Annotated in this window: 163 protein-coding genes, 1 tRNA gene and 1 pseudogene (1 of these 165 cut by a window edge); 84 read left to right on the top strand and 81 right to left on the bottom strand. The window is 48.6% G+C overall.

Features of this window, described 5'->3' with window-relative positions; translation table 11 throughout:
• The 3 genes and pseudogenes from ACSHX2_RS06445 to ACSHX2_RS06435 form a co-directional block, all read right to left on the bottom strand.
• Window positions 1-573, bottom strand: a pseudogene (locus ACSHX2_RS06445) (hypothetical protein); the annotation flags it as partial.
• 393 nt (window positions 574-966) lie between these two features.
• Complete coding sequence (locus ACSHX2_RS06440; RefSeq protein ID WP_435691723.1) at window positions 967-1,641, bottom strand: L,D-transpeptidase; 675 nt, start codon at window positions 1,639-1,641, stop codon at window positions 967-969.
• Between the two features lie 71 nt (window positions 1,642-1,712).
• Window positions 1,713-2,156: a hypothetical protein gene (locus ACSHX2_RS06435; RefSeq protein WP_435691721.1), complete on the bottom strand. Its 444-nt coding sequence runs from the start codon at window positions 2,154-2,156 to the stop codon at window positions 1,713-1,715.
• A 275-nt stretch (window positions 2,157-2,431) separates the two neighbouring features.
• On the opposite strand from ACSHX2_RS06435, the gene ACSHX2_RS06430 reads away from it, so the two are divergent.
• Window positions 2,432-3,013 carry a hypothetical protein gene (locus ACSHX2_RS06430; protein WP_435691719.1) on the top strand — a complete coding sequence of 194 codons (582 nt, stop codon included), beginning with the start codon at window positions 2,432-2,434 and terminating at the stop codon, window positions 3,011-3,013.
• Window positions 3,014-3,018: 5 nt separating this feature from the next.
• Here ACSHX2_RS06430 and ACSHX2_RS06425 read toward each other — a convergent pair whose 3' ends face one another.
• Window positions 3,019-3,513, bottom strand: a complete 495-nt coding sequence (locus ACSHX2_RS06425; RefSeq protein WP_435691717.1) for a GNAT family N-acetyltransferase — start codon at window positions 3,511-3,513, stop codon at window positions 3,019-3,021.
• Between the two features lie 193 nt (window positions 3,514-3,706).
• Here ACSHX2_RS06425 and rpmH point away from each other — a divergent pair, with 193 nt between their 5' ends.
• The 5 genes from rpmH (at window position 3,707) to ACSHX2_RS06400 (ending at window position 7,730) form a co-directional block, all read left to right on the top strand.
• Window positions 3,707-3,889 carry a 50S ribosomal protein L34 gene (gene rpmH / locus ACSHX2_RS06420; RefSeq protein ID WP_377093189.1) on the top strand — a complete coding sequence of 61 codons (183 nt, stop codon included), beginning with the start codon at window positions 3,707-3,709 and terminating at the stop codon, window positions 3,887-3,889.
• 72 nt (window positions 3,890-3,961) lie between these two features.
• On the top strand, window positions 3,962-4,315 hold the full coding sequence (gene rnpA, locus ACSHX2_RS06415) for a ribonuclease P protein component (RefSeq protein WP_435691715.1): 354 nt from the start codon (window positions 3,962-3,964) through the stop codon (window positions 4,313-4,315).
• A gap of 2 nt (window positions 4,316-4,317) precedes the next feature.
• Window positions 4,318-4,563 carry a membrane protein insertion efficiency factor YidD gene (gene yidD / locus ACSHX2_RS06410; RefSeq protein ID WP_435691714.1) on the top strand — a complete coding sequence of 82 codons (246 nt, stop codon included), beginning with the start codon at window positions 4,318-4,320 and terminating at the stop codon, window positions 4,561-4,563.
• Window positions 4,564-4,587: 24 nt separating this feature from the next.
• Window positions 4,588-6,474 (top strand): membrane protein insertase YidC, encoded by a 1,887-nt coding sequence (yidC, locus tag ACSHX2_RS06405; RefSeq protein ID WP_435691712.1) that lies wholly within the window; start codon window positions 4,588-4,590, stop codon window positions 6,472-6,474.
• 185 nt (window positions 6,475-6,659) lie between these two features.
• Window positions 6,660-7,730 carry a hypothetical protein gene (locus ACSHX2_RS06400; RefSeq protein WP_435691710.1) on the top strand — a complete coding sequence of 357 codons (1,071 nt, stop codon included), beginning with the start codon at window positions 6,660-6,662 and terminating at the stop codon, window positions 7,728-7,730.
• 171 nt (window positions 7,731-7,901) lie between these two features.
• Here ACSHX2_RS06400 and ACSHX2_RS06395 read toward each other — a convergent pair whose 3' ends face one another.
• On the bottom strand, window positions 7,902-11,663 hold the full coding sequence (locus ACSHX2_RS06395) for a phosphoribosylformylglycinamidine synthase (RefSeq protein WP_435691708.1): 3,762 nt from the start codon (window positions 11,661-11,663) through the stop codon (window positions 7,902-7,904).
• Between the two features lie 200 nt (window positions 11,664-11,863).
• On the opposite strand from ACSHX2_RS06395, the gene ACSHX2_RS06390 reads away from it, so the two are divergent.
• The gene (locus tag ACSHX2_RS06390) at window positions 11,864-12,301 is read left to right on the top strand and encodes a hypothetical protein (RefSeq protein WP_435691706.1); all 438 of its coding nucleotides are present in this window, start codon (window positions 11,864-11,866) and stop codon (window positions 12,299-12,301) included.
• Between the two features lie 208 nt (window positions 12,302-12,509).
• On the opposite strand, the gene ACSHX2_RS06385 is transcribed toward ACSHX2_RS06390, so the two are convergent.
• From ACSHX2_RS06385 to ACSHX2_RS06375, 3 genes are all read right to left on the bottom strand, one after another.
• Window positions 12,510-13,154 (bottom strand): hypothetical protein, encoded by a 645-nt coding sequence (locus ACSHX2_RS06385; protein ID WP_435691704.1) that lies wholly within the window; start codon window positions 13,152-13,154, stop codon window positions 12,510-12,512.
• Window positions 13,155-13,242: 88 nt separating this feature from the next.
• Entirely contained in the window at window positions 13,243-13,953 is a 711-nt protein-coding gene (locus ACSHX2_RS06380) for a Bax inhibitor-1/YccA family protein (protein ID WP_435691702.1), read from the bottom strand.
• Between the two features lie 108 nt (window positions 13,954-14,061).
• Window positions 14,062-15,042 carry an N-acetylmuramoyl-L-alanine amidase family protein gene (locus tag ACSHX2_RS06375; protein ID WP_435691700.1) on the bottom strand — a complete coding sequence of 327 codons (981 nt, stop codon included), beginning with the start codon at window positions 15,040-15,042 and terminating at the stop codon, window positions 14,062-14,064.
• Window positions 15,043-15,239: 197 nt separating this feature from the next.
• Here ACSHX2_RS06375 and ACSHX2_RS06370 point away from each other — a divergent pair, with 197 nt between their 5' ends.
• From ACSHX2_RS06370 to ACSHX2_RS06360, 3 genes are read left to right on the top strand one after another with little or no spacing between them, the layout of a single operon-like run.
• Window positions 15,240-15,899 carry a sigma-70 family RNA polymerase sigma factor gene (locus ACSHX2_RS06370; protein WP_435691727.1) on the top strand — a complete coding sequence of 220 codons (660 nt, stop codon included), beginning with the start codon at window positions 15,240-15,242 and terminating at the stop codon, window positions 15,897-15,899.
• A complete protein-coding gene (locus ACSHX2_RS06365; RefSeq protein WP_435691698.1) occupies window positions 15,889-18,474 on the top strand; it encodes an SUMF1/EgtB/PvdO family nonheme iron enzyme in 2,586 nt (861 codons plus the stop codon). Before ACSHX2_RS06370 ends, ACSHX2_RS06365 begins: the two co-directional genes overlap by 11 nt.
• Before the next feature lie 4 nt (window positions 18,475-18,478).
• Entirely contained in the window at window positions 18,479-18,886 is a 408-nt protein-coding gene (locus ACSHX2_RS06360) for an OsmC family protein (RefSeq protein WP_435691696.1), read from the top strand.
• A 3-nt stretch (window positions 18,887-18,889) separates the two neighbouring features.
• Here ACSHX2_RS06360 and ACSHX2_RS06355 read toward each other — a convergent pair whose 3' ends face one another.
• From ACSHX2_RS06355 to ACSHX2_RS06345, 3 genes are all read right to left on the bottom strand, one after another.
• On the bottom strand, window positions 18,890-21,046 hold the full coding sequence (locus ACSHX2_RS06355; protein ID WP_435691694.1) for a protein-disulfide reductase DsbD family protein: 2,157 nt from the start codon (window positions 21,044-21,046) through the stop codon (window positions 18,890-18,892).
• 152 nt (window positions 21,047-21,198) lie between these two features.
• Window positions 21,199-21,435 carry a glycine zipper domain-containing protein gene (locus tag ACSHX2_RS06350; RefSeq protein WP_435691693.1) on the bottom strand — a complete coding sequence of 79 codons (237 nt, stop codon included), beginning with the start codon at window positions 21,433-21,435 and terminating at the stop codon, window positions 21,199-21,201.
• Between the two features lie 44 nt (window positions 21,436-21,479).
• Window positions 21,480-22,514, bottom strand: coding sequence for a quinone-dependent dihydroorotate dehydrogenase (locus ACSHX2_RS06345; RefSeq protein ID WP_435691691.1), 1,035 nt, complete (start codon window positions 22,512-22,514; stop codon window positions 21,480-21,482).
• 152 nt (window positions 22,515-22,666) lie between these two features.
• Between ACSHX2_RS06345 and ACSHX2_RS06340 the strand changes: the two genes are divergently transcribed.
• The 4 genes from ACSHX2_RS06340 to ACSHX2_RS06325 all read left to right on the top strand — a co-directional run bounded on the left by ACSHX2_RS06340 (window position 22,667) and on the right by ACSHX2_RS06325 (window position 28,519).
• The gene (locus ACSHX2_RS06340; RefSeq protein WP_435691689.1) at window positions 22,667-25,333 is read left to right on the top strand and encodes a valine--tRNA ligase; all 2,667 of its coding nucleotides are present in this window, start codon (window positions 22,667-22,669) and stop codon (window positions 25,331-25,333) included.
• A gap of 125 nt (window positions 25,334-25,458) precedes the next feature.
• The gene (locus ACSHX2_RS06335) at window positions 25,459-26,439 is read left to right on the top strand and encodes a hypothetical protein (protein WP_435691687.1); all 981 of its coding nucleotides are present in this window, start codon (window positions 25,459-25,461) and stop codon (window positions 26,437-26,439) included.
• A 44-nt stretch (window positions 26,440-26,483) separates the two neighbouring features.
• Window positions 26,484-27,158, top strand: coding sequence for a hypothetical protein (locus tag ACSHX2_RS06330; RefSeq protein ID WP_435691685.1), 675 nt, complete (start codon window positions 26,484-26,486; stop codon window positions 27,156-27,158).
• Window positions 27,155-28,519 carry a hypothetical protein gene (locus tag ACSHX2_RS06325; protein ID WP_435691683.1) on the top strand — a complete coding sequence of 455 codons (1,365 nt, stop codon included), beginning with the start codon at window positions 27,155-27,157 and terminating at the stop codon, window positions 28,517-28,519. Before ACSHX2_RS06330 ends, ACSHX2_RS06325 begins: the two co-directional genes overlap by 4 nt.
• A gap of 43 nt (window positions 28,520-28,562) precedes the next feature.
• On the opposite strand, the gene ppk2 is transcribed toward ACSHX2_RS06325, so the two are convergent.
• Window positions 28,563-29,363 carry a polyphosphate kinase 2 gene (gene ppk2 / locus ACSHX2_RS06320; RefSeq protein WP_435691681.1) on the bottom strand — a complete coding sequence of 267 codons (801 nt, stop codon included), beginning with the start codon at window positions 29,361-29,363 and terminating at the stop codon, window positions 28,563-28,565.
• A gap of 68 nt (window positions 29,364-29,431) precedes the next feature.
• A complete protein-coding gene (locus ACSHX2_RS06315; RefSeq protein WP_435691679.1) occupies window positions 29,432-30,568 on the bottom strand; it encodes a KamA family radical SAM protein in 1,137 nt (378 codons plus the stop codon).
• Window positions 30,569-30,721: 153 nt separating this feature from the next.
• On the opposite strand from ACSHX2_RS06315, the gene ACSHX2_RS06310 reads away from it, so the two are divergent.
• Window positions 30,722-31,375, top strand: coding sequence for a helix-turn-helix transcriptional regulator (locus ACSHX2_RS06310; protein WP_435691677.1), 654 nt, complete (start codon window positions 30,722-30,724; stop codon window positions 31,373-31,375).
• On the opposite strand, the gene ACSHX2_RS06305 is transcribed toward ACSHX2_RS06310, so the two are convergent.
• From ACSHX2_RS06305 to coaD, 5 genes are all read right to left on the bottom strand, one after another.
• Window positions 31,372-32,199, bottom strand: coding sequence for a phytoene/squalene synthase family protein (locus tag ACSHX2_RS06305; protein WP_435691675.1), 828 nt, complete (start codon window positions 32,197-32,199; stop codon window positions 31,372-31,374). The genes ACSHX2_RS06310 and ACSHX2_RS06305 overlap by 4 nt on opposite strands.
• 111 nt (window positions 32,200-32,310) lie before the next feature.
• Entirely contained in the window at window positions 32,311-33,534 is a 1,224-nt protein-coding gene (gene lepB, locus ACSHX2_RS06300; protein ID WP_435691673.1) for a signal peptidase I, read from the bottom strand.
• Window positions 33,535-33,601: 67 nt separating this feature from the next.
• Entirely contained in the window at window positions 33,602-35,020 is a 1,419-nt protein-coding gene (locus tag ACSHX2_RS06295) for an efflux transporter outer membrane subunit (protein ID WP_435691671.1), read from the bottom strand.
• Window positions 35,020-36,003 (bottom strand): AAA family ATPase, encoded by a 984-nt coding sequence (locus ACSHX2_RS06290; RefSeq protein ID WP_435691670.1) that lies wholly within the window; start codon window positions 36,001-36,003, stop codon window positions 35,020-35,022. The genes ACSHX2_RS06295 and ACSHX2_RS06290 overlap by 1 nt, the downstream gene beginning before the upstream one ends.
• A 78-nt stretch (window positions 36,004-36,081) precedes the next feature.
• Complete coding sequence (gene coaD / locus ACSHX2_RS06285) at window positions 36,082-36,579, bottom strand: pantetheine-phosphate adenylyltransferase (protein ID WP_435691668.1); 498 nt, start codon at window positions 36,577-36,579, stop codon at window positions 36,082-36,084.
• Between the two features lie 105 nt (window positions 36,580-36,684).
• Here coaD and ACSHX2_RS06280 point away from each other — a divergent pair, with 105 nt between their 5' ends.
• On the top strand, window positions 36,685-37,068 hold the full coding sequence (locus ACSHX2_RS06280) for an ApaG domain-containing protein (protein ID WP_435691666.1): 384 nt from the start codon (window positions 36,685-36,687) through the stop codon (window positions 37,066-37,068).
• Window position 37,069: 1 nt separating this feature from the next.
• Here ACSHX2_RS06280 and ACSHX2_RS06275 read toward each other — a convergent pair whose 3' ends face one another.
• The 6 genes from ACSHX2_RS06275 to mutM form a co-directional block, all read right to left on the bottom strand.
• Entirely contained in the window at window positions 37,070-38,344 is a 1,275-nt protein-coding gene (locus tag ACSHX2_RS06275; protein ID WP_435691664.1) for a M16 family metallopeptidase, read from the bottom strand.
• On the bottom strand, window positions 38,344-39,003 hold the full coding sequence (gene ispD / locus ACSHX2_RS06270; protein WP_435691662.1) for a 2-C-methyl-D-erythritol 4-phosphate cytidylyltransferase: 660 nt from the start codon (window positions 39,001-39,003) through the stop codon (window positions 38,344-38,346). The genes ACSHX2_RS06275 and ispD overlap by 1 nt, the downstream gene beginning before the upstream one ends.
• A gap of 27 nt (window positions 39,004-39,030) precedes the next feature.
• Window positions 39,031-39,477, bottom strand: a complete 447-nt coding sequence (locus ACSHX2_RS06265; RefSeq protein ID WP_435691660.1) for a GatB/YqeY domain-containing protein — start codon at window positions 39,475-39,477, stop codon at window positions 39,031-39,033.
• Between the two features lie 54 nt (window positions 39,478-39,531).
• Window positions 39,532-41,067 (bottom strand): hypothetical protein, encoded by a 1,536-nt coding sequence (locus ACSHX2_RS06260; protein ID WP_435691658.1) that lies wholly within the window; start codon window positions 41,065-41,067, stop codon window positions 39,532-39,534.
• A gap of 144 nt (window positions 41,068-41,211) precedes the next feature.
• Window positions 41,212-41,679: a 50S ribosomal protein L9 gene (gene rplI, locus ACSHX2_RS06255; protein ID WP_435691656.1), complete on the bottom strand. Its 468-nt coding sequence runs from the start codon at window positions 41,677-41,679 to the stop codon at window positions 41,212-41,214.
• Between the two features lie 185 nt (window positions 41,680-41,864).
• Window positions 41,865-42,680 carry a bifunctional DNA-formamidopyrimidine glycosylase/DNA-(apurinic or apyrimidinic site) lyase gene (gene mutM, locus ACSHX2_RS06250; protein ID WP_435691655.1) on the bottom strand — a complete coding sequence of 272 codons (816 nt, stop codon included), beginning with the start codon at window positions 42,678-42,680 and terminating at the stop codon, window positions 41,865-41,867.
• Between the two features lie 109 nt (window positions 42,681-42,789).
• On the opposite strand from mutM, the gene ACSHX2_RS06245 reads away from it, so the two are divergent.
• Window positions 42,790-44,991 (top strand): hypothetical protein, encoded by a 2,202-nt coding sequence (locus tag ACSHX2_RS06245; protein ID WP_435691653.1) that lies wholly within the window; start codon window positions 42,790-42,792, stop codon window positions 44,989-44,991.
• 223 nt (window positions 44,992-45,214) lie between these two features.
• Here ACSHX2_RS06245 and ffh read toward each other — a convergent pair whose 3' ends face one another.
• The 3 genes from ffh to ACSHX2_RS06230 all read right to left on the bottom strand — a co-directional run bounded on the left by ffh (window position 45,215) and on the right by ACSHX2_RS06230 (window position 48,413).
• On the bottom strand, window positions 45,215-46,660 hold the full coding sequence (gene ffh, locus ACSHX2_RS06240) for a signal recognition particle protein (RefSeq protein ID WP_435691651.1): 1,446 nt from the start codon (window positions 46,658-46,660) through the stop codon (window positions 45,215-45,217).
• Window positions 46,661-46,729: 69 nt separating this feature from the next.
• Window positions 46,730-47,962, bottom strand: coding sequence for a polysaccharide deacetylase family protein (locus ACSHX2_RS06235; protein ID WP_435691649.1), 1,233 nt, complete (start codon window positions 47,960-47,962; stop codon window positions 46,730-46,732).
• 61 nt (window positions 47,963-48,023) lie between these two features.
• Window positions 48,024-48,413, bottom strand: coding sequence for a hypothetical protein (locus ACSHX2_RS06230; RefSeq protein WP_435691647.1), 390 nt, complete (start codon window positions 48,411-48,413; stop codon window positions 48,024-48,026).
• 69 nt (window positions 48,414-48,482) lie between these two features.
• Here ACSHX2_RS06230 and ACSHX2_RS06225 point away from each other — a divergent pair, with 69 nt between their 5' ends.
• Window positions 48,483-49,745: an FtsW/RodA/SpoVE family cell cycle protein gene (locus ACSHX2_RS06225; protein WP_435691645.1), complete on the top strand. Its 1,263-nt coding sequence runs from the start codon at window positions 48,483-48,485 to the stop codon at window positions 49,743-49,745.
• Window positions 49,746-49,819: 74 nt separating this feature from the next.
• Window positions 49,820-50,515, top strand: a complete 696-nt coding sequence (locus ACSHX2_RS06220; protein WP_435691643.1) for a pseudouridine synthase — start codon at window positions 49,820-49,822, stop codon at window positions 50,513-50,515.
• A gap of 221 nt (window positions 50,516-50,736) precedes the next feature.
• Here ACSHX2_RS06220 and argF read toward each other — a convergent pair whose 3' ends face one another.
• Together argF and hemW are read right to left on the bottom strand one after the other, a co-directional pair.
• Complete coding sequence (gene argF / locus ACSHX2_RS06215; protein ID WP_435691641.1) at window positions 50,737-51,633, bottom strand: ornithine carbamoyltransferase; 897 nt, start codon at window positions 51,631-51,633, stop codon at window positions 50,737-50,739.
• A 191-nt stretch (window positions 51,634-51,824) separates the two neighbouring features.
• A complete protein-coding gene (gene hemW / locus ACSHX2_RS06210; protein WP_435691639.1) occupies window positions 51,825-52,922 on the bottom strand; it encodes a radical SAM family heme chaperone HemW in 1,098 nt (365 codons plus the stop codon).
• Between the two features lie 100 nt (window positions 52,923-53,022).
• On the opposite strand from hemW, the gene ACSHX2_RS06205 reads away from it, so the two are divergent.
• From ACSHX2_RS06205 to ACSHX2_RS06195, 3 genes are all read left to right on the top strand, one after another.
• A complete protein-coding gene (locus ACSHX2_RS06205; protein ID WP_435691637.1) occupies window positions 53,023-53,940 on the top strand; it encodes a phytoene/squalene synthase family protein in 918 nt (305 codons plus the stop codon).
• A gap of 130 nt (window positions 53,941-54,070) precedes the next feature.
• Window positions 54,071-55,504, top strand: a complete 1,434-nt coding sequence (gene gnd, locus ACSHX2_RS06200) for a decarboxylating NADP(+)-dependent phosphogluconate dehydrogenase (protein WP_435691635.1) — start codon at window positions 54,071-54,073, stop codon at window positions 55,502-55,504.
• Between the two features lie 97 nt (window positions 55,505-55,601).
• Entirely contained in the window at window positions 55,602-56,276 is a 675-nt protein-coding gene (locus tag ACSHX2_RS06195; RefSeq protein WP_435691633.1) for a SprT-like domain-containing protein, read from the top strand.
• Between the two features lie 337 nt (window positions 56,277-56,613).
• Here ACSHX2_RS06195 and rpoD read toward each other — a convergent pair whose 3' ends face one another.
• The 8 genes from rpoD to ACSHX2_RS06155 form a co-directional block, all read right to left on the bottom strand.
• The gene (gene rpoD, locus ACSHX2_RS06190; RefSeq protein WP_435691631.1) at window positions 56,614-58,482 is read right to left on the bottom strand and encodes an RNA polymerase sigma factor RpoD; all 1,869 of its coding nucleotides are present in this window, start codon (window positions 58,480-58,482) and stop codon (window positions 56,614-56,616) included.
• Window positions 58,483-58,736: 254 nt separating this feature from the next.
• Complete coding sequence (murA, locus tag ACSHX2_RS06185; protein WP_435691629.1) at window positions 58,737-60,011, bottom strand: UDP-N-acetylglucosamine 1-carboxyvinyltransferase; 1,275 nt, start codon at window positions 60,009-60,011, stop codon at window positions 58,737-58,739.
• 28 nt (window positions 60,012-60,039) lie between these two features.
• Window positions 60,040-60,891, bottom strand: coding sequence for a peptide chain release factor N(5)-glutamine methyltransferase (gene prmC / locus ACSHX2_RS06180; RefSeq protein ID WP_435691627.1), 852 nt, complete (start codon window positions 60,889-60,891; stop codon window positions 60,040-60,042).
• A 24-nt stretch (window positions 60,892-60,915) separates the two neighbouring features.
• The gene (prfA, locus tag ACSHX2_RS06175; protein WP_435691625.1) at window positions 60,916-61,992 is read right to left on the bottom strand and encodes a peptide chain release factor 1; all 1,077 of its coding nucleotides are present in this window, start codon (window positions 61,990-61,992) and stop codon (window positions 60,916-60,918) included.
• Window positions 61,993-62,134: 142 nt separating this feature from the next.
• Window positions 62,135-62,698: a hypothetical protein gene (locus ACSHX2_RS06170; RefSeq protein ID WP_435691623.1), complete on the bottom strand. Its 564-nt coding sequence runs from the start codon at window positions 62,696-62,698 to the stop codon at window positions 62,135-62,137.
• A 30-nt stretch (window positions 62,699-62,728) separates the two neighbouring features.
• A complete protein-coding gene (locus ACSHX2_RS06165) occupies window positions 62,729-64,279 on the bottom strand; it encodes a DUF1501 domain-containing protein (RefSeq protein WP_435691621.1) in 1,551 nt (516 codons plus the stop codon).
• Between the two features lie 8 nt (window positions 64,280-64,287).
• Window positions 64,288-69,834, bottom strand: coding sequence for a DUF1800 family protein (locus ACSHX2_RS06160; protein ID WP_435691619.1), 5,547 nt, complete (start codon window positions 69,832-69,834; stop codon window positions 64,288-64,290).
• Window positions 69,835-70,052: 218 nt separating this feature from the next.
• Complete coding sequence (locus ACSHX2_RS06155) at window positions 70,053-70,943, bottom strand: LysR family transcriptional regulator (protein ID WP_435691617.1); 891 nt, start codon at window positions 70,941-70,943, stop codon at window positions 70,053-70,055.
• Between the two features lie 91 nt (window positions 70,944-71,034).
• Here ACSHX2_RS06155 and ACSHX2_RS06150 point away from each other — a divergent pair, with 91 nt between their 5' ends.
• From ACSHX2_RS06150 to ACSHX2_RS06130, 5 genes are all read left to right on the top strand, one after another.
• The gene (locus ACSHX2_RS06150) at window positions 71,035-72,060 is read left to right on the top strand and encodes a DUF1852 domain-containing protein (protein ID WP_435691616.1); all 1,026 of its coding nucleotides are present in this window, start codon (window positions 71,035-71,037) and stop codon (window positions 72,058-72,060) included.
• Between the two features lie 26 nt (window positions 72,061-72,086).
• Complete coding sequence (locus ACSHX2_RS06145; RefSeq protein WP_435691614.1) at window positions 72,087-73,127, top strand: methionine synthase; 1,041 nt, start codon at window positions 72,087-72,089, stop codon at window positions 73,125-73,127.
• Window positions 73,128-73,222: 95 nt separating this feature from the next.
• A complete protein-coding gene (locus ACSHX2_RS06140; RefSeq protein ID WP_435691612.1) occupies window positions 73,223-74,053 on the top strand; it encodes a sulfite exporter TauE/SafE family protein in 831 nt (276 codons plus the stop codon).
• A gap of 9 nt (window positions 74,054-74,062) precedes the next feature.
• Window positions 74,063-74,212, top strand: coding sequence for a hypothetical protein (locus ACSHX2_RS06135; protein ID WP_435691610.1), 150 nt, complete (start codon window positions 74,063-74,065; stop codon window positions 74,210-74,212).
• 253 nt (window positions 74,213-74,465) lie between these two features.
• A complete protein-coding gene (locus tag ACSHX2_RS06130; RefSeq protein ID WP_435691608.1) occupies window positions 74,466-75,518 on the top strand; it encodes a DUF4917 family protein in 1,053 nt (350 codons plus the stop codon).
• A gap of 189 nt (window positions 75,519-75,707) precedes the next feature.
• On the opposite strand, the gene ACSHX2_RS06125 is transcribed toward ACSHX2_RS06130, so the two are convergent.
• The 3 genes from ACSHX2_RS06125 to ACSHX2_RS06115 form a co-directional block, all read right to left on the bottom strand.
• The gene (locus tag ACSHX2_RS06125; RefSeq protein WP_435691606.1) at window positions 75,708-77,042 is read right to left on the bottom strand and encodes an FRG domain-containing protein; all 1,335 of its coding nucleotides are present in this window, start codon (window positions 77,040-77,042) and stop codon (window positions 75,708-75,710) included.
• Between the two features lie 952 nt (window positions 77,043-77,994).
• Window positions 77,995-78,441 carry a VOC family protein gene (locus ACSHX2_RS06120; RefSeq protein ID WP_435691604.1) on the bottom strand — a complete coding sequence of 149 codons (447 nt, stop codon included), beginning with the start codon at window positions 78,439-78,441 and terminating at the stop codon, window positions 77,995-77,997.
• Between the two features lie 96 nt (window positions 78,442-78,537).
• Window positions 78,538-79,323 carry a helix-turn-helix transcriptional regulator gene (locus ACSHX2_RS06115; protein ID WP_435691602.1) on the bottom strand — a complete coding sequence of 262 codons (786 nt, stop codon included), beginning with the start codon at window positions 79,321-79,323 and terminating at the stop codon, window positions 78,538-78,540.
• Window positions 79,324-79,574: 251 nt separating this feature from the next.
• On the opposite strand from ACSHX2_RS06115, the gene ACSHX2_RS06110 reads away from it, so the two are divergent.
• Window positions 79,575-79,973, top strand: coding sequence for a hypothetical protein (locus ACSHX2_RS06110; RefSeq protein WP_435691600.1), 399 nt, complete (start codon window positions 79,575-79,577; stop codon window positions 79,971-79,973).
• Between the two features lie 485 nt (window positions 79,974-80,458).
• Here the strand turns inward: ACSHX2_RS06110 and ACSHX2_RS06105 are convergent, their stop codons facing one another.
• Both ACSHX2_RS06105 and ACSHX2_RS06100 read right to left on the bottom strand, forming a co-directional pair.
• Window positions 80,459-80,755 (bottom strand): VOC family protein, encoded by a 297-nt coding sequence (locus ACSHX2_RS06105; RefSeq protein WP_435691731.1) that lies wholly within the window; start codon window positions 80,753-80,755, stop codon window positions 80,459-80,461.
• Entirely contained in the window at window positions 80,656-80,901 is a 246-nt protein-coding gene (locus tag ACSHX2_RS06100) for a WYL domain-containing protein (protein WP_435691725.1), read from the bottom strand. The genes ACSHX2_RS06105 and ACSHX2_RS06100 overlap by 100 nt, the downstream gene beginning before the upstream one ends.
• On the opposite strand from ACSHX2_RS06100, the gene ACSHX2_RS06095 reads away from it, so the two are divergent.
• Window positions 80,816-81,010, top strand: a complete 195-nt coding sequence (locus ACSHX2_RS06095) for a hypothetical protein (protein WP_435691729.1) — start codon at window positions 80,816-80,818, stop codon at window positions 81,008-81,010. The genes ACSHX2_RS06100 and ACSHX2_RS06095 overlap by 86 nt on opposite strands.
• Before the next feature lie 208 nt (window positions 81,011-81,218).
• On the opposite strand, the gene ACSHX2_RS06090 is transcribed toward ACSHX2_RS06095, so the two are convergent.
• The 3 genes from ACSHX2_RS06090 to ACSHX2_RS06080 all read right to left on the bottom strand — a co-directional run bounded on the left by ACSHX2_RS06090 (window position 81,219) and on the right by ACSHX2_RS06080 (window position 83,658).
• Window positions 81,219-81,998: a PEP-CTERM sorting domain-containing protein gene (locus ACSHX2_RS06090; protein WP_435691598.1), complete on the bottom strand. Its 780-nt coding sequence runs from the start codon at window positions 81,996-81,998 to the stop codon at window positions 81,219-81,221.
• 220 nt (window positions 81,999-82,218) lie between these two features.
• Window positions 82,219-82,292 (bottom strand) — tRNA-Gln (locus ACSHX2_RS06085).
• 301 nt (window positions 82,293-82,593) lie between these two features.
• Window positions 82,594-83,658, bottom strand: coding sequence for a 3-deoxy-7-phosphoheptulonate synthase (locus ACSHX2_RS06080; protein WP_435691596.1), 1,065 nt, complete (start codon window positions 83,656-83,658; stop codon window positions 82,594-82,596).
• Between the two features lie 105 nt (window positions 83,659-83,763).
• On the opposite strand from ACSHX2_RS06080, the gene ACSHX2_RS06075 reads away from it, so the two are divergent.
• Entirely contained in the window at window positions 83,764-84,447 is a 684-nt protein-coding gene (locus ACSHX2_RS06075) for a lipoyl protein ligase domain-containing protein (RefSeq protein WP_435691595.1), read from the top strand.
• Here the strand turns inward: ACSHX2_RS06075 and ACSHX2_RS06070 are convergent.
• The 4 genes from ACSHX2_RS06070 to ACSHX2_RS06055 all read right to left on the bottom strand — a co-directional run bounded on the left by ACSHX2_RS06070 (window position 84,444) and on the right by ACSHX2_RS06055 (window position 90,354).
• Window positions 84,444-85,487 carry an FHA domain-containing protein gene (locus ACSHX2_RS06070; RefSeq protein ID WP_435691593.1) on the bottom strand — a complete coding sequence of 348 codons (1,044 nt, stop codon included), beginning with the start codon at window positions 85,485-85,487 and terminating at the stop codon, window positions 84,444-84,446. The genes ACSHX2_RS06075 and ACSHX2_RS06070 overlap by 4 nt on opposite strands.
• A gap of 266 nt (window positions 85,488-85,753) precedes the next feature.
• On the bottom strand, window positions 85,754-87,118 hold the full coding sequence (locus ACSHX2_RS06065; protein WP_435691591.1) for a DUF1552 domain-containing protein: 1,365 nt from the start codon (window positions 87,116-87,118) through the stop codon (window positions 85,754-85,756).
• 25 nt (window positions 87,119-87,143) lie between these two features.
• Complete coding sequence (locus tag ACSHX2_RS06060) at window positions 87,144-89,624, bottom strand: DUF1592 domain-containing protein (RefSeq protein ID WP_435691589.1); 2,481 nt, start codon at window positions 89,622-89,624, stop codon at window positions 87,144-87,146.
• A gap of 223 nt (window positions 89,625-89,847) precedes the next feature.
• A complete protein-coding gene (locus ACSHX2_RS06055) occupies window positions 89,848-90,354 on the bottom strand; it encodes a hypothetical protein (protein ID WP_435691587.1) in 507 nt (168 codons plus the stop codon).
• A gap of 90 nt (window positions 90,355-90,444) precedes the next feature.
• Between ACSHX2_RS06055 and ACSHX2_RS06050 the strand changes: the two genes are divergently transcribed.
• On the top strand, window positions 90,445-92,523 hold the full coding sequence (locus tag ACSHX2_RS06050; protein WP_435691585.1) for a transglutaminase-like domain-containing protein: 2,079 nt from the start codon (window positions 90,445-90,447) through the stop codon (window positions 92,521-92,523).
• Here the strand turns inward: ACSHX2_RS06050 and ACSHX2_RS06045 are convergent.
• Window positions 92,498-93,238: a class I SAM-dependent methyltransferase gene (locus tag ACSHX2_RS06045; protein ID WP_435691583.1), complete on the bottom strand. Its 741-nt coding sequence runs from the start codon at window positions 93,236-93,238 to the stop codon at window positions 92,498-92,500. The two genes, ACSHX2_RS06050 and ACSHX2_RS06045, sit on opposite strands and share 26 nt — an antisense overlap.
• Window positions 93,238-95,088 (bottom strand): cation:proton antiporter, encoded by a 1,851-nt coding sequence (locus ACSHX2_RS06040; RefSeq protein WP_435691582.1) that lies wholly within the window; start codon window positions 95,086-95,088, stop codon window positions 93,238-93,240. Before ACSHX2_RS06040 ends, ACSHX2_RS06045 begins: the two co-directional genes overlap by 1 nt.
• Window positions 95,089-95,364: 276 nt before the next feature.
• Here ACSHX2_RS06040 and ACSHX2_RS06035 point away from each other — a divergent pair, with 276 nt between their 5' ends.
• The 6 genes from ACSHX2_RS06035 to ACSHX2_RS06010 all read left to right on the top strand — a co-directional run bounded on the left by ACSHX2_RS06035 (window position 95,365) and on the right by ACSHX2_RS06010 (window position 102,986).
• The gene (locus tag ACSHX2_RS06035; protein ID WP_435691580.1) at window positions 95,365-97,023 is read left to right on the top strand and encodes a GspE/PulE family protein; all 1,659 of its coding nucleotides are present in this window, start codon (window positions 95,365-95,367) and stop codon (window positions 97,021-97,023) included.
• A 33-nt stretch (window positions 97,024-97,056) separates the two neighbouring features.
• Window positions 97,057-98,727, top strand: coding sequence for a GspE/PulE family protein (locus tag ACSHX2_RS06030; RefSeq protein WP_435691578.1), 1,671 nt, complete (start codon window positions 97,057-97,059; stop codon window positions 98,725-98,727).
• A gap of 89 nt (window positions 98,728-98,816) precedes the next feature.
• Complete coding sequence (locus tag ACSHX2_RS06025) at window positions 98,817-100,097, top strand: type II secretion system F family protein (RefSeq protein WP_435691576.1); 1,281 nt, start codon at window positions 98,817-98,819, stop codon at window positions 100,095-100,097.
• A 79-nt stretch (window positions 100,098-100,176) separates the two neighbouring features.
• A complete protein-coding gene (locus ACSHX2_RS06020; protein ID WP_435691574.1) occupies window positions 100,177-100,743 on the top strand; it encodes a type II secretion system protein in 567 nt (188 codons plus the stop codon).
• 272 nt (window positions 100,744-101,015) lie between these two features.
• Entirely contained in the window at window positions 101,016-101,747 is a 732-nt protein-coding gene (locus ACSHX2_RS06015; RefSeq protein WP_435691572.1) for a hypothetical protein, read from the top strand.
• 102 nt (window positions 101,748-101,849) lie between these two features.
• The gene (locus ACSHX2_RS06010) at window positions 101,850-102,986 is read left to right on the top strand and encodes a glycosyltransferase family 4 protein (protein WP_435691570.1); all 1,137 of its coding nucleotides are present in this window, start codon (window positions 101,850-101,852) and stop codon (window positions 102,984-102,986) included.
• On the opposite strand, the gene ACSHX2_RS06005 is transcribed toward ACSHX2_RS06010, so the two are convergent.
• Entirely contained in the window at window positions 102,983-103,612 is a 630-nt protein-coding gene (locus ACSHX2_RS06005) for a c-type cytochrome (protein WP_435691568.1), read from the bottom strand. The genes ACSHX2_RS06010 and ACSHX2_RS06005 overlap by 4 nt on opposite strands.
• 358 nt (window positions 103,613-103,970) lie before the next feature.
• On the opposite strand from ACSHX2_RS06005, the gene ACSHX2_RS06000 reads away from it, so the two are divergent.
• The 3 genes from ACSHX2_RS06000 (at window position 103,971) to ACSHX2_RS05990 (ending at window position 106,683) form a co-directional block, all read left to right on the top strand.
• Window positions 103,971-105,104 (top strand): hypothetical protein, encoded by a 1,134-nt coding sequence (locus tag ACSHX2_RS06000; protein WP_435691567.1) that lies wholly within the window; start codon window positions 103,971-103,973, stop codon window positions 105,102-105,104.
• A gap of 156 nt (window positions 105,105-105,260) precedes the next feature.
• On the top strand, window positions 105,261-105,731 hold the full coding sequence (locus ACSHX2_RS05995; RefSeq protein ID WP_435691565.1) for an FMN-binding protein: 471 nt from the start codon (window positions 105,261-105,263) through the stop codon (window positions 105,729-105,731).
• Window positions 105,732-105,879: 148 nt separating this feature from the next.
• Window positions 105,880-106,683, top strand: coding sequence for an FAD:protein FMN transferase (locus tag ACSHX2_RS05990; protein ID WP_435691564.1), 804 nt, complete (start codon window positions 105,880-105,882; stop codon window positions 106,681-106,683).
• A gap of 1 nt (window position 106,684) precedes the next feature.
• Here the strand turns inward: ACSHX2_RS05990 and ligA are convergent, their stop codons facing one another.
• On the bottom strand, window positions 106,685-108,901 hold the full coding sequence (ligA, locus tag ACSHX2_RS05985) for an NAD-dependent DNA ligase LigA (RefSeq protein ID WP_435691563.1): 2,217 nt from the start codon (window positions 108,899-108,901) through the stop codon (window positions 106,685-106,687).
• 135 nt (window positions 108,902-109,036) lie between these two features.
• Here ligA and ACSHX2_RS05980 point away from each other — a divergent pair, with 135 nt between their 5' ends.
• From ACSHX2_RS05980 to ACSHX2_RS05960, 5 genes are all read left to right on the top strand, one after another.
• Window positions 109,037-111,595, top strand: a complete 2,559-nt coding sequence (locus ACSHX2_RS05980; RefSeq protein ID WP_435691562.1) for an MFS transporter — start codon at window positions 109,037-109,039, stop codon at window positions 111,593-111,595.
• 60 nt (window positions 111,596-111,655) lie between these two features.
• Window positions 111,656-112,954: a mechanosensitive ion channel family protein gene (locus ACSHX2_RS05975; protein ID WP_435691560.1), complete on the top strand. Its 1,299-nt coding sequence runs from the start codon at window positions 111,656-111,658 to the stop codon at window positions 112,952-112,954.
• Between the two features lie 60 nt (window positions 112,955-113,014).
• Window positions 113,015-113,170: a hypothetical protein gene (locus tag ACSHX2_RS05970; protein WP_435691558.1), complete on the top strand. Its 156-nt coding sequence runs from the start codon at window positions 113,015-113,017 to the stop codon at window positions 113,168-113,170.
• Window positions 113,171-113,182: 12 nt separating this feature from the next.
• The gene (locus ACSHX2_RS05965; protein WP_435691556.1) at window positions 113,183-113,884 is read left to right on the top strand and encodes an SDR family oxidoreductase; all 702 of its coding nucleotides are present in this window, start codon (window positions 113,183-113,185) and stop codon (window positions 113,882-113,884) included.
• A gap of 81 nt (window positions 113,885-113,965) precedes the next feature.
• On the top strand, window positions 113,966-115,243 hold the full coding sequence (locus ACSHX2_RS05960) for an O-acetylhomoserine aminocarboxypropyltransferase/cysteine synthase family protein (RefSeq protein ID WP_435691554.1): 1,278 nt from the start codon (window positions 113,966-113,968) through the stop codon (window positions 115,241-115,243).
• A gap of 62 nt (window positions 115,244-115,305) precedes the next feature.
• On the opposite strand, the gene ACSHX2_RS05955 is transcribed toward ACSHX2_RS05960, so the two are convergent.
• Together ACSHX2_RS05955 and ACSHX2_RS05950 are read right to left on the bottom strand one after the other, a co-directional pair.
• The gene (locus tag ACSHX2_RS05955; RefSeq protein WP_435691552.1) at window positions 115,306-115,833 is read right to left on the bottom strand and encodes a YbjN domain-containing protein; all 528 of its coding nucleotides are present in this window, start codon (window positions 115,831-115,833) and stop codon (window positions 115,306-115,308) included.
• A gap of 12 nt (window positions 115,834-115,845) precedes the next feature.
• Window positions 115,846-116,370 carry a hypothetical protein gene (locus ACSHX2_RS05950; RefSeq protein ID WP_435691550.1) on the bottom strand — a complete coding sequence of 175 codons (525 nt, stop codon included), beginning with the start codon at window positions 116,368-116,370 and terminating at the stop codon, window positions 115,846-115,848.
• Window positions 116,371-116,473: 103 nt separating this feature from the next.
• Here ACSHX2_RS05950 and ACSHX2_RS05945 point away from each other — a divergent pair, with 103 nt between their 5' ends.
• On the top strand, window positions 116,474-118,261 hold the full coding sequence (locus ACSHX2_RS05945) for a chloride channel protein (protein ID WP_435691548.1): 1,788 nt from the start codon (window positions 116,474-116,476) through the stop codon (window positions 118,259-118,261).
• 361 nt (window positions 118,262-118,622) lie between these two features.
• Entirely contained in the window at window positions 118,623-121,760 is a 3,138-nt protein-coding gene (locus ACSHX2_RS05940; protein WP_435691546.1) for a PKD domain-containing protein, read from the top strand.
• Between the two features lie 176 nt (window positions 121,761-121,936).
• Here ACSHX2_RS05940 and ACSHX2_RS05935 read toward each other — a convergent pair whose 3' ends face one another.
• The 7 genes from ACSHX2_RS05935 to ACSHX2_RS05905 all read right to left on the bottom strand — a co-directional run bounded on the left by ACSHX2_RS05935 (window position 121,937) and on the right by ACSHX2_RS05905 (window position 130,454).
• The gene (locus tag ACSHX2_RS05935; protein WP_435691544.1) at window positions 121,937-123,049 is read right to left on the bottom strand and encodes a GNAT family N-acetyltransferase; all 1,113 of its coding nucleotides are present in this window, start codon (window positions 123,047-123,049) and stop codon (window positions 121,937-121,939) included.
• A gap of 34 nt (window positions 123,050-123,083) precedes the next feature.
• Entirely contained in the window at window positions 123,084-123,803 is a 720-nt protein-coding gene (locus tag ACSHX2_RS05930) for a ZIP family metal transporter (protein WP_435691542.1), read from the bottom strand.
• 241 nt (window positions 123,804-124,044) lie between these two features.
• Window positions 124,045-124,212, bottom strand: coding sequence for a hypothetical protein (locus ACSHX2_RS05925; protein ID WP_435691540.1), 168 nt, complete (start codon window positions 124,210-124,212; stop codon window positions 124,045-124,047).
• Window positions 124,213-124,309: 97 nt separating this feature from the next.
• Window positions 124,310-125,158: a polysaccharide lyase family 7 protein gene (locus ACSHX2_RS05920; protein ID WP_435691539.1), complete on the bottom strand. Its 849-nt coding sequence runs from the start codon at window positions 125,156-125,158 to the stop codon at window positions 124,310-124,312.
• Window positions 125,159-125,266: 108 nt separating this feature from the next.
• Entirely contained in the window at window positions 125,267-127,501 is a 2,235-nt protein-coding gene (locus ACSHX2_RS05915; protein WP_435691537.1) for an arylsulfatase, read from the bottom strand.
• 161 nt (window positions 127,502-127,662) lie between these two features.
• On the bottom strand, window positions 127,663-128,049 hold the full coding sequence (locus ACSHX2_RS05910; protein ID WP_435691535.1) for a MarR family winged helix-turn-helix transcriptional regulator: 387 nt from the start codon (window positions 128,047-128,049) through the stop codon (window positions 127,663-127,665).
• A 398-nt stretch (window positions 128,050-128,447) separates the two neighbouring features.
• Entirely contained in the window at window positions 128,448-130,454 is a 2,007-nt protein-coding gene (locus ACSHX2_RS05905; protein WP_435691533.1) for an alpha amylase C-terminal domain-containing protein, read from the bottom strand.
• Between the two features lie 153 nt (window positions 130,455-130,607).
• Here ACSHX2_RS05905 and ACSHX2_RS05900 point away from each other — a divergent pair, with 153 nt between their 5' ends.
• The 5 genes from ACSHX2_RS05900 (at window position 130,608) to infC (ending at window position 138,377) form a co-directional block, all read left to right on the top strand.
• The gene (locus ACSHX2_RS05900; protein ID WP_435691531.1) at window positions 130,608-132,008 is read left to right on the top strand and encodes an MBL fold metallo-hydrolase RNA specificity domain-containing protein; all 1,401 of its coding nucleotides are present in this window, start codon (window positions 130,608-130,610) and stop codon (window positions 132,006-132,008) included.
• 795 nt (window positions 132,009-132,803) lie between these two features.
• Window positions 132,804-134,645, top strand: a complete 1,842-nt coding sequence (gene htpG, locus ACSHX2_RS05895; RefSeq protein WP_435691529.1) for a molecular chaperone HtpG — start codon at window positions 132,804-132,806, stop codon at window positions 134,643-134,645.
• Between the two features lie 190 nt (window positions 134,646-134,835).
• Entirely contained in the window at window positions 134,836-135,438 is a 603-nt protein-coding gene (locus ACSHX2_RS05890; protein ID WP_435691527.1) for a nitroreductase family protein, read from the top strand.
• Between the two features lie 329 nt (window positions 135,439-135,767).
• Window positions 135,768-137,648, top strand: coding sequence for a threonine--tRNA ligase (gene thrS, locus ACSHX2_RS05885; protein WP_435691525.1), 1,881 nt, complete (start codon window positions 135,768-135,770; stop codon window positions 137,646-137,648).
• 93 nt (window positions 137,649-137,741) lie between these two features.
• On the top strand, window positions 137,742-138,377 hold the full coding sequence (gene infC / locus ACSHX2_RS05880) for a translation initiation factor IF-3 (protein ID WP_435691523.1): 636 nt from the start codon (window positions 137,742-137,744) through the stop codon (window positions 138,375-138,377).
• A 226-nt stretch (window positions 138,378-138,603) separates the two neighbouring features.
• On the opposite strand, the gene ACSHX2_RS05875 is transcribed toward infC, so the two are convergent.
• Window positions 138,604-138,984 (bottom strand): hypothetical protein, encoded by a 381-nt coding sequence (locus ACSHX2_RS05875; RefSeq protein ID WP_435691521.1) that lies wholly within the window; start codon window positions 138,982-138,984, stop codon window positions 138,604-138,606.
• An 82-nt stretch (window positions 138,985-139,066) separates the two neighbouring features.
• On the opposite strand from ACSHX2_RS05875, the gene rlmB reads away from it, so the two are divergent.
• Window positions 139,067-139,654, top strand: a complete 588-nt coding sequence (gene rlmB, locus ACSHX2_RS05870; protein WP_435691519.1) for a 23S rRNA (guanosine(2251)-2'-O)-methyltransferase RlmB — start codon at window positions 139,067-139,069, stop codon at window positions 139,652-139,654.
• 68 nt (window positions 139,655-139,722) lie between these two features.
• On the opposite strand, the gene ACSHX2_RS05865 is transcribed toward rlmB, so the two are convergent.
• Window positions 139,723-141,009 carry a glutamate-5-semialdehyde dehydrogenase gene (locus tag ACSHX2_RS05865; RefSeq protein ID WP_435691517.1) on the bottom strand — a complete coding sequence of 429 codons (1,287 nt, stop codon included), beginning with the start codon at window positions 141,007-141,009 and terminating at the stop codon, window positions 139,723-139,725.
• A gap of 73 nt (window positions 141,010-141,082) precedes the next feature.
• Here ACSHX2_RS05865 and ACSHX2_RS05860 point away from each other — a divergent pair, with 73 nt between their 5' ends.
• Both ACSHX2_RS05860 and ACSHX2_RS05855 read left to right on the top strand, forming a co-directional pair.
• Window positions 141,083-142,141, top strand: a complete 1,059-nt coding sequence (locus ACSHX2_RS05860) for a phosphatase domain-containing protein (protein ID WP_435691515.1) — start codon at window positions 141,083-141,085, stop codon at window positions 142,139-142,141.
• 40 nt (window positions 142,142-142,181) lie between these two features.
• On the top strand, window positions 142,182-143,588 hold the full coding sequence (locus ACSHX2_RS05855; protein ID WP_435691513.1) for a dihydrolipoyl dehydrogenase family protein: 1,407 nt from the start codon (window positions 142,182-142,184) through the stop codon (window positions 143,586-143,588).
• 299 nt (window positions 143,589-143,887) lie between these two features.
• On the opposite strand, the gene ACSHX2_RS05850 is transcribed toward ACSHX2_RS05855, so the two are convergent.
• The 3 genes from ACSHX2_RS05850 to ACSHX2_RS05840 all read right to left on the bottom strand — a co-directional run bounded on the left by ACSHX2_RS05850 (window position 143,888) and on the right by ACSHX2_RS05840 (window position 145,224).
• The gene (locus ACSHX2_RS05850) at window positions 143,888-144,088 is read right to left on the bottom strand and encodes a hypothetical protein (protein ID WP_435691511.1); all 201 of its coding nucleotides are present in this window, start codon (window positions 144,086-144,088) and stop codon (window positions 143,888-143,890) included.
• A gap of 5 nt (window positions 144,089-144,093) precedes the next feature.
• Window positions 144,094-144,417 (bottom strand): YegP family protein, encoded by a 324-nt coding sequence (locus tag ACSHX2_RS05845; RefSeq protein WP_435691509.1) that lies wholly within the window; start codon window positions 144,415-144,417, stop codon window positions 144,094-144,096.
• A 189-nt stretch (window positions 144,418-144,606) separates the two neighbouring features.
• Entirely contained in the window at window positions 144,607-145,224 is a 618-nt protein-coding gene (locus tag ACSHX2_RS05840) for an MBL fold metallo-hydrolase (RefSeq protein WP_435691508.1), read from the bottom strand.
• Window positions 145,225-145,423: 199 nt separating this feature from the next.
• Here ACSHX2_RS05840 and ACSHX2_RS05835 point away from each other — a divergent pair, with 199 nt between their 5' ends.
• From ACSHX2_RS05835 to ACSHX2_RS05795, 9 genes are all read left to right on the top strand, one after another.
• Window positions 145,424-145,819: a hypothetical protein gene (locus ACSHX2_RS05835; protein WP_435691506.1), complete on the top strand. Its 396-nt coding sequence runs from the start codon at window positions 145,424-145,426 to the stop codon at window positions 145,817-145,819.
• A 225-nt stretch (window positions 145,820-146,044) separates the two neighbouring features.
• Window positions 146,045-146,941 carry a hypothetical protein gene (locus tag ACSHX2_RS05830; protein WP_435691504.1) on the top strand — a complete coding sequence of 299 codons (897 nt, stop codon included), beginning with the start codon at window positions 146,045-146,047 and terminating at the stop codon, window positions 146,939-146,941.
• A 113-nt stretch (window positions 146,942-147,054) separates the two neighbouring features.
• Window positions 147,055-148,692: an amidohydrolase family protein gene (locus tag ACSHX2_RS05825; RefSeq protein ID WP_435691502.1), complete on the top strand. Its 1,638-nt coding sequence runs from the start codon at window positions 147,055-147,057 to the stop codon at window positions 148,690-148,692.
• Between the two features lies 1 nt (window position 148,693).
• A complete protein-coding gene (locus tag ACSHX2_RS05820; RefSeq protein WP_435691500.1) occupies window positions 148,694-149,668 on the top strand; it encodes a CobW family GTP-binding protein in 975 nt (324 codons plus the stop codon).
• A gap of 37 nt (window positions 149,669-149,705) precedes the next feature.
• Complete coding sequence (locus ACSHX2_RS05815; protein WP_435691498.1) at window positions 149,706-151,061, top strand: serine hydrolase domain-containing protein; 1,356 nt, start codon at window positions 149,706-149,708, stop codon at window positions 151,059-151,061.
• 17 nt (window positions 151,062-151,078) lie between these two features.
• Window positions 151,079-152,647, top strand: a complete 1,569-nt coding sequence (locus tag ACSHX2_RS05810) for an amidohydrolase family protein (RefSeq protein ID WP_435691496.1) — start codon at window positions 151,079-151,081, stop codon at window positions 152,645-152,647.
• Between the two features lie 29 nt (window positions 152,648-152,676).
• Window positions 152,677-154,311 (top strand): DUF3299 domain-containing protein, encoded by a 1,635-nt coding sequence (locus tag ACSHX2_RS05805; RefSeq protein WP_435691494.1) that lies wholly within the window; start codon window positions 152,677-152,679, stop codon window positions 154,309-154,311.
• A gap of 47 nt (window positions 154,312-154,358) precedes the next feature.
• Window positions 154,359-155,684 (top strand): carbohydrate porin, encoded by a 1,326-nt coding sequence (locus ACSHX2_RS05800; RefSeq protein ID WP_435691492.1) that lies wholly within the window; start codon window positions 154,359-154,361, stop codon window positions 155,682-155,684.
• A gap of 59 nt (window positions 155,685-155,743) precedes the next feature.
• Window positions 155,744-156,277, top strand: coding sequence for a hypothetical protein (locus ACSHX2_RS05795; RefSeq protein WP_435691490.1), 534 nt, complete (start codon window positions 155,744-155,746; stop codon window positions 156,275-156,277).
• A 310-nt stretch (window positions 156,278-156,587) separates the two neighbouring features.
• Here the strand turns inward: ACSHX2_RS05795 and ACSHX2_RS05790 are convergent, their stop codons facing one another.
• On the bottom strand, window positions 156,588-159,797 hold the full coding sequence (locus tag ACSHX2_RS05790) for a PVC-type heme-binding CxxCH protein (protein WP_435691488.1): 3,210 nt from the start codon (window positions 159,795-159,797) through the stop codon (window positions 156,588-156,590).
• 209 nt (window positions 159,798-160,006) lie between these two features.
• Between ACSHX2_RS05790 and ACSHX2_RS05785 the strand changes: the two genes are divergently transcribed.
• From ACSHX2_RS05785 to ACSHX2_RS05755, 7 genes are all read left to right on the top strand, one after another.
• A complete protein-coding gene (locus ACSHX2_RS05785; protein ID WP_435691486.1) occupies window positions 160,007-160,759 on the top strand; it encodes an RDD family protein in 753 nt (250 codons plus the stop codon).
• A gap of 4 nt (window positions 160,760-160,763) precedes the next feature.
• Entirely contained in the window at window positions 160,764-161,738 is a 975-nt protein-coding gene (locus tag ACSHX2_RS05780) for a stage II sporulation protein M (RefSeq protein ID WP_435691485.1), read from the top strand.
• Window positions 161,728-163,203 carry a hypothetical protein gene (locus tag ACSHX2_RS05775; protein ID WP_435691483.1) on the top strand — a complete coding sequence of 492 codons (1,476 nt, stop codon included), beginning with the start codon at window positions 161,728-161,730 and terminating at the stop codon, window positions 163,201-163,203. The genes ACSHX2_RS05780 and ACSHX2_RS05775 overlap by 11 nt, the downstream gene beginning before the upstream one ends.
• A 26-nt stretch (window positions 163,204-163,229) precedes the next feature.
• Window positions 163,230-164,507 carry a DUF4350 domain-containing protein gene (locus tag ACSHX2_RS05770; RefSeq protein ID WP_435691481.1) on the top strand — a complete coding sequence of 426 codons (1,278 nt, stop codon included), beginning with the start codon at window positions 163,230-163,232 and terminating at the stop codon, window positions 164,505-164,507.
• Complete coding sequence (locus tag ACSHX2_RS05765) at window positions 164,504-165,493, top strand: AAA family ATPase (protein WP_435691479.1); 990 nt, start codon at window positions 164,504-164,506, stop codon at window positions 165,491-165,493. Before ACSHX2_RS05770 ends, ACSHX2_RS05765 begins: the two co-directional genes overlap by 4 nt.
• 8 nt (window positions 165,494-165,501) lie before the next feature.
• Window positions 165,502-166,914 carry a DUF58 domain-containing protein gene (locus ACSHX2_RS05760; RefSeq protein WP_435691477.1) on the top strand — a complete coding sequence of 471 codons (1,413 nt, stop codon included), beginning with the start codon at window positions 165,502-165,504 and terminating at the stop codon, window positions 166,912-166,914.
• A gap of 65 nt (window positions 166,915-166,979) precedes the next feature.
• Window positions 166,980-167,687 (top strand): RluA family pseudouridine synthase, encoded by a 708-nt coding sequence (locus ACSHX2_RS05755; protein ID WP_435691476.1) that lies wholly within the window; start codon window positions 166,980-166,982, stop codon window positions 167,685-167,687.
• Window positions 167,688-167,884: 197 nt separating this feature from the next.
• On the opposite strand, the gene ACSHX2_RS05750 is transcribed toward ACSHX2_RS05755, so the two are convergent.
• The 7 genes from ACSHX2_RS05750 to creB all read right to left on the bottom strand — a co-directional run bounded on the left by ACSHX2_RS05750 (window position 167,885) and on the right by creB (window position 175,801).
• Window positions 167,885-168,751, bottom strand: a complete 867-nt coding sequence (locus tag ACSHX2_RS05750; RefSeq protein ID WP_435691474.1) for a DUF2971 domain-containing protein — start codon at window positions 168,749-168,751, stop codon at window positions 167,885-167,887.
• Window positions 168,752-168,894: 143 nt separating this feature from the next.
• A complete protein-coding gene (locus tag ACSHX2_RS05745) occupies window positions 168,895-169,761 on the bottom strand; it encodes a DUF5718 family protein (RefSeq protein ID WP_435691472.1) in 867 nt (288 codons plus the stop codon).
• A gap of 378 nt (window positions 169,762-170,139) precedes the next feature.
• Window positions 170,140-170,760: an ABC transporter ATP-binding protein gene (locus ACSHX2_RS05740; protein WP_435691470.1), complete on the bottom strand. Its 621-nt coding sequence runs from the start codon at window positions 170,758-170,760 to the stop codon at window positions 170,140-170,142.
• Window positions 170,761-170,862: 102 nt separating this feature from the next.
• Window positions 170,863-171,690, bottom strand: a complete 828-nt coding sequence (locus tag ACSHX2_RS05735) for an ABC transporter permease (protein WP_435691468.1) — start codon at window positions 171,688-171,690, stop codon at window positions 170,863-170,865.
• 1,204 nt (window positions 171,691-172,894) lie between these two features.
• Complete coding sequence (gene modA / locus ACSHX2_RS05730; protein ID WP_435691466.1) at window positions 172,895-173,662, bottom strand: molybdate ABC transporter substrate-binding protein; 768 nt, start codon at window positions 173,660-173,662, stop codon at window positions 172,895-172,897.
• The gene (creC, locus tag ACSHX2_RS05725; RefSeq protein WP_435691464.1) at window positions 173,659-175,116 is read right to left on the bottom strand and encodes a two-component system sensor histidine kinase CreC; all 1,458 of its coding nucleotides are present in this window, start codon (window positions 175,114-175,116) and stop codon (window positions 173,659-173,661) included. Before creC ends, modA begins: the two co-directional genes overlap by 4 nt.
• Window positions 175,106-175,801: a two-component system response regulator CreB gene (creB, locus tag ACSHX2_RS05720; RefSeq protein WP_435691463.1), complete on the bottom strand. Its 696-nt coding sequence runs from the start codon at window positions 175,799-175,801 to the stop codon at window positions 175,106-175,108. Before creB ends, creC begins: the two co-directional genes overlap by 11 nt.
• Window positions 175,802-175,900: 99 nt before the next feature.
• Between creB and hrpA the strand changes: the two genes are divergently transcribed.
• The gene (gene hrpA / locus ACSHX2_RS05715) at window positions 175,901-179,599 is read left to right on the top strand and encodes an ATP-dependent RNA helicase HrpA (protein ID WP_435691461.1); all 3,699 of its coding nucleotides are present in this window, start codon (window positions 175,901-175,903) and stop codon (window positions 179,597-179,599) included.
• Between the two features lie 183 nt (window positions 179,600-179,782).
• Here hrpA and ACSHX2_RS05710 read toward each other — a convergent pair whose 3' ends face one another.
• Window positions 179,783-180,721 (bottom strand): LysM peptidoglycan-binding domain-containing protein, encoded by a 939-nt coding sequence (locus tag ACSHX2_RS05710; protein WP_435691459.1) that lies wholly within the window; start codon window positions 180,719-180,721, stop codon window positions 179,783-179,785.
• Window positions 180,722-180,974: 253 nt separating this feature from the next.
• Window positions 180,975-182,204, bottom strand: a complete 1,230-nt coding sequence (locus tag ACSHX2_RS05705; RefSeq protein WP_435691457.1) for an NAD(P)/FAD-dependent oxidoreductase — start codon at window positions 182,202-182,204, stop codon at window positions 180,975-180,977.
• 92 nt (window positions 182,205-182,296) lie between these two features.
• On the opposite strand from ACSHX2_RS05705, the gene ACSHX2_RS05700 reads away from it, so the two are divergent.
• Window positions 182,297-183,280, top strand: a complete 984-nt coding sequence (locus tag ACSHX2_RS05700) for a malate dehydrogenase (RefSeq protein ID WP_435691456.1) — start codon at window positions 182,297-182,299, stop codon at window positions 183,278-183,280.
• A 178-nt stretch (window positions 183,281-183,458) separates the two neighbouring features.
• On the opposite strand, the gene ACSHX2_RS05695 is transcribed toward ACSHX2_RS05700, so the two are convergent.
• Both ACSHX2_RS05695 and ACSHX2_RS05690 read right to left on the bottom strand, forming a co-directional pair.
• Window positions 183,459-185,717 (bottom strand): tetratricopeptide repeat protein, encoded by a 2,259-nt coding sequence (locus tag ACSHX2_RS05695; RefSeq protein ID WP_435691454.1) that lies wholly within the window; start codon window positions 185,715-185,717, stop codon window positions 183,459-183,461.
• Window positions 185,718-185,780: 63 nt separating this feature from the next.
• Window positions 185,781-186,707, bottom strand: a complete 927-nt coding sequence (locus ACSHX2_RS05690; protein ID WP_435691452.1) for an RluA family pseudouridine synthase — start codon at window positions 186,705-186,707, stop codon at window positions 185,781-185,783.
• A gap of 102 nt (window positions 186,708-186,809) precedes the next feature.
• Here ACSHX2_RS05690 and ACSHX2_RS05685 point away from each other — a divergent pair, with 102 nt between their 5' ends.
• Complete coding sequence (locus ACSHX2_RS05685; protein ID WP_435691450.1) at window positions 186,810-189,191, top strand: serine/threonine-protein kinase; 2,382 nt, start codon at window positions 186,810-186,812, stop codon at window positions 189,189-189,191.
• Here ACSHX2_RS05685 and ACSHX2_RS05680 read toward each other — a convergent pair.
• Window positions 189,188-189,775 carry an ACP phosphodiesterase gene (locus ACSHX2_RS05680; RefSeq protein ID WP_435691448.1) on the bottom strand — a complete coding sequence of 196 codons (588 nt, stop codon included), beginning with the start codon at window positions 189,773-189,775 and terminating at the stop codon, window positions 189,188-189,190. The genes ACSHX2_RS05685 and ACSHX2_RS05680 overlap by 4 nt on opposite strands.
• Before the next feature lie 152 nt (window positions 189,776-189,927).
• Here ACSHX2_RS05680 and ACSHX2_RS05675 point away from each other — a divergent pair, with 152 nt between their 5' ends.
• On the top strand, window positions 189,928-190,779 hold the full coding sequence (locus tag ACSHX2_RS05675) for an MYG1 family protein (protein ID WP_435691446.1): 852 nt from the start codon (window positions 189,928-189,930) through the stop codon (window positions 190,777-190,779).
• A gap of 219 nt (window positions 190,780-190,998) precedes the next feature.
• On the opposite strand, the gene ACSHX2_RS05670 is transcribed toward ACSHX2_RS05675, so the two are convergent.
• Window positions 190,999-191,799 carry a hypothetical protein gene (locus tag ACSHX2_RS05670; RefSeq protein WP_435691444.1) on the bottom strand — a complete coding sequence of 267 codons (801 nt, stop codon included), beginning with the start codon at window positions 191,797-191,799 and terminating at the stop codon, window positions 190,999-191,001.
• Window positions 191,800-191,885: 86 nt separating this feature from the next.
• Between ACSHX2_RS05670 and mnmA the strand changes: the two genes are divergently transcribed.
• The 9 genes from mnmA to ACSHX2_RS05625 form a co-directional block, all read left to right on the top strand.
• Window positions 191,886-192,965, top strand: coding sequence for a tRNA 2-thiouridine(34) synthase MnmA (gene mnmA, locus ACSHX2_RS05665; protein ID WP_435691442.1), 1,080 nt, complete (start codon window positions 191,886-191,888; stop codon window positions 192,963-192,965).
• A 102-nt stretch (window positions 192,966-193,067) separates the two neighbouring features.
• A complete protein-coding gene (locus ACSHX2_RS05660) occupies window positions 193,068-194,426 on the top strand; it encodes an NADase-type glycan-binding domain-containing protein (RefSeq protein ID WP_435691440.1) in 1,359 nt (452 codons plus the stop codon).
• Complete coding sequence (locus ACSHX2_RS05655) at window positions 194,398-196,938, top strand: CapA family protein (RefSeq protein WP_435691438.1); 2,541 nt, start codon at window positions 194,398-194,400, stop codon at window positions 196,936-196,938. The genes ACSHX2_RS05660 and ACSHX2_RS05655 overlap by 29 nt, the downstream gene beginning before the upstream one ends.
• The gene (locus tag ACSHX2_RS05650) at window positions 196,920-197,642 is read left to right on the top strand and encodes an alpha/beta fold hydrolase (RefSeq protein ID WP_435691436.1); all 723 of its coding nucleotides are present in this window, start codon (window positions 196,920-196,922) and stop codon (window positions 197,640-197,642) included. The genes ACSHX2_RS05655 and ACSHX2_RS05650 overlap by 19 nt, the downstream gene beginning before the upstream one ends.
• A gap of 30 nt (window positions 197,643-197,672) precedes the next feature.
• A complete protein-coding gene (gene menA, locus ACSHX2_RS05645; protein WP_435691434.1) occupies window positions 197,673-198,554 on the top strand; it encodes a 1,4-dihydroxy-2-naphthoate octaprenyltransferase in 882 nt (293 codons plus the stop codon).
• A gap of 12 nt (window positions 198,555-198,566) precedes the next feature.
• Entirely contained in the window at window positions 198,567-199,514 is a 948-nt protein-coding gene (locus ACSHX2_RS05640) for an enolase C-terminal domain-like protein (RefSeq protein WP_435691432.1), read from the top strand.
• Between the two features lie 59 nt (window positions 199,515-199,573).
• Entirely contained in the window at window positions 199,574-200,605 is a 1,032-nt protein-coding gene (locus tag ACSHX2_RS05635; protein ID WP_435691430.1) for an AMP-binding protein, read from the top strand.
• Between the two features lie 54 nt (window positions 200,606-200,659).
• On the top strand, window positions 200,660-201,766 hold the full coding sequence (gene rsgA, locus ACSHX2_RS05630; RefSeq protein ID WP_435691428.1) for a ribosome small subunit-dependent GTPase A: 1,107 nt from the start codon (window positions 200,660-200,662) through the stop codon (window positions 201,764-201,766).
• 479 nt (window positions 201,767-202,245) lie between these two features.
• Window positions 202,246-202,992, top strand: partial view of a PE family protein gene (locus ACSHX2_RS05625; protein ID WP_435691426.1) — the 5' portion only. 7,209 nt of this gene lie beyond the right edge of the window; the window shows 747 of its 7,956 coding nt (coding positions 1-747); the start codon lies at window positions 202,246-202,248; the stop codon falls past the right edge of the window.

The following is a 202,992-nucleotide window of genomic DNA, read 5'->3' as shown; positions in this document are numbered from 1 at the left end:
GTTGTCGCGATTGTTGTTGTTGTCGCGATTGTTGTTGTTGTCGCGATTGTTGTTGTTGTCGCGATTGTTGTTGTTGTCGCGATTGTTGTTGTTGTTGTTGTCGCGGTGTTGGACACGGCCACCACCCTCGACTCTGCCATTGCGCTGTCTGCGCTTATTATTGTGCTGCCTTCTATCTTGGTTCTCACCATCTCTAGAATTGTCACCTCTAGCGGGGCGTTCTGATTTTGCTGCCATTACAGGAGCAGGAGCAGGAGCAGGAGCAGGAGCAGGAGCAGGAGCAGGAGCAGGAGCAGGAGCAGGAGCAGGAGCAGGTTGCGCAACGGGCGTAGCTGCTACAGCCGAAGTTGAGTTACTCGGTGTAACTTCTTTTGCGGCTTTTTTAGCTGTTTTCTTTGCAGCCTTTTTAGCCGGCGCTTTTTTAGCCGTTTTTTTGGTCGCAGCCTTTTTAGCCTTTTTAGCCGTTTTCTTGGCGGCTTTTTTAGCTGTTTTTTTAGTCGCTTTCTTAGCTGCCTTTTTAACGGTAGCTTTGATATCTGCGCTTTCTTCTTTTTGAGAAGCTTCTTCGCTCATATTGGAATCAGTAGGTAAAGTAGTGTGTGCTATCGCATTGGATAGGCATTGTTAGTAAACAATGTTGGTTGGAGTCCGTTCTGTGAAATAGACTCCATGTATTTAAAACAATAGAAAATACTGTGTGTTAGTGTGTGTGTGTCACATAGTCATGCCTTTGCACAAAAATTTGGATATTCAATGTGGGGTTCCCCATACAAACATGGAGTGAGTTACAAATAACTCGATAAGTGAAAATCCCGAAGAACAACTTCGATGTCGTGACGACAGGGGGATCTTGTACCTATACGTGGAACTTGGCAAATACTTTTTTTAGGGGGGCGTGTTGTCCGTATGGCTATACATAAAAAATGCTCGCAGTCTTCACTGCGAGCATTTTTGAGAAAGAAAAGCTTACTGGTATTTGGGGGGGTTATGACGTTTGTAGACAGCGTTGGTAACCATGTAGCTGGCTGGGAAGTCAGGGAGTGGTGTGGCGTCTGGAGGGCGAGGCACGTTACGTCCAATTGTTTTATCTTCAGGCTGGCTGTATGCGATATTGAGCGGTGTGCCTTCTTTGATGAGGGCGAAGAATTTTGGTGCGACGTTATGGTGCATGCGGATACATCCGTGAGTGCATGGGCTATCTTTCATCCAACCTGTGTGGAATCCGTAACCGGACTTAAATTCTGACCAGTAAGGCATAGGGGTGCCGACGAATTTTGCTCCTACTGGTTTGTTGCGGAGGTAGCCTTGGCCGTAGCGCCCACCACCTAAGTCATAGAAACCATGGGTTACTGCGCGACGATTTTCTTGTTTGCTGTAGATGCTGAAATTTCCTTTTGGTGTTGGAGTTGAGTTTGTTCCAACGGAGACAGGCATCACGAGGAGGGTTTTATTGCCTTCCATCACGTAGCACATCTGTGCGCTTGTGGAGACCTTTACGCGTACGTTGCTTGGGTTGCTAGGTTTACTGGCTGGTAAGTCATATGCATCATAGGCGCCGAGGCTGCCGGTGCCATTTGTTGCGCATGAGGAAAATGCGAAAGCGCTGGCAACTGCTAACAGAGAAGTGAGTAACAATTTCATGTGAATGCACTTTAAGAGTTTCATGCCTGAGAGTGCAAGTAGCAAACGTGTGGAAATTTCATTACATGGGTCTAACGAGCGTCTTCCCAGCCGTAGACTTTTTTGTTGCGGAATTCTACAATAGCTTCGAGCTCTTGAGTGTAATCGGGGAAGGCGCTGAATCCGGCGCCGTAGCCGTAATAGCCGCGTGGCCCATAGCTGCCATATCCTGGGTAGTAGCCACCAACATAGTCTGGTGTGAGGCGAGTGTAGTACCAGCGTTCGTAATTACTGCCACCTATTTCACCATTGGCTGAGCGTGTAGGGCTGCCGAATGCCAGATAGACGGCTTCCTTGCTCATGCCTTGAGAGATTTGTTTAGAGTCTACCCGTTGCTTGTCTTGTTCACTAAGGCGTGTGTACATTTCAGGATTTTTATCGATACGGTGTTGAGTGGCGTTGGTGGCGCAACTTGCTAGGAAAAGAGAGGAGATTCCTAATAGCAGAAATGTGACGAAGCGTTGTTTTTGATGCATGAGTAGATTGTAGCAAGTAGTGAGATCTGTGGCAAACAGAGTCTAGTTGAGGTGCGTGCTAGTTTAAGAAAGCGTGCTGAACTGGATGGGGCTGAGGTATTCTGTAAATAACGTCTAGCGAGGTTCTAAGGCGTGTGGAGTTGATTTGTGCTCATCGTAATTTTCTGATGCGGAAGTCTCACTGACACGGTTGGCAAGGGTGGTAAGCGCATTCGTGTTATTATATTAAGATTGAGTACTTGATTTAGAAAGTCATCTTAGATACATGCTGATGCATGCGCTGTTGGTTATTAGTTTCTTATGCTGTTGTGTTGCCTGTATTGTATTGCTCATGTGCGAGTGAGCGAAAAGTGACTGTTTCAAAAGCTGAGTCTAATGAACTGGATAAGTATATGTCAGATGTGAACTACCAAGTGAAAGAGGACGGCTCTGTGCAGGTGAATAGTGACAAGCGCAGTAGCTTAGAAAGCAAAGCTAATTATAGTGATATTCGACAGCAGAGTGGCTCGAGTTTCGATACAAATGCCTACAGTAAGAAAGGCTGGAGTCAAAATAAGGCATACAGCGCCGGCGCTTACCAAGGGACGAGTGACGGTAATAAGTTTCGTAAGGCCCCTCATTTCGCTGATCAGCAAGCGAATGGTCAGGGACAAGCAGCAAATGCTTCAGGTCAAGGCTATGAAAGCGGGCAGTTTTATGGGGGATCACAAACCGTGAATCGCGGCACGGATCAATCTAGGACCGCTAACACTGCAACACAGGTGGAGCAGGATTCTTTTGTGGCCCCGCCAATTAAGGGCAAGGGAGAGGCTCAGCAGCTTAGCGTCGATGAGACTAACTGGATGTTGGGCCGTTAAAGGGCTTAACGTAGGTTCAAGCGCATAGGTACCATACCCGAATGTTTGAAGCCTTTGTTTTGGAAGAATTTTTGGGAGGCTTCACTGAATTTATCAGCGAGAAGGGTGATGCGGAGGAAGTTTTTTGCTTTGGCAAATTTTATAACGTGTTCAAAAAGAATGGCTCCGTATCCATGGTCGCGATGGGTCGGGTGGATGATGAAGTCTTCCAGGAGTAGGACCATCCCACCTTCTGCTGAGGAAATGGTAAAGAGTAGGTTTACGACACCTATGATCTGATGGTCATTTCGTAGAACAAAAATACGTCCGCGATTGGGTTGTTCGAGGATGAGTTGGAGTCCTCGTTCCTGAGTGGCACGGTCGGGAGTGAAGTCGCTTTGTTCATCGAGTAGCTCCATTACGAGTTCTGTGATTTGATCAAGATCCTCAATGGTTGCAGTTTCTACCTTTGGAATATCGTCTGCAAGTAGGTGTTGTTTTGTTTCAGTTGACTCACTCATCTTATTGATGCGCGAGGTTAGCAGTATGTGGACGTGATCGCTATGAAAAACCAAGAACTCAGAAAAAAAATGTGAATGAATATGAATGACGTATTGACAAGCGTCCCGAAATACTTAGTTTGCCCGCCCATCCAACCGCCTCAACTGAGGAGGTCGAGGGATCATTTTCTAACTTCCAAGTAGGAATACCATCATGAGTAAAAGAACTTATCAACCATCTAAGCGCGTACGTAAGCGTCAGCACGGTTTCCGCGCACGCATGGCTACGAAAGCAGGCCGCGACTGTATCCGTCGTCGTCGTCAAAAAGGCCGTAAGCGTCTCCTTCCTAAAGGTGCTGAGCTTCACTTCAAGCGTCACACCAAACAACACACCTAGTCTGTTATAACATCGAGAGTAGATAATTTATCATCTGCTCTTGATCGCTATAATTTCAGGTGAAAGCGCCCCATGCGCCTCCCAAGAAAGTTCTCAATGAATCACCGAGCAGAGTTTGCTCGTGTGAGGGAACTGGGGGAGTCGCGTCCGGGGCGCTATCTTGTTGTTAGCACCCTGCCTGCAGCGGAGCTAGAGCACTTCAAGCTTGGATTGATCACCACTAAAAAAGTGGGGAAAGCACATCAACGCAATTATTTGCGACGTGTTTTCCGATCAATTATTCAGAAGCATGGTGAATCATTGAGGGAGGATTGTTACATTGTAACGATAGCTCGATGGCGTGCTACTGAGGCTAGCTATGAAGAACTTGAGAGAGAGTGGCTCAAACTTACGCGTAAGTTAGGGTTATTTACATCAGTAGAGTAGAGATGCGACCAATTGTCACATTGATCCAACTCGCAATCAGAGGGTATCAGAAATTTCTGAATCCTATTTTAAGGGCTGTGAGCGGCCCATATGGAGGGTGTCGTTTTTCACCTTCTTGCTCGCATTATTTTTATGAGGCGGTAGATACCCATGGAGCACTGCGAGGCAGCTGGCTGGGCATTCACCGCCTTTGTCGTTGTCACCCGTGGGGCGGGTGCGGGCATGACCCAGTCCCACCTAAAAAATAAATTTCTTAGATATACATAAACACTATGATGGATCGTAAAGCATGGATCATTCTTGTCCTTTGTGGCTTAGGCCTCGTGGCTAATTTTTATTACACGAGTCAGAATGAAGACCAATTAAAAGTGGCTCAACAAGAGCTTGTGAAGCAGGAGCTGGTAGAGCAATTAGATCAGGACTCGGCGCCTGAGTTGATTACTGACAAGCCGACGCTGCCAGCTAAGGCAAAGGAAGAGACACACACGCTCACTGGTAAGGACGGTGAGGTAGTAGATGTAGTTTACACCTTTACGAGTATTGGTGGTGGGGTGAAGACTGCCGAGTTTCCTCAACAGAAGGCTATCTATGGAGACGGTCATATCAAAATCAATCAGCTTTCACACTATCCAGTAGGAGCTCTCGCAGATGACTACAATGAGATCGATGGTAGTAGTTACGCGATTACAGAGAAGTCAAATAGCTCGGTGACCTTTGAGGGTGAGATCGGCAATGGTATTAAGGTGAAGAAGCTATGGACTCTTGTTCCTGGTGAAGAAGCCAAAGGTTACCGCCTGATGCTCGACCTTAGTTTTAAGAACGCAACAGGTGAGCCTATTAACCTCTCTGATTACGGTGTCTACACCGGTACTGTCGCGCCGTTGCACGGTAAGGAGATGCAAGATAAAGCTGGCTGGTTTTACTACGAAGACGGGAGCTTTGAGTTTAATCAACATAAGCCGTTTGCTGGTGGTTGGTTTAGCTCAGCGAAGCCAGTAGAGATTATCAAACCATCATCACTCGAGTACGCTGGTGTGAATAACCAGTTCTTCACGACTTTCTTTATGCCAAAAGGTTTTCAAGTCGATAGCGTATGGGCGACAGGTAAGGAACGAGACATCCAAGAAGATGAAAAAATGCTTAAGCGTTGGGTCTTTACAATGGGGCTTAATTTTCCGGATCAACTTCTACAGGTTAATAGTGAGCAGAGCTACGCGCTCGAAGTCTACATGGGGCCTAAGAGTCGTGAGATTATAACTCAGGTCGGTACGCATACAGATGCTATCATGAACTACGGATGGTTCTCACCTTTCGCGACTTTCATGAGTTGGGCGTTGGATATCATTCACGGTTGGTTTGGTAATGCGAGCTGGGCGTGGGGAGTTTCTATCATTCTCCTTACAATGTTTATCCGAATCTTGATTTGGCCGCTGCATAATAAGTCTACGCGTACAATGAAGCGCATGGGTAAACTGCAGCCTATCATGAAAGAAATGCGTGAGAAGTATGCGGATAATCCGCAGAAACTCAATCAGGAGACAATGAAACTCTATAAGACCTATGGAGTGAACCCTATGGGTGGTTGTTTGCCGATGTTGGTCCAGATTCCTATTTTCTTTGGTGTATTTAAGATGCTTGGTTCTGCAGTTGAAATGCGTGGAGCGAGCTTCCTCTGGGTCAATGATCTTTCTCGTCCTGACACAGTTTGGGAAGTCTTCGGACTGCCTATTAACGTTTTGCCTATCATTATGGCCATCACGATGGTGTTTCAGATGCGTCTGACACCACAGTCTGGTGACAAGCTTCAGCGTCGTATATTCATGCTGATGCCGCTGATGTTCTTCTTCTTCTGTTATAACTACGCGGCTGCTCTGGCGCTTTACTGGTCTACACAGAACGTTGTATCCATCATTCAGACGCTCTTAATGAAGAATATTCCTGAGCCTGAACTTCAGGAGAAGGCTGCGAAGGCTGCTGACGGAAAACCTCACAAAAAAGGTATGTTTGAGAAGCTCGCTGAGAAGATGGAGCAAGTTCAGCAACAGCAGGAAGTTGCAGCAGGCAGGGAACCTGGTGGTCCTAAGAAACCTGAGAATCCAATGGATCAAATGAAGAGGGCTAAAAAGCCAAGCAAGCGTGGCCCGAAGACTGGAGGTTAGTCTAAGCTGATTCTTTAAATTTTAGAAACCCTGTGGTGTTATTACTACAGGGTTTTTTATGGACTATGATGAGCCTACCCCCAATTTTTAGTGGGGTATTGTGAGCGGAAAAGAGGAATTGCTTATGGACATGACCTGGAATAATCGTAATGATTTTAGAAACCTAATAGTCCCATCTTAGTCTTATGAGTATACACGCACAAATTTCAGAAGAAGCTAAAGTAGCACTAGTTGCGCAGAAGAGAGTTTCGAGTATTTCGTCCATTGTCATCGCTATTCTTTCATGCTTCTTGCTGGGGCTGATTCTATTTGTGATAGCAATGACGGTTGAAGTGAAGAATCCACCACAAATCGTTTCCTATAATCCGTCTGTTGAAGAAACTCAGACGATTGAAAAGCCTGAAGTCACCAATGAAGTAGTGAAGCCACCGTCAGCACCAAGTATGTCTATGGCTCGCGTGATTGCTTCTACTTCTTCTTCAAGTATCTCGGTTCCTAACCCAGTTTCTGATGTGTCCGTACCAAGTCTCGACTTTAGTGCTGGAGACGACTTCGGTGAGGGTTTTGATGGAAGTGGCTGGGGTGACGGGGCTGGAGCTGCTGCTGCATCTTTCTTTGGTCAGAAAGTAGAAGCTCAGCGTATTGCCTATGTGATTGACTATTCCATGTCGATGAAAGGTAGACGTGATGAGCTCATGCGTATAGAGCTCACCAAAGCCATTAAGGAGCTTCCATCTAGCATGGATTATCAAATGATCTATTTTGCTGGGCCGGCTTGGATTGCTGGTGAGGAACTCAAGGTGAATAGCCGTCAAGCGGGGGAGATTACTACAGCTAAAGGACGAAAGTATACCTACGGGGCAAGGGGATCTGGCGATTGGACATCACGTTCAGCAATCGGTAGAGCTGAATGGATTCGCGCAGACGCTAACAATATTAAGCAGTCACTTTCAGCAGTTAAAAATACTCCTCTTATTTTCGGTACAGCATGGAATATACCGCTCACTATGGCTCTTGAGATGAAGCCAGCTCCGGAGGTGATTTATTTCATGACTGATGGTGTGGGTAGTGATGCAGATAAAGTTGCTCAGACCCTCGGAGAAAGAGCTGCTAAAGAAGGTATCAAGATTAATACCATCGCAATGATGGAGCCATCTGCACAAGACGCTCTGTCAACTTTAGCTAAGTTAACTGGTGGAGGATTTACTATTGTCGACAAAGATGGTAAGAGAAAACAAGTGATTAAAGCTAAGTAGTCACTGATTGCTTACATTAAATTTTTGGCTCATGGGTTATTCCATGAGCCTTTTTTATTACTTGGTCAAAAGCTATCAGTGTTACAATGTCGAGAGACACTGATTTTTTAACGAAAGAAGCCCATGACGTAATGACATGGGCTTCTTGTGATTTGATGTGATGTCGCAGTTTTAAGCGAAGTACTGGATACCTGCCTTGAAGAGTGGCTGGTGCTTGTTACCAGGAAGGTTTTTGGCAACATCTTCACCGCGGCGCTCAGTGTGGCCCATTTTTCCGAGTACACGACCACAAGGTGAGGTGATGCCTTCTATGGCATAGAGGGAGCCGTTCGGGTTATAGCGGATGTCCATGGATGGATTTCCTGCTAAGTCGGTGTACTGCGTGGCTATCTGGCCGTTTGCAGCGAGCTGCTTGATCTCTTCTTCAGTGGCGTAGAACTTGCCTTCACCGTGTGAAAAAGGAACGTTATGCAGGTCGCCAACTTCGGTGTTAGCAAGCCATGGTGACATGTTGGACGCGATGCGTGTTGTTGCGTAACATGCGATGTGGCGGCCGATGTCGTTGAAGGTGAGAGTCGGTGCGCCAGGCTGCGGGTCACGGATTTCACCATATGGCACAAGACCGGTTTTGATCAGTGCTTGGAAGCCATTGCAAATACCGAGCACAAGGCCATCACGGTTCTTAATGAGATCCATTACCGCGTCTCGAACGATTGGGTTACGTAGAACTGTGGCAATAAATTTACCTGAACCAGCCGGCTCATCACCTGCTGAGAAGCCACCAGGAAGCATAAGAATCTGAGATTCGTTGATCTGCTTAGCGAGTGCTGCGAGAGATTCTTCAACATGTGTAGCTGAGAGGTTTCTGAAGACTTCGATGTGTGCATCGCCGCCTGCTTCATTGAACATTTTCGCTGAATCGTATTCAGAGTTTGAGCCAGGGAAGCATGGCACGACCACACGTGGTCTGGAATTGCCAGTTTTTAGCTGCCAGTCTTCAGATGATTTGACCTGCTTTGAAGGAGCATCATATGTGAATGTTGCTAATTCGTTGTGAGCGACTTCTGTGTTGGTTGGATAGGTTGACTCGAGAGTTCCTGTCCATGCTGAGAGGAGTTCTTCAAGGTCGAGTACTTCATTATTCACAGTCAGTGTTGTGGTTTCAACAGTTTGACCAATTTTTTGTGCATTGAGAGCAGCTGGGAGTTCGGAGCCAGCTTTTGCTTCCACCAAGAAGTTGAAGTAACCTTCGCCGAAGAGTGTGTCTTCCGCGAGTTCGACGATGGCGCCAATCTTGTTACCAAAGCTCATTTTAGAGAGGCCAACGGCGACACCGCCTTCTGCAAGGCTGTGCATAGCGTTGACTTTTCCTTCAGTATTAATCGTGTAGAGAAGATCAGCAATTTCCTTAAGCTTTTCAAAGTCAGGAAGAAGGTTTTCATCACGCGGTGTAGTTACGAGGTAGATGTCACTGCCAGTTTCTTTGAATTCTGGGGAAACTGCTAGAGTTGTCTTACCTGGAGCTACAGCGAAAGAGACGAGAGTCGGTGGGACATCGATTTCATTGAACGAGCCAGACATGGAGTCCTTACCGCCGATTGCACCGAGGCGAAGAGCGTTCTGTGCAGTGAATGCACCGAGAAGAGCTGCAAATGGCTTGCCCCAGCGTGCTGGATTTGTACCAAGTTTTTCAAAGTACTCTTGAAGAGTGAGGCGCACATCATTGAGGCGGCCACCAGCGGAAACGATGCGGCATACTGATTCAGTCACTGCGTAGAGAGCACCATGGTAAGGTGACCAAGTAGCGATGTTCGGATTGAACCCCCATGACATGAACGAGCATGTCGTAGTGTTACCTGAGATGAGTGGTATTTTTGCAACCATTGCATCTGGTGGGGTGAGCTGCTGTGCTCCACCGAATGGCTGGAGTACAGTGCCTGCGCCGACTGAGCTATCGAATTGTTCTCCGAGACCTTTTTGGCCGCAGGAGTTGAGATCGGATAGAGCTGTCGTGAATTTAGCTTTGAGACCAGAAGCTGCTGCTACTGAGGCTAGAGATTTACCGAGTGGTGTTTCTTCTGTAGGAGCTTTGACTTCTACGTTTGCATCGAGAGTAACACCATTGGTGTCGAGGAATGCCCGAGAGAAATCGACAATCTTCTTGCCGCGCCATGTGATAACGAGACGGCCGGAATCGGTGACGTCAGCAACTTTTACACATTCGAGGTTTTCTTTATCACATTCAGCTAGGAAGTAGTCGATGGTGGATGGGTCTACACAGATTGCCATGCGTTCTTGAGACTCGGAAATAGCGAGTTCAGTACCATCGAGTCCGTCGTATTTTTTGAGAACTTTATCGAGGTTGATCTCGAGTGACGGAGCGATCTCGCCGATTGCAACAGAAACGCCGCCAGCACCAAAGTCATTACAGATTTTGATCTTTTTCGCGAGTTCCGGATTACGGAAGAGGCGTTGGACTTTGCGCTCGGTAGGCGCATTTCCTTTCTGAACTTCTGCGGAATTATCGAGTGCTGTGTCGGTGTGCTCTTTAGAAGAACCAGTTGCTCCACCTACACCGTCACGGCCAGTGCGGCCACCGATAAGGAGAATTACATCGCCATTGGATGGGCTACCGCGGAAAACGTTTTCCTTAGGAGCTGCTGCAACTACGGCACCGATCTCCATGCGCTTAGCGACATAGTTAGGGTGGTAGACTTCAGAAACTTGACCAGTCGCGAGACCGATTTGGTTACCGTAAGAGGAATAGCCGTCAGCAGCACCTTTACAAATTTTACGCTGTGGGAGTTTACCTGGCATGGTGTCAGTAAATGGTGTGCGTGGGTCAGCAGCACCAGTGACGCGCATGGCTTGGTAAACGTAAGAACGGCCAGAGAGTGGGTCGCGAATACAACCGCCGAGACATGTCGCAGCTCCACCGAAAGGTTCGATTTCGGTAGGATGGTTGTGTGTCTCATTCTTGAACATGAGGAGCCACTCTTGCTCTTCTCCGTCGACGTCGACAGGGATGACGATGGATGCGGCATTGATTTCCTCTGAAACCTCTACGTTGTCGAGCTCGCCAGTTTTACGAAGCTCTTTCATGCCCATGAGGGCGATATCCATGAGGCATTCTGGGCGGGAATAAATTTTTTCACCGTACACGTTTTCACGTGTTTCCTGGTAGCGGATATATGCTTGTTTGATATACTCGGTGCCATCATCGAAAGATACTTCATTGAGGCGTGTCGCAAAGGTGGAATGACGGCAATGGTCTGACCAATAGGTGTCGAGCATTTTGATCTCAGTGATGCTCGGGTTACGCTTTTCATCATCGCGGAAGTAACGCTGGGTAAAGATAAAGTCCTGAGCACTCATAGCTAGGCCAAGCTCATTGCGCTTGATCGTCAGCTGTTCGTCAGTGGAATCACCGAACCACTCGAGAATTTCAACGTCGGCTGGAGTGGTGACTTCTTGAGCGAGTGATTCTGGCTGCTCCATGGAAGCTTCGCGAGAGTCAACGGCATTGATCACGTAGTCTTTTACTGCTGTGAGTTGCACGTCAGTGATCGTCCCCTTGAGGATGATGATGTGAGCGGAAACAACGATAGGTGCATCTTGTTCAGTAAGAATCTGCACACATTGTGCAGCTGAATCGGCGCGTTGATCGAACTGGCCAGGGAGATATTCTACCGCGAAAGCGACTTCATCGCTCGCTACAGAGAGCTCGGAGCTAGAGGTCTCGACTTGTGGCTCGGAAAGAATGAGCTGGCTAGCCTTTGCGAAATCTTGATCGCTGAGGCCGTCGATGTCATAGCGCTGAATGACGCGCACACCTTCGAGATTAGTAAGGCTCAGGTTCTCTCTGAGGTCGTGGAGCAACTCTTTAGCGGGCGAGTTGAACTCAGTTTGTTTTTCGACAAAAACGCGATGCATTGTGATGTGTGATTGTTGGTTCGAGAAAGTGGAAATTCGGTCACTTGGGGGTAGGCGATGGAACGACTTAGGGCAAGTGGGATTTGTGACTATTTGGAGGGTGGATTTAGCTTTTACGTTTCATATGTTCAGCCGATAGCTGAGAGAGGGGTGGATGTATATTGTTGTGAGATATGTTAGAGTAGTGTAGAAGTTCAGCTATGCGTTGTTTTTTGCTGATTTTCACAGTGCTGTTGCATGTGGTGTCCGTGGCTCAAGAAAAGGAGCCGTCGATCTATGCTCAGAATAAAGATGCCCTAGAGCGGGCTGTGAAAATGTATCTAGCGTATGAGGCTCGGTATGATGTGGAGCCGAACGTGACAGCGGACCTTAAATTACCTGACAAAGCGAGGTTTCGTTATAAAAAGGACGCGGCATATGATGATTGGATCTACCCTGTGGCTCTTGGCTTAGAAATAAAGGTTGAAGATGAGCGGCGCAGGGTGGTGATCATGGCTCCGAGGGCATGCTTCGGCTGGTACTTGATCGGGACTGATGATCTTAAAGTAAAAGCTTATCGAGCTTCACAGATACAGAAAATATTTGATGCTCTCGAGGCTCGTAGGGAAAAGCTGGCAAAAAGCCCACTAGATGAGTGAGTCTTATACCAAACTGAGTTCCAAAAGAGACAAATGTGATTTTAATGAAGCTTGGGGAATAGCGCGTTGCGGAAGAAGTGAAGTCTGGGCGCTATCCTGTTGAATCTGCGTTATTCCTCAGTTACGGTGCTCGCACCGCTCCTTCGTCACGCCTTGATTGACCAGGAAATCACTCCAGCATTAGTCTCTTTTGAATCGCATAGTGGTCTTAGGCATTGGCTTTCGCGAAAAGAATAGAGCCTGATGCCACGATGATGTTGAACATACCGAATGCCACACACATAAAGAAGTTCGCGAGGTGAATAGGATGGATAATGCCTTCGACTCTAAGAGCGACAAAAGTGTAGGCTAAGCCTAATGCGAGCATGAGTATACCTAAGAAGCGTGCAGATTTTGTGCAATAAATACGGATTGCTAAAAGAGCGACGCCATAACTTGTGATCCATATTGCTGCGGTTAGAGGAAGGTTCCTAACATCATGGAAGCTCACAGCCATGCCGATGATGAATCCAGAAATGAGAGCGGGTGCGAGACTTTGGAAAATGTGGCGCAGCTGTGCGGAGTCAAGTTTGTGCTGGTGCTCTTTTGATTGTTTTGCAGCAAGAAAAAAGCATAGTAGGATAGGTGCTATGGAGGCTGTCAGCCATGAGAATATCCAAAACCCTGTGGAGATAGGGTAGCTAGAAAGGCTGATGTCAATCCCAGCAGTGAGTGTGAGACTCATTCCTAGTGTGAGAGAAACGAGTCCAATAAGCAGCATCGTTGGTATGAGTATGGCGCGATGTTGAGGCGCGCGAAGCATGAGCTGCTGAATAATCTCAACGTGCTCTGGAAGTGTTCTTTCTGGTCGCATGGTGTTTCTATTATATAAGAAAAAAGCGTTTCGGAAGGAAGCCCGAAACGCTGATTTAGATTGAAGTCTGTAGTTGTCGTTATCTCTACTAGTCGCGTCCAGTAAGTGACAAAAGGATCTGAAGTATGTACCAGAATAGGAGTGCAACAGAGGCGAATAGGCCCAGTGATGCAGCAACGTATTGGTTCGTGCCGTAGTGGTGGATGATGTTGCTCGTGTCACGGAGGATGGCCACACTCGCGAAGATCGCCATAGCAGCGCTGAAGATGATACCTAAGTTGAATCCGAAAATCATAGACGCAAAAATAAGTCCAAGAGCGATGAAACCACCAATCATCAAGAAACTATTGAGGAAGGAGAAATCCTTTTTAGTAATGAAAGCGACTGCGGTAATACCTAGGAATAGGGCAACTGTGATAATTCCAGCTTGTCCGATGATTGCGTGGCTACCTGTAATGCCAACGGCCATGTAGAGTAGTGGGATGAATATAATCGCTTCAGCGACGACGTAGAGTCCGAGCCCTGCATATTGCATAGCAAGTGACGTGCTACTAGTTGCCCACTTATTGGCAATCCAGGAGACCCCCATGAATGCGATCAGTACGAGCCACCAGTTGCCCATCATTGGAGCCATCAAGTTGAGCATGGTTTGAGACTGGAGGAAAAAGTATTCGAGTAGTGCGAATACTGCTATTGCTCCGCCTAGGTGAGCGTAAGTTTTCCGAATGAAAGCTGAGCGTGCATCGACTGGCTGAGCAGCGACAGTATAGGGGGAAGCGTAGGAATTAGATTCTAACATGTCTTTGGTTCAAGATTTGACCAAAAGTTAGCAAGGTTTCGCTAGACTGCAAGTCCTCTAGAGTGCTTTTCATGTGGAAGTCTATACTTCTTCCTTGAATGGGGTGCGCTAGCGCGATCCAAGTGCGCGATGGTAGCGAATGATACCCTCAGCAATTCCCATCGCAACACTGTGCTGATAGCTTCCAGAGTGGATGATACGAGCCTCGGTGGGGTGGCTCATGAAGCCGCCTTCGACAAGGACAGCGGGGTGTCGAACACTCGTGAGAACACTATAGCGTGCTCGCTTGATGCCGCGGTCTGGAATGCTGGCAGAGCGCGTGCGCTCGAGAGTTCTACCGTGGATAGCTGTGGCCAGCGCGATGTTAGCAGAGTCCTGATGGTTGCCTTGTTGAGTGTTGTAGTCAGAGCTTTTGACTCCACGTCCATAATGAGCAACGCCAACTGGAGAGAGGGTAAAGGTCTCGATACCACGAGCTTGTTGGCGTCCCCCTGCATTGAAGTGGATGGAAATAAAGATAGCGTCTTGGTAACGGTTGGCAAAGTTTACTCGTTGCTGAAGTGAGAGGTAGTGATCAGTGTCGCGAGTCATGACTACATTGTAGCCTTGGCGTTGAAGTATGTCGCGCACTAGGCGGGAAACTTTCAGATTATAATATGCTTCGGTTCCGTATTGGTTGACCGCGCCAGCGTCTTTGCCTCCATGACCGGGATCGAGAATAACTGTGCGGAAGCTTCCTCCATTGCGGATATATGTAGGTCGTAGAACTGGGTCGATGAGCTTGGATAGATCGATACGAGAAATAAGTAGGCGCCCAGAATGCTCAACAACCGGATAGCTCAAAATGAACTTTACGCTGTTCATTAAACATTCCTGGCTATTTGCCGAGATTTTCATTTTTACTGAAGCATTCTCAAGAACGGCAGATTTTCCATAGCGGACCAGTTTGCTGAAATTATAGAAACTTTTGATGCTTGCGGCAGTTACGTACTGCTGTCCACGGACGTTGACGACTTCCCAAGCCATGGCTGGCTGGGTAATCAAACCAAGAAGTATGATGATGAAAAATGTGCGGAAATACTTGAACATAAATGATCAATCGTTGCGAAATAAACGGGTGGGGTGAAGTCAAGCTAGGGTGAAAAATCTCTGATTGAAAGCTCAAAGTAAGGGTAAACATGGAGTGCTAGAATTTATTTAGGCTTTATTGACAGCTGCGGCTCAATGCCTACGTTTTAAAGAACGATAGCAGACAATCTAAAATTGATATGTTATCAAACAAGCCGATGGAAGATAAGGACGAGGACAAGGAGCGTGACGACGTATTGAAACAGAGCTATGCCAAAACACGCAAGAGCTTGATCGCGCGTCTCGATAACTGGGAGGATCAGCGTACATGGGATGAGTTTTATCAGACCTATTGGAGGCTCATCTATTCCGTTGCCATTAAGAGCGGTTTGCGTTCTGAAGAGGCATTCGATTGTGTCCAAGAAACTATCCTGTCCATTGCGAAGCAATCTAAGAAAAAGCTCTACGACCCAGAGCAAGGTTCATTCAAATCATGGCTGATGAATATGACTCGCTGGCGAATCAATGATCAGTACCGTAAACGCAAGAAGGACACAGCAATGTCCAGCGGGATGGCTGATGATGATCGCAAAACTGCGATTATTGATAGAGTGGAAGACCCCAATGGAGACGTGTTAAATCGTTTGTGGGAAGTGGAGTGGAAGAAAAATATAGCAGATGCAGCGTTAGCCCGAGTTAAAGGTCAAGTGTCACCCAAGCAGTACCAGATATTCGATTACTATGTGATCAAACAGTGGGATGCTAAAAAAGTGCAAGACTATCTCGGGGTGAGTATGGCACAAGTATACTTGGCGAAGCACCGTGTGGGATCTGTGTTGAAAAAAGAGCTGGCGAAGCTCGATGACGATGAAGAGTAATGCCATATTAGAAGTTCACATTCCGGATCATGAGGTTCTGCGCAAGATAGGCGGAGGAGCTTATGGTGAGGTGTGGCTTGCTCGGGGAGTGACTGGCGCTTGGCGCGCAGTTAAAGTCGTGTGGAGAAAAGACTTTGATGACGAACGCGGATTTGAGCGTGAGTTCGAGGGGATTCTTAAGTACGAGCCAATTTCTAGGGACCATCCAGGTCTGGTAAATATCCTTCACGTTGGACGCAGTAAAGAAGGCCAGTCTCAGTTCTATTACTATGTGATGGAGCTCGGTGATGATTTCCACACTGGTCCGGAAATTAACCCGGTAGAATATGAAGCACGCACATTACGTTCTGATCTTGTGACTGCAGCAGGGAAGACGTTGGATGTGGAGTTCTGCCTCGATGTTGGCTTGAGACTATCTGAAGCTTTGGCGTATTTACATGATAGGGACTTGGCGCACAGAGACGTGAAGCCTTCTAACGTTATTTTTGTGGGAGGAAAAGCGAAGCTGGCGGACATCGGCTTGGTGGCTGTGAGAGACCAGCGAACTTTTGTGGGCACTGAAGGTTTTGTTCCTCCAGAGGGTCCAGGCTCAGCGCAGGCTGACTTGTATAGTCTGGGCAAGGTTCTGTATGAAATGGTGACGGGGAAGGATCGTCTTCAATTCCCTGAACTTCCAGATGAGTTGCCACAGGGCGCGGAGCGAAAGCTGTGGCTGGAGATGAATCAGGTGATTTGTGATATTTGTGAGCCGAAGCAAGCTAAGCGCACGATCACCACAGCCACTGAATTAGCGGAAGCCTTCCATCGGCTCCAGCAAGGAAAGCGAGTTAGGAAGAAGCGTGGTAAGCTTATTCTTAAATGTCTATCAGCTTGCTTGCTAGTGGTGCTAGTTGCTGCTGGGGCAAAATATGTGCTTACAGAACAAGCTAGAAAAGTGGTGGATCAGCCAGCGGAGGTGATCCAAGCAGTAGAGGTGGTTGATAATTCAAATAGGCCTGAGAATGAGATTTGCTCTATCAAGGTAGCAACCTACCCACCTTATGCGAAAGTTTACGAAAATGGTGTTTTATTAGAGGAAGAAACCCCCACAGACTTCCGTGATTTCGAGCCAGGCGAAGTGGTTACCTATCGCTTTGAACTTGATGGTTATAAGACCCTTGAAAAGAACTATACCGTGCCGGATTCAGAGATCTGGGTTATTGACGAGTCCTTACATATTTACCAACCACCAGTGAGGAATCTGATATGGGTCGATCCATTAGGTGAGACTTATTCACCAAGGGGTGGTTACCATGTTTCAGGTTTTGTACGGCGTCCGGCATTTGAGAAATTTCTGAAAATGACAAAAAAGAAATTTGCTCATAAATTTACACCGTTTAGTGAGAGTGGTGAGAGTGTAGAGATTGTATTAACGAATAGTTCGGTTGCGGATAATTATGCTAAATGGTTAGAGCGATTGGCGCGTAGGCACGGACTGTTAGGGGAGCACCAGATGATGACTTATATGCTGGATCCCGATCTCCTTGCTGCTGATTTTACTGAAGAAGATAAATTGGCGAACCGTTTACCTATGCGGATCATTGTGAAGGATATTCCATATTCCACTGTGGCGTTAAAAAGTGAACCAGCAGGGGCTCGTGTCTATGTGAATAAGCGCTGGGTCGGCTCGACTCCATTGGAGTTGAAACGGATAAGGCCAGGTGAGATTCGCATAGAAATGCGGGCGGAAGGTTATAAAAAATACCAAAAAACAGTTAAAGTCGGAGAGGGTGGTAAGCGCAATTTATTTGTAGAGCTTAAACCAAACGATGGCCTTATTTTTGGTATGCAGTGGGTGAATAGTATAGGTATGCCACTGGTGCCTATTCGCGAGGGTTTTATGGCGGCGGTATGGGAGACTCGCGTAGAGGATTATGAGTTATTTGTAGAAGATACAGGTCATCCTCTACCTCTAAATCCAGGCTTTATGCAAGGGGAGGATCACCCTGTGGTTGGAGTGAATCTTGAAGATGCCGAGGCCTTCTGTGTATGGCTTACTAAACGAGAGCTCGCGGAAGAGCGTATCAGTGAGGGACATCGCTACAAACTACCGTCAGATCTAGAATGGAGTGAACTCGTAGGATTTTTTGAGGATGCAAACGCCTCACCCTCGGCTCGGGATTTGGAGGCTCAGAATAATCCTGAATTGACGGATATCTATTTCTGGAATGGATCATTTCCGCCAAGTGACGTGGTGGCTAATTTAGCAGATGAAGCTGCAGCACGCGCTGTGGGAGTTTCAAAGAGTCGTACCATTGATGACTACGATGATGGATTTGAGAAAACAGCTCCTGTGGGGAGTTTTACTTCTAACCAATATGGGTTATTTGATCTATGCGGAAATGTCTATGAGTGGGTGGATACACCGTATAAAGAAGGTCAAGATTTAGCTGTTGTTAGAGGGGGGAGCTGGGCGAGCTTTTCAAAAAGCCATCTACGGGTTTGGTCTCGCTTTCTTATTTCTAAATCGCTTCGGGCTAACCAGTTCGGCTTCCGCGTTGTGTTAGTCGACGAATCTCAACAAACGGAAGAATAAATTTATGGTTGAAATCACTACCACTTATGAAGGGCAGTTACGCTGCAAGTCTACTCACGGGCCATCTGGTCAAACACTCGAGACTGACGCGCCGGTGGATAACAACGGCAAGGGAGAGTCCTTCTCTCCTACTGATCTCGTGGCTACTGCACTAGGTAACTGCATGATCACAATTATGGGAATCGTTGCTGAAAATCGCAGCATCTCACTAGAGGGACTGAACGTGACGGTCCAGAAGTTTATGTCTGAAGACTTGCCGCGGCGCATCGTGAAATTACCTGTTAAAATTGAAGTCCCCATTGCTGGAGACTCACCACTTAAAGAGGTATTCATCAATGCCGCAATGACATGTCCGGTACATCAAAGCCTCCACCCACGCATTGAAATACCAATCGAATGGGTGTGGCTTTAAACCTTACTGATCGAGGCGAGAGCTGATGAAATCCGTGAGGTAATCAGCTGTGAGCACCTCACGGGTGACGTGAGGGTTCGCATCGTTCGGAACATAGAGCACGTTGACCGGAATAGCTGAGCGATTGAGCGCGTGAATAGCCTGAGTGGCTTGAGGGTTCTTCTTGGTCATATCAGCCTTGAGGGTGACGATACCGTTTTCATGGAAAAACTTGCGAGTGGCTGCGGTGTATGCTGCGGCTTTGTTCGTCTGACAGGTGAGACACCATTTAGCCGTGAAGTCTACGAATACAGGAGTGCCTGCTGCACGAAGTTCGGCTTCTTTTTCAGGGCTCCATGTTTGCCAGTCGAGTTCAGGGACTGAAGCTTCCGCTGCTGCCACATCAGGATCGACAGCTTTTGGTGGCATTGCCATGGATATTCCCGCAATGAGGGCGAGGAGGGCAACGATCTTAGCAATTAGTTGAGTTTGTTTCTTTTTAGCTGGTGTATTCCAGCGGCCATAAATCCATGCAGAAAGTGCGATGAGTGTGGCGCCTAACATGATGGCGAGCCCCTTTTGGCCGACCTCTCCTACCTGTCCATTGTATACCCAAATGAGGTAACCCACTGTCGCAAAGAGAAGGAAAGACATGCCTTGTTTGAAGGATTCCATCCAAGCTCCTGGGCGAGGGAGTTTATTCACTAAACTTGGGAAAAAGGAGAGGGTGATATAGGGAAGAGCAAGGCCGACGCCCATCATTAATAGGGAGAGGAAAAATAGTGGTCCGTCGAAATTCCAAGCGGCACCAATTGCTGGTCCTAAAAATGGAGCAGAACATGGGGTAGCTATCACTACAGCAAGGACGCCAGAGAAGAAGGATCCAGAGACACCCTCTTTGTGGGTGAGGTTACCACCGACGCTAGTTGCCTTTGCTCCAATCTCAAACAAACCAGCCATACTGAGTGCGAGTAAGAGCATGACCACCATTAGGATAAATACCACCCAAGGTTCTTGGAGTTGCGCGCCTAGTGTTGTGGTGGCTTTCAGTGGATAGAGCGCTGCAGCGAGTGCTAAGAAGCTCAAGAGTACACCAGCTGTAAAAGCGAGACCGTGGAGTTTTATTTTCGCGGAATCTTCACCGGCTTGCTGTACGAAGCCCATGATTTTGAGTCCAATAACAGGGAACACACAAGGCATGAGGTTGAGGATGAGGCCTCCTAAAAGAAGCGATCCAAGTACTAGAGAGACGCTCATGTCGGCTTCAGGTTCATTGAGCGGTATAGGTGTATTCGTTTCTGTAGCACCACTTGTGCTAGCTGCCGAAATATTGCCGCCGAAGGGGATATCGATCCAAAAAGCATGTTGGTCAGTTCCTTCGAACTTGTTCGGTGAGTAGAGGATGCCACGGAGGTTTTCTAATTTGGGAGCTGCCTCGCCTCCTAATTTATTCCCCATGTTTCGTTGTCCTTTAAACTGCATCGTTTGGTCGTCTAGCTCACTAGTTCTTGGGCTTTGAACATCAATTTGCTTATCGTATTCGAAAAACTCAGTGGCTTCGGGTAGAGGGCCTGTAATACTAAGGACGATTCCTTGAGGGGTTTCTTCAGCAGTAAACTGTAGATTCTCTGGGAGAATTTTACTCGGGAAATGCTTGAGCTTGTATTGCTCCACTTTTGAGTACTCTGGGTTTTTTGCGGAAGTGTCGGCGATTGTGAGTGAAAAGCTAAGCTCTTTACCGTTGGGCGGGAGGCAGCTTGAGTCATCACAAACCTGCCATGAACTATCGGCAATGAGCTCGACGGAGCCTGTGCCCGCAGCTTTAGGTACGGTGACAGTGGTGAGGAGGTAATTAGTTCCTTCGTAGCCATAGACTTGTGCGCCGGCGAAGGAAAATTCGTGTGGAGTAGGGAACTGGAGATCGCTCACTGTCCAGCCTTCTGGTAGGGTCCACTCGATTTCCGGTACGATGGAGTGACCTATGCCGTCATTGATAAAGTAGGAATGCCAGCCTTTGTCGTGCGTGAGCTCTAGAGCGATGGTAAATGTCTGACCCGCTGTGACGGTGGTGTACTCGGGTACAATGGCAGCTTGTGTTTTTGGTTTTCCGAACTGGGCAAGCAGGTTCGATTGAAGTCCGAGCACAAGCGTGAGGAGCGTGATGAGTAATGGCCTAGTCATAAGAATCGTTATTTTCTCAAGCGAGATGCACGCTTGCTGGTCGTAGGAGGGGATAAGTAGGGGGTGTTATTCCCCAAGAATCTATTTTAGAGGAAAATGAAAAAGGCATCCCATATGAGATGCCTATTGATAAGGTATGAAGTGGGGCTGGATTAACGGTATTGTTTATCCTTTTCGTTGCCTACTGCATAGCCACCTGCGCCACCTACTGCTGCACCAATTGCGGCACCTTCTAGTCCACTCCCAGACTGATGACCGATAATACCACCAGCGATAGCTCCGAGAGCTGCACCTGTTCCAGCATTAGCCTGAGCATGGTTTTGTGGTTGGCAGCTTGTGAATGCTGCAGCGGAAGTAATAGCGGCGAATACTGTGATTGATTTTCTCATGATTTTTATAAATTATATTTAGCTTCTGTTATACTAACAATGAATTAACGCGCTGCAAGTTTATTGAGAATAGAGTGAATGAGTGGAGGGCCATGGTAGATGAAACCCGTGTAGAGTTGAATCAGCTTGGCTCCGGCATCCAGTTTCTCTACGGCATCGTCAGCAGTCATGATCCCGCCAACGCCGATGATAGGAATTTGTTCTCCGAGGTGCGAGTAAAACGCTTTGATCACTTCAGTGGATTTTTCGGTGACAGGTTTACCAGAGAGACCTCCAGCCTGTTGGGCGTATGGCTTACCTAGGACTTGTTCACGGCTGATTGTTGTATTGGTGGCGATGAGGCCGTCGAGGCCACCTTCGAGAAATACTTTAGAAAGTTCGGAGATCTGTTCCTCACCCATGTCAGGGGCTACTTTGAGGGCTATGGGCATGTGAATACCTGTTCTCTCAGTGAGGATAACTTGTTCTAACTTTAGAGCTTCGAGGAGGCGAGCTGTGTCGTCCGCTGCTTGAAGGTCACGCAATCCAGGTGTGTTTGGTGAAGAAATGTTGACGGTGACATAATCTGCCACGCCCCAGCAACCGCGCAGAGCAGCCAGGTAGTCGTCGACTGCGTTTGCGTTAGGGGTGATTTTATTTTTGCCAATATTGAAACCGACAATGCCGCGGAAAGTTTTGGCAGCGCGTACGTTGGCAACTCCTTGGTCGATACCTACATTATTGAAGCCCATGCGGTTGATGATAGCCTCTTCTTCAATAATACGGAAAAGGCGCGGGAGCGGATTTCCTGGCTGAGGTTTCGGTGTAATGGTTCCAATCTCTACAGAACCAAACCCTAGTCTACCGAGAGCATCGATTGTCGTGCCTTCCTTATCCAGGCCCGCAGCGAGTCCTACTGGGTTCGGGAAAGTGAGGCCCATGCACTCGACTGGTTGAGGTTTTGGTAATTTACCAGCGACATACTTAAGGATCCCTGCCGATTCAGTTCTACGGAGGAGCTCAAGTGAGAGGTGGTGCGCGTCTTCCGCATCAAGTTTGAAGAGAAGGTTGCGCGCTAAGTTGTACTGGCCGCTAGTCATGTACGCCTCTTATCTAGCGTCTCGCTCTTGGTCAATAGCCATTGCCCATGATAGTTGGACACATTTAGTGGAATAGGTATTTATTGGCGAAAGTAGCCTAGAAAGTGATGGCTTGGCTTTACAAAGGCGAGCGGTCTATTTATGAGGCTACTATGTCCGAGCTGCCTAAAGCATACGAACCACAAGAGGTTGAAAAGAATTGGTACCAACAATGGTTGGATAACAAGTGTTTCCACGCGGATCCTTCTTCAAATAAGGACGCTTACTCCATTGTCATACCACCACCAAACGTGACCGGTATTCTTCACCTTGGACACGTATTAAATAATTCGATCCAAGACATTCTGGCACGCCGTGCACGTCAGCAGGGGAAAGAAGTGTTGTGGCTTCCGGGGACTGACCACGCGGGTATTGCGACTCAGACCAAAGTAGAAAAGCAAGTGCGCGAAGAGGAAGGTACTACTCGTCGTGAGCTCGGGCGTGAGGAATTTCTGAAGCGTGTTTGGGACTGGAAAGATAAGCACGGTGGCATCATCATCAAACAGCTAAAGCGTCTTGGTTGCTCTTGCGATTGGGACCGTGAGCGTTTCACGATGGATGAGGACTACTCACAGCAAGTTTCTCAAGTTTTTGTAGACCTGTTCAATGAAGGTTTAATTTATAGAGGTAAGCGTATGGTAAACTGGTGTCCAGTTTCACTTACTGCGCTTTCCGATGAAGAGGTGATCATGAAGCCGAAAAAGTCCAAGCTCTACTTCATGAAGTACGAGCTTGTTGACGAGCCAGGCAAGTTCCTTGAAATTTCGACCACGCGCCCAGAGACATTGATGGGTGACATTGCAGTGGCTGTGAACCCTAACGATGAACGCTTTAAGCATCTCGTGGGTAAAAAAGTGCGCCGCCCATTCCCTGAGGCAGAGATTCCTGTGATCGAAGATGATCACGTGGATGTGGAGTTTGGTACTGGTTGTTTAAAAATCACTCCAGCACACGACAAGGCTGATTTCGAAATAGGTGAACGACATAACCTGGAGATCATTGACGTTCTCCACCCTGATGGACGAGTAAATTGTCCAGAGGTTCCTGAGCTTGATGGACTCGATCGTTTTGAAGCGCGTCGCAAGGCTGCAGCGATGCTCGAAGAGCGTGGCTTACTTATCAAAGTAGAGGAGTATGAAAATAATGTTGGATTCTCTGAGCGTGCGGACGTGGTAGTAGAACCACGCATTTCCATGCAATGGTTCCTTAAGTACCCTGCAGTTCAAGAAGCGACTGATGCAGTAGCGAATGGCGAGGTTACTTTTCGCCCTGAGCGCTGGCAGAAGACCTATGCGCACTGGATGGGGAATCTTCAAGATTGGTGTATCAGCCGCCAGCTCTGGTGGGGTCATCAAATTCCAGTTTGGTACAAAAAGGAAAAGGCATTTGAGCTTCGAGAAAAAGAGAGTCTTGATAATGCAGATCTCCAATCTGGTGATATTTATGTAGGTACTGAGCCTCCATCTGAAGGTGAATGGGTGCGTGACGAAGACGTCATGGATACTTGGTTCAGTTCATGGCTTTGGCCATTTGCGACTATGTCAGGAGATGTGAAGCAAAAGTTTTACCCGACTACAGATCTAGTGACGGGGCCTGATATTATTTTCTTCTGGGTCGCTCGCATGATCATGGCAGGTTATCGTTTTGAAGGCAGACTGCCATTCAAGAACGTGTTTTTCACTGCAATCATTCGTGACCTCAAGGGACGCAAGATGAGCAAGTCACTCGGTAATTCACCTGATCCGATCGATCTGATGGATAAGTATGGTGCCGATGGTTTACGCTTTGGTCTCATGCGCATTGCTCCGATTGGTGCTGATGTGAAGTTTGATGAATCACAGGTCGAAGAAGGGCGTAACTTTGCGAACAAAATTTATAACGCATGCCGTTTCCGCCAAATGCAGGAAAGTGATGGTTCGCAGTTAGTAATCTCTAATGATCTTCCGAGTTATTCCATCGATATTCTAGCGAAGCTCGACAAACTGGGTGCTGATTTAGAAGTGGCGTATGGCAAGTACCGTTTCAACGATCTTACGCAGCAGCTCTATGAGTTCTTCTGGACTGAGTACTGTGATAAATTCCTCGAAGCTGCGAAGTTTGATTTCCGTTCAGGTGATGAAGCTGCCAAGCAGACTACATTGGGAGTGATAGATTTGGTGATGAGCCGTTACCTCGCACATTTACACCCGTTCATGCCACACATCACAGAAGAGCTAAGCTCTAAGATGGGCTATGTATCTACTGGAGAATTCCTAATGAATAAGGCGATCGATACTACTCCTGTTTTGGCTGCACTTTCCGCTGAGGAAATCGCCAAGGGGCAGGAAATCGCCAATGCTCTCTATGAAACTGCGGGCAAGCTGCGGAATCTAAAATCTGAGTACAACCTCGCTGCAAGTAAGGACGTGATGTTCGTTTTCAAGCCAGTTGCTAGCTGGGTCGGAGGTGAGTGCGATACACTGGCTACTCTCGTAGGAGCTAAGAAAATTGAGTTACAAAATAACTACGATGCTCCGCAGGGGACGCCTGCAGCAGTAACTGGATTTGGTGAAGTTTACATGCCCCTCGATGGCTTAATCGATATGGATGCCGAGAAGGCTCGCCTCGATAAAGAAATTGAGAAGGTTGCGAAGGAAGTTGAAAAAGCGGGCAAGAAGCTGAGTAATCCTAACTTCGTTGACCGAGCGAAACCTGAAGTTGTCGCTGTAGAGCGTGCGCGACTCGCTGAGTGGGAGAGTAAGCTCGACCAATTGAGAGAGATGCGTGGCGCATTAGCCTAATAAGACTTAATAGGAATTAACTTTTCCATCTAGGGCCACTTTCATGCTTGTCGTGGAAGTGGCCTCTTCGTATCCATAGCCGTTGTCGTTTTAAACTATTGTCACATATAATGCACCAAACCTTCATGGATATAAAAGGAATTAGCGCGTCTGAAATAGAGCTGCTCGAAGCAGCAGGCTATCTTGGCGTGGATACATTTCGTATTACAAGTCCAGAAGACATGCTTCTAGAGTTGGAGCGAGCCAACGGGGTACTGTCAATTGTTGAGCAGGTTCCTAGCCTTGAAACTATTGTGGCCTGGCGCCACCAAATAGTGGGTGAGCCGCAGCAGGATACAGAATTAGAGGAACCCCTCCCATCAACTAGTTCTGAAGAGGATGCGCTTTTGCGTGAAGAAGAGGATGCAGAACTTCCATTTGCCCAGCCGCTCTCTCGGAAGTTTATAGCCAGGCATCAGATTGATGTAGAATCATTACCTCAGCTAGTAGAGTCCGTGGTTTCTGGCTCTAAGGCACCTAGAATAGCACTTCCTAGTCCACATGGAAAACTCGTAAAGACTGTTTCGAACGAGCAAAAAAATGAGATAGAGGTTCAGAAGCTTCGCTCTATAGAAGATGCCCGCGGCGAAAAGATTTCTGTCAGTGCTCTTCCTAGGAAAAATGGAGAAGTGGATCGTACGAAAGTAGTTAATCCCGAAACGAATGAAGGAGTAGACCCTAATTCACGAAACTATGTGCGTGGGGTGTTACATAACGATCCAGTTGGAACCACTTTCGGTGCGTATACTCTTGTTCTCTCACAGTTACTTTTAGTGTCGGCAATAGCACCGATTACATATATTTTAATGAATCCAGATGAGTACATGTGGGGGCTACTCTCACCTGCCTTAGTTATTGTCGCTCTATTGGTGTATTTTAGCTCAGCGAGGAGAACGGCTTGTCCGGTTTGTCGTCAGCGACAGTTTGTGCCAAAGTCATGTCTAAAGCATAACAAAGCCCACCATATTCGCGGCTTTGGGTACATGCTCCCGACTGCAATTCATTTGATCTGCTTTCATTGGTTTCGCTGCATTTTCTGTGGAACGTCGATTCGTGTGAAAGAGTAAATCGTTCCCTTGCCAAGTTGAGTGGATTTCTCTAGTTTGCGCTCATGTATCGACGCGGGTTTTCATTACTTAAAACAATCCTTGGCTTGTTAGTCGTGCTTTCGCTCGCAAGTATGGCGGGTCATATCATTTTTTCATGGATGCCGCGCAATTTACAAAGTGTTGCGACTAGCCCGAGTGATGAAATAGTGGAGCCTGTGGATCTCAAAAAACGCCTTAAAAAGGCTGTGGAAGAAAACTATCCAGTCGAGATTAGTGAGTCTGAACTTAATCGTTATATTGCCGATAAGTTGACCCTAACGCAATCTCCCATAGTCGACGATTTTGTGAAAATTAATGGAGTCTATGTTGACCTTTTACCAGGTGTTATGGACATAACTATCGAGCGTACATTTGATTACCCAGGCAATGTCCAAGATGATGGATCCCAAAAATTAGGATTCCTCCCGCTTCCGCAAACAGTTTCCATGCAGCTCAAGGTGAGCTCTGAGGACACCCCGGACGGATCAGTTAAAACTATGGTTGAATTCCCTGGTGGGAGTTTTGGACGAGCACCTGCACCTGGAATGTTAATCGCACTTGCGAAACCGAGTTTTGATACGATCGCAGACTTCTTTACTGAAGAGTTGGATCTAGGCTATCGCCAAATGACGTATGTGACGATCGAGGATGGCGTGATCAAGCTTGACCCAAGACCCATAGAGCTTCAGCAGCCATGAAGAGCGGATTTTATTTTACACTCCTGATCACTGTGCTCGGATGTTGTTCTCAAAATACATTGAGAGCCCAGTCCACAGCCCAGATTGTGGGAGAAGAACTAGGCCCAGTTGCTCAGAGCAACACATCTGAGATTCAGACACGAAAGATCGTAGTAAAAGGAGATAATACGCAATTGCGTATGGCAATATCTTCGATTGCGAATGAAATAGGGGAGGAGTTGAGATCTCTCCTTGGAGAAGCTGATGAGTTTCAAGACGGCCGTACGATATACATCGAAATGGAGAGTTCTCCTGGGAGCCTAATGGTGCGACCAAGGGTAAAGCCTTTCGAGCACTCGGATCTATTTATAGAGTTATTAGTGAATACTCGACAACAAGTGGATCGCGATGTTTTAGCCCACGGTGTGATAGAGGTTTTACTTTATAGGCGTGGTTTAGCAGAGGTGAATACATTAGAGGATGATCAAATGATTGCCGTGCCAACATGGTTAAGTGTTGGCTTGTTAGAAGCCTCTAACTGGAAAAAAGATTCCACAAAACGCCGGGTCTATGAGCACTTGCTGAAGAGACCTGATTTATTTACTTTAGACCAGACTCTCACTTCATCAGGTATGGATGTGAGGAGTTTTGATTCCACCAATAATACATTTTTCAGAGCATCATCTTGTGCGCTAGTTCTCTCGATGCTCAATCAAGATAATGGGGAGGCTGGGATGCGTGCTTTTATTGATGATGTCGTTTTATTTGAAGGTGATATGTCCGAACTGATAAGGCGTCATTTCCCGTTAGTAAATATGGGATCGAATGGGATTCACAAAATGTGGAGCTTGCAGATCGCTGAGATGGCAGCTCCGAAGATGACGGAAAGTCTCACGATGCAAGAAAGTGACGTAAAGCTAACTGAGTCACTTCGTTTCGCCATTTCAGATGAGGAAGGCAACTCGAAACTCGTCCCAATTTCAGATTATGCACTTCTAACAGAGCTGAGTACTAAACAAAAAATAATTGCGGTAGATACTATGCGGCAAGGAGTGATTCAGTTAAGTAATCGGTGTCACCCGATCTATCGGCCGCTTCTGCTAGAGTATGTGGCCATTTCTGGAGATGTCGTTGCTGGCAAGACTGATGAGGTAGAGGAGAGGCTGAATACACTCTCAAGCCAAAGGCAAAATATTCTTATCGCTGACGAGCGCTGTCGAGATTACCTAGATTGGTATCAGATCACACGAGCCCGCACCGTAACTGGCGATTTTTCAGGGTTCATGAGGTTAAAGGAGCGACTAGCCATGGAGCGTGAAGATGCGAAAGATGAGAGTCTTGATACTTATTTGGACAAGGTTCAAAGCTTGATGGAGGACTAAGTAGTGAATTACATATAGGAGCTATAGCCCATTCTCACTGGGCTTAGAAATGTTTGGGAATCCAGTTTCTATTTTGTATCGAGTCGTTGATATCATAAGCGTCATCCTGATTAGGCTCTGGGAGTACAATTTTCTCCTGTTTGATTTTCTGATAAGGAATCATCCCTAAGAGGTGTGAAATACAGTTAAGGCGAGCCTTCTGCTTATTGTTAGAATCTACAAGATGCCATGGAGCCCAATGGGTGTCAGTGGCTGAAAACATGGCGTCTCGCGCGCGAGAATAAGCATACCAAGAGCGTCGAGACTCTAGATCCATAGGGCTGAGTTTCCAACGGCGGCTTGGATCGTTGATACGTTTGAGGAAACGTTTCTCTTGCTCCTCGTTACTAACATCTAGCCAATACTTTATGAGAATGATGCCTTGGTCGACAAGGTTGCGCTCGAAATCTGGGACAGTACGTAAGAAGTCCGTGTGCTCTTTTTCGGTACAGAAGCCCATGACCTTTTCTACACCGGCTCGATTATACCAGCTGCGGTCAAAGAGGACTACTTCACCAGCAGCTGGAAGCTGAGCAATGTATCGCTGGAGGTAGATTTGAGTTTTCTCTCTATCATTAGGTGCAGGGAGTGCGACTGTTCGGAAAACTCGCGGACTCACGCGCTCTGCAATACGCTTAATAACTCCACCTTTACCCGCTGCATCGCGTCCTTCAAAGATAATGACCACACGTAAACCCTGAGTGACGACCCATTGCTGTAAGTGGACGAGTTCTGTTTGGAGATGCTCGAGGTTTTCGAGGTACTTCTTATCGATCGATTTCTTTTTCTTCTTTGATTTAGCCATAACTATAGATGCTGAGATCGTCAGACTACATTAGTATGCAAGTGAGGAAAACGATGAAATCTGGCTGTTTATTCAAGGAAGGCTGGTGAGCTGTTCGGCTCTGGATAGAGAAATTCTTTACCTTCGTAGTTGCGGAGTACGATTTGGTTATCAGTTTTCTGAACAACGTAGTTAGGGTTCACTGGTATTTTCCCTCCTCCTCCTGGGCCGTCGATGACGTACTGTGGAATCGCATATCCAGAAGTGTGACCTCTCAGCCCTTCAATGATTTCTAACCCTTTATTTACTGAAGTGCGGAGATGTGATGAGCCTTCGATGAGATCGCACTGATACAGGTAGTAGGGCTTTACGCGACACATTAAGAGTTTGTGAACAAGTGATCTCTGAGTGAGTACATCGTCATTTACACCTTTGAGGAGCACGGATTGGTTTCCAAGTGGAATGCCAGCTTCAGCGAGACGAATGAGACCTTGCTGAACTTCTGTTGTGAGCTCCTTTGGGTGATTCGTATGAATGGAAATGAAAAGCGGGTGATGCTTTTTGAGCATTTCACATAACTCTGGAGTTATGCGCTGTGGGAGGAAAACTGGAATACGCGAGCCAATACGGATGAATTGGATATGAGGGATTTGGCGTAGTCGGGTGAGTATCTTATCGAGCTTCGCGTCGCTGAATAGCAGCGGGTCACCACCAGAGAGAAGTACATCCCTAACAGATGGAGTGTTTTCTAGATATTCGAATGCAGCTTCGTACTGAGTTTCTAATTGCTGTTCACCTACACCTGAAACGACTCGGGAGCGCGTGCAGTAGCGGCAGTATGAAGCGCAGCGGTCAGTCACTAGGAACAGAACGCGATCTGGGTAACGATGGACGAGCCCAGGTACTGGCATATGTGAGTCTTCTCCACATGGGTCGGATAGTTCTACTGGGTCTTCCCATGTCTCTTCAATACGAGGGATTACTTGACGGCGAATAGGACAGGTAGGATCATCCTTATCCACTAAGTTCATGAAGTGAGGGGTAATCGACATTGCTAACTTATTCCCCGATAGGAGTATGCCAGCGCGTTCTTCTCGAGATAGATTGATTTTACTCTCTAATTCCTCAAGTGAGTTGATGCGCTTTCTAAGCTGCCATTTGTGATCATGCCATTTATCCATCACTTCTTCAGGCCAATAGCCAGGTGTGTGGGATTGGAATTTCATCGAGTGATCATATTCGTCTGAGCTGCTCATCTGTCAGCAAACTGTAAGGATAAATGGAAAGATGTCAAAAGGGGGATGGGTATTTTATTGAGAGGAATTAAGCATCTTTTTTGATTGGTATTTCGTCAGCAAAGAATCCACTTTGGCTCAGCTATGTTTTCTGATGCGTTTCGAGATCTCACCAAACCTCATGTTCTAAATATCCTGGAGGCTCTAAAGAAGTCTCAAGGAATGACGGTTACCGAGCTCTCGAAAGCTGTCGAGCTAAGCTATATGGGGGCAAAACAGCATTGTGAAAAGCTGGAAGCTCTGGGCTTTCTAAAGACTTGGCGAGTTCCAAGGAAGGCTGCTGGGCGTCCAGAAAAACTCTACATTCTTACTGAAAAGTGCTCGAGCTTGTTTCCGCAGGCTGGTGTGGACCTCTCCCTCAATGTGATGGAAGGAGTGAAACGCTTTTTTGGTGACTCTGCACCAGAGAAAATTTTATTTCACCACTACGAGCAGCAAAAGGGGAAATGGGCTGCCCATGTGAGCCGTGGAAAGTCCATGGTGGAAAAGGCAACTCGATTAGTGGAGCTACGTGAGAAGTCCGGAGTGTTTTGCCAATGTCATTATACCCGCGATGGTGGATTTAGGATCGAAGAATATCATCATCCTATGCAGGATATTTTCGACCAATATCCATCGGCAATCCGACAAGAAGTACGAATGATTGAACAGTTGTTAGGGACGCGTGTAGAACGTATTGTACAAGCGCTTGAAAAAGGTGGTGAGCTAGTGATCTACCGAATAGGTGTGTTAGGTTAAAAGCCTAACTGAGTACCTGCGAGGTAGTAGAGCTTTTTCCACTTTGGCAGGGAATAACGCTGGTCGAAGACTTTGAAGTCATCTGCTCGCATTTTCTGTAGGATACCGTGGTAGATTCTGCGCATTCCTTCAGCAGCACGGAGTGCTTTTTTATCGCACTCTGGGACATTCGCGATGGCCTCTTGGTAGTAATCTTCAGCCCGCTCAGCGATATAGTGCATCATGTTTATGAAGCGGCCGTCATAGACTCGGCCAATGAGGTCGCGTTCGGTGTATTGGAAGCGCATCATGTCGTTTTCGGGGAGGTAGATGCGGACGTGATCGTCGAGATCCTCGCCGACATCCCGCAGAATGTTAGTGAGCTGAAGAGCGTGCCCTAAGGATACAGCGTATTTCTCAGATTGTTCGCTGACGCATCCAAATATTTTGATGGATATAAGACCGACGATGCTGGCAACTCGGTAAGTGTATTCCTTGAGTTCGTCCCAGTTGCCGAATCGGCGGTGTGGATTAAGATCAGATTCACAGCCTTCGATTAGATCGAGAAAGAGTTGGTTGTCGATACCGTAGCGGTCGCGGAGTTTGAGCGTTTCCTTTTGGAGAGAATCTTCACCTTTGGCTCCATCTTGGAAGCAACGGATCCACGAATCTAGACCCGCACGCTTCTGCTCCATTGGGATGTCAGGTTCATCGGCTAGGTCATCAATAACTCTACAAAAAGCATAGAAAGTAACCATGTCATTGCGTCTGTCTTTAGGTAGACAGAGGAAGGCGAATGCTAGGTTAGATTTAGAGCTCTGAGTGATCGCTGCAGCTTCTGACATGTTTAAAATACCCTCAAATCAGTGGGTGATTTGAGGGTGTATGAAGTTGAAAGTTGAAAGAGATAAGAGTGCTTAACAAAAGAATGTTAGAATGCGTTAGTAATCCTTAGATTATTCAATGAGACCCCAGTGACCAGACCCAAATGGCCAGAGGCTGAATGCAGCGGGACCAACTAGGTTGAATTCTTTAACTGTGCCCCACATGCGTGAGTCAGAGGAGTTTGGTGAATTGTCGCCCATAGCCCAGTACTCCGATTTACCTGAAGATGGCTTATCCTTCATGAGAAGTGTCCGGCCTTGTGGCAAGCGGTATCCACTAATATAGCCAGAGTAGTCTCCTTGTTTAGTTTCTACACTGAGCACACCTGGAGCTTTCATTTTCTCGCCATTGAGGTGAATGAGAGCGTCTTTATGGATTGCTTGATTCTGGTTGTCGATATCAGGAGTGCCACCTACTAGTTTCACTTGGTCGCCAGGTGTGGCGATAAGACGTTTAATGTAGTGGGAACCGTAACCAGGTTGGTTACGGATTTGTTTAATCTCTCTGGTGTCAAAAACGAAAGTCTCGCCGGCTTTTGGTGCTCGGAAATGGTACGAAAATTTATCTACTAACACTAAGTCACCTGAGTTCATGTAGCCTTCAGCGATCACAAAGCCTTTAGGGAATTTGATCGGAAATTTTTCTACAATGAATTGAAAATTGTGTGGGGTGAGCTTGAGTCCAGTTTGTTTTGAGATTTCAGCGAGGTTGACGCTTTCCGCAAATGATGAAGCTGATCCAGGAACGCTTTCTACACGACCACTCTCGAATGTGATATAGCAGCGGCTGAAGAAGTGCATCCATTGGCCGGGCTCAATTTTCACAATACGGTCGCCCTCTTCTTCTGCTACTACGTTGTAGTAGCTACGTCCATAAAGTACTTCTTGAAGCATTCTAACTGGAAAGGATGGCCAGTCTGCTTTAGGTTCAACGTGACCGATGAGGCCATTGAGAGATGGCCGCATGGAACCTGTCGGAATTCGGAATGGCTGAAGGTAGTATGCTCTGAGTCCCAGTGCGATGACGATGGCTACAAAGAGAACTTCTACGTTTTCAGCGATAGCGTCAGGGGATTTATAGCGAGGTAGGGCCTGTTCACAGCATGCTTGTAGCTGCTTTCCAGCTTCATGGGCTTCTTCCCTTTTTCCTGATTTCCAAGCCTTTTGGAGGTCGACTCTACGAGATTCGATCTCATCGATCCGGTCTTGCTCTAAAAGGTCGCGTTTATAGTGAATAAACTTTTTAGAGCCTTTATAGAGGTGCTTTGCCTCTTTTTTCCATTTGGGCGTGAACATAATGCGATGGGTGGAGATTGGCAGTAAGAACTGGGATGAAAAGGATTTTTTTCAGCCGAAATGGAATCTAACTGTTTGGCTCGGGAGTATAAAAATCTCCGCCCAACGCGAGGTGCAAATCAATGCGGTTTTGGAGGCGGCGGTTCTTCAATGCGATGAGCTGCGCGCGTGAATTATTAGCGCGTCGCTGAGCTTCGAGAATTTCTAGGATTCCCGATGAATCGAGGCCTTCTGCGTAGTCGAGCTCAGCTGATCTCACTGCGAGTTGGGCTTGGCGAACTTCTACTAGAAGAAACTTTTCTTGTTCAGCGAGTGACTTGCCTTCGGCTAAAGCATTTTCGACTTCACGAAATGCGATGAGAGCCTGGTTGCTGAAGTCGTATATAGAGGCTTTATTCCTTTCGAGAGCCCCACGAGCATTCGCTTTGAGTTCACCACCACGGTAGATGCTCTGGGTGAGAGATGCCGCGGCATTCGCTGCAAGAAAGTTGGGGTCAAAAATATTACCAAACTGCACGTTGTTGCTGCTGAGTGAACCTGATAGGTTTATATTAGGGAGTAAGCTTTTTTGTGCAGCGTCCGCTTGTTTGGCAGATTGGTAAACACGGAGCTGTGCCGCTGCTAGATCTGGGCGTCTGATTAAGAGTTCAGAGGGGATACTTGCCGGAGGGCTTTTTTTGAAGTTTGGGAGCTTAGCTGACGCTATGAGTGATGCTGATGGATACCGACCGAGTAGCTGCTCGAGTTGTCGCGATGCTTCATCGCGTGCTTGGATCCTGCTCTTTAATGTACGCTGGGCTGAGGCTACATTGTTGCGGCTAAATTGGACACTAATGGCGCGTGTGCTGGGAATTCCCGCTTTATAATTTCGCTCAACGATTGCATTATTTTTGTTGAAGCTCTCGAGGATGTTTTCGGCGAGGTCGACTTGGTTTTGAGCTGAAATCAAGTTGAACCAACCGCGTGCTGTATTTGCAGCTAGAGAAAGTCTCGCCGCTCTGTATTGCTGGATGTCAGCATAGTATCCAGAAAGGGATGAGTCGCGAAGGTCACGTAGACGGCCCCATATATCTGGCTCCCATGACGCGTTTAGGCGTAAGTTATAGCTCTCAGAGGAAGTGCTAGCTGAGTCACCATTTTCGAAACGTGAACGTGAGGTTCCAGTGCTGGCTCCTACAGTTGGGAGTAGATTCGCTTGAGAGCCAATGGTGCCTTCTTTTGCAGCGCTGAGTCGGGCAGCTGCGGCATTGATGTTTGGGTTGTTATTCAGTGCTTCATTTACCAGTTTGTTTATTTCTGGTGAATCGAAGTCACTGAGCCAACCGCTTGAGATTTCTTTATTTTGTCCCTTGGATGCTTCTTTCCAACTACTAGGTGCCTGCACTTGCGCCGTGTCTTGGCTGTGCGTTTTCACGAGTTGAGAACACGCAGCAAGACTGATACAGGCTGTGAGAGGTAGTAGTAGTTTCAGAGAGCGGGTGGTCATTAAGGGACGATGGTTTTCTGAAGGATACGCTCGACAATCACATCTGTACTGATGTCTTCCGCTTCTGCTTCGTAGCTGGGTAGAATACGGTGGCGAAGGACATCAGGAGCGAGGTCTTTGACATCTTGCGGAGTGACGAATGCGCGACCTTGGGTGAATGCGCGAGCTTTAGTTGCTAGAGCTAAATTGATGGTAGCACGTGGTGATGCTCCCGAGCGAATCAGTGGAGTGAGTGCTGGGTCAATATTGCTAGGATTACGCGTGTTATGAACGAGTTCTACAATGTATTCACGGACCGCTGGGTCGATGTAGATTTGGTTGACGAGCTTACGGCATTTAGACACAATTTCCCTGTCGATGACTGGTTTTGTTTCGGAGATTTTTCCTGAAGTAGCCATGCGATCAAGAATGGTTAGCTCTTCTTGTTTAGAAGGGTAATCGACTGTGACTTTGAAGAGGAATCGGTCGAGTTGCGCTTCAGGAAGTGTGTAGGTTCCTTCTTGGTCGATTGGGTTCTGTGTGGCGAGAACCAGGAATGGGTCTGGAAGCGGGTAGGTGGTATCACCTATGGTGACTTGGCGTTCTTGCATGGCTTCGAGAAGAGCTGATTGTACTTTCGCTGGAGCTCGGTTGATTTCATCCGCAAGAATGAGGTTGGAGAAAATAGGCCCAAGCTTAGCTGAGAACTCACCATTCTCTGGGCTATAAATCATAGTGCCGAGAAGATCGGCAGGAAGAAGGTCAGGGGTGAACTGCAGTCGGGCAAAGTCTGCTTCCATACACCCAGCAAGGGACTTAATGGCTAGAGTTTTTGCGAGTCCTGGCACACCTTCAAGAAGGATGTGGCCGTTAGTAAGTAGTCCAATGATGAGTCTATCTACAAGCGATGATTGTCCCACGAGTACGCGGCCCATTTCTTGCTTGAGACTTTCGACCCATTTGTACTGGGATTCAACTTCTGCTGAGAGTGCTTCGTGATCCATTAAGTTGTTGTTTACGTTGGTGTTTTTAGAAAATTTCAGAATTGCTCTAATTAAAGCGATTGAGAGTGCGCGATTTGTCTATGGCTGTTGATCAGCTTGTTTAATCAGTAGCTTCATGACTGGATCTGGAACGTAGCGCTGGATAATAGATTCCCAACCATCAGGTCCGGTAAGCCCCTTGATCATGCTCGATGATAATTCGGCTATGTCACGTGGCGGCATGAGGAAAGTGGTGGTGATGTCTGGAGCCATGTCACCATTGATGTGGCGCATTACTCGTTCGTATTCGTAGTCAGCAGGGGAACGGATTCCTCGCAGTATGTATTGTGCGTCGACTTCCTTCGCATAGTCGACTAGGTAGCGATTATCAAAATAGCTCACAGTAAGGCGCTCACAGCTGGGAAGAGACTGCTTAAGCATCTCCATGCGATCAGCTACTGAAAAGGTATAGCTTTTCGCTGGGTTTGAGCCAATGGCGACATAGAGATGGTCAAAGAGTTCGAGTCCTTGCTGGATCATCCAGAGGTGGCCATTGGTTGGTGGATCAAAGGAGCCGGCGTATACTGCGGTGCGCATTTCTTCTATTTAGCGGATCATCTGCATTTGTCATGGGTTTTTCTTAAGATCCTAATGAATGAATCAATATTGCTAGATGAAGCTATCTCTGACTAACATGTCGCTGTGCAACCTCAATTTTTACAGATCCCTGGAATCCGAGTGAGTGTGAACAATGTAATGTATGTGCCAAATCTGAATACTACTGCTGAGAAGCCATACGCCTTTGTGTACTTTATTACTGTGGAAAATGAATCGACTGAGCAAATTCAAATCCTAGGTCGTAAGTGGGTGGTACGCGAAGCTGACGGGGAATGCACCGTGGTGGAAGGTGAGGGAGTCGTAGGGGAGAAGCCTGAGATTACACCAGGAGATAACTTTACGTATAATAGTTGTCACGTCATCGCTCACCGAGCAGAGGCTGAAGGAGCTCTGTTTGGTCGCACCTCTAGCGGCTCACTTTTTTGTGCTCGTATACCCCAATTTCTCATGGAGCTTCCCGAAGGGTAGATCATTCAAGTTTGAAGCCGTTGATCAGAGCTTCAATGCCTTTCTGCGTGTGTGGTCCAATGCTAGAAATGGCTAGGTTTTCTAACTGGAAAGTTGTTTTCGCGAGAGCATGAGTTTGCTCAAGTGTGACAGATTCAAGTATTTCACGCGCCTTGTCTGGATCGACAATGGTTCCAAAAGAGGTGAGGGAATCTCCTAACCAACTCATGTGTGCATGTGCTGTCTCTAGTCCGATACGGGCTTGGCCTGATGCGAACCGCTTCGCTTGGGCTAACTCTTCAGCTTGGAATCCATTTTTTATCACATCATTGAGAACGTCTGCGATAGAGTTGAAGCTTTCTTCGAGTCGATCACTGTCTAGACCCGCATGGATTTCAAAGGTTCCAGTGTCTTCGTAGAGGCTGAAATCGCTAGTGATGCTGTAGCAAAGACCACGTTTTTCGCGAAGCTCTTGGAAAAGACGTGAGCTCATGGTTTCTCCTAACAGAAGGCTGAGCATGCGAAGTACGTGGCGTTGTTCTGAATGACGGCCAGAGGTATGAAACGCTATAGCGAGATGCGTTTGTTCATTATCCCTGCGGTCGTGAATAAAAGGAATACTACCGGTAAATGGTGCTTTCAGATAAGGCTGGTAGGGCAGAGATGGTAGTGATTCTTTTGGCAGTAACTGATCAGCTAACTCTAGTACTTCTTGATGGGTAATCTTTCCTGCGACGGCTAAGGTGAGACCTTGAATAGAATAGCATTGTTGAGTGAATGCTCTGAGTGACTCGGCATTGATACCTAATATAGATGCCTCGGAGCCAGTAATCGGGCGGCCGAGTGGGTGGTCTGGCCAGAGTATGAGTGAGAGCAGATCATGCAAGTGGTCGCTAGGATTCTCCTGATACATCACAATTTCTTCGGCAATGACTTCGCGCTCGCGCTCGACTTCCTCATATGGAAAGGTCGAATTCCAGAGCATGTCGCTCATTACTTCTAGGAAATGTGGGAAAAACTCTGCCGGTCCACGTGTTTCGAGGCAAGTTTGATCCTCCGTGGTGAAGGCGTTTACAGCTCCTCCTGATCCTTCAATTTCAATCGCTAGGTCCAGAGCGTTGCGCGTCTTGGTGCCTTTAAAGATCATGTGCTCAGCAAAGTGAGCTGAGCCATTAATCGCAGCTTCTTCAAAGCGACTGCCGATGGGGATAAAGAAGCCTGCTGAGACACTCTCAACGTGCTGCATCTCACAGGTGGCAATATGAAAACCGCGGAGATTCGTGTGCTGGTAGGACATTAGTGTTTAAGAAGAATTTCGGCGAGAGCCAGATCCTCAGGGAAGGTGATTTTTAGATTGGGAGTTGGATTCGGCACAAGGTAGGTTTTGATGCCGATGAGTTGCAGGGCAGATACCTCATCGGTAACTATGGTTTTCTCCGCTTCCACTTTAAGATAGGACTCTAGCAAAAGTGATTTGTCGAATATCTGAGGAGTCTCCATGAGCCAGAGGTTTTCTCTGTCTACATCTTCTGAGATACATTGTGACGAATCTGCTCGTTTCACAGTTTCAGTGATACGGCGCGCTGAAGTGGCAGCTTTGTGCTCTTGAGCTGCTGCTAATGTAGCAGTGATTTGTTCCTGAGCAATGAGTGGGCGAGCCCCGTCATGCACGGCAACAAATTTAGCATTTGAGTGAAGCGCTGATAGCCCGTTAGAGACGGAGTTGTGTCTATCTGTTCCGCCGTCGACTCTCTTGATTGTCGTGCCGTTGTCTAACAGATCGAGTTGGTTGAAGCGTTCTTCAGGGCACACCAAAATGAGTTCCGATACATCAGATGATTGGATAAACGCATTTGCTGTATGCTCGAGGACGGGATCGCCAGCGAGAGGGGCCATGAGCTTGTCAAAGCCCATACGTCGACTGGAGCCTGCGGCAACGATGATAGCGGAAAGCATTTTAGAAAAGAGGTGGGTAGAGGGAGCTTAGGAAAGCGCCTTCATTACAGCCTGAGAGAGAGTCTTGCCATCTGCACGACCTTCAGTTTTCTGCTGAAGAATGCCCATGACTTGGCCCATTTGAGCGCGGGATGTAGCTCCAGTTTCGGAAATTGCTTCAGCGACGGCTGCTGCTATGTCATCTTCGCTCATTGCAGCTGGAAGATATTTTTCGAGTACGGCGATCTCTGCGCTTTCGTTTTCTGCGAGCTCCGGACGATTCGCATTATTAAACTGCTCCATAGAGTCTTGGCGCTGCTTAATTTGCTTACGGATGATACTCATGACGGCTGTGTCATCGAGAACTGTATCAGCACTTCCTTGTTCGATTGCTGCATTTTTAATGGCAGCCTTAAGTGCGCGGATGGTGGAGAGAGCAACTTTGTCCTTGGACTTCATCGCGTCTTTCATGTCAGCAGTAAGTTGATCGTTCATACTCATGATCGCAATGTGCAGCGCGATGTAGTGAAGAGCAAGGCTAGATGGCTACTAGGGGCTGAAATAGCGAAGGCGGTAGAAGATATTCTCACCTAGCTCGGTGTTTGAGTCGTTGTAATCCAGAGTGCCGCTTTCAGTAGAAAGGAGTGTGCTGACGGGTGTCCAAGTGCTGAGGTCACTGCCTCGTTCGAGGAAGTAGGTGTGAGTTGGAGCTAGATTACTGAAGCTTAGTTGGTTTTCAGTAGATGTGGAGGTAATCGTTGTGGGAGAACTATTGGATTCGATATAAGTGTGCCACGCGAGAGCGAAGGAGGTGTTAGAGGTAGTATAATTACTCTTGTTCACCACTAAAGTGTAGGCTCCTGGCTCAAGGTTTGTCTGCCAGATGTGTTCGACATTGTCGACTGAGCTATCAGAGCTGAATAAAGTGGTGCCGACACTATTTTTGAGTGTGAGGGAATAGTTAACCAGATCGCTATAGTTTCCTCCTGTTGCTGAGCGATTCCAGCTTAGATTCGCGCAGAGGTTTGCTGAAGTTGAGTATTCTGGGATGGTGATCGTAAATTCACGAGCTTGATTTCTAATCGTGTCATAGTGCCAGCCTCTGAGTCCAACATTTCCTGTGGAGGATTCCGTTTCATTGAGAATGCGGAAACTGTTCAAGATGTCAATCTGGCCAGCGCCATAAACTTCATCGATAGGGCGGGTGCTGGTATTGTCCCAATCTGAGAAAGCTGATTTATCGGCTCCTGCTAGCATGCAGCTTTTGATGACGACAGGGAGTTTGGTGTCCTCGCTAGTATGGTTTTCAGCAAGAGCACGGAGTAGAAGGGCTACCGAGGCGGTGGCGCCAGTGGCTTGGCTAGTTGTATTCTTAGGGGCGACAAGTTCAGGTTTTTGGCGGCCAGCTCCTTCGTAGCCTGTGGGAATCTCTCCGTAGTTGTGAAGGCCGTCTGTACGACCTACCGAGATACTATTATAGCTATGGCAGTAGATGTCATGCTGTGAATCAGAGGCTCCATTACCGACACCAACAATGTGAAGGGCGCCATTATGGTCAAGAACGTTAGAGTTGATTGCCGTGGCGTCAAGACGTGCAGATACAGCGGTCGTGTTGGCAATTCTCGTGTCCCCACTGTAGTCGCCGACCCAAGCATGGGAGAAGACGGATTCTGCCCAGGATATCGCTAGTTGGGTGTAGGTTCTCGAGATGAAGTCATTTGCTTCATACACATTAACTGCACCCACTTCACTGATGAGGCCCGCGTCAGAGGTGCCTGAGGTGTTGCCAAAGTAATGTCGGGCTACTCCTGTGGCGTGAGAGGAGGTAGAACTAGTAACTTCAACTTGTGAAATGTCGTTGATCGTTTCATCACTTAACTGTGCATTAGTGGTGGAGGGGACATAGCCGCCACCACTGATCGCTTCCACTATACCTATCGTAAGCTCGGTGCTGGTAGGTATGGTGACATCGTTCACTGATGCCCATTCCTGAAATTCAGACCAGTAGATGTCATCCCGCCAGTCAGCTAGAGCAACGTCTGTAAGTATCAGGGGGAGGATTGTGAAAAAGAATGAGCGCGACATAAATTTGTAAATAGTAAAACGTAACCTAGGGTGAATAGTTACACTTTAAAAGCTCTTTCGTTAAGAATGGGATATTTCACAAAACGAAAAGGCTCACCTATGAAAGGTGAGCCTTTTTGAAATTTTGCTATGTGAAAGAGCGTATTACGCTTCTTCAGTAGATGGAGCAACAACTTCTACTGTAGCAGTAGCAGTTGTGTCACCTGCAAGATTTACTTGAACTTTAGTTGTTCCAGCAGTCTTGATTGGGCTGTCGAGCTTGATCGCTTTGCGGTCAATTGTGATGCCGGCTTCTTCAAGTTTCTTCTGGATGTCGAGAGTAGTAACAGAGCCGAATGCTTTGCCGCCTTGACCGACTTCGAGAGTGAACGAAAGCTTTGCTTTTTTGATTTTAGTCGCGAACGCTTGCGCTTCTACGAGCTCAGCAGCTTCACGCTCAGCGCGTGCTTTCTTAAGATCTTCAGTCTGCTTGAGGTTTTGCTCAGTAGCTTCAAATGCTTTGCCTTGTGGAATGAGGAAGTTACGTGCGTAACCAGCCTTTACTTTTACAACGTCGGCTTCAGCGCCGAGATTGTCGATCTTTGTACGTAGAATAACTTCTGTTGTAGCCATGGGAAAATGTTTAGTTGAGATTTGGGGTGCGAGTGATTAGGCGGTTTACTATGAAGAGTCAAGCGGGTTTTTGGATCAAAAGCATCTTTGTCTGATTACTTGTGAATCAGCTGACAGTAAATACGAGTAGGGTGGGGGATTGGTTTGGTCTGTGCTTTAGATGGTTATTAAATATTTCTTAAGTTTTAACGCTGGCATTTTGGGCAAAAGAAGGTGGAACGCTGACCGAGCACGATACGTTTGATTTTACTTTCACATTGTCGGCAATGTTCATTTTCACGGTCATAAACCTCGAGTTGTTGTTTAAAGTAGCCTGGTTGGCCATCGCTATGGAGGAAGTCCTTGAGGGTGGTTCCTCCTTGTTCGATCGAACGCGCTAGAATGGAGCGAATAGACTCGAAAAGTTTAGTGAGGCGCACTTTGCTGATTTTACTCGAAGCGCGTTTTGGGTGAATACCTGCCATAAAGAGCGATTCACATGCATAGATGTTACCAACACCCACGACGATGGCATTGTCCATGATATGGAGTTTAATAGCGCGGTCACGCTTGACGCAGCTCTGGATGAAATGAGGTTGGGTAAAAGCATCACTGAGTGGTTCTGGACCAAGCTTGGCAAATAACGGATGATTCTCGACCTTATCCTGAACCCAGAGTGCACAGCCAAAGCGGCGGGGGTCATGGAGTCGCATTTCTAATCCATTGCTTAGGTGGAAAATGAGGTGATCGTGCTTCCGGAGCTCTTCTTCAGGTGCGCATATGCGTAAACTACCAGACATTCCAAGATGAAGCAGTAGATGCTCACCTGATTCTAACTCAATCAGGATGTATTTTGCCCGGCGTTTGACCGCTACGACTTTGGTGTCACGCATCGCGTAAATTTCATCGGAGACAGGCCATCGGAGTTGTCCATTGCGTACATCGACTTGTCTAATAGTTTGACCGTCAATGTAAGGGCGGATTCCTCGGCATGTGGTTTCCACTTCTGGTAGCTCGGGCATGGTAAGAGGATTCCAACTTCAAGACGGGCTGACAAGCCTTTGGATTGATAAATGCCATGGATTGCGATTGCTATGTTCTAGCAGAATTTCTTAACTTAATCGCAAATCTATGAAATCACCATATTACTTCGTACTTCCATTGGTCGCTGGTGCGGCATTCCTACCTTCTTGTAAAAAGTCTAATGACCATGTGGATGGTGACCGTGTTGAGAATGCGGTAGAAGTGTTAGAGGAGAAAATTCAGGAAGAGGAGAAAGTGGACCATCTCAAGAAACTCGCTGAGAAAGCAGGTTTTGCGAAGAATTTACCCAAAGACACCGCAGCCTTTTGGACGCTTTATGATGGTGCGGGACTTCTCCAAAAGCTTCGCAACTCAGATGTAGGGAAATTCATTAACACCTTAGCTGAGCAAGAAGGTGAAAGTTTAGATGATCTCTTCGAGGATCCAGATTTTGCTAAGTTTATGGAGATTTCTGGTGAGGAACTTTTCTTAGCCGTCGGGGCTGGGACGCCAGCACAAGCTGGTAACCTACTAGAGGCGTCCAAACTTTCAAATTACTACCAAATGCGTTCGATGGTGGAACTTTTAGGCCGTTCGCTGGGTGACGGTAATGAAGGTGATTACAATATCGACTCTGATTATCTGGATGAGTGGCTTAAAGATCCTAAGATGTTAGAACTCTTTCATAAGTCTAAGATGCCACCTGTTTATGTAGGATTCAAAATGAGCAATCAGGATAATCGTCAAGCCTATCTGGAGCAGATTCAATCTGGAGCAGTGTCATTGATCGACATGCAGTCAGAGGGAGAAGCGGTTATCGAGGGGGTAGAGGGTGAAGGATATAGCGGGCTTGCTGTGCGCGGTGAAAAATTAGCTAAAATGCTTGAGGGTGAGGAAGGTGACGAAATGCGCGAGGCCCTAGGGGAAAAGGCTTATGCTGACTTTTTAAAATCTACTACTGAGAAAGACATTGTTGCTTTAGTTGCGGAAAAGGGAGATTACCTAGTATTTTTCTTTGGTTCCTCTGAGCAAGAATTTAAGTTTGCTGAAACTCTAGAAGAGTCCGTTCTCGCAAATGAGGAAATGGCTTCTGTGCAGCAATATAGCGATAAAGAACTCATTAGCCTCTTGTTCATGGAGAAGAGTTTGGGTGAGGTGTTTATTGAGAATCAATCTGGGCTGCAAGATATGGCTCGTGGTGTGTTTGATGGTTTAAAGGAAACTGATGAGTTTGGGGATACTCGAGTACTGGAAGGCTTGTTAGTTGATCTGATCGATCGTGAAAAAGCGAACTATGCGCCGTATAAAGCAGGACTTTCTACGATGGTGACTTTCTATGAGGACGGGATCAAGGCAGAGAGTTTTTATACAGGCAATAACCCACAAATAGATCTTAAAGCTAAGCGTCAGCTAGCAGGAGTGAGTGAAGGTGAAGGCGTCTTATTTTCAGCGAATTGGGTGAACAATCCAGCACAGACTGAATTAGCCTTAGAGTACCTAGATTCTCTCGGAAGTACTGCTTACCAAATGGCTAAGCAGGTGAGTGGACTCGATTTTGAAGACTCCGATTTCACTGAGTTTTCAGCAGGCTTTAGCATGGTGGATGGCATGTTTAAGAATGACCTCATGCAGCTTTGGAGTGCGCTTCGTGATGATCTAAATGCAGGCTTAGGAGCGGAGTCCGCTGTAGTGATAGATATCAATGGTGAGTTGCCAACAGTGCCAATGATCCCTGAAGAGGTGGTGAAAAACGGGAAGCTTCCGCGTTTCAGTTATCTTAGTACGGTCAAAGACCGCAGCAAGTTAGATGAGAGTTGGGAGAAAGTGAACAACACGGCTGAGCGACTACTTAAGCAGGCTGGAGCCATGACTGGGACGGCGATCCCAATGCAGCGCCCATTTAAGAGCGAGTCGAATGGTCTGACCTCATGGTCATTCCAGATCCCTTTTGCTCACCAGAACTGCACACCAAGTGTCTCGGTGAGCGATGATCTTTTCATCATGGGAACTTCTTCTGACTTCGCAAATCAGTTAGCTACAAGATTTTCTAAAGAGGCGACTGGTGAAGCGATGGCTGAGTTTCAGTTTAACTTCGATCCACTCCGAGTACTTAGCACGAACTGGCTTGAGCTAGTAGCTAACCACGGTGCTGACTTTATGGGCGAAACTGATTTTGCTGATTTCCAAGAAGCATTGCCTATACTTAAGGGGCTGATCGATGCATCTGAGTCAGTTGAATCGATTTCAGTGCAGACTAAGGAAGTGGATGGAGGTGTCCGCAGCTCATTCCACTTCAAGGTCCGTCAGTAAATAGCGTGCTAGTATTATTTGATACGCATCAATCCTGGTAGGCCACCTTATATAAAAGTTGCTACATGGGGTGATGCGGTCGATGAACTTTCAGTTAGCTTAGTTAGAATCGCTAAAGTAAAAGGATACTAGTTCAGCTACAGACAATAGTTCTATAAACTAAAAAAGAGCCGCATATTTGCGGCTCTTTTCGTAGTAAATTGTTAGTGAGGTTTAGAGGCTCTTAAAAGGGGAACTTCCCGCCTTTTCCTCCACCAAGCTTTTTGCCGAGGTCACCGAGTTGGGAAAGGTCAAGATCGCCGCCACCTGCGCCGCCCATTCCTCCGAGCATGTCATTCATGCCTTCCATGCCACCCATTTGTTTCATCATCTGCTTCATTTTACCCTTGGAGCGCATCATTTTGCGCATTTCACCGAACTGCTTGAGCAGGCGATTCACTTCGAGCACTGATGTGCCTGAGCCCATGGCGATACGTTTACGGCGTGTGCCTTTGATGATCTCAGGGCGTGTGCGCTCTTTAGGAGTCATGGAGAGAACGATGGCTTCCATGTGCTTCATTTTATCTGTGTTGAGCGCATCGGTAGGGAGCTGCTTCTTTAGCTTCTTCATGCCTGGAAGCATGTTGAGGAGACCGTCGAGCGGTCCGAGAGAGCGGATCATCTTCATCTGGCTGAGGAAGTCATTGAAGTCGAACTTACCAGACTGCATGCGCTCGGCAGCTTTCATGGCTTCCTTTTCGTCTATTTTATCAGCGACGTGCTCAACCATGGATACCACATCACCCATGTCGAGGATACGGCCAGCCATACGTTCTGGGTGGAACTCAGTGAAGTCTTCGATCTTTTCACCTTCACCAGCGTACTTAATAGGTTTGCCTGTAATGGTGCGCATAGACAGCGCTGCTCCACCGCGTGCGTCACCGTCGAGCTTAGTGAGAACGATACCTGTGATGCCGACAGCTTCGTCGAAGTGATTAGCAACAGAGACAGCTTGCTGACCAGTCGCAGCGTCAGCGACGAGGAGAGTTTCTTTTGGCGCGAGGAAAGTGTGGAGCTCCTTGAGCTCGGCAATGAGCTTCTCATCGATTTCTTGACGACCAGCTGTGTCAAAAATCATGAGGGTGCCGTTTTGTCCATCAGCCCATTTGAGAGCATCTTTGGCGACTTTGATGAGATCCGTTTCAGTCGCATCAGGAGTGTAGACTGGGACATCAATTTGCTTAGCGAGTGTGGCTAGCTGATCGATGGCAGCTGGACGATAAAGGTCACAGGCGACCAGGAGTGGGCGTCTGCCTTCTTTTTTGAGACGCGCAGCGAGTTTGGCTGAAGTCGTGGTTTTACCAGCTCCGTTTAGGCCCACCATCATGATGCGAGCCGGCGGCGTAAGGTCGAGCGGTTCGTTGTCTCCACCGAGAAGGGCTGTTAGCTCGTCGTGGAAAATTTTAACAATGAGCTCACTTGGCTTGACGGATTTCATCACCTTTTCACCGAGCGCCTGCTCTTTCACATTGGCGATGAATTTTTTGGCAACAGTGAAATCGACGTCAGCTTCGAGGAGTGCGAGACGCACTTCGCGTAGTGCATCGCTGATGTTCTTTTCAGAAATTTTCCCCTGACCACGGAGGTTTTTGAATGCGTTGTCGAGTGAATCTGAGAGTGAATTGAACATGATAATCGTGTCTCTGAAGTGTGACCTCTGAGACGAGTTAGGTGTTATGTATTAAGTGTTATGAAATTTTTAGTTTGAGCGTTCTAACTGCTCGAAGCTTGTTTTTGCTCCTGGCAGTGAAGGCGCAGTAGTCGGAAGGTAGGCTGCTTGACGATTAATAACGAATGTCCAGTGCATGGGCTTTTCGTACTTTTCGGCTTTCAGTAATTTCCAACTCACAGTGATGTCGCAGGTAGGTTTGCGCAGACGTCGGTTGACTTTCCAAGAGAATTTTTTGCTTTCAGGGCTATAAGTATGGGGGACTTTTCCAAAGCCGGAGACTCGCATCACCACGGATTCAGGGTCGAGCTGTTCTACCGCACTGAGGTCGACGCTGATTTCAGGTAGCCGTTCGTCGACTGTGGCACCTGCGACTGGGCTGACTGGATGTGGCGTGGATTGGATTTTTACACCGAGGCTTTCAGCGGTTGTCGCAGTGGCTGGAAAGCTTGTCGCATTTTCAAAAATGGAGTCGTGAGTTCCGAGAATGACGTATCGAGCTAAGGTGAGGTCCGAGGATTTTTTTGAGACCTTCCCAGGGATCACTGTAAAAAGGAATTCATAGCCGGTTTCATTGGCTATGTTGAACATTTCAGGAGTATGGAAGCCGCCTGGGTAAACGTAGGTGGTGATGTCCACACCAAATTTGTTCTCGAGGAACTGTTTCGATTGACCAAATTCTTTCGTGAGGAATTTTTGGTAAGCGTCATTTCCTTCAGCCATGTGCTTTTTTACAGTAGAAGGATAGGGGTGACTCACCGAATGAGAGCCGATGCTGGCTCCATTTCGCATCATTTCTTTAATTAATGGCTCCGTGAGTGCGAGATTTTTTGAGCCGACAAAGTCTTGGTAAAGGTAGAGGGTGAATGGATAACCAAACTCTTTGAGAATAGGGTAAGCTTCATCGTACACGCTCTTCCAACCATCATCGATAGTGATTAATATGCTACGCTCTGGAAGTCTGTGAGTGCCATTTTTCCAAGCGATAAATTCATCGAGGCTGATGACTTTTAGGTTCAGCTCTTTGAGGGCTTGCATTTGTGCACGAAATTTATCGAGCGGGAGGCACATTTCGGTGGCTGGCTTGCTGCTGGAGAAGTCGTGATACCCAAGCACTGAGACAAGAGAATGGTCTTCTGCTGTAGTGATTTTTACAGCTTGTTGCGTTACGTCAGCAACCGCTTTTTTGCTCTCGTTTAATTGTGCCTGGGTAAGGCTGGAGCAAAGTAAGTAAAAAAGCAGAGTACTGAGAGATCGAATCATGGCCGTTAGAGGTGTTTAATGTAACTCCGCAATAGGGTTTGTAAACGGGGAAGTGAAGTGATTACACAGCCCAAAATGTAATCATAATAATGAGCAGAGATCCAACTAGTCCTAGGCCAAAGCTCCAACGGCGTATCATTCTGGAGTCATTGATTTGCCAGATGGCAGCGATATAGAGTTCGGATAGAGGCCCTAGAAAAAAGCAAAGGTTGGCCATAATAGCAAAAGGAATGACTGATGAGAGCATTTCACTCATGGAGCTACCCCATTTATTAGCAGCATACAAAGTCACTCCAAGTCCCGGGAGGAGGAGGACGAGGTTATAGATGACTCTAAGTTTTTCCCACTTGAGTACAATGTCCCGTAAGCGTGCAGTGCTTTCAACGCCATCAGAACTGACAAAGGCTTTGATCGCTTTAGTTGTGGGGGATATGTAAGGGTTTGACTCCATTTAGGCAGTATAGGAAACGGAGCTTGCTATGCAAGAAGTGGCGACTATCTTTCAAATAATTTTTGGAGAATGACGCCGCTTTTGAGGAAATTTTTGGGACTAAATTGGGTTCTCTTGCTGACAATGCTGGGGCTCATTATTTTTAGTACGTATGTGATCGAAAGTGCGGCGAGACACCTGCCTCAAGGGGGGGAGTATTATTCAGATCGAACTCAGGTTTGGGCTATAATTGGAACTGTCGTGTATTTCGTGACTGCGATGTTGGATTATCGATGGATTAAGTATCTAGCTCTGCCTATGTATTTAGTAGGTCTCGGCTTGATGGTTGCTTCGATGGTGCTGGGGAATGAGGTTCACCAGTTAAGCTTTGGTGGAGTGAGCTTTCAGCCGGCGCAGTTTATGGTTGTCGCGGGATTTATAGCGATGGCTGCGGTGTTACAATGGATGCCTAGGTTACATCCGCTGTTAGGCCTTCCCATTGTTAAAGTGGGAGTGATCGGTGTGATGTCGCTGGTGCCATTTGCGATGGTAGCGAAAATGGGGGACATGGGTTCGGCTTTGGTTTGGTTGCCTGTAGTTGGGGTGATTATGCTGACTGGCGGTGTGCCTTTTCGCTATTTGATTTTTATGGTACTCACTGGCGTGGCGCTGATTCCGCCTTTATTTTTCATCGTTCTCCCCACTCAATCCGAGCGAGGTACTGCTCGTATCGAATTATTTCTTGATATGAAAAATGGTCGAGAGGTCGATATCACTGGCGACGCCTATGCTCCTCACTACATCGGCATGGCGGTCGGTAAGGCTGGTTGGAAAGGTGTAGGCCATATGGCGGACGTAAATAAAGGGTCCTTACATGATAAGAAATACATCCCTTGGAAAACGGCGCACAACGATTTCATCTTCGCAGTGATCGGTGAAGAACATGGATTTAGGGGGAGCCTGTTATTAGTATCTGCGTACGTGATCCTGCTCGTGCAGATGTTGTTTATTTCTTATTACAGCAGGGATCTTTCGGGGCAGGTTATTGTGTGTTCGGTGGTTGCTCTTTTCTTCGCCCATATTTTTGAAAATATAGGGATGCATATTCACTTGATGCCGATCACTGGTATTCCGCTCCCCTTGGTTTCTTATTCTGGCACATTTTTAGTGATGTGTATGTTTATGCTAGGGCTAGTCCAAAGTGTCTGGGTGCATAGAAACCATATACTTCCTGAAGATCAAACTAAGCCAGTGAAGCTCTCTCATCGTGGGCGATCACAAAATATAGGGAAACGCCGAGGAGAAGGCCGGACTAATCCGAATGAGGCGACTCAGCGTGGTGAAGCGATTTGAGGTATGTGAATTTAAAATGCTTAGTGTTGCATGTTGAGTGTTGAATTGTTGATTGGGCTGCGTAGCGTCTCGCCATGCGCCTCGATAAATTCATAGCCACTCATTCAGAAGCCTCTCGCACCTTGGCTAAAGCCGCTATTAAAAGTGGGCGTGCTCGGGTGAATGGTGTTGTTGTGAAAGATCAGGGGCTGAAGGTGAAACCAGAGGATGAGATCTTCGTCAACGGTCAGCTCATTTCGGCATCTGGTGAAACTTACATCGCTCTTTATAAACCTGAGGGCGTGCTTTCTTCCACAGGTGAGGAAGAAGAGGATGATACAGTGATCGATCTAGTAGATGGATTCACACACAAGGAACTCCATATTGCCGGCCGTTTGGATAAAGATACCACTGGGCTGGTACTTTTAACAAGTGATGGCAAATGGAGTCACCGTGTGACTTCGCCAAAGTTTGCCTGTGAAAAGGTATATCGCGTGAAATTAGCTGACCCTATAGATGAAGAGATCGTAGAAATTTTTGCTGAGGGCTTGATGTTACGCGGCGAGATTAAGGAGACTCTTCCCGCGAAACTTGAACTGTTAGGAGAGCGCGAAGGACGTCTTACTATCACTGAAGGAAAGTACCATCAAGTGAGGCGCATGTTTGGCGCAGTGGGAAATAAAGTAGTGGAGCTGGAGCGCGAGATGATCGGCTGTGTCACTCTTAGAGATCTCGAGCCAGGTGAGTTCTATGAGCTTGACCCTGAAGAAGTAGCGAGTTTCTTGAAATAGAGGGTTTCTCACACACCAGTTAGGTAGCCCTTCCCGGGCTTGTTACTATTGGGATATTGTTTCCCAGCGCTACGCACCGGGCTGTAATAGGTCAACCCTATGGGGCTTAGGTAGAGGGAACTCGATCTATCTGGGACCGCGCTTGGCCTTTTTTATGAAAAATGCCCTGCTAGGTTGTACTAACAGGGCATTATAAAGAGTGCCTTGTATTATGCTGAGGGCTACATCGCAATAGCGGCTAGGACTGCCTTTTGAGCATGTAGTCTGTTTTCAGCTTGTTGGAAAATGGTGTCAGAGTGGAGCTCTAAAATTTCTTCAGTGATTTCCTTACCGCGGTAGGCTGGAAGGCAATGAAGAACAATGTGGTCGTCAGCGGCTCCGCTAAGGAGTTCAGCATTCACTTGATAGGCTCCGAAAAGAGCTTCTTTTTCAGCTTGCCCTTCTTGACCCATGGAGAGCCAAACGTCGGTGTTAATGATGTCAGCACCTTTGATTGCTTCCGCAGGGTCAGTGGTGAGAGTCACATTTGGAGCGTTTACTTTGTCCATGAACTCTTGTGGAGGCATGCAGGACTCAGGAGCTGCTACGACGAGTTCGAAGCCAAGATACTTGGCTGCCCAGATCCACGAGCGTGACATATTGTTGTCACCGTCGCCAATGAAGACACATTTCTTACCTTCCCATGTGCCGAGCTTTTCTTTGACCGTGAGAAGGTCAGCGAGGATTTGGCATGGGTGCTCCTCATCAGTGAGAGCATTGATGGTGGGGATGTTCCCAAATTTAGAAAAATCAACGACATCTTGTTGGTCGAATGTGCGAATGATGCAACCGTGGATCATGCGGCCGAGTACACGTGCCGTGTCTTTAATTGGCTCGCCGCGACCGAGCTGAATATCATTGGAGGAAAGGAACATGATAGAGCCTCCAAGCTCACGCACGCCGACTTCAAATGAGACACGGGTACGGGTGGAGGACTTAGTGAAGATCATCGCCCAAGTCTGGCCAGCAAGTGGTTTGATGGTATGGTTACCTCGCTCAGTCTTGAGTTGGATTGCTGAGTCAATGAGTGCGTTAAGCTGGGTAGCGTCTAGCTCTTCAATGGAAAGTAAATGTTTCATATCGGGAAATCGGAGAAAGTGGGTAACAAAGCATAGCGTTTGTTAGCTGTCGACCTATAAATAGCTCTTACTGTGACAATAGGTTCACTTAATATCACGGGTTCGAAGTGATCGCTCGTGAGGTTCTATGTATCCGTTAGTTATGATTGGAGGCAGCTAGCTGCACAACAAAGAGTATGCGGATGAGGGAGCTAGACGATGTGTTCCACGATGGAGTCGACTAGGAGCATGCCTCTTTCAGTGAGGATCATCCGGTTGTTGTCGATGAGTGCCATGTCTTCGTCGATCACTGATTGTGCACGTTTCCGTTCATCGCTTGTTAGAATACTTAAATCTAAGCCGTCGAGGGTTCGGAGTTCGAGAGCAATGCGCTCGAGATGGAGATCGTCAGCATCGAGCTCTTCAATCTCTGTTTGCGCGTGACCGACATGATTGATTTGTTTGATGTAGTTGGCGGTGTCTGGAAGGTTTTTCCAGCGAGTTGTTCCCATGGTTGAGACTGCTGAGGGGCCAAGACCTAGGTAGTTTGCTCCGCTCCAATAGGATGCATTGTGGGTGGAGCGAGTTCCGCGCTTGGCGTAGTTGGAAGTCTCGTAATGTTCGAAACCTGCAGCGGTGAGAATCTGGTGGCCGGCAGTGAAGAATTTCGCGTTGGCTTCGGGGTCATCTAAGTATTCGCCTGCTGTTAGCTTATCGATGAAGGCTGTGTCTTCTTCGTAAGTGAGATTATATGCAGAAATGTGATCAGGTTTGAGGCTTACCGCGGTACGTAGTGTGTCTTTCCAACTTTCAAGTGATTGACCTGGAATAGAGAACATAAGGTCGATGTTGACTTCTGGAATCCCAGCTTCGCGAAGTAACGGGACCGCAGCCATCGCTTCTTCACGATTGTGCTCACGACCTAATGTCTTAAGAACGGTGTCATCGAATGACTGAATGCCTAATGAGATTCGTGTGATACCGAGTTCTTTGAAGAGTTGCGCTTTTTTAAGGTCGAAGGTGGCGGGGTTTGACTCGAAGGTAAGTTCTTTTATTTCTGAGAAATCGAAAATCTCGTGCAGGCCATCGAATAGAAGGCGCAAGTGGGTCGGCGAGAGCATGGAGGGGGTACCGCCTCCACAATAAAGAGTGGTGAGTTTGTTCTCGGCAGTCTTGTCCACGTGATGCCGAGCCTCTAACAATATAGCATCGATAAATGCGCGCATGTCGGTGTTGCCTGGAGTGTGCTTGTAAAAGGAGCAGTAGGGGCAGATGCGGTGGCAGAATGGTATGTGAATGTAGAGTTGCAAGGAATGTCGTGTGGTGAGTGGGTCGAGCTAGGTAAACGCGTACTGAAGTTGTGCCTATTTTTCTATTTCATCTCAGTTGTTACCAGCGTAGATAGAAGGCGTGCAGGATAAGACTGACTTAGGGAAAAAGGTGTTAAAAGGCGTGTCGCGTTCTTTCTATCTTAGTATTCGTCTTTTACCAAGGTTGATGCGTGAGCCTATCAGTCTTGGTTACTTATTAGCCCGTGCTTCTGACACGATTGCAGACACGGAGCAAGTCCCAGCTTCGCTACGTGAAGCTTGTTTAGTTAAATTTACTCTAGCGCTTAAAGATAAGAAGGAGAGAGCTGAGCTGCTTAAGATGATTTCTGATTCCTTCATCAGTTACCAAACGAATGAAAAAGAGCAGCGGTTGTTAAAAAGGCTGGGTGATGTTTTTTTGTGGTATGACATGACCAGCACCTGGGCGTGGGATGCAATAGCTGTCGTGCTTGAGCACATTTGCAAAGGTCAGTTACATGATATTCAGCATTTTGGAGTGGAGAAGAAGCATAAGATGGATTCGGCTCAGGCGCTGACTCTGTATTGCTACCAAGTAGCTGGCTGCGTGGGGGAGTTTTGGACTGAGGTGGGTTATGAATCTTATCACAGGTTTTCAACGATAGAAAAAGATGCGTTAAATGAGCTAGGGCGGCGTTATGGAATGGGGCTTCAGCTAGTGAATATTTTGCGAGACATCCCTGAGGATTATGCGAATGAACGATGCTACCTGCCAGTGTTAGATCATACTGATAAAGAGGAGATTATGCGGAATTCCAGAGAGTGGCGTGAAAAGGCACGGGAATATGTAACTTCTGGCTTCGAATATTCAGCTTCTCTCAAGCAAAAGCGTGCACGCATTGCGACCGTACTGCCAGCGATGCTCGCTGAGAAGACTCTCGATTTGCTCGATCATGCTGACTGGGAGTTACTTGAAAAGGGCGTGAAAATCGACCGTAAAACTGTCCGTTCCTGCTTGTGGAAGGCACTTCGATTTTAGCGGTTCATTCTAGTTACAGAATAGGGTGCTGATCTGTGAATAACTATGTCGCAAATATTACACAAGTTCGTATTGCACTCGGTGGGTATCTGCGAATAATGCCGACCTAAATTTCACCACCTAAAGATTTATGAGTAAAAGTGACTTCGGCCTTATTGGCCTAGCAGTAATGGGACAGAACCTCGTTCTCAATGTTGAGAGCCGTGGCTTCCAAGTTTCCGTCTACAACCGTACAACTTCCGTAACTGACGCGTTTATCGCAGCTAACCCTGGTAAAAACCTCGTTGGTGCACAGACCCTCGAAGACTTCGTTCAGAGTCTCGCCGTTCCACGTAAAATCCAGATCATGGTGAAGGCCGGCGGTCCTGTTGACGCAGTGATCGAGTCCCTCATCCCACTTCTGGATCAAGACGATATCATCATTGACGGTGGTAACACTCTGTACACAGATACAGAGCGTCGTGAGAAGTATCTCTCTGAGAAGGGTTTCCGTTTCATCGGTGCTGGTGTTTCCGGCGGCGAAGAAGGAGCTCTCAAAGGCCCATCCATCATGCCTGGTGGCCCAGCGAGCACATGGGCTGTAATGCAGCCGATCTTCGAGTCCATCTCCGCAAAGGTTGATGGTGTTCCTTGTGTGACACACATCGGTGAAGGTGGCGCAGGTCACTTTGTGAAGATGGTGCACAACGGTATCGAGTACGGCGACATGCAGCTTATCTGTGAAGCGTACAATATCTTCAAGGCAGCTGGCTTCTCTAACGAAGAGCAAGCAGCAATCTTTGCTGACTGGAATGAAGGAGACCTAGAGTCTTACCTCATCGAAATCACAGCAAACATCTTCAAGCAAAAGGATGCTGAGACAGGTAAGGACATTGTTGACCTCATCGTTGACAAGGCTGGTCAAAAGGGAACTGGCCGCTGGACAGTAATGGGCTCAGTCGAGCAGGCTGTACCATTCTCCACGATCGCTGGTTCTGTTGAAGCACGTATCCTTTCCTCAATGCGCGATCAGCGCAAGGTGGCGTCTGGCATCCTTCAGGGGCCTGATAACTGGAACTTCGACCTCGGGTCACTTAGTAAGGAAGAACTCGTGAAGAAGGTGCGCAATGCGCTCTACGCTTCTAAGATCGTTTCTTATGCTCAGGGCCTCGACCTCATCGCTAAGGTTGGTCGTGAGAAGAACTGGGGCCTCGACCTCGGGGCTATCGCTCGTATCTGGCGCGGTGGTTGTATCATCCGTGCTCGCTTCCTCAACCGTATCACTGAAGCGTACGAGACTGATGCTAGCCTCACGAACTTGATGCTTGCTCCATTCTTCACTGAGATCCTTAACTCTGGTCAGCAAGACTGGCGTGAAGTGGTAGCTCTTGCTGCTACTAACGGAATTCCCGTGCCATCATTCGGTGGTTCACTCAGCTACTACGATGCCTACCGTGCAGAGCGCGTTCCTGCGAACCTACTTCAGGCGCAACGCGACTTCTTCGGTGCTCACACATACGAGCGCATTGACAAGCCAGAAGGTGAGTTCTTCCACACGGAAGACTGGCCTGAGCTTATTGATTAATTCTGCTTAGCAAATAAATTTATAATGGCGGAGTCTTTAGTTAGACTCCGCCATTTTTGTTTTGCACAATACAATATATTCTGTGCAAGATTCGGCTATGGAACAGGTGACTAGTGCCGAGTATACAGTGTTTGAGAGGGCGTATGCGTATTTTAATACGGAGCTTTTTGAGGGTGAGTTACCTGGGGTGTTGATTACGCTGCAACGCAAGTCGCACAATGTGGGGATGTACCGGCAGGGTAGCTTCAAAGACCGGAAGAACCAATCTGAGGTTGATGAGATTGCGATCAATCCGGATGCTTATATGAGCTTACAGGATGTCGAAATCTGGCAGGCATTGGTGCATGAAATGTGTCACCAATGGCAGTTTCATTTTGGGAAGCCATCACGGAAGAGTTACCACAATAAGGAATGGGCTAACAAGATGGAAGCTGTTGGCCTTATTCCATCGTCCACAGGATATGCTGGAGGGAGTAAGGTAGGGCAGACGATGTATGACTATGTCGATAATGAAGGGAAATTCATCGAATGTGTTAGGGAGCTGCGCAAGCTTGGGATTGTTGTGCAACTGGAGTCTAGCAATGTGGAGAGTCGAGTGAGCCGCAGTGCTGAGGCACTGGAACAAGAAACTCTGTTGCGACAAGCTGGAGTGAAAAAGAATCGGTCTAACCGAATGAAATATTCGTGCCCATCATGTTCGATGAACGTCTGGGGTAAGCCTGAGCTCCATATTATTTGTGGAGCTTGCCAGCAACGGCTCGAGCTAGTGTAAACCTGTATTCGCTGGGTATATAAGCTTGGCTTACAGCCAAATGTTAGAATGCGCGGCTGACCTATGGTTTGCACATTTGCTTCACCATAGGCTGTTATGAATTTCGGCTTCACTGAAATGTGAGATGGATAGTTTTGATAGGTCTATCCATTACGCCGATATTGCTTCGGGCGTGACGCTGAAATGTGATTTGGGCGGATTTCGCTGGTCAGGCAGGCTGGTGTAAGGCTTCGCTGAAATACATCTAGGCTCGGCTTGAAGTAAAATATAAAAGCGCTTCGAATTCTCGAAGCGCTTTGTTTTTTGAAAGTATATGTGAAGTCGTGAGACTTACATCTTACATGTTAGGAAGCTCGATGAAGCCTTCTAGCTTGCGGATACGGGTAGGGTGGCGCATCTTACGAAGCGCTTTGGCTTCGATCTGACGAATACGCTCACGAGTCACCTGGAACTGGCGGCCTACTTCTTCAAGTGTGCGGCTGTATCCATCCTTGAGGCCGAAGCGCTGCTCGAGAACTTCACGCTCACGTTCGGTGAGTGTGTCTAGAACATCGATGATCTTCTCCTTAAGCATTGCGAATCCAGCTTCTTCCATTGGGTTTTCTGCCGCCTTATCTTCGATGAAGTCACCGAAGGATGTGTCGTCAGAATCTCCAACTGGAGCTTGAAGTGAGATTGGCTGCTGAGCCATCTTGAGGACGGCGCGAACACGCTCAACAGGAAGGTGAATTTCTTCAGCGATTTCGTCTGGAGTTGGTTCACGACCGTATTCCTGTACAAGCTGCTTCTGCACGCGCATGAGCTTGTTGATCGTTTCGATCATGTGTACTGGGATACGGATAGTACGAGCCTGATCTGCAATCGAGCGGGTGATCGCTTGGCGAATCCACCAAGTAGCATAAGTAGAGAATTTGTAACCACGGCGGTACTCGAATTTCTCAACAGCTTTCATGAGACCCATGTTGCCTTCTTGAATAAGGTCGAGGAAGGAGAGTCCACGGTTGGTGTACTTCTTAGCGATGGAGATTACGAGACGAAGGTTTGCTTCGACCATTTCTGTTTTCGCTTTGTACGCCATCTTCATCCAGTAACGAAGTTGCTTATTGTTCTCTGTAAACCCTTCAGTATTGAACCAAGCGTGTTGCTGGGCTTCACGGATCTTTGTCTCGAACTCTTTTTCGTCAGGGTGACTTTGTAGCTTACGAGTGTATTTCCAGAATGTCTTCTGGTACTCTTCTACTTCCTCACAGAAGTCTTCCACGACTTTCTGCTTATAATAGAAGCGCTGATAAATCTTAGTGATGATGGCGAGCTGCTTTTCCAGTTCTGCTTGGAGCTTAGCCACACCACGTGGATTCTTCGCATTGAGTTTACGGAAAATACCGTCAGTTTCTTCGTGGCACTGGCGGAGTTGATCACAAAGTTTCGGAAGAGTCTTCATGTAGCGCTCACGTGACTCGATCTTTTTATCGAGAATCACACGGTCGAAACGCTCCTTACCGCGCATCAGCTTATCAGCGAGTTCAAGGTATGACTCAGTTACGAAGCCGAACTTGTGAAGGTACTGTTGTACCGTAAGTTCAGCGTCTTCGATGCGCTTGGAAATTTCAACTTCTTGCTCACGGGTGAGAAGAGGAACTTGACCCATCTGCTTGAGATACATGCGGACTGGATCATCAAGAATGTCGAGTTTCTGCTCAGTCTTCGGTTCATCCTCTGAATCACCTTCACGCTTTTTGTCGCGGTAGCGGTCTACTTCAGAAGCATCGATGATATCGAACTCCATGGAGCGAAGGCGCTCAAGAATCGCCTCTACGTCAGCAGGCTCAACGAGATCGTTCGGTAAGATCTCATTGATGTCATCGTAGGTGAGGTACTCTTGTTCCTTAGCCAGTTTAATAAGTTCACGTACTTTTTCCTGAATTTCAGGAGTATCGATACGGTTCTTAGGAGCCTTTTTAGCACGCTTAGCTTTGACCTCAGCTTCAGCATCGAGAAGTGCTTGTAGCTTGGATTTAGGCTCTTTTGTGGCTTTTTTTGCAGCAGTTTTCTTAGGGGCTGCCTTCTTAGCCGCAGATTTTTTAACAGCGGTCTTCTTTGCAGAAGTTTTCTTAGCAGCAGTTTTAGCTGCTGCAGTTTTAGTCGCCGCAACTTTTTTAGCTGCAGTTTTTGTTGCGGTTGTCTTCGCTACTTTCTTAGATGCCATAGTTAGCTATTGGTGAGCTGGATGGAGTGACATGTGCACAAGTCACCCGTGGAAATTGTCAACACGCATATGCGTGAGATGAGGTACGAAACTTCAGTCACTCATAGGCATTCGTCAAGGTATTTCGTGCGCCCGTGGATGATGGGCGCGTTAACCTTTCAGAAGCTAAACCCTCATCTGCTAAGGTGAGGGGATTTTATTTATTCATAGAGTTCTCATAATCAGTTCTCTATGATGATTGAGGTAGTTAACCTCTACTCCCTGACTCGCTCGAGACGAGCTCCTAGAGTAAGAAGTTTTTCATCAATGTGCTCATAGCCACGATCGATGTGGTAGAGGCGGTTGATTTCAGTGGAGCCTTCTGCAGTGAGTGCAGAAAGCACTAGTGCAGCAGAGGCGCGGAGGTCAGAAGCCATGACTGGTGCAGCGGAGAGTTTCTCCACGCCTTCGATGACTGCGGTACCATTGTCGACTTTGATGTTGGCTCCCATACGCGACATTTCAGCACAGTGCATGAAGCGCTGTGGGAAAATGGTGTCTTCGATTACTGAAATCCCTTTGGTGACAGCAAAGAGTGAGGAGAACTGTGCCTGCATGTCTGTCGGGAAGCCGGGGTGAGGAGCTGTAATGATTTTTGCTCCTTGCGGGTGCTTTCCTGGTGCGACAGTGACTGAGGTTCCAGCGTCGTTGAATTGGACTTGGTGACCCGCCTCTATCAGTTTCTCAGTGACAGGGACGAGGTGTTCTTTGCATATGCGGTGGAGGGTAATTCCCTCTTCTCCTGCAGCCATGGCTCCGGCAACCATGAAGGTTCCGGCTTCGATGCGGTCTGGGATGATGGTGTGCTCGGTTCCATGAAGTTTTTCTACGCCTTCAATCGTAATGCGGCTGGTGCCTGCGCCTGAGATCTTAGCGCCCATGCCGATAAGGAAGTTTGCGAGATCAACTACTTCTGGCTCAGCAGCGGCAGATTCAATAACGGTGGTTCCTTTTGCTAGTACTGCAGCCATCATGAGGTTGTCAGTACCGAGAACTGTGGGGCCGTTTTTGCCGCGGAGATCTACTTCTGCACCGGTGAGGCCATTGGGAGTGGTCATGTCCATGTTACCGCCTTCCATGTCGATCTCGGTGCCAATGGCTTTGAGGCCTTTGAGGTGAAGATCGACTGGGCGATCACCAATCACGCAACCACCAGGGAGTGAAACGCGAGCCTTACCAAGTCGCGCTAAGAGTGGCCCCATAACGCAGATGGAGGCACGCATTTTACGCACAAGTTCGTAGGGGGCATCGTGGGTGATATTCGCGGAGTTGACACGCACTGTTCCGCTTGAGCGTTCAACCTCGGCTCCAAGAGCAGAGAGAATCTGAATCATGTAGTTCGTGTCAGATACGTCTGGCACGCGTCGGATTATGACATCTTCTTCGGTGAGAAGGGCTGCAGCTAGAATAGGAAGGGAGGCATTCTTGGCGCCTGAGATGTTAACTGAACCACTAAGTTTGTGGCCGCCGTGTACGATGAGTTTATCCATTTCTGTGTAAAGGTTTAGAGAAAGTTTGTTAGTGTGCTGTCCAGCGTGCAGTAGGGAAACGGTAAATGCCGGATAGGTCTGGTAGGGTTTTAATGTCGGTGAAGCCAGCCTTGGCTAGAAGTTGTTCGACTTCTAGATGCTGATGGATACCGATTTCGAGGGCGATTTGCGCATCGTTCTCGAGGTGGGAGGGGCATTGTTGGATGAATTCGCGGATGATGTCCAGCCCGTCTTCACCGGAGAAAAGAGCGAGGTCAGGGTCATATTCGAGTTCAGCTGCAAGGCTAGGGCGTTCGCGCTCAGGTACGTAGGGGAGATTGGCGACGATGAGATCGAAGCGTTGGTCTGCGAGTTCGCTGAAAAGATTGGTGCGCGTACTTGTCGTGTTTTCGACTCCAAGTGCTGTGGTGTTTTTCGCGGCAAGTTCTAGAGCTTCTTCAGAGGTGTCTGCGAGTGTGACCTGAGTTTGAGCTCCATATTCTAGTGCTAGAGTGAGAGCGATCACTCCAGATCCGGTGCCCATATCTAAGATTTTCTGAGGTGCATCTGGACGCAATTGCTTAAGAACGATCTCGCAAAGCTCTTCAGTTTCAGGTCTTGGGATGAGCGCGCGTGAATCGGTGTAGAACTCGCGTAGGTAGAACTCGACGGTTCCGAGGATATGCTGCAGAGGTTCACGGTTGCCGCGACGTTTAAGCATTTCGCGAAGCGGCTCTAGAGCCTCCTCGGTCATCGGTTCGTCGAAGCGGGTATAAAGCTGGATTTTTGAGCACTCTAATTGATGGCAGACGAGTAGCTGCATGTTTCGGCGTGCGTCTTCCACGCCTTTTTTCTCTAGCCACTGGGTGCCAGAGTCGAGTGTCTCAAGAATTGTTTTCAAATGCGGTGTGACGCTAGTGTTTGATTACTCAAGGCCGGCATCTGCGAGACGGTGCTCCATCTCAGCTTTCATGAGGTTGTCGGTAAACTCGTTGATCGATCCTGACAAAATTCCTTCAATATTATGAGAAGTGTGTCCAATGCGGTGATCGGTCACGCGAGATTGCGGGAAATTGTAAGTGCGGATTTTTTCTGATCTATCACCCGAGCCGATGAGTGACTTACGCTGAGCTGAGTATTTTTCAGCCTCTTCGCGCACTTTGGCTTCGAAAAGTTTGGCTCTCAGGATTTGGAGACCTAGCTCACGGTTCTGAGTCTGGCTTCGTCCGTCCTGACATTTGACTTGGAGTCCAGTAGGAAGGTGAGTGATTTGTACACAGGAGTCAGTTGTGTTGACGTGCTGTCCGCCTGAGCCGCCTGAGCGTGTGGCTTGGATATGAAGGTCTTCTTTCTTGATTACTAAGTCTACTTCATCAGCTTCTGGCAGTACTGCTACTGTGCAGGTGGAGGTGTGGATACGGCCTTGTGTCTCGGTTGCAGGCACGCGCTGTACACGGTGCACGCCAGATTCGTATTTGAGGTAGCGGAATACTTCCTCGCCAGAGACTTTAAGAATGACTTCTTTGAAGCCGCCCACTTCTGAAGGAGAGGACTCGAGGTGTTCTACTTTCCAACCACGGCTATCTGAGTGGCGTTCATACATGCGCATGAGTTCACCAGCGAAGAGGGATGCTTCATCGCCGCCAGCACCTGCGCGGATCTCGATAAGGGCATCGCGGTCTTCTGTTTCGTCACGTGGGAGGAGTGCGTATTGTACTTTTTCAGAAAGGTCTTCGATGGTTTCCTTGAGCTCTGGGATTTCCATTTCGGCGAGTTCGACAATCTCTGGATCGTCTTCTTTCGCGAGCTCTTGGTTCTCTGCTAGGTTTGTACGCGCGCTTGCGAGAGTATCCCACATTTCTAGGAGTTCTTTTAGACGACGATGCTCTCGCATGATCTCAGAGGCTTTCTTCTGATCGGAGAAAAGGTCTGGGTCAGTGATGAGTGTTTCTACTTCGGCGAAGCGTTCGCGTCGTTTCTCGATAAGAGAGGCGTAATCCATGGCGGGGAGAGTCTATTCAGAATACAGGAGGTGCAAGTTTTTTTCTAGATGGTTTGAGGAAAACAGACGTCATGACAATAAAAGAGTGAATCCAGTATGAGCTAAGCATTAAAAGTAGGATGCACGCGATATATCACCGCTACTATTTCAGCTGCTGCTTATCGGTATAGATGTCATCCTCTGTCCAGAGTGTTTGGTCTGGTCCTGCTGAGCGGATTTCCATATTTTGGCCTGAGAGGGCATGAAAGAAATAGGGGGTTCCCCATTGGTCTACCAACTCGTTGCCACGGAGGGCTGAGCTGTCACTGGCGATGAAAACGATCTTTTTCGGGTTCATTCCTAATAACTGTTCGGTGATTTCGAAGTTTTCTACACCCACGGGATTTTCTTGATAGGCGAAGCGGTAATGTTTCAGCAGCTGTTTAATCACAGATAGAGAATGCCTAGGTGATGGACTATCGGTAAAGGTGCGGCTGGTGGTGAGTGCTGGGGTATACTGGACTTTTCCATTAGGAAGGCGGCTGAGGCGTGGGTCGGGCTTAGGTGAAGGAGTGGCTTCTGAACTCTGGGTTATGCGGCTATCCGTCATGGTTGATGTAGCCTGGGGAGCATCGCTGCTCTTGTTCACATTTTTTACTCTGTCGACCGTAATCAGGCTGGTGAGAAGCAGGATGAGGACTGTGAGTATTACCCAAGTTTTTTTCATTTAGCGTAATTTCTATCGTTCGACAGTGTCTTATAAGAACCCGAGGTTCACATCGCCAGAGAAGGGGTCTTGGAAGCGGTACAAGTTTGGGAAAATAGTGGCCATTTCTGAACTGCCAATAGGTACACCAAACCAGTTGGCTAACACCGATGAAAATTGGTCGACGGAGGTTGTTGGTATCCAGCGCCCGCGAGAGCCATTAGGTACATCATTGAAGCCACCGATAGAGAGTTCAGGGAAATTGCCATAGAGTTCTCCTCCGTTGACTGCGCCACCAAACACGAACGCGTGGGAGCCCCATGCGTGATCTGTCCCTGCCGATGCTGAGTCTGCCCCATTCGGTGTCCAAGTCCGGTTAAAATCGGATGCTTGGAAGGTGGTCACTTTGTCATAACTGAAGTCGGCATCTTTCAAATCGAGCTCTTTCATTGAGGCATTGAATGCTCCAATGGCTTGATCAAGTTGAGTGAGTAGTTCGGGCAGGTCGTTATTGATATCTTGGTGGTTGTCGAATCCACCGAGGTCGACGAAGAAGATTTGGCGGTTATTGCCTAAGCACTCCCGTCCAGTGATTAGCCGGGCGATGGCTTTAAATTCCTCAGCGATACCGCTATCAGCTTCATAATTTGCGAAAATGGTGTCGTAATCGATGCCAAGTTCCTGTTCGACTTGGATGGCTTCTAAGATGATTGCCTCGTTCTCACGTGCGCTGCGAACGACTTCGCTATAACCTTCTTCTAGGATGTGAGCGTGGCTGTATTGCATGATGCGCTCGAGAGCTTTGAGCCTTTCACCGGTGGAGCTCGACCTGTAGCTGCCATCAGTATTGAGAGCATTGCTGTAATTTGTGCCGAAGCTAGTGAGGCTGATTGCGCCGGTAGAAGTGACCGAGTACTGGGAGGTCCCTGCGCTGCCATTCAAGAACTGGTTGTTTCCAGCCGCAGTGATGAGCATGGAGGTTTGGCTCTGGAGGTTCCATGTGTCGTTGTAGAGGTCGGCCACTCTAGCGCCCCAGCCTGAAGTGTAGGGCTTATCGGCAATGGAAGACATCCACTGAGTGACTTGGTCAGAGTGGGAGAAAAGTTGCTTGGGCAGGCTGCTAGTACTGTAGGAATTTTGGTTGGTCGGTTCTGCCAGGGTTCCCACATTACAGACAAAACTAGCTTCACTGCTGTTGAACATGGTGGCTAGATTGGTGAGTGAGGGATGGAGTCCAAAGCTTTCCCCGCTAGGAACGGTGATTGGCTTTGTTGTATCTTGTCCGCTTGGGTTATAGATTGGGTGCACGATACCGTTGGGGATGGCCACGGCTGCGCGATCTGCTGCGTAGGTGGCGGCTTGAGGGTTTGATCCAACCGGTATGAGAACGTTGTTCATGTCACAGCCGCCACGTAGAAAGACGCAAATTAGAGCCTTGTAGTCATTTCCCACGAGGGTGGCACCGCCGAGACTGCTAGCTGAGGCTGAGTTGATGAGTGAGAGCTGGGCAATAGTATTAACGAGTGGGCCAATGCTCATGGCTCCACAAGTGCCAGCCTTGAGGAAGTCGCGACGTGAGAGATTTCCGAGATTTTTAGGCATAGTCGTTGTTATTTTTTAATTTGGTACTCGGGAGTGAAAGTGAGAAGATAGAGCGCATCGGAGAGCTTATTGAGTCTCTCTGATTCATCATTGGAGGAATCGTAGGGATCTCCGTATCCGTTAGTGATCGCATCGATGATCAGCTCGCGTGGGTTTTTGAGCCAATCATCAAGCCCATGGATGTTAGGGTCGTCATCATCAGAGGAGTCGTATGGGTAGCGTATTTTGAAGAGACCATTGGTCAGGCGTAAGTCGAGTGCATCAAGAAGCGCTTCATCAGCAAGTGACTCACTGCTGCGCCCGCGGGAGACTTTGCGGATCTGGCTGCGCGTGCCGTAAGCTGCACTCATGAGTGTCATGACATTGGCAGAGTTAGAAGCTAATGTTTCACGCACCATGAGACCCGCTTTCGTCCAAGCGTTCGTTTCGACTAGGCTGTCAATGCGAGCGATAATCTCACCATCACCATCGAGCCATTGGTAGGCAAAGTGGAATTCGTCATTGCTGCTCCAAATATCATTGCCGGAGGCTTGGATAGTCATTGCATCAATGGCTGTTATGCTGGTCGAACCTGTGGCTGATACGGAGCCGATGTCTCTGGATTCCCAGTCGCTCACGCCACCGCTGAGGCTGATATTGCTGAACTGAGCTGTGGTGAGTATTCCGTCGTCATGACTAGTGACTGCGAGCCCAATGTAGGCTTCAGAAGCCATGGGGAGTACTTGGGTCGAGATGGTTTCCCATGTTACGCCATCGCTCGAGTCGCTGGAGATGAAGGTGTCGCCAATACGTTGGAGTCGGAGCCAATAGGGAGCGGGGACGTTAGAGGTTCCTGTGGTCGATTCGGTGGTGCCGTCGGCAATGGTGGTGCGAGTATCAGCGGGTTCAGTTGCAGGATAGAACGCATCAGCTAATGCTTGTCTGGAGAGCTTTTGGGCATCATTGCTGACAGCTTCAGCAACGCCACCAAAAGCGGCGATTTGGTTCGCATCTGTGCCTCCTAATTCGTCGCCAAATGGTCCGTTCGTGGAGCGGATGATGTCCTCAAAGTAGTTGATGTTGCGAATGATGTCAGGCTCGTTTGCGAGTTGCATTTCTGGGGCGACCAGCTCGGTATTATTGATGACACCACTCGGTGAATAGTCGGGTAGGTAGTAGTTAAATACGGTGACTTGGCTGAAGGGGTCCATCTGTAGGCCCCGTGAGCCTGAAGTGATTGCGCTTTGAGGCATGAACCGGACATTGCGTGTATGGTTATCGAGCTGATTCGCTGCGTAGCCGAAGGTATCTAGATAGAGCTCCGGGTTACTGAAGTCGCCAGGCGCCTCATCGTATGGCGCTGCATTGGCTGGGTTAGTTAGAGGAGTGTGGGTATGTGCTTCTAGCGAGCGGAGTAGTTGGATGTAGCCCTCGAGTGGTGATTTTTTTAGACCGAAGGTGGTTTGGTTGATATCGAGTTGGCGCGCTTCGGGGTCGAGTAAAATAGCGCGGATAGTGAGGCCTAGATCGCCTTCGCTTTCTTTAAAGACTGATGCAACACGGTGCAGGTAGTCAGTTGAGGGATTTGAAGTAGTGAAACGCTGTATAAGACGGCGGGAGATGAACGCAGGTGTGCTGACGTGACTATTGGTCATGTCAAAATCAGGCTGGCCGTCATCGGGTTTTCCGGCGAGCCAGTCGATGGCTGCTTCGATGTCGGCAATGCCGCGTTGAGTGAGGTCTGCGATGGAGGTGTTGTCGATGGTCGTTCCAGCAAAGGATTTAGTTCCAGGGCTGTGATACTCGCCAAACATCTTCATCGGGTAGAGGTACGCGAGTCCTAACACTCCATAGGATCCTTGGGAGGCATCGAAATCTGCATTGTCTTCTGTGAATGGGACTCCGCCCCATGAGTCGTTGTATCCATTATGGCGGCTAAAACTTTGGCCAGTGAGGATTTTAGCAAACTCGCGGATGTCATCATTCGTGTAGCTTGCTTGTGGGAGGCCTTCTGAGCTGAGCTTAAGGCTACCATCTGGCCAAGTTTCAAAGAGCCCAATTGAGAAAAGCTGCATGTTTTCACGGGCGAGGTTTTCATCTGGGTAGGCGTCGTAGAATCCGTCACCATCGAAATCGATTGCTTTTTGGTTTTGCAGGCTTGAGAGCCATTTGCCCATCAATGGGCTCCAATTCACGTAGCCGAGGACATCACGGTAATGTTCAAAGGCGTATGTGTTGAGCATGTCTTGGTAGTTCGCACTCCCGTAGGGGGTGTCTCGTATCGAGGATAGCGAGTCACTGACGACGACGATTTGCTGCAGAGCATAGCCCATCTTTTGGCGTAGTTGATCGTGGGCATTGATCATGAGTTGCCAATGCGCCTGTCTGCGCTGAACGTAGTTTGGTTCAGCACGAAGGTCGTTCGTGTTCGCCAGATTAAAATCATCACGGTCGACTGGATAGACGTCATCGAGGTGCCAATATTCAGGGTTTGCGTTATCTCGGTTGATGCTCGGCCAGCTGGTTGGTTTAGCTGGAGTGGTCGACTCGCCATCAGTTGGGTTGAGCGTACTGTCGAAGAGGTTCGCCAAGGTCATGAATTGGTAATGTGAGGCGAGTGTGTATTCGAGCAGGTAGGTCTGGTCGGTGTCGGAAGTTTGTACATCGATCCAGTCGGCGAAGGCATCATTGCGGTGGTAGTCTGGGTCGCTCAAGCGTTCTTGCTCGATCACCTGAATGAGCGCATCAACTTCGGCGTCGGTTGCTCCGAATGTTGCTTGGTTGAGAAAGCGGCGCACTTCTACTTCAAGTAATTGGTCGGCCAGCTGCGGGTACACGGCTGAACCAGGCTGCGCTGCAGGTGTCGGATCAGCAGGTTCTTCGGCACTGCCACCCGATAGACCTAGGAATGACCAAATTTCGCCAGCTGGGTTATCGACGGTGTGGATGTTCAGGTAGAGAGGAGTTTCGCTATTTTGAGAGAAAAGCGAGTCGATGATGGTTTGTTTGGAAGCCGCTCCGCCAGCGGTGGGGACAGCTCCTGAAGACTCTCTAATGTCCCAAGGGTAGCTGGTGAGTGGGCCATTCAGTGGGTCACTCTCGGCATCACCTGGGGTTTCAGTAATTTCGTAGATGATCGGGCCCGGGTTCGGGCCGCTGGTTGACTTATGTAGGTGAGAGTCTTGTTGGGCAGATGTGAGCCCTGAGAATTCGTTCCAGATACGTAGTTCGGTGCGAGGGCCGTTGAGAGTAGCCGTGAGATATCCCGAGCCACTGGTGGTGATGACTGCTGCACCATCTTGGCTGAAAGTGCCAGTGAATATGGTGAGGTTGTCCGGGTTGTCTGGGAGGTCAAAGAGCTGAATAGAAGCTCCGTTGAGTGCTTCTGAGGTGGTGTAGCTGTCATCTGTGGCGGGCGCGACAGCAAGGTTGAGAGTCTCTGGGTATTCGTTGATAGCGTCATTGACGGCGACGACTGTCAGGACCTTTTGCATTTCACCGAAGGCGAAGCTCACGGAGTCAGTGATTGTGTTACCATCTTGGTCAATGAGTTGGTAATCCTCTAGTTCGACGACTTCGTCTCCCGCGCTGCCAATCAGGCTACAGCAGGTGCCGTCACACACGGTTTCGACACTACCAGTAGTTTCCAGCGGTGTGATGCAAAGTTGCACTGTTAGAGGAGTGAGCGAACCTGTGCGTGTGAGAATGACTTCACCATTGTCAGCTATCGTATTCGGGTGGTTGCTTTCAAAGGCAGCAACGTCACTAGCTTGGAGTGAGACTTCAGGTTGATCTTGGGAATTGTTAATCAGAGTGGTGAGTGTGTCACCATCGGGTGTGCCATTGGTCGTTTCAGCATCGAAGAAGAGCATGTTGTAGTTGGCTCCCAGAAGGATCTCTTCCCAATCGGGGATACCATCGCCGTCTTGATCTGATTCTTCGATAGCGAGTTTAAAGAAATGCGAGGATTCGGCATCTCCGAAGTCGAAATTGTTCGGAGTGAGGTAGCCTTTGCCAGTGATGAGGCCTCCAGTGAAGAGCCAGTCATCGAAGGCGATGTTTGGGGTGTTTGGGTAGGGGATTCGCAGAGTACTGAGAGCTTCCACCACGCCAGGGCCATCGCGGAAGGCTAGCCCAGTGGCTGAGCCAATAAGTTTTCCTTCTGGGGCGCTGACATAAATGTCAAAAGTGTCTGCCTGAGTTGTCTGGCTGCCAGTCGGAGTGTTGTAGCTGAATCCATCGCTTGAGAGTGTCGTTACGATTTCGATTCGGTAACTCTTATCGAATTCGATCTCGATCTCTGTGTCGTTGCCACCGGAGCCGCCCGCCCGCACGACAGCAATTGTCCCTGAGGAATTATCTTCAATGTCGATACGTGGGCCTTCTTGGCTATTGTTTGAGCCATTTTGGAAAAAGAGGTAGGTGTCTTGTTCACCCGCGCTCATGTTAAATAGCCAGGTGGCGTAGAGGTGGTCGTGGCCGCCTGGGCTGAAGTGGAGCCGTTCCTCGGAACTGGTTCCTAGATCGGCAGTGACGCGCTCGGCATTTCCACTCAGGCCTGAGATGTTGGTTTCGATACCTGCACTGTTTGCCCAGAGCTGTCCGGTCTGGCCGGCAGTATCGTAATCATGTTCTAAGAAAATGGAGTCGTCTCTGGTTTCACTGAGGAATGGCAGCTTCGCCAATGCGCTACGTTCGATCGCTTGAATACCCTCAATGCCGGGGCCACTCCATGCAAGTTGGACATGTTGGCCGGCAACGGCAGCCACATAGCGCAGGTCGAGAAAGTAAGGGGAGTCAGCGGTAAGGCTGAGTGCCGATGATTGCTGGCTGGGGTAGAGCCCCCATTGGTTGGGCTCAATGTCTGACTGGCTCTCCAGGATTTCGGCAATTTTGACAGGGACAGCGTCTTCAGCTGGCATATTGAAATACAGTTCAGCTGGACCGCCTGACGACAGGTAGATCGTGTAGTCGCCAGTTTGAGGTGGGGTGATAAAGGTAGTGAGGCGCCCACCGTAGCCACTTGCCTGAAATTGTGGGGCTGCTAGTGAAGTAGTGCTGATGCTTCCGTCTGGTGGACTAGGGAACTGAGCTTGAGAATAGAGGTCGTCGATAGCCGGGCCGGGTAGGTCGGCCCAAAAGTCGATACGGATGGGGCTAATGCTATAGGATATGCCGTCGGGGTTGATGAGTAGTGAGCGCTCATTGCCATCACCTAGCCAGCTATTGATTGAGTTGAATCCACTGAGGTTAGTGGAATGGGAAAGGGTGTAGACCTTTCCCTCAATGGTTTTGAATGCGAGTTCTACTTCATCGCTGTCTCGAGCAACAACGAGAGGCTTGATCTGAGGGTGGTCGCTATTGTCGAATGGGTCGGTACCCGCGATGCACTCGTCGATGTTTTTGAAACCATCGCCATCATCATCGTCGAGTAGCTCTAGAGTACTGGCATTGTAAAATTGTTCCCAAACATCACTGAGGCCATTGTCGTTGGTATCGACGGCTAGCGCATTGCAGAAGAGGAGTATAAAAGTGCTGGGCAGCAGCGCCGGGAGAAAAGCTGTGGAGGAATGCACCGCACATCTTTTGATGTGAGCGTTCATTCGGGATAACATAGCGTCAGCTAAGATGAGGCCAAGAATATTCTACCAGTGTGGCGAAATTCGTGCTGATTCATTCACTAGTCACTGGTGCTGTCTGGGCCCCTGAAGTACCATTTGAAGGTGCTTAGCTGGCCATCGAAAACTGTTTCAGCTGAAAATACAGAGCTCTATTTAGCGGTGAGAGTGCTGAATTAGGTGGAGGCTTGTGCTTTATTTAGGAAGGCTTGGATGTAGTCCACATTGGCGTCCTCTTGTCTGACGCCGAGGTGGATTTGTTTGTGCACGCCTTTCTTGCCGAGTTTCACCGGGAAGATCGCGTAGCGCTCGGCGTATTCGTTGACGAGCCAACGCGGGAGGGAAGTCACGCCGCGTCCGCAGGCAACCATTTGAATCATGATCTCGGTGGTTTCGATGATTTTCTGGTATTTGACGGTTCTGCCGACAGGGGTGAGGAAGTTGGAAAAAATGTCTAAGCGGTCTGAGCAGACAGGGTAGGTGAAGAGAGTTTCTTCGCTCAGTTCTTCCGGTTCCACAAATTTATGGTTTTTCAGTGGGTGGTTTTCACTGACCACGAGGACTTGTTCGTAATCGAATACCGGGATGAAGGTGAGTTCAGGTTTCCTCACCGGGTCCGGCGTGACGATGATATCAATCTCATGGGTGAGCAGAGCTTCGATCCCGGCGAACTGGAATTTCTGAATGACATCGAGGTCGACCGATGGCCAATCCTGTAGGTAGGTGTTGGTCATTTTCTGCAGCCATTGGTAGCAGGGGTGGCATTCCATCCCGATTTTTAAGACTCCGCGCTCGCCTTTACTGAACTGGATGAGCTGGTTTTCGGTGCGCACAAATTGTGGGATGAGGCGGCGCGCTGTATTGAGCAAGTGCTGGCCAGCCTGAGTCGGTACGAGCTGTCGGCCTTTTCTCTGCCAGAGTTTTACGCCCAATTGGTCCTCGAGTTTCGACATGCTGTGGCTGAGCGCAGACTGCGTGAGGTGCAGCGATTCTGCGGCCGCAGTCATGCTTCCTTCTTGCTGCACAGCGAGAATGATTTCGAGATGGATTCGTTCTAAATAGTTCATCGGCTCTTTGGTTTAATCCATGAGCATTGCTCATCGATTGATGATTAATGACCATTTTTGTTCATAGATCAACTCTGATACGGTCCCAATCATGCAAACGAAACAGATCGCAGCGCCAGTAAGTGAATCCCAATCACCAGTGAGTGCGGGCTTCACCTATTCTATCAAGAGCATTCGCTTTGATGAAAATTACCAACCGTCCGACAGCACCCGAGTCACGACCAACTTCGCCAACTTGGCGCGCGGTGAGAGCCGTCAGGAGAATTTACGGAATACTCTGCGGATGGTGGATCGCCGTTTCAACGCACTGGCGCATTGGGATAACCCGAAAGGTGACCGCTACGCAGTCGAGCTCGAGATCATCTCTGTGGATGTTGATGTCGAAGGCAAGGGCGAGACTTTTCCCTCGATTGAGATACTGAAGACCAAGATCCACGATCGTAAAAAGAACCAGCTGATCGAAGGCATTGTCGGGAACAACTTTTCTTCCTACGTGCGCGACTATGATTTCAGTGTGTTGCTGCGGGAGTACAATGAGAGCCAAGTGAAATTCAGTATCCCTGATGGCTTTGGCGATCTACACGGTAAACTCTTCCAAGATTTTCTCGAGTCGGAGACCTACCGTGAGGCTTTTAGCAAGCCACCAGTCATCTGCTTGAGCGTCTCTGATAACAAAATCTATCAGCGTACCGAAAACCAACACCCAGTGCTTGGGGTGGAATATCAGGCCAATGAATCTTCATTGACCGAGCAGTACTTTAGAAAAATGGGCTTCGAGGTGCGCTACTTCATGCCGCCTAACAGTGTGGCGCCCTTGGCCTTTTACCACTTTGGGGATTTGCTCAGTGACTATACTAACCTCGAGTTGATCGGGACGATTAGTACGATGGAGACCTTTCAGAAGATCTATCGACCTGAGATCTACAATGCCAATTCTGTGGCTGGAAACCTGTACCAACCGAACTTGAAGCACAGCGACCATTCTCTGACACAAATCGTTTACGACCGTGAAGAACGCAGTCAGTTAGCGATCAAGCAGGGAGTCTTTGCGGCAGAGAATTTCATCAAACCCTACCAGTCGATCCTGCAGCAATGGGCTGAGAAGCAGGCAGTGTAAGCAACCGACACCACCAAGATACTACTATGAACCAATTATTACCTACATCCAGTGCGGGGAGTTTACCGAAGCCATCATGGCTGGCTGAACCTGAAAAGCTTTGGTCGCCGTGGAAGCTGAGCGAGCAAGAGCTTATCGATGGCAAGAACGATGCGCTGCGCATCTCTCTGCAGGAACAAAGAAATGCAGGCGTTGACATTGTCGGCGACGGTGAACAGACGCGCCAGCACTTCGTGACTACCTTTATCGAGCACCTTGATGGTGTGGACTTTGAAAAGCGTGAGACGGTAAAAATTAGAGATCGCTATGAGGCGAGCGTGCCGACCGTGGTGGGGCCTGTTAGTCGTCCGCGTTCGGTGTTTGTGGAGGATGCAAAATTCCTCCGCGCGCAGACTGACCAGCAGATCAAGTGGGCCCTGCCGGGACCGATGACCATGGTCGACACGCTGCATGATGCGCACTACCAGAGCCGTGAGAAACTGGCGTGGGAGTTTGCAAAAATCCTCAACCAAGAAGCGAAAGAGTTAGAGGCAGCAGGCGTAGATATTATCCAATTTGATGAGCCCGCGTTTAATGTCTTTTTCGAAGAAGTGAATGCCTGGGGGATTGCTTGCTTAGAGCGTGCGATCGAAGGGCTGCAATGTGAAACAGCGGTGCATATTTGTTATGGATACGGCATCAAGGCGAATACCGACTGGAAGAAGACGCTCGGCTCAGAGTGGCGCCAATACGAGGAGGTGTTTCCAAAATTGCAGCAATCTAACATCGATATCATTTCTTTAGAATGCCAGAACTCGCACGTGCCGATTGAGCTGATCGAGCTGATCCGTGGCAAGAAAGTCATGGTGGGAGCCATCGATGTGGCGAGCGATACGGTCGAGACTCCGGAAGAAGTCGCGGCCACTCTGCGAGAGGCGTTGAAGTATGTGGATGCCGATAAACTCTATCCATGCACCAACTGTGGGATGGCTCCGCTGTCGCGTGAGCTTGCCCGAGGGAAGCTCAATGCCCTCAGTGCAGGTGCTGAGATTGTGCGGAAAGAACTTGTCGCCGAACAAGTGTTATAAATCCTGATCTCCAACCATGAGAAATTGCCTAAGTGGGGAGAGCGACTGCCGTAGCTGGGGGGCTATGGCAGTCGCACATCAACTAGAAAACACCAATGGAGAGTATTGAATTTATCACAAGCCACCTTTTTACCATTCTGGGACTGGCTGCCACGGGTGTTTTTGCCGGTGTGCTGGCTGGCCTGCTGGGGGTTGGCGGCGGCATTGTCATTGTACCCGTGTTGTTCTTCCTTTTTCAAAGCTTTGGGGTGTCTGCCGAGTCGTCGATGTTGGTGGCGACTGCGACCTCGCTGGCGACGATCGTGCCGACCTCGATCAGCTCGATTCGCTCGCACCGCCGCAAGGGGAATGTCGACTTCGGCTTGTTGAAGCGCTGGGCGGGATGGGTGTTTGCTGGCGTGTTAGTCGGCAGCTGGTTAGTGACTCGGGTGGATGGCAGATGGCTGACGGTTTTGTTCGGCGTGATCGCAACCTTGTCGGCGCTGAATATGTTGTTTCGCACGGGTAAGTCTGCCTTGTTTGACCAATTGCCGGGGAGGCTCGGCCAGGCGGTGATGGGAAGCTCGGTGGGTTTCTTTAGCTCGATGGTCGGAATTGGTGGGGGAACGATTTCGGTGCCCTTGCTCACTCTCTATGCGTATCCAGCACATCGGGCCGTTGGCACCGCGGCCGCGATCGGCTTGATTATCTCCTTGCCGGCAGCGCTGACGATGTTGGTGTTCGGTTCTACTCCCGCAGACGCGCCCGCTGGTACTTATGGTCTAGTCAATGTCCTCGGCTTCCTCTGCATCATGCCGCTCACCGTGCTCTGCGCGCCACTAGGAGTAGCCATAGGACACAAGTTAGATGCAGTGAAGCTGAAGCGCGTCTTCGCCGTGGTGTTGCTGATCACAGGTTTGCGGATGCTGATGCAGGTTTTTCTCTAACTAGTAGCTGTGGAAGGTCTTGCAGGTTCGAAGTTGAAGGAACTCTATGATCAGATGTTCCGCCTTCACATATTGCAGTGCCTTGGTGAGCTGAAAGAGCAGCGTAAGAAAATTAAGGAAGCCGATCTCATTCCAAGGAAAGAAGGTGGAGGACGATAGTAAATTGAAATATTGGCAGGGGGCAAGCCTCAGATAAACCCACAAGAGGGGACTCAGAAGTGTGTAGATTGTTGCCGACTCCATGTTTCTCCAAGATAAAGGAGTATGCAATTATTATATTGAGGCATAGGTTTACGGAGGCTCGGAAAGGATTTTAGCAGACTTTAGGTGAATAACATAATACCGACATGCTTCTGAATTGACATCTGATAGGTGGCGAGTCAGTTCTTTTGATCAGAATCGTGTTGTTTTTATGGATATTTTAACTTTTGAAGAAGCTTTAAATAAATCAAGCTCATACACTAAGCGTCACTTGCTTCTAGGAAATGGTTTTAGCATAGCTTGTAGACATGACATTTTCACATATACAAAATTATATGAACAGGCCGAACAGGCTGGATTTTCAGACTCGGTTAGGAGTGCTTTTGCAGCTTTGGATACGACTGATTTTGAAAAAGTGATTAAAGCTCTTAATGATTCAGCAAAGTTGGTTAAAGCTTATGAGGAGTGTGAGAATTCAGATGCTGTAAGTACTCTCATGGAGGGTGACGCAGCCGAGATTAAGGAGGTTTTGGTTAAAACTATAGCAGCTAGTCACCCTTCGAAACCTACTGATATTTCTGAACTAGAGTACCAAAGTTGTCAGGAATTTCTGGATAATTTTACTAATATCTACACTCTTAATTATGATCTGCTCTTATATTGGACTAAAATGAATTATGGAGACCCCAATCAAATTACTTCTGATGATGGGTTTCGGACCTCACAAACTGATATAGCCACTGGGATTACATCAGAATATGTCGTGTGGGAGTCTGGTAGTTCGCGCTCTCAGAATTTATTCTTTCTTCATGGAGCCTTACATATTTTTGATGCGGGGGTAGAAGTCCAAAAATACACTTGGAATAGAACGGATATTTGCTTGATAGATCAAACTAGGCAGGCTTTGCAGGAGAATCGGTTTCCTATATTTGTTGCTGAGGGCACATCTGATGAAAAACTTGAGAAGATAAGGCATAATGACTTTTTGGCCAAGGCATACCGGAGTTTCGAGAGTATAGGATTATGTTTATTTATCTATGGGCATTCATTAGCAGATAATGACGAGCATTTTTTACGATTAATTGAACGTGGTAAAGTGAAGCACGTTTTTGTCGGTTTGTATGGTGATGAGAATGAACCTTGGAACAAAACAATAATTGAACGAGCAAGGAAACTAGTTGAGAACCGCACTAAAAATAAATTGGATCTAAGTTTTTATGATTCAGAGTCGGCTCAAGTCTGGGATCGCTATAATGACCTATAGTATTAAGTTCCCACATGAGGAATGAGAACTACTAGTCGAAGGTTGTTGAACGAGCTATAACAAATATATGAAAGATTCACTAATCAGAGTTCTAGATGAACACATCTCTACCGCGACTGCGAGTAGAGATTTAAAATCAGGAATAGAGCACTTCTCATAACTGAGGCCAAGTTCTTACATACTTGTAGTTTATTTTTTTGAGAACATGTGACCAAAACATGATTCAAAATCCACTTTCTGGTCGGGGTCGTGACCGTGTTTTGATAAATAAATTCGGATGTTGCTATTAATAGCCGTAATCCACTCTTTTTTATCAGGTTCCAGTGACTGGTAAATACCGGGGGTGAGCATGTAGAAACTGTACATTTGAGAAACGAAATTCATGATCTCTGGGTTATCTTTGATAATCAACTCTAGAACATTAAGGTTAACACCTATTTCATTCTTACCGTTTTTAGGTCCTACATGGTAGCACAACCAATAAAGCATATCTTCAATTTCCTCAATGAAGGCAAAAAAGTACTTAAATGGGTCTTTAATGTGATCCTTAAAAAGCGGAGTAAGTGTGTCGTCGTTAGCTTTCGCGTATTGAAAAGAAAAATCTAGCATTTGCTCATAACCAACGTTTTCCCCTAAATTATCGGCAACAAATTCAGCAGCGCCTTTTTTCGCTAATTTTTTTAGGATATTCATGCTGTCGAGTTCTGGGAGTAAATCTATTTTGTTACCTCTAATTACTGAAAACTCTTGATTTATATCAGAGTAGGGGAAATCAACTGTTAGGTCAGGAGTGAAAGATTCAGCTACGTCATCTTCTTCTTGTGATTCGATGAAAACTCCTTTCTGGAGATAGGGCCTATTGAAAAATGGCGGAACTAATTTCAGGTGAAACTTATTTGGGTTATCCGCTGCTCCATCTAAGCGTACGACAAAAACTCTTGAATTTTTGGAGCCCTTGGAAGTCTTCCGTTGAGTAGCGAAAAATACGGCAGTACTAGGGTCAGCCGTAAAATCAAGTAGAGGTGTAGCGCTTCCATAGTGTTGACATACCGCAGAGTATGCTTCCCTAGGTAAGGTTATTGAAAAATTTAGATTATTATTTCGCCCTCCTAGCATTGTTAAATCCATATGCAAATTTGCTAGAAGCTCATTGAGAATAATATATTCTAAGGTCCCCATGAATCTCTCAAATGTTTTTTTTGGGTGTCGGTCTATTGTCGGAGTTAACCTCCATGACGAGTCGGAGTGACCTCGAAATAAGAAGTGAGTAGTCTTTGAACTGATAGAAGTGTTTTGTAATAGGCTAAGAAAGAAAGATGCATGCCATGGAGATGGCAGGTGCACATGATTTTCTTTCCAGATCTCATTATTTAGATCTAACTGCTGAGTGAGTTGTTTTGTGAGTTGCTCAAATCTCTCCGGATAGCTTGAAGAAAAAACTGGGCCATACTCCCAATTTTTCAAAGAGCACCACTCTTCATAAATTTCCCTATAGTCTCTGATGCTAAGCTTGTTAGTTGTCATTAGATTGAATTAGTTCTTTGAGTACTTAATCGTTAGGAGTCATTACTGGAAAGTGCAAAATAGTAGCGTTAGTCAAACTATTAACTCGCTGCGGTTTTAGGTCTTGTTAGCTCACTAGTTGATTGACCTCTTTAGGCGCGATGTACTTACCTAATTATGTATCGGCAATAGCTGGTGTGGGGTGTGAGAACCTCAACTAGGCGGACAAGTAACATGACTTTCTTGAGTATGAGCAAAAAAAATTAGCTGGGATGGCTCCTACGCGTGTTAAGTTAGAGCAGCAAGTCCGTTCGGTTACTGATCATGTCCGAGATTTTTGTGCTGAGCTTACAGCTATGAGTCGATCTAAAGCTTATTTTATAATAGTGAGGTGGGGTTGCAGGAAGCAGGGGAGTCGTTCTGATGGCGGGAGACTGAGGAGTGCTTTTTATTGAAGAGAGGCTTGGTTCCCACTTTTTCGATTCCAAGAAGAGCGATAGTATCTTGTGATTATACAGGGTGAGTTTTTGCCTAGAGTAGTCTAAATAAATTACCTTTGGGGTGATAGTATCACATGATACTATCATTCTGTGAATTCACCGTTTGTCATTACGTCAAAAATACTTTCACAGGTAAGTTAGATTAAGTGTCACATTGGGCGTGTTGAAGGCGTAAACGCTCTTCTATATGTAGATGCAAGAAAGTTGATCTTGGCCTCCAGCCAAGTATGGCTCTTCTATCAGAACCTAGGCATGCGGCTTTGCCTAGGCTGGTATGAGTCTCACCCTTGATGAGCATCGATGAGCATATCGAAGTTTTTAAGAAAATTGGTGTGCTTAATGAAAAAGGGGAAGAGAACTCTGACTATGTCGGTCTGAGGGAATTGATCGCCAAATAAGCCATTCATTCTCTCTCACGGGATGTCCATAGAGAGTCGCCTCGGCTGATTCGTCTTGTGCCACGTATGTGTGTTTCACCTATGTACGAATAGAAGGCTAGTTCCCCGTAAAGAAACTAGCCTCGTTAGTTTCCTACATCGTTTGAGGTAGGTGATGACGACGAAGCTGGCGCCTTCTGGGTCTTTGAGGTAGGCGATGCGGCCGACCTCTGGGCAGTCGAAGGCTTCCATGAGGACTTCACCACCGGCTTCGGTGCAGGCGCGGACGGCGGCATCGACATCGTCGACAGTGACGTAGACGCTCCACTGGATGGGGGATTTCTCGCAGGTCATGGCTCCTGCTACTTTTTCCCCTTCTTTGTTAGTGAAGCAGGTGTAGGTGCCTGAGCCATCGGGCATGGGGTTTTGCTCGGATGTCCAGCCGAAGACTTTGCTGTAGAAGTCGGCAGCGGCTTGTGGGTTGTTGGTATTGAGCTCAGCCCATGAGAGGGCTCCGTGTTGGTTTCTGATGTCTTTGTTCATAATAGATTCCGCTTTTCGAGGCGGGCGAATCAGACTTCAACACAGAGCTGTGACACCCCTATGTCAGTAGGGGTGAAAAAATGTTAGGAAAATGCGTTAGGGCGCGTGGTGGGTAGCCAGTTCCTGCGCCCGCTGGACGAGGATGGCCTGCAGCGATGGCGAGTCGATCACCCGGACAGAGGTGCCAAAGGAGAGCAACCAGTTGGCTAACCATTCGAGTTCGCCAGTGGTGAGTTCGACGGTGACGGTGTCAGCCTGTTCACTGAGCTTGCGGATGCCGAAGCTCCACTCGCGCTCCGCACGGTCGAGCGCCCAGCGGGAGAATGCGACTTGGACGGATTGTTTCGGTTCATTGGCGATCCACGACTGGATGCAGTCGCTGATGCTTTGGTGGTCGCGGTACTCGTAGCCTTGCTCAGTGAGGGTGTAGCCAGTGACGCGGTCGAGGCGGAAGTCTCTGAAGTCATTGCGCATTTTACACCAGGAGAGGAGGTGCCAGCGGTTTTGGTAGTGGACGAGCTCGAGCTTTTCGAGGGACTCGAGCTGTTGCTGCGGGAGGACGGCTTGGATTTTTAGCACGGCACTTTGCATGGAGGCGACGACGGAGGGGTCGGTGATGCCCTGAACCAGCACGCTGGCTGTGGCGATAGCCATGGCTTCTTGCTGAGAAAACATGACCGGGGGCAGGTGGTAGCCCTGCATCAGGCTGTAGCCACGCCCGGCTTCGGCAATGACTGGCACACCCGCTTCGCCGAGCGCGGTGACATCGCGGTAGATGGTGCGGACGCTGACTTCAAAATACTGGGCAATGGCTTCCGCCGTGATCTGCCTTTTGCTCTGCAGGAGGAGAATGATGGCCACTAGGCGGTCGACTCGGTTCATGGTAACAAGGGGCGCATGGTGGTGGGAGAGCCTGTACTCCATCGCTGGAGGCTTTGAAAATCTACTGGAGTGTTCATGAGGCTGGGCGCAGCATGTTAGATAGAATGGCGCCGATGAAAAGTCTGATTGATGGGGGATTTCTGCGCGCCAATGAGATCGATTTGCTGGTTCTAATAGGTTGGATAGTACTATATAATCTGTAGTCCAAATTGTACTGGATAGCTTTCGGTTAGTTGGTAGAAGGTTGTTAGATGAATATTCCGCTCATAACTGATAACGTGTACAAGTTTTATGCGATTTTTGGATTAACTCTTGTGTCTGTATCGGTGCTAGGTGCGGTGCAATATCACAATTCTACCAATGAGCTGGTGCATAACTTAGCAAAAAGCCATGACCGTCTCGTTAAGAATATAGGAGACGATGCTTCTAATTTAGCTGAATATGGCGTTGTTCTCGCAAGAATTAATGTAATCAAAAGTGATAGGAAACTGGCTAACTATTTTCTTGGAGGAGTCATTGGAATAGGCGGGCTGCTATCTAGCTACGGTTTCAAAAAATGGCAAAGCGAAGTACAGGTGGTGGATGATGAGTTAAAAAGACTTCAAGTGAAACAGCTAAAACAGTTAGTTGGCGAGGGTGATGGAGAATGAAGCTTGGGGTGATAGTATCACATGATGCTATCATTCTGTGAATCCACTGTTTGTCATTACGTCAAAAATACTTTCACAGGTAAGTTAGATTGAGCGTCACATTGGGCGTGTAGAAACCGTAGACGCTCTTCTGGATGTAGATGGCAGAAAGTTGAGCTTGGCCTCCAGCCAAGTATGTCTCTTCTATCAGAACCTAGGCATGCGGCTTCGTCTTTGCCTAGGCTGGTATGAGTCTCACCCTTGGTGAGCATTGAGGAGCGTATCGAGGTTTTTAAGGAAATTGGTGTGCTCAATGAGAAAGGTGAAGAAAACCCTGATTATGTCGGCCTAAGGGAATTGATTGCCAAGTAAGCCCCTCATGTTCTCTCATGGGATGTACATAGAGAGTCGCCTCGGCTGATTCTTTTTGTGTTACGTATGTGTTGTGTTTTACCTATGTACGAATAGAGGCTAGATCCCCGAGAGAAACTAGCCTCAGTAGTTTGCTACATCGGTTTGAGGTAGGTGATGACGACGAAGCTGGCGCCTTCTGGGTCTTTGAGGTAGGCGATGCTGCCTACTTCTGGGCAGTCGAAGGCTAGCATGAGTACTTCACCACCGGCTTCGGTGCAGGCGCGGACGGCTGCATCTACATCGTCGACAGTGACGTAGACGCTCCACTCGATGGGGGATTTCTCGCAGGTCATGGCTCCTGCGCCCGCTGGATGAGGATGGCCTGCAGCGGTGGCGAGTCGATCACCCGGACAGAGGTGCCAAAGGAGAGCAGCCAGTTGGCTAACCATTCGAGTTCGGCTGTGGTGAGTTCGGCTGTGACGGTGTCGGTCTGTTCACTGAGCTTACGGATGCCGAAGCTCCACTTGCGCTCCGCACGGTCGAGCGCCCAGCGGGAAAATGCGACTTGGACGCATTGTTTCGGCTCATTGGCGATCCACGACTGGATTGATGGTAACAATAGGCTGGTCACTATCCTGTTGAATCTGCGTTATTCCTCAGTCACGGTGCTAGCACCGCTCCTTCGTCACGCCTTGATTGACTAGGAAATTACTCCTGCATTAGTCTCTGTTGAATCGCAGAGTGGTATTATCTCGTGATAGATTTTCAGCTCATTGAAGAGGGCCTCGAGTTTATGATCAAGTAGTCGAAAGGTGACTCTTTTGACAGAGGTGTTCAAGTAGGGGGAATAAAAAATGGTAGAGTGTTACCACTCTACCATTTGATGAATAAAACTTTATGTACTGAGAGCAATTAAGCGTTGCGACGGCGTCTAGCTGCAAGAGCTAGTGAGCCGAGGCCAAGTAATGCTGTTGATGATGGCTCAGGTACAGCAGTGTAGTTTGCCTCAGGTACACCGATACCGAAAACGAAGGTGTCTACGTCGTCAAGTGTGCCTTCGTAAGTAACTGATTGCTGCCCTTCAAAGACGATCGTCCAGTCGTGGTTTACGCTGCTAGATGCGGCAGTGGTTTCTGGAGTAGTAGAAAATAGACCAGTGACTGAGTCGTAGACAGGTGCAGCAACTCCAGCAGTGGCGTCAAATACTTCGCCGCCAGTGTTGATGTAGCCGCCAGTGTTATCGATGAATCCTTGGCCGTGTGGGCCAACAGCGAAGGCAGTCCCAAAATCGTTTGGTGATGCTGTGCCAAAATCTGTCACAGTGTAGCTGAAAGCTATTGTAGTAGCTTGTTCTTCGCCAGTTCCGCCAGCTGTGCCATCGACGATGAATTGTAATCCTTGCCCATCAGTAATGCTGCTGAAGTTGACAATGCTCGGTGTTTGGACGAAAACGAGGTCACTAGTTGCTGTGAAATCCGTAACACTCAATGTCCAGAAACCTTCTGCTAGAGTGTCGCTATCTGACCATCCGCCAGTATAATCAGTCGAGAGTTGCGGGCCTGAGGCATCGTATCCATCAACGATATCGCCAATAACGATTGCTGGTGAAGTAGGGGCATCAAATGTTAATTGAATCGCTTGTGCTGAGGTGGCAACTCCAGCAAAGGTCAATAGTGTGAGTATCTTTTTCATGGTTAGAGGGGTGTGAATGTCTATTCGTTGTGCTTGTGCTCTAGCGAGCTGCAGCGCTTTATTATGACTTTGTTGATTTGGCAACTATTTAATGTTTAAGCAGCTAGTATGCCAGATCTGTAGTCTATATCAAATTGGGAACTGCGGAGGAGGGATTCAACGAATGTGGCTCTAAACACAAACAAGCCGCTGAAATGAATCAGCGGCTTGTTTTGTAAAATGGTAGGCCTACCAGGGCTCGAACCTGGAATGACGGAATCAAAATCCGGAGTGTTACCATTACACCATAGGCCTATCTGTTTGGTTGCTGTCTTGCGACTGCGGGCGAATGATTACGCTCACTGGGGTGGAGATGCAACAAAAAACTGCAGAGGAATGTGAATTTTTTTTGTGTAGGGAAGAGAGAGCTACTTGGGCTGTGGATTGTGGAAGTAGCTCTGTGTTTATAAGGTGTTCACGCTGTGGGTTTTCTTAATTAGCTAGAGGGTGAGTAGGTGATTCTCTCCATTTTCAGGTGAAATTCATTCAAAAAAACAGCCGAGCGGGGAAATTGTCCCGCTCGGCTGAAAAAAAGTAGAATTTGCTTACTCTGTACTTAGAGGGCGCGTCTTGCTTGTACCGCTTTTGAGAGCTGGTCAATGACGTCTTCTGTGGACTGCCAGCCGATGCATTGGTCGGTGACGGACTGGCCGTAGACGAGCTTGCTTAGGTCGTCGCCAAGTTTTTGTGCACCTTCGATGAGGTTCGACTCAATCATGAGTGATGCGACAGCCTTTGATCCGCTGCTGATTTGCTCACAGAGGTCAGCAACTACTGCTGGTTGGTTGCGGTAGTCTTTTTTCGAGTTACCGTGTGAGGCATCGACCATGAGCTGTTCAGGAAGACCGCGCTCGGTGAGGCGCTTAGCGCAGGCATCGACGTGCTCTTTCTCGAAGTTAGGGCCATCTGATGAGCCACGGAGAATGATGTGACCGGCATTGTTACCGGTGGTGGTGACGATGGCTGATACGCCCTGTTTAGTAACAGAGAGGAAATGGTGTGAGCCTTGGGCTGCTTGAATGGCGTCGAGAGCAATCTGGATGGTGCCGCGTGTGCCATTTTTAAATCCGATAGGCATAGAGAGGCCTGAGGCGAGCTCACGGTGGACTTGAGATTCAGTGGTGCGTGCACCAATAGCGCCCCAGGAAATGAGGTCTGCTACATACTGAGGTGAAATAGCGTCGAGGAACTCGGTAGCTGCAGGCATGCCCATGGTGTTGAGCTCGAGCAGGAGCTCACGTGCGATGCGGAGGCCGCGGTTGATGTCAAACGAGCCATCGAGGTGCGGGTCATTAATAAGACCTTTCCAGCCAACGGTGGTACGTGGCTTTTCAAAATAGACACGCATGATGATGCAGAGGTCGTCTTTGTATTGCTCAGCAAGTTCTTTCAGGCGCTCTGCGTATTCGATGGCAGCACTAGTGTCGTGGATAGAACAAGGGCCAACGACTAATAGGATGCGGTCGTCATTGCCGAGGAGGATGTCTTCAGCTTCCTGACGTGCTTTTGTTACAGTCTGTGCAGCAGCGTCAGTGATAGGGAGGTAGTAGGATAGCACCGCCGGTGAAATAAGTGGTGAAATGGCTTTGATGCGTAAGTCGTCAGTTTCTGAATGGTTCACGGCTTGAAACTCTGGTCTGATCCGCTGAGGATTCAAGTATTAGTTTGTGGCAGAGTAGGAAATGTGGATTGACCTAGAATGGAGTGGCGCGTAGAGATTTGTGTAATGTCACTTTTTTCTGAGCTCGATGTGATCCACGACCAATGTGCTAGGAGCGGAGCGGAAAATATGGCTGTGGATCAGGTCTTGTTTGAGCGATTGGGGTGCAGGCCATTGATTCGATTTTATGAGTGGAATGAGCCTACTGTGAGTTTTGGGTATTTTGACAAATTAAGTGATGTTGAGAATATATTTTTCGGTGGTGATGACTTAAAGTATGTGAGGCGCTGGACTGGCGGTGGGATAGTGGACCACCGTTTGGATCAAACCTACACACTGTTCATTCCTAAGGGGCATGAAGTGGAACAGCTGCGCGGAGGTGCGAGTTATTCTGCTGTTCATCGGGTACTCGCTGAATCGCTTAGGTTAACAGGAGTAGGGTGTATGCTCCTCGATAAGGATTCGGAGCAGATTTCTAGAGCTTGTTTTGAGCGGCCCGTAGCCTTTGATGTTTTAGGTCAGTCTGGTGAAAAAATAGCTGGGGCGGGCCAGAAGCGTACGCGGAATGGGCTATTGCACCAAGGGAGTGTCCTTGGGGTGGAGGATGTGGAAGTTTGGCAGGAGTGCTTTCTAGATGTTTTGGCTTGCTGTAGACAAGAAAAAGACATCGCCGCAGATCTGCTAGACGATGTCTATAAATTAGTCGCTGAGCGCTATGGCTCAGATGACTGGCTACTTAAACGGCCTTAGTTTGAGCCGAAGGGATCGATGGTTCCCTTGAACGGGTCAAAAGGTTCATCCGCTGATTCCAGCTTTGGGGTAGCAGGTAGTTCTGGAGTAGCTGGCAGTTCTGGAACTTCTGGTTGAGTTGGAACTTCTGGTTGAGTTGGAAGTGCTGGCTGAGTCGGAAGTGCTGGCTGAGTCGGAAGTGCTGGTTGAGTTGGAAGTACTGGCTGAGTTGGAACTACTGGCTGAGTTGGAACTGCTGGCTGAGTTGGAACTGCTGGCTGAGTTGGAACTACTGGCTGAGTTGGAACTGCTGGTTGAGTTGGAACTGCTGGCTGAGTTGGAACTGCTGGCTGAGTTGGAACTGCTGGCTGAGTTGGAACTGCTGGCTGAGTTGGAACTGCTGGTTGAGTTGGAACTACTGGCTGAGTTGGAACTACTGGCTGAGTTGATTCCGACTGAGCTTCTGTCGATTGCTCATAAGTTTCAGCAGGCTTTGGTGTTGCTTCCTCAGGTTTTGAGCTGGTGAAAGAATTGATTCCATAACCTGCAGCGAGTGCGATGATGGCAACAGCAGCTATGAGAACGATGTTAGAGCTTTTCTTCTCGTCACTCTCTTCTTCGTGATATTCGACTTCCTCATAAAATTTTTCATCTCTTGAGGGGGCTGCTATAGGTTCGTTTGGCAGAGTCGGTGCTGGGACAGCTGGAAGTTGCACTGATTGGTGGCTTTCAAATTCCTCACTTTCTAGTTCAGTAAGTTCTTCTTCCGAGAGTGAGTATTGCATTTCTACGTCCCCGCCAATTTTGAGGATTTCACCATCAAAGAGGTCGATGATTTTATAACGTGTATCATCGAGTTTGATTCCGTTGGTGGAGCCTAGATCTTCGAGGATGAAGCCGCCTTCGACTCGCTTCATCACACAGTGATTAGTGGAAGCTGAGCCAGCCTCAATAATGATATTGTTCTCAGCGCCACGTCCGAAGGTGGTTTCTGAGCGATCTAACTTAATTCGATAAGGTAGGGGAGATTTCCCCGGTTCCGTAATAATGATTCTAGGCATAGCGGTTATTAGCAGGTGTTAGATTAGCGTTCGGTCACTGGTAGTACAGGTAATAATAGGGCCTTGGGGCCTTCGATTACGAGGATGTGAGTAGTGCTAAGTTATAATACGATGAATGGTGGCGGTAGTTACAGTTTTTTTGATTTCTTTTCTTTTTAAGAAGAGCTCGGAAATTTAAAGCCGGCAGGAGGTTCTCTGGAGTGCAAAAAAAGAGCCGCGACAATTAAGTCGTGGCTCTAAAATTAGAGATAAAGTGAAGAGTAGGCTTAGATCCCTTGGAGGGTTCCGCCTTTATTTTTGAACTGGTCCTCGATATTTAGGGTGTCTAGTACAGAGCGGTGGAGAGTGCTAAGAGGAGCGCCTGCGCCTTCAATGTGCCTATTTGTTTTGATTCTCCCACCGGCATTACCGCCTAGAATGATACCTAGGTCACCTCGAGAGTGGTTCTGACCATTACCGATGCTAGACCCCATCATCACAACAGAGTTTTCTAGGACGCTGTTACTGCCTTCCTTCATAGAGTGTAGACGCTCAAGAAAATAGGTGTATTGAGATACATAGAAGGTGTTAATTAGCGCCTGTTGTTGCATCTTATCTGGATTATTACCATGATGTGAAATGGAGTGGTGCTCACCTTCTACTCCATCGAGGAAGGACATGTTCCTACGGCAGACACCATGACCTAACATGAGTGTGGAAGCGCGAGTAGAGTTACTCCAGAAGGCTAGAGCCATGATATCCATCATCATCTCAGTGTATTCAGGAAATGGAATTTTAGGAATGACTGAAAGCTCATCTCTCCCTGAACTACGCTTGATTTTTTTTCCAGTATTTTGGATATCAGCAAAGATCTCTTCTGTGATTTTTAATCCTTTAGGCTGGGTTTTGCGGAGGATTCTATTTTCGACGTCCCTGACGGTAGTTAGGTACTCGTCGAGTTTCTGCTGATCATCTCTTCCTAGTCGCTTTTGTAACTGCTTAGCATCATCAAGCACTGAATCGATAACACTTTTGGTAGGAGTAAATCCTTTCTTGCGGGATGTGGAAGGTTTTGAGGTGAGTCTAGCGTCTTCAAAAAGACGCATGAATGCTCTCATTGGATTAACCTCTTGAGGCACTGGTGTCGTAGCGTTTCGCCAAGAAATACAATTACCATAAACCCATGGTAGACCACTCGGTGAGATGCCGCGTCTAGGAGTATGCATAGCAAGCTCGAGAGTAGGTAGTGCAGTACTGTCTTTCTCTGCATAACCAATAACTTGATCAATGCTTGCGTTGCCTGTATTTACTTCAGCTGCGCTGGTGGCCTTACCTGGTCTATTTCCAGTAAGGAATCCAGAAGTACTGCCTGCATGTCCGCCCATTTCATTTCTAAGTCCAGTGATGACGTTCACATGTTCAGCGAAGCTGCCAAGTGGCTGAAGGATGGGAGGGAGGTTATCTAAGCTGGATCCAGTTGGGGTAAACTGAGCGTTATTGAGGCCGTTTGGCATCATGATAGCCGCGTATCGAATAGGTTGACCTTCTGGGCCAACGGCAAGCGACTTTATCGGCGTCGTCGCTCCCATAGCTTCTAAAAAGGGAAGTGCCATCGTAGCTCCGGCACCGCGAAGCACATGGCGTCTGGACATTCTCATGGGTTTGATATAGTTCATATTAGTTTAGTGCGGTTGTTTTGGGTTTATAGTCGTCACTACGGCGATATCTGAATGGATAGCTTTTTACTATTTCGATGAAGGCTGTGTGGATGTTCGCATCGTCTGCGATCACTTTGTCGGTAATCTGTTTTACTATTGGGCGATCATAGGGAGTGAGATCTCTACCCAGAGCATATGATAGCATCTTTTCAATCATGTTCCTCGCAAATCTCTCTTTTTCTCTGAGTAGAACCTGTTTAAGGTCAGTAGCTGATGTGAATTTTGTGCCGTCAGGTAGCTGCCCACCAATATCGATTGGAGCTCCATTGTGCTGTGTTCTGAAGCGGCCAATGGCGTCAAATGACTCTAAACCAAAGCCGATAGGGTCAATCTCAGCATGGCAGCTTCTACAGTTCGGGTCATCTCGGTGTTGATCTAGAGCTTCTCTAAAAGTGGTTCCTTCAACTACTCGATCGTCTTCCGGAAGCTGAGGGATGTTCATAGGTGGTTCTGGTAGATTTTCACCTAAGATATCTTTGAGCACAAAGGCGCCTCGTATTGATGGACTAGTTCTAAGAGGGAGTGAGGTTGCTGTTAGGACGCTGCCCATGCCTAGAACCCCGCCACGACTTTTATCGGTCAATGTGACGCGTCGGAGCTCGGGGCCTTCCACGCCTGGGATTCTATAGAACTTAGCCAATGTTTCGTTGAGGTAGGCGTAGTCACTGTCAAGAAATTCATAGGCGCTACCATTGTCCTTAATCAGCTGATTGAAGAACATCATAGATTCCTGATAAAGTAGGATTCTGAGTTTGAAGGTGAATTCTGGGAATTTATTGATGTCTGGGTTGGCATCCGATCTCAGTCTTTCCCAGCCGAACCATTGGCCACCCATGTGCATTCCGAGAGCTTTAGCTTTCTCGTCAAGTAGCATACGCTTTACTTGTGCTTCTAGTACTGCCTCGTCCTTAAGTTGCCCTTTTGAGGCTAGCTTAAAGAGTTCACGATCTGGCATAGAGGACCATATGAAGTAGGAGAGCTTGCTTGCGAGTTCGAAGTCGTCAATAGCGTAGGGAGCTTCTTCAACTTCCGTGAGGCTGGAGCGGTATAGGAAGTTAGGCGAGATGAGCATTGAGAAGAGAGGCATCTTCATTGCTATATCGAAGCGTTTAGATTTTGGGTATTCCTCCTTAAATAGATTCATGAGTCTGGCTAGTTCCTCATCATTAGCTGGTTTACGGTAGATGAAAGTGGACCAATAGCGCAGGACCTTTTCAGCTGCTTGCAGTATAGGTAATTGAGGGCTAGGTGATGCGATAAGATAACGTGAGCGAGTTTCAGGCTTCGCATAGATTGCATCCACAATAATGCTGGCGGACTTAAAGTAGTTTTCTACTAGAAGTGGAGGAAGGAAAAGTGCGTCTGCGTTGTTATCAAAACCACCCTCACCACCACCATCTTCAGGGAAGTTATCTGCTGGGCGAATATTTAAATCAAATAAGTCACGAATAGTGTAGTTGTATTCGTTTTTGTTGAGACGGTGGATAGTTGTTTTTCCTGGGTCTGCGCCCATTTTTCCAGCATCCCACTTAGTAGCGAGTGTGCTAGACCATTTATGTAATCTGTCGACTTCATCTTTGGTGAGCTGATCTTCGTGATCTGGGGGAGGCATTTGCTCCATCGCGATGACTTTAGAAACGGTTTCCCAAAGGTCAGGGTAGCGAGATGCTTTATCTTCTGTGAGGTAGAGTTCGAAGTTGATATCTCCTTCTTGACTGGATTCATCATGGCACTCCATGCACTTACGTTCGAGGATAGGGATGATGCCACCTTCGTAGGTAGTTTTCTTTAATTCGAACTCGGCAGCTTCTTTTAGAAGGAGGTAGTTGCTTTCTAAAATTGGTAGGAATTCCTCTGCGTCAGTTGGTCGAGAAATTCCAATTTCAATGCCTTCTGGGAGAGTGACAAGCTCTGGTAGAGTGTTCCATTTGACTTGGTATTCTTTCACTTGATCATAGAAATCTGGCGTAGTGGTTCTAAGCACGAGCTCGGGAAATGTCTCAGAGATTTCAGCCTGCATTTTATCTATGATCATCAATGCTTGAGATGGATTCGTGGCTGCTTGGAATGAATCGGTGCTAGGGGAGAGCAGATCGACTACCTTAATTTCTTGAGTGAGTGATTCTAGCCACGCTGGAGCTTCACCAGCAATGAAGACGAGTGGTCTTGTGCGATTGATGACATCGATGACTTTTTCAGTGGGGACCCACTCTGACGGGTTTTCCCCATCCGGAATGAGTTCAAAAACAGGGATCTTCCTGTCGTCTACGAGTTCGTCAACTAGTGCATCCATTGCGAAGTTCGTAACGACAATGGAGCCAGGGTCTAATTCAGGTGGAGCTTCTACCTCAGCTTGCTTTGAGTTATCAGAGCAAGACGATAAAAGGATGATGCCTATAATGGGCAATGAGTGGATTGCAGTTTTCCAGTGGATATTCATATGTAAGACAGCCGTAGAATATATCGAGGGGAATCAGGAGATTACATATAATGTACATACCTACAATGTCAAAAGGTAGTGGTATTAAATTGCGCAAAAATCGATAAATCGCGCACTTCAAAAGCTGTTCTAATAGCCAAATTTACGGAACGAAATCGTTAAATTGTTCGTCACGTATGGTTTATGGCCTACTCCATCATTTTAGGGAGCCCTTGCTAATGGGCTATTCGGGCATTTCAGGAGAATGCCCGTGGTCTACTTTTGTGAAAACTTTCACCAAGAAGCAGAAGTAAGAGAGTAGTCCGTAAGAGAGGCCTAACACGACACCTACATCGAGCACGCCGCGCATAGGCATAGAGACTAGGCGCATGAGTAGGATAAGGCATATGATTCCCGCTGTAAGGCTAAACGCTATAATGCGAGTCTTCTTGGTGGCATCGAAATATCCCATGCAGAAGAAAGGTGCTAGAAGTGTGCGCTTGAGCGTAGGGTGGAGAAAAAGTTGCTGTGTGCGCGCAGCTGTGCGTGGGGAGAATTTTTTCTGAAAGCCGCGATAGCCTTCCGCAATAAGCATAAAGATCGAAAATGCGATCATGATCACCCAATGCATGGTGGTTAGTTCGTAATCACCAGTGAATGCTAGAGCCGCTTTTTCGTAGAGACGTAGGATCGCAGTCCCGATGAACGCCGTAACGCCAATAATTCCCCAGATGGTTGCGATCCACTTCATGGGTATGCTAAGTAGAGGCTGAAGAGGTTTTGGTCAAGGGAGGGAATGTTGATTGTTGAGAATTTTTGGAGGCTGTGTCATTTTTCGTGAGTGCTTAAGTCTGACCCTAAGATTATTCGACCGCCATGGTTACTTGCTGGTGGAGCTTTGTTGTTTTGGGGGCTGAGTACAGGCAATCTGATAGTAGCGATATTCTTAGCTATTTTGTTAGAGGGATGTCGTTTCGTGAAGCTGCGATGGGACTTTGATGAGAATGCGCACGTAAAAGCGTTCCAGTTTTCAATTTTACTGATGGCGCTGTGGGTGGCTCTGAGTTGGATAGAGGATGAAGGTCGGGCGGGGTCGCTTAATGTCATCCGTTGGTTGCCATTGATTGCCTTCCCAGTTGAGTTTGTTCAACGCTACGGAAAATTAGACCGGATGAATCTTAATGCCTTTTTCTATTTTAGTAGAAGGAGGATGAACATTGATAGGAAAGAGGGCAAGGAAGTGCACCCGATTCAAGTGAACTCTGGATATCCCTATATATTGGGAGTGTTGACTGCTGCAGCCAGTGTGAAAGAAGGCGCGGACTATTATTGGCCGATTCTGTGTCTATTTATTGTGCTAGTTCTATTTTCAGTTCTTCGACAGAGGGGGCTCAGGTGGGTGAGTTCTTTATGGCTGATCCCTGGGATAATGCTGCTTTCGTGGGGCCTACAATGGAGCATGAGTACGGTGTATGTCTGGGCTAAATCTCGGCTTGAGTGGGGAATGCTACGTAGTACTAGTTCGGGTTTTTTGAATGACTGGCATTCGCATCTATCGGAACTTGGCAGTGTCCGGTTGAATCCTAAGATCGAGTGGCGTCTCTGGTCGGAGAAAGCTCCTGATTACCTGAGAGTAGCGAGTTTTAATAGTTATAATGACGGTCGATGGACGTACAATTTTAAGGCTGACGGTTTCGAATCTCTGGATGATGCTTATCTAGCGAATCCCCCTATAGAACTAGATGGGGAAGCAGGAGGTGTTACTTATTTTCGTCCTGAAGATAGCTCGCTTGTGCTGAAAGATAGAACGAGTGATAAAGTGTTCATTCGAGGGACGATCACACATAACCAAGTGAGTACAGTGGTGCCTACAGTGGGTGATTTTTATGCTGTTTCCAACATGTTAGGCGATGATGTGTATGCGGAAGCAAGCCCTATGGGTGCCTTGCGGTTTGTGAATAGAGAGATGCTTATTGATTACACTCTGTGGTCAAATGAGGAGCACCAGTCATTGGAGGGAAGGCCTAAGAATGATCTCGATTTAGAGGAATCTAAGAGTGACGCGGATGTTATAGCGCGTCTAGCAGACGAGTTAGAATTAAAGCGAGGTGAAAGCTCAGAGGAGGTAATAGGGAGGGTTGTATCCCATTTTTCCAAGAACTTCGAGTATGGGACTGAATTTGATAATGGGGGCTACGATGGTGAACAGTCTCAGTTAGAATGGTTTTTAACAGACCTGAAAAAAGGTCATTGTGAATACTTCGCTACGGCAACGACTTTATTGCTGCGTGAAGCTGGTATCCCAGCTCGATATTGTGTGGGATATGCTGGAGTAGAGCGTGGGAGCGACTGTTGGAATGTGAGAGGTACTAACGCTCATGCATGGACGAGAGCTTATGTGAACGGGAGGTGGATGAATGTGGATGCAACTCCTCCAGACTGGAGAGGTGTGACAGAGGAGGGGGTTCAGCTAGATCCAGTAGAATGGCTACGCGAGCAAATTAGCTTAATGCGTGAAGACTTCTTCATGTGGAGAAGGGATGAAGCGAATACACAGAAATTACTGTTTCGTGGGAGCATCCTTGCGAGCTTGCTCATTTTGTGGATTGTTTTTCGCCTCTGGAGGAATCGATCCCGTTCGCTTGAGACATATGTGTATGCCAATAGCTGGAGTGGAGAGACTGTTCGGTCTCCATTGTTAGGTCTGGAGAAAAGGGCTAAAATCTTTATTGGTGGGCGGAAACGAGGCGAGCCATTTGGCGCTTGGTTGAGTCAGCTGGCTGATCTGGATTTTGTGGACGCAGAGCTTGTGGAACGTGCTATTCGATGCCACCAGTCCTTGAGGTTTGATAATGACGGCGATGAGTCAGAGCTCAAAGCTATAGTTAAAGAGCTTAAGAAGCAGTTGCGTAAACGGTAAGAACACTAGCGTCAGGATCATGATTGCCGATTTGAAAATCAGAATCAAAATCTTGGAATTTCCAGCCACAGCTTTCTAAGGTGCTGATGAGCTCTGGCATGAAATACCATTGGAGAGTTTGTGTGGAAAGGTGCTTTTGTTCCGCTACTTCGTAGCGATGCTCTCTATAAAGTTCTTGGTAGAGGCGGTCAATCTGGTGTCTTGTGAAGCAACGAGCTTGTTGGCCCGAGCTTAGCTTGGTTTCCTTGTCCAAATGCCACGTGTCTATCTCTAACTCGTCAAGGATCTCGGCCCATGGAATGAAGAGGGTGATGTATAGGCCTCCATTGGTTAGCGCAATTTCTCTGAGTCTTTTGAGTACTTGCTGAGCGCTAGTTCTGGATAAAAGCTGAAGAGTGAAAGCTGGGATGCTGATAGATGAAAATCTCTTGTCGGTTTGAAATTCTTCAATAGGGCAATGGTGAACGGTGGGTTCTAGATTTTTAGCGGATGCATCTTTGAGAAGCAATCCAAGCATGTCAGAAGAAAGCTCTACTCCCTCGATCTGGTAACCTTTTTCTAGGAGTGGAAGCAAAAGCCTACCTGAGCCACAGCCGACCTCTAAGCTTGGTCCAGGGTGCTGGGTTAAGAAATTTTCTAAAAGAGGTGATTCATCAGCATCTATTTCGCTACGCCAAAATGTATCGTGAAGAGTAGCTTCGAGAGATTTGTACATTAGTTTTCTGGAGTTGGGTGAATGAAGGCGTAGAGTGTGCACTCGTCACCGGGTTCTTTCATTTCATCAAATGCTGGGAGTAAGCCTTTGTCCGGTGAGTCGGTAAAGAGAAGAATCGCACCTGGATATGTCATTAAGAAGTCCTGATAAGTGAATTGCTCAGACAGGGTAGTTGCTTTGACTTCCATGCCGTCAGCGCTGAGGCGTGAGAGTTTCTTATGGTTCGGTCTTCCTTCAAAAATAATGCGACCACGGATATGTGAAGCAACAGCAGTTGTGTGATGATTGTTGTCATCTAGAGGGGCAACTTGCCAGATGTCAGCACTTTCAAATATGTGCATAAATTCGTTAGCTGCGAGGCTGTTTACTTCGTCGTTATGAGTGCCTGCTACAAGTTGTCCAAGTCCTGCGAAATCTAACTCTTCAATACTATACTCTGAGAGGATGTTCATACGCTTAGCTGGAATTCCCTCCATAGAGGCTGCTGCTACATTGGAGTAATTAGTGTCTAATAGTAGCACCTCATGGCCGTCATCGAGTAGAGCCTTAGCAACTTTTCTGATCCATCCGTCAGCGCCAGCAAATAGAATTCCGCGTGGGTTGCGTGTGGCTATACCGAGCTTGTTGGCTAAGGGTGAGGCTAGCAGACCATAGAATGTGACCGTGCCGACAATGACGATGAATACTGTCGGAACCATCAGTTTAGCTTGATCAACAATTTCAGCAGGGAATCCTGGTAGATCGTGAGCTGCATGTTCTAACTCAAGAGCAAAAATGGCTGTCACCGCTGCGGCAACAATTCCACGAGGGGCGAGTGCTGCTAGGAATGTTTTTTCATTCGTATTAAGTTGCTTCGAGCCGAAGTTAGCGATGAATATGGATGCCGGTCTAACAATGACTATCAGAAACACAAGGATGCTGAGTCCGGGTATTAGCGCTTCTTGTAAGCTGCTAATATGTACTCGCCCTGAGAGTACGATGAATAAAATTGAGATAATTAAGGTCCTCAGAGTCTCCTTAAATTCTAGGACGTGTTTTACTGAGAATGATTTTTGGTTAGCTAGAGCAATACCAAGAACGGTCACCGTTAATAGTCCCGCTTCTTTCTGAATAGCATTGGATAGGGTGAAGGCTATTGCTACAACCGAGAGTAAAAAGACTGAGTGGAGAAAGTCTGGAATCAAGTGCTTGCTCAGAATGAATTCGATGAGCTTAGCGAGTAAAAATGCGAGGACGACACCGACGAGGAGTGTGATGCCAAGTGAATAAAGGATGGTCACCTGAGCTGTTTCGACATCTCCAGCAAGTGCCGCCTGGAAGGCGAGGACAGCCATGATCGCTCCGATAGGGTCCACAACGATTCCTTCCCATTTGACTATGGAACTCATCTTGCGGCTCGGTTTTATATGGCGTAGAAGAGGTGCTATGACCGTGGGACCGGTGACTACTAAGATAGAGCCTAAGATAGCGGCCACTCGCCAGTTCCAACCTAGAATGTAGATACCAAAAGCTGTGGTGAGTGCAAATGAGATGGCCACCCCAAATGTACAGAGCCGCAAGACTGGGGCTGCACTTATTTTAAGTTCAGAAAATTTGAGGGTCATGCCTCCTTCGAACAGGATGATGGCTACACAAATTCCAACAAGTGATAGAATGATCGATTCACCTGAGTCACCAGGCAGAAAGGTGTCGATATTCACACCGAACACCTGCCCAGAAATAAATCCAAAGAAGAGTAAGAGTAAGATAGATGGAAGTTTGAATCGCCAAGCGAGCCATTGGGCAAGAATGCCTAGGCCGAGTACGATAGTGGCAAAGGTTCCGAAATTAATATCAAAAATGTCAGGCATGTAATTTAGTGTGAGCTGCTAGGCTGGTGGAGGTTGAACTAGGATTGTTCTGGTGGCTACTGAAAACACTATCAGATTGGACCTTCTTCGTGCCTTGTGCATGGACTATGTGAATACAAATTGGGCGAGAGTCAAATTTCGCATAAGAAATCTGGTTTGATATCTTGACGTGGTAGATGCTGTTGGACAGTGTGCTAACCGGTCAATTTGCATCGTTAAGACGTAGTTTGATCTAAGACCCAAAACCTTTCCCTTTACCCGATAGAATAGAAATCCGTGTATTCAAACGAAGACTACTTGATAGAACTGATCACTGAGGCAGGCCTAATAGGTCATGATCATATTGCGCAGGCGCGTACTCAGCTAACAGGAGCTGAGAGTGTCATTGAAAAATTAATAACTGACAAAATCATTTCTGAGGAGCAGGTCGCACAAGTATGTGCACAGGCTTCAAGTATGGAATATGTCGATCTGTACAATGCTAGTGTAGATGCTGAGTTATTTGCAGCTGTTCCTGAAGATGTGGCGCGCCGCTTTAATGTGGTGCCCGTATCTTATGATGGTTACATGCTCACTGTGGCTCTGGCAGATCCGCTTAACTTTGAAGTGTTAGATACACTGCCGCATGTGTTAGGGCGTGAAGTGAACCCTGTTTGCGGTGCTGCAAGTGCTATCACTCAAATGATCGAGCGCGCTTATGGTGGCCAGGTCGCGAGTGCTGAAGATGAGTTCGCTATCACGGGAGAAGATTCTGATTCTACTGACGCTCCGATTATCCGGATGGTTCAAGAAATTCTGAGCGATGCACTACGTATGCGAGCGAGTGATATCCATATTGAGCCGCTTGAGGCGGCATTACGTATTCGGAATCGAGTCGACGGTAAACTGATTGAGGTGGCCACCCACCCGAAGAAATTATTACCAGCCATCATCGCCCGTTTAAAAGTGATGAGTGGTACTATGAGTATTGCTGAGAAGCGTTTGCCTCAGGATGGACGTATTCAGATCACGGCAGGGGGCAAGGATATCGATTTACGTGTTTCCAGTGTGCCTAGTAACCATGGTGAGAGTATTGTCATGCGTATTCTTGATAAGACCTCATTGGTTTTAGGTCTGGGTGAGCTTGGTTTCTTATCAGATGATCAAGATAGTTTCCGCCGTTACATTAAGCTTCCAGATGGGATTATTCTTGTGACTGGCCCTACTGGTTCAGGTAAAACGACGACACTCTACGCCTGTCTCAACTACATCAATAAGCCCGACCGTAAGATCATCACAGTGGAAGATCCTGTGGAATATGAAATGCCAGGTATTAACCAAGTGATGGTGAAAGCTGACATTGGTATGACTTTTGCCGCAGCGCTTCGTGCGATGCTGCGTCAGGCTCCTAACGTAATTATGATCGGTGAAATTCGTGATGCTGAAACTGCTAATATTGCGATTAATGCGTCACTTACTGGTCACTTAGTCTTGTCTACCTTGCATACGAATGATGCTCCTAGTGCTGTTGCACGTTTGGCTGATATTGGAGTGAAGCGTTTCCTAGTAGCATCTGCTGTTAGGGCAGTTATTGCTCAGCGCTTGGTTCGTAAATTATGTCCAGTGTGTAAAGCTCCGGCGACCTTAGATGAGAGAGAAATGAGAATGCTTAATCTAGACTCATCTCAGGCAGCGAGCAGTACTATATATGGGCCTGAGGGGTGTGATCAGTGTCGAAATAATGGCTACAAAGGGCGTATCGGAATATTTGAAATCCTAGAAGTAGACGATGAAGTGAGTCATATGATTAATGAAAATCTAACGTCTCCTCAGCTGCGTAAGCGTGCTAGGGAGTTAGGGATGCGCACCTTGAGAGAGGATGGAATCCGTAAAGTACAAGCAGGTCTTACATCTGCTTCAGAGGTGATCGGCGTAACTATGTCCGATGTTGGTTAATACGAGCGCAAAAATTTAATAATTTATAGAGAAATGGATAACCAACAAGTTTTAGAAATCTTCATAGGTCGAGGTATGGTTGATAAATACCTCGCTCAAGATATTGAGGCGACAATGGAGGCCAGTGGTAAAACCATGGCTGAGACCTTGTCAGACTTCGATGTCATCTCATCAAAAGATGAAGTTTGGCCAGTGATCGCGTCAGAGCTCAGTGCTGAGCTGATCGATCTTCATAACTTCACGCCGACGGCGGAACTATTAGCAACAATTCCAGTAGGAACAGCACGTCTTCATGGTGCATTGCCTGTAGCAATTGGGCCTGATGGGCTTCATGTAGTACTAAGTGATCCGCTCAATCCTCAAACAGCTGAAGATCTTCGGTTTGCACTAGGAAAAGAAGTGATTGTCGCTGTAGCTCCAGACTATTTGGTCGAGGAAAAAATTGACGAATGTTATGGCGGAGAGGGGAATACAGCAGCGAGCCTGTTAGATCAGCTTGACACTACCTTGAACCCTGACGGATCAGAGGATGTGGCTTCTGAAGCAAGTTCTGCTCCTATTATTCGCTACGTGGACCTTGTTCTTTTCCAAGCGATTAAAGAAAAGGCGTCAGATATTCACTTTGAGCCATTTAATAATGACTTTAAAATTCGCTATCGTGTTGATGGTGGACTTTTTGAGATGGCACCACCACCAGCTCACTTAGCGAAAGCTGTAATTTCTCGAGTGAAGGTCATGTCTAACATGAACATTGCTGAAACTCGGATCCCTCAGGATGGTCGTATTGTGAAGCAGGTTGGCGAACGCCAAGTAGATATGCGTGTGTCTACTCTTCCTACTCAGTATGGTGAGAGTGTGGTACTTCGTGTGCTTGATAGATCTAGTGTCAACCTCGACTTGGAATCAGTCGGCTTGCCAGAGCATATTTATAGTTATGTCAATGAAACCATCGTCAAACCCAATGGAATCTTTGTTGTAACTGGACCTACTGGTGCGGGTAAAACTACAACACTTTATGCAGCTCTTCGTAAGATTAATACTATCGATGCGAAATTACTTACTGCTGAAGATCCTGTAGAATATGACATTGATGGTATCATTCAGGTTCCTGTCAATGAGTCTATCGGACTCGACTTTGCACGTATCTTACGAGCATTCTTACGTCAGGATCCAGACCGCATTCTAGTAGGTGAGATTCGAGACAAGGAGACCGCCCAGATTGCGATTCAGGCATCTCTAACTGGTCACTTAGTTCTGAGTACTTTACATACTAATGATGCTCCAGGTGCGGTTACGCGTCTCGTTGATATGGGTGTAGAGCCTTTCCTCGTTGCCGCTTCTCTTGAAGGGGTTCTGGCTCAGCGATTGGTGCGTACTATTTGTCCAAATTGCCGTTCTCCTTATGAGCCAAATGAGGCAATACTTACTCAGCTCGGTGTATCACCTTACGAACTAGGTGATAAGGAGTTCTACACAGGTCGCGGATGTGATGTCTGTGGTGGCGGTGGTTATAAGGGACGTCAAGGTCTCTTCGAACTACTCGATGTTACAGATCCTATTGGCGAGTTAATCACGGAGCGCGCTCCTACTGTAGTTATCAAGCAAAAAGCTATTGAGCTCGGTATGAGAACTCTTCGAGAGGATGGACTTTCTAACATATACAGTGGCAAAACAACCATCGAAGAAGTACTTAAGTATACTTAATAATTCAGATAGACGTGTTCTTTTGGCTTTTCATGGCCTAATGAACCCGACATATTACCCAACAATATTTCAAAAAAAACATACTACACATGGCAAAATTTCAATACACCGCTCTTGATGCCAAAGGCGAGTCACAGACAGGAGTGATTGACGCCGCAGGGCAAGCCGAAGCAGCCCAACAGCTCAGGGATCAAGGGCTTTATCCCACTCAGGTAGAAGAGGCTGGAAAAGCAGCCAAAGTTAAATCAGCGCCTAAAGTCAAAGGCAAGTCAGCCTCCAAAGGTAAGAAGAAGGCCGCACCGGGTAAAGCCGGCAGTAAAGTGAAGCCTAAGGTCTTGATGATCTTCACTCGACAGCTCGCCACACTTATTGACTCAGGCTTGCCATTGTTGAGAAGTTTGACTGTTCTAGCTAAGCAGGAGCCGAATCCAGCGCTAAAAGCAACTTTAAGCTCCTTGGCTGATAGTGTGCAAAGTGGTGCAACATTCTCAGAGAGTCTGGCGCAACATCCAAAGATCTTTAATAAGCTCTATGTGAACATGGTGAAAGCTGGTGAACTTGGTGGTGTGCTCGAAGTAGTTTTGACTCGTCTCGCTGAGTATCAGGAGAAAGCTAATAAGCTTAAGGGTAAGATCGTAGCAGCAATGGTGTATCCACTCATTGTTATGTTCATTGCAGTCTCTATCTTGATCTTCTTAATGTTAGTAATTGTTCCTAAATTTAAAGAAATGTTTGATGCAGGGACGGAATTACCACTGATTTCCCGTATTGTTTTCGGTTTCTCAGATAATATGATGGCTGTACGAGCAGGTTTGCCGACCATTGTATGGGTTATCATCCTAGTGGGTGGTATCGTCTTTGGTGTTCAATCATGGGGGAAGACAAAAGAAGGCCGTAAAGTTCTTGATAACATTAAGCTGAAATTACCACTCTTTGGTGACATTCAGAGCAAGAGTGCCATTGCCCGCTTTAGTCGTACTCTGGGTACTTTGGTGACATCTGGTGTGCCGATTCTTCAGGCTCTAGGGATTACACGTGAGACTGCAGGAAACGTGATCGTTGCTGCGGCTATCGATAAGGTACATGATGCAGTTAAAGAGGGTGAATCAATAGTTACTCCACTCCAAGCATCTCCTGTTTTCCCACCGATGGTTATCTCTATGGTGGATGTGGGCGAGGAAACTGGTCAGCTTCCAGACATGCTTTTGAAGATTGCAGACGTGTATGATGATGAAGTGGACGGCTCTGTGACAGCGCTTACTTCGATCATTGAGCCTGTGATGATTGTATTTCTTGCTGGTGTTGTAGGTGCGATCGTATTTGCGATGTTCTTACCGCTGATCAAGATGATTCAGACAATGGGTAGTTAAGTAAGGCTGGCGATCTAATGTAATATGCCTCGAGACAGATAGTCTGCGGGGCATATATATGTTACTATAGATTTAGATTATGAAAATTTTAAGAAAAAGACAGCAGAGGCTAGGGTTCTCATTAGTTGAGATTCTAACAGTAATGGTTATCCTGTCTATTTTAGGCGCCATTGGGTTTGGTACTTACATGTTGGTGAATCGTAATGCCAGAGTGACTCAAGCTGAGTTGATGATCGAAAACATCTCTTCGAGCTTGGAGAGCCGAGTAAATGAACGCTTCACTGATGATCAGGAACAGTTGCTCGCTAATTTGCTCGATGGTGATTCGCGTTATCCTGCCGGTGATGGATCTGAGGGGTCTAGTAAGAACCTCTATGGACTCCTTTCGGGTGATTATGACATGAACGGTAGTTACGCTGATGATGAAGGTAAGCCTGCCTTTCCTGAGATGGATCCTAATTACCAAGGGAAAGGACGTTACGTTAATGATGATCTAGAAATAGTAGATCCATGGATGACTCCTATTCGCTATGAGTTCGATGCCGATGGTCTTGGTCTTAACAATAATGTCGAAGGCGGTTTCGATATTTGGTCAGCTGGACCGGACCAGACTTTTGATACAGAAGACGATATCAATAATTGGTAGTCATCAACGAAAAGATTAGTATAGCAAAAGCACTCATTTAGATGAGTGCTTTTTTGTATCTACAGGCTTATAATCTTTACAGATGGTAAGATATAGCGTTTCTCACTATCAGAAATTTTTGTTTAGAGCTCGCTAGGTGCGAGCGCAAAAATCTCGCAAATTCTATTGAGGATCTTAGACTATTGAGCTGCATTTTGCGCCTAGCTAAGAGCCTCACCTAGACCCAACCATTTATTTCTGAGTCTGGTCTCACTAGACTCGGAACATGTAACATGAGTACTAAAAAAACTGCCACAAAAAAAGTGGCGCGTAAGCGTAGCATTAAGACAGAGTTAGAAGTATCCAACGAAGAGGTTCCTTCTACTACAGAAGTAGCTCCTAAGAAAAAGACCGCACGTAAAGCAGTCAAGCGTACTGAAGAGCCTGTAACGGCTCCAGCACCTACGGAGAATACAGAACGCAAAGAGCCAGTTCAAGGTGTTCGCGATGTTCGCACTCAGAAATCTGAAGAACAGCAGCCGAGTGCTGAGACCGCTTCAAGCCAAGCTCCACAACAGGATGATTTCAGAAAAGAAGTTCAATCGGAAAATTCAGACCAAGAGAATAATGGTCAGAACAAAGGCCGTAATCGCCGTGGTCGCCGCAACAGAGATAAGGGAGAGCAGCAGCAGCCTCAGCAGCAACCTCAACAAGCGCAAATCGATGACAAGGAGCTAAGCAAAAAAGCTTGGAAGGTTTTCATCGGTGAAGTGAATGAAGAGGGTCTTGCGCTTATTGGAGATAAAGAAGGTCGTGAACTTGCTAAACGCAGTTTCAGACTGGCTGAAATCTTCCTAGAAGAACAAGGCCGCCGTACAGCTCCTAAGCAGCAGCCGCAACAGCGTCGTCAGCGTCAGGAGAGACCAGCTGAGGAAAAGAGAGAGCGCGTGAAGCCTGCTCCAACACCTGTAGTTGCAGAAGCACCAGTAGCGCAACAGGCACAAGAGCCAAAGGGCGAGGAGTAACACTTAAGAGACCTAACTATTTTTTCAGGCGCAGCTCGAATGAGTTGCGCTTTTTTTGTGGGTTGCCTAGGTCTAGATACTTGGCATCATGCCCTTTAGTTAATGAGGCGCAGTATTTGGCATATATCGTGGGAAGACACTCAGAACGCTACTGGGGGGCTTGGTATTGCGTGTGGCGAACTTGTCGATGCACTACCTGAGGAGCATTACCTTATTTCAGCGGCAAGCTTGTTAGGAATGGACGTGGAAAGTTCCTATTCTAGTTACAGTTCTGAGACTCGACTTGAGCTAGTAGACTGGGAGCGTGTCCTTTCTAAGCTGGTCTCAGGACAGGTTCCTCAAGGCACAAGTATCGAGAAGGCTGTCTTGCGGTTTAATTTGGCGATATTGGGGCAAAAGCGTGATTCGCTCGCAGCTGTACACGTGCACGATTGGCATGGTCTCCTAGTAGGCGTGGCTCTGAAGCGAATTATTAAAATTCCACTCATTGTTCATTTTCATTCGATCCAACAGGAGCGTGTAGGAACTCACGTGATGGATCAAATTTCCTCTCTAGAAAAGTGGGGCGTGTTGCAAGCTGATCATGTCTTTTGCGTTAGCGAGCGATCTTCTAGAAATGTAATGAGAGAGTTTGAGACTCTACCTAATAGATTGAGCGTGGTTCATAATAGTAGCGTATTTGAAGTAAGCTCCTCATCAAGTTTTCATGGAGGCTCGCTAATGTTTGTAGGGAGAATCTGTGAGCAAAAATCTCCTTTTTTCATGTTAGAAGTCTTACGTGAACTTCGAAAATATTCATCTCGTTACTCACTGGTAATGATCGGGGAGGGGAGTCAGCTGGAAATGCTACATTCTGTTACTGAGCTCTATGGGCTAGAAGAATCGATCCAATGGGTGGAGCGGCAGAGCCATCAAGATATCGTGTCTTTTTATAAACGTGCTGATATCCTGTGCCTACCTTCGAGCGAAGAGCCATTTGGCCTAGTCGCAATTGAGGCTGCCCGGACGGGGTGCGCTGTGATTCTTTCTAAGAACTGTGGCGCGAGTGAATTGCTAGCATCTGCTCCTACATGCAATGCTCAAGATCCGCACGAGTGGGGAGATGTAATCAGATCTCTTAGCTGTGACTCTGGTGCTCACCGTAGTTTAGTTGTTAAACTACAAAAAGAAGCAGCGTCTTACACATGGCAAGACGCTGCTGAAAAGGTATTAGCGATTTACGCTAAGTTGTTGGATTAAGCTTTGCGGCCGATTCCTGTAACAACTGGGAAGATGCAAAGGAGTGCCCATGCTGCGAATCCACCCAAAACGAGTTTGTTAGGACCGGACTTCACTTCAGATTTTGTTACCTTGCCTTCAGCGGTAACTTCACCAGCTGCGAGCACTTTAGCTGGAGCTGCTGGCTCTGCTTGTGCGCCTTCTTTACCTGCTTCTTCCTTAGGAGCAGCGTTAGGGTCGATAAGTTCTTCAGCTTTGAGTGGTGGCTTACCAGCTTCAGAGCGGAGAGCCTTCACTTCATCAGCTGTGACTGGGCCAGATGTGTTACCGAAGTTACTACGAATATAAGTGAGTACCGCTGCGATCTCGTCATCTGACATCGTCGCGTTAGGTGGCATCATGCTGTTATATTCTACACCTTTCACTGTGATTGGTCCCATAAGACCACGAAGCTGGATGCGAATAAGGTTTTCTACAGGTCCGTTTACCCACTCAGACTCAGCGATAGGAGGGAATGCTCCAGGAATACCAGCACCTGTGGCTTGGTGACATGCGGAACAAGTTGCGTAGATTGCCTTACCGTCGGCTGCGTCAGCTTGGCCGAGGCCGATGACTGCGGATGCGAGAATTAGTGTGAGTTTCTTCATAAATTGAGAATTGGTACACACAAGAAATACGATTCAATCCATATGGGTGCAAGGAAAATGCTACGATTCTATGGCATTGGTTTTAGTCAGTTTGATTTGTTTAGGATGTATATTCTTATGGGGGATAACTATTTTCAGCAAATAGATGAAAGAGTTTTAGTTATGTATGTTGTTCATAATTAGTTGTTAGTGTGTTTTCTTTGCGCTTCTTTGTCTTTTTTGTTTTAAAAAATAGTTGCTATTGAGAATCGTTCTCGATAGCTGTTCTGCGAACACAATTCGGTGATCTAAATTAGCGCATAAGCGCTATCTTGGAATAGCGGTTTGGATAACGAGAAGAGAACTACTTTTATAGAAAATGACTAAGACATTCAGAACTTCAGCTGCACTTTGCGCGGTATTGATTGGCTCCGTAACTGCAGGGGATGCTGATGCATTGGACGCATCTTTGATTACCAATGAGAAGAGTTTTTGGGATCGCTTCTCTTTCGGTACTTATGGTGAGATTCACTCTACGTTCTACAAGGATGGTGGCACTGCTATTGATCCTCACCGTATCGTTCTTTTTGCAGATTTTGAATTTACAGATAAGTTAAAGCTCGTCACTGAGACAGAACTTGAGCACGCATACGAAAAGAAGGCTAACCAGTCGAATTTCAGTACCGACGGTCTTGAGCTTAAGTTAGAGCAGGCGTATTTCGAATACTCATTCGACAATGGTCTTGTCGGTAAAGCGGGTCTTATTCTTGCCCCAGTAGGCATCATTAATGAAGTACATGAGCCAACAACATTTTATGGTGTGGAACGCCCGAATGTTGAGAAAAATATCATTCCTACAACTTGGACAGTTTTAGGCGCTGGTGTCACTAAGCATTACGGCACTGATTGGCAGTTTGACGGCCTTTTCCATGGAGGAAATGACACCAAGGGTGGCTCTATCCGTAGTGGTCGTTCTAAGTACGGCATTGATATCTTTGGCGTAAACTCTGAAGGTAACCAATTTGCTCAGAATAACGATAGCTGGGCGCTTACTGGACGTACGAAATACTCAGGTTTTGAAGATTTCAATCTCGGCGCGGCCTTCCAATACCAGTCCGACATGGACAGTACTGCAGGTGGCGCTCAATATGGTGTTCTCGGTGAAGCTCACGGTATCTATCGTAAGGGTGGATTCCAGTTTATTGCTCTAGGTTCAGCTTGGAACATTGATGTGAGCAGTGAAGGTGATCATCAGTGGGGTTACTACCTTGAGCCATCCTACGCATGGGATACAGTTATTGGAAAAGTCGGTGTATTCGGACGTTTTTCTCAGTACAAGTATGCAAATTTAGCGGATGGCAGCACTGCCACGAATGCTACTGATTACAACTTAGGTGGTAATTACTGGATTAATGAGCATCTTGTTATCAAGGCTGATTATCTTAACCAGGCCGTTAAAGGTCAAGCGGGTGGTACCGAGTCCTATAACTTCGGTTTCGGCTGGTATTACTAATTTTTCTTACCCCAACAAAGAATCTCCCGCTGGTTTACCAATCATGAGTAAACTAGCGGAATTTGAACTAAAAAATTGGAGATAAAGAGTACATTGTTATTCGATAGTGTCGCAGGGCGTTTTTGCCGTGTGGCACTTCTTGTGTTAGGCCTTTGTATGCTGGGCTCTGTTTCTGAGGCCGCAGATAAGGTATATGAGAAGCCTTCGGTGTTTATGCAGCGTCACTTTGGAAACCTACCCCAAACTCAGACTCTGACCCTCAGCGCTACACAGAAAAGTAGCTTAAAATCGATTTTTGGTCATAGTTTCCGAGAGAAGACGGTTCGGTACTGGCAGGGTGGAGGTAAAACTATCTTCATCCTTAATGAAGTAGGAAAGAGCGAACCCATCACTATTGGTGTTGCGGTAAAGGGGAGCGAAATCATTGAAATGAAGGTGCTGGTTTACCGTGAGAGTCATGGCTGGGAAGTGAGTAAAGCTGGTTTTACCAAACAGTTTGTGGGAGCCACCTTTGATGGTAAGCGACTTTCAAATCCTATCGACGGTATTGTCGGGGCGACCCTTTCAGTCAATGCCATGAAAAAAGTAGGAGCTGCAGCCTTGTATCTCTCTACTCAAGTCAAGTAAGTGTTCCATGAGTGAAGCTATCAAATTTCACTCCAGACGGACCTTTCTCCAAACTATTTTAGCGGCTAGCCTCTGCAGCTGTAGTAAGAGAAAGCCGGCTAAAACGCCTGTTGATCATTTTTGGTCGGGAATAGGTTTTGGCATAGCCATGAGTGCTGAGCTCTATCAGGTTGATGCATCTGTAATCAATGATCTGGATGTCGAAGCTCGTATCCTTGAGTTAGAAGCAGCCTTTTCACTCTATAGTGACTCTTCTGAGCTTAGTGTGCTCAATCGAGAGAGAGTTCTCCACAAGCCGAGCGCTCTTTTTTTAGAGGTGTTAGAGCTTGCTAGAACTCTATCAATACGTACAGCTGGATATTACCAGCCAGCGATCCATGCAGCGTGGTCAGCAATGGAGCGTGGTCAGCTTAATGACGAGTACCTCCAAGCTGCGAGTCTAGAAAATGTGTATGTGGGGGAGCATTGCGTGCAGCTCACTGATCCACTTACAGAGTTGAGCTTCAATGCAATTATTCAGGGATATCTGGCGGATAAAGTTTCTCAGCACCTTAGTGAACTAGGGGTGAAGCATGCCTTACTTCATATGGGGGAAAGCTATGGCATCGGTAGCCATCTAGAAGGCCGACCATGGTCACTCGGAGTAATGGGGGCGGCAGTCAATGATGAGGCTGACCTAGTGGGCACTATGCAATTTGCAGATGCTGGACTTGCCGTTTCGACCCATGATGCGACACGTAAATTACTTAACCCTATGATGGGTGAAAGCATGGAAAAAGATCGAGTCGCCGCTGTTGTCAGTAAAGAGGGTGCAGCTGTTGCAGATGCTTTTGCCACAGCATTTACCGTGGCTCCTGAAACGAAGTGGGAGGAACTCTATCAAAATCTAACTGCGACCCATAATGGTGCGGTGAAAGTCTGGGTGGAGAATCGCTTAGTTTTTGAGCGATGACTTAGCTGGGAAGCATCGCGTTATAGGAGACTTCATCGAGCACTGTGACACCAAGTAGTTGGGCTTTCTCTGCCTTTGAACCTGCTTTCTCACCAGCGAGAAGGTAACTTGTATTTTTAGAAATCGAACCAGAGACTTTACCGCCGAGTGCTTCGATTTGTTTTTTAAAGCTTGGACGTGGCTGGCTGAGGGTGCCGGTGATGACAAATGTCATTCCTGCGAAGGGGGGTGAAGAAACGTCTATTTCAGCCGGTTTGGGTGCGTAGTTATCTGAAGCTGGTTGGATGCCTAGTAGGTCTAACTTTCTAAGTACGTTTACTCCTGTTTCAGATTGAAAAAATGAACGGATGCTCGCTGCTGCTACTGGTCCTAAGTTATCGTCAATTTTGTATTCTGAGAGAAGCGGGTGGTTTTCCTTTTTACGCTTTGAGATACTCAACTCGGTGTAATTGGGCAAGTCTGCTAGAGCGTCTATAAGGGGACTGCTAGTGAGGTCTGGTAGGTACTTATGAAGACGGGCGAGCTCTTGAGCCGCTGACTCACCGATATTACGAACCCCCATGGCATAGATCCAGAGGTGGAGTGGCTTCGCCTTCGCATTATTGAGTGATTCGATGAGCTTTGTAGCACGCTTCTCACCAAAGAGGCGTGGCTCGAACTTTGTCCCGAGGTTGAGTTCGCTGAGAGTGATGAGGTCGAGATCGAAGAGGTCGAGTGGGGTTTGGACAATGCCGTCTCTTACCACGGCTTCCGCCACGGAGCTGCCGAGTCCGTCGATGTCTAGAGCCTTACGTGATGCGAACTGAGTGATGCGGGTGATGGCCTGCGCTGGGCAAGTAAAGTTCGTGCAGCGCCATGCGACCATGCCTTCTTCTTGGGAGATAGGACTTGAGCAGGAGGGGCATTTTCCATCCACCGCGTCATAGAGGTTATAGCGTTTTGACTCTGCTGGGCGCTTCTCTTTATAGAGTACTTTGACTACTGCTGGGATGATTTCACCGGCCTTTTCAATCACCACAGTATCGCCAATATGAATGTCTTTTTTCTCGATCTCATCTTGGTTATGGAGAGTCGCGCGTGAGACTGTGGTGCCGGATACTAGAACTGGGGTGAGTTCTGCAACAGGGGTGAGTACTCCTGTGCGTCCGACCTGGATAGTGACTGCATTGAGCGTGGTTTCTGCTTGTTCTGGTAGAAATTTATAAGCAGCGGCCCAGCGTGGTGCTCGTGACGTGAAACCTAGTGCTTCTCTAACGGCACGCGAGATGACTTTGATGACAGCACCGTCGGTAGCGTAATCGAAGTCATGGCGCTCATTATTCAGATGAGCTACCGCTTGGAGTAGGCCGTCGAGGGTATCTACGGTTTGTACTGGTGTGTTGCGCGGGATTCCCAGATTTTCGAGCAGCTGGTGGAAGTCATGTTCGCTAGGGAGCTCTGGACCATCGTAGGCGCCTAATCCGTGGGCGAGGAATGCGAGTGGCCGCTTGGCGACTTCGCGTGAGTCGAGCTGTTTGAGGGTACCCGCAGTGGCATTGCGAGGATTCGCAAAGGTGGGGAGCCCTGCGTCATCACGCTCTTGATTCATTTTTGCAAATCCGCTGTTCGGCATGAAGATTTCTCCACGCACTTCTAGCAATACTGGGGCATCCTTTCCTAGCTTGAGAGGTACTGATGGAATAGTACGTACATTTTCGGTGATGAGATCGCCGCGCTTACCGTCGCCACGTGTGGCTGCGTAGTCGAGGTTGCCTTTGCGGTAAACCAGACTCACCGCGACTCCATCTAGCTTTGGTTCCACGGTGACTGGGATCTGTGACTGTCCGAGGTTCTTCTGTAGGCGCTCGTAAAAGGTAATGAGTTCTTGCTCTCGTTTTACATTCGGATGCTTTTCTAGATAATCGTCTGAGAGCTCGAATACGTCATCGATGGATAGCATGGGGACTAGGTGTTCGACATTTTCGAAAGAATCTAGCGGGGCTCCGCCTACGCGCTGGGTGGGTGAGTTCGGGTCAGCCAGATCTGGGTGTTTACTTTCTAGCTCTTCGAGCTGGCGGTACAGTGTGTCGTACTCCGTGTCAGAAACCTCTGGCTGAGCGTCCTGATAGTAGAGCTTGTTATGGCGATCTAACTCCTGCGCAAGCTGTTGCATACCGGCAGCGGGATTTGAGTCCTTTTGTGGTTCTTGTGAAGGTTCGAAATCAAACAGATCATCCATGCCGCATTAGTGGCTTTTTCAGCGGAGACTGGCAAGTCTAGATGAGAACAGTGAACTATCATTGGCAAAAACAATGGAGTGTCAGCTTTTATCGATTTCCAAGTGTTAGGGATTATGAGATAGCTTCATCGAACTATGCAAAACCCACGCGAACGAGAAGAGCAGCATATTGCGAGTAAAAAGGATGAACGCTCCTTTTGGAAAATGGTGGCTCTAGCTGCTCAGAATGCTTTTAACGATAAAGCGGCTCAGTTTTTTCTCATCCCTCTCGCGGCGTGGCTAGTGATCAAAAGTGGAGAAGGGGGCGGCGGCGATATGAAGTATGTTCTCGGAGCATTGATCGTGGCGCCATTTATCTTCCTTTCACCAGTGGCGGGATGGATCTCGGATCGGTTCAGTAAGACATCGGTGATGCGTGCGGGTATGGTTCTCCAGTTAGGAGTGCTAGCTCTGATTACTCTAGGAGTGTATCTGCAGGATCTGAAGATAGGGATTCTCGGTTTCTTCCTGTTAGCGATTCAATCGACTATCCTGAGTCCGGCAAAAAAAGGATTGGTGAAGGAAATGGTGGGCAGTGAGAAGCTCGGATTCGCCAGTGGTGTGTTAGAGATGGCGTCTGTTTTAGCTATTTGTGCGGGACAGATTGTCAGTGGGTTTTGGTTTGATAGTCGCTTAGCGCAGACTGGAGACGGGTGGAGCGCTGCTCTGACTCCTTTGATGATATTAAGTGTGCTGGCGATTCCTGCAGTCATTGTGTCTTTCACGATGAAGTTATACCCTTCTCCATCGAAGAGGGAATTTCGTCTTAACATTCTATGGGAGCATTTTGGGCAACTTGGAGATCTCTTTAAAGATCGCAGGCTAAAATGGAGTGCCATGGGCGTGGCTTTTTTCTGGTTCTTTGGTGGCTTTATCAATCTCGTGGCAGTGCAGCTAGCCGAGACTATTACAGATGGGAATCAAGGTTTTGGTTCTGAGATGGCGTGGTTCTTGGCTGCGGCTTCCGGTGGTATTGTACTAGGTGGGCTATTGGGTTCCATAGGCTGCCGTAGGAACATTGAGCTGGGGCTTGTGCCTATTGGTAGTTTGATCACTGTCGCTGGGTGTGTGGCGATGGCTTTCACCCCGTTGGAATCTATTTGGATGAAGGTCTGGATGGTCTTTGCAGGAGTGGGTGGAGCTCTGTTCTTGGTGCCATTAAATGCCTATGTGCAGGATTTAGTAGACCCCGCTAAGAGAGGACGAGTGCTGGCTGGGATAAATCTTTTAGATTGTCTTGCTGGTGCGGGAGCTGTGGCGTTTCAACTTGCTTTGAGTAAGTTTGGAGTGCCGATGAGTGGTCAATTTATGGCGATGGCAGCTCTCACACTGATCGTTACAGGTTTTTCTACAAAGTTACTTCCTCAGCATTTTGTGCGTTTTACTCTACTGAGTGTGTTCCGCATTTTTTACCGTCAAAAAGTGCTGCATGCTGAGCGTATGCCAGATGAGGGTGGGGTACTGATCGTCCCGAACCATGTTACTTATATCGATGCATTTATTCTCACAGCTGCGAGTCCTAGGCCGATTCGTTTTCTAATGCATGATAATTTCTTTAAACGCGACGGGGTCATTTCGAAGTTTGTGAAGATTTTCGACACGGTTCCGATCTCTCCGACAAAGGCGAAGGAGGCTATTCATATTGCCGCGGAAGCTGTTTCAGAAGGCGCAGTGGTTTGTATTTTTCCTGAAGGACAACTGACTCGGAGTGGGGCTATGCTTGAGATGAAGCGGGGTTTTGAAATGATTGCGCGCAAGTCAAAATGTGTCGTGATGCCTGTCTACATGGACGGTCTATGGGGGTCGATTTTCTCCTTCGAACGTGGAAAGCTGTTTAAGAAGGTCCCCTATAGTGTTCCCTACGGAGTGACGGTAGCATGGGGTGAACCAATGGAGTCAGGTGACGCCAGCTCAGGACTAGTTCGGCAAGCACTGCATCAACTTTCCGCTGAGGCTATAGCCATGCGTGAAATCCTTCACTACCCAGGTAGATTGTTAGACCTAGAGATTGAACCTCTTAATGGAGTGTCGGATCTTTGGACGAAAATGCTGGCTGAAGTGCGTAGTTTTCCAGAAAAGAAGCAAAGAGCTATACTTACTAATGCCTTACAAGTTTCCGAGAGCCCTGCATTTAGTAAAAATGGAATCATCGTAGTGGATGGGACCACAGATCTAGCACCATTATTCTCGATTGGACTCATGCTAGTGCATCGGGTGAGAGTTATTCTAACGGATAAGGAGGTGACTGCTGAAATGTTACGAGAGTGGGATAGGCAGTATGAGATAGAAGCCTATGTAGGGGGGGAGAATCTCTATGCTGTTTTGAAAGAGACGGATGTGCAGGCTGGCGTGTACTACCATACGCGAGGGCTGTTAGATCACGAGGAGGTGCTACCTTGTTTTCCCATCGGAGTAGTAGAGGGCTGTGTTGTTTCTATTTCAACAGAGCATCCCTATGCTATTTCTGAGACGAATCAATTTCAAGCGGGATGGATAGACGGAAGTATCGGACGCTTGTTGCCTGGTTTTTCTTACACAAATAAGAGTGAGAGCAGCTTAGAATTACACAGCCCAGCATTTGGAAATGAGGGAGGGCAGGCAGTCGAGCTTAAAGGGCGAATGGATGCTTCAGGATTCCTTTACCTATCTGAATAGCGGTAAATCTTTGTGGTAACATTCTTGAATGTTGGGATTTCCAGTTGTATTGGCATGCCTATGCAAACTCAGGATTGGCACCACCGTATCTATCAGCTCATTTATTCTGATTCACAAGATTATGGACTCACTGAGCAATTAATCGTGAATCTAGTCCTGTTTGCTATGGTCTTGTTCATAGCTGGTGCTGCCTATATGCTGACTCGTTTGATTATTTATCGAGTAGTGGCGAAGATAGTAAAGGCTACACCGAATGACTGGGACGATGAGCTGCTTAATAGTAAGATTTTCATATGGATCTCCTTGTTAGTGCCAGTTGCTATTATCTGGCAGACTGCGCTTGTGGTATTTGACCCAGATGCCTTTGGGGCTGAAACGGTAGATACCGTGATTGTGGGGCTTGGTCAGATTCTACTGATCGCTTCACAAGTCTCAGCGATCATCTTGACTCTCTTCTCTGCCATGTCGGCACTGAATATCGTAGAGAGGATCTATAACCGCTATGAAGTTTCGAGGAAGCTCCCGCTGAAAAGCTTTGTCCAGGTGATAAAGGTGATCCTATTTATCGTGGGACTGATCTTTATCATTTCGAGTGTGATGGGTAAGTCACCTCTCTATATTTTCTCAGGATTGGGCGCTGCGACAGCGATTTTGATGTTGGTGTTTAAGGACTCGATCCTTGGTTTAGTAGCAGGTGTTCAGCTTTCAGCGAACCAGATGGTTGCTGTGGGTGACTGGATTGAGATGCCTAAGTTTGGTGCAGATGGCGAGATCGCTGAGGTGGCACTGACAACAGTGAAAGTAGTCAACTGGGATAAGACGATCACGACTGTGCCTACCTACGCTCTTATTTCTGACTCCTTTAAAAACTGGAGAGGAATGAGTGAAAGTGGAGTACGCCGTATTAAACGTGCTCTGTATTTTGATATGCAGTCGGTACGTGTGATGAATTCAGCTGAGATTGAGCGCATGCGGAAGATTTCACTATTGAAAGAGTACATTGATAGAAAAGAAGCGGAAGTGGCTGAGTGGAACACCGAGAGAGGGGTAAACCACTCTGATTTGGTAAATGCGCGCGCGCTGACTAATGTAGGTACTTTTCGAGCGTATGTGGCCGAGTACCTTAAGAATCATCCTAAGATTGCTCAGGATCAGACTATTCTTGTGCGTCATTTGTCGCCAGTAGATAATGGTCTGCCGATTGAGATTTACGCTTTTAGTACAGATAATTCGTGGGTGAATTATGAAGCTATTCAGAGTGATATCTTCGATCACTTGATGGCGATTACACCAGAATTTGGTTTGAGGTTATTCCAGCGTCCTAGTGGCTTAGACATGCAGAAAGCATTCGCTGAATAGTGGGCATCTATAGTGGGAGTTAGGTTTGACAGCCATAGTCAAGTGGCTAGGCTGCGCACTATGAATATTTTCCGCAGAATTCTTCTCCTTGTGACTGTCAGCACTTTGTTGAGTTCTTGTGGTGCTCCTATAGTGCAAAACACTCTGGCGCTTCCAGGGAGTCTTATTCGCGGAGCTGCCCAAACTGTAGGTTTGGGTGGAGTTGCTGGTCTTTAAATTTCCTCAGATATGTGCCGTGTCATTATAACGGGTGCTTCGTCTGGAATTGGGAAAGCGACCGCTGAAACTTTAGTCAAAAATGGTGACGAAGTAATAGGACTTTGTCGCTCTGTGGAGAAGCTCCCAGATGGCGTTAGGGGAATTAGATGTAATCTAGCAGATGCTGACTCAGTGAAGTCTGCTTTTGATTTGATACACTTAGAGATCGGTGAAGTAGATACTCTGATTAATAATGCGGGCATTGCTTATTTATCGCGAATCACTGACGGCAATCTTGCTGACTGGGATAGCATGTGGAATGTGAACGTGCGCGGTTTGGCATTGTGCTGCCAGCTTGGCCTTGGCGTACTTAATAAAGATAGAGGCCAGATTATTAATGTTTCGAGTATGAGTGGTCATCGCGTGCCACCGACGGGTGGGTTCTATTCACCTACGAAGTTTGCTGTGCGTGCGATCACTGAGTCACTGCGAGCTGAACTGCGTATGGATGGTAAAACTATCAGGGTCGCCTCTGTGTCACCTGGTTTTGTCGACACGCCCTTGTTAGAGGATTACTTTAAAGGACGAGAAGAGGTTTTAGCGGCGACTAAACAGCAAATAAAAATGCTCACCGCGCAGGATATTGCGGAGAGCATTGTGCATGTGCTTAACACTCCATTACATGTTGAGGTCGGGGATGTGCAACTGCGTTCAGTTGATCAGAAAGCGTGATTTATTGAAAATAAGTGGAGCCCAAGGATCGGTTAGACGCCTCGGTTGACTTTGTAGCTTTTTATTTTAATTTGATAGCTCATGAAAACTGAAACATTGTGCCTTCACGGCGGATACACACCTGAAAAAGATACCAATTCCTGCACAGTGCCTCTTCATAGAAGCACTGCTTTTACTTTCAATAGCACTGAACACGCCGCCAACCTTTTTGCTCTCAAAGAACTGGGGAATATCTACACGCGGCTGACTAATCCGACCAATGGTGTGTTAGAGAAGCGTATCGCACTTCTTGAAGGCGCGCACGAACTGGGTGGGCTCGCATTTTCATCAGGTACTGCGGCAATTTTTAATTCCATAATTAACCTCGCAGCCGCAGGTGATAATATAGTGTCCGCAAGAAATCTCTACGGAGGTACATACACTCAGTTTGATAGTATTTTACCAGCTCTAGGCATTGAGGTTCGTTTTGTGGATTCAAACGATCCAGAGAATTTTGCAACAGCTGTTGATGAAAACACGAGGGCGTTTTTCTGTGAAACTATTTCTAACCCAGCCCTAGAAATTACAGATCTGAAGGCGGTGGCCGACGTGGCCCATGCTAATGGCTTGCCTCTCATTGTAGATGCAACGTGTTCTACGCCGTATCTTACGAGAGCGATTGATCATGGGGCTGATATCGTAGTGCACTCTCTCACAAAGTGGATTGGCGGGCATGGTGCTGGTCTAGGTGGAGTGGTAGTAGATTCAGGTAAGTTTGATTGGACAGCTGGCAAACATCCTTTATTCGACGAGCCAGATTCATCTTATCATGGTTTACGCTGGGGCCATGACTTACCTGAAATGCTTGCGCCATTGGCATACATTCTACGGTTGCGTACTGGCCCGCTTAGAAATCTAGGAGCTTGTGCTAGCCCTGATAACTCATGGCAAGCTCTGCAAGGGCTAGAAACTTTGCCATTAAGAATGGAGCGACATTGTGAAAACTCCCTCAAAGTAGCTAAGTATCTCAAGGAGCATCCTAAGGTCGAGTGGGTGCGTTTCCCAAGTTTGGAAGATGATCCTGAATTTACTAAAAACCAAATCTATCTCAAAGGGAAGGGCGGCAGTGTTGTCGTCTTTGGTATCAAAGGTGGCGCTGAAGCTGGTTCAGCCTTTATAAATCGATTGAAGCTGTTTTCTCATGTTGCGAATTTAGGTGATGCGAAGTCACTCGCTATCCATCCTGCAACAACGACTCATTCACAGTTAAATGAAAAACAACAATTAGCTGGGGGGATTAAACCTGAGCTCATTCGCCTTTCCGTGGGTATCGAGCATATCGATGACATTATCGCTGATTTGGAACAGGCGATTAGATAGTTCTTTGCTCAACTGATTTTAAAAGCATTCAATGAGGTATTCATTGAATGCTTTTTTATAAACTAGATCCGAGAGATCTCGTCATCATCTTCGTCGCCTGGAACTGGTGGAAGCAGGTCTTGGCGCATTAGTAAGCGCTCAAGACTGAGATCTTCTAACAAGTCTTCGGCAGTTTGTTGGACAATGGTACAGAAGGGGATGATTCGGTCTACTTCAGCGATGGAGCAGTGCACCATAGTGGAGACGATGTCTTTATCAAACTTCTCGCGTTCAAAAATGTTAGTGATACGGAAGACGACGCGCTGACGGTCGAGGTCGTATTCGAGCCCGCCGAGGTTCATTTGCTTATTTGCACGGTGCAGTAGCTCGAGCAGAAATGGCTGGCGGAGTTCATCTATCTCTAGAGCTGTTTCACCAACAATAGTGAGTGAGTTGAGCTGAGTGAATACCTGCGCGAAGAGTTGAACGCGCGTGTGGTGAGCTTCGAAAGCAGTGGTGAGAACCTCGCGGCCTTCGATGATTTCATGCGCCCAACCTTGTTCGTTGAAGGCATCGGCTACAGAAGTGAGTTGGATGGATGGTGGTCGCATATAGATAGAGTGTTACTTGCTGCTGGTTCTGGCGTTGATCGCTTTTTGAAGCAAGGAGATTTGTTGTTTAGCGATGGGTTTAAGGCTGACAATGACACCACTGGTTTTCTCTGGGTCACGATGGAGGGCGAGCTGCTTTGTGTCACATTGGGCGGAATCTATTTCCTGCCAGAATAGAACTTGAAGGTTTTTTTCAGCCTTCCAGAAAGGGAAGATTTCTATGCCCATTGGGGTGAGTAGCAAGTAGGCATGGCGAATGCAGTGGAGGCCAATACGCAGAGCAATGAGACTGGGTATGAGTGGCAGTAGGCAGAACCAGATGTACTTTTGAAAATCAGCATCGTGAGGTCCCCATTTGGAGAACATGGCTACGGCGCTGGCTATCGCAATTGCTGCGCAGCCTACTGAGAGGAGAAAGAACAATGTAGCCTGACGTGAGCGGGTGAAGCGAAGCTCCTTGTGGCTTTCTTCGAGAGCCTTGGGTGAGGTGCCAATCAGGCTCTCAGCGATTGTGCGTTTTTTAGTTTTTTGCTCCATTAATGATTAAGATTGTTGGCGTAGATGAATGGCTTACACAAATCAATTCGTCGGATCGGGCTTGGCTAATTGTGATTCTGTGTTATCTCCCGATGCGTTGCTCATGCCAAATAAACGAGATATCTCTGAATGGATGAAAAGCCGCCTCGATGACGGCCAGAGATTTCTGATCCTCTGCATACTGATTGGCTTAAGCTGTGGTGTGGCTGCTGTGCTGTTTCATTGGTCGATCCATGGCATTTTCCATCACCTATGGGACTGGGCGACTAGCTATGGAGGTTGGCAGTTTTACGCGATCATGTTGGGAGCTCCGACTTTTGGTGGACTCATTGTGGGGATTTCAGTGAAATTTTTTGCTCCAGATGCGGCCGGAAGTGGTATTCCTCAAACTAAAGTCGCGTATTACAATCACGACGGCTTCATTTCTAGCGCCACTGGTTTTTGGCGATTCACCTTGGGGTCGATCTATTGTGGTCTCGGAAACAGTTTGGGACGTGAAGGACCCACTGTGCATTTGTGTTCGGCTATTTCTTCTCGATTGGGACGCCTTTTCTTTCGAAGTGAACTCCGTATTCAGTCGGCTCTTCCAGTAGGAATGGCCGCGGGGATAGCGGCTGCATTTAACGCGCCGCTTTCAGCGATTACTTTTGTTTTTGAGGAGTTACTCGATAACTTTTCCATGAAGGCGCTGGGGGGGATTGTGGTCGCCGTAGTGATTGCCGCTGCGGTTTCCCGAACACTGCTAGGCGAGGATCCTATTCTTGCGAGCGATTTCATTAGCAAGGAATTCATCACTGCTCCGTGGATGGTTGTGGGGATTCCTATGGGGATTATAGCTGGATTCCTTGGTCACTTTTTTGTGAGCTCCGTGCTTGGATTACGACTTAGGTTTAAAACAAAGTGCGCGAATTACAGCTGGTTGACGCCAGCTATTGGCGGACTCTGTTGTGGTATCCTTGGTTTACTTACGCTGCAGGTTACGGGGCAGTTTGGTGAACCCCAAAATACGGTTTTCAGTATTGGTTACGAGAGCTTGGAGTTGGCATTCCAAGATAAGTTAGTTTGGCAAATCCTTGCTGTCTTATTGATTTGTAAATTCATTGCTGTGGTCGTGAACTACGCGACTGGTGGTTCTGGAGGGCTTTTCTCACCAACACTTTTCCTAGGTGGCATGTTAGGCGGTTTAATCGGGATGATGCTTTGTGGCTTAGAAGGCTGGTTCCATTTCGCACACTGGCCAGGAGCTCATCAGGTCGTGGGTGGTTGCGTCCTCTTGGGGATGGGAGCCATGTTCTCGGCTGTTGTACGCTGCCCGTTTACCTCACTCATTATCATTTTTGAAATGACGGGGAACTATTCGCTCATTCTTCCACTGATGGCTGGCAATATGCTGGCTTGGTCGATCGCTAAAAAGTTCCGCCCTGTAGCGCTCTATGACGCTCTACTTTTACAAGACGGTGTGAGCATGAAAAAATTCACCTCCTACCAAGGGCATCAAGATTACCGTGACTTGCCAGTCTCCGCGATTATGACGCATGACCTGGTCACCCTTCAAACTGGCGTAAACGTGGAAGAAAGTATCGAAAGCCTGGGGTCTAAAGGCCTCATGTATCACGCGTATCCTATTCTCGATGCAGCAGGAGACATTGTAGGAATTATTACCCGCCACGAAATGCAGGAGGCTGATCCTTCTGATTTACTTGATAAATTAATTATGGATCAAAAGTTGTTAGCGGTGCAGCCAGATACATCGATCCGTGATTCAGCCCATAAGATGATCGCGAACAACTACCAGCAGGTACCAGTAGTCTCGGCGACGAATTCTCAGAAGCTGTTAGGTTTAATTACCTTGAACGACATCGCACGTCAGCAGAACGCGAGTTCACACTAAACGTGAAGCATGAGTGCGGCGAATACCGTTACTCACAGCCCATGTTATTGAGTTCATTCTTCACTGGAATCTCAATCGGTCGAAACTTAATAAAGATAGATCATTGAAAACCCTCTATATGGAGTGTGGTCTTTTCGTTATATTTTAAGGATTTTAATATATATTCTCTATGAATAACTCTTCCTTATACGCCTAAGTTAGCGCTTGATACTAGGTATTAGTTTCCATAGAGTTAGCTTCTGTCGATTTATTGGGCTTTGCTCGTATATTATTTAAATTTCCTATTCATATGAAAAGCGCTCTAAGTCCTTTTACGTATCCAGTGTCCGCTAATAGGGACCGGTCTAATTTACTGGTTGTTATGTTGCTCTTATGCTGTCTTTTCGCAGCTCAGAGTGCGCATGCGGTGACTTATCCTACAGTTAATTCGACGAACTTCCTTTCTGGCAGTCACGATAATGGCAATGCGACGTCTCTAAACTATCGTTACTTTGCTCCGAAGAATTATGATGCGAACGATACGGGGACATTGTATCCTTTAGTTCTGTGGTTACATGGATCTGGCGGGGGGAATACTCCTGATAATGAGTATCATTTGAGGAATAATGCCAATGGGGGGATGATATTTCTCTCTAGTGCGAATCCTGATAACCAGACTGATTACCCTTGTTTCTGGGTTGCTCCGCAATCGACTATCGGTGGTTGGAATACATCGTATCTCCCAGGGCAAATCCAAGGGATGTTGGATGACCTTATCGCGAACTATAATATTGATCCCGACCGCATTTATATCACGGGGCTATCCATGGGCGGCGGTGGAACGATGTCTCAGATTAATAGCTATCCGGAGCGTTATGCGGCGGCGAATCCTATCTGCGGTTGGGCAACGAGTGCGCAAGCTGATGCTTATGCTCATATTCCACTATGGGCTTTTCACTGTGCTAACGATAGTACGGTAATTGTCAATGGCTCGGACCAAATTGCTTCTCAAATGCGTGCCAAAGGCGGCAAACCAATTTATACTCGTTATAACACGGGAGGGCACAACGGTGCTTGGGAGCGTGCTTACAGTGTATCGACTCCATTAGTTCCATGGATGATGGCTCAACGCCGCGGTCAGGAACCGACTTCCATAGTCGGACCTTATGTTAAAGTGACTGCTCCGACGACTTCTGGGAATGTGTCGACTGGGGAATCTATTATTTCTTTTAGTGGAGTGGCTGATACGGATACGACGCATGTTTGGTATCGAAATAATCAGTTTTATAGTGATACGCCGTCTGCGATCGGGACGACTAGCTGGAGTGTGACGGATGCGCAGCTCCGGCGCTCGAATGAGGGGAAGATTAATGAAATCTACGTTCAAGGGGAAACGATTGCCTATGCCGCACCTGGAAATGGTCTAACGACGACGAATGATTTCATCGTAGTGACCTCTGTGAATGGGGGGGATACAGAACAGCCAGTCGTAACGATCACTTCGCCGACTAGTAGTTCGCTGTATGCGACTTTAGATGCTACTGTTGATATTGCCGGGACAGCGACGGATAATGTCTCTGTGACGAGTCTTTCATGGGGAAATAGCTTAGGTGGAAGTGGCTCGATCACGCTTACAGATTCATCATGGCAGTATGGTGATATCCCCCTACATGTAGGCACTAATGTGATTACGATTACCGCTTTGGATGCCTTTGGTAATGTCGGAACAGACGTCATTACGATTGTTCCTACTGCAAATTTAGCGCCTCAGGTTAACGCGGGGCCAGATGATGAAGTCGCTCTGATTTCTGGCAGTGCCGAAGCCTTACTTGAAGGTTTTGCCAATGATGATGGATTACCCGAGGGAGACGAACTTTCTGTGCAGTGGAGCAAAATGAGTGGCCCTGGATCAGTTGCTTTTTCTAATGCATCTGAGGTGCAAGCAATCGCCACTTTTACAGTCACTGGTGATTATGTTTTGCGACTGACTGCCGATGATAGCGAAGAGACTGGATTCGATGAAATTTCTATCACCGTTCATCCAGAAGGGACTCTGATCGATACGAAGTATCCAACTGTGAGTTTGGGGAATTTCCCTGCCGGAAGTTATGACGATGGTAACACGACGACTTTGGATTACCGTTATTTCATTCCTGAAAACTACGATGAAAATGATGTCAGTACACTGTATCCTCTAGTTTTATTTCTTCATGGGCCAGATGAAAAAGGTTCGGACAATAGCCAGCAGATTGAAAATGATGCCAATGGGGCAATGATTTTCATATCAACTGCTTATCCGGATAATCAGGAGACATATCCTTGCTTCTGGGTCGCGCCTCAGTGTCAGTTGTCTGATTGGAAAACGAGTTACTTGCCTGCTCAAATTCAAGGCATGCTCGATGATTTAGTGACTAATAATAATATCGATCCTGAGCGTATTTATATCACAGGTCTTTCCATGGGAGGGGCTGGTGTCGTCGATCAAATTAACAATTACTCCGACCGTTACGCTGCAGCCAATCCGGTAGCTGGATCGGTTCCTTCGGCGAGCGCGAGTAATTATGCTCATGTTCCTCTCTGGGCGTTTCATTGTGCGGACGATGGAACCTCCGGTGTGAATGGTTCGGATCAAATCGTTTCTCAAATGCGTTCAGCTGGCGGTACTCCTGTCTATACGCGTTATGATACTGGGGACCATGCCGCGTCTTGGGCTCGTGCGTATAGCTATGAGACGCCTTTGGTGCCTTGGATGATGTCGCAGCGTCTGGGCCAGAAGCCGACTTCTTTAGTCGGCCCTCATATTAGGGTGACTTCTCCCAACATGAATGGAAGCACGGCGACCTCGGAGAGTAGTCTCCTTTTGAGTGGAGTGGCCGATGCGAATACTTCGGCAGTTCGATATCGTAACAGTCAGTATTATAATGATACGCCGCCCAATGTGATCGGAACCACTAGTTGGAGTGTCACGGCGACCCCATTACGAGGTGATCGGCTTAATGAAATTTATATTGAAGCAGATACGGTCGCTTATGCCGCTTTGGGCAACGGAAAAACGACGACCAATGACCATTTTACTGTCAGCACGGATGCCTATGATATATGGGCGGTAGATAATGGACTAGAACTTGGAAAGAGTAGTGAGCTGGAGCTTGATCCGGATGGAGACTTTCTTAATAACTTAATCGAGTACGCATTTGGTTTGGATCCTTCAGTATCTGATGGCAGGGAGCTACTTTTCAACGGAGCGTCGTTCATGAGTCGGGGATTGCCGATCGTAGATTGGGGTAATCCTGCTAGTCTCCAATTTACCTTTCCACGAAGAGTGGACTATGCGTCTGTTGATCTAAGCTATACTGTCCAATACAGCAGTGATCTTGAAAATTGGTATGATAGCTTACTGCTGCCAACGATTTTATACACAGATGGAGATATTCAAATTGTTGAAATCACGGATCCACTTTTCGCTCCCGGTGTAACGGGGTGCCGTTTTTTGAGAGTTTCTGTAGTTAAAGAGGAGTAGGGAGTTTGGTCACAGGTGAGCTTCAACATTATACCAAGAAAATATGATTTAATGCTTAAGCTCGATACGTCGAGAATGCATGCGCGTTAATCTTCTAAGTTAACGCGAAATAGTGAGGAATTATTCAAAAAACTTATCTATTCCCACTCAATAACGCCAGCGGGAAATGGTGTCTTTTAGCTGGACTGGTTCTGTATCAACCAAGGCAGAGCCTCGGTGATTTCGGCTCTCCATGGCTTAATGGAATGTCCTCCAGCATATTGATTATATCGGACAGTAGCTCCAGTCCGCTGAAGAGACGCGACAGCCTTTTCCACTCCCTCAATCTGGGATATTTGTTGAATTAAGCCAGTTGGTGGATGAGTGACGTTCTTATGAATTTCCTCGTCCCCAACACTCAGCCAAAAGCGAGTGTTTCGGAGCTCATGTTTATCTAATAACGATTCCAATAGATCAGATTTCCACCAATAGGAACCCGATTGCGAAAGGCAATAAGTGAAGCAATCGGGATGTTTAATGCTCAAGAAGGTTGCCATCAGCCCACTTAGACTTAGCCCACAAACAATGCTTCCTTCAGTTCTCAGTCCAGTGATGTTTTTGCGTAGCCATGGTAAAACGGAGTCGCATACAAATTTTTCGTATTTCTCGTTGCAGCTATAGTCCTCATGTCTAGCAGCGGCACTGACGTGACCAATAAACACATAACTCATCTCTGGAATGTGCTTTTTCGCATGCATAGTGTTCAACATAGGGACAATATTCATATCTCTCCAGTAATGCTCGCCATCTAGAAAAAGACAAAGTCTGTGCGCTTGGTCCGTATTGGCACGTTGAATCCGTAGGATTCTAGAATAGCCAGTAGCTTCACATGAAATGACATGCTCTTCTAAATTAAGTGGTGTTTTCTCGCTGCTTTTCTTTGAGTAATGGGTCGAGCTTTGTGTCCATTTTCTTGACTTAAATTCGCTATTTAAGTTTTCGGATTGCTCTGGAGAACCGGGATTCGGAATGGCTGATATTTCATCCCACCCATGAGAAAATAGCCAAGCCTCAGCTTGATTGAGAAGCGCTTCACCTATCCCTTGACCCCGATATTCAGGTAGAAGCACAATAGAATTGAGACTTCCAGTATTTCGATCAGCGAATGCATAGGCTACAGGCGCTCCGCTATCATACGCGACCCACCCCGTCTGAGCGCAGCCTAAGCTGCGGTACGGAACACTCGGTAGTTTTTCTACACGGTGTAGGCTTGAGAGTATTTCGTCGGTAATTTGTAGATAGGTAATCATCTAGTTTATAGCAGGCTCAAAGCGTGGCATATACTTATGCTGGTGCGATTATCATGTTTCCTACTAGGCCAATCATGAAACCCGCAACAGCTCCTAGTGCAGGAAATCCAGTCTCCTCTGTTTTTGATCCAGGAGCCACATCTTGAAAAACTAAATAAAGAATTCCAGCACTTGCGAATAGCATTAAGCCCGCAACAAATTGGTGGGCGTCCGCGAGGAAGAAATACCCTGTGAGGGCACAAACGGGGCCAACAATAGCCAAGCTCGCAAATGCAAAAAGTATCTTATTTGAGCTTAATTTACCTGATTTCTCTAGTTCTTCGTATGCATTAAAACCCTCGGGGAGGTTTTGCAAAATCATGAGCAAAGCTAAAATTAAACCGGTACTCTCACCAATTGCAAATGCAGTTCCTAGAGCAATAGCTTCTGGGATGAAATCGGAAAGCATGGCGACCAGCTGACCTGCTGGGCTTTTCAGGCGACTTAGCACCATATCGAAGAGGTAGAAAAAGAGTCCTCCAGCTCCGAAACATAAAGTCGCAGTTAAGGGCGATAACTTACTCGCTCCATCAGGCACTAAAACGAGAGCTACCGCAGACACCAGCGCTCCACCACCGAATGCGATAATATACAAACGAAATTTTTTCTCTAGGAACTTGGGGTGCAATAGATCAAGCCTAGCAAGTAACCCGCCAATAGGTATCGCAGCGCCAGCAAGAAGTGAGAGTATGATAATGAAGATGTATTCAGGCATGTGAATTAGGTGTAATGTTAGGAGATTGAACAACTACTAATCTTGAGGCGAAACTCTAGTTTTGTATTTGAACTTGCTAAGTAGAGCGGGGGGGCAGTTAGAACCTGAGAACAGCGTTTTGGTTAGCTAGAGTTTGTACTATTTCATAGCGCCTTCAAATGCTAGACGTACAATTTGTTTACGACAGTATTGGTGAGTCCAAGATACTCAATGGAAATTGTTGGTTTACTGCGCGTGCAACTTAGTCTTTCTCTTGTGGTAGGGGAATGAGGAAGAGCTTTGCGAATTTACGTTTACCGATATGGCGTTCTACTACGCTGGAGGCGTTCCATAGAAGAAGCGCACCGCTGATACAGGTGATGTTTGCCCAAACATGAGGGCCATCGGTTCCTCCAAAGGCTGCTTCCACCGCTGCTCCGAAGCTACCGTGTTCGTGGCGGCCTTGGCCTATCTTTTGCCTTCGAGTGGCATGGGAGAGCTTTTAAATAGAGGGTAGATGGCTTTACTTAGCTAGGATCAAGGTGTTTGGTTTTTGTTGCTTTATCGGCCCTTCCAAGAATGCGTTCGTAGCTCACATTTGTCATCGTGATTTTGGCTTCCGTGATGCCAATGTCTTGGTAACAGGCTGCGAACGAATCCGAGTTGCCTTTTTTACCACAGTTTTTGCAACCGTCTGGGTATTGGGATTGCAGGTAATTGCCAAATTTCAGGTACGCAGCACTGTCGTCTTTGACTACGGTTGTTAGACTTTTATCAAAGGCTGAGACTGAAACTTTTCCGTAGTCGTTAATGACCTCGAAAGAGAAATGCTCACCTGAGCGGATGGTGCCGAGTGCCTTTTTCTCTTCATTACCAGCTTCATTGCGAATGCGAACATACACTCCAAAAACACCATCACTAGGATGCGAGTCTCCTATGCCTGACTCACTCGTGTCGGCTACATACAGTTTCATGATCGTACCGAGGTCTTTTGCATGGAATTGAGCTACGATCACCTTGCCACCATTGGATAGGTCGACTTTGATATCGGCGCTAAAATGCTCGTAGCTGTTCGTCATCGCAGTACGTTCATTCTTCGAGATTTTATATTCGTGACGCCATCCATTGCCATTTGGCGTAGTGACTTTTGCCTCCAGCGCGACAAATTCTAAGGTGTAGGGATCAACTAGTGGGTGTGGTTTGTCTCCTTCTAGGTTCCAAGTGTCGCTGTTAGTGATGCTCTCAGGAATTACCTTTTTTGTTAGAGTGCGCGGTGTTTGTGCCTGCATGGAAATACAGGAGCCTATGAAGACAAGCCAAACGAGGCTAGAAGCATTAGATGCGACAGCGGCTATTAGTTTGGCTTGGTCTTTCATAGTCTATCGGAAATGGGGTAGAGCTATATGGCCCTAGCATCCAATGCGGGTCAGGGTTCTTTAAAATGATACATAGCCTTGAGCCAGAAGTAGTCACCTTGGGGGCGGCTACTTCGTTGCTAGATTCTTGAAGTGAAGCTTCCCGAGCGTGCCCTCGAATGCGAAGGGTGCCTTATCGAAGTAGTCATCCGCGACAGGTGAATTGAGATCCATGCCAACATCGAAGGTTTCGGAGGCTGTGAAGACCATAGGGATAGTTCTTTGAACTGTGCCCGTGGTCGCCTCTTTGCCATTGATCCAGAACTTGAGTTCGGCTGGCGCGGCGCGTTCCATCGGAGTTCTCATTTCGTAGGCGATTTTGACCTCACCGGCTGGCAGGGAGCCGACCTTGATCTTGTCGCGTTTGAGCAGAAGTGCGCTGTATTCGTAGTAGAGTTCTCCATCGAGGGCGTAGAGGCTCACGCCTCCAGCATAGCCACCCATAGCGAAGAGCACACCGTTGACCTTCTCAGGCACCGTGGCTTCTATCTCGACGCGCAGGTTGCCGTTGCGCACGTTTGGCGCTTCGGTCTCCGGGATTCGAGTCATTCCCTCGAACAAGGTCCACTCGGTATTGGTGGTACGCTTTGCTTCATGCGGATTGAGTCCAGTGTACATGGCTCCACCGATCGGGAAGGCTTTGTTTTCTTCGGCAACCTCCATGAAGAGGGCTTTCAGTTCTTCCAGCTTCTCGGGATGTTTGGTGGCGAGATCGTTCATCAGCGAGTAGTCGCTGCGTGTATCGAACAGCTCCCATTCATCCTCCAAGGGGTTCCATTTGGAAACATCAGGCATTGCAGCCACCCAGGGGATTCGGGGACCAAAGGTGCTGGCCATCCAGCCTTCGTGGTAGATGCCACGGCTGCCCATGATATCGAAGTACTGCGTCTTTTTGACCTCCGGTGCCTCGGCCGAGTCAAAGGTGCTGACGAAGCTCACCCCATCGATGGGGTCTTGTTTGTGGCCATCGACCACCTTGGGAGCGGTGATGTCGAGAAGATCATAGACCGTTGGAACCACGTCGTTGACATGGAGGAATTGTGAACGCGGAGTCTTGTCCGGCTTAATGCGCTTGGGCCACGAAATGACCATGGGAGTACGGGTGCCACCAAAGTCGCCCGCGATCAGCTTGGTGTAGCGGAAGGGACTGTCCCCAGCCCAGGACCAGGCCGCATGGACATGGTTTTCCACCTTGGGGCCGCCGATGACGTCGAGTCCGCCCAGCTCGTTCATCACGGCGATGTGTTCCTCCACGGTAGAAGGGATCCCGTTCTGAGCATTGAGCTCGGCAACACTACCTTCGATTCCCTCGGCGGATGCGCCATTGTCAGAGAGAATGTAGATGATTATGGTATTGTCGCGGATGCCGCGATCGTCCAGTTCATCGATGAGCTTGCCGACCTGTACATCAGTATGTTCGAGGAAGCCGGCAAAGACTTCCATCAGACGTGTCTGGAAGGCTTTTTGGTCTTCAGGGACGTCTTTCCAGGCTGGCAATTCTTTCGGGCGGGGAGCCAGTTTGGTATCGGCCGGGATCCAGCCCATGGCCTTCTGCTGTTCGAAGGTCTTCTGGTGGTAGACATCCCAACCTTCGTCGAACTTACCCTTGTATTTGTCCGCCCACTTCTTGGCGACATGGTGAGGGCCGTGTACTGCGCCCGGGGTCCACCACATTAGGAAAGGGCGGTCCGGGTTGATGGCCTCGTGGCGCCGCATCCAGGTGATGGCCTTGTCAGCCATGTCTTCGGTGAGGTGGTAGTCCTCGTGGTTCTCAGGGTGTGGGGTCGAGATGGGAGTGGTGTTCTCCCACAGGGTGGGCTCCCACTGCGATGTCTCTCCGGCAAGAAAGCCGTAGAAGTAGTCGAAGCCGCGTCCCGTTGGGGTGCGGTCGTAGGGGCCGTTGGCGAGCTGGTCGATCGGTGTGTTGTGATCCTTGCCGAAGAAGGAACTCGCATAGCCGTAGTGACCGAGAACCTCGGCGATGGTCGCGGAGGACTTAGGAATGACACCGGTGTAGCCATCCCAGTCGTTAGCGAATTCGGCGATCTGGCCCGCACCGACCCGTTGGTGGTTGCGGCCGGTCATCAGTGACGCCCGCGTTGGCGAACACATTGCGACGGTGTGGAAGCGGTTGTAAGTGATTCCTTCTTTTGCCAGACGGCTCAGGGTTGGAGTTTCAATGAGACCGCCGAAGGTGCTTGGCTGACCGAAGCCGGCATCGTCAAGCATGATGATGAGGATGTTCGGCGCGTCTGCGGGCAGATGGCTCGGGGCCTCGCGCCACTTGTGGACGGATTCCTGCATGGTTGGTCCGACTTTGCCACCCATCGGTGGAGTGGGAAAGGGCAGGACGTCCTGTGCCCATGCGGGCAGGGCAGTCAAGAGGCAGAGCCCGGTGACGACGGCTACGCGTGGGATAGTTCGGTTCGTTTTCATTTATTCGAGTGGGTGATAGTTGTAGATTGTTAGAGGTCTGCAGGGGCTGTGTCGCAGTTGGTCAGCATTTTTTGGATCATCTCATGAAAATCTTGTTTCTCGGCCGAAGTTATACCGGTGAGAAACTTCGCATTGGTTGCTTTCGAGCACGCGATGAGCTCGGGGAGAAGGAGGCAACCCTTGCTTGTTAAAGTGAGCTCTACCGAGCGCCTGTCCGTGCTGCTTGTTTCTCGATTCATCAGACCTAGTTTGTTGAGGCAATGCATGTGTCGGGTGATCGCAGCTCGATCAATACCAATGAATGAGGCGAGTGTGGCAGGAGTAGTTTTGTTGTTGTTAGAGATGGCGCTCAGAATCGCAAATCCAGCCCGCGATATGCCATGGGATCCTAGGCGATTTTCAAAGTCTGATTCCATTGACCTAGCTAGGCGCGTTACCCAATACCCAGTGCTAGAACGAAGAGAACTCAGTTTTTTAGCCATCTCAGAGGCTTCGCAGTTATCTGACGGCAACTCATTTTTCACAGATTAATTTTCAACTTTAATAGTTGATCATGTCAACTATATCTCCATTCCAGCTTAAGGACTCTACTCGATTGGACGAATAATCTTCACCTTTTTTTACGTAGTTAGCCCCCACGGTAGGTGATGTTAGACGCCGGTGATAGAGGTATCTTCGCGCGAATCCTCACTTTTCACACGTGCGAATTTTTCTATTACGTTTGTTGATTAGAACGTAAATGTGACCGAACAGCTTGGACGTATTCGGAATTAATGAGCCAAGGGGAAGGGAGCTTTGCTTTTTGTGCTCAGTGTTACTCCAGACGCTTTAGAATCATGCTGGTTCTACAAGGGAGGTAGAGTGAGAGCACTGGGCCGTGGTCAGTATCGATGGTGTGGACATTGGTGCCGCTATCGATCCGTTTGTGACCGCCGAATGGTTCATCGTCAGAGTTGAGGATGATTTCATATTCGCCGGCTTGCGGCACGGAGATGTGGTAGTCGGTGAATGACTGGGTCGGATGCAGGTTAATGACGCCGATGAGGTTGGCACGCTCGAAGGCGATGAGGTGGTCGCCATCGTTGCAACAGAGAGGTTGGGCCTGTGGCGCGGCGAGAACATTATTTTCGCGGAGGCTGTGGACGAGACCTTGGTCAAAGTTGTTGAGGAATTTGTATTTGAGGTCAGGGTTGTCGACTAGTGACCATTGGCGTCGACAGTAATGGTAAGACCAGTCGTTTCCTTCGCGCGGGAAATCTAACCACTCGGGGTGGCCAAATTCATTGCCCATGAAAGTGAGGTAGCCTTCACCACCGATGAAGGCGGTGAGTAGGCGGATGATTTTGTGGAGTGCAATACCTCGGTCGATGACTGGGTGCTGGTCATCCGTAGACATATGCCAGTACATCTCCTGGTCCATGAGTCGGAAGGCGAGAGTTTTGTCGCCAACGAGTGCTTGGTCATGGGACTCAGCGTAGGCTATGTTGGCTTCCATGTGGCGTCTGTTCGTGAGGGTCTCCCAGACTTCGCTCATGATCCAGTCTTCATCGCTCTTGTGCTTGAGGAGCTTGATCCAGTAATCGGGAAGTCCCATGGCTAGTCTGTGGCTGAAGCCAACGCCACCTTCTTCTGTAGGTCGGCAGAGGCCAGGCATGCCGGACATGTCTTCGGCTACATTCAGAACTCCGGGTTTGATGGAGTTTGCTAGGGTGTTTGCGAGTTGTAAGTAGAGCACACTATCGTGATCGACTCCATTGCTGAAGTATTTATCATAGTGGTCGAAATCTGTACAGCCATGGTGTTCGTAAAGCATGGAGGTAACGCCATCGAAGCGGAAACCGTCGAAGCGGAATTCTTCTAACCAATAGCGTACGTTAGATAGGAGGAAGCGGACGACTTCTTCTTTTCCATAATCGAAACATTTGGAATCCCATTGTGGCTGATTTCCTTTTTCTCCGCCGTGGAAGTATTGGTGGTCAGTGCCATCGAATTCGTTGAGTCCCTCGGCGAGGTTTTTCACAGCGTGTGAGTGGACGATGTCCATGATGACAGCAACGCCGTGACTGTGAGCAGTGTCTACGAGGTGCTTGAGGTCTTCTGGGGTGCCGAAGCGCGAGCAAGCAGCAAAAAAGTTAGAGACGTGGTAACCGAAGGAGCCGTAGTAGGGGTGCTCTTGGACCGCCATCAGTTGGATGGTGTTATAGCCCAGTTCGACGATGCGCGGGATGACCTCGTCGGCAAATTCGCGGTAGGTGTGGAGACGTGGTTCTTCGCCTGCCATACCGGTATGGGCTTCGTAAATGAGTGGGGCGCCGATTGAGCTCGGATCAAACTCATGATTCCAAATGTAGGCTTGTTCTGGTTGCCAAATTTGGCCTGCGTAGTCGTGGGTGTCTGGGTCTTGGATAGCGCGGGTTATAGTGGCGGGGATGCGGTCGCGCACGGAATTGTCGGCACCGACGATGCGTAGCTTTACTTTATCTCCATGCTTGAGCGCAGATCTGTTGAGCTCGCCGCTCCAGATGCCATTGTGATCTTGCGTGAGCGGGTAGGTGGTTCCGTCCCATTGATTAAAGTCACCAACAACAGAGATGGATTGTGCATTGGGAGCCCACTCGCGAATGCGCCAAACCTGATTATCCGTATCATAGTGAATACCCAGATCGAGATGGGTGTTGGCGTAATCGTAAAGTGACCCGTGAGCAGATTCGATTTCCGTAAGCTTATGGTCAAAGCGTGAAATGCGGTGTTGGATAGCAGCGGTTTGATCCTTTAGCCAAATGTCGTTCTGCACGAGAGCGGGGATTTCTGAATGACTCATCAAATGTGAACCTAACATTCTGTATGCCAAGAGCGATGCTTTTCTTGCTCCCAGAGATTGATGCTGATGACTTCTGTTCCATGCACGTGAATCCCTTTGTTCTGGTCAAGAGCTAGACTTGGTCAGTAGGATGGATGTTAGCTAATTTTTTTTATGAAACTCACATTTTGCGGTGCGGCAGGCACAACGACAGGCTCTCAACATCTCCTTGAAGTTAATGGTACACGAATCTTGTTAGATTGTGGGCTATATCAAGGTAGACGAAATGACGCATTCGAAATCAACAAGCACTTCCCGCATTTCGATCCGAAGAGCATCGATACAGTTGTGCTTTCACATGCGCATATAGACCACAGTGGGAATTTGCCGAATCTCACTCGCAGTGGTTTCGAAGGAAATATCTATGCCACCTTCGCGACACGCGACCTTTGTCAGATCATGTTAGCGGATAGCGCACGCATCCAGATGTACGATGTGGAGTGGTTGAACAAAAAGAAGAAGAAAGCGGGCGAGGACCTAGTCGAGCCATTGTATGATGAGATCGATGCTGAGCGCTGTTTGCGTCAGTTTGTGAATGTTGGTTATGATCGTCCTATGATCATAGCTCCGGGTGTGTCTCTGCGTTTCATGGATGCAGGTCATATTCTAGGAAGCGCGCAGGTGGTGCTCGATGTGAAGGATGAATCTGATGGGAGGACTAAACGTTTTCTATTCTCGGGTGATGTAGGTAGGGGGAATAATGATATTTTGCGAGATCCAGAGCCTGTGGAGAATGTTGATTTTGTGTTGATGGAAAGTACCTATGGTGGGCGAGAGCACGAGCTCGGGACGCAAGCCGATGAGAAAATTGCAGCGATTCTAAGACGCGCACTTGAGCGCAAAGGGAAGGTGATTATTCCCGCCTTTGCAGTGGAGCGCACTCAGCAAGTTCTCTATGTTTTACATCAATTGTTTGTAGCGGGGGACATACCAGAGGTACCCGTTTATGTGGATAGTCCACTCGCGGTGAATGCGACTGAAATTTTTCGACTGCACCCAGAATGTTTCAACCACGAGATCTATAATTTCCTGTTTGAGAAGCGCGATCCCTTCGGCTTCGAGGGACTGACCTTGGTACGCTCGGTGACGAATTCAAAAGCGCTGAACCGTAGCCAAGATCAAGCGATCATTATTTCTGCTTCCGGAATGTGTGAAGCGGGGCGAATCTTGCACCATTTAAAAAATGAAATCGATAATCCGAAGAACACCATTTTGTTCGTCGGTTATTGTGCCCAGCAGACGCTTGGGTGGAAAATTCGAGAAGGGCATAAGAAGGTGCGGATTCTTGGCGGGGAATATGATGTGAAGGCACACATCGAGATTATGGATTCGTTTTCTGGGCACGCCGACCATTCAGAACTCCTCGACTATTTCCAAAAAATGACTGGGCCGAAATCAAAAACCTGGCTGGTGCATGGTGAGGAAGATCGTTCCGTGGCTCTGCAGGGAGCATTGAGAGAAATTCACGATGGTGAGATTTCGCTCGGAGTTCTGGGAGCGAGTGTGGAGTTTTAAATGTTGAATGGTCAACCTGCGGTTGAGCGAGCACTGCGGTGGAGCGGGTTGACTTGGTCGTTTTTTTCATTCGTAGACCTAGGGTTACGTGAGTCTTAGCGTTGCCGAGCTGGTATCGAAGCGGATAGTTTAGTTGTGGAGAAACCTCAACGAGGATTAGGCACAAGCCCCATGTAGTTGGCGAAGCCGACCACATGGGGGAAGCATGGGATGATTTGAACAACGCTGAAAGTGTTGTGGCTTATGCTCAGGTTTTATCGAATCTACGCGTACATGCCTGAAGTCCTTCAGACTTCTTGGATGTTGTGAAATCTATACCCAGGGTTGGCTACGCCACCCTGGGCTGGGAGCCTAAACCTTTTCAAGGTTTTCAGTTGGCCGCCTTCGGCGTGGTTGGGATGATTTTAAAATATGAGAGAAGCCTGGAGGACTTCCGGCTTGGAGGCGTTGTGGAGGCGATGGGGGGAGGGCGACCTGCGAGTGAGTGTGCATTGTGGCGGAGCGGGTTGGCTTGGTCGTTTTCACCCTCATTTGTAGACCTAGGGTTGCGCTCGTTGAGCTTACCCTAGGCTTAATATGAATGAGGCCTTCAGCCTCTTGTTGGTGGAGAGAATGGTGAATATTCTATTCTCTACTGCATAGCATGGGTTGGGACGGGAGATTTCGTCATATTCGCGTATTTCGCGGTTGAGAGATCTATGCAAAGTAGCTGGATTGTCGGTGACTCGATTCAGTCAGAATCGGACTTGCATGTGTGGGTGGATGGATTAGATTTCGCGCCTCAATTTATTAATTATGGCAACCGCAGAAAAACAACAACATGGGTTCCAGGCTGAAGTAAAACAGCTCTTGGATATCGTGATTCACTCGCTCTACACGGATCGAGAGATCTTTATCCGCGAGCTAGTTTCTAACGCATCTGACGCTCTGGAAAAAGCACGTCTCAAGCAACTCACAGAGAATGATATCTATCAAGGTGATGCTGAGCTTAAAATTTCAATCACTACTGACGAAGAGAACAACACTCTTACGATCTCCGATACAGGTATCGGGATGAACCGTGATGAGCTTACCGAAAACCTCGGTACTATAGCACATTCTGGCACCAAAGCATTCCTCGAGCAACTTAAGGAAAAAGGCGACAGTAATGCTGACGTGATTGGTCAGTTCGGTGTGGGTTTCTACTCCGCATTCATGGCTGCTGACGAAGTGGATGTTTACACACACTCATGGGACAACAGTGCTGAGAACCTCAAGTGGACCTCTGACGGAGCCACTGGTTACACCATCGAAGAAGTCGACGAGCAGGTTCGTGGTTGTAAAATGGTGATCAAGCTTAAGGAAGGCCAAGAGGAATTTGCTAAAGTGGACCGCGTGAAGGAAATTCTCGAGAAGTATTCTAACTTCGTGACTTTCCCGATCGAGCTCAATGGTGAGCGCGTGAACAAAGTAGAGGCACTCTGGCTTAAGTCTAAGAGTGAAGTCACAAAGGAAGAGTACAGCGAGTTCTACAAGTTCGTCGCACACGCGTGGGACGAGCCTATGTTCACCATGCACTTTAGTGCTGATGCTCCACTAGCTATCAATGCACTTCTTTTCGTTCCTAACGAAAACCAAGAGCAGTTTGGCATGGGTCAGATGGAAGCTGGTGTTTCTCTCTACTGCCGCAAGGTGCTGATCGATGCCAAACCACAGAAGCTCCTCCCTGAGTGGTTGCGCTTCCTCCGTGGTGTGATCGACTCCGCTGACCTTCCGCTCAATATTTCACGTGAGACAATGCAGGATAGCGCGCTGATTCAGAAGCTGAATAAGCTCATCACTAAGCGTTTCCTTAAGTTCCTCGCGAATGAAGCGAAGAACGATCCTGAGAAGTACAAGGAGTTCTACACGAAGTTTAGCCGCTTCCTCAAAGAAGGTATCGCGACAAGCTTCGAGCACCAAGAAGCGCTCGGTGGTCTTATCCGCTTTGAGTCAACTATGACTGACGCTGGAACACAGACCAGCTTCGCTGAGTACATCGACCGTGCGAAAGATGGTCAGGAAGAAATTTACTACCTCGTGGGCGCGTCCCGCGACATCCTAGAAAAGGGTCCATACCTCGAAGCTTTTAAGGCTCGTGGTCTCGAAGTAGCTCTCTTCACCGATCAAGTGGATCAGTACGTGTTAGACTCCATGCCTGAATTTAAAGGCAAGAAGTTAGTGCCGGCTGATAGAGCGGATCTCGAACTCGATGATCTCGAAACTGAAGGTGAAGCTCTCGATGAGAAAACTCTAGAGTCTCTTGCTAAGTTCATGAGTGAAACTCTCGGTGAGCGTGTGGAGAAGGTAGAAGCAGGCAAGCGCCTAGTGAATAGCCCGATCGCAGCACTTGCACCTAAGGAAGCGCCAAATGCACAGATGATGGCGATGATGAAGGCAATGGGTCAGGAAGTTCCTGAGCCTAAGGTTATTCTTGAGATCAATCCACGTTCTGAAGTGATCAAGAACCTTGCTGGACTCCAAGAGCGCGATACTGAACTTGCCGCTCTCGTGACTCAGCAGCTTACTGACAATGCACTCCTAGCAGCTGGTCTTCTCGAGAATCCGCAGGAAATGGTATCTCGTATGAACGACCTTCTCGCACGCGTGGCGAAGTAATTGGCATCAATTATCAATCAAAATCTAACGGCCACTGTGTTATGCAGTGGCCGTTTTTTGTGCCGTCTCGTATGTTCAGGATGAAAAAATGTGAGCATGGCTTGCGGAGTGTGAAATGCGTGGCATAGGGTAGAGTATCCGTTGGATGCTCTCTAACGATTTTTGAAAAAAAATCATTCCTACCATAGCTGTGAATACAAAAGAAAATATCGAAACACGTCGTTCCATCAAGCATTACGATCCTGAACATGTGATGCCAGAGGAAGATCTTGCTGAACTCATTCGCCTCACAAAGCTCGCTCCGTCGTCCTTCAATATGCAGAATTATCGTTTGCTCGTGGTTCGTGATAAAGCACTTCGCAAGCAGATTCGAGCGGCAGCCTGGGATCAGGCGCATGTGACTGACGCGAGCGTGCTTTTCATCATGTGTGCTGACTTAAATGCTCATAATGAAGATCCATCCAAGTACTGGGGACACGCACCGCAGGAGGTTCAAGATATTCTAGGGCCAATGATTAAGCCATTTTATGAAGGCAAGGATCAACTCATTCGTGATGAAGCGAACCGTTCGACAGCTCTTGCTGGGATGACTCTCATGCTCGCTGCGCGTGAGTTAGGTTATGATTCCTGTCCAATGATCGGATTCGATGCTGATGCAGTCTCTAAGCTGGTGAACCTCCCTGAAGGCATGATGCTAGGCTTCATGATTCCAGTAGGAAAAATGGCTCAGCCAGCGTGGGATCGTGGGGCGCGTTTAGCTGATGAGACTGTGGTGATTCACGATCGATTCTAACATCATTCGGCGATCGTGCTGAGATCTTAGTCTGTCGATTTTTTATATGTTTTGTTGTTGTGTTTCACGCGACTCAAACTGTCGAAAGTCGACAAGTCTAAGGTCATTTTTGCAAAGCCTGGTGACTTGGCTCCTTTCATTGCGACCACGCGACGCTGAGCCTATCTTCGACCTTCTGACATTTGACAGTTCGAATGTGGCTGCTAGTTTCGTATTTAGATCAGGACCTGACTGTTGGAAATTATTTCGACCAAACTAGGCGACTTTGTAAGGTGTAGTAGTGTTTCCTTCTTGCAAAAAGAGCCCTAGGCTGTTTTCAAAGCGGTGTAATGTCAGATACAAAAGAGAGAAAATCGCTTGAAGAACGTCACCAGATGAGTGACTTGGACCGTTTGCGTCATTCCTGTGCCCATGTATTGGCGACGGCGATTATGCGTATCTGGCCTGACGCTCAGCTTGCAGGTGGTCCTCCAGTGGAGAATGGTTTCTACTATGACATGAATTTAGCACACCGTATCACACCTGACGACTTCGCTAAGATCGAAGCTGAAATGAAGAAGGTAGTGAAAGAAAACTCTCCTTTTGAAAAGGTGATAGTGAGCCGTGATGAAGCACTGAAGCTTGCGGAAAGCGGCCGTCTCGGCGCGGTTGCAGATCGTGATATCGCCTCCAAGTTTAAAGTAGATCTCCTCAATGACATTCCTGAGGACGAAGAAATTTCCATTTTCAAGAATAATGAGTTCTGGGATCTCTGTGCAGGTCCTCACGTAGGTCGCACAGGTAACTGTAAGGCATTTAAAGTAATGAGCGTGGCATCTGCGTTCTACAAAGGAGACAAGGATAAGGAATCCCTCCAGCGTGTGTACGGAACTTGTTTTAAGAATAAGACTGAACTCACTGACCATCTTGAGAAGCTAGAAGAAGCGAAGAAGCGTGATCACCGCCGTCTCGGTAAAGAACTCGGCCTTTTCCACATCGATGAAGCTGTAGGGCAGGGACTCATTCTTTGGAAGCCAAAGGGCGCACTTATACGCCGCTCACTCCAAGATTTCATCACTCAAGAGCTGGATGCTCAAGGCTACAGCCAGGTGTTCACTCCCCACATCGGTAAACTAGACCTCTACAGGACTTCTGGTCACTTCCCTTACTACTCAGACAGCCAGTTCCCAGCTATTCCAGAGCGCGATACGCTGCAAAAACTTTCTGATGAGAATGCGAGCTGTTCGATTCTTACTAACGGACTTTCCAATGGCGATATCGAAGGCTACATGCTTAGACCGATGAACTGTCCGCACCACATCAAGATTTTTGATAGTGACCCGCACAGTTACCGTGACCTTCCGGTACGTCTTGCAGAATTCGGCACAGTGTACCGTTGGGAGCAATCTGGTGAACTCGGCGGCATGACACGTGTCCGTGGTTTCACTCAGGACGATGCTCACATTTTCTGTACTCCTGACCAAGTAGATGGAGAGCTCGCGAGCTGTCTAGAACTCGTGAAGAAGGTTCTCACTACTCTTGGTATGGAAGATTACCGAGTGCGACTTTCATTCTCTGATCCAGATTCTGATAAGTATGTCGGAACCCGTGAGGTCTGGGAAAAAGCGGAAGCTTCTCTCAAGCAAGCAGCAGAGCAGCTCGGCGTTGATTTCACTATCGAACTTGGTGAAGCAGCATTTTACGGTCCTAAGATCGACTTCGTCGTGAAGGATGTGATCGGTCGCGATTGGCAGCTCGGTACTGTCCAGCTCGACTTCAATCTTCCTGAGCGTTTCGACCTCACATACGTGGGTGCTGATAATGGACGCCACCGTCCAGTGATGATTCACCGTGCGCCATTTGGTTCGCTCGAGCGTTTCGTCGGATTGCTTATCGAACATTTTGAAGGGAAATTCCCGACATGGCTTGCTCCAGAGCAGGTGCGTGTGCTACCACTTTCCGATAAATTCATTGAACATGCTGATGCTGCAGCCAAAAAATTGGCTGATATAGGTGCACGTGTGAGCGTGGATCGTGCTTCTGAGAAATTAGGAGCCAAGATTCGCCTTGCCAGACTAGACAGAGTACCTTATATGCTGGTCATTGGCGCGCAAGAAGCAGAGTCTGACACTGTTTCAGTACGCCACAGAGATCGTGATAATCTTGGTTCACAGCCACTCGATGAATTCATCAAAAACTTTCACACTGAAATTTCCGAACGCGCTCTCTAAGAGCAACTAGGGATTTCACTCTGATACCAATACCAATAGGAGGATAAAACAATAGCAAAGCCAAAGAAGCCATATAAGAACCGCCGTCGTGATATGACGCGCGTCAACGAATACATCCGTGCACCAAAAGTACGCGTGGTCACTGACAGTGGAGAACTCATCGGAGTGATGAGCTCACGCGAAGCAGTATCCAAAGCCAAGAGCATTGGCTTAGACCTCGTAGAGATCGCAGCAAAAGCTGATCCACCAGTGTGTAAGGTTTGTGACTATGGCAAATACAAGTACGAGCAGTCGAAGCTGAAGAAGAGTAATCCGAAGACGACGACTAAACTTAAGGAAATCAAATTCCGCGTCCGTACAGAAGAGCACGACTATAATCTCAAATGTTCCCGTATCGAGAATTTCCTCGAAGAAGGAAACAAGGTAAAGGTGCAGCTTCAGTTCCGTGGTCGTGAAAACGCCCACAAGGATCTAGGATTCGTAGTTCTCCAGCGTGTAGCAGAAGACATGGTTGGCATGGCCAACTTAGACCAAAGGCCTCGTCTTGCGGGACGTGCGGTAACTATGCTTCTCTCACCACTTCCAAAAGATCAGCGTAAGCGTAAGTTCCTTATGGAGCACGGCGAACTCATTGACGAAGACGACTTCGATGATGATGACGAAGAAGAGGAAGAGTATGAAGGCGAAGTAGTGGACATGGACGAGTCCGCTGATGAGCCAGAAGACTAATATTCAGTACTGATACAATTTTTTAGCGGCTAGCCTCGAGAGAGGTTAGCCGTTTTTTATGCGGAGGGTTCACCGCGGAATACGCAAAAATTACAAAAGTCCGTCTATTGAAGAAGCTTTAGGTCAGGGGGCTCTTCTCGAAATTTATTTTTTCGCCAACAAACCAGCTGAGCATGATGGTTTCATGTAGTTGGCGACGTTTCGGGAATTTGTGGCCTTTCGTGGTTTAAAAGAAGAACCAGCGGATGATTTGCACTAAAATGACGAGGTAGATGGCACGCCAGAGCCACATGGAGCGTCGGCGTAAGCGGTCGGTGAGGGTGCTGAGCTCACTGAGGTCGTTAGCTAGTTTGGCGAGTAGGTCGGACTGCTCGGTGATGATGTCATCGCGCTGCTGGATCATAGTACGAAGTTGATCGATTTGTTCATCGACACTGAGAGTGTCACTGACATCGATCGTGAGTGGTTCGGCCTCTTCTTTACTCCGCCGATTTTGAATGTTCTTGTAGAGCACGACAGCTTTGTCGCGGTGCTCGTAGGCGAGTTTCGCCGCTGGTAAAAGTTTTGGGAGAAGCTTAATGATGAAAGGGATTGCTGGTGCAGCCATGGAAATAGAGTAGCTGAGAAAAGAGATCTCGCAACTCAATGCTTCGGCTTGTCGGATCCATTAGTTTACGTTAAGTGGATGCATGCGTAAACGAGCCAAAGAGAGAAAAGGGGATGTGGAAGCACGCGATAATAAGCATGTGCGTGGTAAAGGTGGTGGAGGCTTGGTGAAAGGCGAGGATTCGCTCGATGACATTTTATCTACGAGTAAGATACCGTTTGTGTTAGTTCTGGATTGTGTGCAGGACCCTCATAATCTAGGTGCTATTCTGCGTACAGCAGATGGTGCTGGAGTCGATGTTGTGATTGCTCCAAAGGATAAGTCAGTTGGCCTTACAGAGACTGCACAGCGCGTGGCTGTGGGTGCTGCGGAGAGTGTGCCATTTGTTCGCGTGACGAATCTTGCGCGTACGATGAAGAAGCTTCAACAAGACCATGGCGTCTGGTTGATAGGTACCAGCGATAAGGCCACCCAAACACTCTATGACATGGACTTTAAAGGTCCTGTCGGTATCGTGATGGGTGCAGAGGGTCCAGGACTACGCCGACTCACGGAGGAGAACTGTGACCTTCTTATAGGCATTCCAATGGCCGGGAAAGTCGACTGTCTCAATGTGTCTGTTGCTACTGGAGTGTGTCTCTTTGAAGCTGTGAGACAACGCGGTCTATAGGCTAGAATTTTTTAGACAAAAAAGCCCCATGCTGCGTCTGCAACATGGGGCTTTTTACTTGAGTGATATTAAACGTTTTCTTGGCGCTTAGAGTCTTTGATCTGACCTTCGCCATTGATACGGTACTGGTAGCTGCAGAGCTCTTTGAGGCCCATCGGTCCACGAGCATGGAGCTTGTCAGTACTGATACCGATTTCTGCACCGAAGCCAAATTCTTCGCCGTCAGCGAAACGTGTGGAAACGTTGTGGAAGAGGCAGGCGCTGTCGATAGATGTTTGGAATATGTCGGCCGCTGCTTGATCGCGGGTGATGATCACTTCGCTGTGCTGTGAGCTGTAGTGGTTGATGTGATTGATTGCGTCTTCGAGTGAATCGACCACTTTGATAGAAATGATGAGGTCGAGATACTCGGTGCTCCAGTCTTCTTCACAAGCAGCTTTGGCGCTTGGAAGAATTTCTAGCACTCTTTCATCACCACGAATTTCAACACCACGTTTGTTGAGGCGTTCAGCGAGTTTTGGTAAGAATTCAGCAGCCACCTCTTTGTGAATCAGAGCAGTTTCAAGTGCGTTGCAGACTGATGGTTTCTGAGTCTTGGCATCGTCGATGATAGCCACTGCTAGATCGAGGTCAGCAGCCTTGTCAACGTAGGCATGGCAGATACCGTCGTAATGCTTGATGACAGGCATGCGAGCGAGGCTCACCACGGTCTCGATGAGTCCTTTACCACCGCGAGGGATGATGAGGTCGAGGTATTTGTCCATACCAGCCATGACCTTAACACTTTCGCGATCGGTGAATGGAATGAGCTGGACTGCTCCGGCGGGAAGACCCGCTGGCTCGCCGCCAGATTGAAGGGCCTTGGCGATTGCCTTGTTAGAGTGAATGGCTTCTGAACCACCACGAAGAATTGTTGCGTTACCTGATTTAAGACAGAGCACAGCAGCGTCTGAGGTTACGTTCGGGCGGCTTTCGAAAATAATGCCGATCACGCCGATTGGGACGCGGATTTTAGAAATCTGAATACCGTTCGGGCAGTCAGTGTGGCCGAGTTTTTCTCCAACTGGATCGGGGAGGTCAGCTACCTGATCAATTCCACCCGCGATGTCGTTGACGCGTTTTGCGTCGAGACGAAGTCGATCGAGAAGTGCGCCGTTGAGTCCTTTGGCTTCGCCTGCAGCGATGTCCTTGGCATTCGCTTCTAGAATTTCTTCCGAGCTGTCACGGAGGCTTTGGGCCATGGCGCGGAGAATGTCTGACTTTTGGGTGGCGCTGAGCTTTGCTAGAGCATGTGCTGCGGAGCGTGCTTGTTGTCCCATTGCGTAGATGGATGCATGTATTTCCTCTGAAGTCATGTGACAACCCATACGTGCATTTTGGTGTTTTGGCTAGTCTTGTTCTGCTGCTAGCTTGCCATTGGTAGAGTAAATGCTAGAACCTATTTATTCGATGAAAGGGTTGATTGTATGGTTGCGTCATGGAGCGTTGGTGGTTGAGTGGCTTCTTGGAGTGATTTGGTATCTCATGACGTTTTGGATACCACGTAAGAAAGCGGATCCAGTGGCTGATGTGTATAACGCCATTTTACACCCCGGTGGTATTTACCTTTTTGGGAGAGTGATGGCGCTCCGTGTGATGCCCGCTCCAAAACCAGAAGATGGCAAGTGGGTGAATTTTAAGCGCATGGCGAGTAACTGGTTTACCCTTGATTTCCCACATGCCCGGGTGGAGATAAAAATGGGAGAGCGAGTGATTCGAGTACGTTCTAACAAGGAAGGCTATTTTGAGCTACACGATGCCTGTGAGGGGAATATTGATAGTGTGGAGGTTCATTTGCCACAGCATGGTTACCGTTCTGAGGTGCCGCTGGTGGGGAGTAATCAGCAAACGCCCTTGGTGATAATCAGTGATGTGGATGACACATTGATGGAGACGGGGTCGATTTCTATGGGGAAGATGTTAGAAACAACCTTGTTTGGAAATTTATTGACGCGTGAATTGGTCCCAGGGGTGTCTGAACTGGTGACTGAACTACATGATGGTGGTAAGCATCCAGTGTTTTATGTAACCAGCTCGCCGTGGAATTTGGCGAATTTCCTCAAGAGAATTTTTCGTAGAGCCAATCTACCGGCGGGGGGCTTATTTATGACGAAGTGGGGGCTCACACCTGAACAATGGCTCACACCTAGTCATGATGTGCATAAGCGTGAGGCAATAGATGAAGTCACTTCGTGGTATAGCGAAGCGTCCTTTATTCTCCTTGGCGATGATAGCCAGCGAGATCCAGAAATTTATAGCAAAGCATTGCGTTTCTATGGTGCTGAGCGGGTGAAATCGATTTTGATTCGCTCCGTTTCAGGTTCACTTAGGGCAAACGAGGTGCGAGAAAAATTTAAGAAATTGAATGCCGAGTATGGAGAAATTGCTCATGTCGTGAAGAATTCTGAGACAATGCGCGAGATTTTACAAACGCAGGACTTGCTGTAGAGTCCCGCAGTTAGAACTTTAAAATAGAATAGAAGACAAAATGACTGAATATGATTTTGATGTGGCTATCCTAGGTGGTGGCAGCGGTGGCTATGCGGCAGCGAGAACTGCAGCGGCTGCTGGGAAAAAAGTAGTTGTGATCGATGGCGCAGACGAGCTCGGTGGTTTATGCATTTTAAGAGGATGCATGCCAAGCAAGGCCTTGATAGAATCAGCGAACCGCAATCTTGTCGTGCGCGAGGGTGCAGAGTTTGGGATCGAAGTAGGTTCTAGCAGCGTCAATCAGAAGATGATTATTGAGCGTAAGCGAGAGTTGATCAAAGATTTCGCAGACTATCGTGCTGGGCAGTTAGAGGATGGTCGCTTTGAGCTTATCAGAGGTTTTGGCCGCTTCGTAGATGCGCACACAATGGAGGTGAAGGTGGGTGAGGAAACTAAGACCGTGACGGCTCATACCGTGATTGTCGCCACTGGTTCTTCTATTTTTGTTCCTGAAATCCCGGGTCTTAATGATCTAGGTTATCTCACCTCCGATGATATTTTAGATCTTGAGGAACTACCTGAATCGATGATTGTTTTAGGTGGTGGCGCAATAGCTCTAGAGATGGCGCATTATGTCGAAGGCCTTGGAACGAAGGTGACAGTGATTCAGCGCAGTCAGCACTTACTCTCAGGAATGGATCATGATCTAGCAGATGAGCTGCAGGCTTCATTAACAAAGCGTGGACTACAGATGGAGTGTGGTACGCAAATTCAACGCGTCGAGCGCACTGGTGACGGATTGAAGCGGGTGGTTTATCTTAAAGACGGACAAGAGCACTCAGTAGAAGCTGAGAGTATTTTAGTAGCACTTGGCCGTAAGCCTAACACTGCTAGCTTAGATGCAGCCAATGCGGGTGTTGAACTCAATAAAAAAGGTGGCATTGTCGTGGATCTGCAGATGCAGAGTAGCGCGCCAAATATTTTTGCCTGCGGTGATGTGGCGAGCCCGTATGAGATTGTTCACATCGCTATTGAGCAAGGGGAGATGTCTGCCGAGAACGCGATGAAATATATCGTTGGTGCGTCAGATTATGCGCAAATGGATTACCGCTTGAAGCTGTACGGCATCTTTACTGAGCCTCAGGTGGCGAGCGTCGGGATGACCGAACTGGAAGCGAAGGAGCAGGGGCGTGCAGTGCTAGTCGAAACCCATCCATTCAACGACCACGGGAAATCGATGATTCACGGCAGCAAGTTTGGCTTTGTGAAACTTATCGGTGATGCTGAGACCAAAGAAATTTTAGGTGGATCCGTAGTGGGGCCAGAAGCGGCAGAGCTGATTCATGAGATTGTCGTAGCCATGGCGTTCCATTCTACAGCCGGACAGCTAGCTAAAATCCCGCACTACCATCCGACTCTCAGCGAGATATGGACCTACCCAGCAGAAGAGATCGCAGATGCGTAATCTTTTATACCAAAATGAGTTCAAAAAGAGACAAATGTTATTTTACTGAAGCTTGGGGTATAGCGCGTTGCGGAAGAAGTGAAGGCTGGGCGCTATCCTGTTGAATATGCGTTATTCCTCAGTCACGGTGCTCGCACCGCTCCTTCGTCACGCCTTGATTGACCAGGAAATCACTCCAGCATTAGTCTCTTTTGAATCGCAGATTGGTATTATTTATCCCTCCATCAGAAGGGTAGACACAAAAAAGCCGACCATATAAGAAATATAATGGTCGGCAGTTGATTTGAAATGACTAGGGTTTATCCTAGGAATCCTTTGATTGCATTCATCGCAGCTCCACCCACGTCAGGGCTTTCGCCTTTGGCGATTTGATCAATGGGTCCTTGAAGGTTTTCAGGTAGCTTAGATTTTGTGTAGTTTAGGACTAAGCTGATCGCGGCTTCGGCCATTGCTTCATCTACGCCTAACTTGTCGATGAGTTGTTGTTTAAGTTCGTTCATATGAATTATTTGATTGTTGTAGAAGGGCTGTTCGTTTGGACAGACTTGATGCCGTTATCTCTGGAGGCTTCTGAGCTGTACATCTCACTAGAGCCAATAATCTGACCATTGGCAGCTTTTAGGTTGAAGTAAGGCTGGCCAGATTTTGACTCTAGGCGATCGAATTTAGAATCGTCCGAGCCGTTGTTTTGGCAGGATGTAATACCATTTTCAGCACTCGCTTTGGAGCTGTAGAGTTGGCTGCTTAGAATTACCTCGTGGTTTCCAGCTTTGAGGTTGAATTTATACTTACCACTCTCTGTTTCTTTTAATTCGTAATATCCATTCATAATGATGAGGCATTTTAGCCTCTAACAAAAGATGATATATATAACTAAAGGTCAAGGTCTCCATTCGGTCGAACACTTGTCTTAAGTAGAGGTTTTAAATAACGTTCGAATTCATCAAGATGTCGTAGATCTTATTATTTCTATCACGATCTGAGACCCTTGCTTCGAAGTGCTTTAGTATTAGGTTTTCTAGATGAATGGGTTATGCTTCTTCTCGTTGCCAATGGTAGTCTGTGAACCGTGGCCGGAGCAGACGACAGTGTCATCTGGTAGCGTGAAGAGTTTACTGCGGATTCCTTCTAACAATGTTTCGTGTGAGCCACCCGGGAGATCGGTACGGCCAATCGAGCCTTCCATCAGCGTGTCGCCAGCAAAGACGACACCAAGAGCTGGCAGGTAGAAGCAAATCGAATCAGGTGAATGGCCCGGAACGTGAGAGATCTGTATTTCTGTGCCATCGATCTCAATGGAGTCTTTCCCCTCTAAGTGTTCATCTGCTTCGAATGGCTTGATATCGACAGGGAGGCCCCAGTTCTCTCTGGCTTCCTTTTGGCGAATAAGAGTTTCGTTGTAAGGAGAGTGTTGGAGAACCTTCACTCCGAGCTTCTGGAGAGCTTCAACATCTTCGGTGTGATCGAAGTGTTGGTGAGTCAGTAAGAGGTGAGTTGGCTTAAGACCTTCTTGTTGGATTACCTCGTGAATCAAGGCTGGCGCATCGATAACGAGACATGCGTTATCGAGTTCAACGACATAGCCATTAGTGAATACATGGCCTCCTGTGTAGCTGTGAATTTTCTTAGCATTCATTTTTTTTGTTTGCCATGATTTGAGGCGGAGTAAAGAAGCAAAATTACTGAGACTGTTTAAGAGAGTGTCTGTAAATAACTATGTTTTCGGGTGGGGAGCTATCCGCATGTCATTAGAGCCTCCTTCTACTTGGTTCAGGGTACTATTTGTTCAGATTTTTTAGTATATTATACTGAGGAATATTGTTTCACTGAGTTAGATGCAAGATAATGAACAGAGAGTTTTAGTCTCGTTTGAGGTAGCTGTGGACACCTATCCACCAGTCACTCCAGACGGCACCTTGATCTTAGCAACGAAGTTTTTCCCAGCCCAACTCCCTGAGGTGTATATCCCCAGAGCTCACTTGTTGGAGCGTAATAGAGGCGTCACTCCACCAATAACCTTAGTTTCAGCCCCAGCTGGCTATGGGAAAAGTTCATTGATATCCGAGTGGGTTACTACTCAAAAGTTACCATTCGCTTGGCTTTCTTTCGATTCATATGATGATAGCCTTAGGGGTGTTTTGGCCTATTTAGTAGCAGCTGTGGAGTCTGTTCGTCCAAATGCCTGCCAACAAACGCACTCACTACTCGTAGCCCTAAATTGCCATCAGTAAGAGTGCTGGCTACCTATTTTAGCAATGAGCTCAGTGCTATTGATCGATTGATGTGACGGCCCTTTCGATTTGCAAGAATCGGATAAAAAAAGGGCGTGACAAGGACGATGCTGTCCACCAAAGTGAGCAAGTAGGCTCGAGAAATGTTTACAAACAAAAGTCTCGAAAACTGGTTGTGAATCGAGCGCGGCGCGCCATTTTCGCCAATCTTATCCCGCATCTCCAATGAACGTCACCATCGCGCTCGTCGCCTTTTCGTTTGCCTCCATTCTGGCCTCTACGGCTTGGTCCCAGGACGCTCTCCTGGCCATTGATCAAGAAGACCATTCCGGTCTCTCCGCCGACGAAGTCGCCCGCCAACTGGCCAACCCGAACAACTCGCTGGCGAGCCTGACCTTTAAAAACCAATACCGTTGGTATGACGGCTCGCTTCCCGGTGCTGGAAATCAGGACAACTACACGATGCTCTTCCAGCCGGTCTTCCCGTTTACGCTGGAACCCACGGCATCGGGAGGGAAAGCCAACCTCTTTGTCAGGCCTGGAATTCCCATCCTGTTCGAGCAACCGGTCTTCAATCCCCTTACTGGCACCTTCGACAAGGAAACCGGCCTCGGCGACATCGGCTTCGACATCGGCTATGGCGTGACCGAGCCAAGCGGCTTTCTCTGGGCCCTCGGCATGGTCGGCACGCTGCCGACCGCGACCAACAGTGCCTTTGCCGGGAAGCAACTGCGACTTGGTCCGGAGGTGCTGCTCGCCAAGTTCGAGGATTGGGGACTCTACGGGATTTTCCCCAGCCACCAGTGGGATGTCGCCGGATGGGGAGACCGATCCTTCAACTCCTCCCAGCTTCAGGTGTTCCTGACTTGGCTTCCGGGCGGCGGATGGTCAATCGGCACCACGCCAATCATCAATTACGACTGGAATTCGGACCAGTGGACGGTCCCGCTGAACCTCACCGTCGGCAAGACGGTCATGTTCGGCAAAACGCCGTTCAAGCTGCAGGCCGAGATCAACTACTATGTCGAGAAGCCCGACAACTTCGGGTCCGAGTGGATGATCGGATTCAATATCACTCCGGTCGTCAAAAACTTTGTAGAGGGCTGGATTCGAGGAAACTGAAACCCAACGCTGCAGCCTAAACACCAGTGACCCGATCGTTCTAAATCCTTTCTTGAGCCTCTTTTTCTCCCCAGGATTCCCAAATCATCATCAATTCTATCCCCAAAACCACCATGAACCCCAAGCAACCCTCAGAACCGCAATCCAATTCCCGCCGCAATTTCATCAAGCTGGCCACTGCTGGCAGTGCCGCGGCTTCCGCCCTCTCGGCCATGTCCGCCTCCGCCGCCTCGGAGGCCAAGGTCAAGCTCCCTGGCAATGAGCCCGGCCCTTATGATCTCGTCATCATCGGAGGACGATGCGTCGACCCCGAAACCGGACTGCACGCGGTCCGCAATGTCGGCATCAAGGGGGGGCGCATCGCGGCCATCTCCAGCAAGAAACTCGAAGGCAAAAAGACCCTGAATGCCGATGGCCATGTCGTCGCCCCCGGATTCATCGATCTTCACGCCCACGGGCAGCAGCTGCCTGCCGCATGGGTTCAGGCCTACGATGGCGTGACGACCGCACTCGAACTCGAGTCGGGTCTGCTCCCGGTCGCGAAATTTTATGATGACGTCGCCAAGGAAGGGCGGCCGATCAACTACGGCACGGGGTCGGCGTGGACCTACGCACGGGTCATGACGAAGGAACCCGATTTCGGTCCGCCCGATGCCACCCTGAACTGGTTCCAGAGGGCATTCGCGCTCAAGAACTGGCAAAACACCATCGCGACCGACGAGGAACTCGAGAACATCATCGCTCTGGTCGAGCAGGGGTTGAAGGAAGGGGGCCTCGGAGTGTCGATCAACGGCGGATACGCACCCGGATACGGCCACAAGGAATACTACGCCCTCGCCGAACTCGCCAAGAAACACAACGTCCCGACCTTCACTCACGTTCGCTACATCGACAACAATGAACCGAACAGCACCTGGGATGCCTACCAGGAGCAGGTCTCCCTCGCCGCGCTGACCGGCGCCCACATGCACGTCTGCCATCTCAACAGCACCAGCCTTCGCGACATCGAGGACTGCGCTGCCCTCATGAAGCAGGCTCAGGATCGCGGTTTCCCGATCACGGTGGAAGCCTACACCTACGGTGCGGGATCCTCCGCCGTCGGTGCGGAAGTCTTCCGCGGTGATGACTGGTTGGACCGATGGGGCATCCCCGATGCGTCTGCGATGGAGTTGAATGGAGTGCCCCTGGATCAGGCGAAAATCGACGAGATGCAGAAAAGCTCACCGGGCGACATCGTCGTCATTCACTACCTCCGTCCCGACCAAAGCGAAGAGGACCAGCGCCTGCTCGATCTCTCGGTGCTCTATCCCGGCGGCGCGATCGCCACTGACGCGATGCCCTGGACCAATGCGAAGGGCGAGATTCTCGAAGGGGACATCTGGCCGCTTCCGGACGATGCCTTCGCCCATCCCCGCAGCGCCGGCACCTATTCACGATTCATTGGTCGCTGGGTGCGCGAGCGCAATGCGATCTCGCTGCTGGAGGCGATCCGCAAGACCAGCCTGAACCCCGCCCAGATCCTCGAGGATTCGGTGCCGCAGATGAAGAAAAAGGGCCGTCTCCAAGTCGGAGCGGACGCGGACATCGTCGTCTTCGATCTCGAAACGATCATCGACAAAGCGACCTACACTGAACCGGCCAAACTCTCCACAGGCTTCCGCCATGTCGTCGTGAATGGCACCCCCGTCATTGACGAAGGCAAACGCCAAGGAAAAGCCCTTCCGGGTCAAGCGGTTCGGAGGCCTGTCTAGCATGAGCGAAGCACCAGCCAAGACGCCTCCCCGGGTGCCGGTAACGATCCTCACCGGTTTCCTTGGAGCGGGAAAAACCAGCCTACTGAACCACATCCTCTCGGGCGATCACGGACGGCGGATCGCGGTTTTGGTGAATGATTTCGGCTCCGTGAACATCGACGCCGACCTCGTTCAGAACCGCTCCGGCGAAGTGCTCAGTCTCGAGAATGGCTGCATCTGCTGCAGCCTCAGCGATGGGCTGCTCGTCACGGCACTGAAGTTGATCCGGCAGGAGAATCCACCGGAACACATCGTGATCGAAACCTCCGGTGTCGCCGACCCTTACGAGGTCGCCCGCACGTTTTCCGACTCCGAGTTGCAGGCCTTCGCGCCGCTCGACGGGATCATCACCGTCGTCGACTGCGAACTCGCTCCCGGCCTCGAAGGAGAGATGTTCGATCTGGCGAAGCGCCAAGTCTCGGCGGCCGATGTTGCCGTGATGAACAAGGTCGACCTCGTCGATGCCGACGCATTGAAGCGCGCCCACGACTGGGTCGAAAAACTGGCCCCGAACTCCCGCACGCTCGAAGTCACGCAAGGTCAGGCACCGCTCGAGTTGATCCTCGGAGTCGGCGGTGCGGGCGAACTGGGTTCGCTCGAAGACGGAACACAAACACCCGGTCACAGCGCCGACAGTTTCGAGAGCTTCACCTGGGAGTCGGAGGAACCCGTCCCGATGCAGATCTTGAACTCAGCTCTCGGCCGCCTGCCTCGGACCATCTTCCGTGCCAAGGGCTTTCTCTATCTCCGTGAAAAGCCCGATTACCGCTGCGTCCTGCAGGCGACTGCCGGCCGTGCCGCGATCACCGTCGGGCAACCGTGGGGAGAAGAGCCCCCGAAAACCCGGCTCGTGTTCATCGGCAGCAAGGGCGGAGTCGATGGTAGCGAGATCTCCGCCTTGTTCGAACCAGGTGCTTCGCTGTCGAACACCTGAACCCCTGCTCACGAATCTCTAACCACCACCCCATCTTATGAAACCAACTCATTACGCCTCGCTTCTTCTTGCTTGTGTTTGTCCCCAGCTCCAGGCGGAAGAGAACCCACTCGCCAAATACCTCGCCGCCCCCGGAGCAAAAACCACGCTCCCGGTCAGCGAAGCCAAGAAGCCGTTCTCGCTGGAGTTCGCTCAGGATGCCCAGAAACGATTTGAGAACTTCCACTATCAATTGGGAGGCGACCATGCGCTCTACTACAACCTCCACCTGAGTGAAGTGCTGCACACCGCGACGTCGAAACCAAACATGGCCTATCGACCGCTTGAAAAGGACATCAAATCCGACTTGGGAAGCACCGTTAAGTTCACGGTGAAAGAAGGTGAACTGTCGTTGGATGACTATGTGGTTCATCCCAACCACCGGGTTCAGGGGGTCCTGATGGTTCATCAGGGGAAAATTGTTTATGAAACCTATCCCGGCATGAATCCCACCGATGTGCATGCATGGATGTCGCCGGGAAAATCAACGGTCGGTCTGATCATGGCCCAAATGGAGGCCGAAAGGAAAATCGACATGCAGAAGCAGGTCGTTGATTACCTGCCTGAATTCAAAGGTTCGAATTGGGACGGCATCAAAATGATCGATGCCGCCAACATGGCCACCGCCCTGCAGCTTGAAGAAACCATGGAGTCCATCCTCGACCCTGAGTCCATCATTGTGAAATTCTTCAGCGCGGAATTCGGCGCGGCCAATCCATCTACTGGCAAGATCGACAACTGGCTGGAAATCCTCAAAGGAGCCGAGAAGATCGAGGGAGAGAATCCGGGGGAAGTCTTCCGTTATTCTTCAGCGGTCACGCAGATCTTCGTCGTCATCGCGGAACGGATTGATAACAAAACCTGGGCCCGGCTTTTTCAGGACAGGGTCTGGGGAAAGATGACCGCGCGCCTGCCGATGCAGCATCACTTGACGCCCGATGGCACCTCGGTTGCCCACGGCTTGCTGTCCACCACCTTGGAAGACTTCGGTCGCTTCGGCATGCTGTTTACACCCAGTTGGAACAAGGCCGCCGTGGATCCGGTGGTTTCTGCTGAAGTTCTGAAAAGGCTTCAGACTGCGGGCAGTCCCGCCGCCTTTCGTGCGGGCGCGAAATACGAGGGGCTGAAAGAGGATTTCGGCGAAGCCCCTTTGATGAACTCCTATCAGTTCGACGCCGTCTTCGAGGATGGCGCGCTGTGGAAACACGGCAATTTGGGTCAGGGAATCTACATCGATCCGAAACGGGATTTCGTCGGCGTCTATTACTCGACCAACGGCTACGTCCCGCCCTACGGCGAAGACAAGATGCCCGGATACCTCCGCCGCGCCGCTAAGGAGCTCGCTGGCGAATGAAACGAAAGGAGACGACTATGAAACCTAAAAGACACATCACCCGTGGGCTGGGTTTGCTCACCTGTTTTGCCGCGCTGGCTATGCCGGCCCTGGCCGATGACTACGACCTCGTTATCAACAATGGCCGGGTCATTGATCCCGAAAGCGGTCTTGATGCCGTCCGCAACGTCGGCGTCCGCGACGGAACGATCGTCAGCATCAGCGAGTTTGCGCTGGAGGGGGACACCACGATCGACGCCAAGGGAATGATTGTTTCACCGGGATTCATTGATCTTCACGCCCACGGCCAGAACATCGGCGACTATCGCATGCAGGTGATGCAAGGAGTCACCACCTCCTTGGAACTGGAGTCGGGCGTGCTGCCAATCGGAGAGTGGTATGAGGGGCAGGCGAAGAAACGGCTTCCGATCAACTACGGGGCCGCCGCCGGCTGGACCTACGGGCGGATCGCGGCGTTCTCCGGAAAGGGTCCGGAGCCCACCGCCAAGTATTTCCAGGATGCGCAGGCGGAGAACGACTGGAAGATGGAGATCGCGGACCCGCTGAAACTCGGCGAGATCCTGCTCTCGGTGGAAGAGGGGCTGAAAGAGGGGGCGATCGGAATCGGGATCAATGCCGGCTACGCGCCGGGCTACGGTCAGAAGGAGTATTTCTCCCTCGCCAAGCTTGCCGCCAAACACGGGGTGGCGACCTACACCCACGTGCGATACGCCAGCAATATCGAGCCGCGGGGCTCCTTCGAGGCGATCAAGGAACTCATCGCGAACTCCGCTCTCACCGGTGCCCACATGCACCTCTGTCACATCAACAGCACCTCGCTGAGTGACATCGCCTCCACCATCGAACTGGTCGAGCTCGGCAAGAAGAACGGGATCAAGGTAACCGTGGAGGCCTATCCCTATGGCGCAGCCAACACAGTGGTCGGTGCCGCGATGTTCAGCGGCGACGACTGGCGCGAGCGGATGAGCTCGACTGCCAACAACTTTCAGCTCGGCAAGGAGCGGATGACGGAGGAACAACTCAAGGACTATCAAACCAACAAGCCGGGAACTTTCATCACCTGGCACTTCCTCGATGAGGAGAAGCCGGAGGACCTGGCACTCCTGGATATGTCCATCACCCACCCCGAGGTCATGATCGCCTCGGATTCCGTGTTCTGGTCCTACTTCGATGAAGAGGGCGGCGTGCAGACCTACGAGGGAGATGAGTGGCCGCTGCCGGAAAAATGCTTCAGCCACCCCCGGTCAGCCGGAACGTTCGCCAAGATCCTGCGCTCCTACGTGCGCGAACGGGGGATCCTCTCGATGACCGAGGCCATCCGAAAAATGAGCCTTCTGCCGGCGCAAACCATCGAGGGCTTCGTGCCCCAGATGCGCAGGAAGGGAAGACTACAGGTCGGAATGGACGCCGACCTCGTCGTGTTTGATCCGGAGGTGGTGGCCGACAAGGCAACCTTTGAGAACGCCAACCAGCCCGCCGTCGGATTTCAAACCGTGATCGTCAACGGCGTGGTCACCGTACGTGAGGGCAAGCTGGTGCTCGATGCCGCTGGCGGACAACCGATCCGTCGGGCCATCGCGGAATGATTGGCGCAAGCACGCCGACCACGACGAGGATGAACCCGACTTCCATCACCACCCGAATTCTTTTCCTCGGGCTGCTTCTCTTCAGCGGTCCGGCGTTTGCCGACAGTTCGAGGGAGATCGCTTGGCAGGATCTCATCCCCCAAGCGCCGGTCGAATTCGACGACCCGTTTGCCAAGCTCTCCGGGGAGCAACTGATGCAACTGGCACAGGTGGCAAGGATCCGCCGGCTCTTGGAAAATGAGAAGATCCCGGCCGATGGGCCGAGCGCCGAGGACGAGAAGCGATCCGTTGCAGAGCTGAGCAGCGAAGGCATCAATGTGGACTGGCTACTCTCGCAACGGGAGCGGGTGACACGTGAAAGAATGCTACGCGCCGAACAGGTCGATGAGGGGCTGTCGGGCAAGCGGATTCGGATTCCCGGCTACACCCTGCCCTTGGCTCTCGACAAGGACCGAAGGATCACGGAGTTCCTGCTCGTGCCGTGGGTGGGCGCGTGCATTCACACGCCTCCTCCGCCCCCGAATCAAATGATCCACGTCTCGGTTCCGGGCGGCACGGAATTGCGCGGGCGCTACTCCCCCGTGTGGATCGAAGGAGCCATCGAGCTGAAACCCGGAAGCTACGATCTGTTCCTCGTCGATGGCAGCATGCAGGTGAAAGTCGCCTACACGATGGTGACCGAGAGCATCAGCGATTACTTGGCCGCCGAGTCGGACACCCTCGCCAAAGTGGAGATCCCGGAGACTTCCTTCGAAGGCCATAGCTGGTTGCAGAAATGGCAGGCGAAGGCATCACTCATCTTCACCCGAGCCATGAGCGGTCTTCGCGACGATGGAAGTTCCAAGGCGTTCTGGTTCGCGATCCTGGTGGCCTTTGGTTACGGCCTGGTGCACACGCTGGGGCCCGGTCATGGCAAGTCGGTGGTGATCTCCTATTTTATTGGGGAAGGCGGCAGCTTTCATAAAGGCATCACGATGGGAGTGATGATCGCGATTACCCATGTCCTGTCCTCGATCATCGTTGTGCTGGTGATGGATTTTGCCGTCAGGCAGGCCACCGGCCAGGCGCCGTCGGACTACCGGGCCATCCGCCTCGGTAGCTATGCTCTGATCATTGTCATCGGAGCCGTGATGTTGCGCAGTGCGATCCAGGCTTTGAGAGAATCACGCAAGACCGAGCACTCCCACGTGGGACATGCTCACCATCACGAAAGTCACGGTGACAACCACGACGATCATGATCACCACGACTGCCTCGCCTGCGCCGCGCTTGAGAAAAGAAAGAAGGGTGCGGGCACATGGCTCGCCCTCGCGGTCGGAAGCGTCCCCTGTACCGGCGCTCTCTTGGTGCTGCTCTTCGGCGTGGCCAACGACCTTTTGTTCCCCGCCATCCTGATGGTCGCCGCGATTTCCACCGGAATGGCCATCGCCATGTCCGGTATCGGCGTGCTCGCGATCCTAGGGAGAAGCTTGGCCTTTCGCCGGATGAAGGACGACGAGGCCCGCCGCGCCCGATTCACCTCGCGCCTGCGGATCGCCGGAGCGGCGCTCGTTCTGATGATCGGAACCTTGCTCTTCGTCCTCACCTACTCAGATATAGGGCAGCTTACCTTACCTTCGCAGACTTCGGGAGTTAGTAATCCTGAACCTGTAAGCACGAAGTAGCCAGAGGATTTGCCCAAGACCAACACCAACTTGTAAACATCAATTTTATGAACTACGTTCAAAACACAAAATCCCGCCTGGGCTCTACAACCCGCCTCATAATGATTTGCTCCTACGTAATGTCGCACAGCAGTCTACCTCTCAAGGTCGGGGCAGCCCTCATTGCCATCGCCTCGCCACTCTTTCCCTCCCTTCATGCTCAGGATGCCGCCAGCGAACTCACCGGGCCCGACTCGGTGACATCCCAGTTGGCCGCAGATAACAAGGACAAGCCCGACCTCCTCGGAGTCAACCTCCAGAAAGGTCTCGCCGAATGGAAGGCGGGCGTGAAGGAGCGGACCGGGCTGGACTTCGGAATCGACTACTTCTCGCTCGGATTGGCCGCGACCGACAGCCTCGGTGACAGCACCGCGGCAAGCGGCGTCTTCCGCGTCTACGGCACTTGGGAGCTGTTCAACCAAGGCAAGGAGAACAACGGCAGCCTCGTGTTCAAGGTCGAGCACCGCCATGCCTACACCGGTGTGGCTCCGGCCGCTTTCGCCGGCGAACTGGGCTACGCCGGCCTGACCAGTGTGGGTTTCAGCGATCAGGGATGGCGGGCCACCCACCTGTTCTGGCAGCAGCGCTTCGCGGAAGGACGCGGGATTTCCTACATCGGTTTTCTCGACACCACCGACTACGCGGATGTCTACTCATTGGCCAGTCCGTGGACCGGCTTCACCAACATCGCGTTCCAGAACGGCTCCGGAGCGATGGGCGGCATCCCGGACGGAGCTCTCGGCGCGATGGTCGGAGGCTTCCTCACCGACAACCTCTACCTCGTGGGAAGCATCGCCGATGCCAATGGCGACCCCACTGATCTCGGCGACGGATTTGACAGCCTGTTCAATGACTTCGAGACCTTCAAGACGCTGGAGTTTGGCTGGGCTTCCAAGCGCGAGGAGGTCTTCCTCAATAACGCGCACGTCACCCTTTGGCAAATCGACGAGCGCAACCGAGCCGGCACCCCCGATGGCTGGGGCATCAGCGCCTCGATGACCACCAGCACCGACAGCGGCTTCATGCCTTTCCTGCGTGGCGGTTGGGCGGACGACGGGGGTAGCCTTTACGAAGCCTCGATCAGCACCGGCTTCGGCTACACGAGAAATCCCGGACAATCCATGCTCGGCTTGGGTCTCAACTGGAACCGCCCGAACAGCACCACCTACGGAGCCAATCTCAGCGACCAGTATTCCCTCGAGCTTTTCCAACAGCTGCAGCTTACCGAAGGACTCGAAATCACCCCAAGCGTCCAGGTCATCAAGAACCCCGCCCTCAATCCGACAGACGACTGGAGCGCCTTTTTCGGACTCCGCCTGCGGGTCGCTTTATGATGCTATACAGCGAGATTAACCATCCCGCCATGAGATCCCTGCAACCCTGATCACCAACCTTGCCCTGCTACTCGCCCGGAGTCGACCCGGCCTGGGTCCACAGCTCGGCATCCGGCGAGCCGCTTCCGGTTTCCATCGACAGGAAGACGGGCCGCGGCCGGGCGGAGGGCTCCCTTTCGAAGTCCACGTTCCTTCCTTCCGGGCCGGTGCAGGCAGTCCGGGACTTCAAGGGCGGGCGCACGCCGGACGAGGCCGCGAGCGGCTGGCGGATCCCGATCGCCCTCGGTAGGATCGCGGACCTCGACGATCCGAAGTTCAGCGCGGAACGGGGCTCGGCCGGCCTCTGGGAGCCGGCGTCCTTTCCCCTGCAGTCTGGCATCGGGATCTACTTCCTCGAGCACCCGGATCAAATCGATGAACTGTCCGAGTCCTTCGGCGAGTTCACGATCGACATCGTCTTCGAGGTGGGTGTGGCGCTGATAGGAGCCGCCGTTACAGCCTATATTCTAGGAGTGCTTTTGAACAAACAGCAGGAGAATGCTGTAAAATGGCGAAGTGCGATTCGACAGAAAATAGACGAATTGGATGAGTAGAGGAGATGAGAAGTCTCATCCCACAGTTTTCTTCGGCATTAAATGATCTCAGATCTGATTAGGAATATGGAGCGAGTCTGGATGTCTATAGAGCTTGAGGCTGAATGAGCTGTTCAACCTTCTTCCGCAACGCTGACAGCGTTGATTCTTGTTTTTATGTTATTATCCAAGGTGTCGCCTGTAGCACTACACTTGGCTGAGGAGAATAGTTCCTTCAGGATTTCTGTATGACCAATAATCAAAAACAGGCTACCTTAAGATAGCCTGTTTCGATGCATAAGTTTTTTTAACGCGATGCAGTGCGTGGAGCTTATTCGACGATAATTGTTCCGCGCATGACTTTGTCGTGGCCGGGGAAGGAGCAGATGTAGCCATAGGTTCCTGGTTCAGTGATGGTGAACTCGATGACCTCTTTCTCATCAGTGTTGAGCAATTTAGTGGCGGCGATGATATCTGAGGACTCAGGTACGAATCCTTTGGGGAAGCCTTCGGCGCCCATATTGATTGCCTGCTTGGCGACTTTGTCCTCGGTGCCAGGTTTTACGACAACGAGGTTGTGCTGCATGACATCTGGGTTGTTGAGTGTGATTTGGATCTTTTGTCCAACAGTGGCTTTAAACTTCTCGAAGTCGAATTTTAAGGCTTCGTGGACACAGTTGATTTGGACGCGTATTTCTCTATCATTTTTACGTGTAACTCCACGCTTCAGCGGTTTGTAGCTGTTGTCTTTCACTTCGACTTTGTTGCCTGTGAGATCGCCTTGAGCAAATTTGAAGGCATCACCAGTGTATTGTTTATTAATACCCATTTGGCCAATTTTGTTGATCATTTTTAGACCGAGGTCACCAGCAATCCATGAGGCGGCGATCACTGCTTCATGGCGTACGAGTGGGTTAGGGTCTTCGCATGCGGCAAGCATGAGTGCTTCTAGGTTCTCCACATCGTCAGCATTGTAGCGTGCGGCGCGTACTGCGGCAGCACGGGCTCGGAAGTTCTTTGCGGAGAGGGTGGACTCGAGGATGTCTTGGTCCACTTTATTCATTCCCCAGGTGACCCAGAGAGCTTCTAACAAGTGGTGGTCATAGTTAGGTGCTTGTTTGTCGAGTTTGGCGACCCAGGCTTTGGTGGCTTCGACTACTTGATCAGCATCTCTGCCTCTGAGCTCACGGCGTGTGCGGTAGCGAGTACGGATTTCTGGTTCCTTAAGGTTTTCGAGAAGTTGTTCGATACTTGCTCCAGCGACCTTGGCTGGTGTGACTAGTGGGCGAGACGGATAAGTGACGCGGTAGACTCTGCCGTGCACGTGATCGCGTTTTGGGTCACGCGCGGAGTGCTGCATGTGGCCGATGAGGATGTTACTCCAATCGATAAAGAAGAGGGAACCATCTGGCGCGAATTCTAGATCGACAGGGCGGAAGTACTGGTAGTCCTTGGGTGCGTAGAAGAGGTTTTGTCGGAATTCAGCACTGAAAAATCCAGTCTTGGGATCTTGGATCATTTTGTGCTGCTTACAGCCTAGGAAGCCGATGTTGTTACAGAGCAATGCGTCTCCTTGCATTTCGTCTGGGAAATGGCGTGAAGAAACAAACTCAAGACCCGAGGTCGGGCGCACAGCTTCGCCGGTGAGGAGATCGGAGGACTTTAAGTTGCGCCCGAAATCAGGCTTCAGTGCCGCTTGTTGCATCCAGCCCATGGAGGTGTTCGAGGTGTATAGGAAGAAGTTCTGCCCCCAGTCATCGAAAGCGATGCCCCACGGGTTAGGGACATTAATTTGGGCGGTACGCTCGAGGCGCATCTTGTTCGGGTTGTATCGATAGAAGCCACCATTGGTTCCTCTAACAGGTCCGTAGGGGGTTTCTGTATTTGTGTGAGAGAAGACACCTTCGGCCATGTAGAAAGCACCAGATGGGTCAGCGCAAAAAGAGGAGATCGCGTGGTGGGTGTCGTGATCATCAAAACCAGATAGAACAACGGTGCGCTTGTCGGCCACACTATCACCATCCGTATCTTCGAGGAGTAGTAGGTCTTTACCTTGCGCTACGAAGACTCCTTTTTCGGTGATTTCAAAACCAGTAGGGACGCTGAGCTTGTCGGCGAAGGTTGTGACTTTGTCCGCCTTATTGTCTCCGTCGGTATCTTCGAGGATGATAATTTTATCATTCGGAAGAGGGTCACCGATTTTATAGTGCGGGTAGGAACCCATGCAGCCGACCCAGAGTCTACCTGCATTATCGAAGGCCATTTGCGAGGGGTTGGCGAGTTCCGGGAATTGCTTCTCGTCGGCAAAAAGTTCAATTTTGAATCCATCGGCCATTAGCATCATTTCAGCGACTTCTTCACCGTTTTTATAATCGACTGGGCGGTCAGAATTGGTCTCGACTGTGATGAGCGGAGTAGTTTCTTTGTCCGCTGCAGCGAGGTCAAAGCTTTCTCCATTGTTGTTAGCCCAGATCGCGCGGTCGCGTAGGTGGGTGATTTCACGGATTTTCCGAATCTCTACCGGGTAGTTTTTGTCACCAAATGGAGCGAAGCGTCGTCCGTAGGCGTGGACGCTATTGGGGATTTTATAGTCCATCACCCAGAGGCGGTTCTTCTCGCTAACAGCTGCTAGGGTTTTCTGGTAATCGCCTTTTGCCTTGGCTTCACCGAAAAGCTGGTTCGCTAAAATGGGCGAGAGCTGTCGGTAGCCATCGCGTGTGAGATTATGGCCATTACTGGAGAGGTGGTCCTTGTTCGTCTCGTAGAGCTTGGATGTGGCATCAAATGTATCAATGAAGAGGACGCCTTCTTCTTTACACACTTCAGCCATGGCTAAGGTGTAAGCCTTGAGTCGTTTATTGGTTTCTTCTCCATTGGGGAGATCGAAATCTGCACTGAGGTCTTCGAAAGCAGCTGGGCCAACGATGGCGAGCTGTACTTGCTTGCTGCTGTAGTTTTGTTTGAGGGTGTGCTTGATGAAGCTTTTCAGCTCTTCTTTGTAGCCATCGATTCGCTCTAGGCCATCGAAGGATTCACTGTAGCCGAAAAAGCCAATGACCGTGTCGATTTTATGGCGAGTAAGCCATTCGTCAGGAGTCTCGTAGTGGCCTCTTGATTTTGGGTTGGCTCGGTATTCTGGCTTCACGAGCTTTTCGCCTTCGGGGAGAACGACGTAGCTTTTACGCGCCGGGTGAGGGCGGAAGGCTGGGGTGTCGCCTTCGAAACACATATTGCGGATGTAGAGATTGAGTTCCGGGTAGCGGCGTTGGAGCTCGGTTTCGAACTCGCTAAACAGATTCATGCGCGAGCCTAAGCCGCCACCGACGAATGCGATGTGCATCTCTGGGGAGGTTTGAAGTGAAGCGGGTGCGGAACCAGGCTTGGCTTTTGGGTGAGCTACGGGTGAGGCTTCTATTTCAAGGTTCTGAGTCTCCCATACTTTATTGTAATCTAACTTATCTCCTTGTGGAGCTGCCGGAAGGAGAGAGCTGATCGCTAAATGGCTACCAAGGGCCAGAGGAATGGTAAGGTAAGATTTCATAGATTAGATGTGCACTTTTACTCTCTCTATATGTGGCACTCCGTGGCTGGATCGCAATGGCATTACGCGACAGACTTATTTACATTTCAGTGTGAGTTGGTGGGGGGCTTTCCTAAGGCGAGACCGGAGTTGGCATTTCTTAGTATTGCTGAGGTTCTTTTCCTTTACGCAGTATCGGGAACAGTTAGGGTGCTTGAGAAATATTACCCATGGCAAAACCTGAGAAAAAAATAGATACCCTACAGAGTGTGGAGCTCGGTGATGGGGTTGAAATTTCTCTGAGGGTTGCTGGTCCTTTTGTCCGAGCGATGGCCTTATTGATCGATTACTTGATCATCATCGGTCTACTTATTGTGTTAGGCATTGTGGCTTCGATTGTTGCGATTGGTTCGAATGGGAATATAGCGAAGGGTGTGACGCTGATTGCTCTCTTCCTCTTGTCTTGGGGATACTTTGCCTTTTTTGAAGGTGGTAAAAAAGCGGCCACACCAGGTAAGCGATCGTTGGGGATTCGTGTGGTGGATCGGTCCGGTAATAGCGCGAGTCGAGGTCAGGTGCTGGTTAGAAATATTTTACGCTACATTGATATGCTACCGGGTCTACCTAGTGGCGCGATAGGGATATTTATTGGTGGTTATGGTGCTGGTCTCATGACTTGCTTTCTTTCTAAGAAGTTTCAACGTCTCGGAGATTTAGTCGCGAACACGGTGGTTATATACGATAAGCCTGTCAGTCACATGACTGCTGCAGTTCCACCAGCTTTGGAGTCAGTTGCACCACCCATCGCTCTCACACGCGAGGAACAGGCTGCTATTGCTGCTTATAGAGATCGTGCGGGACTATGGTCTGAGGCGCGTAGAATAGAGTTGGCCAATCACGCATCGGCTGTGTCGGGAGCGAGTGATCGTGAAGGAATGTCTAAGCTGTTAGGTATGGCGCATTGGTTAACAGAAGGGAAGTGAAGGGATGAAAGCGCGCGAATTTGAACAGAAAAAGGCCGAGCAGTGGCGAGAGTATGATAGCCAAATGCAGCTATTAGAATCTCCGAAGAAAGGGCAAGACCTGGATGCGGAACAGATTCCGCAGATGATTCGCGAGCGTTGCCAAGAGCTCTCGATAGCGCGCCACCGGATGTATGGCGAAGCGGTGTGTGAGTTTCTGAACCAGCAAGTTATCCGTGGCCACAAAGTGTTAGCAAGAAGCTCTGGAGGCTTTGTTGAAAAGACCTTGCACTTTTTTAGTCAAGAGTTCCCTCAGGTGATGCGACGTGAGTGGAAGCTGCACATTTTATGTTGGTTGTTCTTTTTGATTCCTCTTTTTGGAATGTGGATTTCTATTCATTACGACCTCGACTGGGTAAGGAGTATTCTGGGGAGTGATGGGATGGCTGGAATGGACTCCATGTATGGCAAAGGGGAGGAAGCAAATCTAGATATGCGTGATGAGACGGGGGCTAACTTCATGATGTTCGGCCACTATGTGCACAACAATATAGGAATCGATTTTCAAATCATCGCTGGAGGTATTCTCGCTGGCGTGGGGAGCTTATTTATCCTCCTTATGAATGGCCTAGGAATAGGTGGGGCGATGGCGTATGTGATAGAATATGGTGATCCCGTAAAGTTCTTCACTTTTGTGTCAGGACACGCTCCTTACGAACTCACTGGAATGGTAGTGGCGGGGATGGCTGGTATGAGAATCGGCTTAGGGCTTTTAAACCCTGGCAGAATGTCTCGTGGTAGAGCTCTGTTAGAAAGTGGTAAGAGGGGACTACCTCTTGTGTACGGAGCATTTATTCTTACTTTTATGGCCGCCTGTGTAGAGGGTTTTTGGTCAGCGCATAGTTTCACACCATGGATCAAGTACACTGTGGGCTTTGTTGGCTGGGCATTGCTTATTCTCTATTTCGTATTTGCTGGAAGGGGGAAACGTGAAGCTTGAGAAAGTAACGGCTGAGATCCGCCCACGTGGACGCTGGGAGTCTATTGACTTAGGTTGTGCGCTGGTACGTGAGAACTACGGCAGGGTCATTTCTGCATGGCTACTCTGTGTGGTGCCGCTGTGGTTTGTGATCATCGCATTATGCCAGCTGATTCCCTCTGAAGAGGCTCGCCCATGGATAGCGGGTTTTCTGTGCATATGGCTGTTACCGTTTTTTGACCGTATCCCGCTCTTTGTGTTGAGCCGGAGGCTGTTCGGGGAGGATTCACATTGGCGAGATCTCGTGCGGGCTCTGCCGGGGATGCTAAGCAGGAGGTTGTTTTTCACACTTTTGTTAGGCCCATTCGATCTCGGTAGGGGACTTTCTCAGCCAGTGATGGAGCTGGAGGGGTTGAAGAGGAAAGCGTATCGAGAGAGGGTGAACTTGCTCTCAAGAAATGGGGGGGAAGGTGCGAGTCAGGCATCAATGATCTGCTTCATTTTAGTGCTGGCGACGATGTTCTCGATGTTCTTTGTAACATTGAGCGTGATTGGGCTCTTTGGCGATTCAGTAGTGTTAGATGAATTTTGGGTAGATCACGTATTAGGGAGTGATGCTGAGTTTATTCAGGCGCCTTTCGTGTGGGGAATCGTGGGTTTGATGCTTTCAGCAGTGACGCTGGTGGAACCCTTTTATGTGGGAGCTGGCTTTGCGATCTATATCAACAGCCGCACAGTGACTGAGGGCTGGGATATTGAATTAGCCTTCAAGCGGATGAGCGAGCGAGTGAATGGTATTCTAAAAAGTACAGGGAAAACTTTAGCCATCCTGTTGAGCTGTGTGCTCTTTTTCTCAGCAGATGGGCAGGCATCAAATGAGCGCTTAGACCAAGTGGTTGAGCATGAAGATTTCGTAGTGCACACTGAAATAATCGATGTGCCAGTGAAGCAGACTGATAGCGCTGAGGATTTTAGCGGGAATTGGGCATGGGTGGAGCCCTTGGCTCAATTGATTTTCTGGGGAGTTATTATCGCACTCGCAGTGGGGATAGGCTGGCTTATTTATGCTAACCGTCATGTCTTCACGAGGGTTAAGCTACCTGACGGGGCGAAGCTGCCGACAGGTGCCCCAAAGGTGAGCTCGGTCATGGGAATGGATATCACTCCTGAGAGCTTGCCAGACGACATCGTAGCCGCTGCTAGAAAGGCGTGGGATCGTAGGGAATACCAGCAGGCTCTGAGCCTTTTGTACCGCGGTGCTATATCAGCCATTGTACTTCAAGATGAAATCGAGATCGCGGATGGTGATACCGAGCTGGATTGTCTGCGGACGGTGACGGCGAATGTCTCGGCAGAACGTGGTGAATACTTCGATCGATTGACTTCTTGTTGGATGCATCTGGCATATGGTTCTACGGAACCTAGCGATGAGGACGGTGTTTGGCTCTTACGTTACTGGCCATTTAGTAAGGAGGTTTCGAAGTGAGGCATTTTGGGATATTCTTACTTTTGATGGTATTTCTCACTTCTTGTTCGCAAGAAACAGAGGAAGAGGAGCGGGTAGTTGGTTATATGGGGAAAGCGCGCAAGAATCCGTATCTTGCCGCGGAGCGCTATTTAGAGGCCGATGGAAAGACGGTGAAAAGCAGCAGCGGAGCACTGAAACTCGATTTCTCTCAGGGAACATTATTCGCTCCAGCCTCCAGTATTCGCTCTGTGGGCGATGCTGAGCGAATTCTAGAATGGGTTGCCGATGGTGGCCACTTGGTCTGTTTTCTAGAGCGCGGCGAAGAATACTGGAGAGATGTTGGTAATTACACCGATCATAGTCCGGAGCACTGGAGTGAGATAGACGATGATGAATCGCCCGATGCGGGTTTAGTGACCATGTTAGAGGCTCTCGGGTTAGGAGTTTCTTACCTAGAAAACGAGCCAGATGTAGAGGGACTTGAAGACTCAGAAGTCGCGGGTGACGCTGATGAAGAAGATTCTAAGGAGGATTCTGGGGAGCTCTCTGATGAAGAAAAAGCTGAGCGCCTACAGGTGGCTAAGGGGCAGATTTTGCCGAATACTGAGGAACTAGAGATCTACATCAGTGACACTGAGAGTTACATTGTGTTCCTAGGTGGAGCTCAGACTATCACCTCCATGGATGATCTTTATTACGAAGGTGATTGGTATGATGTGGCGGACGATCATTACTTTTTTAGCCGACTCTACGGCTATGACGAAAGTGGATTAGAGGCAATGGGTCGAGTGACTCTACTTAGCGACGCTCGCCTCTTTCGTAACCCGTATCTAGGTTATGCGGAGCATGCTGAGCTGTTAGACGCCTTGGTGCTAGGAGGTGAGAATGTCGAGTTTTCACTCGGCAAGGTAAGGAGCTTTACATCGATGTTAGGTGAATATGCCTCTAAAGCTCTTTGGGCATTTCTCGTGCTGACTGTTATTTGGCTTTGGAAAAACTTACCGGGGTTTGGCCCATTGTTAGAAGTGTCTGAGGGGCACTCTAGAAATTATAGTGAGCATGTGCAGCAGGTGGGTCGCTTCTTTTGGAGGCAGAACCGCTCAGATGTCTTGCTCGAAAGCTTAAGGGCTGCAGTTGCCCGAAAGGCGGGTCACGCATTTTCAGGAAACCAAGATTCCGTCTCTCTTATCGAAAAAATCAGCCAGATGTCTGGGCTAGACCATGACCTCATCAAAGAGGCTATGGAGCTGAAAACTGTAAAGGACTCCAGCACGATGGTGCGTATCACTAAAACTCTCCAAACCATATTGAAACAATTATGAATGAATCACATGAAGCACTGAGCGAAGAGGCTGTAGCTAGCCCTGTGGCTGAGCAAGGCCTGGTCCAGCAGTTGCGATCTGAGCTTCGCAAAGTAGTGTTCGGCCAGGATCAGGTTATTGACCAAGTCATCGCCACTTTTTTTGCTGGCGGACATGTCCTGCTAGAAGGCAAGCCAGGGTTAGGTAAGACACACCTTGTCGTGGCTCTAGCCAACACCTTTGGTGGTGCTTTTGGTCGTATCCAGTTCACTCCTGATCTGATGCCGTCCGATGTCACTGGATTCACGCTGTTCGATATGAAGAGCCAGACATTCCAAGTACGCAAGGGACCTATCTTCACAAACCTTCTACTCGCTGATGAGATTAACCGTTCGCCCGCTAAGACTCAGGCAGCCTTATTAGAGGTGATGCAGGAGCGTCAGGTGACTATCGATGGTGAAACGATCAAGCTGAGCCCACCGTTCATGACCTTGGCCACTCAGAATCCGATTGAGCAAGAGGGGACCTACCCGCTGCCAGAAGCGCAGTTAGATCGATTCCTCATGAAGGTGGTGATGGATTATCCGACACTCGAAGAAGAGGCTAAAGTGGTCAAAGATGTCACCAGTGGCGCTGGGCTTAGCCCTGAATCCGTCGCGCAGCTTTGCTCGCCTGAAGATGTGGTAGCCATTCAAGAACAGGTCTCTAACATCCGTTGTGTCGATGAAGTCGTTCATTACGCGGTAAACATCGTTCGAGCGACTCGAAGCACGCAGGGGATTAGCCTCGGATCAGGAACGCGCGGCGCGATTAGTTTGGTCCGAATTGCCAAGTCCTACGCCTATATGGCTGGTCGTGACTATGTGATCCCAGATGATATCAAGCAGTCTGCTCTACCCGTCTTGCGCCATCGTGTGCAACTCGCGCCAGAGCTGGCAATTAGTGGTCAGAAAGTAGATGACGCTATCACTTCCATCATTTCCTCGGTGGAGGCTCCGCGCCAATAAGCATTTCAATGCCAAGTCTCCACCATCTCGCAGCCTTGAGTGGCATTGTTGGGTTTCTCGTAAGTACAATGACTTATGTGGGGCCAGCCGTCGCTATTCTTGTTCTATGGAAAAAGTTTCGCATTAAGCCGAGCGCTTTGTCGGTTTACTGTGCTTTTGCGTGGCTGGGCATTGGTGTTCTTGTGTCTGTCATGCCAGAGCTCGTAATGCTCTGGTGGCTAGCCTTGGCCTTGTGGTCGTTGTTGCTCTTAGTGGATCTGATCGTATTGCTAGCGATCCCAAAGATGGAGGTCGAGCGCGTCTTGCCTTCGCGTTTTGCGATCGACCAAGAAGCATCTGTTGAGCTAAAAATCCGCAACCTTTCACGGATTCAGGTGAAGGTGAATGTCTACGATGGACTTCCAGAAATCGCGGAAAGTGAAGGCTTGCCTTGGTCTGGGGTGATCCATGCGAAGAAGCATGTGAAGTTAGACTACCTTGTGCGTTTTCGTGAGCGCGGGAGTTGGCAGGTAAATGCTGCACATATCGAGTTACGAGGAATGTTCGGGTTTTGGACGCGGCAGATTCGCAGCGGTGAGGAGCAATCGACACGGGTCTATCCTAACTACGAACCCGTGATCCAGTTTGCTCTGTTAGCGATGGAAAGTAGCCCAGAGCAAATGGGGATCGTGATGAAGAATCGCGCGGGCATGAGCAAGGACTTCCACCAGCTGCGTGACTACCAACTCGGTGACACACTCTCTAAGGTTGATTGGAAAGCCACTTCGAAAAAGCGCCACCTGATTAGCCGTGAATACCAAGAACAACGCGATCAAACGCTGGTTCTTGCGGTAGACTGCGGCCAGCGGATGCGTGCCATGGACGGCGATATCCCACAGTTTGACCATTGTTTAAATGCGATGCTCTTGCTCGCCTATGTTGCCCTTAAGCAGGGGGATAAAGTAGGAATTCTCAGTTTTGGCGGAGAAGAACGCTGGTTGCCACCGGTGAAAGGAATCAACTCGATGACGACGATTCTGAATCACCTCTACGATTATCAAACTACCACTGCGCCGAGCGATTACGCTGAAGCGGCGGAGCGCTTGTTAGTGCGTCAGCAGCGGAGATCCATGGTGGTGTTTTTGAGCAATGTCCGCGGAGAGGACGGAGCCGATCTGATAGAGCCGCTGCGTCTTGTACGTCAGAAGCATGTTGCCATCCTCGCCAACCTGCGTGAAAAAGAAGTGGTAGATCGGATGGAGGAACCAGTGGAGAGCTTAGACGATGCGCTAGCAGTAGGAGCGACTCAGCTCTATCTCGACGAGCGTGCAGCCGTGTTAAAGCAGCTCAACGAGCATGGCATCTATTCCGTAGATGAAACCGCACAGAACCTACCCGTGGCTCTCGCTAATGCCTACCTAGCAGCAAGAGACTCGGTTTAAGAGTCATTGGCTAAGTGTTATGTTTTATGAGTTATGTTTTATGTCTAGGAGGGATAAAGTTTTGAATGAGTGAAATGTTAAATATTTTGTACCAAGATGAATGGTTGGTGGTGATCGACAAGCCGGCGGGCCATTTGGTGCATCCTGCCCGTGAACCACAGGAGGGTGATCTGGTGGCGATGAAGATCCTGCGCGATCAGATTGGTCAGCGGGTTCATACTATCCATCGACTCGACCGACCTACCTCTGGAGTGTTGTTATTTGGCCTCGAGAAAAAGGCTGCACATCAGCTGCACAAGGCTCTCGAGCACCACGATTTTGAGAAGACCTATTGGGCTGTCGTGCTGGGCGTGCCAGAGCAGCAATCCTGGGAGTGCCATGAACCGATCCAAAAGGAAGATGATGCACCAGTTCGCGAGGCGCACACCAGCTTTAAGGTGTTAGAAAGTTTCCATCATCCAGCACTCGAGCAGGAGGCTGGAGCTTTGGGACCGTCGAGCACTACGCTCACCTTGATTGAAGCCACTCCGCACACCGGCCGATTCCACCAAATCCGCCGTCACTTACTCCATGCTGGATTACCCATCGTCGGTGACTACCGCTACGCCGGGATCGAACGTTCAGACCGACTAGGCCAATTACTAGACACTGGCACACGGATGTTACTCCAAGCTAAGAGCCTCAAAATCGAACACCCAGGGACTGGTCAGCCACTGACCTTCACTGCGCCGGTAGGAGAGAACTTTAAGAAGTGCTTTCCTAGTTTGGGGTAGAATTCTGGACCGCGAAAGACGCTAAATTTTCGAAAAATTGGGAGGAGAATATCCTGCTGCTGATGCTAGTCCGTCTATAGATAGGAAGATTGGGGGTATTTTTAATGTATTAACTGTTAGGTGGGTGCTGTGGGAGTCGGCCATTTACATCAAATGGAGGTCGCTAAAAATTAGAGAATGGGCAGAGCAATAAGGTATTAGGTTACTAGCTCGTAGCAAGGGTAGTACTCACCGCTTGGCATGACTGTACGATAAATTAGAATTGTGGGATTGATCTTTTGAAGTTGTTTGGCTTTTTCAAGATCTCCTCCAGCTTTAATCCCGATGTCTATCCGAGAAATTGCAAAAGGTGAAAGATGTATGAAATCTCGGTCTTCACCGTCCTCTCCTTTTTGAATACTAATTAACTGCAAAAGGCAGAAAACCCGTATTTCGTTTTCGTGTTGCCATGCCAGACTTTTAGTGAAGATGATCTTAGATAGGCTTTTCTCATATTCGTCAATGTACTTCGGTTCATACTGGAGTGTGAAATTTACTTCAGGTGGAGAGTTTAAATAGTCTACCTTTTTTATATTCAATCCTGCACATTTGAAGAAGTGAGTGTGAAGATGAACCCTAGAACCAGTATGATTATCTGAGTAATACCCCCACATTCTGGTGTCATCTATCGGAGTTACATTTGGGTCAACAAAGCAGATTATTCTAGAGGTTTTTTCGATTATTTTATGGCTGTCTTCCTTATTAAATATTTTTTCTGTACCTTTATTACAGTAATTGAAAGTGTGACTTTTACGTTGAAGTTGTTTGCGTGCTTTCTTTTTCGCGTCTTTTGGTTTGAGGTGAGGTTTCTTGCTCATGTAAAACCGCATTAATTCGGCTTCCATTTTTTTAGAAACTCTATTCTTAGCTGCATTGGAGAATGAACCAATTGATTTAACATTCGCTTCAAATGGATCATTAAATTTTGATACTTTTGAAGCAGACATTCTTTCATGTAAAAGGTCATTTAAAAGCCATGAGCCTCCATAACGCATCAAAGTAGATGGTATAGAATCATTCGACATAATTGGAGTATTGAGGGCTAGTTGGTCTTTTAGGTAGTATAGTTAGAATTATTACCATGTGTAGTCCATATGAAACAATGGTTGTTATACGTGCCTATCTCACCTTATTGACAAGTGTTGTGGAGGGGAGGATTTACTAAAATTTAAATTGTGGTTACGGACTGTTGGAGGATGAGGAGGGAGCCGTCGTTGGTGAGCGTTGTGTTGTTTGTTAGGGCATTTTCGATAGACGAACTGTTGTGCTGGTTGGAGTCGTAAGCGATGACGAAAATTTCGTCGTTTTCTCGGAGGAAGCGTTGGTCGCTGTTGCCGAAATCTGAGTAGCAGGTGGCGCCGATGGCGATGACGCCGTAGGCTGGCTTGCTGTCGGTGAGCATTTCGTTCAATGGCTCGAGCGGGCCGTGGTCGGTCTGGGTGTTGATTTGGTTGACGATCCAGTCGACGAGAGTTTGGTTTAAGTAACAATAGTCAGAGACGGCGGTGTCTTTACCGTATTGGAGGAGCTCGCCATCGCGCTTGAGATAGCAGGCGAGGCGGTAGTTATCGATAGTGCCGCCAGTGGTGGTGAAGTCATTGATCGGGAGGATATCTTTTGCCATGCCCTGGGAGGCTGCTCCCCAATTTTTCTTGAGGCTGATTTTGGGTTCGTTGACGCGGCGTGAGCAATCGTTGAAGGCACTGAAACCGAGGACGGATACTTTGTCTAACAATTGGCCAGCTGATTCAGAGTAATGGAATTCTAGAACGAGTGCGATTTCTGGTTCTGGCTGGAGGTAACCTTCGCAGTTGTTTGATAGGGTATCGTGTGAGAGTGGATTGGTGCTGAGGAAACTAGGGAAGTTTGGGATGTGCCACGGGAAAATCCCTTTTGGCGCATTTTCTGGTGCGATGACTTCCTTAAAATCATCGGCTTCGCCCGCCTGGTCGAGGTGTTCGGCTTGGTTGCCCGCGATACCGAGACCGATCCAGTCCTGGCCATTTGTTAGATCTGAAAGAGTGGTGAGATTCATGGGTTAAGGAGAAAGGAAAAAGGGAGAAGGATAAAGTGTTATTACGCCTGTGGTGTCATTTTGACGCCCTAGGCGGAGTGGATCCACCTTTGGTGGAGTGTGAAGTGATAAGGAAAAAGTGCGAAGTGCCGGCATGATGAAACGATAGTTGCCCTCATAGTAGCAGATTGTAACTATTGCTTCTGGTGTAGAGATTTATGGGGGGATGGAGGGTTTTATTGTTGCTTAGAGGTTTCGTATACATTGGATCACTTCTCACTTCTCACTTCTCACTTCTCACTTCTCACTTCTCACTTCTCACTTCTCACTTCTCACTTCTCACTTCTCACTTTTTCCTGCTCACTTTTTCCTGCTCACTTTTTCCTGCTCACTTTTTCCTCACTTCGTGAGATCGTGGATGGTGTGGGAGAGTTGTTGGGCTTCTTGTTGGGAATGGGTGATGTGGAGGGTGGTGATCTTTTCGCGCTCGATGGTGGATTTGATGGCATCGAGAGTTTCCGCGTGTGTGGTGTCGTCTAGGCCAGTGAGGGCTTCGTCGAGACAGAGGAGTTTCGGGCGCGTAGCGAGGGCGCGGCCGAGTGCGACGCGTTTGGACTCGCCGCCGGAGAGCATTGCGGGTTTGCGGTCGAGTAGGTGGGTGATGCCGAGTTCTTTCGCGAGTTCATCGACTCGCTGGTGGATGCGTTCGGTGTTCCATTTTTGGATACTGGGGCCGAAGCAGAGATGTTCGCGGACGGTGAGGTGAGGAAAGAGGGCGTTGTCCTGTGGGACGAGAGCAACGTGGCGCTCGGCAGGTCTGAGGTGGGTGATGTCCCGACCATCTAACACGATACTGCCTGCCGTCACTTTGCGTAAACCGCAGACGGCTTCCATGATGGTGGTTTTTCCCGAGCCAGAGGTTCCCATGAGGGCAAGCGAATGGGCTTCCGGAATCTCGAAGTTGATGGATTCGAGCTGGAAGTTACCTGAGGTGATGGAGAGGTTGGAGACTTTTAACAATGTTTTGACGCCTGCGGCGTTGTTTTAGGTTTTATGTGTTATGTTTTAAGTACCTGGATGATGTAGGTGTGGCCTGTGGTGTGGTTGGAAATTTCTCACTTCTCACTTCCTATCTCCGGCGATGCGGATGGTGAGGATGGTGGCGATGGCTAGGGTGATGAGGATGAGCGAGACGGCGGCAGCTCCGCCGAGGTTGCCGATGTTGATTTCTAGGAAGACGGAGGTGGCTAGGACTTCGGTACGACCGCGGGTGGCTCCGGCGAAGACAAGGATGGGGCCGAACTCTCCGAGGGCGCGGGCCCAGGCGAGGACTCCAGCGGCGAGGACGCCTCGGCCTGCTTGTGGGAGTGCGACGCGCCAGAAGGCTTGGGCGCGATTGCAGCCTAGGGTGAGGGCGACCATTTCCGAACGGGGAGAGATCTGTTCAAAGGTGTTTTTCATGCTGCGCACGGCGAACGCGGCGGAGATGGTGAACTGGGCTAGGATGATGGCGGGGATGTGAAAGGTGACGTGGAGGCCTTGCGCGTTGAGCCATTTTTCTAGGGAACTTTCTTGGGTGGGAAAGGAATTGAATAGAATGAGTAGGCTAAGTCCCACGACAAGTGGCGGGAGGATGATGGGGATGTCGAGAAGGGTGTCTAACAAGGTGCGACCCTTGAAACGAAATCGGGAGAGGGTGTAGCCGATGGGGACGGCGAAAATGAGTGCGAGGATGGCGGAGACCGTGCAGGTGAGGAAGGTGAGTGTCAGTGATTGCTGAATGGACTCACTGCGGACTGCGGTTAGCAGGTCATCCCAGGTGATGTAGCTAGCGCTGGCTGCGACGAGGAGGAGGATGAGGATGCCGTAGAGTGCCGTGAAGCCAACGAGGGTCGCAAAGAACGGTTTGTCTGAGCGGATGCTGGGTCTGTCTGGTGGCTGCGTCGGCATGGATGGTGGGGCGAGACTAGCGAAGCGGGGGGATGTGTCTAGTGTCGTTCTTGTCGCTGCGCTCCTGTTTTAGGTGTTATGTTTTACGTGTTAGGTCACTGGCTGCTACGGAGTGTAACAAGTCTGAACGTTCGAATGTAGGGTAGCACCGCTTGGTCGCGATGTGGGGCGACCTGCGGGTTGGCGTGTTCTGTGGCGAGGTTGATTGGCTTGGTCGTCTTTGTGCTAATCTGGGGACCTAGGGTTGCGCGCGTTGCGCTTACCCTAGGCAGGTATGAGTGAGGCCTTCAGCCTTTTGTTGGTGGGGAGAGGAGTTGTTAGGAGCAAGGTTGAGTTTGGGAGGAGTGGGAATCTGCTGGGATCTATTCTTTTTGGGCGACCTGCGGGTAGGCGTGTTCTGTGGCGGGGTTGGTTGGCTTGGTCGTCTTTGTGCTAATCTAGGGGCCTAGGGTTGCGCGCGTTGCGCTTACCCTAGGCTGGTATGAGTGAGGCCTTCAGCCTCTTGTGGGTGGTGAGAGGAGTTGTTTGGAGGAAGGTTGAGTTTGGGAGGAGTGGGAATCTGTTGGGATCTATTCTCTTTGATCGACCTGCGGGTGGGCTTGATCTGTGGCGGGGTTGATTGGCTTGGTCGTCTCTGTGCTAATCTGGGGACCTAGGGTTGTGCGCCTTGCGCTTACCCTAGGCTGGTATGAGTGAGGCCTTCAGCCTCTTGTTGGTGGGGAGAGGAGTTGTTTGGAGCAAGGTTGAGTTTGGGAGGAGTGGGAATCTGTTGGGATCTATTCTTTTTGGGCGACCTGCGGGTAGGCGTGTTCTGTGGCGGGGTTGGTTGGCTTGGTCGTCTTTGTGCTAATCTGGGGACCTAGGGTTGCGCGCGTTGCGCTTACCCTAGGCTGGTATGAGTGAGGCCTTCAGCCTCTTGTTGGTGGGGAGAGGAGTTGTTTGGAGCAAGGTTGAGTTTGGGAGGAGTGGGAATCTGTTGGGATCTATTCTTTTTGGGCGACCTGCGGGTAGGCGTGTTCTGTGGCGGGGTTGGTTGGCTTGGTCGTCTTTGTGCTAATCTGGGGACCTAGGGTTGCGCGCGTTGCGCTTACCCTAGGCTGGTATGAGTGAGGCCTTCAGCCTCTTGTTGGTGGGGAGAGGAGTTGTTTGGTGGGAAATTGTGCATTTGGGAATTGTGCGTTTGGAAAATTGTGCGTTTAGGAGACTAGGGTTTTGCTGGGTTGAAATGGTGGTTTTTGAAGGTGTTTTGGCTGGAGGGTGCTGATGTGAGGAAGTTGATGAACTTTTGGGCCTCGGCTTTGCTTTGGGAGGATTTTAGGACCGAGATGGTTGCGTGCTGTGGGGTGGAGAGTAGCTCTGGGCTGTCGATTGTTTTGACCTTGGATAAATTGAGGGCGGTGTTCTTCCATGCGATGGTGGCATCGACTGATTGGAGGGCGACGTCTTCGATTACACCATTGACGGTGGGCTTGTAGACGACGATTTGTGGGCTGATGGTGTCCCAGAGTTGGTGCTGCTGGAGGAGAGTTTTGGCATGTTTGCCGATAGCGGCGGAGTCTTCGGCAAAGGAGATTCTTACATCCGCGTTGGCTAGGTCGGCGATGGAATGGATCGATTGGTTAGACTGGTGCACGACGATGACTGCCTGTTGCTCGACAACTGGAGTGGTTGGAGCATCGAGGTAGTCGTTCGCCATTTCGATATAGGTCTGATTGGCGGGGAGGTAGAGGTCTCCCTGGCCTAGCTGGAGCTGTGAGAGGAGGGCACCTGAGCCATTGTAGATGACGTGGATGGAGGTTCCGGTCTCGCGCTTGTAGTCATTTACAATTTCTTCGATGGGTGCCTGTAATCCTGCGGCGCAATAGAGTGTGAGTGATGGTGCGGCGCTGTCAGATGAACGCAGCCTGAGTATAATGAGGCAGATAACGAGTATCCCGAGCAAAAGACTCAGTATGGCGAGTGGGTGCTTCATGCGCTCTGAGGGAGAGTGATGGTGGCAATGGCTCCACCGCTGGGGTGGTTTTCTAGGGTGACTTCGCCTGAATGAAGTTGGGCGACTTCTTTGACAAAGACGAGTCCGAGTCCGCTTCCTTTCCCTTCTTCGCGGAGTGAGAAAAAGTGTTCGAAGGCTCGGTCTTTTACAAAGTCGGCTAGGCCGGGTCCTTGATCGAGCACAGTGATTTTCACGCGATTTTCTAGAGCCTCGGCACTGAGTGCAATTTCACTATTTTGGGGTGAGAACTCGATAGCATTTTCAAGTAGGTTTGCGATGGCAGTCTCTAACATCATTTCATCACCATTGACGCGGAGTGTCGGTGGACAGTCGATTTCTAGAGTGATTTGTTTGGCCTCCAGTCGTGAACGCATGTGGGTCTGGAGTTCGCTAAAGAGTGGAGCGAGCTCTACCGGGTGGAGCTGATGGAGCTCTTGTTCAGCTTCGAGACGTGAGAGCTGGAGGAGGCCGTCGATAATTTCTGTGGAGCGCTTAGTTTCCTTACGGATGTTATTTAGAAATTTGTTTCGTTGCTCAGCGGGCATGTCTTCTTCTAACAACTCGGCAGCTCCTTGGATGGCGGCGAGTGGTGATTTCAGTTCATGGGTCAGCATCTGGGTGTAGTGTTCCATGTAGCGACGGCCATCGAGCGAGGCTCTCATGTCGCGGAGGGCGCGGCCCAGGGTGTTGGCTTCGCGACTTTTTCCTAGGCTTGGGTAGCGTGGGCGTTCACCGCGATTAATCGCGCGGGCGTATTCTGTCAGCTTACCGAGTGGGCGAAACAGCCAGATGAAGACGGCTATGATGAAGAGAGCGATGCCACTGCCAATGAAGGCGAGCGAAAGAAGGATGTTGCGGTGGCGCTTGGCGATGAATGGGAGAACATCATTTTGTGCTTTATAGACCGAGATGGCCCCGATGATATTATTGTTCGCATTTTTGATGGGTGCCGCGACGTAGAGTATAGAGCTCTTCGAGTCGTTCTCTTTCTCGCGTGAGGAACGCACTGCGTAGGTGTCCTTGAGGGCGAGGAATACATCATTATGCTGAGAATAGTCGGCACCGATTCTCTGCGGTCTTCCTGAATCAAAAAGGATCTGACCGGCGGTGTCTGTGAGGTAGAAGTTGAGTCCTACTTTGGTTTTTTGGAAGCCATGGATGTCGGCGATAAACTGGTGCTCTTTCGCTTTTGAAAATGATTTTTCGAGGGCTTCATGATTGAGGGTGTCGAACTCCCCGAGGTGGGTTTCTAGATGCGCGGCAAAGAGGTGGACGGTTTCTACGAGTACTTCCTCGGTTGCTTGGAATGTCTGATTCTCTAGTTCGTCGGTGAGGTTTTTATAGAGTGAATAGAAACCAAATAAGGAGACAGTGGCCACCAAGGCGGTGACGGACCGGGTGATGCGAACTGGGGCAAAGAGATCAATTTTCATCAGGCTGGTGGAAGCAATAGCCTAGGCCGCGGCGGGTTTGGATGACTTCTGAGCAAAGCTCTGAGGCGTCTCTAAGCTTGGCACGGAGTGACTTGATGTGTGCGTCAACGGTACGGTCCATGGCTGAACCTGGATCCTGCCAGGCGCTTTCTAACAATTGGTCACGGGTAAAGGTGCGACCGGGCTGAGACATGAAGGTGGCCAGCAATTTATACTCATGTGCTGTGAGGTCGAGCAGGCTACCTGCACAGTGAATACTCATCGATCTGGCATCGTGCTCTAACAAGCAGGACGATGTCTCTGGAAGAACCGGGGCGAGCTGGGTGCGGCGCAAGATAGCTCTGATACGAGCTGCGAGTTCGCGCGGGCTGAAGGGCTTAGTGACGTAGTCGTCTGCCCCAAGCTCGAGCCCGAGGACGTGGTCGATCTCTGAGTCACGTGCGGTGAGAAAAAGAATGGGGATGGAGCTGAACTGGCGGACTTGTTTACAGACTTCGAAGCCTAGGATGTCCGGTAGGCCGACATCGAGAACGAGGAAGTCAAAGTCTTGAGACTGCATGAGTGGCACGACCTCACCGCCAGTGGCTAGGTGGGTGGTGGAAAAGTTCTCGGTTTCCAGAGCGTAGATGAGATTTTCGGCGATGGAATGTTCGTCTTCGACGATCAGAATGTGCGGGTTCTGCATGGATGAAGGAAATGCTAGAGAGTTTTCAGCGGCTTACTAGCTAGATTTTGCATCTCTTTCTTGAATTTCTGTGTGATCTGTAGCCCTCTTGCAGCACCCATGCACGGCCAGAAACTTCAGATTACGTATCCTTCACTTCCTGTGAGCCGGGAGCGCGAGACCATACTTGAGGCTATTCACAAGCATCAGCTGATTGTGGTGGTCGGTGACACGGGCTCAGGAAAGACCACGCAGTTGCCTAAAATGGCGCTAGAATATGCGCAGGAGCTTGGGGTGAAAGGCCGTATTGGCTGTACCCAACCGAGACGACTGGCCGCCGCGAGTGTGTCAAAGCGGGTGGCTGAGGAGATGAAAGTCCAGCTCGGTCAAGAAGTGGGTTATCAGGTTCGATTCCAAGATAATACGAGTAAGTCCACCAAGGTCAAATTCATGACTGATGGTATTCTGCTGGCTGAGACGCAGGGTGATACCGAGCTCTCGCAGTACTCGGTACTGATTATCGATGAGGCGCACGAGCGCAGTCTAAATATTGACTTTCTGCTGGGGTATTTGAAGATCTTGTTAGAGCGCCGCCCTGATCTGAAAGTGCTGATTTCCTCAGCAACCTTGGATGCTGGCGGCTTTGCCGAATTTTTTAATGATGCTCCAGTGATTCACGTGGAAGGGCGCACCTTCCCTGTAGAGACTGAGTATTTACCACGTGAGCAAAGCGAGGACATGGCGCGGCACGTGGCGCGATCCATTGAATACATTTCCAGAGTTGATCGTCAGGGCGATATTTTGGTGTTTCTACCGGGCGAGAGAGAGATCCGCGAGTGCGTCGACGTGTTAGACGGTCGGCAATGGGGGGGGACGGAGATTCTTCCCTTGTTCGCGCGCTTGGGTCTCTCTGACCAACAAAAAGTATTTAGTCCGGACGGCTCACGCCGCAGGGTGGTGTTGGCGACTAATGTGGCTGAGACCTCACTGACTATTCCAGGGATTGTCTATGTAGTGGACACCGGGGTGGCTAGAGTGAGTCGCTGGAGTCCAGCGCGTCAGGTGCAGAGGCTGCAGGTGGAGAAAACCTCACAAGCAAGCGCGAACCAGCGTAAGGGTCGCTGTGGTCGTGTCAGTGAAGGTGTCTGTGTCCGTCTGTATGAGGAAGAAGATTTCGATGCTCGTTCGGAGTTCACAGACCCAGAGATTCGTCGTTCCTCGCTGGCTGGAGTGATCTTGCGAATGAAGTCGCTTGGGTTGGCTGCGATAGAAGATTTCCCATTTTTAGATCCGCCGTCGAGCAAGCACATCAGCGAGGGCTATCAGACGCTGCGCGAGATCGATGCGATCGACTCCGCGAATGAGCTTACTAACACCGGTCGTCAGCTGGCCCGGATTCCGGTCGAGCCACGTCTGGGTAAAATGCTGATCGAGTCTAAATACCGTGGTTGTCTGGACGCGATGCTGGTGATTGTCAGTGGTCTGAGTATCATGGATCCACGCGAGCGTCCTGCTGATAAGGCGAAGGAGGCAGATACAGCCCATAAGAAATGGCAGGATGAGGATTCAGATTTCATGTCTCTGCTCCATTTGTGGTGTGATCTGCAACAGTTTAAAGAGGGGCGGAAGTGGAAGCAAAATCAGCTGAGGAAGTTCTGCCGCCAGCGCTTTGTGAATTTCCGTCGCGTGTTAGAGTGGGGGAATCTGCACCATGAGCTTGCTGTGTTAAGCCGTGAAGCATTTCGCTGGCACACTCATGTGATGAAAGAGGGCGATAGCCTTTCGGTGGACTATGATGCGCTGCATAAAGCTTTATTATGCGGAATGCCACGGCAGGTGGGTCTGTATGATAAAGAGAAGCGTGGGTACAAAGGTGCGGGCGGGCGCGAGTTTGCCATTTTCCCCGGCTCTGGATTGTTCGGAAAGAAGAAGCCTTTAGAGTGGATTCTAGCTTATGAGATGGTGGACACGACTCGGCTCTGGGCGAGACGCGTGGCGAAGCTAAATCCACTTTGGTTAGAGGAGGTAGCTCCGCAGCTTTGTCGGAGTCGCTTTCACGGTGCTGTCTGGGATAAGAAGCAAGGGGCCGTGTATGCGAAAGAGATCGTGGTTTGCAGTGGTCTCACCATTGTCGCTGGCCGCAATGTGCATTTTGGAAAAATAGACCCGAAGGCAGCCCACACGGTATTTATTCGTGAAGGCTTGCTCGGTGGTGGAATGAAGAAGAAGCCTGAGGTGTTAGAGCTGATAGAAGGCTTTAAAACCGGTATCGAGAGCATGGAGGTGAAGCTGCGCCGTCGTGATGGAATTTGGAGCGAAGAGGCTGTGGTGGAGTATTTCGAGCAGGCACTTCCGGCTGAAATGTGTACCGCAAAGCAGTTTTGGCGCTGGATGACAAAGCATGCCGCTGAGCTGAAGCCAACGACTGAGGATTTTATTTATGGTGAGTTGCCAGACGTTTCACTCTATCCAGATGAGCTGTATTACGGTGAGGATGCTTACCCGCTTTACTACCGTGTGGCTCCAGCTGAGAGCGATGACGGAGTGACTGTGGGTGTGAGTCTTGACCTTCTTTCTACTTTCCCAACATGGCTTCCGGAGTGGGGCGTGATGGGGCAGTTAGAGGAGAGAACACTGTTGTTGATAAAGTCGCTGCCAAAGAGTCAGCGTATTGCCTGTAATCCAGCTGCTCAGAGTGCGCGAGCATTCGCCGATGACTGGGAATATAGGACACCGCGCCAGAGTCTCTATCAAGAACTAGCAGAATTTCTGACGGAGCGTGCTCGAGTCAGAATCGATGCTGGAATGTTCCAGGTGGACAAACTTCCTGACGAGCTGCGGATGAAGGTCTGGGTGTACGATGAGGAAGGCGAGGAACTAGCGATGGGCTATGATGCCGCTGAGTTACAAGATTCGCTGCGAGGAATGATGACGGAGCGGTTTGAGGAAGAGACTGGAGCGGAGTTCGAATTTTCTGGGATGAAAGCGTGGGAGTGCGACGATCTACCTGAGCGGGTGGAGTCTCCACGCGGTGTGGGTTTCCCCGCCTTAGTGGACGATGGTGACGGGGTGAGCGTGAAAGTCTTTTCAGATCAAAATGAGGCTGAGTTTTCTCATCTTCAAGGCTGTATCCGTTTGTTCTTATTCCGCAATACCGATCACGCGAAGTACATTTCTAAGCAAATGCCCTTGAGTATGGAGGCGCAGATGTATCTGCCTCACTTGGGTTCTAAGGGGATGAGCCAGTCTGTGTTACTGCGTGCAATCGTTGCTCGTTGTTTTGCTAAGCAACTCCCTAGAAACCAGGGTGAATTTCTTACGCTGGCTGATGATGGTCGCGGAGATCTCTATGTGCACGCGGAGGAGGTGTGTGGGGCACTCTCTTCAGCAATTGCAGACTACCGTGAAATAGAAACGTGGTTAGAGGAACATCGCTCTAATCCTAATTTTGAAGAAGTGGTAGAGGATATTCAGGAGCAGGTTAACTGGCTGTTCCGTGACGGGTTCGGCGAACAAGCTGGGTCGAAAAACCTACTTAATTACGCGTTGTTTTTCAAAGGAATGCTTGAGCGTGTGCAGCGACTGAAGGCTCATCCAGTCGTGAAGGATCTAGAGAAAATGGATAGAGTGTTAGACATCTACCTTCCATGGATGGATCAATGGAAGACCCGTAAGCTTGATAGGGCACTGATAGAATCTGGTTATTACGTCGAAATGCTGAGAGTCGTGTTATTTGCCCCAAGCATGCAGATGCCTGGAGCTCTGAGTGAGAAAAAACTTCGAATAATGCTGACGAATCAGGGAGCCGTTTTTAGTTAGCCATCGTGATAAAGGCATCACTTTGTCTTACTAACTTAATTGTATTGTGCATTACTTTTTTTGGGGTGTCGGTAATGAAGGCATGAGGGCTGAAACATTCATAAAAAACGCCCAGAAGTGATACACTTCTGGGCGTTTTTATAATGTTAGAAACCTAAGGGGGAATTTTTAGGGAGTCATCGGTTAGAGCTGAATGTTAGGAATGTAGAGTTCTGAACCCTGAGCGAGTACAGTACTCTTGGTGAGTTTGAGACCATTCATTTCATTGATTTTTTCAACGCTTGAGCCATGTGCTGAAGCGAACTCTCCGAAAGTCATTTGGCGAGTCACGGAAACGGTGCGTACCTTTACTTGCTTAGGTGCGTAAACTACTTGCTGTGTGGCTGGTTTCGGAGCTGGCTGCTTAGCAACTTCCTTTTTCTGAGGCGCTGGCTTCGTCGCTGCTATGGCTGGAGCTTTTTTGGGAGCTGCTGAGCTGGCATTTGAAGTGAGATTGATATTCTGACCAATACTCAGTCTGTTAGGATTGAGGCCTTGATTCATTTCAAGGATGTTTGCCACTGAAGTGCCGTTTTCACGGGCGATCTTGTAAAGGCTGTCACCTTTTTGAACGGTGTATGTCTTGGTCGCTGTTTTGGCCGCAACTACCGGTTTAGGTACAGGGATAGCTGTCGAAGCTGGGACTACAGCTGGAAGAACTTCAGCTTTCGCTGAAGCGGATTCAATAGCTGCTGTTTTAGGGACAGCGCCAGGTAGATTGATAGTTTGACCGACACTGAGGCGGTTCGGGTTCACGCTTTTGTTGGCGTTAACCAAGGTAGAGAGAGAGATCTTATTCTTCTTGGCGATCTTGCTGAATGTGTCGCCTGAACGAACCGTGTAGCTGCCAACGGATTGTGGCGCAGCTTGGGTGCTTTTGCTTGCTGTCGATTTAGCGACCTGTGGTGCCGCGTTGTTCTTAGCAAGAAGTGCATGGAGTTTATCGACCTCTTTTTCGAGCTCATTGATAGTGAGTTCCTGTGCATTGCACTTAGCACGAAGGGATTCTGTTGATGTCGCGGCGGTAGCCAGTGGGCTCAACGATGCGATGAGAGCCGTGGTGATAAGGGTCTTGGGTTTCATAACGTAATAATACTTTCTTAAAAACATTCGTTTGTAAATGTTGAAATTCAATGAATATTAGAGACTTAGTCAGTTAGTCCTTATTTTATCGAATAAATGGTCTGAATATAGTGTGAAATACTCGAGGAATTGTCGCTATATTTTCACAAGGATATTTAAGTTAAGACAGTTATTTTAAAAACTTTTAGGAAAATGAACACAAAAAAGCCCACCGAAGTGGGCTGAGAAGTGTGAGACGGGAGTTAGATGGTCTTTACCAAGAGCGCTCTGCAATGGCCATGCCTGCGTGGTGACCGCTCATCCAAGCGTTTTGAAAGTTGAAGCCGCCAGTGATGCCATCGATATTCATGACCTCTCCGGCGAAGAAGAGCCCAGGAGTGCATTTGCTCTCCATTGTTTTGAGGTTTATCTCTTTCAGGTTTACACCGCCTGCTGTAACAAATTCGTCTTTGTTAAGGCTTTTTCCTAAAACTGGGAGTTTACAGCGGTTGAGTATGTCACTGAGTGCCTGGGCGTGGGGTTTTGATAATTGTGCCCACGTTTGAGTTGCAGGGATTTCAGCCACCTCTAACATTCTGGTCCAGAGTCGTTTTGGAATTTCTTCGAAGGGACAACGTGTGGAGAGCTGGCGCTTGCCCCAATCACTGCGTAGGCTGGTGATCTGCTCAGCTACATTGGTGTTAGGTAGCCAGTTGACGCTGAGAGTGAAGGTGTAATCTTTGTCCGCAAGTATGCGTGCTCCCCACGCTGAGAGGCGGAGAATACCTGGTCCGCTGACTCCCCAGTGAGTAATGAGGAGGGGGCCTTTAGAGCTGAGTTTTGTGTGTTCCACCTCTACCTGAGTTTCGGCAACTGAGAGTCCAGGAAGGTCGGTGAGAAGTGGGTGGACGATTTTGAAGGTGAAGAGGGAAGGGACTGCTGGTTCTAAAGTGTGGCCTAATTGCTCAGCAATCACGGCTCCGGCTTTGAGTCTAGTGCCTCCGGTGGCTAAGAGTACACAGCGGGTCTGGAGTTCCTCACCCTTATCGGTAGTGAGAGTAAAATAGGGGGGGGATGCGTCCTCGTGGGTTTCGATAGATTTGACTCCGTTCGAGGTTTCGATTTCTACATCAGAGCTTTTGGCTGCCTTGAGGAGGCAATCGATAATCGTTTGAGAGCTATCTGTAGTGGGGAACATGCGACCGTCAGATTCCGTCTTAAGATCAACACCTCTGGATTCGAACCATTCGACAGTGTCCTTAGCACTCCAGCGGTGGAGTGGGCCAATGAGCGACTTTTCGCCACGTGGATAAAACTTGCTGAGTTCCTTTGGATCGAAGCAGTGATGGGTGACATTACAACGGCCACCACCAGAAATTTTGACCTTGCCCAGCAGGTTTGGCGATTTCTCGAGTATGAGAACTTTGCTAGCTCCATTCTCGGCAGCTGTGATGGAGCCAAAAAATCCAGCAGCACCGCCGCCAATGGTGATGAGGTCGTACATAGATTGGGGTTTAGCAGCCGTTTGGCATTAGTCAATGTTTCGGCGAGAGTGAAGTTGACGAGGGTGTGTGGATGACTATGTTAGATTCAAATATGAATACTCCTATTACTATTTCTGTTACTGGTGCTGCTGGCCAGATTGGTTACGCACTACTTTTTCGCATTGCTTCAGGAGCGATGTTTGGTCCTGATCAGCCTGTAAATCTCAGACTTATCGAAATAGAACCAGTCTTGCCTGCTCTACAAGGCGTGGTGATGGAGCTCGATGATTGTGCGTTTCCTTTATTAAGAGAAGTCGTAAGCACGGCGGATCTAGATGAGGGATTTAAAGGGGCTAATTGGGCGTTTCTAGTTGGGTCTGTACCACGTAAAGATGGAATGGAGCGCAATGATTTGCTTGGTATCAACGGCAAGATTTTCACAGGGCAGGGTGAAGCCATTGGGCGCTCAGCGGCTGATGATGTCCGCGTTCTAGTAGTGGGAAATCCTTGTAATACGAATTGCCTGATTGCTATGCGCCATGCTAGCGGAGTTCCTAATGACCGATTCTTCGCGATGACTATGTTAGATGAGAATCGTGCAAAGAGCCAACTTGCAGTGAAGGCTGGAGTGCATAGCTCCGCAGTCTCTAACCTGTGTATCTGGGGGAACCATTCCTCCACTCAGTACCCAGATTTTTATAGTGCAAAGATCAATGGAGTTTCTGCTGCCGAGGTGATCGGTGATGAAGCTTGGTTGAAAGAAACATTTATCCCAGCGGTGCAGCAACGTGGCTCCGCTATTATTAAGGCGCGTGGAGCATCCTCCGCTGCATCTGCAGCTAATGGTGTTGTCGATACAGTGAAGGGCCTTACTACACCGACTCCTGCTGGAGATTGGTTTAGCGTGGGTGTGTGCTCTCCAGGTTCCTATGGAATCGATGCAGGCTTAATCGCCTCAATGCCGATTCGCACAGAAGACGGGAAGTCATGGAGCGTGGTCGAAGGTGTGGAGGTAAACGCATTTTCTCGTGAGAAAATCGATGCCTCTGTAGCTGAGCTTAATGCAGAAAAAGAAGCAGTGGCTGCACTGCTTTAGGCCTTATTCTAACGTGCTGAGGTGTGTGTCGTGCTGATCTCAGATGCGGCGCACGCATGCACAGAAAATTAAATATCGGGGGAGGTAGACCGCTTCATCAAACACTTCAAACGAAGTATTCCACTGAGATTTCGGCAGAGCGCCAGAGTCCCAGTTTTGTTGGGTTAAAAGCTAACGCTTAGCTATTCGCTTTAAGGATGCCGATAGTTTTCTCGAATTCGAGATTAGGAGCGAGGCCAGCTCTGAGCGCATCATTGTACGCTTTAACAGCTTTCGTCTTATTTCCCATCATGTTGTGGAGTACGGCGAGATTGAAGTATGCGGCTTCGTAGTCTGGATCTAACTGGATCGCATTGGTGATGAATTCGAGGGCATTCTGGTTACGACCATTTCGCGCTTCGATGATGCTTCTGAAGAGGAATGCTTCTTTATGGTCGGGCTTTAGGTCGATAGCACGGTCCATAGACTTGGCTGCAAGGTCGTCATTTTCTTGATAAAAACGCGACATACCCAGCATGAAATGGGTGTAGGGGTTACGCGGTCGCTGTGTGGTGCCTAGTTCAAAAATACCTTCTGCGTCCTCGTACTCGCCTAGCTTGAGTCTGACAACACCTCGGTTCACGAGGAAGCTGTAGTCTGGAATGGTGTCGTAGGCTTCATCGTAGATTTCTTTGGCGACTTCGAGGTTGTCTTTTTCGATCCAGTGCTGAGCAATGGAGTGATGGACAGCGATTTTTTCATCCGCTTTGGCTTGGGCAATTTCGCGTGACTGTTGATCGATATTGCTACCGGCGAAGTGCAAGTCGCCTTGGGATTGAGCAACTGTGAGCATTGTACGTTCGCGTTCAGTGAGCTCGATCTCTTCTCCAGCGATTTTTTCGTATTGCTCGACAAAGTCGGGGTCGATAAGGGAAGTGCGGCGGTATTCGTCCCAGAGTAAGTTCTCGGCTTGTCTACGGCGCTTCGCCTGAGTCATGAGGCGTTTGACTGTTTGTTTTAGAAGCTCAGCTTCTTCACGCGCAGCATCGTCTACGACAGGTTTGTTAGATATGGAGCTGAGGCTCTCTTGGGTATTTGAAAGAGTGGCTTCCAGATTTGAAATACGCTTGCGGAACTCGATGTTTTCTTTGCGCTTATAGATGAGTTGTTGTTTTGCGATGGCGACATCTGTCTCGGCTTGCGTGACGCGGTCTAGGGCTGCGTTCTTATCAAGGTGAAGTTGTTCCAGGTTGCGCTTGGCTACGCTTAGCTCTTTGCCAAGCCTGAGATTCTCCTTCATGAGCTCTTTTGCTCGGTCAGCATCGCTTAGTTTGAGCATTTCACTGAGCTGGTCACGCTCCATGGTCATACTCGCAAGATCGGTGCGGAGTTCTTCTTCGATTGTCTCCGATTGCGAAAGTCGCTCAAGTAGGTTCTTGATTTCACCATCTTGTTCGCGGCGCTTGGCTTCTGAAACGGTGAGCTGTGACTTGAGCGATTGGATCTCGCTGCGCATGGCTGCGACTACTGCTTTGGTGTTGGTTTCTGATTGCTCGAGAAGCTTTGTTTTCTCTGCGAGTTGGTCTTTAGCGTGACGCGCTTCTTTCTGGAGTTGCAGATTCTCAATAGACTTAATTTCGAGAAGCTTCTTGTCACGCTGGTAGGCCTTGGCGATGTAAATGAGTTCTTGCTCTTGTTTCTCTTTCTCTAGTTTTAGCTTTTCAACATCAGCTCTGAGAGGGGCTGTGGCGAGAGCGTTGCGAGTACGTTGGAGTTCATCGATAGTGCTTATGAGTTTCTGTTGGTCGTTTTGACCGAGTTGTTGGCTTTGGCGAAGTTCTTGTTGGAGTCTCGCGATTTGGCCATTGAGCATCCGAGACTGAGTACTTTCGGCACCGAGTCCTTGCTCTTGTTTGCGAAGGTCGGTTTGGAGTTTTGAAATCTCTTGGTGAAGCTTGAGCTTTTCAGCAGTGTGCTGGTTTTTTATCTTCTCAAGGTTACGGTGCATGTCGTTGAGCCGATTATTAAGCTTAGTGATTTGTTCAAGATCGGATGATGAAGACTTATAGATTGTACTCTTAGGAGCGGGTGGAGTGGAGGTTTCTGTATCCACAAAGTCCTGTAACTTCGATTGCTCAGCTAAGTAGGCTTTTTGAGCCATCGGTTCCACGCGTTTGATTGCATCGTTTGTTGATTTAATACGCCCCTGTACAATGTGTGGTTTCCAGGCTGGGTGAGCTGCAGCGAGTGATTGGTAGTAGCGAAGGGCTTGCTGGTATTTATTCCACGCATCCTTGGGCAGTTGATCCTGCTCGAGTTTTTCACCCTCATTGATGGCTTGGTAGGCTGAGAGCAAGATGGTTCCCGGGCGCACTACTTCAGACTCTTCTGCAACAGCATTGAGAGAAGTAAGAGCGAGGAAAAAATAGGATAGGTAGGTGAGGAAAGTTCTGCGCATCGGGTTGCAGGGTCTTGTAGGAGAATCGATTAGAGAGTGGAAGCCCATTTTTAACTAATTAGATTAGTCGCTCTCGATGAGAGGGAAACGATCGGTCCATTTTTCAAATTCTTTAGGAATGTCTGCGCGGAAGGTCATTCTCTCACCGGTGCGTGGGTGATTGAAACTTAGGCAGCGAGCGTGCAGCATGAGTCGGCCTGTTTGAGCTTTTTGACGTACGATTTTAGCGTAGATAGGGTCGCCAATGATAGGGCAACCGAGGTGGAGCATGTGGACGCGAATTTGATGCGTGCGACCGGTGTGGAGATCGCAATGAATGAGTGAACTATCCGATGCTTCATCGTAGCCAAGATTTTGGTAATCGGTGATAGCTGGCTTGCCAGAGCCTGGATTGACGACCGCCATTTTTAGTCGGTTAACTGGGTGGCGGCCAATGTTTGTGTACACAGAGTCTTGGTCTTTGATCGGTTTTTTTTCGACAATAGCTAAGTACTGCTTCTTCGTTTCTCTATCTTTAAATTGTTGCACCAGAGCGACGTGAGCGAAGTTCGTTTTAGCCGCGACCATGCAGCCCGAGGTGTCTTTATCGAGTCGATGGACGATGCCTGGGCGTTCTGCTCCACCTTCTTCGGCGAGGTTGCCATCACAATGGAATAGCAAGGCATTGACAAGAGTGCCAGTGAGGTTGCCAGCAGCAGGGTGGACTACGAGGCCTGAGTCTTTATTAATGACGATGAGATCGTCGTCTTCATAGATAACGGAAAGCGGAATGTCTTCAGGCTGCGCTTCTTCTGGCTCAGGCTCCGGGATTTCTATCGTGATGACATCTCCGACTAGGATAGAGTATTTTGGCTTGGTCAGGATGCCATTGACTCGTATATCACCAGATTTGAGCAAGGTCTGAATGCGTGCACGCGATAGTTCAGGGAGCTGGGTGCTGAGGAAGGCATCGATACGCTTTCCTGTATTGTCATCCACGGTGATTTTCATGTTGGCATGGTTTTGCGGCTTGGGCTCGTTAGCGAGAAAAAATTTTGTATTTCTAAAGTTTTTCAGTGTCAGCTGCTTTTAATTTCCATAGGCTCCCGCCTCATGGATGGAAGCGAGCTAAATCAAGAAATCGAGAATTGCCGAGAATGTGGGAATCCGATGAATGTGACGAGCTTCGCACCATTCTCAGAAGTCCAGTGCCCTGAGTGCCATAATAATGTCCACGTGAAGACGGATGTGGGTAGTTATGAGATAGTTGCGAAGCAAGGAGTGGGCGGGATGAGCCTCGTATTCAAGGCTGTGGATAAAACACTTGGGCGCAAGGTGGCAATTAAGCTGCTCAATGAATCGTACTCTTCTGATGCAAAGCGGATTGAGGAATTTGAGAAAGAGGCGAAGATCACCGCCGCTATTTCTCATCCGAATGTGGTGCGTGTGTTTACTGTGGGGCAGGCATACGGGCGGTATTTTATCGCGATGGAGCTGGTGGATGGTGAGTCACTAGAACAGCGAATTGCTATGACGGGGAAGCTAGCCGAAGAGATGGTAGCTCGTTTAGCGATAGAGGTAGTAGAGGGGCTCAAGTCTGCGCACCAAGCCGGACTGATTCACCGCGACATGAAGCCTGGTAATATCCTTATTGATTCTAGTGGGAGGGCTAAGATCGTAGACTTTGGTTTGGCTCTAGTGACTTCGGGTGGGAAAGCTCTGGCTGAAGAGATCTGGGCGACTCCGTATTATGTGCCGCCTGAGACACTGAAGTTACAGGAAGAGGATTTACGCAGTGACGTCTATGCGCTTGCCGCGAGTTTGTATCATGCTCTCTCGGGAGAACCGCCATTTACGACGGACACAACTTCAACAAGTGAGTTACTCAAAATAAAAGCAACGGTTCCAAAGCTTTCTAGTAAAACTGAGGGAGTAAGCCCACACATGTGCGCTGTCATTGATAAAGCAATGGCTTTCGAGGCGAGTGAACGATTTCAAAGTTATGATGAGCTGCTCGACGCTTTGAAACAGCTCGATGCATTTTATCGTACAGGCACGATTCCAGAACCTCTGAATAAGCGAAAGAGTGAGAGTTCGCGCCGTAACGGTCGAAGCAAGTTTCCAGTAGTTCCTGTAGCTGGCGGAGCTATGGCTTTGGCACTAGCTGTAGGGTATTTCTCGCAGTCCCCTCCGACTGATTCTGAGCCCGTCGTTAAGCCAGTGACTGTGCAGGAGGAAGACGCATCTGAGAACGAGCAGGCACTTAGAGTATTTATCGCCACAGAGCTGAAGGTCGCGCAGAATCTATTTAAGCAAAGGGAATACCAAGAGGCTCATCTGCGTTATTTAAAGATAGCGCTCACTCCTGAGGTGCCTACTGAAACCGTGTTTTGGGCTGGTTTGCAGTCAGCTTCTTCGGCTTGGTTAAATGCTGATACTGAGTCGGCTAGGTCGGCATTAGATCAAGTACGTGATAAACTGAGTAGTGAAAAAGACAGCGAACAGAGCTTTGTGGCTGTGTTAGAAAATCTAGGCGATTTTGAGCCTGTGATAATACCTGAAAATCTATCTCCGAGCCTAGAAACTTCTATCCGTTTTTCAGCGGGTCTAAAGGAATGGGAACAAGGCCGGTGGGATTTGGCGCGTCAGTTATTTCAGTCGGTTATAGCTACTAATGGGAGTGGTTACCTTAGGGTAGTGAAGGGCTACTTGGCGGATTACGAAGCTTTAGAGCATTACCCAGAGGCGCTTAAAGATCTTAATGTTGAGCAGGCTAATGGATTGATAGCGGAGCTCGCAGATGCTGAGACCTTACTCAATACGAAAGGCCGTGCGGTATTTAACATTACTCAGTGGAAACGTCAGGCCGAAGAGCATAAGTCAAAGCTGTTATCGGAGAAGAAATTACATTCGACTGAAAAAAAATTAGCTAAAGAAGAGGCTCAAACGGCTTGGAAGGAGACGAAAAGTAAGGTCATTAATTCTGCGTCTAATTATTGGTTTAGGGGAGTCACCAGAGATCTTCAAAAAGCTGATCCACCTAATGAAAAAGAGAAAAAATGGGGGGCTGCAATGCTATTTTTTAGTGAGCAAGCTGGAGAACTCTATATGACTACATTCAAGCTCTTTGCAGATAAAAGTGGAGAGTTTGTCGTACTTAACAAATCTGGTGAGAAGCAGTATGATAAAATACTCGGTGCTAAATCTGATGGCTTGATAGTCAGTGCAGAAGGTAAACCTGAAAAGGTTTTGGCATGGGCAGCGCTGTTACCTCATTCTATGTGGGAGCTTCACAAAGTCCTTCCTGATGCCAGTGTGCCGGAAGAGTTACGCATTGAGCGCCGTAAACAGCTGGCTTGTTATGCTTATCTTACTGGTCTTGAGGAGAATGCTCAGCTTCTCGCTAATATTGTGTTCGAGATGGATCCTGAGTTTGCTGAAAACTGGGAACTCAGTGTTGGTGTGTTAGAGGAAGAAAAAAGGAAAGAAGACTAAGTCTGTGCCTCTGCGTGTTCGATGAGGTCAGGGTATAGCTCGAGAAATAGGCGCTCAAAGGAATCATAATGATTCTCAAAATCTTCGTAGCACTCAGCTATGGGGAGAATCCATTTTCTGTTGCGTCTCGAGATGCGCTGAAGTGTGAGCTGTATCCCTTCTGGTTTCACATAACAGCCCAGCCAGTTCTCGCTTTTGAGGTATGGGTAAGCAGAAGCGAAATCACCGATCCACCAGTCAGGGTGTCGCTCGAGACATTGGTAGAATTGGTCGATAAAGAGAGTGCGCTCACACTGATAATATCTGTGCCAGTGGGTGCTTAGGAAGTGATCGTAGAAGATGTCGATAGCAATCCCAGCGAGTCGGCGTCGGCTGGGAGCGATCAATTGTTTAGCCTCTTGAAAAGTAGGGTGGCTGTCGGTGAAGGAGTCAATGGAGCGGTGCATGATGAAACCTTCTACGAGCTCTGATGGCCAGTTTTGAAGGAGTGACTTGCGAGTCCCCTTGGCGAAGTCGCCTAGGAAATTGCCAATACGTGAGGCGTCTGTGTGATCAGCAAGTGCAATGTGGGCAAGGTAGTTCATTTTATAAATACAGGAGCCTAGTCAAAGGCGATGAGAGTTTATATGAGATAATGAGAAGTTACCGAGGAGAGGCTGGTCGGCAAGTTGGGATAGTGGCTAAAGAGAGTGGGCCGCGTGGTTGACATTCTTTTAATTGAAGGGATGCTGCCGCCATGCAGATTAATCAGATTATTACTCATCCAGGCGGTGCTCACAAAGATGACTTTTTGGCGAGTTGTTTGATGATTTATACCTACGGCGTGCCAGTGGTTCGTAAGGAACCGACTGCCGCGGAAGTGGCCAATCCTGCGGTTGCTGTCTTGGATGTGGGCGGTGAACACGATGTGCAGAAGATGAATTTTGACCACCATCAGTTTCCTGCAGATTACGAGCCGACATGTGCACTGAGCCTAGTGTTGATGTATCTTGGTTTGTACGAGGATGCTCGCTTGTATTGTGATTGGTTAGAGACTTCTGAGTGGCTCGACACCCGTGGAGCTGTGAAAACGGCTGCGTGGTTAGGAATAGAGCGTTCGGCAATGTCTAAGCTGAATTCGCCGGTAGATATTACGCTTCTCCGCCGATTTTCGAAATCTGAGCGTCATGAAGCTGGGCAGCCAGTTTATGAGGTAATGAGAATGATCGGCGAGGACATGGTGACCTTTTTGAAGGGCATGCGCGAACGCATGCAGGAGATAGACCGTCAGAGTGAAGTATGGGACATCGATGGTGTTTTCAAGGTGCTATTTATGCCGCGCACGGATCCTATGACGAGTGAGCCATCTGCGGGTATGGGGCGCTATATCGATAGCAAAGAGCCTGATTGTGTGGCGATGGTTTACCCAGATCGCCGTGGCACTGGCTATGGTCTTACGCGTTTCAACGATGATTTACGTTTCGATTTCACACGTTGTGACAATGAAGAGGATGTGCATTTCGCCCACAAGGCGGGCTTCATTATCAAGACATCAGCTACGGACTTGGACCGACTCAAGCAGCTGTTGAAAATGGCTTGGGTAGGCTAGAGGCTTTTCCTAACCGACAGATAGCACGATTGATGCTGGCTTTCAGCCAGCGGATACGTGTTCTGTGGTGACCTACCCGTTTGCGCGTCACGCCTCACGGTAGGCTGGTATGCATTTCAGCGTTGCTGAAGTGCGTCGGGTTTTACAGGTGTAAAACTTCAAATGCCCTTTTTGCAGGGGAAGGGCTGAAAGCCAACTCAAGAGCAGCTTTAGCAGAGCTTATTTAGCTGCGTTTTGTTTCCTTTTTCTGACCCAAAGTAGGAAGATGACAGTTGTTACCAGCATGAAGATCAATAGGCCGAAGAGTGCGAAGGCTCTTTCTGTTTCACTTTCGAGATCCTCAGGTATTTCACCTTCGATTGGTATCGCGGGGTCACTGAGAATAGTGATTTCACCATTTTTAAGACTCACTTTACTGAGCTTATTATAGACTTCAGCTAGATCTGGATCTTTTCGGTATTCAGAAAATAAGAAGGTTGGGAGTTCTTTGGTATACTTCTGAGGTACTGGATTTCCATTGTCAGGAGTGATTTTAGAAACAATGGGAAATACGGAACCCATGGCAATCATAGGTTCGACAGTCATGGTGGCATTCACATAGCGAAGCCCATCAAAACCAGCTCTCACGGTGAAGCAGATGTCTGAGATGATCGTCTTGTCAGTGATCTCTATGACGCTGAGGGTGTCACGAAAAGCCTTAAGTTTCGGATAGTGAGCGATGGCTAAGTTCATCTCATCTACGGTGAAGCTGACCTCAGCACGCTGACCAGATCTTACAGCATCACTAAATGTGTCGACCTTTTTATCGAGTGCTGTGACGGCGGAGTTGTCCTCTGTGGAGGCGAGTGCTGGCGTCTTTTTCTCTAGTTCAGAGATACTGATGATCGCCGCTTTATTTTCACGATAGGAATAGAAGGCTATGCCCGCAAGGAAGATGACCATGCCTATAATCACGATGAAAATGATGCAGCCAGCGATGGGTGTGGGCTTTCCAGTGGCTTCAGTATTTGGCTTGGACATATGCGTTTGATGGGCTCGCTGGAGATAACTTTCAAGTTTAATTAAGCGCGTGTTGCAAGATTGGGTGATGTGTTCTACTGGTCGTCATGGCGAAGATTTTGGTAGGCCTCTCTGGTGGCGTCGACTCAAGCGTGGCTGCTGCTCTTATGATTGAGCAGGGGCATGAAGTTGTGGGCGCTTACATGAAAAACTGGATCAACACTGACAATGTTCCCGGGGATTGCCCTTGGGAGAATGATGTGGATGACGCGCACGCTGTGGCGAAGAAGCTCGGGATCGAGTTTCGTGTGGTGGATCTGATTGACCAATACCAGGATCGAATCGTCGATTATTTACTAGAAGGATATCGCAGTGGAATCACTCCAAACCCGGATGTGTACTGTAACCGCGAGATGAAGTTTGGCGTGTTTCTCGACTACGCGCTCGCCCAAGGGTTTGAGTTCGTGGCGACTGGTCACTACGCGCGCAGACGCGACCGTGCCGATGGCTCGACTGATATTTTACGTGGCTCGGACACGAATAAAGACCAATCGTATTTCCTCGCTCTGATGGAGCAGCATCAGGCAAAGTACGCGCTTTTCCCTTGTGGAGAAATGCAGAAACCTGAAGTGCGGGAAGTAGCAGAACGTTTCGAACTGCCGACTGCCCAGAAAAAGGACAGTCAGGGGATTTGTTTCATTGGTAATGTGAAGATGAGCGATTTCTTACGCCATTATGTGCCAGATCGTCCTGGCAATATTGTAGATACGGAAGGCAAGCGTCTAGGTCGTCACAAAGGACTCCACCTCTATACTCTCGGACAACGCAAAGGGCACGGTGTGGCATCGCCACGTGACGGTGTTGCTTATGTGGTGGTAGGTAAAGAGCTCAAAAGGAATGAACTGATCGTTGGTTACAACGAAGCTGACACACCTGGGCTCTATGCGAGCAAATCAGTGGTCGGTACTGTGTCCTGGGTGAATAAGCCAGTGACAGTACGACGTAAGATCGAAGCACAACCACGCTATCGTGCGAAGGGTGAGCCAGTTTGGGTGACACCACGCGAAGACGGAAAGCTCGATGTCGAATTCATTCGACCACAACGAGCGCTCACTCCTGGCCAGATCTGCGCCTTTTACGAAAATGGTGTCTTGCTCGGCGGTGGAGTGTTCGAGTCGGTTGAGTAGATTTGGCGGTTATACTAGTCTGTTACGAGCTCTGTAAGATAGGGCAGTTTACCTAGTGCAATTTGATGGAAGTAGCTTCTTTAATCTGCTAGATCATGGTGCATGCGATTGCTGGTAATTTGTTATGCTCTTCTGTGTGTAGGTGTATTCGGAAATGGTGGCGGATACCATTATGGGATTAAATTTACGGGTGGGATTTCTCCGTTTTCTGCTGAGGGAGTAGAGAATGTTCAGATTATTGATGAGAAGTTAGACATTCATCTGTTACCTAATCATGCGACTGTTCAGGTGCGGTATCTGCTCAAAAATATTTCTGATCAGAGTGCGTCCGTGAAGTTTGGTTTTCCGGTGGAAGAAGTCGACAATCACTGGTCGGTTCCATTGCCGTTGGGTGATAAGCCGAAGGAAGAGGAAAGGGTTAGTTCGTATACTAAGAATTATAAAGTATCCTTAAGGGGCAAAGAATTAGCTTCTAAGTATGTGTATGAGCCGTATGCGAAGGGGGAGGTGAAAGCATTCGAAGGCGATGATGTTTTAAAAGGCATAAAGGGGTGGATGGTAAGTAAAATGCGACTCAAAGCCAATGAGTCTGTGGTGATGGAGATATCGTACGATTCTGATTACGATTGTGAAGGTCACTCTGTGAGTGAAGATTCCACAGATGGTCCGTGGAATTTTAAGTACCGACTATCGAGTGGAGGTGTCTGGAATGGTTCTATAAAAGAGGGGAGAGTCACTATCCATAATGCAGGTGTAGACCCAAGTCATATATGTGTTCTCAAACCAACGAATAGATTTAAGAAGGAGGGCAATACTTTGGTGTGGAGGTTCTCAAACCTCGAACCAAGCTTGAATGATGATATTGAGGTCATAGCAAGAGAATCAATCGGATCATTTCCAGTGGGTTATAGTGATGAAGTATCTGAAAATACGGATAAAAGGTACTACCGGATGGGTGGTAGATTCTATTTGGCACATTGGGAATACAGTGCAGAAGCTAGTTCTGAACTCAAATCTGAAGCGGGGTTTAATTATGGGGTGCTAAATATTAACCCCAGTTTCTACGAAGAAGGACATGATACATGGAGTGAAGGAGTAGAAGGGGATGGTGTAGGAGAGTCCATTACGATTACTTTAGATAAGCCATCTGAAGTAACGCATTTGTTGGTAAATAATGGTTATATAAAAAGCTTTGAAGAGGCGGGGCAAAGTTTCACAAACAATAATCGAGTGAAGTCTGTGAGGTTAACGATCAATGGTACTAATGAAATAAATGGGCTATTGTTTGATCATCCATTTGAGCAACTTGTTAGTTTGGGTGGTTTCGCAGGAAATGTGGAAACGATAAAGATTCAGATTGATTCAGTTTACAAGGGTGAGAAATATCAAGACACCTGCTTATCTGGTATTGAACTACTGAAGAGGCTTACCAATGAACCGAAGCAATATGGCTCTCGTTAGGGTCATTACCGTGCTGCTGGTATTATGCAGAATCTGTATCGCTAGTAACCTTCCCATCTACATCGAAGATAGTCACGCAGGGAGCTTCGAGTTCTTCGCAAATCGCTTAGATTTAGATGAGAGCTATACGCTTGTACTGTTCGATGCTCATTCTGACGCGTCCGCTGTTGATGGGAGCGATAGAGTTAGAGCTGCATTAAGGAATGTGCGTTCAGCTGCAGAGAGGCTCTCCGTCACCCAGAGTTTGAGAGATAGTGGGAGGATTCAACCGTATAACTGGATAGAGTCATTGATGCCGAGACCGATCTCAAGGGTGATTTGGATACCAGGGGATGGGTTTAGCTCCAATGAAATTGCAGAGATAGAGCAAGAATCGAGGAAGCATCTCGACTGGAAGTTACAGGTGGATGAAAGAGACTGTGGCCGATTGGGTCCAGAATTTGTGGTGAAAAACTTCTCTCAGGTGCAGAGCTTATCCATAGACCAACGCCTGTTAGTGAGCGTAGATATGGACATTTATGCCCAAGATAGTGTTGATGAATCTGACTTTGATTCACATTGGCAGTGGATAATTAAGCAACCAAAGTTAGAGGCTCTGAGCTTTGCTTTATCGCGTCCATGGTTGCGCAGTGACGAACAGGCGGATAGATTTATGGTCGCTGTCTTTCAGAAGTGTTTTTCTTTAGGGAATACGGAGATTCAATATGAACCTTATAGATTTGATCGACGTGACCGATCGTTGAAAGCGAAGGAGTTTTTAAAGCGTGGGGTGACCATTCCTCGCTTTAATATAGAAGAGTGCTCGCCCGTTTTATCCGACCTCTTGTTACAAAATACAGATAGAGTCACTGTAGAATCTGAGTCTGGTCGCTGGCGGGAACTTATCGACCAATGGATGGATCAATTTTCTCAAATCAAGGTTCATCTAAATGGACTAGATCAGTGTATAGATGGCGTGTGGAGGACACGAATCCAGGATGTGAGCGACATTTGGTTACAATATGATGGCGAGGTGACGTCTATCAAGTGGTGGTTACTGGAACCAGATTCTTCAGCTTATGATGTTTTACCAAAAGTCTCTCTAGGGAAGAGTTTCACTTCATCACGGGTCACCAGTTTTGTGTCTGAAAAGCGCAAGTTGATCACAGAAACAACTGACCTCGTACTGTCTGCCGACACGTGGGGGGAATATTTACCTGTGCCACATTCATCTGGAGTTATACGGCTGCAGGCTGAGGTGACTTCAAATGATGCGCTAAGGATTTCAGAGGTGATTGAACTCCGCGTATCAAGCAGAAATGGATTTTTGGGTGCTCTCAGTGAGCAGTTCGGTAGTCCGTATATTTTTGGAATTGGTTCAATCACTCACAAAGGTGAGCGTGGTGGAGAGGCGTTACTTGGGAATGATTGTGCAAACTTTCTGATCTATGGATTTAGGCAGGTTGGACTACGTTATGAGTGGGGAAACCCTAAACAATTGAGACAGCAGCTTAGTGTGCTTGCTGCTGACTGTGATAACTCAAGTCGGATCGTGTTCGATGAACAAAATCTAGAGGATGGTTTAGTTTTAGATTTTGGGGAACACGTTGCAGCACTATGGCAAGATAATGGTGATAAATACGTGTTAGAACCTGAAGATCTAGTAGTCCATCATTTGGGAGGATTTCCAGAGATCCTGCCACTATCTAACTTGATAAGTAAGTACCGGAGCTACGCAGTTTTGACCCCCGACCTAGAAAATGACCCACTGACACTTTGTTTTGGGGGCGATGTTAATCTCGACGGCGCGTCTGCTCAGATATTTTCAAAGACTCTAAGAGAGGTAATAAATGCAGCTGACTTGGCTGTCATTAATTTAGAATGTGCAATCAATGAAGAGGTTCGTGGCGAAGGGGGATTTTGCTTTGTGGCTCCTCCTCAGAATCTAGATTACCTAATGGAGGCAGGAATTGATGGGGTGGTTATAGCTAATAATCATGTTTATGACGCAGGAAGTGAGGGGCTTACGTTAACACTTGAACATGTGATCGAGAGAGGAATGGTCGCCATAGGAGTAGATTCGGAAGATACAATTTTAAAAATCGGTAATCATCGTGTAGGTATTGTGGCATTCGATGCGGTCTTACCTAGCTTGTATAATGCTGAGACGCGTGTGCTGCAGTACTCAATGGATAGGGAGCGGATAGAGAACGAAATCCGGGAGTTGAGAGAGGATTGTGATTCTGTCATCGTCATGCCTCATTGGGGGAATGAATATACCACTAAAGTTTCGGACGAGCAAAAAATGATAGCAAAGTGGTTAGTGAGGGTAGGCGCCGATGCTGTCATAGGCTCACACACTCATATCCGTCAAAAAATTGAGTATTATCGTGGAGTTCCAATTGTTTACTCATTAGGAAACATGTACTTCCCCAGTAAAGGTCCTAAAGGATTCAATGACTATGCCGCTCTTCAAGTTAAGTGGTATGGTGAAAATAATTATTTTGAGATGCAATGGATAAAAAACAAATGATCTATGCGCTGCATGGGGCAGTGGGGATGGCGGCTGATTGGAAGGACTTTGCTCAGGTAATGAAGGCTGATGGGCTAAGTGTCGCGCGGGTAGATCTGTGGAAGTTTCTGGCGTGTTGTCCGATGCCTATTGGTGAGTTTGGCGCAGCCTTTAATAAGGAAGTGCATGCGAAGGAGGCTGTGCTTTTAGGGTATTCGATGGGCGGGAGATTAGCGCTACATGCATTGTTAGATGCTCCAGATAAATGGCAGAAAGCTATTATTGTTTCAGCACATACTGGCTTAGCTGAAAGTGAGCGGATCCCGCGGCAATCACATGATGCGGCATGGGCGGCGAAAGCGCTGAAGTGGGACTGGGATACATTTTTAGGAGAGTGGAATAGCCAAGGGGTATTGGAAGGTGCTGAGATGGCTGACCGTAGAAAACTCAAGCCACAACGTGAGTCGGTTGCGCGATCGTTCATGGACTGGACAGTCGGGCTGCAACAGGATCTTTTGCCGAGATTAAAGGAAATCACATGTCCTGTGCTTTGGATCGTGGGTGCTCGAGATGAGAAGTTTCTGGCAGTTGCTAGAGTGGCCGTGCAAATGAATGATTTGATTCAGTTAGAAATAGTTGATGACTGTGGTCACCGTGTGCCGTGGGAGCAGCCGGAGGTTTTTAGCGGTCTCGTGAGTAAATTTCTGAATAAAAAATCTGTCTAATAAGCTGAATCTAAGTTTTAAGAGACTACCATGAACAGCACGCTGAAATCCTGCATTCTAGCAGCGCGACCGAAAACTCTACCTGCAGCTATTGTGCCTGTGTGGTTAGGTTGTGTACTTGCTTGGAAGCTAGAAGGGCAGTTTGATATCTGGCTTGCCATATGCACTCTGATGGGAGCTGTGTGGATCCAGATAGCTACCAACTTTTTTAATGACGCCATCGATAATGACAAAGGCGCTGATACTGAAAAGAGACTAGGGCCAGTGCGTGCGACAGCCAGTGGTTTACTGACTCGCGGGCAGGTGTATGGAGCTGCTCTGACTTGCTTGTTGATAGCTGGCGTATTCGGCTGGTTTTTGTTTGAAGCTCGGGGTTGGACAATGGTCGCGATTGGTTTGCCATCGCTCTACCTTTGCTACGGATACACAGGTGGTCCAGTGCCTCTGGCATATAGAGGATTGGGTGAGCTTTTCGTGATTCTATTTTTTGGGGTGATCGCAGTGATGGGGACCATTTTCGTACAGCTAGGGAGTTGGCCAGAAGAGGGGCTTCTTTTAGGCCTGCAAGTAGGCCTACTCAGTGCTGTTCTCATTTCCATTAATAATTTAAGAGACTGCGAGGAGGATGCGGGGAATAGTAAGAATACTTTGGCGGTGAAGCTCGGGGAGCGCTGGGCGAAGCGGGTGATTCTATGGGAGCTCGTAGGGCCATTTGCGTTGTCTTTGCTTTGGTTTGTCATGGGGTATCCCAATCTTGCGGCTGGATCACTAATTTACATGCCCTTAGGGATAGTGATCTGGAGAGCGATTAAGCATGAAGCGCCGAGTGCGAAGTATAATAAGTTTCTGGCTCTTTCTGGAGTTCAGCTATTGCTTTTTGCTGTCTTTATCACGTTGGCTTGTGTTATCTAACACTCGTTAAAAATGGCTAAACCTCTCTACATACACCGCTATACTTTGCAGAGCAGGAGTGTGCTAAATAGCCGCTCAGAGAGAAGCGAGTATAAAGGGGTTTTGATCCGTAAAGGAGATGGTATTGGCTGTGTGCATCCGTGGACTGAGCTTGGGGATCCGTCCTTAGAATCATTGATAGAAAGCCTGCGTGATGGTGACTATCGTCCTGCATTAATCCAAAATGCAATGGAGTGTGTTCGTCTTGACGGTGAAGCTCGACAGAGCGGAGTGGCTTTGTTTGACGGTGTGAAAGCGCCTGATAGCCATGCTACTTTGGTCGATGGAGAATCGCAGATTGAAGCTGCTGTAGAAGCTGGCTTTCGAGTGATGAAGTTGAAGGCTGGACGAAATCTGCAGAGAGAGGCCGAGTGGCTAGATGCAGCGCATCTGCGCTATCCGGATTTGCGTTGGAGGCTGGATTTCAATCAGTGTCTCGATCGATCTGAGTTAGATGGATTTGTGAATCATTTTTCTGAGGGGCTGGTAAAGTCGATTGATTTTCTAGAAGACCCATGCTCTGAGGGTGAGTCGATAGATGATGTTTCTATAGCACTGGCTGTGGATCGTGAAGTCTCTCAATGTGCTGGTCCCTACAAATATGCCGTGGTTAAGCCTGCGGGCGATAAGGTGGAGCTGGTCTGCCAACGTGCTATAGAACAGAGCATGCGAGTTGTCTTCACCTCGTATATGGACCACCCGATTGGGCAATCTTATGCAGCGTATGTGGCGGGGAAGATTTCTGCTCAGTATGGTGACCTGATTGACGCTCACTGTGGGCTTATGACACATGGCTTGTTTGAGCCAGATGCATTTACTGAAGCACTGGGTAAGCCGTGCCCAGAGTGGAGTCCGGCTGAGGGAACGGGCTTGGGCTTTGATACGCTTATTGAACAATTAGATTGGGAGAGGTTGATTTGATGCAATGTCATTGTCCATATCTCGAGCCAGCTTTTTGGCATCAGTCTAATCACTGTGTAATGCACAATACGTTTTCTAGTGGTGAAGGTCAACGCCTGGAGCAGTGGCTGAGGGAACAAGAAAATCCATTATTTGAGAGACAGGTATTTTTCCAGACTTCTGGATCAACGGGGCAATCTAAGTGGGTCGCCCTATCTAAAGATGCATTGTTAGCTTCTGCTAGAGGTATTAATGCGCATCTAGGAATTGAGACTGGAGCGAAGTGGGTCTTAAATTTACCGATTTTTCACGTCGGAGGATTTGGAGTGCTTACGCGCTCATTTTTGACTGGTGGTCACTGTCAGGTTTTTCATGAGAAGTGGGGTGCAGTGGCGTTCTCACGTTTCGTTTACGAACATGGATCTGAGTATATTTCCTTGGTGCCAACTCAGGTGGTGGATCTGGTGAGATCACGCTGTATTGCTCCGCATAGTGTCAAAGCCGTGGTGGTTGGTGGAGGGAAGCTGGAGGATTCTGTCTATAGGGACGCACTAGCTCTTGGCTGGCCAGTATTGCGCAGTTATGGCATGACTGAGGCTGGTTCACAGATTGCAACCGGAGACAATTTTGAGGGAGGCTTGAATGTGCTACCCATTTGGGAAACGAGGGTGAATCAGGACGGGTTGTTGGAATGGCGTGGAGACGCAGGTCTGAGTTTTTATCTGGAAGAGGGAGAAGAAGGTTTCCGAGTAATAGATCCCAAGCATGACGGCTGGTTTACGACGCAGGATCGCGTATCGATTAGTGATGGACGGCTATCCATGTTAGGTCGCAATGATTCTTTAGTGAAGGTCTTGGGAGAGCTTGTAGATATTGGTCGTCTAGAAGAACGGCTGAGAGAGGAAGTTGGTCGAGATTGTGTCATTCTTACCGTTCCAGACGAACGCAGAGGAGTGCTTTTAGTCCCAGTGATTGAGAGTGAAGGGGACGTCGAACTCCCTGGATTTAGTGGCATTGAGCGTTTGCAGAATGCTTTGTTCTTGCAGGTATTTCCTAGGACTAGTCTTGGAAAGATACGCCGTGGAATTGTGCGTGAGGTTCTTGGGCTTTAGTTTCCGCTTAAAAGCTATAGAAAAAATGAGATTTCCTGCATAGGTTGTTTGGACATGACCTTAGAAGATCTCGGATGGAACGAAGCCTTTGCTGCCGAATTTAAGCCTTTTATAAAAAAAGGGTGGGTTCCTGCGCGCTTGATTCGAGATAATAAAATCAGCTATGGAGCCTTATTAGAAGGAGCCGAAGAGCTAGAGGTAATCATGAGTGGTAAGGTCTACCATGATGCTGAGTCAGATGCTGAGCTCCCTGCCGTAGGTGACTGGGTCGCTCTCGATTTAGGTGGTGATGATGAAGATACGGTGATTCGAGCAAGACTTTCTCGCCAAACTTGTTTTTCAAGAAAGCTACCTGGCAAGAGTAGTGAGGAACAAGTGATGGCAGCAAATGTTTCTGTTGTGGTGGTAGTAACGGATGCTGGATCTGACTTCAATCCACGACGGATGGAACGATATTTTATGCTTATTGAGCGTAGTAAGGCTAAAGCCGTGGTGCTGGTGAATAAGAGTGATCTCTTCCCTGATGATCTTAACCAATCAGCCAAAGAGGAAATTGAAGCTCTGAAGGAGCAAGCGGATGTTTACATCACGAGTGCAGCGAAGAACGAGGGCTTAGAAGTACTGAAGCAGTATTTGGCTCCAGGTGTTAGTATCACCATAGTGGGTTCTTCAGGCGTTGGTAAATCGACTCTAGTGAACCAGCTTTTAGGCGATGAGTGGCAGTGGACGAATGAGGTCAACGAGCTCACGGGCAAGGGGCGTCATACGACTACTGCGCGCGAGCTTTTGGTGCTAAATGAAGGCGGTATCTTGATTGATAACCCAGGAATTCGAGAAGTTCAGATGTGGACGGATGAGGCCACATTAAGAGAGAGTTTTACTGATGTAGATGAGATCGCTGCACAGTGTAAGTTTCATGATTGTAAGCACGGTACAGATAAGGGCTGTGCCATTCATGCCGCAGTAGAGTCTGGTGAACTTCCAGTTGAACGCTACGAGAGCTATTTGAAGCTCGAGGATGAGATTGCAGAGCTTAAAAAGCGCTGTGAAAAGCGGAAGATGAATGTGGATAGACGTGCCAAGCGAGACCACAAAGTGAAGGCGCGCAATCATGCTGATCGTATTGATCACGACAGAAGACAAAAGCCTGAGAGGTATTGATTCGCATCACACTTTGTGATGGGGGAATGTAGGTGCCCAGTCGCTAGTAATAGTGATTTATTGAGCGTGAGTATCTTCTGGGCTCCTCCCGCTGTCGCTGTGTGCGCTATTTATTCTTTAGATTTGCGAGCATAGCTCGTTGTTTACGATAGGCCCCCTTCGGACTAGAAATCCTTTCTACGCAAGGCTTGGTTATTCTTCATTCACGGATGAAAATCCGCTCACTTATCACGCCTAGCCTGGAATTCTTTCCACCACCACCAACGCTAGTTGCCGGAGGTGGCCTGAAGTTAAAAAATTTGATTTTCAGGGCGTTTGATAGCATTTGATATTTTTTTCATAAAGTTTGTAACGGTATTAGAAAAAACACGGATTTGATAATGAGACCGTCTTTGTTTCGTTATGTTTGTTAAGCAGGTTACCTTATTCGTCACCCAGTTGGCTTTCATAATTGATCAAACGATTAACTAATTAAATTTATGAACTCCAAAAAAAATACTAGTAAAAATTCGAAAGCTCTTTCCGCTATAATTGCTGCATCTGTAGGAGCTGCTACCTCAGGATATGTTGGTGCCGCTACTGAGGGCGTCGATGGTTCTAACGGAATCGACACGGGCACACTTGGCGGTGCATTATTCTATCAAGGTGCAGACGGGGGTAACGGAGGTGATGTCACTCTTCTCTCAGAGCTTTATGCCGGCACAGGAGGTGCAGGCGGCGCAGGAGCCATTATCAATTCTAATTTTGCTCTCCCGTTTTCACAGAAATTAACTGGTGGCAAGGGTGGTAATGGTGGCAATAATCTGTTGGCAGGTAGCAGTGCTCTAGCTGGTATTGGAGGCAAAGGTGGTGCGGGGCTTATCATCAATGACTCAAATAATACTGATCCTAAACTCACATCTAACGGAGATTCCACAGGTGGTGCCGGTGGCGCTGGAGGAACAGGTGTCAATGGTGGCGCTGTTGGTGGTGAAGGTGGAGTCGGCGTGGTTGTAGGTAATGATCTAGGAAGTGTTGTGGATGGAGTAGTCGATGGCGGGTATGTGAACAACGAGAATATTACAGGTGGTCAAGGTGGGACAGGAGGAGCTGGTGCCGATGGCGCCCAGGGCGAAACAGGAGCTACTGGAGCAAGCTCTGCAGCACTTGATCAGGCAGCTAATGGAGGAATTGGTGAAGACGGAGACAATGGTGCAGATTCTACAGTTTCAGCGACAGCAGGCGCT

This window comes from Rubritalea sp. (assembly GCF_051252225.1).
Classification (GTDB): domain Bacteria; phylum Verrucomicrobiota; class Verrucomicrobiia; order Verrucomicrobiales; family Akkermansiaceae; genus Rubritalea.
The sequence above is the reverse complement of the archived record's forward strand: the minus strand, read 5'-3'. Positions and strand labels throughout refer to the sequence as shown.

What these genes read in the sequence shown, in the direction of transcription:
- ACSHX2_RS05920 (WP_435691539.1), bottom strand. Translation starts at nt 125,158, where the DNA reads ATGAAAGACCAAGCCAAACTAATAGCCGCTGTCGCATCTAATGCTTCT.
- ACSHX2_RS05975 (WP_435691560.1), top strand. Translation starts at nt 111,656, where the DNA reads ATGCAAACTCAGGATTGGCACCACCGTATCTATCAGCTCATTTATTCT.
- ACSHX2_RS05915 (WP_435691537.1), bottom strand. Translation starts at nt 127,501, where the DNA reads ATGCAGGAATCCGTCCACAAGTGGCGCGAGGCCCCGAGCCATCTGCCC.
- ACSHX2_RS05690 (WP_435691452.1), bottom strand. Translation starts at nt 186,707, where the DNA reads ATGAAAATCACCGTGGATGACAATACAGGAAAGCGTATCGATGCCTTC.
- ACSHX2_RS05875 (WP_435691521.1), bottom strand. Translation starts at nt 138,984, where the DNA reads ATGGCTGCACCAGCAATCCCTTTCATCATTAAGCTTCTCCCAAAACTT.
- murA (WP_435691629.1), bottom strand. Translation starts at nt 60,011, where the DNA reads ATGGATAAACTCATCGTACACGGCGGCCACAAACTTAGTGGTTCAGTT.
- yidC (WP_435691712.1), top strand. Translation starts at nt 4,588, where the DNA reads ATGATGGATCGTAAAGCATGGATCATTCTTGTCCTTTGTGGCTTAGGC.
- ACSHX2_RS05860 (WP_435691515.1), top strand. Translation starts at nt 141,083, where the DNA reads ATGCTAGAACCTATTTATTCGATGAAAGGGTTGATTGTATGGTTGCGT.
- ACSHX2_RS05685 (WP_435691450.1), top strand. Translation starts at nt 186,810, where the DNA reads ATGGATGGAAGCGAGCTAAATCAAGAAATCGAGAATTGCCGAGAATGT.
- ACSHX2_RS06355 (WP_435691694.1), bottom strand. Translation starts at nt 21,046, where the DNA reads ATGACTAGGCCATTACTCATCACGCTCCTCACGCTTGTGCTCGGACTT.
- ACSHX2_RS06245 (WP_435691653.1), top strand. Translation starts at nt 42,790, where the DNA reads ATGAAATCACCATATTACTTCGTACTTCCATTGGTCGCTGGTGCGGCA.
- ACSHX2_RS06110 (WP_435691600.1), top strand. Translation starts at nt 79,575, where the DNA reads ATGAATATTCCGCTCATAACTGATAACGTGTACAAGTTTTATGCGATT.
- ACSHX2_RS05990 (WP_435691564.1), top strand. Translation starts at nt 105,880, where the DNA reads ATGAGTGCTGAGCTCTATCAGGTTGATGCATCTGTAATCAATGATCTG.
- ACSHX2_RS05755 (WP_435691476.1), top strand. Translation starts at nt 166,980, where the DNA reads ATGAGTGAAATGTTAAATATTTTGTACCAAGATGAATGGTTGGTGGTG.
- ACSHX2_RS05760 (WP_435691477.1), top strand. Translation starts at nt 165,502, where the DNA reads ATGCCAAGTCTCCACCATCTCGCAGCCTTGAGTGGCATTGTTGGGTTT.
- ACSHX2_RS05780 (WP_435691485.1), top strand. Translation starts at nt 160,764, where the DNA reads ATGAAAGCGCGCGAATTTGAACAGAAAAAGGCCGAGCAGTGGCGAGAG.
- ACSHX2_RS05655 (WP_435691438.1), top strand. Translation starts at nt 194,398, where the DNA reads ATGAACCGAAGCAATATGGCTCTCGTTAGGGTCATTACCGTGCTGCTG.
- ACSHX2_RS06370 (WP_435691727.1), top strand. Translation starts at nt 15,240, where the DNA reads ATGGAAGATAAGGACGAGGACAAGGAGCGTGACGACGTATTGAAACAG.
- ACSHX2_RS06010 (WP_435691570.1), top strand. Translation starts at nt 101,850, where the DNA reads ATGAGGCGCAGTATTTGGCATATATCGTGGGAAGACACTCAGAACGCT.
- ACSHX2_RS06335 (WP_435691687.1), top strand. Translation starts at nt 25,459, where the DNA reads ATGGATATAAAAGGAATTAGCGCGTCTGAAATAGAGCTGCTCGAAGCA.
- ACSHX2_RS05750 (WP_435691474.1), bottom strand. Translation starts at nt 168,751, where the DNA reads ATGTCGAATGATTCTATACCATCTACTTTGATGCGTTATGGAGGCTCA.
- rplI (WP_435691656.1), bottom strand. Translation starts at nt 41,679, where the DNA reads ATGGCTACAACAGAAGTTATTCTACGTACAAAGATCGACAATCTCGGC.
- ACSHX2_RS06060 (WP_435691589.1), bottom strand. Translation starts at nt 89,624, where the DNA reads ATGAATATCCACTGGAAAACTGCAATCCACTCATTGCCCATTATAGGC.
- ACSHX2_RS06295 (WP_435691671.1), bottom strand. Translation starts at nt 35,020, where the DNA reads ATGACCACCCGCTCTCTGAAACTACTACTACCTCTCACAGCCTGTATC.
- ACSHX2_RS06310 (WP_435691677.1), top strand. Translation starts at nt 30,722, where the DNA reads ATGTTTTCTGATGCGTTTCGAGATCTCACCAAACCTCATGTTCTAAAT.
- creB (WP_435691463.1), bottom strand. Translation starts at nt 175,801, where the DNA reads ATGCAGAACCCGCACATTCTGATCGTCGAAGACGAACATTCCATCGCC.
- ACSHX2_RS06115 (WP_435691602.1), bottom strand. Translation starts at nt 79,323, where the DNA reads ATGAACCGAGTCGACCGCCTAGTGGCCATCATTCTCCTCCTGCAGAGC.
- ACSHX2_RS05705 (WP_435691457.1), bottom strand. Translation starts at nt 182,204, where the DNA reads ATGTACGACCTCATCACCATTGGCGGCGGTGCTGCTGGATTTTTTGGC.
- ACSHX2_RS05735 (WP_435691468.1), bottom strand. Translation starts at nt 171,690, where the DNA reads ATGCCGACGCAGCCACCAGACAGACCCAGCATCCGCTCAGACAAACCG.
- rsgA (WP_435691428.1), top strand. Translation starts at nt 200,660, where the DNA reads ATGACCTTAGAAGATCTCGGATGGAACGAAGCCTTTGCTGCCGAATTT.
- ACSHX2_RS06435 (WP_435691721.1), bottom strand. Translation starts at nt 2,156, where the DNA reads ATGCATCAAAAACAACGCTTCGTCACATTTCTGCTATTAGGAATCTCC.
- ACSHX2_RS06260 (WP_435691658.1), bottom strand. Translation starts at nt 41,067, where the DNA reads ATGTCGCGCTCATTCTTTTTCACAATCCTCCCCCTGATACTTACAGAC.
- ACSHX2_RS05745 (WP_435691472.1), bottom strand. Translation starts at nt 169,761, where the DNA reads ATGAATCTCACCACTCTTTCAGATCTAACAAATGGCCAGGACTGGATC.
- ACSHX2_RS05815 (WP_435691498.1), top strand. Translation starts at nt 149,706, where the DNA reads ATGAAACCAACTCATTACGCCTCGCTTCTTCTTGCTTGTGTTTGTCCC.
- ACSHX2_RS05790 (WP_435691488.1), bottom strand. Translation starts at nt 159,797, where the DNA reads ATGAAATCTTACCTTACCATTCCTCTGGCCCTTGGTAGCCATTTAGCG.
- ACSHX2_RS05935 (WP_435691544.1), bottom strand. Translation starts at nt 123,049, where the DNA reads ATGATTACCTATCTACAAATTACCGACGAAATACTCTCAAGCCTACAC.
- ACSHX2_RS05635 (WP_435691430.1), top strand. Translation starts at nt 199,574, where the DNA reads ATGCACAATACGTTTTCTAGTGGTGAAGGTCAACGCCTGGAGCAGTGG.
- ACSHX2_RS06065 (WP_435691591.1), bottom strand. Translation starts at nt 87,118, where the DNA reads ATGTCCAGACGCCATGTGCTTCGCGGTGCCGGAGCTACGATGGCACTT.
- ACSHX2_RS06430 (WP_435691719.1), top strand. Translation starts at nt 2,432, where the DNA reads ATGCGCTGTTGGTTATTAGTTTCTTATGCTGTTGTGTTGCCTGTATTG.
- ACSHX2_RS06095 (WP_435691729.1), top strand. Translation starts at nt 80,816, where the DNA reads ATGCCGAAGCTCCACTTGCGCTCCGCACGGTCGAGCGCCCAGCGGGAA.
- ACSHX2_RS05660 (WP_435691440.1), top strand. Translation starts at nt 193,068, where the DNA reads ATGCGATTGCTGGTAATTTGTTATGCTCTTCTGTGTGTAGGTGTATTC.
- ACSHX2_RS05905 (WP_435691533.1), bottom strand. Translation starts at nt 130,454, where the DNA reads ATGAGTCATTCAGAAATCCCCGCTCTCGTGCAGAACGACATTTGGCTA.
- yidD (WP_435691714.1), top strand. Translation starts at nt 4,318, where the DNA reads ATGCGACCAATTGTCACATTGATCCAACTCGCAATCAGAGGGTATCAG.
- ACSHX2_RS06090 (WP_435691598.1), bottom strand. Translation starts at nt 81,998, where the DNA reads ATGAAAAAGATACTCACACTATTGACCTTTGCTGGAGTTGCCACCTCA.
- rpmH (WP_377093189.1), top strand. Translation starts at nt 3,707, where the DNA reads ATGAGTAAAAGAACTTATCAACCATCTAAGCGCGTACGTAAGCGTCAG.
- ACSHX2_RS06120 (WP_435691604.1), bottom strand. Translation starts at nt 78,441, where the DNA reads ATGAACAAAGACATCAGAAACCAACACGGAGCCCTCTCATGGGCTGAG.
- ACSHX2_RS05845 (WP_435691509.1), bottom strand. Translation starts at nt 144,417, where the DNA reads ATGAATGGATATTACGAATTAAAAGAAACAGAGAGTGGTAAGTATAAA.
- mutM (WP_435691655.1), bottom strand. Translation starts at nt 42,680, where the DNA reads ATGCCCGAGCTACCAGAAGTGGAAACCACATGCCGAGGAATCCGCCCT.
- hrpA (WP_435691461.1), top strand. Translation starts at nt 175,901, where the DNA reads ATGCACGGCCAGAAACTTCAGATTACGTATCCTTCACTTCCTGTGAGC.
- ACSHX2_RS05955 (WP_435691552.1), bottom strand. Translation starts at nt 115,833, where the DNA reads ATGCGACCACCATCCATCCAACTCACTTCTGTAGCCGATGCCTTCAAC.
- ACSHX2_RS06360 (WP_435691696.1), top strand. Translation starts at nt 18,479, where the DNA reads ATGGTTGAAATCACTACCACTTATGAAGGGCAGTTACGCTGCAAGTCT.
- ACSHX2_RS06045 (WP_435691583.1), bottom strand. Translation starts at nt 93,238, where the DNA reads ATGTACAAATCTCTCGAAGCTACTCTTCACGATACATTTTGGCGTAGC.
- ACSHX2_RS06340 (WP_435691689.1), top strand. Translation starts at nt 22,667, where the DNA reads ATGTCCGAGCTGCCTAAAGCATACGAACCACAAGAGGTTGAAAAGAAT.
- ACSHX2_RS06165 (WP_435691621.1), bottom strand. Translation starts at nt 64,279, where the DNA reads ATGCCTAAAAATCTCGGAAATCTCTCACGTCGCGACTTCCTCAAGGCT.
- ACSHX2_RS06020 (WP_435691574.1), top strand. Translation starts at nt 100,177, where the DNA reads ATGAAAATTTTAAGAAAAAGACAGCAGAGGCTAGGGTTCTCATTAGTT.
- gnd (WP_435691635.1), top strand. Translation starts at nt 54,071, where the DNA reads ATGAGTAAAAGTGACTTCGGCCTTATTGGCCTAGCAGTAATGGGACAG.
- ACSHX2_RS06395 (WP_435691708.1), bottom strand. Translation starts at nt 11,663, where the DNA reads ATGCATCGCGTTTTTGTCGAAAAACAAACTGAGTTCAACTCGCCCGCT.
- ACSHX2_RS05980 (WP_435691562.1), top strand. Translation starts at nt 109,037, where the DNA reads ATGCAAAACCCACGCGAACGAGAAGAGCAGCATATTGCGAGTAAAAAG.
- rnpA (WP_435691715.1), top strand. Translation starts at nt 3,962, where the DNA reads ATGCGCCTCCCAAGAAAGTTCTCAATGAATCACCGAGCAGAGTTTGCT.
- ACSHX2_RS05840 (WP_435691508.1), bottom strand. Translation starts at nt 145,224, where the DNA reads ATGAATGCTAAGAAAATTCACAGCTACACAGGAGGCCATGTATTCACT.
- ACSHX2_RS05900 (WP_435691531.1), top strand. Translation starts at nt 130,608, where the DNA reads ATGAAACTCACATTTTGCGGTGCGGCAGGCACAACGACAGGCTCTCAA.
- ACSHX2_RS06005 (WP_435691568.1), bottom strand. Translation starts at nt 103,612, where the DNA reads ATGAAGAAACTCACACTAATTCTCGCATCCGCAGTCATCGGCCTCGGC.
- ACSHX2_RS06015 (WP_435691572.1), top strand. Translation starts at nt 101,016, where the DNA reads ATGAGTACTAAAAAAACTGCCACAAAAAAAGTGGCGCGTAAGCGTAGC.
- ACSHX2_RS06315 (WP_435691679.1), bottom strand. Translation starts at nt 30,568, where the DNA reads ATGAAATTCCAATCCCACACACCTGGCTATTGGCCTGAAGAAGTGATG.
- creC (WP_435691464.1), bottom strand. Translation starts at nt 175,116, where the DNA reads ATGAAAATTGATCTCTTTGCCCCAGTTCGCATCACCCGGTCCGTCACC.
- ACSHX2_RS06055 (WP_435691587.1), bottom strand. Translation starts at nt 90,354, where the DNA reads ATGAAGTGGATCGCAACCATCTGGGGAATTATTGGCGTTACGGCGTTC.
- ACSHX2_RS05965 (WP_435691556.1), top strand. Translation starts at nt 113,183, where the DNA reads ATGTGCCGTGTCATTATAACGGGTGCTTCGTCTGGAATTGGGAAAGCG.
- ACSHX2_RS05820 (WP_435691500.1), top strand. Translation starts at nt 148,694, where the DNA reads ATGAGCGAAGCACCAGCCAAGACGCCTCCCCGGGTGCCGGTAACGATC.
- ACSHX2_RS05700 (WP_435691456.1), top strand. Translation starts at nt 182,297, where the DNA reads ATGAATACTCCTATTACTATTTCTGTTACTGGTGCTGCTGGCCAGATT.
- prfA (WP_435691625.1), bottom strand. Translation starts at nt 61,992, where the DNA reads ATGGATTACGCCTCTCTTATCGAGAAACGACGCGAACGCTTCGCCGAA.
- ACSHX2_RS06130 (WP_435691608.1), top strand. Translation starts at nt 74,466, where the DNA reads ATGGATATTTTAACTTTTGAAGAAGCTTTAAATAAATCAAGCTCATAC.
- ispD (WP_435691662.1), bottom strand. Translation starts at nt 39,003, where the DNA reads ATGCTTTCCGCTATCATCGTTGCCGCAGGCTCCAGTCGACGTATGGGC.
- ACSHX2_RS05765 (WP_435691479.1), top strand. Translation starts at nt 164,504, where the DNA reads ATGAATGAATCACATGAAGCACTGAGCGAAGAGGCTGTAGCTAGCCCT.
- ACSHX2_RS06155 (WP_435691617.1), bottom strand. Translation starts at nt 70,943, where the DNA reads ATGAACTATTTAGAACGAATCCATCTCGAAATCATTCTCGCTGTGCAG.
- ACSHX2_RS05810 (WP_435691496.1), top strand. Translation starts at nt 151,079, where the DNA reads ATGAAACCTAAAAGACACATCACCCGTGGGCTGGGTTTGCTCACCTGT.
- ACSHX2_RS06305 (WP_435691675.1), bottom strand. Translation starts at nt 32,199, where the DNA reads ATGTCAGAAGCTGCAGCGATCACTCAGAGCTCTAAATCTAACCTAGCA.
- ACSHX2_RS06075 (WP_435691595.1), top strand. Translation starts at nt 83,764, where the DNA reads ATGTCACTTTTTTCTGAGCTCGATGTGATCCACGACCAATGTGCTAGG.
- ppk2 (WP_435691681.1), bottom strand. Translation starts at nt 29,363, where the DNA reads ATGGCTAAATCAAAGAAGAAAAAGAAATCGATCGATAAGAAGTACCTC.
- ACSHX2_RS06030 (WP_435691578.1), top strand. Translation starts at nt 97,057, where the DNA reads ATGGATAACCAACAAGTTTTAGAAATCTTCATAGGTCGAGGTATGGTT.
- ACSHX2_RS05785 (WP_435691486.1), top strand. Translation starts at nt 160,007, where the DNA reads ATGGCAAAACCTGAGAAAAAAATAGATACCCTACAGAGTGTGGAGCTC.
- ACSHX2_RS06375 (WP_435691700.1), bottom strand. Translation starts at nt 15,042, where the DNA reads ATGTTCAAGTATTTCCGCACATTTTTCATCATCATACTTCTTGGTTTG.
- ACSHX2_RS05850 (WP_435691511.1), bottom strand. Translation starts at nt 144,088, where the DNA reads ATGAACGAACTTAAACAACAACTCATCGACAAGTTAGGCGTAGATGAA.
- ACSHX2_RS05805 (WP_435691494.1), top strand. Translation starts at nt 152,677, where the DNA reads ATGAACCCGACTTCCATCACCACCCGAATTCTTTTCCTCGGGCTGCTT.
- ACSHX2_RS05865 (WP_435691517.1), bottom strand. Translation starts at nt 141,009, where the DNA reads ATGACTTCAGAGGAAATACATGCATCCATCTACGCAATGGGACAACAA.
- thrS (WP_435691525.1), top strand. Translation starts at nt 135,768, where the DNA reads ATGTCAGATACAAAAGAGAGAAAATCGCTTGAAGAACGTCACCAGATG.
- ACSHX2_RS06325 (WP_435691683.1), top strand. Translation starts at nt 27,155, where the DNA reads ATGAAGAGCGGATTTTATTTTACACTCCTGATCACTGTGCTCGGATGT.
- mnmA (WP_435691442.1), top strand. Translation starts at nt 191,886, where the DNA reads ATGGCGAAGATTTTGGTAGGCCTCTCTGGTGGCGTCGACTCAAGCGTG.
- ACSHX2_RS05825 (WP_435691502.1), top strand. Translation starts at nt 147,055, where the DNA reads ATGAACCCCAAGCAACCCTCAGAACCGCAATCCAATTCCCGCCGCAAT.
- ACSHX2_RS06380 (WP_435691702.1), bottom strand. Translation starts at nt 13,953, where the DNA reads ATGTTAGAATCTAATTCCTACGCTTCCCCCTATACTGTCGCTGCTCAG.
- ACSHX2_RS06330 (WP_435691685.1), top strand. Translation starts at nt 26,484, where the DNA reads ATGTATCGACGCGGGTTTTCATTACTTAAAACAATCCTTGGCTTGTTA.
- coaD (WP_435691668.1), bottom strand. Translation starts at nt 36,579, where the DNA reads ATGCGCACCGCAGTATACGCCGGCTCCTTTGATCCACCAACCAATGGC.
- ACSHX2_RS06425 (WP_435691717.1), bottom strand. Translation starts at nt 3,513, where the DNA reads ATGAGTGAGTCAACTGAAACAAAACAACACCTACTTGCAGACGATATT.
- lepB (WP_435691673.1), bottom strand. Translation starts at nt 33,534, where the DNA reads ATGTTCACGCCCAAATGGAAAAAAGAGGCAAAGCACCTCTATAAAGGC.
- ACSHX2_RS05650 (WP_435691436.1), top strand. Translation starts at nt 196,920, where the DNA reads ATGGATAAAAAACAAATGATCTATGCGCTGCATGGGGCAGTGGGGATG.
- ACSHX2_RS06385 (WP_435691704.1), bottom strand. Translation starts at nt 13,154, where the DNA reads ATGCGACCAGAAAGAACACTTCCAGAGCACGTTGAGATTATTCAGCAG.
- ACSHX2_RS06000 (WP_435691567.1), top strand. Translation starts at nt 103,971, where the DNA reads ATGACTAAGACATTCAGAACTTCAGCTGCACTTTGCGCGGTATTGATT.
- argF (WP_435691641.1), bottom strand. Translation starts at nt 51,633, where the DNA reads ATGAAACATTTACTTTCCATTGAAGAGCTAGACGCTACCCAGCTTAAC.
- ACSHX2_RS06170 (WP_435691623.1), bottom strand. Translation starts at nt 62,698, where the DNA reads ATGAAAAAAACTTGGGTAATACTCACAGTCCTCATCCTGCTTCTCACC.
- ACSHX2_RS06140 (WP_435691612.1), top strand. Translation starts at nt 73,223, where the DNA reads ATGGAGAGTATTGAATTTATCACAAGCCACCTTTTTACCATTCTGGGA.
- ACSHX2_RS05970 (WP_435691558.1), top strand. Translation starts at nt 113,015, where the DNA reads ATGAATATTTTCCGCAGAATTCTTCTCCTTGTGACTGTCAGCACTTTG.
- ACSHX2_RS06105 (WP_435691731.1), bottom strand. Translation starts at nt 80,755, where the DNA reads ATGGTTAGCCAACTGGCTGCTCTCCTTTGGCACCTCTGTCCGGGTGAT.
- ACSHX2_RS06145 (WP_435691614.1), top strand. Translation starts at nt 72,087, where the DNA reads ATGAACCAATTATTACCTACATCCAGTGCGGGGAGTTTACCGAAGCCA.
- ACSHX2_RS06345 (WP_435691691.1), bottom strand. Translation starts at nt 22,514, where the DNA reads ATGACTAGCGGCCAGTACAACTTAGCGCGCAACCTTCTCTTCAAACTT.
- ACSHX2_RS05855 (WP_435691513.1), top strand. Translation starts at nt 142,182, where the DNA reads ATGACTGAATATGATTTTGATGTGGCTATCCTAGGTGGTGGCAGCGGT.
- ACSHX2_RS05770 (WP_435691481.1), top strand. Translation starts at nt 163,230, where the DNA reads ATGGTATTTCTCACTTCTTGTTCGCAAGAAACAGAGGAAGAGGAGCGG.
- ACSHX2_RS06225 (WP_435691645.1), top strand. Translation starts at nt 48,483, where the DNA reads ATGACGCCGCTTTTGAGGAAATTTTTGGGACTAAATTGGGTTCTCTTG.
- ACSHX2_RS06195 (WP_435691633.1), top strand. Translation starts at nt 55,602, where the DNA reads ATGGAACAGGTGACTAGTGCCGAGTATACAGTGTTTGAGAGGGCGTAT.
- ACSHX2_RS06440 (WP_435691723.1), bottom strand. Translation starts at nt 1,641, where the DNA reads ATGAAATTGTTACTCACTTCTCTGTTAGCAGTTGCCAGCGCTTTCGCA.
- ACSHX2_RS05695 (WP_435691454.1), bottom strand. Translation starts at nt 185,717, where the DNA reads ATGCGCAGAACTTTCCTCACCTACCTATCCTATTTTTTCCTCGCTCTT.
- ACSHX2_RS06125 (WP_435691606.1), bottom strand. Translation starts at nt 77,042, where the DNA reads ATGACAACTAACAAGCTTAGCATCAGAGACTATAGGGAAATTTATGAA.
- ACSHX2_RS05640 (WP_435691432.1), top strand. Translation starts at nt 198,567, where the DNA reads ATGGCTAAACCTCTCTACATACACCGCTATACTTTGCAGAGCAGGAGT.
- rlmB (WP_435691519.1), top strand. Translation starts at nt 139,067, where the DNA reads ATGCGTAAACGAGCCAAAGAGAGAAAAGGGGATGTGGAAGCACGCGAT.
- ACSHX2_RS06290 (WP_435691670.1), bottom strand. Translation starts at nt 36,003, where the DNA reads ATGGATCACGAAGCACTCTCAGCAGAAGTTGAATCCCAGTACAAATGG.
- ACSHX2_RS06040 (WP_435691582.1), bottom strand. Translation starts at nt 95,088, where the DNA reads ATGCCTGACATTTTTGATATTAATTTCGGAACCTTTGCCACTATCGTA.
- ACSHX2_RS05930 (WP_435691542.1), bottom strand. Translation starts at nt 123,803, where the DNA reads ATGCCTGAATACATCTTCATTATCATACTCTCACTTCTTGCTGGCGCT.
- ACSHX2_RS06235 (WP_435691649.1), bottom strand. Translation starts at nt 47,962, where the DNA reads ATGATTCGATCTCTCAGTACTCTGCTTTTTTACTTACTTTGCTCCAGC.
- ACSHX2_RS05710 (WP_435691459.1), bottom strand. Translation starts at nt 180,721, where the DNA reads ATGAAACCCAAGACCCTTATCACCACGGCTCTCATCGCATCGTTGAGC.
- ACSHX2_RS05995 (WP_435691565.1), top strand. Translation starts at nt 105,261, where the DNA reads ATGCTGGGCTCTGTTTCTGAGGCCGCAGATAAGGTATATGAGAAGCCT.
- ACSHX2_RS06275 (WP_435691664.1), bottom strand. Translation starts at nt 38,344, where the DNA reads ATGTCCTACCAGCACACGAATCTCCGCGGTTTTCATATTGCCACCTGT.
- ACSHX2_RS05670 (WP_435691444.1), bottom strand. Translation starts at nt 191,799, where the DNA reads ATGTCCAAGCCAAATACTGAAGCCACTGGAAAGCCCACACCCATCGCT.
- ACSHX2_RS05835 (WP_435691506.1), top strand. Translation starts at nt 145,424, where the DNA reads ATGCAAGATAATGAACAGAGAGTTTTAGTCTCGTTTGAGGTAGCTGTG.
- ACSHX2_RS05960 (WP_435691554.1), top strand. Translation starts at nt 113,966, where the DNA reads ATGAAAACTGAAACATTGTGCCTTCACGGCGGATACACACCTGAAAAA.
- ACSHX2_RS05800 (WP_435691492.1), top strand. Translation starts at nt 154,359, where the DNA reads ATGAACTACGTTCAAAACACAAAATCCCGCCTGGGCTCTACAACCCGC.
- ACSHX2_RS06265 (WP_435691660.1), bottom strand. Translation starts at nt 39,477, where the DNA reads ATGAACGATCAACTTACTGCTGACATGAAAGACGCGATGAAGTCCAAG.
- ACSHX2_RS05675 (WP_435691446.1), top strand. Translation starts at nt 189,928, where the DNA reads ATGCAGATTAATCAGATTATTACTCATCCAGGCGGTGCTCACAAAGAT.
- ACSHX2_RS06025 (WP_435691576.1), top strand. Translation starts at nt 98,817, where the DNA reads ATGGCAAAATTTCAATACACCGCTCTTGATGCCAAAGGCGAGTCACAG.
- ACSHX2_RS05910 (WP_435691535.1), bottom strand. Translation starts at nt 128,049, where the DNA reads ATGGAATCAGACTTTGAAAATCGCCTAGGATCCCATGGCATATCGCGG.
- menA (WP_435691434.1), top strand. Translation starts at nt 197,673, where the DNA reads ATGAACAGCACGCTGAAATCCTGCATTCTAGCAGCGCGACCGAAAACT.
- ACSHX2_RS05950 (WP_435691550.1), bottom strand. Translation starts at nt 116,370, where the DNA reads ATGGAGCAAAAAACTAAAAAACGCACAATCGCTGAGAGCCTGATTGGC.
- rpoD (WP_435691631.1), bottom strand. Translation starts at nt 58,482, where the DNA reads ATGGCATCTAAGAAAGTAGCGAAGACAACCGCAACAAAAACTGCAGCT.
- ligA (WP_435691563.1), bottom strand. Translation starts at nt 108,901, where the DNA reads ATGGATGATCTGTTTGATTTCGAACCTTCACAAGAACCACAAAAGGAC.
- ACSHX2_RS05945 (WP_435691548.1), top strand. Translation starts at nt 116,474, where the DNA reads ATGCCAAATAAACGAGATATCTCTGAATGGATGAAAAGCCGCCTCGAT.
- ffh (WP_435691651.1), bottom strand. Translation starts at nt 46,660, where the DNA reads ATGTTCAATTCACTCTCAGATTCACTCGACAACGCATTCAAAAACCTC.
- ACSHX2_RS05680 (WP_435691448.1), bottom strand. Translation starts at nt 189,775, where the DNA reads ATGAACTACCTTGCCCACATTGCACTTGCTGATCACACAGACGCCTCA.
- modA (WP_435691466.1), bottom strand. Translation starts at nt 173,662, where the DNA reads ATGAAGCACCCACTCGCCATACTGAGTCTTTTGCTCGGGATACTCGTT.
- ACSHX2_RS06070 (WP_435691593.1), bottom strand. Translation starts at nt 85,487, where the DNA reads ATGCCTAGAATCATTATTACGGAACCGGGGAAATCTCCCCTACCTTAT.
- infC (WP_435691523.1), top strand. Translation starts at nt 137,742, where the DNA reads ATGACGCGCGTCAACGAATACATCCGTGCACCAAAAGTACGCGTGGTC.
- ACSHX2_RS06365 (WP_435691698.1), top strand. Translation starts at nt 15,889, where the DNA reads ATGAAGAGTAATGCCATATTAGAAGTTCACATTCCGGATCATGAGGTT.
- htpG (WP_435691529.1), top strand. Translation starts at nt 132,804, where the DNA reads ATGGCAACCGCAGAAAAACAACAACATGGGTTCCAGGCTGAAGTAAAA.
- ACSHX2_RS06350 (WP_435691693.1), bottom strand. Translation starts at nt 21,435, where the DNA reads ATGAGAAAATCAATCACAGTATTCGCCGCTATTACTTCCGCTGCAGCA.
- ACSHX2_RS06230 (WP_435691647.1), bottom strand. Translation starts at nt 48,413, where the DNA reads ATGGAGTCAAACCCTTACATATCCCCCACAACTAAAGCGATCAAAGCC.
- ACSHX2_RS05830 (WP_435691504.1), top strand. Translation starts at nt 146,045, where the DNA reads ATGAACGTCACCATCGCGCTCGTCGCCTTTTCGTTTGCCTCCATTCTG.
- ACSHX2_RS06220 (WP_435691643.1), top strand. Translation starts at nt 49,820, where the DNA reads ATGCGCCTCGATAAATTCATAGCCACTCATTCAGAAGCCTCTCGCACC.
- ACSHX2_RS06390 (WP_435691706.1), top strand. Translation starts at nt 11,864, where the DNA reads ATGCGTTGTTTTTTGCTGATTTTCACAGTGCTGTTGCATGTGGTGTCC.
- ACSHX2_RS06400 (WP_435691710.1), top strand. Translation starts at nt 6,660, where the DNA reads ATGAGTATACACGCACAAATTTCAGAAGAAGCTAAAGTAGCACTAGTT.
- ACSHX2_RS06150 (WP_435691616.1), top strand. Translation starts at nt 71,035, where the DNA reads ATGCAAACGAAACAGATCGCAGCGCCAGTAAGTGAATCCCAATCACCA.
- ACSHX2_RS05940 (WP_435691546.1), top strand. Translation starts at nt 118,623, where the DNA reads ATGTTGCTCTTATGCTGTCTTTTCGCAGCTCAGAGTGCGCATGCGGTG.